Annotated in this window: 218 protein-coding genes and 2 tRNA genes (2 of these 220 running past the window's edge); 109 read left to right on the forward strand and 111 right to left on the reverse strand. The window is 62.3% G+C overall.

What is annotated here, in order from left to right:
• A protein-coding gene (ccoN, locus tag ACK4FH_RS05815) for a cytochrome-c oxidase, cbb3-type subunit I (protein WP_409811767.1) crosses the window boundary here: on the reverse strand, positions 1-490 show its 5' end (the start). It extends 1,190 nt beyond the left edge of the window; 490 of the gene's 1,680 nt are visible here — the first part of the coding sequence; the start codon lies at positions 488-490; its stop codon lies beyond the left edge, outside the window.
• Between the two features lie 702 nt (positions 491-1,192).
• Between ccoN and ACK4FH_RS05820 the strand changes: the two genes are divergently transcribed.
• Positions 1,193-3,550 (forward strand): efflux RND transporter permease subunit, encoded by a 2,358-nt coding sequence (locus ACK4FH_RS05820; RefSeq protein WP_409811768.1) that lies wholly within the window; start codon positions 1,193-1,195, stop codon positions 3,548-3,550.
• A gap of 111 nt (positions 3,551-3,661) precedes the next feature.
• Here the strand turns inward: ACK4FH_RS05820 and ACK4FH_RS05825 are convergent, their stop codons facing one another.
• Together ACK4FH_RS05825 and ACK4FH_RS05830 are read right to left on the reverse strand one after the other, a co-directional pair.
• Positions 3,662-6,760, reverse strand: a complete 3,099-nt coding sequence (locus ACK4FH_RS05825; RefSeq protein ID WP_409811770.1) for an efflux RND transporter permease subunit — start codon at positions 6,758-6,760, stop codon at positions 3,662-3,664.
• On the reverse strand, positions 6,757-7,875 hold the full coding sequence (locus ACK4FH_RS05830) for an efflux RND transporter periplasmic adaptor subunit (protein ID WP_409811772.1): 1,119 nt from the start codon (positions 7,873-7,875) through the stop codon (positions 6,757-6,759). Before ACK4FH_RS05830 ends, ACK4FH_RS05825 begins: the two co-directional genes overlap by 4 nt.
• Positions 7,876-7,960: 85 nt before the next feature.
• On the opposite strand from ACK4FH_RS05830, the gene ACK4FH_RS05835 reads away from it, so the two are divergent.
• From ACK4FH_RS05835 to ACK4FH_RS05865, 7 genes are all read left to right on the forward strand, one after another.
• Entirely contained in the window at positions 7,961-8,677 is a 717-nt protein-coding gene (locus tag ACK4FH_RS05835) for a TetR/AcrR family transcriptional regulator (RefSeq protein WP_409811774.1), read from the forward strand.
• A gap of 119 nt (positions 8,678-8,796) precedes the next feature.
• Positions 8,797-9,483 carry a TetR/AcrR family transcriptional regulator gene (locus ACK4FH_RS05840; protein WP_409811775.1) on the forward strand — a complete coding sequence of 229 codons (687 nt, stop codon included), beginning with the start codon at positions 8,797-8,799 and terminating at the stop codon, positions 9,481-9,483.
• 23 nt (positions 9,484-9,506) lie between these two features.
• Positions 9,507-10,427 (forward strand): VOC family protein, encoded by a 921-nt coding sequence (locus tag ACK4FH_RS05845; RefSeq protein WP_409811777.1) that lies wholly within the window; start codon positions 9,507-9,509, stop codon positions 10,425-10,427.
• Positions 10,428-10,448: 21 nt separating this feature from the next.
• On the forward strand, positions 10,449-11,318 hold the full coding sequence (locus ACK4FH_RS05850) for a fumarylacetoacetate hydrolase family protein (RefSeq protein WP_409811779.1): 870 nt from the start codon (positions 10,449-10,451) through the stop codon (positions 11,316-11,318).
• A gap of 21 nt (positions 11,319-11,339) precedes the next feature.
• Positions 11,340-12,830 (forward strand): bifunctional 3-(3-hydroxy-phenyl)propionate/3-hydroxycinnamic acid hydroxylase, encoded by a 1,491-nt coding sequence (locus ACK4FH_RS05855; protein WP_409811781.1) that lies wholly within the window; start codon positions 11,340-11,342, stop codon positions 12,828-12,830.
• 74 nt (positions 12,831-12,904) lie between these two features.
• Positions 12,905-13,711, forward strand: coding sequence for a DUF2189 domain-containing protein (locus ACK4FH_RS05860; protein ID WP_409811782.1), 807 nt, complete (start codon positions 12,905-12,907; stop codon positions 13,709-13,711).
• Positions 13,712-13,833: 122 nt separating this feature from the next.
• A complete protein-coding gene (locus ACK4FH_RS05865) occupies positions 13,834-15,342 on the forward strand; it encodes a flavin-containing monooxygenase (RefSeq protein ID WP_409811784.1) in 1,509 nt (502 codons plus the stop codon).
• Positions 15,343-15,456: 114 nt separating this feature from the next.
• On the opposite strand, the gene ACK4FH_RS05870 is transcribed toward ACK4FH_RS05865, so the two are convergent.
• On the reverse strand, positions 15,457-16,713 hold the full coding sequence (locus ACK4FH_RS05870; protein ID WP_409811786.1) for a cytochrome P450: 1,257 nt from the start codon (positions 16,711-16,713) through the stop codon (positions 15,457-15,459).
• A gap of 320 nt (positions 16,714-17,033) precedes the next feature.
• Here ACK4FH_RS05870 and ACK4FH_RS05875 point away from each other — a divergent pair, with 320 nt between their 5' ends.
• The 4 genes from ACK4FH_RS05875 (at position 17,034) to ACK4FH_RS05890 (ending at position 19,921) form a co-directional block, all read left to right on the forward strand.
• On the forward strand, positions 17,034-18,206 hold the full coding sequence (locus ACK4FH_RS05875) for an acetyl-CoA C-acetyltransferase (protein ID WP_409811788.1): 1,173 nt from the start codon (positions 17,034-17,036) through the stop codon (positions 18,204-18,206).
• Between the two features lie 116 nt (positions 18,207-18,322).
• A complete protein-coding gene (locus ACK4FH_RS05880; protein ID WP_409811790.1) occupies positions 18,323-18,766 on the forward strand; it encodes a hypothetical protein in 444 nt (147 codons plus the stop codon).
• A gap of 34 nt (positions 18,767-18,800) precedes the next feature.
• Entirely contained in the window at positions 18,801-19,052 is a 252-nt protein-coding gene (locus ACK4FH_RS05885) for a DUF1003 domain-containing protein (RefSeq protein WP_409811792.1), read from the forward strand.
• Positions 19,053-19,186: 134 nt separating this feature from the next.
• Complete coding sequence (locus tag ACK4FH_RS05890) at positions 19,187-19,921, forward strand: MerR family transcriptional regulator (RefSeq protein ID WP_409811793.1); 735 nt, start codon at positions 19,187-19,189, stop codon at positions 19,919-19,921.
• A 9-nt stretch (positions 19,922-19,930) separates the two neighbouring features.
• Here ACK4FH_RS05890 and ACK4FH_RS05895 read toward each other — a convergent pair whose 3' ends face one another.
• From ACK4FH_RS05895 to ACK4FH_RS05915, 5 genes are all read right to left on the reverse strand, one after another.
• A complete protein-coding gene (locus ACK4FH_RS05895; RefSeq protein ID WP_409811795.1) occupies positions 19,931-21,019 on the reverse strand; it encodes an ABC transporter ATP-binding protein in 1,089 nt (362 codons plus the stop codon).
• A gap of 15 nt (positions 21,020-21,034) precedes the next feature.
• Positions 21,035-21,889: an ABC transporter permease gene (locus tag ACK4FH_RS05900; protein ID WP_409811797.1), complete on the reverse strand. Its 855-nt coding sequence runs from the start codon at positions 21,887-21,889 to the stop codon at positions 21,035-21,037.
• A complete protein-coding gene (locus ACK4FH_RS05905; RefSeq protein WP_409811799.1) occupies positions 21,886-22,803 on the reverse strand; it encodes an ABC transporter permease in 918 nt (305 codons plus the stop codon). Before ACK4FH_RS05905 ends, ACK4FH_RS05900 begins: the two co-directional genes overlap by 4 nt.
• A 173-nt stretch (positions 22,804-22,976) precedes the next feature.
• Positions 22,977-24,065 carry a PotD/PotF family extracellular solute-binding protein gene (locus tag ACK4FH_RS05910; protein WP_409811801.1) on the reverse strand — a complete coding sequence of 363 codons (1,089 nt, stop codon included), beginning with the start codon at positions 24,063-24,065 and terminating at the stop codon, positions 22,977-22,979.
• A gap of 142 nt (positions 24,066-24,207) precedes the next feature.
• Positions 24,208-24,564, reverse strand: a complete 357-nt coding sequence (locus ACK4FH_RS05915) for a hypothetical protein (protein WP_409811802.1) — start codon at positions 24,562-24,564, stop codon at positions 24,208-24,210.
• Between the two features lie 12 nt (positions 24,565-24,576).
• Between ACK4FH_RS05915 and map the strand changes: the two genes are divergently transcribed.
• Positions 24,577-25,323, forward strand: coding sequence for a type I methionyl aminopeptidase (gene map / locus ACK4FH_RS05920; protein WP_409811804.1), 747 nt, complete (start codon positions 24,577-24,579; stop codon positions 25,321-25,323).
• Positions 25,324-25,632: 309 nt separating this feature from the next.
• Positions 25,633-25,857: a DUF2061 domain-containing protein gene (locus tag ACK4FH_RS05925; RefSeq protein ID WP_409811806.1), complete on the forward strand. Its 225-nt coding sequence runs from the start codon at positions 25,633-25,635 to the stop codon at positions 25,855-25,857.
• An 18-nt stretch (positions 25,858-25,875) separates the two neighbouring features.
• Here ACK4FH_RS05925 and ACK4FH_RS05930 read toward each other — a convergent pair whose 3' ends face one another.
• Complete coding sequence (locus ACK4FH_RS05930) at positions 25,876-26,496, reverse strand: NUDIX hydrolase (RefSeq protein WP_409811807.1); 621 nt, start codon at positions 26,494-26,496, stop codon at positions 25,876-25,878.
• A 236-nt stretch (positions 26,497-26,732) separates the two neighbouring features.
• Here ACK4FH_RS05930 and ald point away from each other — a divergent pair, with 236 nt between their 5' ends.
• The 3 genes from ald to rpmF all read left to right on the forward strand — a co-directional run bounded on the left by ald (position 26,733) and on the right by rpmF (position 28,969).
• A complete protein-coding gene (ald, locus tag ACK4FH_RS05935; RefSeq protein ID WP_409811809.1) occupies positions 26,733-27,851 on the forward strand; it encodes an alanine dehydrogenase in 1,119 nt (372 codons plus the stop codon).
• A 144-nt stretch (positions 27,852-27,995) separates the two neighbouring features.
• Positions 27,996-28,625: an SPOR domain-containing protein gene (locus ACK4FH_RS05940; protein WP_409811811.1), complete on the forward strand. Its 630-nt coding sequence runs from the start codon at positions 27,996-27,998 to the stop codon at positions 28,623-28,625.
• 161 nt (positions 28,626-28,786) lie between these two features.
• Positions 28,787-28,969: a 50S ribosomal protein L32 gene (rpmF, locus tag ACK4FH_RS05945; protein ID WP_293215002.1), complete on the forward strand. Its 183-nt coding sequence runs from the start codon at positions 28,787-28,789 to the stop codon at positions 28,967-28,969.
• A gap of 70 nt (positions 28,970-29,039) precedes the next feature.
• Here the strand turns inward: rpmF and ACK4FH_RS05950 are convergent, their stop codons facing one another.
• Positions 29,040-30,125, reverse strand: a complete 1,086-nt coding sequence (locus ACK4FH_RS05950; RefSeq protein WP_409811813.1) for a M14 family metallopeptidase — start codon at positions 30,123-30,125, stop codon at positions 29,040-29,042.
• 138 nt (positions 30,126-30,263) lie between these two features.
• On the opposite strand from ACK4FH_RS05950, the gene ACK4FH_RS05955 reads away from it, so the two are divergent.
• Positions 30,264-30,656 (forward strand): hypothetical protein, encoded by a 393-nt coding sequence (locus ACK4FH_RS05955; RefSeq protein WP_409811815.1) that lies wholly within the window; start codon positions 30,264-30,266, stop codon positions 30,654-30,656.
• Here ACK4FH_RS05955 and ACK4FH_RS05960 read toward each other — a convergent pair whose 3' ends face one another.
• From ACK4FH_RS05960 to ACK4FH_RS05975, 4 genes are read right to left on the reverse strand one after another with little or no spacing between them, the layout of a single operon-like run.
• Positions 30,657-31,505, reverse strand: a complete 849-nt coding sequence (locus tag ACK4FH_RS05960) for an aminotransferase class IV (RefSeq protein ID WP_409811817.1) — start codon at positions 31,503-31,505, stop codon at positions 30,657-30,659.
• A complete protein-coding gene (locus tag ACK4FH_RS05965) occupies positions 31,502-32,104 on the reverse strand; it encodes an anthranilate synthase component II (protein WP_409811818.1) in 603 nt (200 codons plus the stop codon). Before ACK4FH_RS05965 ends, ACK4FH_RS05960 begins: the two co-directional genes overlap by 4 nt.
• Positions 32,101-33,522, reverse strand: coding sequence for an aminodeoxychorismate synthase component I (gene pabB, locus ACK4FH_RS05970; RefSeq protein ID WP_409811819.1), 1,422 nt, complete (start codon positions 33,520-33,522; stop codon positions 32,101-32,103). The genes ACK4FH_RS05965 and pabB overlap by 4 nt, the downstream gene beginning before the upstream one ends.
• A 24-nt stretch (positions 33,523-33,546) precedes the next feature.
• The gene (locus ACK4FH_RS05975) at positions 33,547-34,635 is read right to left on the reverse strand and encodes an alpha/beta fold hydrolase (protein WP_409811821.1); all 1,089 of its coding nucleotides are present in this window, start codon (positions 34,633-34,635) and stop codon (positions 33,547-33,549) included.
• A 181-nt stretch (positions 34,636-34,816) separates the two neighbouring features.
• Here ACK4FH_RS05975 and ACK4FH_RS05980 point away from each other — a divergent pair, with 181 nt between their 5' ends.
• The 3 genes from ACK4FH_RS05980 to ACK4FH_RS05990 are packed head-to-tail and all read left to right on the forward strand — an operon-like array spanning position 34,817 to position 36,833.
• A complete protein-coding gene (locus ACK4FH_RS05980; RefSeq protein WP_409811823.1) occupies positions 34,817-35,623 on the forward strand; it encodes an SDR family oxidoreductase in 807 nt (268 codons plus the stop codon).
• A gap of 29 nt (positions 35,624-35,652) precedes the next feature.
• The gene (locus tag ACK4FH_RS05985) at positions 35,653-36,474 is read left to right on the forward strand and encodes an enoyl-CoA hydratase/isomerase family protein (protein ID WP_409811825.1); all 822 of its coding nucleotides are present in this window, start codon (positions 35,653-35,655) and stop codon (positions 36,472-36,474) included.
• Between the two features lie 8 nt (positions 36,475-36,482).
• A complete protein-coding gene (locus ACK4FH_RS05990) occupies positions 36,483-36,833 on the forward strand; it encodes a hypothetical protein (RefSeq protein ID WP_409811827.1) in 351 nt (116 codons plus the stop codon).
• Positions 36,834-36,851: 18 nt separating this feature from the next.
• On the opposite strand, the gene ACK4FH_RS05995 is transcribed toward ACK4FH_RS05990, so the two are convergent.
• Positions 36,852-37,157 carry a hypothetical protein gene (locus ACK4FH_RS05995; RefSeq protein ID WP_409811828.1) on the reverse strand — a complete coding sequence of 102 codons (306 nt, stop codon included), beginning with the start codon at positions 37,155-37,157 and terminating at the stop codon, positions 36,852-36,854.
• A gap of 312 nt (positions 37,158-37,469) precedes the next feature.
• Between ACK4FH_RS05995 and ACK4FH_RS06000 the strand changes: the two genes are divergently transcribed.
• A complete protein-coding gene (locus ACK4FH_RS06000; protein ID WP_409811829.1) occupies positions 37,470-39,221 on the forward strand; it encodes a putative bifunctional diguanylate cyclase/phosphodiesterase in 1,752 nt (583 codons plus the stop codon).
• A 21-nt stretch (positions 39,222-39,242) separates the two neighbouring features.
• Here the strand turns inward: ACK4FH_RS06000 and phaR are convergent, their stop codons facing one another.
• A complete protein-coding gene (phaR, locus tag ACK4FH_RS06005) occupies positions 39,243-39,866 on the reverse strand; it encodes a polyhydroxyalkanoate synthesis repressor PhaR (protein WP_409811831.1) in 624 nt (207 codons plus the stop codon).
• Positions 39,867-40,132: 266 nt separating this feature from the next.
• On the opposite strand from phaR, the gene ACK4FH_RS06010 reads away from it, so the two are divergent.
• Together ACK4FH_RS06010 and phbB are read left to right on the forward strand one after the other, a co-directional pair.
• Complete coding sequence (locus tag ACK4FH_RS06010; protein ID WP_409811833.1) at positions 40,133-41,323, forward strand: acetyl-CoA C-acetyltransferase; 1,191 nt, start codon at positions 40,133-40,135, stop codon at positions 41,321-41,323.
• Between the two features lie 82 nt (positions 41,324-41,405).
• A complete protein-coding gene (gene phbB, locus ACK4FH_RS06015; RefSeq protein WP_409811835.1) occupies positions 41,406-42,131 on the forward strand; it encodes an acetoacetyl-CoA reductase in 726 nt (241 codons plus the stop codon).
• Positions 42,132-42,185: 54 nt separating this feature from the next.
• On the opposite strand, the gene ACK4FH_RS06020 is transcribed toward phbB, so the two are convergent.
• The 4 genes from ACK4FH_RS06020 to gloB form a co-directional block, all read right to left on the reverse strand.
• Positions 42,186-42,827 (reverse strand): YcbK family protein, encoded by a 642-nt coding sequence (locus tag ACK4FH_RS06020; RefSeq protein ID WP_409811837.1) that lies wholly within the window; start codon positions 42,825-42,827, stop codon positions 42,186-42,188.
• A 9-nt stretch (positions 42,828-42,836) separates the two neighbouring features.
• Positions 42,837-43,748, reverse strand: a complete 912-nt coding sequence (locus ACK4FH_RS06025; protein WP_409811839.1) for a polysaccharide deacetylase family protein — start codon at positions 43,746-43,748, stop codon at positions 42,837-42,839.
• A gap of 103 nt (positions 43,749-43,851) precedes the next feature.
• Positions 43,852-44,292 carry a cupin domain-containing protein gene (locus ACK4FH_RS06030; RefSeq protein WP_409811841.1) on the reverse strand — a complete coding sequence of 147 codons (441 nt, stop codon included), beginning with the start codon at positions 44,290-44,292 and terminating at the stop codon, positions 43,852-43,854.
• Position 44,293: 1 nt separating this feature from the next.
• Positions 44,294-45,064, reverse strand: coding sequence for a hydroxyacylglutathione hydrolase (gene gloB / locus ACK4FH_RS06035; RefSeq protein ID WP_409811843.1), 771 nt, complete (start codon positions 45,062-45,064; stop codon positions 44,294-44,296).
• 100 nt (positions 45,065-45,164) lie between these two features.
• Between gloB and ACK4FH_RS06040 the strand changes: the two genes are divergently transcribed.
• The 4 genes from ACK4FH_RS06040 to ACK4FH_RS06055 all read left to right on the forward strand — a co-directional run bounded on the left by ACK4FH_RS06040 (position 45,165) and on the right by ACK4FH_RS06055 (position 48,469).
• Positions 45,165-45,512, forward strand: coding sequence for an ArsR/SmtB family transcription factor (locus ACK4FH_RS06040; RefSeq protein ID WP_409811845.1), 348 nt, complete (start codon positions 45,165-45,167; stop codon positions 45,510-45,512).
• A 120-nt stretch (positions 45,513-45,632) separates the two neighbouring features.
• A complete protein-coding gene (locus tag ACK4FH_RS06045) occupies positions 45,633-46,568 on the forward strand; it encodes a TauD/TfdA family dioxygenase (RefSeq protein ID WP_409811847.1) in 936 nt (311 codons plus the stop codon).
• Positions 46,565-47,662, forward strand: a complete 1,098-nt coding sequence (locus tag ACK4FH_RS06050) for a flavin-containing monooxygenase (protein WP_409811848.1) — start codon at positions 46,565-46,567, stop codon at positions 47,660-47,662. The genes ACK4FH_RS06045 and ACK4FH_RS06050 overlap by 4 nt, the downstream gene beginning before the upstream one ends.
• Before the next feature lie 45 nt (positions 47,663-47,707).
• On the forward strand, positions 47,708-48,469 hold the full coding sequence (locus tag ACK4FH_RS06055; RefSeq protein WP_409811850.1) for a class I SAM-dependent methyltransferase: 762 nt from the start codon (positions 47,708-47,710) through the stop codon (positions 48,467-48,469).
• Between the two features lie 3 nt (positions 48,470-48,472).
• On the opposite strand, the gene metW is transcribed toward ACK4FH_RS06055, so the two are convergent.
• Positions 48,473-49,099, reverse strand: a complete 627-nt coding sequence (gene metW / locus ACK4FH_RS06060; protein WP_409811852.1) for a methionine biosynthesis protein MetW — start codon at positions 49,097-49,099, stop codon at positions 48,473-48,475.
• Positions 49,096-50,301, reverse strand: coding sequence for a homoserine O-acetyltransferase (locus ACK4FH_RS06065; protein WP_409811854.1), 1,206 nt, complete (start codon positions 50,299-50,301; stop codon positions 49,096-49,098). Before ACK4FH_RS06065 ends, metW begins: the two co-directional genes overlap by 4 nt.
• A gap of 206 nt (positions 50,302-50,507) precedes the next feature.
• Between ACK4FH_RS06065 and pheA the strand changes: the two genes are divergently transcribed.
• From pheA to ACK4FH_RS06080, 3 genes are read left to right on the forward strand one after another with little or no spacing between them, the layout of a single operon-like run.
• The gene (pheA, locus tag ACK4FH_RS06070) at positions 50,508-51,407 is read left to right on the forward strand and encodes a chorismate mutase (protein ID WP_409811856.1); all 900 of its coding nucleotides are present in this window, start codon (positions 50,508-50,510) and stop codon (positions 51,405-51,407) included.
• Between the two features lie 7 nt (positions 51,408-51,414).
• Positions 51,415-52,518, forward strand: a complete 1,104-nt coding sequence (gene hisC / locus ACK4FH_RS06075; RefSeq protein WP_409811858.1) for a histidinol-phosphate transaminase — start codon at positions 51,415-51,417, stop codon at positions 52,516-52,518.
• Positions 52,518-53,456 carry a prephenate/arogenate dehydrogenase family protein gene (locus tag ACK4FH_RS06080; protein ID WP_409811860.1) on the forward strand — a complete coding sequence of 313 codons (939 nt, stop codon included), beginning with the start codon at positions 52,518-52,520 and terminating at the stop codon, positions 53,454-53,456. The genes hisC and ACK4FH_RS06080 overlap by 1 nt, the downstream gene beginning before the upstream one ends.
• A gap of 1 nt (position 53,457) precedes the next feature.
• Here ACK4FH_RS06080 and ACK4FH_RS06085 read toward each other — a convergent pair whose 3' ends face one another.
• A complete protein-coding gene (locus tag ACK4FH_RS06085) occupies positions 53,458-54,546 on the reverse strand; it encodes a DUF2125 domain-containing protein (protein ID WP_409811861.1) in 1,089 nt (362 codons plus the stop codon).
• Between the two features lie 80 nt (positions 54,547-54,626).
• On the opposite strand from ACK4FH_RS06085, the gene ACK4FH_RS06090 reads away from it, so the two are divergent.
• Positions 54,627-55,175, forward strand: coding sequence for a gamma-glutamylcyclotransferase (locus ACK4FH_RS06090; RefSeq protein ID WP_409811863.1), 549 nt, complete (start codon positions 54,627-54,629; stop codon positions 55,173-55,175).
• Here ACK4FH_RS06090 and ACK4FH_RS06095 read toward each other — a convergent pair.
• From ACK4FH_RS06095 to ftsE, 7 genes are all read right to left on the reverse strand, one after another.
• Positions 55,117-56,325 carry a winged helix-turn-helix domain-containing protein gene (locus tag ACK4FH_RS06095; RefSeq protein ID WP_409811864.1) on the reverse strand — a complete coding sequence of 403 codons (1,209 nt, stop codon included), beginning with the start codon at positions 56,323-56,325 and terminating at the stop codon, positions 55,117-55,119. The genes ACK4FH_RS06090 and ACK4FH_RS06095 overlap by 59 nt on opposite strands.
• Positions 56,322-56,756, reverse strand: coding sequence for a VOC family protein (locus ACK4FH_RS06100; RefSeq protein ID WP_409811866.1), 435 nt, complete (start codon positions 56,754-56,756; stop codon positions 56,322-56,324). The genes ACK4FH_RS06095 and ACK4FH_RS06100 overlap by 4 nt, the downstream gene beginning before the upstream one ends.
• A gap of 7 nt (positions 56,757-56,763) precedes the next feature.
• The gene (locus tag ACK4FH_RS06105; RefSeq protein ID WP_409811867.1) at positions 56,764-59,079 is read right to left on the reverse strand and encodes an adenosylcobalamin-dependent ribonucleoside-diphosphate reductase; all 2,316 of its coding nucleotides are present in this window, start codon (positions 59,077-59,079) and stop codon (positions 56,764-56,766) included.
• Between the two features lie 157 nt (positions 59,080-59,236).
• Positions 59,237-59,986, reverse strand: a complete 750-nt coding sequence (locus tag ACK4FH_RS06110) for a lysophospholipid acyltransferase family protein (protein WP_409811869.1) — start codon at positions 59,984-59,986, stop codon at positions 59,237-59,239.
• A 21-nt stretch (positions 59,987-60,007) separates the two neighbouring features.
• Positions 60,008-60,631 (reverse strand): YdcF family protein, encoded by a 624-nt coding sequence (locus ACK4FH_RS06115; RefSeq protein WP_409811871.1) that lies wholly within the window; start codon positions 60,629-60,631, stop codon positions 60,008-60,010.
• A gap of 71 nt (positions 60,632-60,702) precedes the next feature.
• Positions 60,703-61,674, reverse strand: a complete 972-nt coding sequence (locus ACK4FH_RS06120; protein WP_409811872.1) for a cell division protein FtsX — start codon at positions 61,672-61,674, stop codon at positions 60,703-60,705.
• Complete coding sequence (gene ftsE, locus ACK4FH_RS06125; RefSeq protein WP_409811873.1) at positions 61,667-62,326, reverse strand: cell division ATP-binding protein FtsE; 660 nt, start codon at positions 62,324-62,326, stop codon at positions 61,667-61,669. Before ftsE ends, ACK4FH_RS06120 begins: the two co-directional genes overlap by 8 nt.
• A 206-nt stretch (positions 62,327-62,532) precedes the next feature.
• On the opposite strand from ftsE, the gene ACK4FH_RS06130 reads away from it, so the two are divergent.
• From ACK4FH_RS06130 to ACK4FH_RS06140, 3 genes are read left to right on the forward strand one after another with little or no spacing between them, the layout of a single operon-like run.
• Positions 62,533-63,420 (forward strand): zinc-ribbon domain-containing protein, encoded by an 888-nt coding sequence (locus ACK4FH_RS06130; protein ID WP_409811875.1) that lies wholly within the window; start codon positions 62,533-62,535, stop codon positions 63,418-63,420.
• A gap of 3 nt (positions 63,421-63,423) precedes the next feature.
• On the forward strand, positions 63,424-63,969 hold the full coding sequence (gene hpt, locus ACK4FH_RS06135) for a hypoxanthine phosphoribosyltransferase (protein WP_409811876.1): 546 nt from the start codon (positions 63,424-63,426) through the stop codon (positions 63,967-63,969).
• 3 nt (positions 63,970-63,972) lie between these two features.
• Positions 63,973-64,344, forward strand: coding sequence for a response regulator (locus ACK4FH_RS06140; RefSeq protein ID WP_409811878.1), 372 nt, complete (start codon positions 63,973-63,975; stop codon positions 64,342-64,344).
• Here the strand turns inward: ACK4FH_RS06140 and ACK4FH_RS06145 are convergent.
• Genes ACK4FH_RS06145 through argH form a run of 4 tightly spaced genes read right to left on the reverse strand, consistent with a single transcriptional unit; the run spans position 64,341 to position 69,872 of the window.
• On the reverse strand, positions 64,341-66,872 hold the full coding sequence (locus ACK4FH_RS06145) for a TIGR02302 family protein (protein ID WP_409811880.1): 2,532 nt from the start codon (positions 66,870-66,872) through the stop codon (positions 64,341-64,343). The genes ACK4FH_RS06140 and ACK4FH_RS06145 overlap by 4 nt on opposite strands.
• A 41-nt stretch (positions 66,873-66,913) precedes the next feature.
• Positions 66,914-68,188: a diaminopimelate decarboxylase gene (gene lysA / locus ACK4FH_RS06150; protein WP_409811882.1), complete on the reverse strand. Its 1,275-nt coding sequence runs from the start codon at positions 68,186-68,188 to the stop codon at positions 66,914-66,916.
• Between the two features lie 41 nt (positions 68,189-68,229).
• Positions 68,230-68,466 carry an LPS translocon maturation chaperone LptM gene (gene lptM, locus ACK4FH_RS06155; protein WP_409811884.1) on the reverse strand — a complete coding sequence of 79 codons (237 nt, stop codon included), beginning with the start codon at positions 68,464-68,466 and terminating at the stop codon, positions 68,230-68,232.
• A gap of 17 nt (positions 68,467-68,483) precedes the next feature.
• Positions 68,484-69,872, reverse strand: a complete 1,389-nt coding sequence (gene argH, locus ACK4FH_RS06160) for an argininosuccinate lyase (protein ID WP_409811886.1) — start codon at positions 69,870-69,872, stop codon at positions 68,484-68,486.
• A 60-nt stretch (positions 69,873-69,932) separates the two neighbouring features.
• On the opposite strand from argH, the gene ACK4FH_RS06165 reads away from it, so the two are divergent.
• A complete protein-coding gene (locus ACK4FH_RS06165) occupies positions 69,933-70,553 on the forward strand; it encodes a TlpA family protein disulfide reductase (protein WP_409811887.1) in 621 nt (206 codons plus the stop codon).
• Here ACK4FH_RS06165 and ACK4FH_RS06170 read toward each other — a convergent pair.
• The 10 genes from ACK4FH_RS06170 to ACK4FH_RS06215 all read right to left on the reverse strand — a co-directional run bounded on the left by ACK4FH_RS06170 (position 70,522) and on the right by ACK4FH_RS06215 (position 79,052).
• Positions 70,522-71,340: a class I SAM-dependent methyltransferase gene (locus ACK4FH_RS06170; RefSeq protein WP_409811889.1), complete on the reverse strand. Its 819-nt coding sequence runs from the start codon at positions 71,338-71,340 to the stop codon at positions 70,522-70,524. The two genes, ACK4FH_RS06165 and ACK4FH_RS06170, sit on opposite strands and share 32 nt — an antisense overlap.
• Positions 71,341-71,417: 77 nt before the next feature.
• The gene (locus ACK4FH_RS06175; protein ID WP_409811890.1) at positions 71,418-71,957 is read right to left on the reverse strand and encodes a PAS domain-containing protein; all 540 of its coding nucleotides are present in this window, start codon (positions 71,955-71,957) and stop codon (positions 71,418-71,420) included.
• 106 nt (positions 71,958-72,063) lie between these two features.
• Positions 72,064-72,939 (reverse strand): 3-hydroxybutyryl-CoA dehydrogenase, encoded by an 876-nt coding sequence (locus ACK4FH_RS06180; protein WP_409811892.1) that lies wholly within the window; start codon positions 72,937-72,939, stop codon positions 72,064-72,066.
• 165 nt (positions 72,940-73,104) lie between these two features.
• Positions 73,105-74,046 (reverse strand): electron transfer flavoprotein subunit alpha/FixB family protein, encoded by a 942-nt coding sequence (locus ACK4FH_RS06185; RefSeq protein ID WP_409811894.1) that lies wholly within the window; start codon positions 74,044-74,046, stop codon positions 73,105-73,107.
• Positions 74,043-74,792: an electron transfer flavoprotein subunit beta/FixA family protein gene (locus tag ACK4FH_RS06190; RefSeq protein WP_409811896.1), complete on the reverse strand. Its 750-nt coding sequence runs from the start codon at positions 74,790-74,792 to the stop codon at positions 74,043-74,045. The genes ACK4FH_RS06185 and ACK4FH_RS06190 overlap by 4 nt, the downstream gene beginning before the upstream one ends.
• A gap of 245 nt (positions 74,793-75,037) precedes the next feature.
• On the reverse strand, positions 75,038-75,628 hold the full coding sequence (locus ACK4FH_RS06195) for a cob(I)yrinic acid a,c-diamide adenosyltransferase (protein WP_409811898.1): 591 nt from the start codon (positions 75,626-75,628) through the stop codon (positions 75,038-75,040).
• 9 nt (positions 75,629-75,637) lie between these two features.
• A complete protein-coding gene (locus ACK4FH_RS06200) occupies positions 75,638-76,159 on the reverse strand; it encodes a cytochrome b (protein ID WP_409811899.1) in 522 nt (173 codons plus the stop codon).
• A gap of 66 nt (positions 76,160-76,225) precedes the next feature.
• Positions 76,226-77,122, reverse strand: coding sequence for a haloalkane dehalogenase (locus ACK4FH_RS06205; protein WP_409811901.1), 897 nt, complete (start codon positions 77,120-77,122; stop codon positions 76,226-76,228).
• Between the two features lie 33 nt (positions 77,123-77,155).
• A complete protein-coding gene (locus ACK4FH_RS06210; protein ID WP_409811903.1) occupies positions 77,156-77,347 on the reverse strand; it encodes a twin transmembrane helix small protein in 192 nt (63 codons plus the stop codon).
• Positions 77,348-77,351: 4 nt separating this feature from the next.
• Complete coding sequence (locus ACK4FH_RS06215) at positions 77,352-79,052, reverse strand: acyl-CoA dehydrogenase family protein (RefSeq protein WP_409811904.1); 1,701 nt, start codon at positions 79,050-79,052, stop codon at positions 77,352-77,354.
• Positions 79,053-79,195: 143 nt separating this feature from the next.
• On the opposite strand from ACK4FH_RS06215, the gene ACK4FH_RS06220 reads away from it, so the two are divergent.
• A complete protein-coding gene (locus ACK4FH_RS06220; RefSeq protein WP_409811906.1) occupies positions 79,196-80,677 on the forward strand; it encodes a TrkH family potassium uptake protein in 1,482 nt (493 codons plus the stop codon).
• 64 nt (positions 80,678-80,741) lie between these two features.
• Here the strand turns inward: ACK4FH_RS06220 and ccrA are convergent, their stop codons facing one another.
• A complete protein-coding gene (gene ccrA, locus ACK4FH_RS06225) occupies positions 80,742-82,007 on the reverse strand; it encodes a crotonyl-CoA carboxylase/reductase (RefSeq protein WP_409811908.1) in 1,266 nt (421 codons plus the stop codon).
• 228 nt (positions 82,008-82,235) lie between these two features.
• Between ccrA and ACK4FH_RS06230 the strand changes: the two genes are divergently transcribed.
• Positions 82,236-83,336 carry a ferritin-like domain-containing protein gene (locus tag ACK4FH_RS06230; protein ID WP_409811909.1) on the forward strand — a complete coding sequence of 367 codons (1,101 nt, stop codon included), beginning with the start codon at positions 82,236-82,238 and terminating at the stop codon, positions 83,334-83,336.
• Positions 83,337-83,416: 80 nt separating this feature from the next.
• Here ACK4FH_RS06230 and ACK4FH_RS06235 read toward each other — a convergent pair whose 3' ends face one another.
• Together ACK4FH_RS06235 and ACK4FH_RS06240 are read right to left on the reverse strand one after the other, a co-directional pair.
• Entirely contained in the window at positions 83,417-84,664 is a 1,248-nt protein-coding gene (locus ACK4FH_RS06235; RefSeq protein ID WP_409811910.1) for an acyl-CoA dehydrogenase family protein, read from the reverse strand.
• 71 nt (positions 84,665-84,735) lie between these two features.
• Positions 84,736-85,665, reverse strand: coding sequence for a LysR substrate-binding domain-containing protein (locus ACK4FH_RS06240; protein WP_409811912.1), 930 nt, complete (start codon positions 85,663-85,665; stop codon positions 84,736-84,738).
• Between the two features lie 166 nt (positions 85,666-85,831).
• Between ACK4FH_RS06240 and ACK4FH_RS06245 the strand changes: the two genes are divergently transcribed.
• The 3 genes from ACK4FH_RS06245 to ACK4FH_RS06255 all read left to right on the forward strand — a co-directional run bounded on the left by ACK4FH_RS06245 (position 85,832) and on the right by ACK4FH_RS06255 (position 89,460).
• Positions 85,832-86,869: a zinc-dependent alcohol dehydrogenase gene (locus ACK4FH_RS06245; RefSeq protein ID WP_409811913.1), complete on the forward strand. Its 1,038-nt coding sequence runs from the start codon at positions 85,832-85,834 to the stop codon at positions 86,867-86,869.
• Positions 86,870-86,972: 103 nt separating this feature from the next.
• Positions 86,973-87,377, forward strand: a complete 405-nt coding sequence (locus ACK4FH_RS06250; RefSeq protein WP_409811914.1) for an anti-virulence regulator CigR family protein — start codon at positions 86,973-86,975, stop codon at positions 87,375-87,377.
• A 79-nt stretch (positions 87,378-87,456) separates the two neighbouring features.
• Positions 87,457-89,460: a methylmalonyl-CoA mutase family protein gene (locus ACK4FH_RS06255; protein WP_409811915.1), complete on the forward strand. Its 2,004-nt coding sequence runs from the start codon at positions 87,457-87,459 to the stop codon at positions 89,458-89,460.
• A 23-nt stretch (positions 89,461-89,483) separates the two neighbouring features.
• On the opposite strand, the gene ACK4FH_RS06260 is transcribed toward ACK4FH_RS06255, so the two are convergent.
• Positions 89,484-90,245 (reverse strand): class I SAM-dependent methyltransferase, encoded by a 762-nt coding sequence (locus ACK4FH_RS06260; RefSeq protein ID WP_409811916.1) that lies wholly within the window; start codon positions 90,243-90,245, stop codon positions 89,484-89,486.
• A gap of 217 nt (positions 90,246-90,462) precedes the next feature.
• Between ACK4FH_RS06260 and ACK4FH_RS06265 the strand changes: the two genes are divergently transcribed.
• From ACK4FH_RS06265 to ACK4FH_RS06280, 4 genes are all read left to right on the forward strand, one after another.
• Positions 90,463-90,756, forward strand: a complete 294-nt coding sequence (locus ACK4FH_RS06265) for a hypothetical protein (protein WP_409811917.1) — start codon at positions 90,463-90,465, stop codon at positions 90,754-90,756.
• Entirely contained in the window at positions 90,753-91,859 is a 1,107-nt protein-coding gene (locus tag ACK4FH_RS06270) for a hypothetical protein (protein ID WP_409811918.1), read from the forward strand. The genes ACK4FH_RS06265 and ACK4FH_RS06270 overlap by 4 nt, the downstream gene beginning before the upstream one ends.
• Before the next feature lie 5 nt (positions 91,860-91,864).
• Positions 91,865-92,536 (forward strand): hypothetical protein, encoded by a 672-nt coding sequence (locus tag ACK4FH_RS06275; protein ID WP_409811920.1) that lies wholly within the window; start codon positions 91,865-91,867, stop codon positions 92,534-92,536.
• A gap of 77 nt (positions 92,537-92,613) precedes the next feature.
• Complete coding sequence (locus ACK4FH_RS06280; RefSeq protein WP_409811921.1) at positions 92,614-93,564, forward strand: AEC family transporter; 951 nt, start codon at positions 92,614-92,616, stop codon at positions 93,562-93,564.
• Here the strand turns inward: ACK4FH_RS06280 and ACK4FH_RS06285 are convergent.
• Both ACK4FH_RS06285 and gluQRS read right to left on the reverse strand, forming a co-directional pair.
• Positions 93,561-94,616, reverse strand: coding sequence for an acyltransferase family protein (locus ACK4FH_RS06285; protein WP_409811923.1), 1,056 nt, complete (start codon positions 94,614-94,616; stop codon positions 93,561-93,563). The two genes, ACK4FH_RS06280 and ACK4FH_RS06285, sit on opposite strands and share 4 nt — an antisense overlap.
• Positions 94,617-94,730: 114 nt before the next feature.
• Positions 94,731-95,612 carry a tRNA glutamyl-Q(34) synthetase GluQRS gene (gene gluQRS, locus ACK4FH_RS06290; protein ID WP_409811924.1) on the reverse strand — a complete coding sequence of 294 codons (882 nt, stop codon included), beginning with the start codon at positions 95,610-95,612 and terminating at the stop codon, positions 94,731-94,733.
• An 88-nt stretch (positions 95,613-95,700) separates the two neighbouring features.
• Here gluQRS and ACK4FH_RS06295 point away from each other — a divergent pair, with 88 nt between their 5' ends.
• Positions 95,701-96,363, forward strand: coding sequence for an alpha/beta hydrolase (locus ACK4FH_RS06295; protein ID WP_409811926.1), 663 nt, complete (start codon positions 95,701-95,703; stop codon positions 96,361-96,363).
• Between the two features lie 95 nt (positions 96,364-96,458).
• On the forward strand, positions 96,459-97,019 hold the full coding sequence (locus ACK4FH_RS06300) for an HNH endonuclease (protein WP_409811927.1): 561 nt from the start codon (positions 96,459-96,461) through the stop codon (positions 97,017-97,019).
• Positions 97,020-97,021: 2 nt separating this feature from the next.
• Here the strand turns inward: ACK4FH_RS06300 and ACK4FH_RS06305 are convergent, their stop codons facing one another.
• Positions 97,022-97,609 (reverse strand): demethoxyubiquinone hydroxylase family protein, encoded by a 588-nt coding sequence (locus ACK4FH_RS06305; protein WP_409811929.1) that lies wholly within the window; start codon positions 97,607-97,609, stop codon positions 97,022-97,024.
• Positions 97,609-98,133, reverse strand: a complete 525-nt coding sequence (locus ACK4FH_RS06310; RefSeq protein WP_409811931.1) for a disulfide bond formation protein B — start codon at positions 98,131-98,133, stop codon at positions 97,609-97,611. Before ACK4FH_RS06310 ends, ACK4FH_RS06305 begins: the two co-directional genes overlap by 1 nt.
• A 180-nt stretch (positions 98,134-98,313) precedes the next feature.
• On the opposite strand from ACK4FH_RS06310, the gene ACK4FH_RS06315 reads away from it, so the two are divergent.
• Positions 98,314-98,688, forward strand: a complete 375-nt coding sequence (locus ACK4FH_RS06315) for a response regulator (RefSeq protein WP_409811932.1) — start codon at positions 98,314-98,316, stop codon at positions 98,686-98,688.
• Between the two features lie 10 nt (positions 98,689-98,698).
• Here ACK4FH_RS06315 and ACK4FH_RS06320 read toward each other — a convergent pair whose 3' ends face one another.
• Positions 98,699-99,457: a peptidoglycan DD-metalloendopeptidase family protein gene (locus ACK4FH_RS06320; RefSeq protein WP_409811934.1), complete on the reverse strand. Its 759-nt coding sequence runs from the start codon at positions 99,455-99,457 to the stop codon at positions 98,699-98,701.
• Positions 99,454-99,879 carry a response regulator gene (locus tag ACK4FH_RS06325; RefSeq protein ID WP_409811936.1) on the reverse strand — a complete coding sequence of 142 codons (426 nt, stop codon included), beginning with the start codon at positions 99,877-99,879 and terminating at the stop codon, positions 99,454-99,456. Before ACK4FH_RS06325 ends, ACK4FH_RS06320 begins: the two co-directional genes overlap by 4 nt.
• Before the next feature lie 281 nt (positions 99,880-100,160).
• On the opposite strand from ACK4FH_RS06325, the gene ACK4FH_RS06330 reads away from it, so the two are divergent.
• Both ACK4FH_RS06330 and ACK4FH_RS06335 read left to right on the forward strand, forming a co-directional pair.
• Positions 100,161-101,159 (forward strand): hypothetical protein, encoded by a 999-nt coding sequence (locus ACK4FH_RS06330; RefSeq protein ID WP_409811938.1) that lies wholly within the window; start codon positions 100,161-100,163, stop codon positions 101,157-101,159.
• A gap of 22 nt (positions 101,160-101,181) precedes the next feature.
• Entirely contained in the window at positions 101,182-102,324 is a 1,143-nt protein-coding gene (locus tag ACK4FH_RS06335; protein ID WP_409811940.1) for an ATP-binding protein, read from the forward strand.
• Between the two features lies 1 nt (position 102,325).
• Here the strand turns inward: ACK4FH_RS06335 and ACK4FH_RS06340 are convergent, their stop codons facing one another.
• A complete protein-coding gene (locus tag ACK4FH_RS06340; RefSeq protein WP_409811942.1) occupies positions 102,326-102,976 on the reverse strand; it encodes a LuxR C-terminal-related transcriptional regulator in 651 nt (216 codons plus the stop codon).
• Positions 102,977-103,349: 373 nt separating this feature from the next.
• On the opposite strand from ACK4FH_RS06340, the gene ACK4FH_RS06345 reads away from it, so the two are divergent.
• The 3 genes from ACK4FH_RS06345 (at position 103,350) to ACK4FH_RS06355 (ending at position 107,324) form a co-directional block, all read left to right on the forward strand.
• On the forward strand, positions 103,350-106,646 hold the full coding sequence (locus ACK4FH_RS06345; RefSeq protein ID WP_409811944.1) for a PAS domain S-box protein: 3,297 nt from the start codon (positions 103,350-103,352) through the stop codon (positions 106,644-106,646).
• Positions 106,647-106,771: 125 nt separating this feature from the next.
• Entirely contained in the window at positions 106,772-107,170 is a 399-nt protein-coding gene (locus ACK4FH_RS06350) for a response regulator (protein WP_409811946.1), read from the forward strand.
• A 68-nt stretch (positions 107,171-107,238) separates the two neighbouring features.
• Positions 107,239-107,324, forward strand: a tRNA-Leu gene (locus ACK4FH_RS06355).
• Positions 107,325-107,376: 52 nt separating this feature from the next.
• Here the strand turns inward: ACK4FH_RS06355 and ACK4FH_RS06360 are convergent.
• Positions 107,377-107,880 carry an N-acetyltransferase family protein gene (locus ACK4FH_RS06360; protein ID WP_409811948.1) on the reverse strand — a complete coding sequence of 168 codons (504 nt, stop codon included), beginning with the start codon at positions 107,878-107,880 and terminating at the stop codon, positions 107,377-107,379.
• A 188-nt stretch (positions 107,881-108,068) separates the two neighbouring features.
• Here ACK4FH_RS06360 and ACK4FH_RS06365 point away from each other — a divergent pair, with 188 nt between their 5' ends.
• The 3 genes from ACK4FH_RS06365 to ACK4FH_RS06375 are packed head-to-tail and all read left to right on the forward strand — an operon-like array spanning position 108,069 to position 110,886.
• A complete protein-coding gene (locus ACK4FH_RS06365; RefSeq protein ID WP_409811950.1) occupies positions 108,069-109,439 on the forward strand; it encodes a glutamine synthetase in 1,371 nt (456 codons plus the stop codon).
• A gap of 11 nt (positions 109,440-109,450) precedes the next feature.
• On the forward strand, positions 109,451-110,218 hold the full coding sequence (locus ACK4FH_RS06370) for a creatininase family protein (RefSeq protein WP_409811951.1): 768 nt from the start codon (positions 109,451-109,453) through the stop codon (positions 110,216-110,218).
• A gap of 41 nt (positions 110,219-110,259) precedes the next feature.
• Positions 110,260-110,886, forward strand: coding sequence for a TetR/AcrR family transcriptional regulator (locus ACK4FH_RS06375; RefSeq protein WP_409811953.1), 627 nt, complete (start codon positions 110,260-110,262; stop codon positions 110,884-110,886).
• On the opposite strand, the gene ACK4FH_RS06380 is transcribed toward ACK4FH_RS06375, so the two are convergent.
• Entirely contained in the window at positions 110,887-111,594 is a 708-nt protein-coding gene (locus tag ACK4FH_RS06380; RefSeq protein ID WP_409811955.1) for a TetR/AcrR family transcriptional regulator, read from the reverse strand. It abuts the gene before it with no gap.
• A gap of 109 nt (positions 111,595-111,703) precedes the next feature.
• Between ACK4FH_RS06380 and ACK4FH_RS06385 the strand changes: the two genes are divergently transcribed.
• The 3 genes from ACK4FH_RS06385 to ACK4FH_RS06395 all read left to right on the forward strand — a co-directional run bounded on the left by ACK4FH_RS06385 (position 111,704) and on the right by ACK4FH_RS06395 (position 113,529).
• Positions 111,704-112,504: a Coq4 family protein gene (locus ACK4FH_RS06385; protein ID WP_409811957.1), complete on the forward strand. Its 801-nt coding sequence runs from the start codon at positions 111,704-111,706 to the stop codon at positions 112,502-112,504.
• Between the two features lie 75 nt (positions 112,505-112,579).
• On the forward strand, positions 112,580-112,936 hold the full coding sequence (locus ACK4FH_RS06390) for an arsenate reductase (protein WP_409811958.1): 357 nt from the start codon (positions 112,580-112,582) through the stop codon (positions 112,934-112,936).
• Positions 112,933-113,529 (forward strand): GNAT family N-acetyltransferase, encoded by a 597-nt coding sequence (locus ACK4FH_RS06395; RefSeq protein WP_409811960.1) that lies wholly within the window; start codon positions 112,933-112,935, stop codon positions 113,527-113,529. Before ACK4FH_RS06390 ends, ACK4FH_RS06395 begins: the two co-directional genes overlap by 4 nt.
• Here the strand turns inward: ACK4FH_RS06395 and ACK4FH_RS06400 are convergent.
• Positions 113,526-113,810, reverse strand: coding sequence for a sulfurtransferase TusA family protein (locus tag ACK4FH_RS06400; RefSeq protein ID WP_409811962.1), 285 nt, complete (start codon positions 113,808-113,810; stop codon positions 113,526-113,528). The two genes, ACK4FH_RS06395 and ACK4FH_RS06400, sit on opposite strands and share 4 nt — an antisense overlap.
• A gap of 215 nt (positions 113,811-114,025) precedes the next feature.
• Here ACK4FH_RS06400 and ACK4FH_RS06405 point away from each other — a divergent pair, with 215 nt between their 5' ends.
• Positions 114,026-115,828 carry a long-chain-acyl-CoA synthetase gene (locus tag ACK4FH_RS06405; RefSeq protein WP_409811964.1) on the forward strand — a complete coding sequence of 601 codons (1,803 nt, stop codon included), beginning with the start codon at positions 114,026-114,028 and terminating at the stop codon, positions 115,826-115,828.
• Between the two features lie 71 nt (positions 115,829-115,899).
• Here the strand turns inward: ACK4FH_RS06405 and ACK4FH_RS06410 are convergent, their stop codons facing one another.
• Both ACK4FH_RS06410 and ACK4FH_RS06415 read right to left on the reverse strand, forming a co-directional pair.
• Positions 115,900-117,117, reverse strand: a complete 1,218-nt coding sequence (locus tag ACK4FH_RS06410) for an LLM class flavin-dependent oxidoreductase (RefSeq protein WP_409811966.1) — start codon at positions 117,115-117,117, stop codon at positions 115,900-115,902.
• 46 nt (positions 117,118-117,163) lie between these two features.
• On the reverse strand, positions 117,164-117,796 hold the full coding sequence (locus ACK4FH_RS06415) for a TetR/AcrR family transcriptional regulator (RefSeq protein ID WP_409811968.1): 633 nt from the start codon (positions 117,794-117,796) through the stop codon (positions 117,164-117,166).
• Between the two features lie 161 nt (positions 117,797-117,957).
• Between ACK4FH_RS06415 and ACK4FH_RS06420 the strand changes: the two genes are divergently transcribed.
• Positions 117,958-118,779, forward strand: a complete 822-nt coding sequence (locus ACK4FH_RS06420) for an SDR family NAD(P)-dependent oxidoreductase (protein ID WP_409811970.1) — start codon at positions 117,958-117,960, stop codon at positions 118,777-118,779.
• A gap of 6 nt (positions 118,780-118,785) precedes the next feature.
• Here ACK4FH_RS06420 and ACK4FH_RS06425 read toward each other — a convergent pair whose 3' ends face one another.
• From ACK4FH_RS06425 to ACK4FH_RS06455, 7 genes are all read right to left on the reverse strand, one after another.
• Positions 118,786-119,859, reverse strand: coding sequence for a beta-N-acetylglucosaminidase domain-containing protein (locus tag ACK4FH_RS06425; RefSeq protein WP_409811972.1), 1,074 nt, complete (start codon positions 119,857-119,859; stop codon positions 118,786-118,788).
• 13 nt (positions 119,860-119,872) lie between these two features.
• Positions 119,873-120,805 carry a glutathione S-transferase family protein gene (locus ACK4FH_RS06430; protein WP_409811974.1) on the reverse strand — a complete coding sequence of 311 codons (933 nt, stop codon included), beginning with the start codon at positions 120,803-120,805 and terminating at the stop codon, positions 119,873-119,875.
• 11 nt (positions 120,806-120,816) lie between these two features.
• Positions 120,817-121,602 (reverse strand): glutathione S-transferase family protein, encoded by a 786-nt coding sequence (locus ACK4FH_RS06435; protein WP_409811976.1) that lies wholly within the window; start codon positions 121,600-121,602, stop codon positions 120,817-120,819.
• A gap of 112 nt (positions 121,603-121,714) precedes the next feature.
• Positions 121,715-122,695: an MBL fold metallo-hydrolase gene (locus ACK4FH_RS06440; RefSeq protein ID WP_409811978.1), complete on the reverse strand. Its 981-nt coding sequence runs from the start codon at positions 122,693-122,695 to the stop codon at positions 121,715-121,717.
• Positions 122,696-122,740: 45 nt separating this feature from the next.
• A complete protein-coding gene (locus ACK4FH_RS06445) occupies positions 122,741-123,574 on the reverse strand; it encodes an SDR family NAD(P)-dependent oxidoreductase (protein WP_409811980.1) in 834 nt (277 codons plus the stop codon).
• Positions 123,567-124,133 carry a carboxymuconolactone decarboxylase family protein gene (locus ACK4FH_RS06450; protein WP_409811982.1) on the reverse strand — a complete coding sequence of 189 codons (567 nt, stop codon included), beginning with the start codon at positions 124,131-124,133 and terminating at the stop codon, positions 123,567-123,569. The genes ACK4FH_RS06445 and ACK4FH_RS06450 overlap by 8 nt, the downstream gene beginning before the upstream one ends.
• 14 nt (positions 124,134-124,147) lie before the next feature.
• Positions 124,148-124,699, reverse strand: a complete 552-nt coding sequence (locus ACK4FH_RS06455) for a carboxymuconolactone decarboxylase family protein (protein ID WP_409811984.1) — start codon at positions 124,697-124,699, stop codon at positions 124,148-124,150.
• A 199-nt stretch (positions 124,700-124,898) separates the two neighbouring features.
• On the opposite strand from ACK4FH_RS06455, the gene ACK4FH_RS06460 reads away from it, so the two are divergent.
• From ACK4FH_RS06460 to ACK4FH_RS06490, 7 genes are all read left to right on the forward strand, one after another.
• Positions 124,899-126,470: a fatty acid--CoA ligase gene (locus ACK4FH_RS06460; protein ID WP_409811986.1), complete on the forward strand. Its 1,572-nt coding sequence runs from the start codon at positions 124,899-124,901 to the stop codon at positions 126,468-126,470.
• 92 nt (positions 126,471-126,562) lie between these two features.
• A complete protein-coding gene (locus ACK4FH_RS06465) occupies positions 126,563-128,419 on the forward strand; it encodes an AMP-binding protein (RefSeq protein WP_409811988.1) in 1,857 nt (618 codons plus the stop codon).
• Between the two features lie 72 nt (positions 128,420-128,491).
• Positions 128,492-129,034, forward strand: a complete 543-nt coding sequence (locus ACK4FH_RS06470) for a DUF924 family protein (RefSeq protein WP_409811990.1) — start codon at positions 128,492-128,494, stop codon at positions 129,032-129,034.
• Between the two features lie 180 nt (positions 129,035-129,214).
• On the forward strand, positions 129,215-129,421 hold the full coding sequence (locus tag ACK4FH_RS06475; protein WP_409811992.1) for a hypothetical protein: 207 nt from the start codon (positions 129,215-129,217) through the stop codon (positions 129,419-129,421).
• Positions 129,422-129,511: 90 nt separating this feature from the next.
• On the forward strand, positions 129,512-130,453 hold the full coding sequence (locus ACK4FH_RS06480) for an alpha/beta hydrolase (RefSeq protein WP_409811993.1): 942 nt from the start codon (positions 129,512-129,514) through the stop codon (positions 130,451-130,453).
• Between the two features lie 99 nt (positions 130,454-130,552).
• Positions 130,553-132,139, forward strand: coding sequence for an AMP-binding protein (locus ACK4FH_RS06485; protein WP_409811994.1), 1,587 nt, complete (start codon positions 130,553-130,555; stop codon positions 132,137-132,139).
• A 7-nt stretch (positions 132,140-132,146) separates the two neighbouring features.
• The gene (locus tag ACK4FH_RS06490) at positions 132,147-133,850 is read left to right on the forward strand and encodes a SulP family inorganic anion transporter (protein ID WP_409815185.1); all 1,704 of its coding nucleotides are present in this window, start codon (positions 132,147-132,149) and stop codon (positions 133,848-133,850) included.
• Between the two features lie 3 nt (positions 133,851-133,853).
• On the opposite strand, the gene ACK4FH_RS06495 is transcribed toward ACK4FH_RS06490, so the two are convergent.
• From ACK4FH_RS06495 to ACK4FH_RS06505, 3 genes are read right to left on the reverse strand one after another with little or no spacing between them, the layout of a single operon-like run.
• Positions 133,854-135,524: an FAD-binding oxidoreductase gene (locus ACK4FH_RS06495; protein WP_409811995.1), complete on the reverse strand. Its 1,671-nt coding sequence runs from the start codon at positions 135,522-135,524 to the stop codon at positions 133,854-133,856.
• Between the two features lie 19 nt (positions 135,525-135,543).
• The gene (locus tag ACK4FH_RS06500) at positions 135,544-136,503 is read right to left on the reverse strand and encodes a diacylglycerol/lipid kinase family protein (protein WP_409811997.1); all 960 of its coding nucleotides are present in this window, start codon (positions 136,501-136,503) and stop codon (positions 135,544-135,546) included.
• A 33-nt stretch (positions 136,504-136,536) separates the two neighbouring features.
• Complete coding sequence (locus tag ACK4FH_RS06505; RefSeq protein ID WP_409811999.1) at positions 136,537-138,216, reverse strand: FAD-dependent oxidoreductase; 1,680 nt, start codon at positions 138,214-138,216, stop codon at positions 136,537-136,539.
• A 168-nt stretch (positions 138,217-138,384) separates the two neighbouring features.
• On the opposite strand from ACK4FH_RS06505, the gene ACK4FH_RS06510 reads away from it, so the two are divergent.
• Positions 138,385-139,197: a response regulator transcription factor gene (locus tag ACK4FH_RS06510; RefSeq protein ID WP_409812001.1), complete on the forward strand. Its 813-nt coding sequence runs from the start codon at positions 138,385-138,387 to the stop codon at positions 139,195-139,197.
• Here the strand turns inward: ACK4FH_RS06510 and ACK4FH_RS06515 are convergent.
• Positions 139,194-139,844: a 2-hydroxychromene-2-carboxylate isomerase gene (locus tag ACK4FH_RS06515; protein WP_409812003.1), complete on the reverse strand. Its 651-nt coding sequence runs from the start codon at positions 139,842-139,844 to the stop codon at positions 139,194-139,196. The genes ACK4FH_RS06510 and ACK4FH_RS06515 overlap by 4 nt on opposite strands.
• Before the next feature lie 128 nt (positions 139,845-139,972).
• On the opposite strand from ACK4FH_RS06515, the gene ACK4FH_RS06520 reads away from it, so the two are divergent.
• Positions 139,973-140,878 carry an alpha/beta fold hydrolase gene (locus tag ACK4FH_RS06520; RefSeq protein WP_409812005.1) on the forward strand — a complete coding sequence of 302 codons (906 nt, stop codon included), beginning with the start codon at positions 139,973-139,975 and terminating at the stop codon, positions 140,876-140,878.
• Positions 140,879-140,883: 5 nt separating this feature from the next.
• On the forward strand, positions 140,884-141,795 hold the full coding sequence (locus ACK4FH_RS06525) for an alpha/beta fold hydrolase (RefSeq protein ID WP_409812007.1): 912 nt from the start codon (positions 140,884-140,886) through the stop codon (positions 141,793-141,795).
• Positions 141,796-141,921: 126 nt separating this feature from the next.
• Here ACK4FH_RS06525 and ACK4FH_RS06530 read toward each other — a convergent pair whose 3' ends face one another.
• From ACK4FH_RS06530 to ACK4FH_RS06545, 4 genes are all read right to left on the reverse strand, one after another.
• Entirely contained in the window at positions 141,922-142,689 is a 768-nt protein-coding gene (locus ACK4FH_RS06530) for an SDR family oxidoreductase (protein ID WP_409812009.1), read from the reverse strand.
• Positions 142,690-143,020: 331 nt separating this feature from the next.
• On the reverse strand, positions 143,021-144,871 hold the full coding sequence (locus tag ACK4FH_RS06535; protein WP_409812011.1) for an acyl-CoA dehydrogenase C-terminal domain-containing protein: 1,851 nt from the start codon (positions 144,869-144,871) through the stop codon (positions 143,021-143,023).
• A 384-nt stretch (positions 144,872-145,255) separates the two neighbouring features.
• Positions 145,256-146,122, reverse strand: coding sequence for a PIN domain-containing protein (locus ACK4FH_RS06540; protein ID WP_409812013.1), 867 nt, complete (start codon positions 146,120-146,122; stop codon positions 145,256-145,258).
• Positions 146,123-146,126: 4 nt separating this feature from the next.
• Entirely contained in the window at positions 146,127-146,417 is a 291-nt protein-coding gene (locus tag ACK4FH_RS06545; RefSeq protein WP_409812015.1) for a hypothetical protein, read from the reverse strand.
• A gap of 130 nt (positions 146,418-146,547) precedes the next feature.
• Between ACK4FH_RS06545 and ACK4FH_RS06550 the strand changes: the two genes are divergently transcribed.
• Positions 146,548-147,108, forward strand: a complete 561-nt coding sequence (locus tag ACK4FH_RS06550; RefSeq protein WP_409812017.1) for a PAS domain-containing protein — start codon at positions 146,548-146,550, stop codon at positions 147,106-147,108.
• 164 nt (positions 147,109-147,272) lie between these two features.
• Positions 147,273-147,785, forward strand: coding sequence for a PAS domain-containing protein (locus ACK4FH_RS06555; RefSeq protein WP_409815186.1), 513 nt, complete (start codon positions 147,273-147,275; stop codon positions 147,783-147,785).
• A 9-nt stretch (positions 147,786-147,794) separates the two neighbouring features.
• Here the strand turns inward: ACK4FH_RS06555 and ACK4FH_RS06560 are convergent, their stop codons facing one another.
• Together ACK4FH_RS06560 and ACK4FH_RS06565 are read right to left on the reverse strand one after the other, a co-directional pair.
• Positions 147,795-148,277: a PAS domain-containing protein gene (locus ACK4FH_RS06560; protein WP_409812018.1), complete on the reverse strand. Its 483-nt coding sequence runs from the start codon at positions 148,275-148,277 to the stop codon at positions 147,795-147,797.
• The gene (locus tag ACK4FH_RS06565) at positions 148,271-148,780 is read right to left on the reverse strand and encodes a hypothetical protein (protein ID WP_409812020.1); all 510 of its coding nucleotides are present in this window, start codon (positions 148,778-148,780) and stop codon (positions 148,271-148,273) included. The genes ACK4FH_RS06560 and ACK4FH_RS06565 overlap by 7 nt, the downstream gene beginning before the upstream one ends.
• Positions 148,781-148,959: 179 nt before the next feature.
• Between ACK4FH_RS06565 and ACK4FH_RS06570 the strand changes: the two genes are divergently transcribed.
• On the forward strand, positions 148,960-149,406 hold the full coding sequence (locus tag ACK4FH_RS06570; RefSeq protein WP_409812021.1) for a PaaI family thioesterase: 447 nt from the start codon (positions 148,960-148,962) through the stop codon (positions 149,404-149,406).
• A 262-nt stretch (positions 149,407-149,668) separates the two neighbouring features.
• The gene (locus ACK4FH_RS06575; RefSeq protein WP_409812023.1) at positions 149,669-150,175 is read left to right on the forward strand and encodes a porin family protein; all 507 of its coding nucleotides are present in this window, start codon (positions 149,669-149,671) and stop codon (positions 150,173-150,175) included.
• Positions 150,176-150,238: 63 nt separating this feature from the next.
• On the opposite strand, the gene ACK4FH_RS06580 is transcribed toward ACK4FH_RS06575, so the two are convergent.
• Both ACK4FH_RS06580 and ACK4FH_RS06585 read right to left on the reverse strand, forming a co-directional pair.
• Positions 150,239-151,048: an enoyl-CoA hydratase/isomerase family protein gene (locus tag ACK4FH_RS06580; RefSeq protein ID WP_409812024.1), complete on the reverse strand. Its 810-nt coding sequence runs from the start codon at positions 151,046-151,048 to the stop codon at positions 150,239-150,241.
• A 77-nt stretch (positions 151,049-151,125) separates the two neighbouring features.
• Complete coding sequence (locus ACK4FH_RS06585; protein ID WP_409812026.1) at positions 151,126-151,464, reverse strand: PilZ domain-containing protein; 339 nt, start codon at positions 151,462-151,464, stop codon at positions 151,126-151,128.
• 181 nt (positions 151,465-151,645) lie between these two features.
• Between ACK4FH_RS06585 and ACK4FH_RS06590 the strand changes: the two genes are divergently transcribed.
• The gene (locus ACK4FH_RS06590; protein WP_409812028.1) at positions 151,646-152,053 is read left to right on the forward strand and encodes a DUF6165 family protein; all 408 of its coding nucleotides are present in this window, start codon (positions 151,646-151,648) and stop codon (positions 152,051-152,053) included.
• Here ACK4FH_RS06590 and ACK4FH_RS06595 read toward each other — a convergent pair.
• From ACK4FH_RS06595 to ACK4FH_RS06605, 3 genes are all read right to left on the reverse strand, one after another.
• Complete coding sequence (locus ACK4FH_RS06595) at positions 152,035-153,003, reverse strand: glycosyltransferase family 9 protein (protein WP_409812029.1); 969 nt, start codon at positions 153,001-153,003, stop codon at positions 152,035-152,037. The two genes, ACK4FH_RS06590 and ACK4FH_RS06595, sit on opposite strands and share 19 nt — an antisense overlap.
• Before the next feature lie 22 nt (positions 153,004-153,025).
• Positions 153,026-153,748, reverse strand: a complete 723-nt coding sequence (locus ACK4FH_RS06600; protein ID WP_409812030.1) for a S24 family peptidase — start codon at positions 153,746-153,748, stop codon at positions 153,026-153,028.
• Between the two features lie 312 nt (positions 153,749-154,060).
• Positions 154,061-154,137, reverse strand: a tRNA-Arg gene (locus tag ACK4FH_RS06605).
• A 257-nt stretch (positions 154,138-154,394) separates the two neighbouring features.
• On the opposite strand from ACK4FH_RS06605, the gene ACK4FH_RS06610 reads away from it, so the two are divergent.
• The 3 genes from ACK4FH_RS06610 to ACK4FH_RS06620 all read left to right on the forward strand — a co-directional run bounded on the left by ACK4FH_RS06610 (position 154,395) and on the right by ACK4FH_RS06620 (position 157,506).
• Complete coding sequence (locus ACK4FH_RS06610; RefSeq protein WP_409812031.1) at positions 154,395-155,048, forward strand: DNA-binding response regulator; 654 nt, start codon at positions 154,395-154,397, stop codon at positions 155,046-155,048.
• Between the two features lie 188 nt (positions 155,049-155,236).
• The gene (locus ACK4FH_RS06615) at positions 155,237-155,989 is read left to right on the forward strand and encodes a thermonuclease family protein (protein ID WP_409812033.1); all 753 of its coding nucleotides are present in this window, start codon (positions 155,237-155,239) and stop codon (positions 155,987-155,989) included.
• Positions 155,990-156,048: 59 nt separating this feature from the next.
• Complete coding sequence (locus tag ACK4FH_RS06620; RefSeq protein WP_409812035.1) at positions 156,049-157,506, forward strand: M48 family metalloprotease; 1,458 nt, start codon at positions 156,049-156,051, stop codon at positions 157,504-157,506.
• 2 nt (positions 157,507-157,508) lie between these two features.
• Here ACK4FH_RS06620 and ACK4FH_RS06625 read toward each other — a convergent pair whose 3' ends face one another.
• Together ACK4FH_RS06625 and ACK4FH_RS06630 are read right to left on the reverse strand one after the other, a co-directional pair.
• Positions 157,509-158,393 (reverse strand): RNA polymerase factor sigma-32, encoded by an 885-nt coding sequence (locus tag ACK4FH_RS06625; protein WP_409812036.1) that lies wholly within the window; start codon positions 158,391-158,393, stop codon positions 157,509-157,511.
• 198 nt (positions 158,394-158,591) lie between these two features.
• Entirely contained in the window at positions 158,592-159,281 is a 690-nt protein-coding gene (locus tag ACK4FH_RS06630) for a CarD family transcriptional regulator (RefSeq protein ID WP_409812038.1), read from the reverse strand.
• Between ACK4FH_RS06630 and ACK4FH_RS06635 the strand changes: the two genes are divergently transcribed.
• Positions 159,244-159,723, forward strand: coding sequence for a hypothetical protein (locus ACK4FH_RS06635; protein WP_409812040.1), 480 nt, complete (start codon positions 159,244-159,246; stop codon positions 159,721-159,723). The genes ACK4FH_RS06630 and ACK4FH_RS06635 overlap by 38 nt on opposite strands.
• A gap of 370 nt (positions 159,724-160,093) precedes the next feature.
• On the opposite strand, the gene fdxA is transcribed toward ACK4FH_RS06635, so the two are convergent.
• From fdxA to ACK4FH_RS06655, 4 genes are all read right to left on the reverse strand, one after another.
• Positions 160,094-160,432, reverse strand: a complete 339-nt coding sequence (fdxA, locus tag ACK4FH_RS06640) for a ferredoxin FdxA (protein WP_409812042.1) — start codon at positions 160,430-160,432, stop codon at positions 160,094-160,096.
• Between the two features lie 61 nt (positions 160,433-160,493).
• Entirely contained in the window at positions 160,494-160,958 is a 465-nt protein-coding gene (locus ACK4FH_RS06645; RefSeq protein WP_409812043.1) for a TerB family tellurite resistance protein, read from the reverse strand.
• Between the two features lie 56 nt (positions 160,959-161,014).
• Positions 161,015-161,410: an RNA-binding S4 domain-containing protein gene (locus ACK4FH_RS06650; protein WP_409812045.1), complete on the reverse strand. Its 396-nt coding sequence runs from the start codon at positions 161,408-161,410 to the stop codon at positions 161,015-161,017.
• A gap of 4 nt (positions 161,411-161,414) precedes the next feature.
• Entirely contained in the window at positions 161,415-164,471 is a 3,057-nt protein-coding gene (locus ACK4FH_RS06655; RefSeq protein WP_409812046.1) for a helicase-related protein, read from the reverse strand.
• A gap of 353 nt (positions 164,472-164,824) precedes the next feature.
• On the opposite strand from ACK4FH_RS06655, the gene ACK4FH_RS06660 reads away from it, so the two are divergent.
• Positions 164,825-166,117 (forward strand): acyl-CoA dehydrogenase family protein, encoded by a 1,293-nt coding sequence (locus ACK4FH_RS06660; protein WP_409812047.1) that lies wholly within the window; start codon positions 164,825-164,827, stop codon positions 166,115-166,117.
• A gap of 32 nt (positions 166,118-166,149) precedes the next feature.
• Here the strand turns inward: ACK4FH_RS06660 and ACK4FH_RS06665 are convergent, their stop codons facing one another.
• A complete protein-coding gene (locus tag ACK4FH_RS06665) occupies positions 166,150-168,513 on the reverse strand; it encodes an ATP-binding protein (RefSeq protein WP_409812049.1) in 2,364 nt (787 codons plus the stop codon).
• A gap of 164 nt (positions 168,514-168,677) precedes the next feature.
• Positions 168,678-169,370: a tetratricopeptide repeat protein gene (locus ACK4FH_RS06670; protein ID WP_409812051.1), complete on the reverse strand. Its 693-nt coding sequence runs from the start codon at positions 169,368-169,370 to the stop codon at positions 168,678-168,680.
• Between the two features lie 315 nt (positions 169,371-169,685).
• On the opposite strand from ACK4FH_RS06670, the gene scpA reads away from it, so the two are divergent.
• Positions 169,686-171,842, forward strand: coding sequence for a methylmalonyl-CoA mutase (gene scpA / locus ACK4FH_RS06675; protein ID WP_409812053.1), 2,157 nt, complete (start codon positions 169,686-169,688; stop codon positions 171,840-171,842).
• Positions 171,843-172,124: 282 nt separating this feature from the next.
• Positions 172,125-172,367 (forward strand): hypothetical protein, encoded by a 243-nt coding sequence (locus ACK4FH_RS06680; protein ID WP_409812055.1) that lies wholly within the window; start codon positions 172,125-172,127, stop codon positions 172,365-172,367.
• Positions 172,368-172,376: 9 nt separating this feature from the next.
• Here the strand turns inward: ACK4FH_RS06680 and ACK4FH_RS06685 are convergent, their stop codons facing one another.
• Entirely contained in the window at positions 172,377-173,231 is an 855-nt protein-coding gene (locus ACK4FH_RS06685; RefSeq protein ID WP_409812057.1) for a DUF3108 domain-containing protein, read from the reverse strand.
• Positions 173,232-173,375: 144 nt separating this feature from the next.
• On the opposite strand from ACK4FH_RS06685, the gene meaB reads away from it, so the two are divergent.
• The 3 genes from meaB (at position 173,376) to ACK4FH_RS06700 (ending at position 175,648) form a co-directional block, all read left to right on the forward strand.
• The gene (gene meaB / locus ACK4FH_RS06690) at positions 173,376-174,416 is read left to right on the forward strand and encodes a methylmalonyl Co-A mutase-associated GTPase MeaB (RefSeq protein ID WP_409812058.1); all 1,041 of its coding nucleotides are present in this window, start codon (positions 173,376-173,378) and stop codon (positions 174,414-174,416) included.
• Positions 174,417-174,527: 111 nt separating this feature from the next.
• Complete coding sequence (rpmB, locus tag ACK4FH_RS06695) at positions 174,528-174,818, forward strand: 50S ribosomal protein L28 (protein WP_409812060.1); 291 nt, start codon at positions 174,528-174,530, stop codon at positions 174,816-174,818.
• A gap of 149 nt (positions 174,819-174,967) precedes the next feature.
• Positions 174,968-175,648, forward strand: coding sequence for a hypothetical protein (locus tag ACK4FH_RS06700; RefSeq protein ID WP_409812062.1), 681 nt, complete (start codon positions 174,968-174,970; stop codon positions 175,646-175,648).
• On the opposite strand, the gene ACK4FH_RS06705 is transcribed toward ACK4FH_RS06700, so the two are convergent.
• From ACK4FH_RS06705 to ACK4FH_RS06715, 3 genes are all read right to left on the reverse strand, one after another.
• On the reverse strand, positions 175,566-176,720 hold the full coding sequence (locus ACK4FH_RS06705; RefSeq protein WP_409812063.1) for an esterase-like activity of phytase family protein: 1,155 nt from the start codon (positions 176,718-176,720) through the stop codon (positions 175,566-175,568). The two genes, ACK4FH_RS06700 and ACK4FH_RS06705, sit on opposite strands and share 83 nt — an antisense overlap.
• Before the next feature lie 107 nt (positions 176,721-176,827).
• Positions 176,828-178,225 carry an MATE family efflux transporter gene (locus ACK4FH_RS06710; RefSeq protein ID WP_409812065.1) on the reverse strand — a complete coding sequence of 466 codons (1,398 nt, stop codon included), beginning with the start codon at positions 178,223-178,225 and terminating at the stop codon, positions 176,828-176,830.
• Between the two features lie 72 nt (positions 178,226-178,297).
• Positions 178,298-179,485 (reverse strand): MFS transporter, encoded by a 1,188-nt coding sequence (locus ACK4FH_RS06715; protein ID WP_409812066.1) that lies wholly within the window; start codon positions 179,483-179,485, stop codon positions 178,298-178,300.
• Positions 179,486-179,634: 149 nt separating this feature from the next.
• Between ACK4FH_RS06715 and ACK4FH_RS06720 the strand changes: the two genes are divergently transcribed.
• Complete coding sequence (locus tag ACK4FH_RS06720; protein WP_409812068.1) at positions 179,635-180,267, forward strand: helix-turn-helix transcriptional regulator; 633 nt, start codon at positions 179,635-179,637, stop codon at positions 180,265-180,267.
• Here ACK4FH_RS06720 and cobT read toward each other — a convergent pair.
• The 3 genes from cobT to ACK4FH_RS06735 all read right to left on the reverse strand — a co-directional run bounded on the left by cobT (position 180,264) and on the right by ACK4FH_RS06735 (position 184,044).
• A complete protein-coding gene (gene cobT / locus ACK4FH_RS06725; RefSeq protein ID WP_409812069.1) occupies positions 180,264-182,183 on the reverse strand; it encodes a cobaltochelatase subunit CobT in 1,920 nt (639 codons plus the stop codon). The genes ACK4FH_RS06720 and cobT overlap by 4 nt on opposite strands.
• Before the next feature lie 41 nt (positions 182,184-182,224).
• Positions 182,225-183,196, reverse strand: coding sequence for a cobaltochelatase subunit CobS (cobS, locus tag ACK4FH_RS06730; protein ID WP_409815187.1), 972 nt, complete (start codon positions 183,194-183,196; stop codon positions 182,225-182,227).
• A gap of 161 nt (positions 183,197-183,357) precedes the next feature.
• Entirely contained in the window at positions 183,358-184,044 is a 687-nt protein-coding gene (locus ACK4FH_RS06735) for a J domain-containing protein (protein WP_409815188.1), read from the reverse strand.
• An 83-nt stretch (positions 184,045-184,127) separates the two neighbouring features.
• On the opposite strand from ACK4FH_RS06735, the gene ACK4FH_RS06740 reads away from it, so the two are divergent.
• Positions 184,128-184,412, forward strand: a complete 285-nt coding sequence (locus tag ACK4FH_RS06740; protein ID WP_409812070.1) for a BolA family protein — start codon at positions 184,128-184,130, stop codon at positions 184,410-184,412.
• 3 nt (positions 184,413-184,415) lie between these two features.
• Here the strand turns inward: ACK4FH_RS06740 and ACK4FH_RS06745 are convergent, their stop codons facing one another.
• Genes ACK4FH_RS06745 through ACK4FH_RS06755 form a run of 3 tightly spaced genes read right to left on the reverse strand, consistent with a single transcriptional unit; the run spans position 184,416 to position 187,415 of the window.
• Positions 184,416-185,714, reverse strand: a complete 1,299-nt coding sequence (locus tag ACK4FH_RS06745; RefSeq protein WP_409812071.1) for an HlyC/CorC family transporter — start codon at positions 185,712-185,714, stop codon at positions 184,416-184,418.
• Positions 185,715-185,716: 2 nt separating this feature from the next.
• A complete protein-coding gene (gene aroB, locus ACK4FH_RS06750) occupies positions 185,717-186,835 on the reverse strand; it encodes a 3-dehydroquinate synthase (protein WP_409812073.1) in 1,119 nt (372 codons plus the stop codon).
• Complete coding sequence (locus ACK4FH_RS06755) at positions 186,828-187,415, reverse strand: shikimate kinase (RefSeq protein WP_409812074.1); 588 nt, start codon at positions 187,413-187,415, stop codon at positions 186,828-186,830. The genes aroB and ACK4FH_RS06755 overlap by 8 nt, the downstream gene beginning before the upstream one ends.
• 272 nt (positions 187,416-187,687) lie before the next feature.
• On the opposite strand from ACK4FH_RS06755, the gene ACK4FH_RS06760 reads away from it, so the two are divergent.
• Genes ACK4FH_RS06760 through xerD form a run of 3 tightly spaced genes read left to right on the forward strand, consistent with a single transcriptional unit; the run spans position 187,688 to position 190,736 of the window.
• Complete coding sequence (locus tag ACK4FH_RS06760; protein ID WP_409812076.1) at positions 187,688-187,831, forward strand: hypothetical protein; 144 nt, start codon at positions 187,688-187,690, stop codon at positions 187,829-187,831.
• Entirely contained in the window at positions 187,812-189,758 is a 1,947-nt protein-coding gene (locus ACK4FH_RS06765; RefSeq protein ID WP_409812077.1) for a hypothetical protein, read from the forward strand. The genes ACK4FH_RS06760 and ACK4FH_RS06765 overlap by 20 nt, the downstream gene beginning before the upstream one ends.
• 18 nt (positions 189,759-189,776) lie before the next feature.
• A complete protein-coding gene (xerD, locus tag ACK4FH_RS06770; RefSeq protein WP_409812078.1) occupies positions 189,777-190,736 on the forward strand; it encodes a site-specific tyrosine recombinase XerD in 960 nt (319 codons plus the stop codon).
• Between the two features lies 1 nt (position 190,737).
• Here xerD and sigJ read toward each other — a convergent pair whose 3' ends face one another.
• Genes sigJ through ACK4FH_RS06785 form a run of 3 tightly spaced genes read right to left on the reverse strand, consistent with a single transcriptional unit; the run spans position 190,738 to position 192,632 of the window.
• The gene (gene sigJ, locus ACK4FH_RS06775) at positions 190,738-191,631 is read right to left on the reverse strand and encodes an RNA polymerase sigma factor SigJ (RefSeq protein WP_409812079.1); all 894 of its coding nucleotides are present in this window, start codon (positions 191,629-191,631) and stop codon (positions 190,738-190,740) included.
• The gene (locus ACK4FH_RS06780) at positions 191,628-192,176 is read right to left on the reverse strand and encodes a hypothetical protein (protein ID WP_409812081.1); all 549 of its coding nucleotides are present in this window, start codon (positions 192,174-192,176) and stop codon (positions 191,628-191,630) included. The genes sigJ and ACK4FH_RS06780 overlap by 4 nt, the downstream gene beginning before the upstream one ends.
• Before the next feature lie 33 nt (positions 192,177-192,209).
• The gene (locus tag ACK4FH_RS06785; RefSeq protein WP_409812083.1) at positions 192,210-192,632 is read right to left on the reverse strand and encodes a hypothetical protein; all 423 of its coding nucleotides are present in this window, start codon (positions 192,630-192,632) and stop codon (positions 192,210-192,212) included.
• A 225-nt stretch (positions 192,633-192,857) separates the two neighbouring features.
• Between ACK4FH_RS06785 and ACK4FH_RS06790 the strand changes: the two genes are divergently transcribed.
• Positions 192,858-193,817, forward strand: a complete 960-nt coding sequence (locus tag ACK4FH_RS06790) for an acetyl-CoA carboxylase carboxyltransferase subunit alpha (protein WP_409812084.1) — start codon at positions 192,858-192,860, stop codon at positions 193,815-193,817.
• A gap of 99 nt (positions 193,818-193,916) precedes the next feature.
• Positions 193,917-194,441, forward strand: a complete 525-nt coding sequence (locus ACK4FH_RS06795) for a PAS domain-containing protein (protein ID WP_409812086.1) — start codon at positions 193,917-193,919, stop codon at positions 194,439-194,441.
• Between the two features lie 6 nt (positions 194,442-194,447).
• Here the strand turns inward: ACK4FH_RS06795 and ACK4FH_RS06800 are convergent, their stop codons facing one another.
• The 4 genes from ACK4FH_RS06800 to secA form a co-directional block, all read right to left on the reverse strand.
• On the reverse strand, positions 194,448-196,223 hold the full coding sequence (locus tag ACK4FH_RS06800) for an SLC13 family permease (protein ID WP_409812087.1): 1,776 nt from the start codon (positions 196,221-196,223) through the stop codon (positions 194,448-194,450).
• Positions 196,220-197,443: an epoxide hydrolase family protein gene (locus ACK4FH_RS06805; RefSeq protein ID WP_409812089.1), complete on the reverse strand. Its 1,224-nt coding sequence runs from the start codon at positions 197,441-197,443 to the stop codon at positions 196,220-196,222. Before ACK4FH_RS06805 ends, ACK4FH_RS06800 begins: the two co-directional genes overlap by 4 nt.
• Before the next feature lie 8 nt (positions 197,444-197,451).
• Positions 197,452-198,642, reverse strand: a complete 1,191-nt coding sequence (locus tag ACK4FH_RS06810) for an epoxide hydrolase family protein (RefSeq protein WP_409812090.1) — start codon at positions 198,640-198,642, stop codon at positions 197,452-197,454.
• A gap of 161 nt (positions 198,643-198,803) precedes the next feature.
• Positions 198,804-201,524 carry a preprotein translocase subunit SecA gene (secA, locus tag ACK4FH_RS06815; protein WP_409812092.1) on the reverse strand — a complete coding sequence of 907 codons (2,721 nt, stop codon included), beginning with the start codon at positions 201,522-201,524 and terminating at the stop codon, positions 198,804-198,806.
• Positions 201,525-201,814: 290 nt separating this feature from the next.
• Between secA and ACK4FH_RS06820 the strand changes: the two genes are divergently transcribed.
• The 4 genes from ACK4FH_RS06820 to ACK4FH_RS06835 all read left to right on the forward strand — a co-directional run bounded on the left by ACK4FH_RS06820 (position 201,815) and on the right by ACK4FH_RS06835 (position 204,895).
• Entirely contained in the window at positions 201,815-202,678 is an 864-nt protein-coding gene (locus ACK4FH_RS06820) for a peptidylprolyl isomerase (protein ID WP_409812094.1), read from the forward strand.
• Positions 202,679-202,708: 30 nt separating this feature from the next.
• Entirely contained in the window at positions 202,709-204,154 is a 1,446-nt protein-coding gene (gene argJ / locus ACK4FH_RS06825) for a bifunctional glutamate N-acetyltransferase/amino-acid acetyltransferase ArgJ (protein WP_409812095.1), read from the forward strand.
• A gap of 98 nt (positions 204,155-204,252) precedes the next feature.
• On the forward strand, positions 204,253-204,687 hold the full coding sequence (mutT, locus tag ACK4FH_RS06830) for an 8-oxo-dGTP diphosphatase MutT (protein WP_409812097.1): 435 nt from the start codon (positions 204,253-204,255) through the stop codon (positions 204,685-204,687).
• A 25-nt stretch (positions 204,688-204,712) separates the two neighbouring features.
• Positions 204,713-204,895: a Flp family type IVb pilin gene (locus tag ACK4FH_RS06835; protein WP_409812099.1), complete on the forward strand. Its 183-nt coding sequence runs from the start codon at positions 204,713-204,715 to the stop codon at positions 204,893-204,895.
• Positions 204,896-204,904: 9 nt separating this feature from the next.
• Here the strand turns inward: ACK4FH_RS06835 and ACK4FH_RS06840 are convergent, their stop codons facing one another.
• Positions 204,905-205,825, reverse strand: a complete 921-nt coding sequence (locus ACK4FH_RS06840) for a methyltransferase domain-containing protein (protein WP_409815189.1) — start codon at positions 205,823-205,825, stop codon at positions 204,905-204,907.
• Between the two features lie 92 nt (positions 205,826-205,917).
• Between ACK4FH_RS06840 and ACK4FH_RS06845 the strand changes: the two genes are divergently transcribed.
• Genes ACK4FH_RS06845 through ACK4FH_RS06860 form a run of 4 tightly spaced genes read left to right on the forward strand, consistent with a single transcriptional unit; the run spans position 205,918 to position 208,302 of the window.
• Entirely contained in the window at positions 205,918-206,691 is a 774-nt protein-coding gene (locus ACK4FH_RS06845) for a ComF family protein (protein WP_409812100.1), read from the forward strand.
• Positions 206,692-206,749: 58 nt separating this feature from the next.
• Positions 206,750-207,007, forward strand: a complete 258-nt coding sequence (gene grxC, locus ACK4FH_RS06850; protein ID WP_409812102.1) for a glutaredoxin 3 — start codon at positions 206,750-206,752, stop codon at positions 207,005-207,007.
• Positions 207,008-207,013: 6 nt separating this feature from the next.
• Positions 207,014-207,877, forward strand: a complete 864-nt coding sequence (locus ACK4FH_RS06855) for a carbon-nitrogen hydrolase family protein (RefSeq protein WP_409812103.1) — start codon at positions 207,014-207,016, stop codon at positions 207,875-207,877.
• Positions 207,874-208,302, forward strand: coding sequence for a DUF1178 family protein (locus ACK4FH_RS06860; RefSeq protein WP_409812105.1), 429 nt, complete (start codon positions 207,874-207,876; stop codon positions 208,300-208,302). Before ACK4FH_RS06855 ends, ACK4FH_RS06860 begins: the two co-directional genes overlap by 4 nt.
• Here the strand turns inward: ACK4FH_RS06860 and ubiG are convergent.
• The gene (ubiG, locus tag ACK4FH_RS06865; protein WP_409815191.1) at positions 208,299-209,048 is read right to left on the reverse strand and encodes a bifunctional 2-polyprenyl-6-hydroxyphenol methylase/3-demethylubiquinol 3-O-methyltransferase UbiG; all 750 of its coding nucleotides are present in this window, start codon (positions 209,046-209,048) and stop codon (positions 208,299-208,301) included. The two genes, ACK4FH_RS06860 and ubiG, sit on opposite strands and share 4 nt — an antisense overlap.
• A gap of 227 nt (positions 209,049-209,275) precedes the next feature.
• Between ubiG and ACK4FH_RS06870 the strand changes: the two genes are divergently transcribed.
• From ACK4FH_RS06870 to ACK4FH_RS06900, 7 genes are all read left to right on the forward strand, one after another.
• Complete coding sequence (locus ACK4FH_RS06870) at positions 209,276-210,535, forward strand: aspartate kinase (RefSeq protein WP_409812106.1); 1,260 nt, start codon at positions 209,276-209,278, stop codon at positions 210,533-210,535.
• A gap of 57 nt (positions 210,536-210,592) precedes the next feature.
• Positions 210,593-212,860, forward strand: a complete 2,268-nt coding sequence (gene ptsP, locus ACK4FH_RS06875) for a phosphoenolpyruvate--protein phosphotransferase (protein WP_409812108.1) — start codon at positions 210,593-210,595, stop codon at positions 212,858-212,860.
• A 255-nt stretch (positions 212,861-213,115) separates the two neighbouring features.
• On the forward strand, positions 213,116-214,252 hold the full coding sequence (locus ACK4FH_RS06880) for a helix-turn-helix domain-containing protein (RefSeq protein WP_409812110.1): 1,137 nt from the start codon (positions 213,116-213,118) through the stop codon (positions 214,250-214,252).
• A gap of 131 nt (positions 214,253-214,383) precedes the next feature.
• Entirely contained in the window at positions 214,384-215,529 is a 1,146-nt protein-coding gene (gene ispG / locus ACK4FH_RS06885) for a flavodoxin-dependent (E)-4-hydroxy-3-methylbut-2-enyl-diphosphate synthase (RefSeq protein WP_409812112.1), read from the forward strand.
• Between the two features lie 53 nt (positions 215,530-215,582).
• Positions 215,583-216,650, forward strand: a complete 1,068-nt coding sequence (gene prfA, locus ACK4FH_RS06890) for a peptide chain release factor 1 (protein WP_409812113.1) — start codon at positions 215,583-215,585, stop codon at positions 216,648-216,650.
• Positions 216,647-217,504, forward strand: coding sequence for a peptide chain release factor N(5)-glutamine methyltransferase (prmC, locus tag ACK4FH_RS06895; protein WP_409812114.1), 858 nt, complete (start codon positions 216,647-216,649; stop codon positions 217,502-217,504). Before prfA ends, prmC begins: the two co-directional genes overlap by 4 nt.
• Before the next feature lie 425 nt (positions 217,505-217,929).
• On the forward strand, positions 217,930-218,541 hold the full coding sequence (locus ACK4FH_RS06900; protein WP_409812116.1) for a DUF4167 domain-containing protein: 612 nt from the start codon (positions 217,930-217,932) through the stop codon (positions 218,539-218,541).
• Positions 218,542-218,547: 6 nt separating this feature from the next.
• On the opposite strand, the gene ACK4FH_RS06905 is transcribed toward ACK4FH_RS06900, so the two are convergent.
• Complete coding sequence (locus ACK4FH_RS06905) at positions 218,548-219,315, reverse strand: MOSC domain-containing protein (RefSeq protein ID WP_409812118.1); 768 nt, start codon at positions 219,313-219,315, stop codon at positions 218,548-218,550.
• 194 nt (positions 219,316-219,509) lie between these two features.
• On the opposite strand from ACK4FH_RS06905, the gene clpB reads away from it, so the two are divergent.
• Positions 219,510-221,423: the 5' portion of an ATP-dependent chaperone ClpB gene (gene clpB, locus ACK4FH_RS06910; RefSeq protein WP_409812120.1), read on the forward strand. The gene runs 741 nt beyond the window's last position; 1,914 of the gene's 2,655 nt are visible here — the first part of the coding sequence; its start codon is at positions 219,510-219,512; its stop codon lies off the right edge, out of view.

Here is a 221,423-nt window from a genome sequence, read left to right on the forward strand (position 1 = left end):
CAAGGCGTGCGCGGGAGGTCCGCTGAACCACATAGAAGGATGTTGCGATCAGGGCATTGCCGCCGAAGGCGAAGATCACCGCCGAGGTATGAAGCGGGCGCAGGCGGCCGAAATTCAGGAAATCCGTGTCGAAATTCAGCACCGGAAAGGCGAGCTGGAACGCAATGATGACGCCGACGAGGAACCCGGCAACGCCCCAGAAAAGCGTGGCGATGGCACCTGCCTTGATGACGCCATCGGCATAGCCGGTGCCGTCATCGGCAAGCGGTCCGCCCTGCGTCGCGTTCATGTGGCGGTTGCCGATCGCCATGACGCCGGCGAGGAACGCGGCGACGAAGATCCATGAATGGACCGCCATCGGCACGTCCTGCGCATTGGCCGCAATGGCTAGGAAGAGAAATGCGCCGGCGATGAGAGAGATCACGACAGCCCATGCCGCCGTTGTCATCGTGCCGGGAGGGGTGGTTCCGGGCGCGCCTGAAATCGCCATGTCCCGCTATCCTTGTTTTCGTTGCCTCGATGGCGGGACGGCGGGACCGGCAAGGCGCGAATCGCGCCACCTGAAGCCCCCCATCCAGCTCGCGAAAACCCTATCACAGGTAAGGATATGAGTGAATCGGCCAGCTTGCCGCGCTGCAAAATGTCACATTTGCGGGGCCGGCCCATTCGCGGGTGACGGCTGGCGGATGAAATGCCGGGTGGCGTTCCCAGCAGGGTCGAGTACGGAGTGTCGAACCGCGTTAACCAAAATTGGCGAAGCATTGCAGAAGAGAGATCGGCCGGTCTTGCTGCGCCAGCCGGACGATACGGGCAGATTCAATGTTTTGCCGACAACACATGAGTTTGTTCATTCATTTTACCCACAATAAGACTGTGCCAAACCAGTATGTCGTGATAATTGAGACCGCCCGTCAGGGTGGCAAGATTGCGAAATTCTGTGAAAGCAGCTATTCCGCCTCCGCCTCGTTAGAGGCAACCGGGCGGCAAAGCGCGATATCAGGGGAGCAAACCGCATCTTGAAACCTGACAGGCGCGAGACAGGCATCATGTCTTGCCGCAATGCCCGATGGAACGATTTCAAACGGCCGTTCCACCGGTCCTCTAGAACAGAAGAGCTCAAGCTCTCGCCGTAACACCAAGCCTTCGACGCACTCAACTTGCAAAGGGGTGCCGATCCCACGGGGAGGTTATTTTGCAGCGTATTGAAAATATCGTGTTTGGCCTGCGTGCGCCGATCCTCGTCCTTCTGCTGATCTTCACGATCACCATGGGTTTTTTCGCGTCCCAGCTCCGTATGGACGCGGGCTTCACGAAAATGCTCCCGATCGGGCATCCCTATATCGAAACCTTCTTCGAGTATTCGGAAAGCTTCGGTGGCGGTAACCGCATTCTCGTCGTTCTCGAAAACAAGGAAGGCGACATCTTCGAGCGCGACTTCCTCTACAAGCTGAACGACATCACGCAGGATCTCTTCTATATCCCCGGTGTCGCGCGTCACACGGTGACGTCGCTCTGGACGCCGAACACGCGCTTCATCGCCGTCACGGAAGAAGGGCTTGAAGCGGGCGACGTCATCCCGGCGAATTTCGCGGGCACCGATGCCGACATCGATACGGTCATGCAGAACACGCTGCGCGCCGACCTTGTCGGCCGTCTCGTCTCCACCGACTTCCAGGGCGCGATGATCCGCGCCGAGCTTCTCGACTTCAACCCGGAGACGCAGCAGCGCCTCGACTATTTCGAAGTGGCGAAGAAACTCGAGTCGGAACTGCGTGACAAATATGTTTCCGACACGACCGATGTGAAGATCGTCGGTTTCGCCAAGCTCACCGGCGATATCGCCGACGGCGCCGGTTCGGTCGTATTCTTCTTCTCCATCGCCTTCGTCCTGACCTGCTTCATGATGTGGCTCTATTGCCGTTCGTGGATTCTGACGGCGGTCACGGTCGGCGCCTCGCTCTGCTCGCTCGTCTGGCAGTTCGGCCTGCTCCACATTCTCGGTTTCGGTCTCGATCCGCTTGGCGTGCTTGTGCCGTTCCTCGTGTTCGCCATCGGCGTCAGCCACGGTGTGCAGCAGATCAACATGGTGGGCGCGGAAATGGCGGCCGGCCTCGACAAGATGGCCTCCGCCCGCGCAACTTTCACCTTCCTGTTCCGTCCCGGCGTCGTCGCGCTTCTGACGACGCTTGCGGGTTTCGCGACGCTCTACATCATTCCGATCGGCATGATTCAGGAGCTGGCGATCACCGCCTCGATCGGTCTCGGCTTCAAGATCATCTCGAATCTCATCATGCTGCCGCTGCTCGTTTCCTATGTGGCGCCGCCGGAAAAGGAATATGGCGAGAAGGTTCGCCGCGCGATGGAAACCCGCGCCAAGCTCTGGCCGGCCCTCTCGAAGCTTGCCACGCCGAAGATCGCGTTCCCCTTCGTTGCGCTGTGCTTCACCATTGCGATGGTCGGCCTCTATGAGGCGCGCGACAAGCAGATCGGCGACGTGCATGAGGGTGCGGGCGAGCTTTGGCCGGATGCGCGTTACAATCAGGACAGCCGCTATATCGCGGAGAAATTCGCTCTCGGCCTGAACGTGCTCACCGTCATCGTCGAATCCGACAGCGTGGTCTGCATCGACTACGGCAAGATGCACCATCTCGAAAAGATGAGCTGGTACATGCGCAACGTCGATGGCGTTCAGTCCGTCATCAGCCTTCCCGTTCTTGCCCGTGCCATCAACAGCATGTGGCAGGAAGGCAATCCGAAGTGGCGCAATCTGCCGCGCAATTCGGCAGCGCTGGCCCAGGCCACATCGAGCATCGCGAGCGCATCCGGCGTCGTGAACACGGACTGCTCCACGGCGGCGGTCGCGATCTTCATTCGCGATACCAAGGCCAAGACGGTCAATCATGTCCGGGCCCAGCTCGAGACCTATATCGCCGAGCACCCTTATGACGGGCTCAACATGCGCATCGGCACCGGCAACGTGCCGATCGTCGCGGCGACGAACGAGATCGTGCACAAGTCCGAGCTGCCCATGCTGCTCTATGTGTATGCGGTCATCATGACGCTTGTGATCATCACCTATCGCGAGTGGCGCGGTGCGCTTTGCTGCGTGCTGCCGCTCATCCTCGCAACGATCATCGGCGACTGGTTCCTCACCGCCTTCGGCGTCGGTCTCAAGATCTCGACGCTGCCCGTGCTCGCCATCGCCGTCGGTATCGGCGTCGACTACGGCATCTATGAGTACAACCGCATGCAGCGCTACATGCGCATGGGCAAGACCCCGCATGAAGCCTACCTGCAGGCGCTTTACGACGTGGGTTCGGCGACGATGTTCACCGGCCTCACGCTCGCCATCGGCGTCAGCACCTGGGCTTTCTCGGCGCTCAAGTTCCAGGCGGATATGGGCCTGCTCCTCACCTTCATGTTCATCGTGAACATGCTCGGTGCGGTGACGCTGCTGCCGGCTCTCGTCGCGGTGTTCGAGTATCTCTGGCCGCTGAAGCGCAAGCCGCTTTCCGAAGAGGAAGCACGCGCGGTGATGCGCGGTCACTGATCGCCGGACACACGGCTCGAAATCGAAAGGGCGGCCCTCGAAAGAGGAGCCGCCCTTTCTCTTTGGCCGCAGCGGATGAGGGAGTCCGCCTTTACTCTTGCGGCCGGAGGATCAGTCGCCCGCCTGCGGCGCAAGCCCCGCAGGCAGAGCACCCGGAATGCCTTCATCGAGTTCGCGCGGCGCCAGCAGGTAATACATGGCAGGTGTGACGAGCCGCGACAGCACGGTCGAGGAAACCAGTCCGCCGATAATGACGAAGGCGAGCGGCGAATAGAGGCCGGAACCCTGCATGGCGAGCGGCGTCAGGCCGCCGATGGCGGTCAGCGATGTCAGCAAGACGGGCAGGAAACGGATTTCACCGGCGCGTTCCACCGCCTCGCGCAATTCCACGCCTTCGCGGCGAAGCTGGTTCGTGAAGTCGACCAGCAGGATCGAGCTTTTGATCTCGATACCGATCAGCGCGATGAAACCGATCACCGCCGTGAAGGAGAGCGAATAGCCCGAGACGAGCAGGCCGAGAAGTCCGCCCACCATGCCGAGCGGGATCACACCTGCAACGACGAGCGTCGTGCGGAAGGCGCGGAACTCGAGGATGAGCACACCGAGAATGCCGAATATGGCAATGAGGATGGCATCGCCGAGCCCCGAAAAGCCCGCCTGCCGGGCCTCGATTTCGCCGCCGGCTGCAAATTCATATCCCGGCGGCCGGGGCAGATCCGCGAGGCGGCGGAATACCTCGTTCGTCACCCTTTCTGTGTTGTAGCCGGTCTGCGTATAGGCGGTGACGGTGGTGAGGCGTTGCCTGTCGAAGCGGTCGATGCGGGCCGTGTTGGACTCAAGGCGCGGCTGTGAAAGCTGGGATAGCGGCATCGCCTCGCCGCTTGCCACCGGTACATAAATTTGATCGAGCGCCTCGATGCTGTGATGCCTGTCGAGCGGCAGCCGCGTGACGATGGGGAATTCGTCGCCATTCGCTTCGCGGAACGCGCCCACTGTTTCGCCGACGATCGCAAGCCGGATCGTCCGGTCGATTTCGCCCGGCGGCACGCCGAGAAGGCCCGCCTTTTCCGTGTTGAGGCCGAGATTGTAGTCCGTGCGGTCGAGCCGGACCGGGTTCACCACGTCGCGCGTGCCTTCCACATCTTCGATGATGCGCGTCACCTCGGCGGCAAGCTCCTTCAGAATGCCAAGATCGGGGCCGAAGATCCGCACCGCGATCGGCGCTTCGATGGGCGGGCCGTTCTGGAAGGTGCGCAGCACGATCTGTGCACCGGGATATTTGTTGAATTCGGCGCGCAGTTCGTCATGCAGCTTCGGCGTCCGCTCGCGGTCGAATTCCGTCATCTGCACGAAGGCTTCGGCCTTGTTGGGACGCTGTTCGCGCGCGTTCTCGTTGTAGAAGATCTGCGGATTGGAGCGTCCGAGATTGCCCATCACCCATTCGATTTCCTCGCGCTCGCGCAGCTTCTCCGTCACATAGTCGAGCGCCTTGCGCGTTTCCTCGAGGCTCGTGCCCTGTGGCGTCTCGATGCGGACGACGAACTGGCGGCTGTCGGCAGGCGGAAACAGGCTGAAACCGATGAGCGGGATCAGCGCGAAGCTGGCAAAGCAGAGCGCCATCGCCCCGAGGACCGTGGTGCGCGGCCAGGTCAGCGCGACATGCAGCATCGGGCGGTAGAACTTGTGGATACCGCGCATCACGACGCGCAGGAAGATATTGCCTTCCGGGTGCGCCTTGTCGCTGAGCAGGCGGCTTGCAAGGAAGGGAATGATGGTGAGCGCAATGCCGAGCGAGGCCGCAACCGTGAAGAGAACGGCCACGGGAAGCGAGCGCGTGAACTTGCCCGCACCTTCCGGCAGGAAGAGCAGCGGCAGGAAGGCGAGGATGAGCGCTGCCGTGCAGCCGACGACAGCGAGCGAGATCTGCGATGTCGCGGCAATCGCCGCTTCGTAGCGGCGTTTCCCCTCACGCAAATGCCGCTCGATATTCTCGACCACGACGATCGAATCGTCGACAAGCAGACCGAGCGAGAGAACGAGGCCCGCGATCGAAAGCTGGTTCAGCGAAAAGCCGGTGGCGTTCAGCAGCGCGATGCCGACGGCCAGCGACAGCGGGATCGACACCATGACGATGGAGGCGGCGCGAAGCCCGAGCGGCAGCAGTGTGATGCTGACGAGGCTCACGGCGATCGCGAAATCGAGGTACAGACGGTTCAGCCGGTTTGCGACCGATATCGACTGGTCGAAGGCGCGCTCCATGCGAATATCGGCGGGCAGACGCTGTTCGAATTCGTCCAGCACCTCGAAGATTCCGTCGCGCACCTTGAAGATGTTCTGACCTTCCTTCTGGTTCGCGGTGACGAAAGCGGCACGTTCGCCATTGTACCAGCCGAGATAGGTTGCTTCCTCCGTCTCCCAGCTCACTTCGGCGACATCGCGCACCCGCACGATATTGCCGCCAAAGCTGCCGACCACCGTGTTGCGGATCGCTTCGAGATCGTCATAGCCGCCGGCGGTCTTCAGGTTGAAGCGCCGGGCCCCTGCATGGACAGGGCCGCCGGGAAGCTCGCGCGCATCGGCGCCGACGGCGTTTGCAACGGCCGTCACCGGAATTGAAAGGGCGGCAAGGCGGCCGAAATCGAGCGCCACGCGCACTTCCGATTGCGGCAGCGCCCAGACTTCCGCATCGCGGACGCCCGGCACGCGGTAGAGTTCGTCGGTCAGGTCGCTTGCCAGATCCTCAAGCACCCGGTTCGGCGCTGTTTCGGAAACGAGCGCGATCTGCACGATATTGGTGAGCGAGGTGCGGAACTTGTTGATGTCGAGGCGGCGGATGCCGGAAGGGAGGGTAGGGCGCAACGCATTTATCTCGCGCACCACATCGTCATATTTCTTGTCGGGATCGGTCGACCAGTCGAACTCGACCGTGATGACGGCAAGCCCGTCTTCCGCCCGGCTTTCGATTTCCTTCAGATCGTCGAGCCGGTTCACGACGTCTTCGATCGGCCGGATGACGAGCTTTTCGATATCGGCAGGGTCGGCGCCGGGCAGCGCGACATTGATGACGGCGAAGGGGCCTTTCAACTCAGGGTCTTCGGCGCGGGGAATGGCGTTGAAGGCATTGAGGCCGATGGCGGCCAGCATGGCGAACACGACCAGCGTGAACTGCCAGTTGCGGACCGCAAAGCCCGAGATGTTGCTCAGGATCATGGCTGCGCGGTCTCCATCGCGTTGGCTGCCTGCGCGGCCTTGAGATCGGTGACGATGCGGATTTTTGCGCCGGGCCGCAGATAGGGCGCGCCCGCGCTCACGACGCGTTCGCCCGGCTCAAGCCCCGATGTCACGATCACGTCGCTGCCGGAAAGATGCGACACGCCAATGCGTACCGGACGCACGGTCATCGTCCTTTCGTCCACGACATAGACATTCGCGGTGGAGCCGTGGCCTTCGAGGATCGCGCTTGCGGGAATGGCGAGCGCGCGCGATGCGCCACTCTCTTCCGATTGCACCGGCTCGATCCGTGCCTGACCGACAAATCCGCTCGCCGTTCCGGCCGGTGCTTCGCCCAGCTCGATCTCGACCTCGAAAGTGCCGGTGCGGGCCTCGCTCGCCGCTGCGATGCGGCGCACCGTTCCGCCAAGTTCCTTGCCCGGAAAGGCGTCGAGCGTCACGCGCGCCTCGGCGCCGAGGCGGATGCGCGCCACTTCGCGGTCGGCAAGTCCTGCGCGCATGATGAAGCCGCCGCCGCCCTGGCTGACGACAAGAATGGGCTGGCCGGGATTCACGATTTCGTTCGGCTCGGCCGCGCGCTCCAGCACCACGCCGTCCGCAGGTGCTGTGATGCGGGCCAGCGAACGGTTGAATTCGACGCGGGTCCGCTCCGAAAGCGCCTGTTCATAGGCGGTTTCGGCATCCTGGATCGCCTGCCTGCTGGCAAAGCCCTTTTCGGCCAGCGGCTTCAGCCGCTCGACATCGCGTTTCGTCTTGGCGAGCGCGGCGGCGGCGCGGCGCGCATCGGCTTCGATCTCGCGCTGGTCGAGTTCGGCCAGCACATCGCCTTTCTTCACAAGGTCGCCCTTGTCGGCGGGGATCGCTTTTACGAGGCCCGAAATCTTGAAGGAGAGGATGGCTTCCCGGTCCGGCCGGACGATGCCATAGGCCGTTATGTCGTTGGCTTCCGGTGCGGGGCGGGCTTCCGCCACAAGCACGGGCACGCTCGCGTTTTCGGCCCCGGCTTCGGCCGCTTCGCCCGGCGCCTCGCCGCAGGCCGCAAGCAGGCCCCCGCATAGCAATGCGCCCAGCATCAATTGCCGCGACAGCCCCATCCCAGCCTCCCTCAATTACCTAACAGTGTTTATTTAAGCGAAGGGCGGCGCTGGTCAAGGCTACCGAACGGTGTTAATTAGCGACATGGCGAGAAAAACTGCAAAAACGCCGGGGAAACAAGGCGCGGCACCTGCCAAGCCCCGCCGCAAGCGGCTCTCGCCCGAGGAGCGGCGGGCGCAGATCGTTGCCGCTGCGCGTTCTCTCTTTGCCGCCGAAGGCACCGACAATGTCTCGATGCGCAAGATTGCGAAGCAGGTGGGCATTACCCAAGCCGCGATCTATCAGCATTTCGAGAACAAGGAAGCGATCTTCTTCGTCATCATTGAGGGCTTCTTCGCCGATCTTCTTGCGGCCCTCGAAGCTGCCATCGCGCAGGAGACCGAGCCGCTTCACAGGCTTCGCCGCGCCATGCGCGCCTATATCGAACATGGCCTGTCGCGGCCCGAGGAATACCGCCTTGTCTTCATGACGCCCATGTCAGGGCTTGTCCGGGCTGGCCTTGCTGTGCCCCGGACGGATGAGGCGCGGCACACGCCCTCCAAGGGCTCGCTCGCCTTCGACGTGCTGGACCGGGCCGTGCGGGATGTGGTGCTTGCCGGCCGCACCCGCTTTGCCGACACGGATCTGCTGGCGGAAGCCGTCTGGGCAGCAGGGCATGGCATCGTCTCGCTGCTCATCACCCATGACCAGTTTCCCTGGACCGACCGTGCGCGGATCGTCGATTTCCAGCTCGATCTCGTTTTCCGCGGCCTGCTGCATGAAAACTGCCCCATGCGGCAGCGCCCCTTCGATCAGCGCTGAGCCCTCCCGTATCGCCTGAATCCGTTCGATTGCCGCTCCGGCACCGAAACTGACTGGCCGTCTAATTGACTAATCAGTCATTTTATGACTATTTAGTCAAAATGAGACGGGAGCGGGGAATGGCCGGTCGAAGCAGCATTGTCATGAAGGCGGACGAGCAGGGTTCGCGCAGACGCGAGCGGATGCGGGGCATTCTCGTCGAGGCGGGGCTCCGGCTCTTTGCAAAGCAGGGCGTCGACGCGACGACGATTGACGAGATCGTCAATGTTGCGGGCGTTGCAAAAGGCACCTTCTACAATTACTTCACGGACCGCGCCGATATTGCCCGCGCCGTTGCCGCCGCCGTTCGTCATTCCATGAATGCGGCAGTTGAGGAGATCAATCGAGGCATCGACGATCCGGCGGAACGGATTTCTCGCGGTGTGCGGCTCTTCATGGCAGGCGTCGTGCTCGATCCGGTGAAGGCGGCGATGCTCGCCCGCCTCTATGAGAGCGGCGCTTCGCTCGATGCGCATGGCAATGCCCATCTCCTTTCCGATATCCGCGACGGGATCGCGAAACACCGCATCAAGGTGCCGGACGAGCTGGCGGCGCTTCATCTCGTCGTCGCCATTGGCACCATTACGATCCGCCATCTGCTCGACACGATCGGCGCAAGCGGAAAGGGCGAGGAAATTCTTCGCGGCGAAGGCTATGCCCGGCAGATGGCGGCGGTACTGCTTGCGGGGCTCGGCCTTGCCCGTGGCGAGATAGAGGAAATTCTCGCCCGGCCCTTCGATGCGAGCGGCACCACACTTTTCGGATAGGCGCGACAAAGCGGGAGGAAAACATGATCAAGGTGACGGATATTGCCTATGTGCGCTTTCGTGCGCCCGATCTCGACGAGATGGAAAAATTCCTTCTCGAATTCGGCATGGTTCGCGCGGAGCGCAGCAGCAAGGCGCTTTTCATGCGCGGTACGGACGCGCTTCCCTTCGGCCATGTGACGGAGCCTGGCGAGCCGGGCTTCATCGGTCTCGGCTTCTATGCCGAAAGCGTCGCAGACCTGGAGAAGCTCGCCGGTGAACATGGAATGTCGCCGAGCGAGAGCGATGCACCGGGTGGCGGCCTGCGCCTGCGCTTTACCGATCCCAACGGGTTCGACGTCGATGTCGTTGCCGGTCAGCAAATGCCTGCCGCGCTCCCTGTCGAGCGCCGCCTCATTCACAATGATGGCGAGGAACGGCCGAGGCGCGGCCAGCCGCTGCGCGTCGCACCCGGCCCAAGCCAGGTCAAGCGCCTCGGCCATTGCGTCATCAATGTGCGCGATTTCCGCGAATCCGAAGCCTGGTACAAGTCGCGTTTCGGCCTCATCACATCCGACGAAATCGAGATTGCGCCCGGCGCGCCCATCGGTGCTTTCCTGCGTTGCGACCGGGGTGCGACGCATGTCGATCATCACACGCTCTTTCCCGTCGGCACGGGCACGCCCGGTTTCAATCACGCCGCTTTCGAGGTCGCGAATTTCGACGATCTCATGGCGGGCCGCGAAGTGCTGGCGCAGTCGGGCCGCCGTCATGAATGGGGTGTGGGCCGGCATATTCTCGGCAGCCAGATTTTCGATTACTGGCGCGACCCCTGGGGTCACACGGTCGAGCACTGGACCGATGGCGATCTCTTCAACAACCAGGAGCCGCCCCGCACGGTCGGCATCGACCAGTTGATGGGCAATCAATGGGGCCCGCCCGCGCCGCCCACGATGGGCGCCTGACGCGCAGCAAGGAGAGAAAAAGTGAAACTCGCAACTTTCGACTACAAGGGCGATACGCGGATCGGCGTCGTCGCGGATGCAGGCATTGTCGATCTTTCCGTGGCGGCGCCTTCGCTGCCGCGCGACATGGTGGCGCTTGTTTCCGACGACAAGGCGATGGCGGAAGTGCGCGCCGCAGCGGCGAAAGGGAACGCCATTCCGCTTGCCGATGTGCATCTTCGCGCGCCGGTGCCGTTTCCCGGCAAGGTGCTCGCCATCGGTCTCAACTACCGCGACCATGTGGAAGAATCCGGCCAGCCCATGCCCGAGCATCAGGTCTGGTTCAACAAGCAGCACAACTGCATCACCGGGCCGTTTGACGATGTCGCGCTGCCCGCCGTCTCGTCGCTTCTCGACTACGAGGCGGAGATGTGCTTCGTCATCGGCAAGCGTTGCAAGCATGTGCCGAAGGAACGCGCGCATGAAGTGATCGCAGGCTATTTCGTCGGCAACGACGTCAGCGTGCGCGACTGGCAGCTCCGCACGAATACATGGCAGATCGGCAAGAGCTTCGACACGCATGGCCCCATCGGCCCCTGGATCGTGACGCCGGACGAGGTGGGCGATCCGCATGCGCTCGATATCAAGTGCTGGGTGAATGGCGAGTTGCGTCAGAACTCAAACACGAAGCATCTCATTTTCAACTGCTTCGACCAGATCGCGCATCTCTCCCAGGCTTTCACGCTCGATCCGGGCGATGTGATCTTCACCGGGACATCAGGCGGCGTCGGCGCGGCGATGAAGCCGATGCAGTTCCTGAAGGTCGGCGATGTCGTCCGCGTCGAGATCGAGAAGCTCGGTTACATCGAAAATCGTATTGTGCCGGAAAAGGCGGATACGGTCATCGGCTGAAGAAAAAGGAGGGGGGGAGTCATGCGCGAGGAAACGGATGTTCTGATCGTCGGGCTCGGTCCCGTCGGTGCGGCGCTCGGCGTCTATCTCGGACGCATGGGCGTGAAGGCAATTGCCATTGAGCGCGACATGGATGTGTATCCCATGCCGCGCGCCGCCCATCTCGATCACGAGACGATGCGCCTCCTCCATCTCGCCGGCGGTGCCGAAGCCGTGTCGAAGGCAAGCCAGCCCTTGTCGGCTTACGAGTTCCGCAATGCGAAAGGCGAGTTGCTGATGGGTTTTTCGCAGCGCGGCGCGCTTGCGCCCACCGGCTGGCCCTGGACCTCGATGTTCCATCAGCCAACGCTCGAACATGCGCTCCGCGCGCGGCTTCAATCGCTTCCCTCCGTTTCCGTCCGCCTTGGCCATGCGCTGAAGAGCTACCGCGTCGAAGGCGAGGGCGTTGTCGCAGATGTCGAGACGCCCGACGGCACGAAAGAAATTGCTGCGCGCTTTCTCATCGGCTGCGATGGCGGCAACAGCACGGTCCGGCGCAGGGCGGAAATCGGTTTCGACGATATGGGATTCGATGAGCCCTGGCTCGTCATCGACACGGTTCTGAAGGGCGGCGTCACGCGCATCTCGACCGCCGGCCTGCAATATTGCGATCCCGCGCGGCCTGTTACGTCGATGCCGATGGCACCGGGTCGGCATCGCTTCGAGTTCATGCTGCTGCCGCATGAAAAACCCGAAGATGTGGTCAGCGATGAGGCGATCGCGTCCATGATCGCGGTCTATCACGATCCCGCGCAGTTCGAGATCGAGCGCCGCGCCGTCTATCGCTTCCATGCGCTGATCGCGAAAGAGTGGCGCAAGGGCCCTGTCATTCTTGCGGGCGATGCCGCCCACCAGATGCCGCCGTTCCTAGGCCAGGGTCTCTGTTCGGGCACGCGCGACGCCGCCAATCTCGCCTGGAAGATCGAGGCCGTGCTTCGCGGCCGCGCGGGCGATGCACTTCTCGACAGCTATCAGGTGGAGCGCGAGCCGCATGTGCGCATGATCACCGGCATGGCGGTCGCGCTCGGCAAGATCGTCTGCACGCAGGACACCGAAGCCGCGCAAGCGCGCGACAGGGACATGCTCGCAGCGCCCGAGGAAAAGCGCATGAACGAGATCATTGTGCTTGAGGGCCTCAAGTCGGGCGTCATGCCGGGCGGCGGCATGGTCGCGCCGGATGCGCGGCTCGAGGGCGCAAGGCTCGACGATGCGGCGGGCTTCGCGCCCATCCTCATCATGCGCGAGGCGAGCGAGGCTTCGCACGCCTTTGCAGCTGCCGGCGGGTTTGCCGTCACCCTTGCGGCGCTTGAAAGCGGGGCAGAGGCAATCGAGGCTCTGATGAACGGCGCTTCGGCGCTGCTCGTCCGTCCGGACCGGTATGTCTTCGGGGCGGGCGATGCGGCGGCGCTCCTCTCCGCGTGGTCGGCCTATCTTGCAAGCGGCCATGCGGCAGTGTCCGCCGCTGCGGCATGACGCCACTGGCAGAGCGCCTCTTCTTCTGCTCATAATCTTCCCCGTCAGCGTCTTCGTTTCAGGGGAGGAAGAAGATGTCCGATATGTCCGCCGGACCTGCCGCACCGGCCAATGGCCTGCCGCGCATCCACACCATGACCTTCGGCGATCTCGCATCCGCCTTGAATGCGGGATTTCGCGATTTCCTGCGCGCGCCGCTCTTCGGCCTCGTCATTGGCGGCACCTTCGCGCTGATCGGCGTGGTCATCGTCGCCTCGCTCACGATCTGGCAGCTTCCCTGGCTTATCTATCCCTTCGCCATCGGCTTTCCGCTGGTCGGGCCTTTCGCCGCCGTCGGACTTTATGAGGTGAGCCGCCGCCTTGCCGCGGGCGAGCGCCCCTCATGGGGCGATGTCTTCGGCGTCATCTGGGCGCAGCGCCGCCGCGAAGTCTCGTGGATGGCTTTCGTCATGCTTTTCGTCTTCTGGATCTGGATGTATCAGGTGCGGCTCCTGATCGCGCTTTTCCTCGGCCTCGTCTCCTTCGCCTCTTTCGAGCAGTTCCTCACCGTGGTCTTCACGACGCAGGACGGGATACTGTTCCTTGCCATCGGTCATGTCGTCGGCGCGGTGCTTGCGCTTGTGCTGTTCTCGATCACCGTCATCTCAATTCCGCTGCTGCTGGAGCGCGAGGTGGATATGGTCACCGCCATGATCACCTCCATAAAGGCCGTGTTTCAGAGCCCGGTGGTCATGCTCGGCTGGGGCGTCTTCGTCACGCTTTGCGTGCTCATGGCCTCGCTGCCCCTCTTTCTGGGGCTTCTCGTGGTCTTGCCGGTATTCGGCCATGCCACATGGCATCTCTACCGCCGGGCCTTGCCGGACCCCGCCTCCCGCCATTGACCCTGCGTCAATTTAGACCGGCAGGGGCAAATTTAGGGTATTGACCCTAGATTTCACGGCCTCAAGATAGGGCCATTGAAATCCGGCGACCCAAGAAGCGCCGACATCACAAGAGGCAGGAAATGACTGGAACGGAAACGCTTGAAAGGCCCGCGGCCAAGGGCCCGGGGAAAGTGGAGCATTTCGACGTCCTGATCGCGGGCGCCGGCATCTCCGGCGTCGGTTCGGCCTGGCATCTGCAGCAGCAGGCGCCGGACAAGAGCTTCGTCATTCTCGAGGCGCTCGACAGTTTCGGCGGCACATGGCACATGCACCGCTATCCGGGCATCCGCTCCGACAGCGATCTCTTCACCTTCGGCTATCGCTTCAAGCCCTGGACCGGGGCGCCCATCGCGACGGCGGAAGAAATCCTCACTTATATGAACGAGGTGATCGAGGAGAACGATATCGGCCGCCATATCCGCTATGGCCACCGTATTTCCTCCGCCACATGGTCGAGCAAGGACAATCTCTGGACGGTCGAGGCGGTCCGCAACGATACGGGCGAGCGTCTCACCTTCACCTGCAACTTCATGTGGATGTGCCAGGGCTATTACCGCCACTCGGAAGGCTATACGCCGGAATGGCCGGACATGGAGAAGTTCAAGGGCCGGATTATCCATCCGCAGACCTGGCCTGAAGATCTCGACCTCAAGGGCAAGAATGTCGTGGTGATCGGCTCTGGCGCGACGGCGGCGACGCTCGTTCCCGCCATCGCGGGCGACTGCGGCCATGTCACGCTGCTGCAGCGTTCGCCGACCTATTTCATTCCGGGCCGCAACGAGAACGAACTGGCGAACCGGTTGCGCGAGCTGCAGGTGGACGAGGCGTGGATTCACGAGATCACGCGCCGTGAAATCCTGCACAACCAGAAGGAATTTGCGCGCCGCTCCTTCGAGGAGCCGGAAGCCGTGAAGAAGGAACTGCTCGATGCCGTCCGCCTCTTCCTGCCGGAAGAATTCGTGCAGAAGCACTTCACGCCGCGCTACCGCCCGTGGCAGCAGCGCGTCGCCTTCGTGCCCGATGGCGACATCTTCCAGGGCATTGCGTCTGGCAAGGCCTCCGTCGAGACCGACGAGATCGAGCGCTTCACGGAAAAGGGCATCCTGCTCAAGTCCGGCAAAGAGCTTGAGGCCGATATCATCATCACCGCGACAGGCTTCAATCTCTGCGTGATGGGCGATATCGACTTCACGGTGGACGGCAAGCCGGTCAATTTCGCAGACACCGTCACCTATCGCGGCATGATGTTCACAGGCGTCCCGAACCTCGTCTGGGTCTTCGGCTATTTCCGGGCAAGCTGGACGCTCCGCGTCGACATTCTCGGCGATTTCGTGACGCGGCTTCTCAATCACATGACCAAGCTCGGCAAGAAAAAGGTTACGGTCGAGCTTCGTCCCGAAGATCACAACATGAAGCTTCAGCCGTGGATCGACCCGGAGAATTTCAATCCGGGCTACCTCACGCGCGGCATGCATCTTCTGCCGAAATGCGGCGACAAGCCGGAATGGCAGCACACGCAGGACTACTGGACCGAGAAGGACGTGGTGCCGGCGATCGATCTCACCGGCAAGGAATTCCACTACGAGTAAGTCCCGTCACAGGGCATGAAAAAGGCGGCTCGCGAGAGCCGCCTTTTTTGTTCCCTATCGTCATTGCCGGGTCAAGCCCGGGGGTGACAAAGGGGTACAAAGAGCTAACCGTTTCTACGCCGCCTTGCGTTTCATGCGGTAACGCACGGGAAGGCGCTTCAGGCCGGAGACGAAGCTTGCTTCCACGAAGGCGGGATCGCCCGCAAGTTCGATATGGTCGAGCCGTGCGAGAAGCTCCTTGTAGAGCGCGCGGATTTCCATCTTGGCGAGATGCTGGCCAAGGCAGAGATGCGCGCCATAGCCGAAGGCGAGGTGCTTGTTGGGCGAGCGTTCGATGCGGAAGGAGAACGGGTCCTCGAAGGCATCTTCGTCGCGGTTCGCCGACCAGTAGCACATCAGCAGATTGTCGCCCGCCTTGATTTTCTGGCCGCGCAGTTCGTAGTCCTCGGCCGCCGTGCGGAAGAAATGCTTCACCGGCGTCGTCCAGCGGATCATCTCGTCGATGGCGCCGTTGAGATATCTCTCCGGGTCGGATTTCAGCTTGGCAAACTCATCCGGGTTCTGCATCAGCGCGAGTAGGCCGCCTGCCGCGGTCGAGCTTGTGGTGTCGTGGCCGGCCGTCGCCACGATGATGTAGTAGGACATGGCTTCGAGATGGCCGATGGGCTGACCGTCGATGGTCGCATTGGCGATCACGCTCGCCACGTCGTCCTTCGGGTTCTTGCGGCGGTCCTCAGTGAGCGCGTTGAAATAGTTGAAGAAGTCCGTCACCGTGTTGACGTTGAAGTCGGAATTCTCGCGGCGCATTTCCGGGTCGGTCGAGCCGAACAGTTCCTGCGTCAGCTTCAGCATGATCGGCTCGTCTTCTTCCGGCACGCCAAGCACCGTCATGATGACGCGCAGCGGATACCAGACCGCCACGTCCGACACGAAGTCGCACTGGCCGCCCTGCGCTTCCAGCCGGTCGATATATTTCTCGGCCAGCGCGTCGACGCGGGCGGAGATCGCCTTCAGGTTCGGCGGCATGAACCAGGCCTGCGTCAGCCCGCGATAATTGCGGTGGTCGGGATTGTCCATGTCGACAAGCGAGCGGATCAGCTTCGACTGGCCGCCGGTAAATTCCTTCACCTTCTCCTCGACCTCGATGGTCTGGAGCGTCAGGCGCGGATCGTTCAGGAACTTGTCGTTCTGGCGTTCGACTTCCATGATGTCGGCATGTTTCGACACGGTCCAGAAGGGGCGATAGCCTTCAGGCTCTGTCCAGCGCACCGGGTCTTCCGCGCGCAGCTTCGTGAAGAGCCTGTGGAACTCGTCGACATGGGCATAGGTCTTGGGGTCGACAATCGCATTGTCGATCGATTTGTCGCTCATACGGGTCCTCCCGGGCGCTGTGCCCTGTTCCTTTTCGCGGTGACGCGGTGCAATTTCGGTCAGCCTTCTTGACGGGCCGCTCTGACGCTGCGTAAACCGCCAAGTTGTTGTGCGGCAACGCTTTCTCGCAACTCTGGGCAGAGTTTGGCGAAGTTGCAAGCGCTTGTTTCCGGCTGGACAAGGCCCGCCCCATGTTGAAGATACCGGGCAAATATGCGGTGCAGACGGGTTGCAGCGGCTAGCCGTGTATATACATATTCGGGAAGCGTCTTTGCCTTTCCGCCACGGGCGGGCGGCAAGCAAACCAGGGAGAGCTCATCATGGCTGAAGCCTATATCGTCGCCGCCGCCCGCACCGCCGGCGGCCGCAAGGGCGGCAAACTCAAGGACTGGCATCCCGCCGACATGGGCGGCAAGGTGATCCAGGATCTCGTGAAGCGCACGGGCGTCGATCCGGAGCTGATCGAGGACGTGATCGTCGGCTGCGTCGACCAGGCGGGCGAGCAGGGCATGAACATTGCGCGCAACGCGGTTCTCGCGGGCGGTCTGCCGGAAAGCGTGCCGGCCACCTCGGTCGACCGTCAGTGCGGTTCCTCGCAGCAGGCGCTTCACTTCGGCGCGCAGGCCGTCATGTCGGGCGCAATGGATGTCGTCATCGCCGCCGGTATCGAAAGCATGACGCGTGTGCCGATGGGCATGCCGATCTCGCTGCCGTTCAAGAACGGCTTCGGCATCTACAAGAGCCCGAACATGGAAGAGCGTTATCCGAACATCCAGTTCAGCCAGTTCGCGGGCGCCGAAATGATGGCGAAGAAGTATGGACTAACGAAGGACCAGCTCGACGAATATGGCTACAACAGCCACCAGAAGGCCATCAAGGCGACGCAGGCCGGCCTCTTCGATCAGGAAATCGTGCCGCTCGAAGTGACGCTGGAAGACGGCTCGAAGGAAATCCACAAGGTCGATGAAGGCATCCGCTTCGATGCCTCGCTCGAGGCGATCAAGGGCGTGAAGCTGCTCGCCGAAGGCGGCGCGATCACGGCTGCCACCTCCTCGCAGATCTGCGACGGCGCGTCGGGCGTGCTGATCGTCAACGAGAAGGGCCTGAAGGCGCTCGGCGTCGAGCCGCTTGCCCGCATCCATCACATGACGGTCGTCGGCGGCGATCCGGTCATCATGCTGGAAGCCCCGATCCCTGGCACCGAAAAGGCGCTGAAGAAGGCCGGCATGAAGATCGAGGACATCGACCTCTATGAAGTCAATGAAGCCTTCGCCTCCGTGCCGGTTGCCTGGGCGAAGCATCTCGGCGCCGATCCCGCGCGCCTCAACGTGCATGGCGGCGCCATCGCGCTTGGCCATCCGCTCGGCGCCTCGGGCACCAAGCTCATGGCAACGCTCGTCTATGCGCTGAAGTCGCAGAACAAGCGTTACGGCCTGCAGACCATGTGCGAAGGCGGCGGGCTTGCCAACGTGACCATCATCGAGCGCCTCTGAGCCTCGGGCCGGTCGGCATCGAAGGGGCGGCGCTGCGATGCGCCGCCCCTTTTTTCATGCGCCTTTTCACGGCCGCCTTTGCTTATAAAACTGCCAGACGGGCAAGGAGAAAACCCATGTCGATCTCACGCGAGACGGAACAGAACGGGCGCTATGCATGCATCATTTGCGGTCCGTCCCACAGGCGCGGCGATCTTGTGCCGCTCGCCACGATCCGCGAGCCGATCCTTGCGATGATCCGCGCCGATCGCGGCGAGTTCCCGGCCGAAGCGCGTATCTGCCGCGACCATCTCAACACCTATCGCGATCTCTATATCCGCCGCGCCATCGAGGCCGACAAGGGCCAGCTCGACGAACTCGAAACCGAAGTGCTCCGCAGCCTGAAAGAGAACGACATTCTCGCCGAGAATGCCGAAGAGGTTTTCGAGGGCGAGCTGACCTTCGGCAAGCGGCTGTGGGATTCGATCGCGAGTTTCGGCGGCAGCTGGAAATTCATCATCGCGTTCGGCGTGGTCCTCGCAGGCTGGATCGCGCTCAATATCGTCGGGCTTCTCGCCTAGCCCTTCGATCCCTTTCCCTTCATCCTGCTCAATCTTGTCCTGCCTTGCCGCGCTTCAGGCACCCATCATCATGATGAGCCAGAACCGGCAGGAGGCGCGCGACCGCATCCGCTCCAAGAACGACTACAAGGTCAATCTCAAGGCCGAACTGGAAATCCGTCACCTGCACGAAAAGCTCGACCACCTGCTCATTCACCAGTGGCAGCGCCTCATGGAGATCCAGCAGATCCAGGTCGAGCTGATGAACGAGATCGCCCGGCGCGGCCCCCGGCATGCCGGCCAGTGATCGCGGGCCGGTGCAGGGTAGGTTCCGGCTATCTCGTATTCATGCTACGCATTTTTTGTCCGACTCTGCTAGAGTCGTGAATATCCGGGCGGCGGCTAGTGCCTTGCCGGAACAGGGATGAAGAAGCCAGACGCATGAAGATGAAGGAACTGGAGGCCGCGACCGGGATCGGGCGCGAGACCATCCGCTACTATATTCGCGAAGGATTGCTGCCAGAGCCCGTGCGCCCGAAGCGCAATGTGGCCGCCTATGGCCGGGAGCATGTGAGCCGGCTCAATCTCATCCGCCGGTTGCAGCATGAGCGGCACTTGCCGCTTTCGGTCATCAAGACCATCGTCAATTCGGAAATTGTCGACACGCCGACGCAGGGTTTCGAGCGGCTGATCGGGCTTGAGATTGCGCTCGGGCCGCTGCTCGCAGAAGGGCGCCAGTTGAGCCCCATGCGCATCGAGGATGTGGCGAAGGCCACCGGCATCTCGGTCGGCGATATCCGTGCCTTTGCGGAAAGCGGGTTCATCTTTCTAGACCGGCGCGAGGATGGCGACTGGCTCAACCAGCGCAATGTCCGTCTGATGGAATTGATTGCGGAGGCGCGCACCCTCGGCTTCACGCCGGACATCGGCTACACGGTCGACAGTTACGACATCTATGTGCAGATGACGGACTGGATGGCGCGCCGCGCGGTCGTCGGCTTCTACAGCCGCCTCGGCGAAAAGCTCGATCAGCCCGAAGCCGCAAAGCTCGGCGTCGCGGGCATCCGCTTTCTCAATGAGGTTCTGCCGCTCATGATGATCGAGCGGATCGTGCGTCTCGTCGAACAGGTCAGCGAAAGCGGCGGCGAGCTGCCGCGGATCGATGGCGAGGATTGAGGCCCTGCCTCAGTCGCCCAGCACCAGCGTGTCGGACTTGCGCCAGTAGATCCAGTATTGCTCTCCGGCCTTGAACGTATATTCCTCAATGTCGCTCGACACGTTCGAGATGTCGGCCTGTAGCGGCTGGCCGAGGCCGATGTCGAAAAAGACGTTCGAGTAGGAGCCGAAATAGGCGACTTCGCCCACCTTGCCCTTCACCTTGATCAGGTTCGGGTCTGTGGGTTCCTTTTCGTCGACGAAAATCTTTTCGGGCCGCACGGCAAGCGCCACCTTGCCCGTTGCCGTGCCCTTCAGCGTCACTTCGCCGAGCGGGTTCGCCTTCACGCGAACCTGGCCGTCGCCTGCGGCCACCGCGTCGCCCTCGATCATGTTGATCTTGCCGATGAAGTCGGCGACGAAGCGGTTGGCCGGCATTTCGTAGAGCTCGGCGGGCGGTGCGACCTGCTGCACCTTGCCCTGGTTCATCACCGCAATGCGATTTGCCATGGAGAGCGCTTCCGACTGGTCATGCGTCACGATGACGAAAGTGATGCCGACCGTCTTCTGCAGCCGCACCAGCTCAAGCTGCATCGCCTCGCGCAGCTTCGCATCGAGCGCGGAAAGCGGTTCGTCGAGCAGCAGCACGGAGGGGCGCTTCACAAGCGCGCGGGCAAGCGCGACGCGCTGGCGCTGGCCGCCCGACATTTCATCGGGCATGCGCTTGCCCAGATGGCCGAGCTTCACGAGGTCGAGGGCTTCGGCCACGCGCTCCCTGATCTCCTTCGAGGGGCGGCGCTCCATCTTGAGGCCATAGCCGACATTCTGTTCGACCGACATATGCGGAAACACGGCATAGGACTGGAACACCATGTTCACGGGCCGCTTGTTCGGCTGCACGGTGGCCATGTCCTGCCCGTCGATGATGACCTGTCCACCGGTCGGCACCTCGAAGCCCGCCAGCATGCGCAAGAGTGTGGTCTTGCCACAGCCGGAAGGCCCGAGCAGCGCGAAGAATTCGCCGCGACCGACTTCGAGGTCCACGCCGTCCACCGCCCTCACGGTGCCGCCATAGAGCTTCGAGACGTTCTTGATCTGGATGATGGGCGCGTCGGACATGGCTATCTCGAATTCCTAGTGGGCGGACTTGCCGATCATGTTGTTGCGGTTCTGGATCCACAGCGCAATCGTGGTCACGATCAGCGTCACCAGAATGAGGACGGTCGAGGCGGCGTTCACCTCCGGCGTCACCGAGAAGCGCACCATGGAGTAAATCTTCACGGGGAAGGTGACCGTGTCGGGGCCGGCGGTGAAGAAGGTGATGACGAAGTCGTCGAGCGAGAGCGTGAAGGCAAGCAGCGCGCCCGCGATCAGGCCGGGCTTCATATGCGGCACCACGATGTCGCGGAAAACGCGATATTCGCTGGCGCCGAGGTCGCGCGCGCATTCCGACAATTCGCGGTTGAAACTTTCAAGCCTCGCCCGGATGACGATGGCCGCGAAGGGGAAGGCAAAGGCGATATGCGCGATGGTGATGGAGCCGAGATTGATCGGCCAGGGTAGGCCCGTCGGCCAGCCGATCCGCGCGAAGAACACCATCATCGCAACGCCCATGCAGATTTCGGGGATCACGATGGGCAGCGCCATGCCGCCTTCATAGACGGCCTTGCCCGGAAAGCGGTAGCGCCAGAGCACATAGGCGGTCAGCGCGCCGAGGATCGTGCTCACGATGGTCGTCATGACGGCGATGGTCAGCGAATTGGTGAAGGCCATCATCAGTGAGTCGTTGTTCCACAACTTCACGTAATAGTCGGTCGTGAAGCCGCGCCAGACGACGTTGCGGCGGCTGTCGTTGAAGCTGAAGGCCATGAGGCCGATGATCGGCGCATAGAGGAAGAACAGCGTCGCCGCCACGAAGGCGCGCAGCCAGAAGCGGCGCGCATAGTCGAGCGGGCCCATCGGATCGGGATTGCGGCGGAACAGTCTCATCTTTTGTCCCCCCGTCCTTCCTTCCTCATCAGCACGGCGCGGATCGCCAGCGCGAAGAAGGTCGCATACATGAGCAGGAAGGAGAGCGCGGCGCCGAAGGGCCAGTTGTTCGCCTGCTTGAACTGGCTCGCGATCACATTGGCGATCATGTAGCTGTCGGTGCCGCCGAGAAGGTCGGGCGTGAGGTACGAGCCCATCGCCGGAATGAAGGTGATGATGATGCCGCTCGCGATGCCGGGCAGCGCCAGCGGCACCACGATCAGGAAGAAGGTACGGAAGTGGCCCGCGCCAAGGTCGAGGCTCGCCTCGAGATAGGAGCGGTCCAGCCGGTCGAGTGCAGCATAGAGCGGCAGCACCATGAAGGGCAGGTGCACATAGACAAGGCCGAAAATCACCGCCGTGTTGTTGTAGAGCAGCTGCATCGGTGTGTAGGGGCCGATCAGCGCGTTGTCGCCCAGGCCGATAAAGGAGAGCAGCCAGTCGGCATGGGTGACGAGCCAGTCGAGCCCGTTATTGATGAAGCCGTTGGTGCGCAGCACCGCGATCAGCGCATAGGTGCGGATCAGCAGGTTGGTCCAGAAGGGCAGGATGACGAGCAGCAGAAGCCACATTCGCATGGTGGGCTTGGCAAAGACGATGGTAATGGCAACGGGGAAGGCGACGACCAGGCAGATTGCCGTCGTCGCGGCCGCCATCCAGATCGATTTCCAGAAGATGCCGAGATAGACCGGCTCCAGCGCGCGGGCATATTGCTGCAGGTTCCAGTCGAGCGTGATGTCGACGATGCCTGTCTTGGAACTGAAGCTGTAAAGCCAGATCAGCGACAGCGGAATGATGAAGAAGGCGACCAGCCAGAAGGTCGGCGGCAGCATCGAGACCCAGAACGCGCGGGCCGAATTCTTCCAGTTTTCCATTCAGCCCCCCCAACAGGGCACAATGAAGCGTGATGGCGGACAAGTATGGCAGCATAGAGCCGGGAGCCGGATCTTCCGGATGCCTTTGCGCAATCTACACGGAAAAGGCATCGGGGTGAGCCGGGTAGAAAAAAGGGCGGGCAGTTTTTAGGCTGCCCGCCCGGTCTCGCGCCTCAGGCGGCGTTGATCTTGGTGCAGAGGTCCTCGCGCATCTGCGTGACCTCCTCGCCCAGATATTCCGCAAATTCGGAGGCTTCCACCACATCGTCCGGCGGAAAGATGTCGGGATTGTTCTTGTAGTCGTCGTCCATCAGCTCGTAGCCCGCCTTGTTCGGCGTCGCATACTGGATGTAATCCGTGATGAGCTGGTTCGGCTCCGGCGCATGGATGTAGTTGATGAGGGCATGTGCGTTATCGACGTTCTTCGCATTCGCCGGAATGGCCAGCACGTCTTCCCAGAGAATGCCGCCTTCCTTCGGAATGATGTAGTCGACGTCGTCGTCTTCCGTCATCAGCTGCACGATGTCGCCATTATATTCCATGGTGAGATCGACTTCGCCGGCGGCGAGCAGGTCCTGGCCGTTGTCTTCGGCAAAGGCCTTGATGTGCCGCTTCTGCTTGATGATGAGTTCGGCGGCAGCCTCGTTCTCGGCCTTGTCGGTCGAGTTCAGCGAGTAGCCGAGATATTTCAGCGCGCAGCCGAGCATCGTGCCGCAATCGGAGAGCAGCGCGATCTTGTTCGAGTACTCATCGCTGTCATAGAGCACCTTCCAGCTGTCCGGCGTGCTCGAGACGGCGGACTTGCGGAAGCCGATGCCGACCGTGCCCCACATATAGGGGAGAGAGTATTTGCGGCCCGGATCGAACGGCTCGTCCATGAAGCGCGGGAAGATGTTGGCAATGTTCGGAATCTTCGAGTGATCGAGTTCCTGCACCATGCCGGCCGCCACCATGCGGGGCAGCCAGTCATTCGACGGCACGATCACGTCATAGGCGACATTGCCGCCGCGCATCTTGGCGAAGAGTTCGGAAACGTCCGCGAAGGTGTCGACCGTCACGCTGATGCCGGTTTCGGCGGTGAAGTCGGCCAGCGTCGTCTCGCCGATATAGGTGTCCCAGTTGGCGAAGACGACGTTGCCCGCCTGTGCGGACGCGAATTTCGGCTTGGCCGTCAGCGTCAGGCCGACAGCGGCTGCGCCCGTCATGAACTGGCGGCGCGACAGCGCGCCGATCAGCCCGGACATGCCTCTTTTGCGGTTCATGGATTTGTTCCTCCAGATTGAGTTGACTGCGTCCAGCCCCTGCCGTTGAGGTCGAGCGGCCGAGAGAGACGTTCAGTGTTCAACGGTTTTTGCGGGAGCGCAAGCAAACCCGGCCCTTCGCTTCGCCATTGCGTCAAAAATATTAAACGCCGGTTTGCGTCATTTTCCGGGCCGAATCGCACATGACAAAAAGTTCATGTCGGCGGCCGGGATCAGGTGCAGTGCAAAATAAATCGGCAGGCTGTTTGCGGCGCCGCGCGCGGTTGCGTGCCCGGTTGTTGCCCCATCGGTGTTTCCCTGCCATGCGGCAGTGCGGGTGCCTTGCCGCGAAATCGGGCATTCTGCCTTGCAGCGGCACGGCATCTTCCGCTCGCGCCTGCATCATGGCGCGGCGCCCGGCCCGGCGCTGCATCCGCGCCTCGCCAGAACAGGATTGTTTTTCATCCTCCGCTGACCGACATTGTCCCCGGAAGCGGCGATTTTCATCTGCGCCGTTCATTGCCGGACCGCCATGACCATCACGTCGCAAGCCGATCTTGAAGAACTCCGCGCCATCGGCCGTATCGTCGCGCAGGTGCTCGCGGCCATGGGCGCTGCCATCGAACCCGGCATGACGACGCGCGAGCTTGACGATCTCGGCCGCAAGATGCTGGAACGTGAAGGCGCCCGTTCGGCGCCCGAACTCGCCTATCGCTTTCCGGGTGCCACCTGCATCAGCGTCAATGAGGAGATCGCACATGGCATTCCGGGCGAGCGCGTCATCCGCGCTGGCGATCTCGTCAATATAGATGTCTCGGCGGAGAAGAACGGCTATTTCGGCGATACGGGCGCGAGCTTTCCGGTGCCGCCGGTCAAGGCGCATGTCGAGCGTCTCTGCCGCGACGGCAAGCGCGCCATGTGGGAGGGCATCCGTGCGGTGCGCACCGGCGGGCGGCTCAATGCGATCGGCGCGGCAGTGGAGCGTTTCGCGGACAAGGGCGGCTACACGCTGATCCGCAATCTCGCAAGCCACGGCGTCGGCGGCTCATTGCATGAGGAGCCCGAAGGCATTTCCACCTGGGCGGACCCTTCGGACCGGCGCATCATTGGCGAAGGCCTCGTCTTCACCATCGAGCCCTTCCTCTCGATGGGCGGCGAGATGGCGGCCGAAGCGGGCGACGGCTGGACGCTGCTCGCCGACCCTGTGGCCCCCACCGTGCAATATGAACATTCCCTCGTCGCCACGAAGAACGGCCCGGTGATCCTGACCCTGCCTTGAGGGGGCAGCCCCTCGTTTGACGTTGCACTCACCCGGAAAATCCGCGCCCTCAAAACCGGGGATAAGTTTTTTTCATTATTTCCGCATGCGGAATAAATGCGTGCTGCCCATTGACAAGCGTCACGCTCATTCCCACCTGTTTGTCCATCTCCAGAATTGTATCGACGCACCGCCCGAACCGCGCGTTCCGGCGGTGCATCTCGTTTGCTCTGAGCTTGCGGCACCCATAAACCTCGCCCCCTTGACATTCCGCGCCCTCTCTTTTAAATAAGAATAAGTCGCAATAGCGGCTTTGGAAGGATCGGGACAATGCGCGACGTGATGAAGACTTTGAGCTACGGCACGCTCCACTTCGCGGTGGGGTTCGGCGTCACCTATGCGCTGACCGGCGAAGTGGCGATTGCCTTCGGCGTCGCGATGGTCGAGCCTGCCGTGAACACGGTGGTCTTCTATTTCCATGAGAAGGCCTGGGCGCGCTGGCCGGCCAAGGCCCTGAAAACGCTTGGCTTTCGTGGGCCGTTCCAGCCCGCCTGAGGCCGGTTCCGCGCCAGATCAGCCCCAAGCCCAGACCGGCTGTTCGAGGTCCGAGACGCGGGTGTGACGCGCCCTGAGGCCCACTTCGGCAAACTGATAGAGAAGGGCGGCGGTCGGCGCATGGATGTGATCCTCGCCAATCAGGAGGCGGATCACGGGCCGTTCGCTTTCCGGGATGGTCAGGAAGACGGGCGAATCCGGCCGCACGAGTTCACCGAGCGCGATCTTGTGGATCGAGGCGACTTCCGCCTCGTTCGGCCGCATGGGCGCAAGGTCCGGCGCCCAGACAACGACCGGCGTGATGAGGTAGCCGGATCGCGTCGGATAGTCGTCGAGAAGCCCCAGCACCTGCGAGGGCGGCAGGTCGAGCGCCACTTCCTCGGAAAGCTCGCGAAGCGCCGCCTCGACCGGCGTTTCGCCCTTGTCGATGCGCCCGCCCGGCAGCGCCCATTGGCCGGCATGGGCGTTGAGCTTCGGCGCGCGCCGCGTCAGCAGGAAGGCCGCTTCCGTTTCGTCCGGCACAAGCGTGATGGCGACGGCTGCGTGTTTCAGTCCATCGCCCGCGCGCGCCTCGCGCTCGAAACGCGCCAGCCGCTCGCTGACGCCGCCGCGCAGATTGTCGTCGAAAATGAAGGTCATCGCCGTCCCGTTTTCCTTTCTCATAGCATGGGCCGGGCCCGTCATTCGCCTGTTTAATATAAGCTACGGAGCTGTCCGGCACCCTGTCCGCAGCAATTGCAATGCACGCCGGGCGGCGGCAATCGCGTTTAATATCCTGAACATGTAGCCTCGATTGGCCCCGCGCCCCTCCTTGGAGGGGCAACCTCCGCGCGCTACACTTTTTCGAAAGTCTCACCCCCTGACGAGGCAGTCCCATGCGCATCGGCGTCCCCAAGGAAATCAAGGTCCATGAATATCGCGTCGGCATGACGCCGTCCGCCGTGCGCGAGGCGGTGCATCACGGGCATGAAGTGCTGGTGCAGAAGGGGGCGGGCTTCGGCATCGGCCTGTTCGACGACCAGTATGTCGCCGCTGGCGCGAAGATCGCCGGCACGGCGGAGGAAATCTTCGCGACCGCCGACATGATCGTTAAGGTGAAGGAGCCGCAGCCTTCGGAATGGAAGCAGCTTCGCGAGGGCCAGATCCTCTTCACCTATCTTCATCTCGCGCCCGATCCCGAACAGGCGCGCGGCCTCGTGGAATCGGGCTGCGTTGCCATCGCCTATGAAACGGTGACCGATCATCGCGGCGGCTTGCCGCTGCTCGCGCCCATGTCGGAAGTCGCGGGCCGCATGTCCATTCAGGCGGGCGCGCATTGTCTCGAGATCGCTCAAGGCGGGCGCGGCATGCTGCTCGGCGGCGTGCCGGGCGTGCCGGCCGCCAGGGTCGTCATTCTGGGCGGCGGCGTCTCGGGCACCAATGCCGCGCGCATGGCGATGGGGCTTGAGGCCCATGTCACGGTGATCGACCTCAACCTGCACCGGCTCTACGAGCTCGACATGCAGTTCGGGCCGAGCCTCAACACGATCTATTCGACCGTCGATGCGATCGAGGAAAGCGTGCTTGGCGCCGATCTCGTCATCGGCGCCGTGCTGGTGCCGGGTGCGGCGGCGCCGAAGCTCGTCACGGAAGACATGGTCAAGAAGATGAAGAAGGGCTCGGTGCTGGTCGACATCGCGATCGACCAGGGCGGGTGTTTTGCGACTTCGCATCCAACGACCCATGCGGAGCCCACCTTCATCAAGCATGATGTGGTGCATTACTGCGTCGCCAACATGCCGGGCGCGGTGGCGCGCACCTCTACCTTCGCGCTCAACAATGCGACGCTGCCTTTCACGCTGGCGCTCGCCGACAAGGGCTACAAGGCGGCGCTCGCCGGCAATCCGCATCTTCTGGCGGGCCTCAATGTCCACAAGGGCGATATTACCTATCAAGCGGTTTCCGAGGCGCTGGGTGTGCCCTTCAAGGAGGCGAAGAGCGTAATCGCCGCATGAGCAAGTCCTTGGATTCGCTCTGTATTTTTCTTCGTGTCCGGTAAATTGTGCCAGTGTGAGCCAGTTTTAAACCGGGATTAACCATATCGCGCGAGTCTTGCCCCATCCGCTTCCTGAGAGCGGGGAGGAACAAGGGGGCTTGCCATGTTCGAAAAGGCTCAGCGCGACCGCTTCTGGCTGGTACTCGGCGCAATCCTGATCGGGCTTTTCGTGATCCAGAAGGAGCGGGGGCTTGTCGATCCCGCGCCGCGCGTCGCGCAGGAAACCCGCAGCTATGATCGGGGCGGCATGAACCGGCTGGTCGAGCGGACCATCGAGGTTCCCTATCGGGAGCCGGCCATCGCCGCGCGCCCGCAGCCCCGCCCGCAGGTTCAATATGCCAGTTGGAGCGACGATCCCCATGCCGGGCTCGTCACCGGCTCGATTGCCGCAAACCCGGTGACGGCGCCGCGTCCGCTTGCGCGTCCCGGCCGCGGAGAAGCCGCCATTCAGGTTGCCTCGCTCGGGGCGCCTGCCGCTTCCGGCGGCCGCTATTATGCGCAGGTCGGTTCCTATGACCGGATCGACCGGGCAAGCCGGCGCTATTTCGACATTCTCGGCCGCGAACCGGACCTTCAGGGCGAGGAGCGTGTCTCCATCGACACGGTCAGGGTTTCGGGCGAGGAGGTTCACCGGGTGCGGATGGGGCCCTTCGTCGATGAGCGGTCGGCCCGCGCTGCCTGCGCCCGGGCCCAGGTTTCCGCCGATGAATGTGCGGTGATCCACCTCAATTGACGGGTCCATATGGACTTTCCGTCCGGTTTCACTGTATAAGGCCCGCCAAAGGCCGTCCGGCAAATGCCGGTCACGGCCATTATCTTGTTTTCAAAGCCTTTTTCGCGAGGGCAGGCGTTCGCCTCAGGCGGACCGCTCGCGGAGCAATCGGAGCGAAGCCCATGGCCGTCCCCAAGAGGAAAACCACCCCGTCGAAGCGCGGCATGCGCCGTTCGGCCGATGCGCTGTCGCAGCCGGCCTATGTCGAGAACCCGGATTCGGGCGAGCTTCACCGTCCCCATCACGTGGACCTGAAGAGCGGCATGTATCGCGGCAAGCAGATCCTGAAGCCGAAGGGCGAATAAGCCCTTCCGCATCGGCAGTGAATTTCGAAACGCCGTTCCTCAGGGAGCGGCGTTTTTCATTGGGCAGCTTTCATGACGTGAGCCCGGCCAGTGCGCGGGCGCAGGTCCAGCGCGAGGTATCCGTCACCTGTTCCTTCCAGTCGTCGGCGTCGACATAGAAGGCGTCGCGGATCAGCTTTGCGATCTCGGCTGCTTTCGGATTTTCGTGGCCGCCATTCTGGTGAAGCCAGTTGTCGGATTGCAGCGCCACCGTCACTTCGGCAATCGGCACGGTGCCGAATTCGAGGCCGCAGGAAGTCACTTCGCGGCCCTTCAGTTCATCGGCAAAGCAGACCGGTATCGAGCCCGGCACATCGGACGAGATCGAGCCGCCGCCCACCGTCGAGCGGACGGACGAGCCCCACCATTCAACCATGCGCTTGTAAGCGCCGCTCGTTTCCGGTTCGGTGCAGATGATTTCGGCGCCGCCGCGCGCGCCGAGCCCTGAATGAATATCGACAAAGGCGATGCGCTCCGCCGCCGCCATTTCGGCGCGGATGATCGCGCGCAATGTACGGTTCGACCAGACGGGCGCGTGGCCGCCAAACTGCACGCCCTTCGGATGCGTGTATTGCCCGGCGCTCAGCGCATGCTGCATGGCGCGGGGGCCATGCGCCGCTGCATAGGCTTTCATCCGTGCACGGCACTCCGCCATTGTTTCGGGCGACAGGTCGCGCGGGTTGATGGCGTCGGCCAGTTCTTCGTAACCGGGATTTTCGGGGTGAGGCTTCGAGTGATCGACGAAATTGCGGTTGAGATCGACATTGTCCTCGTTCACACGCCGGTCCCATGCGAAGCCATAGGGGTTGATTGCATGAATGAAAAGGATCGCGGTGCCGTCCGGCACATCTGCGGCGAAACCTTCGGAGATAAGTGCCGTCTGGACGCCCGAGCCGCAATAGCCCTCGACGCCATGCGTGCCGGAGCCGATGCCCAGAATGCGCGACGCATTTGCCGGGCCGAAGCGGGCTATGTCGGTCGCAAGTTCCTCGCCGGACGGGCCCTTCAGCGGATGGAGGTGGTGGCGGATCGCGCCGCCTGCCGCCCCGGCCGCGGCCAGGAATTTCCGTCTTGCCTCGGCATAGGAGCTGGAAAAATGCTGCACCGCGCCTGTCATATCCTGCCTTCCAGTTCTTGCGTTAACCGTCATCGAAAGATGACGCGTACCTTCTGCCGGGACAGGTTATGGTACCGGAAAATGTGCTAGAGTGGCACAGATGAGGCCGGTTCACGGGGGCAACAAGGGGAATTTGCCATGTTTCGTACTCTGCCAATGATGGCGCTCGTCATCATCGCCTACAACATCATCGTCTATCTGACCGGCCTGTCCATGGACACGCAGGTTACAACGATCTCGCTCATATCGGGCGCCATCTGGACCATCGATGTCGGCGACGTGATCGTCTTTTGCGGACTTCTTCTGCTCTTCTTCGAGCTTGTCGGCTCGACGCAGACCGGCGCCTCCACCATCATCAATCACGCGCTTTCCATGCTGGTGCTTCTCGTGGCGCTAGTTCAGTTCATCGTGCTGCCTGAATTCGGCACCTCGACATTCTTTGCGCTGGTGATCCTTGCCCTGTTCGACGTGGTTGCAGGTTTTACCGTGACCATCACCGCAGCGCGGCGCGACTTCACCGTCGGCGAATAATCAGTCCCCGTACGCCGCGGCATCGAGCAATAGTTCGTATGCCGCGGCAAGCCGCGCCGTCATCGGATGGGCGGGTATTTCCTGCCCGTCGATCCGCGAGACGGGTGCGAGCCCCATCAGGCTGTTTGTGACGAATATGCCGGACGCATGTGCGAGGCGTTGCGGCGCGATGTCTTCCTCGCGCATGTCGATGCCGATGCCGGGTGCCAGTTCGAGCAATGCCGCCCGCGTGATGCCAGGCAGGATTGCGCCTCTATCGGCCGGCGTGAGAAGCGTATCGCCTTCCCAGATGAAAATATTGGCGGCACTTGTGCAGGCCACCATGCCGCCCGTATCGAGTATCAGCGCGTCATCGGCGCCCTTCTCGCGCGCCGCCTCTTTCGCCAGCACATTGTCGAGATAGGGTAGCGCCTTCAGCCGCGCCGATGGCGACCAGGGGTTTCGCCGCGGCGAGACGGTTGCCAGTGAAAGGCGCTCGGGCGCCGCCGCGCCTGCGGCGGCGCTTATCAGAACCGTCGGCTTCGGCTCGGCGGGGAGTGCAAGGCCGCGAGGCCCCGGACCGCGCGTCAGCGTCATCCGAAGCGAGGCGCGGTCACATTCGGCGAGTTCGTTTGCCTGAAGGAGATCGCGGCAAGCCTGCAACAATTCGTCCGGCGCATAGGGCATGCCAAGGCCGATCGTTTCGGCGCTCTTCATCAGGCGTAGCAGATGCTCCTCAAAAAAGGCGATCTTGCCTTTGCGCACAAGCATGGTTTCAAAGAGCCCGTCGCCGAGGAGAAATCCCCGGTCCGCCGGGTCGATCCGCGTATCGCCTGCACTGGCGATCGTGCCATTGAGCCAGAGCTTCATGCGCTTTGCCTCATGTCGATCTTCCGGCCGGCATGGGCCAGGTCGAGAAAGTTTCCGAGCAGCCGGTGGCCATGTTCGGTCAATACCGATTCCGGGTGAAACTGTACGCCGAACAGCGGCAGTGTTTCGTGGGCAAGCGCCATTGGCACACCGTCCTTCGTTTGCGCGGTCAGGCGAAGCGGGCTGCCCAGCGGCAGTTCGGCGATGAGCGAATGATATCGTCCAGCCATGAAGGGGCTCGGGATGCCCTTGAAAAGGGTGCTGCCATCGTGATGGATCGCGGATGCCTTGCCATGCAACGGCGAAGGCGCGCGCGCGATGGTGCCGCCGAAAGCGGCTGCAATCGCCTGATGACCGAGGCAGACACCGAGCAACGGAATGCCGTGTTCTGCTGCAGCGAGGACAAGTGGCATCGAAATCCCCGCCTTGTCGGGTCCGCAGGGGCCAGGCGAAAGAACAATTGCCTCGGGCTGCAAGGCGATTGCCTCCGTGACCGAGATTGCGTCGGTACGGACGGTGCGGCGTTCAAAGCCGAGCTCGCCGATATAGCGCGCGAGATTGTGAACGAAACTATCGAAATTATCGATGACGAGGATCATGCGGGTTCTCCCGCAAGCAATGCCGGTGCGCCGTCCAGCGCTTCAAGCATGTTCAGCGCCTTGGCAAGCGTTTCCTCATATTCGGCGGCGGGATCTGAGTCTGCGACAATGCCGCCGCCTGCCTGAAAGGTGACGCGGCGGCCATCGACCACGATGGTGCGGATCGTGATGGCGCTGTCCATGCTGCCGTCGGCACCGAGCCAGCCGATAGCCCCGCAATAGGGGCCACGTGTCGTCGGTTCGAGTTCGGCGATGATTTCCATCGCGCGGCGCTTCGGTGCGCCGGTGACGGAGCCGCCGGGAAAACACGCCGCGAGGAGATCGGCCGACGTCATGCCCGGCCGGAGCCTGCCGCGCACCGTGGAGACGAGATGGTGGACATTGGCGAAGCTTTCGAGTTCGCAGAGTTTCTCGACCTCGACCGAGTTGTCGTTGCAGACGCGGGAGATGTCATTGCGCAGAAGATCGACGATCATCACGTTTTCGGCACGGTCCTTCTCCGAGGCAAGGAGGTCGGCTGCGAGGCGCGCATCTTCTTCTGGCGTCGCGCCGCGCGGCCTTGTGCCCTTGATCGGCTTCGTTTCGACAATCCCGTTCCGGCAGGACAAGAACCGTTCGGGCGAGGAGGATACGATTGCGCCGCTGCCGAAATTGAAGAAGGAGGCGAAAGGGGCGGGGCTTGTGGCGCGCAGGCGCAGATAGAGTGCAATTGGCGTATCGCCGTCGGCCAGCCTTGTTTCGAAACGCTGCGAGAGATTGGCCTGGAAGATGTCGCCAGCGTGAATGTATTCGATCACGCGGGTGACGGCGCGTTCATAGGCGTCGCGCGTGAAGTTCGATGCAATCGCGGTCGAGGAGCGCGCGGCCTTCTGCTCTGCCGGTGTGGATGCCTTCAGGCGTGCCACGACTTCCGCCATTCGGGCCTTTGCCCGTGTTGCGCGCTTTCCGGGATCGTGTTCGGGCAGGCCGGACGATATGGCGACGGCGCGTTTCGCGATCATGTCGAAGGCCATAACCACATCGTAGAAGCCGAGTGCCATGTCGGGGAATCCTTGATCGTCGGTGGCATGGGGCGCTTCTTCGGGCGGCAGGCGCTCAAGCGTGCGGCCAAGGCCATAACCGAAAAAGCCTGCCGCGCCACCACAGAAAGGCGGCATGGTTTCGTCCCGCTCGACAACCGGAAGTTCCATGAGCTTCTGCTTCACAAGATCGAAAGGCGCACCAGCGCCCTCTCCGATGCGAAGACAAATCGTTTCGAAAGGCGCGACGGCGATGAAGCTCCAGCGTCCGTGAAGCCCGGCATCCCGGCCGGGCGCCGCCGTCGCGCTGTCGAGGAAGAGGGCAAATGGCTCGTCCGCGAAGTTTGCGAAGACTTCGTGCGGCAGCATCCATTCCAGCTCTTCGACGAGCGGCTTCATCGGGCAGTCACTTTCACTTCGCTGTCAGTTCGCCTGCGGTATGGGCGGGGTGATGGCGGTATCCCCTGAATTGCCGCCGCAGCTCGCGCAGCGCCGCGATTCCATTCGGGCGAGCGGCCCGCGCGGCTTTCCTGCGGCGCCCGGCGATGTAATGCGGGCTTCCTGTTCGCCGAGAAACCGCATGATCAATCCGCCGACCAGATCCGGGTCGGCGACACCGATATTGTGGCCCATGCCGGGATAGGAACGGAGTTGTGCTTGCGGCAGAAGTTCCATCAGCCGCTCTGCGTGATCGAATGGCACGACTTCGTCTGCCTCGCCCCAGATCGCAAGCACCGGAAGCGACGAGGCACCGACCGTCGCATAGAACGCATCCGCCGTTTCGAGCGGATAGTTTCGCATGGTCGAAAGCAGTGCGTCGCCATAGCCGCGAAACTGGAGCTGCCGGTTGACGGCCGCAAGGAGAGGCCCTGGGTTCGGAATGCTTTTGGCTTCCTCCGCTGCCGCCGCGTAGAACATCTTCGTGCCGAAGAGACGGATGATCCAGTCGCCGATCAGCGGTCGCCTCAGCATCTCGGTGCGCTCATTCGACAGTTTTCCGAGGCCGACCGGCGCGATAAGCGTCATCGAACGGACGCGCTCCGGGTGACGTGCGGCAAAGACGGTGACGATACCGCCGCCCATGGAGTAGCCCACGAGATCGACGCGGCGATTGACGCCGAGCGCATCGAGCAGACCAGAGAGCTGATTGTCGAAGAGGTCGGCGTCATAGACCGTGTCCGGCCGGTCGGAGAGGCCACGACCAAAATTGTCGAAGGCGAGGACGCGGTAGCCTGCATCGGTCAGGGGCTTGAAGTATTGCGACCAGATGATGGAAGGCGTCGCAAAACCGTGAACGAGGACGACGAGCTGCCCGGTCTCCGGGCCTTCAAGCCGGTAATGCACGGTGCCCTGCGGCAGGTCGAGGAAGCTGTAAGCATGGCCTTCCGCAAGCAGCTTGTCGCGCGCATCGGCATCGAGCGCGGCGCGCGCCCGGCCAGCCGCCCAATAGCTCATCAGCATGATGAGCGTGATCGCCACGAGAAGAACGCCCAGTGCCTTCACATAGGTCATGGAACCATTGCCACTGCCGTTTCACCATCGCCAAGCCTTCCCTTGCGGAAGGGTCTTGCCGGCGCAGTCTAGTGCCTCGCCTTGCTGCCTACAATTGCCGCGGCGGGGTTGCGAGCCGCCGGAAATGCGGGCTTGATGCGGGCAAAGCGGGTAAGGCCGCATAGCATCAGGGAGACGGGAAATGGCCGACGTATTCAAGGAAAAGGCGCTTGCGGGCAAGGTGGCGTTCGTCGCGGGCGCATCGAGCGGGATCAATCTCGGCATCGCACAGCATTTTGCGCGGGCGGGCGCGAAAATCGCGCTGATCAGCCGGAGCCACGAAAAAATCACGGCGGCGGCGAAAACGATATCGGATGAAGGCTTCGAGGCGATCGGCATGGCAGCCGATGTGCGCGACTTCAATTCGGTCGATCAGGCGATGGCAACGGCCCAGAAAGAACTCGGCAATTTCGATATTGTGATTTCCGGTGCGGCGGGCAATTTTGTGGCCCCTGCGCTCGGCATGTCGTCCAACGGTTTCAAGACGGTTGTCGATATCGACCTCATCGGCACGTTCAATGTGCTGCGCGCATCCTTCCAGTATCTCAACCGTCCGGGCGCTTCGCTCATTTCGATCACGGCGCCGCAGGCGGTGAACCCGTCGCTCTTCCAGGCGCATGTCTGCGCGGCGAAGGCCGGGATCAACATGCTGACGAAGTGCCTTGCCATGGAATGGGGACCGGCAGGTGTGCGGGTGAACGCGATTTCACCGGGGCCCATCGCCGACACGGAAGGCATGTTGCGCCTTGCGCCGACGCCGGAGATGGAAAAGGTAATCAAGTCGCGCATTGCACTGCGCGACTACGGCACCAAGACCGACATTGCCGATACGGCGCTGTTCCTGTCGACCGACAATGCCAAATACATCACCGGCACGATCGTCGATTGCGATGGTGGCTCGAAGCTTGGCGACGCGGGTGGCGATGCGCTCGGCGAGTTCGGGAAATAATCAGGAGACGGGGAGAGGGAGGAGAGGATATGGCCCAGGCACCGAAGGTCGCGCCCGCGGATTTCACCTGTCTGCTCTATGAAGTTCGCGATCATGTTGCTATCGTCACAATCAACCGGCCGGACAGGCGCAATGCGCTGAACCGGCGTGCCTATGACGAAGTGGAAGCAGCATTCCGCGCGGCGTCCGCCGACCCGGAGGTTCGCTGCGTGATCGTGACCGGTGCCGATCCTGCCTTCTGTTCCGGTGAGGACGTGAAGGAAATGATGACCGGCGAGCAGCATGAGGCGAGTGTGGCGCGGCTCACTTCGGTGCGGCCGGAGCCGACACCTGCCGCGGTTGCGGCGCTTGAGTGCGACCGGCCCGTGATCGCGGCCGTGAACGGCGCTGCCGTCGGCTGGGGCATGGAACTCACGCTTTTTGCCGATATCCGCATTGCCTCGGAGCAGGCGAAATTCGGCGAAATCTTCATCAAGCGCGGGCTCATCAGCGATGTGGGCGGGCTGTGGCGGCTGCCCGCCATTGTGGGCCCCGCCAAGGCGGCGGAACTTCTCTTTACCGGCGATGTGATCGATGCGGCGGAGGCGGGTCGTATCGGGCTTGTGAGCGAGGTCGCGCCGCACGGCGAGCTGATGGAGCGCGCGCAGGCGCTAGCAGCGCGCATCGCCGTCAATCCGCCGCTCGCGCTTCGCTTCATGAAGGAGGGGCTTCGCCGCGCTTCCTATGGCGATCTGCGCGAAATCGGTAGCTGGGTGAGCGGCGCACTGGGTAAACTCTTCCAGACGGAAGATCACCGCGAAGGGGTGCGCAGTTTCCTTGAAAAGCGCGCGCCCGAATTCAAGGGACGCTGACAAGGCTCATGGCGCTTTTCTTCGATCAGGAATGGTTCGACGCGAAGCTGAAAGAGGCCGCGCGCACGCGGGATGATGTTGCGGCCGCGCTTCGTCTCGCCCGCGCTCAGGTCGACGAAATCTGGAAGGACCAGCGCGAGCTGGCGCCGCAGGAAGTCGGCGTCCTTGCCGAATTGCTCGGCGAAACGCCTGCCGCCATCGCCAACAAGGCAGGCGTCTCGACGCCGGTGCCCACGGCGCCCAAGGCGGGCGATGCGGCGGTGATGGCGAAGCTCGCGGAGATGGACGAACGCCTGAAGCGGATCGAGCGCTCCGTTGCCGATCTTCAATCGCTTATTCTTGCGACGCGAGGAAACTGACTGTTAGCGGCAGGCGGTTCAGAACCGGCGCTCGCGCCGGGGGCGAAGCGTTTCGGCCAGAAGGTCGGGCAGCATGTCCGCCTCGATATAGGCGCTTGTCGCGCGCTGGCGCTTTTCGCTTTTCTGAAAAGATGAGGTTTTCAGGTTTCCCTGCTGGTCGACATATTGCGCGAGGAAAGTTGCAAGCGGGCGCATCGCCGTCAGATGCGGGCGGCCTAGGCCCGCGGCGGAAGCGGGTTCGCCTGCAGGCAGGGGGGCGGGATCGATGCGGCGCGATGCAGACGCCTCATCCCTCCGCCTCAGTGCGGGAAGGTTCGCTGACACTCGTTGAGCTGGCGTTATGCCTGCCATTTGCTGTCCCCAATCGGTGCGCGCCGCCCGCGCTGTTCACCTGCATCGGAATAGTCGCAAGAAGCTTGCCACGAGTTCGCGGCCTTTTGGCGGCGAAAAGAGCACCGGTAACGTTTCGTAACGGGACAGAATCTCGAATTAACCAGTTTATTTAAAGGTTTAGTGGTTACGACGCTTCTCGAAATTTTAACGGCTTGAGCGCGATCATGCGATGAACGGGCGCCAGAACAGCGCTCATTTTGGGGGCAATACGCCCGAGTAAACGAATGCGGCAGGAGCGGTGTTGTGGACTCGAAGACGCAGGATGCGCGCAGAGTCGGTGTTGCGTATGGCTTCGGCATCATGGAAGCGCAAGCTGAAGATGTGTTGAAAAGCGCCGTCACGGCGGTGGGCGATGTTGCCTATCGGTGGTCGATCGACGACGACTCGCTTTCCTGGAGCCCGGGTGCAGAAGTTCTGCTCGGCATTTCCGACATATCCAGAATGGCGACGCATCGCGATTTCGCCGCGCGCCTCGTGACGGAAGGTCTCAGCCGCTACGAACTCATCTGCCGGTCGCGCGAGAGCGACACGGGTGCAGGCGTCCCTTATGAACTTGAATATCAGATCTGCGACGATTTCGGCGGCATGCGCTGGGTCGAGGATCGCGGTCGATGGTTTGGTGGCGCTGATGGTGCGCCTGCCGTCGCCGTCGGTGTACTTCGTGCTATCGACGAGCGGCACAAACGCGAATCCGAACTGATCCGTCTGTCCACCTATGACGAGCTGACCGGTCTCCTCAATCGTGTGCGGCTGAAGGAAGCGCTGACAGAGGCAATGATCGCATCGCAGCGCGGGCGCCAGAACTCCGCCTTCCTGCTGATCGCCGTCGACAATCTTGCGCTCATCAACGATGCTTTCGGCTTCGATGTTGCCGATGAAGTGATTGTCAGCGTCGGCGAGCGGCTGCGCTCGCTGGCGCGGCGCGGCGATTCACTGGGCCGTTATGCAGGCAACAAGTTCGGCCTTGTGCTGCGGAATTGCAATGAAGAGCGCCTCGGCGGCGTTTGCGAGCGGATGCTGGCCGAAGTCCGCGACAAGGTGGTGCTGACGGCGCGCGGTCCCGTTGCCGTGACGGTTTCGGCGGGTTCCATTGCGCTGCCTGGTCATGCGTCGAGTGTCGATCAGGCGCTGGCGCGTGCCGAGGAGGCGCTGATTGCCGCCAAGCAGCGGCTCCGCGACAGCCATGTCGTCTACACACCGTCGCGCGAGCGCGAGAAGACGCGGCTTCGCAACATCAACGTCGCAGACGAACTCATCACGGCGCTCAACGACAAGCGTATCCGCATCGCCTACCAGCCGATCATCGATGCGACGACGGGCGAGGCGGCGATACACGAATGTCTCGTTCGCATGGAGCAGCCCGATGGAAGCCTCGTTTCCGCCGGGCATTTCGTCCCCGTTGCCGAAAAACTCGGCATTATCGGCCTGCTCGACTATCGGGTCATGGAACTTGCTGTCGATACATTGCGGAAGAATCCTGGCGTGACGCTTTCGCTCAACGTGTCGGGCCGAACGACTGCCGACCGGCTTTGGCGGGAGACGCTTGCTTCCCATCTTCGTGCAGATGGCGGCCTCGCGCGTCGTCTCGTTATCGAAATCACGGAGACGGTTGCCATTCACGAAGTTCTGGAGCTGACGGAATTCGTCGCCATGTTCCGCGAACTTGGTTGCAAGATCGCGATCGACGATTTTGGCGCCGGCTACACCTCGTTCCGTAACCTGAAGACGCTCGACGTCGATCTCGTGAAGATCGACGGTTCCTTCGTCATCAATCTCGCCACGAACCCGGACAACCAGTTTTTCGTGCGGACGCTCGTCGATCTTGCGCGAAACTTCAATCTGCCGACTGTCGCGGAATGGGTGAGCAACGCGGAGGAAGTCGAGATGCTGAAGGGGCTCGGCGTCCAGTATCTGCAGGGCTTCTATCTCGGCGAGCCGGTGATGTCGTTGCCGCGCAACGTCCCATCGCTCGTGTCGAGTCGGAGTATCGCCTGATCGCCGATCCTTGCCTGCGCGCTACTTCTTGGACAGAGCCTCGATCTGCGCCTGCATCTGCGAAAGTTGCTTCTTGAGTTCGTCGAGCTCGCTGCTGCCGCCGGCCTTGCCGTTCTCGTTCTCCGCCTTTTCAGGCCTGGGCTGATCTTTCGTCTCCGGACGCCCTCCCGATGGCGGTCGGCCAAAGGGCGAGAACATGCGCATGGCATTGTCGAATACTTCAAGATTCTGACGGATCTGGTCTTCGAACTGGGCCAGTCTCTCGCGGCCGCCCAGCGCGCTCGTTACGCGATGGCGCAGCTTTTCCTGCTCTTTGGAAAAGCTGTTCATGCTCATTTCGAGATAGGACGGGATGAAGCTCTGAAGGCTGTCGCCATAGAAGCGGATAAGTTGCCGCAGGAAGTTGATCGGAAGCAGGTTCTGGCCCTTGCCTTCTTCCTCGAAAATGATCTGCGTCAGCACGGAACGGGTGATTTCTTCGCCCGTCTTTGCGTCGCGAACCACGAACTCCTTGCCTTGCTTCACCATTTCACAGAGATGGTCGAGCGTCACATAGCTCGATGTCGCCGTGTTGTAGAGGCGGCGGTTCGCATATTTTTTTATAACGATGACGTCATCGTCCGTGGATGATGTCTTTTTTGCCACGGCTTTCCCAATCTCTCACTAGAGCTTTGTACCCGGCGGAACCCGTTTCCCCGTTTTTGGCAGTCGAGACTGCCAGCGGGTTCCTTGCCCCCTGTCATTCGTCATTGTGACGCGGTATTGTTGCGCTGCGCAAGCCCCGCATTGCGATGCACCGAAAACCGCGTGTCCAGGCCATTCCATTGAGGGTTGGCGCGGTCCGATGTGCCGCCTGACGGGCGTCTCAATCACGCGGCCCGCCGTCCGGGCCGGTTCCAGGGAGCAGACTCATGAGCAAATCCGGTACCGAAGTGGTCATTGTCGGCGCGGCGCGCACGCCTGTAGGCGCGTTCAACGGCGCTCTCGCGAGCCTGCCCGCACATGAACTGGGCCGGGTGGCGATTTCGGCCGCGATCGCGCGGGCCGGGATCGACAAGGAAGCGGTGTCAGAAGTGATCATGGGCCAGATCCTGCAGGCCGGACAGGGGCAAAATCCGGCGCGGCAGGCATCGGTGAATGCCGGTTTGCCGGTGGAAATACCGGCTTGGAGCGTCAACCAGCTTTGCGGTTCAGGTCTTCGCTCTGTTGCGCTCGGCTATCAGGCGATCGTCAATGGCGACAGCGAAGTGGTGGTGGCCGGCGGGCAGGAGAGCATGAGCCAGGCGCAGCATGCTGCCTATCTCCGTGCCGGGCAAAAGATGGGTTCGCTCGATTTCGTCGATACGATGATCAAGGACGGGCTCTGGGACGCGTTCCACGGCTATCATATGGGCCAGACGGCGGAGAATGTTGCGGCGCGCTGGCAGATTACGCGCGACGAGCAGGATGCCTTCGCTGTCGCCTCGCAGAACAAGGCGGAAGCAGCCCAGAAGTCCGGCAGGTTCAAGGACGAGATCGCGCCTGTCACGACCAAGACGCGCAAGGGCGATACGGTCGTCGACAGCGACGAATACATCAAGCATGGCGTGACGCTCGATGGCATCAAGGGTCTCAAACCTGCCTTCCAGAAGGATGGCGGCACGGTGACGGCGGCAAATGCGTCCGGCATCAATGATGGCGCGGCAGCGGTGGTGCTGATGGATGCGGCTCGTGCGGCGAAGGAAGGCCGAAAAGTGCTGGGCAGGATCGTTTCCTGGGCGCATGCGGGCGTCGATCCGGCGGTGATGGGCACAGGACCGATCCCCGCCTCGCGGCTCGCGCTGAAGCGTGCGGGCTGGTCGATCGACGAACTCGATCTGGTGGAAGCAAACGAGGCATTTGCCGCGCAGGCGCTTGCCGTCAACAAGGATCTCGGCTGGAATCCCGACATCGTGAACGTCAATGGCGGCGCCATTGCCATTGGCCATCCGATCGGTGCCTCCGGCGCGCGCGTCTTTGTGACGCTGCTTCACGAAATGGAAAAGCGGAATGCGAAGAAGGGCCTTGCCACGCTGTGCATCGGCGGCGGCATGGGCATCGCTCTTTGCGTCGAAAGAGGCTGAAAAAGCCCAGGTGGCAGGAGGAAGGGAGCGGCTCGGGGTCGTTTCCGAATGACTTGAACTTCAGCAATAAGGGCTTTCGACAATGAGCAAGGTTGCGCTTGTAACGGGCGGTACGCGCGGCATCGGCGCCGCGATCTCGCTGGCGTTACGCGACAAGGGATACAGGGTGGCGGCAAACTATGCCGGCAATGCGGAGGCGGCGGCTGCCTTCTCGAAGGAAACGGGTATCGAGACCTTCAAATGGAATGTCGGCGACTATGACGAGTGTGCGAAGGGCATTGCAGCGGTCGAGGCCGCGCTCGGTCCGGTCGACGTGCTCGTCAATAATGCTGGCATCACGCGTGACGGCATGCTGCACAAGATGACGCCGCAGCAATGGCGCGAAGTGATCGCTGTCGATCTCGACTCGATGTTCAACATGTGCCAACCGCTTATCAACGGCATGCGCGAACGCGGCTTCGGGCGGATCGTCAATATTTCGTCGATCAACGGCCAGAAGGGCCAGATGGGCCAGACGAATTATTCGGCGGCGAAGGCGGGCGTGATTGGCTTCACCAAGGCGCTGGCGCAGGAAGTGGCCAAGAAGGGCATCACGGTGAATTGCATTGCACCGGGCTATATCGATACCGATATGGTGGCGGCGGTGCCGGAGAAGGTGCTCGAAAGCATCATTGCGACCATTCCCGTCGGCCGTCTCGGCAAGGCGGAAGAGATCGCGCATTGCGTGAGTTTTCTTGCGGACGATAAGGCCGGTTTCATCACCGGTGCAACGATCACGGCGAACGGCGCGCAATATATCGCCGGGTAAGAGACGTACCCAGAAATGCGAAACGCCCCGGCGAATTTCCGGGGCGTTTTCGTTTCAGGCTTCTTTCTTCTCGGCGACGGCCTGTAGCAGATCGTATTCCTCGTCGCGGTCCGGGCGCGGCATGCCGGGATAGACCCAGTTGTCGAGCGGCCCGATGTCGATATGGACGTAGGGCGTCTTTGTCGGGTAGTAGCCGGCGCCGCCTTTGCCGAGTTTCTTTGCTACCCGGTAGAATTCTTCGGTGTCAGCAAAATTCTGCGTCACGTCTATCGCCATGCCGCGCATGTGGAAGCTGCCAGGATCGACGCCGTGGCCGCGTCTGTTCAGCCAGTCGTTCGTTTTCGGCGAGCGATAGCCCGACATCGTATAGATCGGATTTTTCGAGCGTGTGTGGCTGTCGATCTCCCAGAGAAGATCGAGCAGGCCCGGATGCACGTCATGCACCTCGCCGGTGCGCAGGTCGCGCATGAACCAGGTCATGCGTTTCAGCGCTTCCGGCTCATAGCCCTGATCGGTCCAGAAGATGATGTCGAGCTTTTCGCCGGAATTCAGGCTCTGCATGCGGAGCGATTTCTTGTAGGGCGTTTCGGCCCGCACGATGGACGGCATGGCGATAAGCGCAGCAGCGCCTGCGCCGAGATGGAGCACATCGCGGCGTGTGGGCGTCAGGGTTAATGTCTTGCGCCTTCCGATCATCGCTGAAGGCTAGCGGAGCTCTCTCTGTGGCTCAAGTGAAGGTTTGAGTGCGGACTCAATTGTGGCCGACTGCGCTTGTGGTTCCGCCGCCGCGCGATAGATCGGGCGCAGCAGCGGATCGGGCGCCGCGGCGGCCATTTCGCGCGCGCCTGCCTCCGGCACGAGCTGGACGATTTCATAGCCCCGGTTGCGTAATTCGATGATGAAGGCGGACAGCATGGCGGCGGTACGCGGCTTTGTATCATGCAGGATGAGAATACCCTGACCGACGGAAGCGATGTTGCGCAGCGACCGGCGCTTCACTTCCGCCGGAGGGATAGACCGCCAGTCATCCGAGCCGAATTCGCAGGAGAGTGTTGCTATGTTGCGTTTGCCGAGCCAGTCAATAAGAGCCTTGCTGTCATTGAGGCCTGGAAAGCGGAAAAAGGGTGCAAGCCTCTCGCGTTGTTCTGCGGGAGCGGAAGCAAGGGCACTCTCGATCGCGTCGAAACCACGCCTGATTTCACGCCGGGCAGCAGCAGGCGAAAGGTGGCGCATATTGGTCGGATGCGACCAGGTGTGGCTGCCGATCGTATGACCGCGCGCGGCCACTTCGCGCACGATTTCAGGATGACGTTCTGCGTAGATCCCGACCATGAAGAAGGTCGCCTTCACGCAATGGCGGTCGAGAATGTCGAGGATTAGCGGCGTCGTTTCCGGGTTCGGGCCATCGTCAAAGGTGAGGGCGACCTGCTTCGGCGCAAGTTTCACTGTGGCCGGATACTGCATGGCGCCATAGGCAGGGCCGCCCGCCGTCGCCACATTGATGACTTGTGTTTCAGCGCTTGCACCTGCATCGGTCGGGCAGGTGGCTGCATGCGCGGGCAGGCTCGCGCAGAAGAGCGCGGTGCCAAGGCCCAAAGTGGCAAGAATGGATTTCACACTGAAGCCCCACCGACATGCGAATGCCATCAAACGGCCAGTCTAGCGGTCTTGCATGGGCGGGCCAGAGCGCGAAGGCAACAGGGCGCGCAAATTCGCAAGCTCAGAGCAGCGGATTCCAGCCCGGTTCGGCCATTTCGAAGCCGGCAAATTCAAAGCCGGGGGCAACAGTGCAGCCGACCAGCGTCCATCGGCCGAGCGGTTCGGCGGCCTGCCAGATGCGGGCCGGGATGACAATTTGCGGGCGTTCGCCTGCTTCGAGGTTCTGTCCCAATATCCGTGTTTCCGGCGCGCGGTTCTCCTCATAGAGCGAGAGGGCGAGCGGTCCGCCCGCATACCAGTGCCAGACTTCCGCCGCATCTACACGGTGCCAGTGCGAGCGGGTGCCTTCCTTCAGCAGATAGTAGATCGCCGTCGAATGGGCACGCTGTCCACCTCCCGCGTCGCGGAAGGTCTCGGCGAAATGTCCGCCTTCAGGATGGGGCTGCATCTCCAGCATGTCGATAATGGCGTCGGCATCGAGGCCGCCGTCGAGAGAAGCCATGTCAGAAATTGTCCTTTCTCTTGCGTGTTTCGGCGAAGACATCGACATCGGCTGCCCCATCGAGGCCGATGGTCTGGCGCAGATCGCGGCTTGCGGCGCGCAGGAAGGGATTGGTCGCCTTTTCAAGGCCGATCGTCGTCGGCACTGTCCATTCGCCGCGGGCGCGTTTCTCGTCGATTTCCTTCGCTCGGGCCACAAGCGCCTGATTTTGCGGTTCGAGGGAAAGCGCAAAGCGCGCATTCGACTGGGTATATTCATGCGCGCAGTAGACGACTGTATCGTCCGGCAGCGCCATCAGCTTGCCGAGCGATGTCCACATTTGCGCGGGCGTCCCCTCGAAGAGGCGGCCGCAGCCCAGCGCAAAAAGCGTGTCTCCGACAAAGGCGACATGCTCTTCGTCGAAACTGTAGGCGATATGGCCGCTTGTGTGGCCCGGCACGTCGATGATGCGGGCACGCGCCGCACCCAATTCCACCACGTCGCCTTCGCCGACGGCGCGGTCGATACCGGGAATCTTCTCCTGTTCGTCTTTCGGGCCGATCACCACGCAGCCGGTCTTATCCTTGAGTTCGAGATTTCCGCCCGCATGATCGAAGTGGTGATGCGTGTTGAAGATGTGGGTCAGCTTCCAGCCCTTCGCCGCCAGTGCGTCGAGGATCGGTTTTACTTCCGGCGTGTCGATGGCCGCCGTCGCGCCAGACGAAGGCTCGTGAACGAGGTAGCCGTAATTGTCGTTCAGGCAGGGAAACTGGTGGATTTCGAGCTTTGCCATCTAAATCGCCTTCTTTAGGGGGGAATTCAAAGGTAGCGATCCGCAGCGCCAATTCAAAGGCCGTCTTGACTCGTGCATATTGATGCACATATCATGAAACATGAACTGCAAAGCAAACCGCAAGGAAATCGCCGACAAGGCACTGAAGTTTTATGACACGCGCTTCTTCCGCGCGCTGTGCGAGCCGGTGCGTGTGAAGATCGTCCGGCTGATCGTACAGCGCGGTCCTTCGGATGTTGCGGCGATTGCTTCGGCATTCGAGCAAGACCGTTCAGTTGTCTCGCGTCACCTGCAAATCCTGAAGGAAGCGGGCATTCTCGTTTCTGAGAAGCGCGGGCGGCAGATGATCTACGAAGTCGACGGGCCTGCGATTCTGAGGAAGCTTGAGACGCTCACAGAGGAAACGCGAAAGATAGTTCCGTATTGTTGTCCGGGGCTCACCAGGTAAATTTTTTGACGCTAAATGTGCATATAAATGCACATATTGGAGCATGACATGACCGATACACTGCCATCGCAAATCGGGATACCGGTTGAAGGTCTGGCGGCCTGGAAGGGCGCCGAGATCGTGAAGGACAAGAGCTGGACGCATTTTCTTACCGCAGCGGAAATTGCCGAACTCGACCGGGCAATCCATGCGGCAAAACGCTCAGGCAAACAGCTCACTTCGTTGACGCGGGAGGACTTCGATTTGCCGCTCCTCGCGCCGGCGATTGCACGCTGGATGGAGGCGCTGAACCACGGGCGCGGCTTTGTTCTGGTGAAGGGGTTTCCGGTCGATCGTTACTCCAAGGAAGATTGTGCCGCCGCATACTGGGCGCTTGGCACCCATATGGGCGCTGCCGTGCCGCAAAACAGACAGGGCGATCTTCTTGGCCATGTGCGCGATACCGGCGAGATCGCGACCAATCCCAACGTGCGCCTCTACCGGACGACAAAGCGGCAGGATTTTCATACCGATGGTTCGGACATTGTCGGCCTGTTCTGCCTGCGCCGCGCGCGATCCGGCGGCCTGTCCCAGATTGTCAGTTCGATTTCCATCTACAATGAGTTCATCCGCCGCAGGCCGGACCTCGTGCTCGAGCTTTTCAAGCCCATCTTTTGGGATCGTGCCGGCGAGCAGGCGGCAGGAGAGCTGCCGTATTTTCAGCGTCCGATCTGCACAATCAACAATGGTCATCCGAGGATGTTCTATATTGGGTGGTATATCCGCGACGCGCAGAAACATCATGGTGCCGAGCCCTTCACTTCCAAGCAGCTCGACATGCTCGATCTAATCGAAGAGTTGGCGAACGATACAGAGTTTCGTCTCGACATGGATTTCGAGCCGGGCGACATGCAGTTCCTCAAGAATCTCGCAATTCTTCATTGCCGGACCGAGTACGAGGATTTCGAGGAGCCCGACCTCAAGCGCCATCTGCTCAGGCTGTGGATCACGGCGCAGGACTTCGAAGACGGTGATGAAGAACTGCGTAAGGGAATTAAACCCGGAGCAACGTCATGAGCATTCTCGATGTTGCAATTGTCGGGGGCGGGCAGTCCGGCCTCGCAATGAGCTATGCGTTGAAGCGGGCGGGCATAGCGCATGTCATTCTCGAGGCTGGCGAACGGCCGGAAGGTTCCTGGGCGCACTACTACGACTCGCTTACGCTTTTCTCGCCCGCCCGCTACTCGGCCCTTCCCGGCCTTCCCTTTCCTGGCGATGGCGACCGGCACCCGAAGCGGGATGAGGTTTCGGCCTACCTTATTGCATATGTGTCGTATTTTTCGCTGCCCGTGCGTTTGAATGCTCGCGTACAGGCGGTAACGAACCCGTCTTCAGGCTGCTTCGAGCTGAAACTGACCGATGGTGAAATTGTTCGCGCGCGAAGCGTCGTCGCGGCCAGCGGTACATTCGGCACGCCTTATATGCCTCGTTTTGCCGGGCAGGACAGGTTCCGGGGCAAGATCCTTCATTCGTCGAGCTATCGCTCGCCGCGAGACTTCCAGGGCAAGCGTGTCGTCGTGGTCGGCTCTGCAAATTCCGCTGTACAGATTGCAGTAGAGCTTGCAAGTGTCGCCAATGTGACCCTCGCCGCCCGCGAGAAAGTTAAATATATGCCGCAGCGCGTTCTTGGACGCGACATACATTTCTGGTTCCACTGGACCGGACTCGACAATACGAGACTGATGGACCAGGGCGGAGCCGTCCTTGATGACGGGAAATACCGCAAGGCTTTGAAATCGGGATCGCCGGATCGCCGGTCTGTCTTTCGCAGTATGACGGAAACGGGAGTCGTCTGGCCCGATGGAGAAACCGAACAGGTCGATGCCATCATCATGGCTACCGGGTACCGGCCTTCGGTTCCCTTTCTCGCATCTCTGCCCGTCATCGATAGCCGCGGTTTTCTCGTGCAGAAGGACGGCGTGGCCCTGAATGTGCCTGGCCTGTTCTTCATCGGATATCCGGGGCTGCGCAATTTCGCCTCCGGGGCTCTGCGAGGTGTCGGAATCGACAGCCAGCGGCTCGTCCCCAGGATCGAGGCCTATCTTGCCGGCTATGCGAACGCAGCCGACCCTGTTCCCTGGCAGGCGCGCCGGAGATGTTGCGCCGCCTGAGACGCTGCTGTTAGGCGCCTGCCGCCGATCTGCTATGCTCGTCTCATGCACATGGACGTGATCGATCTCAGGGATTTTTACGGAAGGGCGCTGGGGCGCGTCGCGCAGCGGCACATCGCCGAGCGGCTGGCCCGGCTCTGGCCGCATGTGCGCGGGCTAAATGTGCTCGGACTCGGCTTCGCCACACCCTATCTCGCGCCCTGGCTCGACGAGGCGCAGCGCGTGATCGGCCTCATGCCGGCGCGGCAGGGCGTGATGCGCTGGCCGGCGGAAGGCAAATGCCTTTCCGGGCTCGTCGATGAACTCGAACTGCCGTTGCCGGATGAAAGCATGGACCGTGTGCTCGTCGTCCACGGGCTTGAGGAGAGCGAGGCGATGCGCGGCATGTTGCGGCAGGTCTGGCGGGTGCTTGCGCCGGGAGGCCGTGTAGTCATTGTGGTGCCGAACCGGAGCGGCCTCTGGGCCCGGCGCGACGCGACGCCTTTCGGGCATGGCCAGCCCTTTTCACGCGGGCAGCTGACGCAGCTCTTGCGCGAATCCATGTTCTCGCCATCGGCCTGGGAAGTGGCCCTTTTCGCGCCGCCCTTCGACTGGCGGCCGCTGGTGCGCTCCGCTGCCGCGTGGGAGCGGGCGGGACATCTTCTCTGGCCCCGCTTTTCCGGCGTCATCATGGTGGAGGCCACAAAGCAGATCTATGCCGCGACACAGCCCTCGCTCACCGCGCGGGCAAAGGCGCGCGTCAGATCCATTGCGCCGTTGCCGTCACCCGTTCCCGCGCGTCAGGTGACGCCGCTGGATGAAAGTTGAGTGTCAGCTCCGGCGCGTCAGGAGGAACACGGCCTCGCTCGCAAAAAGATTGGCAAGCAGGCCGGGATCCGAAATGCGCCACGCCTTCTTGCCGGTGAGGATCACCGCATCTTCGATCTCGATGTCTAGATCGTTGCAGAGTGCAGCGAAATCGAGCAGCGTGCAGAGATGGATGTTCGGTGTGTCGTACCAGCTATGGCCGAGCGATCGTGTTTCCGGCATCCGGCCATTGAAGAGGAGCTTCAGGCGAACGCGCCAGTTGCCGAAATTCGGGAACGAGACGACGACGCGGCGGCCGATCCTTTTCATCGAGCGCAGAACTTCCTTCGGATTTCGTGTCGCCTGAATCGTCTGGCTAAGGATCACATAATCGAAGGCATCGTCCGGGTAGTCTGCAAGGTCGGTATCCGCGTCACCCTGAACCACGGCAAGACCGCGCGTCACCGATGCGTTCACGCCTTCCTGGCTGAGTTCCACGCCGCGCCCATCGACATTTCTTTTCGACTGCAGAAGGGCAAGCAGGTCGCCGTCTCCGCAGCCGACATCGAGCACGCGCGATCCCGGTGCGATCATTTCGGCAATGAGGTCAAGGTCGATACGGGCTTCCGCAAGGCCGTTCTGGGTGCTCATGCGTCGACGCCTCGCGCACGGGCCGCGCTGTCGATGAAGCCGCGCAGCGTTGCGAACATTTCCGGTTCGTCGAGCAGGAAGGCGTCATGGCCCTTGTCGGTCTTGATTTCGACGAAGCTCACTTTCGCTGCGACTGCATTCAGCGCGTGAACGATCTGGCGGTTGTCCGAGGTCGGAAACAGCCAGTCGCTGGTGAACGAGACAACGCAGAAGCGCGATTTCGTGCCCCGGAAGGCATTGGCGAGCACGCCGCCGAAATCGTCCGCAAGATCGAAATAATCCATCGCGCGGGTGATGTAGAGATAGGAATTCGCATCGAAGCGGTCGACGAAGGTCGAGCCCTGATGGCGCAGATAGCTTTCGATCTGGAAATCCGCGTCGAAGCCATAGGTGATGCTGTCGCGGTCCTGCAGATTGCGGCCGAACTTGCGGTGAAGCGCCGCCTCGGAGAGATAGGTGATGTGCGCGGCCATGCGCGCGACGGCGAGCCCCTTTGCGGGGTTGGTGCCATGCGTGAGATAGGCGCCCTGCTTCCATTCTGGGTCGGCCATGATCGCCTGGCGGCCAACTTCGTGGAAGGCGATGTTCTGGGCGGAATGGCGCGCCGCCGTCGCAATCGGGATCGCAGAGAAGACGCGGTCTGGATAGGCGGCAGCCCATTGCAGCACCTGCATGCCGCCCATCGAGCCGCCGATGACGCAGAAAATCTCCCCAATGCCGAGCTTGTCGAGCAGCATGGCCTGCGCGCGCACCATGTCGGCGATAGTGATCACCGGGAAATTGAGGCCGTAGGGCCGCCCGGTCGAGGGGTCGATGTCGCGCGGGCCCGTTGTGCCCATGCAGCCGCCGATCACATTCTGGCAGATCACGAAAAAGCGGTTCGTGTCGATCGGCCGGCCCGGCCCCACCATATGCGGCCACCAGCCGGGCTTGCCCGTCAGGGGCTGGGAGCTTGCGGCAAATTGGTCGCCGGTCAGGGCGTGGCAGATCAGCACCACATTCGACTTGGCCGCATTGAGCTCGCCATAGGTCTCGTAGGAGATCGCAAAGGGGCTCAAATTGACCCCGCAATCGAGCGCAAGCGGTTCGTCCGGGCCGAAGGGCGCGCGCGCGCGGCGGACCCGGATTCCGGCCTCCTCGAACTCTGTGCTTTGCGGGCCGCCAGCGCCTTCCGGGCGCCCGGCCTTCTCGATCGTGTTCATAGCGCCTCTGCGCTGTTTTGCGGCTAAGCGGCCCCGGAGCGGGCGCCCCGGCCCCCCGCCAAACAGGCTGCATAGCTAGGGATGCACCCCCTGAAATGTCAATGTTTTCTTTGATTTTAATGGGTTGCCCTCGTATGAATACCGCTCCCGCGGGCTGGGCGCCAAGCCCCGGCGCGGGCCGTATTTTCCCCCTCTGGTGGACCAGCATGACGCGTGAGACGACCACCCCCGAGCAGGCCCTGGCCGATGTCCGCAAGGAGATCGATGCGATCGACGACGCCCTGCAGGACCTGCTGCTGAAGCGTACGGAACTCGTGGTCGGTGTCGCGGAGGCCAAGGCGCGGGCGGCCAGCGAGGCAGGCGAGGGCAGTTTCGTTGCCTTCCGGCCGGGCCGCGAGGCACAGGTGCTGCGGCGGCTCTCGGAGCGCCACAAGGGTCAACTGCCGCTCAGGGTGCTGGTGCGGATCTGGCGCGAGATCATGGCGGCGATGACCCGCATCCAGGGGCCCTTCCGGGTCGACGTCCATGGCGGAGCGTATGGCGATGCGCTCGGCTACTGGGATCTGGCGCGGAATTATTACGGCTCGACCACGCCGATGGACCTGCATGGCGAGGCGCGCGAGGTGCTGCGCCGGGTCTCGCAGGACCGGTCTGCCGTTGGTGTCCTGCCGGAGCCGGGTGCGGGCGAGGGCGATCACTGGTGGGTGGCGCTTGCGACTGGCGGCTTCACAGGCATGCGGGTGGTGGCGCGGCTTCCCTTTGTCGAGGCGGGTGAGAATGCCAATGCCGTCCGCGCGCTGGTGCTGGCGCATAGCGATTTCGACAATACCGGCGACGATACGGCGCTGGTTGTCATCTCTGTTTCGGAGAGTCTGAGCGACACGCGTGTTTCGGCGCTGACAAAGGCCGCCGGCCTCGATGGGCGCCGCCTCGCAAGTGCGCGGGTGGAAAATGGATCGTCGGCTCACGCCTATCTGATTGCCGTTCCATATCATCTTGAGGAAAACGACGAACGGCTTGCCGCACTTGCCGCAGAGCCCGTAACCGATGTGAGACTTCTTGGCGGCTATGCCAATCCGTTGCGCCTTGAGCGCGATGGCGAGTGAGGCGGAGATGAAACGTCCCGAGCCGCAGCGCGGCGTTCTCGAAATTGAACCCTATGTCGGCGGCCGTGCGAGTGCATCGGGCGCTGGCAAGGCCTACAAGCTCTCGGCGAATGAAACGCCGCTGGGCGCAAGCCCGCGCGCGCGCGAGGCTTTTGTCGCAGCGGCAGAAAGCCTTGCACTTTATCCCGATGGCGGAGCGGACGAACTTCGCAACACGATTGCCAGGCGCTATAGCCTTGCGGCCGACAGGATTGTCTGCGGCGCAGGGTCGGACGAGCTGCTGCATCTTCTCGCCCAGGCCTATCTTGGCGAGGGCGACGAGGCGATTTCGACCGAGCATGGCTTTCTTGTCTATCCGATCGTCACCAAGGCGGCAGGCGCAACACCCATCATCGTGAAGGAAAAGAACCTTCGCACCGATGTCGATGCGATCCTTGCCGCCGTGACGGCGAAGACGAAGATCGTCTTCATTGCCAATCCGAACAATCCGACCGGCAGCTATCTGCCGTCCGATGAAGTACGCCGCCTGCAGGCGGGGCTGCGCCCCGACATTCTGCTGATCCTCGATGCGGCCTATAGCGAATATGTAAGCCGCAACGACTATGAGGCGGGTATCGAGCTTGTGGCGACATGTGAGAATGTTGTGATGACGCGCACCTTCTCGAAGATATACGGGCTTGCCGCGCTCCGTCTCGGCTGGATGTATGCGCCGGCGCATATCTGCGATGTGGTGAACCGTATTCGCGGGCCGTTCAACGTGTCGATCCCGGCATTGAAGGCTGGCGTCGCTGCCATGATCGATACCGATCATGTCGATGCGGCGCGCACGCATAACGATAAATGGCTCGCCTGGCTCACGGAAGAGATCGGCAATCTCGGGCTTGAGGTTGCGCCGAGTGTCGCGAATTTCCTGCTCATCCGCTTTCCGATGGAGCAGGGCAGGACGGCGCGCGATGCAGACACATTCCTCATGAAGCGCGGACTCATTCTCAGGCAGATGGTGAGCTATGGCTTGCCCGACTGTTTGCGCCTTTCCGTCGGCACAGAAGAGGCGAACCGCCTTGTTGTTTCGGCGCTTGCCGAATTCATGGGCCGGAAGGCGGGCGCGTGATGGGCGGTGATACACCTCATTTCGAGCGGGTGGCGCTGATCGGCCTCGGGCTGATCGGCGGTTCGCTCGGCCATGCGATGAAGCGCGGTGGCCTTGCCGGCCATGTCGCGGGCTATGCGCGTTCCGAAGCGACGCGAAGCCGCGCGCTCGAGATCGGCTTCATCGACAGCGCCCATGCGAGCGCGGCAGAAGCGGTGAAGGATGCCGATCTCGTCGTCGTTTGCACGCCGGTCGGCGCGCTCGGCATCGTGGCGGCGGAGATCGAGCCGCATCTCAAGAGGGGTGCGATCCTTACCGATGTCGGTTCGGTGAAACTCGCGGTCATTCGCGACATGGGTCCGCATGTGCCGGAAGGCGTGCATTTCATTCCCGGTCACCCGATCGCGGGTACGGAACAATCGGGCCCCGATGCCGGCTTTGCCGAGCTCTTCGACGGGCGCTGGTGCATTCTCACGCCGGTGCCGGGCACGGACCAGGGGGCTATCGACAGGCTCAGCGCCTTCTGGACAGATTGCGGCTCGAAGGTCGATGTAATGGAGCCGAAGCATCACGATCTCGTGCTCGCGATCGTGAGCCATCTGCCGCATATCATCGCCTACAATATCGTCGGCACGGCGAGCGATCTCGAAACGGTGACGCAGTCCGAAGTCATCAAATATTCGGCGTCGGGCTTTCGCGACTTCACGCGGCTTGCGGCCTCCGATCCGACGATGTGGCGCGACGTCTGTCTCAACAACAAGGAACCGATTCTCGAAATGCTTTCGCGTTTCTCCGAGGATCTGACGGCGCTGCAACGCGCGATCCGCTGGGGCGATGGCGACAAGCTGTTCGATCTCTTCACGCGCACCCGCGCCATCCGCCGCTCCATCGTGGATGCCGGACAGGATACGGATGCGCCGAATTTCGGCCGCACGCCGATTCAGAAGAAGCCGAATTGATTCAATAGAGTGGCGAGAGCCTCGCCACGGCGAGCGGGCCGAGATAGAGACGGCCCTTCTCCATGATGATCGGGACCTGGACCTCATCCGAGCGATTGCCCTGAAACTGCGAGACGAGAATGAGGCCCGCGAGTGCAATGCGGGCTTCGTCTTCCTTCACAAGACCTTCCGCCGTCATCGCCTCGACGAGGGACTTGAAATCCGTCACCCGTGCATTGAGGCGGCCCTCCGGCCGATTTTTCCGGTCGAGCGAAAGCTCGCCATTTGCCGTGAGGTCGAGTGGGCCCCATTTCACGATGAGATCGGATATGGCGAGCGTGCCGCCGGTATCGCGCCACGCGTCGAGCAGTTCGATAGCGCTGACATGGCGCGTATCTGGCACGTCGCGCAGCCGCGCCTGCATCAGGAGATGCGACATGTCATTGCCGAGAACCGGCACGCGATGTTCGCTTTCGACTGTGACGCCCTCTGCCCGCAATGCAAAGTCGTAAGCCGCCGGGATGAGTTCGTCCTGATCGGTCGTGGCGGGGCGCGTGTGAAGCTGGAAGCGCGTGAGCTTTGCCCGTTCGCTTGTGTTGCTTGCGCCGCGAATGTGCTGTGCGTCGAGTTCATTGATGTCGATCGCAAGGCGGCCGAAAGGCATGTCCTTCAGATCGACATAGCTTGCCTGCGCCTTTTCGGCGGTGGCGCGAATCTCGTTCTGCGAAAAACCCCGGCCGAGCGGCTCGCGGTAACGGATCAGATGTTCGCGGCCAAGCGTCAGCACGGCATGGCGCAGATTGTATGGCAGCAAAGAGACGGAGGCACGCTCGCTCCGCCATTCCCAGGCTTCGGGTGCGTCCGGCGCGCTGGCGGCGGGCTGCATGAAGGCCGCTTCGATCCGGTAGGGATAGCCGCGCATGGAAAATTCGCCCCAGCCGGTCACGAGGCCGTGCTGAGACTTGGCGGAAAATTCCTCGACCTGCTTGCGGATTTCGCCCGTGACCGAGAACCAGTAGACGGTGTAGATCGCGACTAGCGCGATGAAGGCGAGCGCGGGCCCCGCGATACCCCAACGAATGCCCGATTTCGGTTCCGTTCCTGCCGTCATGTTTTCCCGATTATCCTTCATGGCATTTTGCGCGCCGCCTTGCGGTCCGATTATAGTGGCCGCGGCAAGGGGACGACAGAATGCAGGATTTGTGGGTCTTTGGATATGGTTCGCTGATGTGGCGGCCGGGTTTCGAGCATGAGGAGCGGAGGCCGGCGCTGCTGCGCGGCTATCACCGCTCCTTCTGCGTCTATAGCCATGTCCATCGCGGCACGCCGGAGAGGCCAGGTCTCGTTTTCGGGCTCGATGCGGGCGGCTCATGTCGCGGTGTTGCCTTTCGGGTGGAGGCTGCGCGGGCAGAGGAAACGAAGCGTTATTTGCAGGCGCGCGAGCAGGTGACGCTTGTCTATCGCGATGTGGTGAAGCCGGTGGAGCTTGTCGGTAGCGGAGAGCGCGTCGAGGCGCTTTGCTTCGTCGTCGACCGCGCGCACCAGCAATATGCCGGGCGGCTCGATTTCGAGGATCAGGTGCGATTGATCGCGGAAGGCGAGGGGCGTTCGGGAAGGAATCCCGACTATCTGGAAAGCACGGTGCGGCATCTCAATGAGGCGGGATTGCCCGATGAAGGTCTCACCCGGCTTTGGCGCGCCGTAGAGCAGCGTCTGCGTCAATCTCGGGCGTCTCCGTAAAGCGGCCGAGCGTTTCGAGTGCGGCGCGAATATCCTTCTCGCGCATTTTCGTCAGCTTCGCGCCGGGCTCAAGCCAGAGGCCCTTCACTTCGAGCCTTCCTTCGCCCCGATGCGCCTTCACATCGGCGCGGCCTGTGAAGCTGTCGCCTTCCAGCAGCGGCAGCACGTAGTAGCCATAGCGCCGCTTTCTTTCGGGCACGAAAATCTCGATGCGGTAGTCGAAGCCGAACAGGCGTTCCGCGCGCTTGCGGTCGCGGATGGCGGGATCGAAGGGCGAGAGAAATCTTGTTTCGGCAGGCGCCTCTTCCGCGCTCGCAAGACGTGCCTCGATATCGGCGGGCGCCAGCGCCTGCTTCCATGCGCCGTCGGCACCTTCAACCGAAACCTCGATAATCTCCTTTCGCTTCAACGCCTTTGCCGTCCAGTCCTTCGCATCGGCGATGGAGACAAGATGCCAGAAAGCGGCGACCTCCTGCGGCGTCGCAAAGCCGAGACGGTCGAGCGCGGCGCGGCAGGCCCAATCCCGCGTCGCGGCTTCCGAGGGACGCGCGCGGCGCTGTTCTTCCGGGATCACGCGGTCGGCGAGGTCATAAACCTTTTCGAATCCTTCGCGCCGCGCAATCGCTACATCGCCTGTGCGCCAGAGCATTTCGAGCGCCGTTTTCGACGGGCCCCACCCCCACCAGCCGCCGGCTCCCTTGTCCTCGAAATCCCGCGCCATCAAGGCGCCTTCGCGCTTGAGCCGCGCGCGGACATTGCGCAGCACCTTCTCGCCGTCGGGGCCGAAACGCTCCTGCCAGCGCGGGTTTTCCTCGATCCGCACCTTTGCTGCGCGGAAGCGATGCCGCCAATGGGGGTAGAATTCCATCGGCACGAGCGAGGCGTCATGGGTCCAGTGCTCGAAGAGCGATGCCTCGTCATGATGAAGCGCGGCAAGATGCTCGCGGCGATAGGCAGGCGCGCGCGAAAAGAGGATCATGTGATGGGCGCGCTCGACAGCATTCACGGAATCGAGCTGAACGAAGCCGAGGCGGCGGACGAGGCCGAGCGTGGTATCCGCATCGTGCCGCCCGGCAGGTGCGCCGGTCAGCGCATGGTGATCAAGGAAGAGGCGCCGTGCGTCCGCATTGCCGATCTTGAGCCTGCTCATGTGCCGGACTGTTCTCGCGGTTCATAGACGAATTCGAGCTTGAGCCCGTCGGGGTCGGCGAACATCACAGCATAGTAGCCCTTGCCATATTCCTGATAGTCAGCCGGCGGGTCGAGCACGGTCGCGCCGATTTCGAGCAACAGCGCATGAAGCCGGTCCACATCCTCGCGGCATTCGGCAATCCAGGCGACATGATGGAGTCCCGGCGAATAGCGGTCATGGATGCGGCTGGCATTTTCCCCGCGCGCGCGAAAGATGCCGATGGTGGGAAGCTGGTCGCGTGACGCGGCATGCTCCCAGTCGATGCCGTTTTCATCTTCCGACCAGCGCCTATAGCCCATGAAGCCGAGTACGGCATCATAGAAGGGGGCGGAGGCCCAAGGGTCTTTCACCGTGAGATCGAGATGATGGATGAAGCCGCGCGCGCTCACGCCCGACTCAACTGCACTTCGAGTAGCCGCAGGAGGTGCAGGTTTCGCAGCCTTCCTGGCGCACCATGCCGCGTTCGCCGCAGCGCGGGCAGCCTTTGAGTGCGCTGCCTGCATTATTGGGCGGCGGCGGGTCGCCTGCGACGGCGCGGAGCGCCTCCGTCACCGGGCGGCCGTCGCTTGCCGATATGAAGCCCGTGTCGATCATGTGCTGTTCGATCACCTCGCCGATGGCGGCAAGGAGGCTCGGTACATAGCGGCCTTTCATCCATGTGCCGCCGCGCGGGTCGAACACGGCTTTCAGTTCTTCCACCACGAAGGTGACATCGCCGCCGCGGCGGAAGACGGCTGAGATCATCCGTGTCAGCGCCACAGTCCAGGCGTAGTGCTCCATGTTCTTCGAGTTGATGAAAATCTCGAAGGGGCGTCTGCGTCCGTCCTGCAATATGTCGTTGATGGTGATGTAGATCGCGTGGTCGCTTTCCGGCCATTGCAGCTTGTAGGTGAAGCCCGGCAGCACCGTTTCGCGCTCGAGCGGCTTCGACATATAGACGACGCCATCCTTCTCATAGCGTTCGGGATGCGGTGCCGGTGCTGCAAGCGGCAGGGCCGCCTGTTCTGCGGGTGCGGGTGCTTCGTCGACGAAGAGAACGGAGCCGCGCACATCGCTCGGGCGATAGGTGGTGCAGCCCTTGAGGCCCTTTTCATAGGCGTCCATATAGACGTTCTTGAAATCCTCGAAGGAAATGTCGGCCGGCACGTTGATCGTCTTCGAGATGGAGCTGTCGATGAAGTCCTGCACGGCGGCCTGCACGGCGATGTGCTCGGCGGGCGTCAGTTCCTGCGCGTTGACGAAATAATCGGGCAGCGCCGTTTCCGCGCCGAACGTCTCGTGGAAGCGGTCGACGGCGAAATCGCTCACGCGCTCCTCGCGCCTTGTGCCATCCGGCAGCAGCACCTTGCGCTTGTAGGAATAGGCGAAGACAGGCTCGATGCCGGAGGACACATTGCCCGCGAAAAGCGAGATCGTGCCGGTCGGCGCAATCGAGGTGACGAGCGCGTTGCGGATGCCATGTTCGGCAATTGCCTCGCGCACATCCCGGTCAAGACCGGAGACGGTTTCGCCGCCGAGATAGGCGTCGGCAACGAAGAGCGGGAAGGGGCCCTTCTCCTTTGCAATATCGACAGAGGCGAGATAGGCGGCACGCGACAGCACCTTCATCCATTTGCGGATGAGTGCAAGCGAGGCATCCGAGCCATAGCGCGTGCGGCACATGATAAGGGCGTCGGCAAGGCCCGTGACGCCAAGGCCGATGCGGCGCTTCGCCTGCGCCTCGTGGCGCTGTTCGGGCAGCGGGAAACGTGACACGTCGATCGTGTTGTCCATCGCGCGCACGGCGACGCGGACGAGGCCGTCGAGTTCCGCCTCGTCGATATGGGCTGCTTCGGTGAAAGGCTCTTTCACCAATGCTGCGAGATTGATCGAGCCAAGCAGGCAGGCGCCATAGGGCGGCAGGGGCTGCTCGCCGCAAGGGTTCGTCGCGTGGATCGTCTCTGCGTAATAGAGATTGTTCCGCGCATTGATGCGGTCGATGAAGATGACACCGGGTTCCGCATAGTCATAGGTTGCATGAATGATGCGGTCCCAGAGCGCGCGGGCCTTCAAGGTCTTGTAGACCGTGCCGCCAAAGACGAGATCCCAGTCCGCGTCCTTCCTCACCGCTTCCATGAAGGGATCGGTCGCGAGCACCGAGAGGTTGAACATGGTGAGGCGGCCTGCCTCCTGCTTCGCCTCGATGAAGGCTTCGATGTCGGGATGGTCGCAGCGCATGGTCGCCATCATGGCGCCGCGGCGCGAGCCGGCCGACATGATGGTGCGGCACATCGCATCCCAGACATCCATGAAGGAGAGTGGACCGGAGGCGTCTGCGCCCACACCCTTCACCGGCGCGCCCTTCGGGCGCAGCGTCGAGAAGTCGTAGCCGATGCCGCCGCCCTGCTGCATGGTGAGGGCGGCTTCCTTCAGGCCTTCGAAGATGCCCGCCATCGTGTCGGGGATTTCGCCCATCACGAAGCAGTTGAAGAGCGTCACATCGCGACCCGTGCCTGCGCCCGCGATGATGCGGCCGGCGGGGAGGAAGCGATACCCCTCGATCGCCTCGCGGAATCGGGCTTCCCAATGGGCGCGGGCTTCGGGCGCTTCCGCTTCCGCGAGCGCCCTGGCCACGCGGGACCATGTGTCCGCGACCGTGAGGTCGAGCGGCGTCCCGTCCTCGGCATGGAGGCGGTATTTCATGTCCCAGATCTGTTCGGCGATCGGATGCATCGTGTGTCACTTGAAGATGTGGGCAGGGACGCAGTCTAGCATGACGAAGGCACAATATGTTCCTATTTTGTGCCTTTAATGGCTCACAGGCGGCCTCAGGCTAACTGGCTGAAATTACGTTTTGATTAGCCATGCCCCCGTTACCCACAGGGTAATATCAGGCGTTTTCCACAGCCCTGGTGGCGATAGCGGAAGGGCCCCCCGCCTCGCCGGCCAGCCGGGCGGCGGCCGCTTCCACGCGGGTTTCCAGCGTTTCCATGAAGGTCTTTCGGTCGAGGCCCGGCGGGATCGGCTCCAGGAATTCGAGAACGATGGTACCGGGCTTGCGGGCAAAGCCGCGCCGCGCCCAGAAGAGGCCCGAATTAACGGCGGCCGGTACGCAGGCGACGCCGAGCTGGCGATAGAGCGCGGCGGCGCCGGGCTTGTATTCAAGCTTGGTGCCGGGGGCGGAGCGCGTGCCTTCGGGGAAGATCACAATGGGGCGGCCTTCGGCCACCGCCGCCTTGCCCTGTGCTACGAGGCGGCGGATTGCCGCCGATGCCGCGCCGCGGTCGATCGCGATCATGCGCGTCTTCTGTGCATACCAGCCATAAAAGGGGATCCAGAGAAGCTCGCGCTTCAACACCATGGCAGGCCGGTTCAGGATCGCGGTCATCACCACCGTGTCCCACATGGACTGGTGTTTCGACGCGACGAGAACGGCGCCTTGCGGCAGCGTGCCCCTGATCTCGTAATTCGTGCCGGCGATCACCTTGAGCAACCAGAGCGTCGCATGCGACCAGAGCGCCATCGCCCTGAAGGTCAGGCCGCGCGGCAGCAGGAAGAGCGGCGCGCAGCCGATCACCATCACGACGGACATGGCGTAGAAGCTCAGATTGAATGCGGCGGAGCGCAGAAAGAGCAGCAAGCGATGTTTCCTTCCGTCGCTTCAGTTGTGCATCGACGCGCGGCCATAGGCGAGCGTCAGCAGGAATTTCGTGTATTCGGAAATGAGGAGGCGCGTCGTTCCCGGATAGGCCCACCAGCCGTCGAGATGCAGCGTGTCCTGAAAGACCGGAAAGGGCGTGATCTCGACATCGGGCATGGCGCGGCCGAGTTCGAGCGTTGCGCGCGGCAGGTGATAGGTGCTGGTGACGAGAATGATCGAGCGGTAGTTGCGCTCGCGGACCCATTCGGCGGTTTCCGTGGCATTGCCGACGGTATTCGCTGCCATGTAGCCGATGTCGATACAGCAATCGAATTTCGGTGCCTCGCCCGGCACGATGTTCTTGAGAGAAGCGGCCGTGACGTCGGGGTGAACGCCGGTGATGAGAAGGCGCGTGCCCTTGCCCTGTTCGAGAAGGCGATAGGCAACGGTAATGCGGTCGGGTCCGCCGGTCAGGGCGACGATGCCGTCTGCCACCTGCACCTCGGCGGGAGGTGTCCGTTCCAGCGTCGCGGTAAAAATGAAGAAGCCGGCCGTATATCCGGCTGCAATCAGCACAGCGATGCCGACTGCAATCCGGATGATGCGCTGCCTTATCTTTTCCCGCAGCGTTTGCGTCGCCGCCATTGCCGGGTTCCGCCCCTTGCCAGATTTTCTGTGGCCCATGATAGGTGTGCCGGGGACGAAGTTAAAGCGCCTCAGAGCATGCGCTCGAGCGAGTTCAATACCGTCATCCGGGCCGTTGTGAGTGTGACGAAAGCGGCCGCTATGGGTATGGCAAGGAGGACGGGGTAGTGCTCTATCGCCAGGCCAGAAGCCGCGATGAGGAACATGTCTCCGGCGCCACCCGCGAGCCCAAGCACAAGAAAAGTGATCGCCCCGGCGGCCGTGCCGATGAGCCCGCCGCGAAAACCGAGATGCAGGAAATGCCGCTGCACTTCGGAAGCGATGAAGCGGTCGCGCGCGCCGATCAGATGCAGCACTTCCACCACCTCGCGATTTGCCGACAGACCGGCGCGCGTGGCGAAGATGACGATGGCGACGGTCGTGCCCGCAACCACGGCAAGAACGCCGAAGGCAAGCCAGGTGGCGGATAGTGCCGCGCGCATCAATTCGTTGCGCCATTGCCTGTGCGTATCGAGCGAGGCGCCGGGCGCAGCGGCGGCAATGTCGATTGCAAGCTGTGACAGGTCGGGCGGGCTCTTACTGCCGATGCGGATATCGATGAGGCTCGGCAATGGCAGGTCGTCCGTGACAAGGCCTTGTCCGAGCCAGGGTTCGAGAAGGGCTGCCGTTTCCTCGCGACGCAGCGGCGTTGCCGAGACGATGCCGGGCGCTGCCGCCAGCACCGACATCACGGCGTCGATCTGGTCTTCTGCCGCCATGTCGCGCGAGGGGCGCAGCTCCACGGTAAGCGAGCCGGAGATTTCGGAAGTCCATTCGCGCGTCTTGTCGTTCACGGAAAGGGCGGCACCGAGCGCAAGACTTGCGAGGAAACACATGGCCGCGACAACGAGCATCAGCGGCAGTCCCGTTGCGCCCGCAGCAGGCATGACGCTGCGCGTTTCGACCAGCAGCGATGCGAGCATGGCGCCGGGCCCGCGCCCCTCTTCTTCCTGGAGCGGGGGCAGGGGGCGGCCACGTGGAGGCTGGCGGCGGGGATCAGCCACGGATCGTAAGCCCTCCATTGCGCAGGACGAGTTCGGGTGCGCCCGCCGCATCCACAAGGGCGCGGTCATGGGTCGCGATCAGCACCGAGGTGCCGAGCCGGTTCAGTTCCACGAAAAGCCGGAGCAGGCGCTGGCCCATTTCCGGGTCCACATTACCGGTCGGTTCGTCGGCGAGCAGCAGATCGGGCTGGGCAACGACCGCCCGTGCGATGGCGGCGCGCTGCTTCTCGCCGCCCGAAAGCGTCGGAGGCCGGGCATTCAGCCGGTCGCCGAGGCCGACCCAGGTGAGCAGTTCCTCGACGTCGTCGCGGTAGGTCTCTTCCTTCCGGCCCTGAATTTTCAGCGGCAGCGCCACGTTCTCATAGGTCGTCAGATGGTCGAGCATCCGGAATTCCTGGAACACGACGCCAATCCGCCGCCTGAGTGCGGGGAGCTCGGTCCGGGGGAGTGTCGCCACATCCTTGCCGAACATCGTGATGAGGCCGCGCGAAGGGCGGTTCGCCAGGAACATGAGCTTCAGCAGGGAAGTCTTGCCGGCGCCGGACGGGCCCGTGAGAAAGTGAAACGAGCCCGGCGCGAGGTGAAAGCTCACATCGCGCAGGACCTCCGGCCCCATGCCGTAGCGCATGCCCACATTCTCGAAGCGAATCATGGAGCGACGGTATCATGGAACCGCCGGGCCGGCGCGGCTTCGGCCGGCCGGAAGGCCATGTTTTCTGCCGGATTCCGGCGAAAGATGTGACGCTTTTAACCCGGCTTTAACCACGCGCGGACATTCAATAGGCTCATCGGAAGCTCTGCCGTGCGGTGCGGCGGGCAAGTTCTGTTCGACAGCTCGGAATCGCCGGATTTCCCTGGATGATTATCACTTGCCCATCCTGCACGTCGCGCTATCCCGTCAATGCGGCTTCCTTCGAGCCAGCAGGACGGAAGGTGCGCTGCGCCAAATGCGGCCATAGCTGGCATCAGATGCCGGAAGCTGCAGAAGTGTCCGTGGCGGCGCCTGCCGCCGCAGCATCGCCTGCAGGCCGCAAGAAGATATTTGGCGAGAAGACGAAGCCGGAATCTGTAGTTGCCGCAGCGCCGACGCCGGCAGATGCCGCTTCGCAGGCGGACGATATCGTCTTCGCCGAAATGGAAATGCCGGCCGAAGCTGCACCGGAGCCGGCACCCGTGACGCGGACAAGCGTTGCCGCCGATATCGGCAACAGGTTCCGCAGGGAAGTGCGGCGAGCCGCCTCGATGCGCCGCGGCCGCGCGCTCATTGCGGCGGGCTGGGTGCTGCTCGCCCTCTTTGTCACGAGCACGATCAGCGCTGGCTATTCGTATCGCTATGAAATCGCTGCCTGGTGGCCCGCCACGACCAAGGTCTATGCTGCTGCGGGCGAAGAGATCAATCTTCGCGGACTCGAATTCCGCAATGTCGCCTATGAGCGTCAGACCGAGGAAGGTCTGCCCGTTCTCGCCATCACCGGTGAGGTCGTGAACATCACGGAAAAGCGCGTGGCGCTGCCCAGGCTGCGTGTCGGCCTTCGCGACGAGAACCAGAACGAACTCTATCACTGGACCTTCGCGCTGGATGAAACGGCGCTGCCGCCAAACGAGGCGGTTTCCTTCATCACGCGGCTTTCGAGCCCGCCGCCGGAATCGCGCGATATCGAAATACGCTTTGCCGATATATCGGGCATGGTGTCGGACGCCGGACATGCTGCGCCGGATGCGGGTGTTGCGCCCGCAAGCGAATAGCGAATGAGCCGGATTGCGCCGCAGGGCGCAAAGATCGCAGTTCTCTTCACTGCCGATGAAATTGCCTTACGCGTAAAGGAACTCGCAGCCGAGATCGCTTCCTCGATGGAACGCGATCTGCTCGTTATTCCGATCCTGAAGGGCAGCTTCATTTTCGCCGCCGATCTGCTGCGCGCCCTGCATGAGGCTGGCGTTGAGCCCGACATGGATTTCATCAGCCTGTCGAGCTATGGCGCGGGCACGCAATCGCTGGGCGAAGTGCGCATTGTCCGCGATACGGAAGCGCCGATAGAAGGCCGCGATGTGCTTGTCATCGACGATATACTTGAATCGGGCCGCACACTCGCCTTCGCAAAGGACCTTCTTGTGGCGCGCGGTGCGCGGCATGTCCGCACCTGCGTGCTGCTCGACAAACCCGGCAAGCTCGCAGTCAGCATGAAGGCCGACTTCACCGGGTTCAAATGTCCCGACAGGTTTGTCGTCGGCTATGGCATGGATGTCGCCCATGCCTGGCGGCAACTGCCCTTTGTCGGCTATGTGGAGCGCTGAGACATGGCGCGCATTCTCGTTGCCGAAGACGAGCCCGACGTTCTGACTTTCGTCGTGCGCGCGCTGCGCGGTGCCGGGCACGAGGTCGAGGGTGCGGGCGATGGGAGTGATGCGCTGGCGGCACTTGCCCGCGCGCGGGAGTCGGGCCGCGCGCATGATCTTCTGCTGACCGATATTCTCATGCCGGTGATGGATGGCGTGTCGCTTGCGCTGCTTGCCTCGCGCGATCAGCCGGCGCTGCGCATCATGCTGATGACGGGCTACTCCGACCAGCGCGAGCGCGCGCATGGTCTGGAGGCCATCATCCACGACATTCTTCTGAAGCCCTTCACGCTCGACGAGCTCGTCATGCGTGTTCAGTCGGCGCTCGGCTAGAAGCGCCGGAGCAGTCTTTCCAGATAGTCGAGTTCGATCTGCGGCCGGCCAAGGTCTCGCGCACGCTCGCGCAATTCGTCGAGAATCTGCTGCGCGCGCTGCATGTCGATGCTGTCAGGTATGCCAGAGCCCCGTATGTCACCCGGACCCGATTCCTGCCCCGGGCCCCGGCCCTGCTGCGGGCGTCCGAACGGATCGGACCTTGCCTGTCCGCGGCCTCTTCCCTTTCCATTGTGTCCTGCCATCAATTTCTCGGCAAGCGCCTGTGTGCCTTCCCGCATTTTCTCGATAGCTGTGCCTTGCGAGGCCATGGCACGGTCGGCGCGTGCGGCATCGAGCCGCGCTTTCGCATCCTCCATCGCGCCAAGCGCCTCGAGCAAAGCGTCCGGCGGTTCCTCACCCTTTTCCTTCAGCTTGCCGAGGATCTTGTCGAGCTCCTCTTTCAGGTCTTCCTGCTCCCCGGCGAGATCGTCGAACGGCTTTTCCTCCGATTGAAAACCGAGCTTGCGGTCGGCATCGGGGTCGAGGCGGAGAGCCTCGAGCTCACGGAAGGTCCGGTCCAGAAGGTCGCGCTGGGCGGCGACGATGCCGTCCATTTCCTCAATTGCCTGGGACATGGCCTCTTCGCCCGGCGTCATGCCGAAAGGCTGATCCGCCAGTTTCAGGTTTTCGAGGATGTTCTGGAGTTCGGCGAGCAAAGCCTGCGCCTGTTCAGTGGCGCCGCTTTCGGCGAGTTCGGCAATCGTGTCGAGCAGTGCCTGCAGGTCTACGGCGTCGATATATTCAGCGCCCTCATCGGCAAAATTGTTCAGCATTTCCGTGCCGTCGAAGGCGGCAAGTTCGGAAATGGCGTTCATGTAGCGCTCGAATGCGTCGCGCAATTCCTGCGTCAGCCGCGAAATCTCGGCGGCATCCGCGCCTTCCGCCAGCGCCTCAGCCAGAGCGTCGCGGGCGGCGCGAAGATCGCGTTCGGCCAGAGAAAGATCACCATCCTCAATGCGCAGCGCGATCGACCAAAGCAGGTCGAATATGCCCGTGAGGTCCGTATCGCGCGTCGCTTCGGTCAGGCGCCAATAGGCTGCACGAAGCGTGAGATAGACAATCTTGTCCTCTATGTAGCGGTCGGAATCCTGCGTGAAATTGTCGATAAAGCGTGCCACGCCCGGGCCAGAGCGTGGATCGAGCGCGAGGCGGCGGCGCTGCTCCACGATGGCGCGCGCGAGCGGCTGGGTGAATTCGCGTTCGGGCAGCACCATCGCGACCGGATCGGCGCGGCCTTCCTGGCCGGCATCATCCATCACGGCGAGCGTGATCGTGACGGGCAGGCCGGCCCAGGGATGAGCGGTGAGTTCTGCATAGGTCGTGCCTTCCGCTTCGCGCGGACGCTGCGAGGGAAATTTCAGCGCGATGCCGGGCGCGGTCACGCGGGGCTCCGGCGCAGAGATCTTTTCATCGCCGGTTTCGACGCCGCTGCGATCGAGTTCAATTCGCGCTTCGCCCGAAGCAATGCCGAAATCGTCCTCGACACGATAGGAAAGGCGCAGCGCCCGCGATGCGGATTGCGTCACCGGCTGCGTCAGCTCGATTTTGGGCGGCATGTCGGGCGTGATGTCGAAGCGCCAGCCGCGGATCATCCGGCCGCCTTCGGTAAGAATGAGATTGCCGCTCTCCTTCAGAGTCGCATCTATGGCGAAGCTGCCCTCGCTGACCGCCTTCAGTTCTTCGGGCTTCTCGCGTTCGCCGTCATGGCGCTCAAGCACCGGCGCGGTCCGCAGGCCGTGAACACGGACAGACAAGGTGCTGCCCTGCGGCACGGTAATCATCTCGTCCCTTGGGGCCGCTTCGGCATTTGCCTGTTCAAGGTAGAGCGGCGGCTTGCGGGTATAGGCAGGCGGTGTCACCCAGGCCTCGATACTTGCCGCGCGTCCGCCCATTGCGCCGGGCAACAAGGCATCGGCGATGCGGCTGACATGTCCCGGCCCCGTTCCTGCGACCGAAACCACAAGCAGCAGCAGAACGGCGGCCCGCATGGCATAGGGATCCCGGCTCGCCAGCACCGAATCCGGCAGTCCGAGGCGCAGCCGCGTCATCCGCTCGGCGATCCAGCGCCGATGCGCCGCCCACAGCGCAACATCCCCTGTTTGCGGCGCGGGAAGGTCCTCATAGGCCGAAAGCGGCGAATGCGGCAGGCCGGAGGATTTTTCGAGATGGCGGAGTGCATCTTTGCGGCCTGGCCAGCGGAAGCCGCGAAAGCCCCGCCAGATCAGCCAGACGAGACCGGCGCCGAAGCCGGCGAGCAACATCCAGTGGAGGCCGGGCGCCAGACCTTCAAACAATCCGAACAGCGCAAGCGCGATGAAGGAGCCGGCCAGTGCGCCTGCGGGCCAGAGAGCAGGCAGCAGCGCCTCGAAGGCGAGCAGCGCGCGCGAAACATTCACCCGGCGCTCGACGCGTGGCGGCAGTTTCGGCGCGGATGCGCGGCCGGTTTCCCCGGCGCGGTTTTTCGGTTCTTCGGTCGGGCCGGTCAAAGCCTCTTGCCCCAATGCAATTTCATTGTGGCTCCGGCGCGTTACGGCCGGTCTAGCCAGTCAGGGATGATATCCTGTTTCAGCATTGCGTCATAACTGGGGCGTGCGCGCACTTCCCGGAAGCTCGCGCCCTTGACCATGACTTCGGGCACAAGCGGCCGCGTATTGTAGGTCGAAGCCTGCACTGCGCCATAGGCGCCAGCCGACATGACGGCAACGAGATCGCCGCTTTTCAGGCGCGGCAGGTTCCGCCCCTTGGCGAAGAAATCGCCCGTTTCGCAGACCGGACCGACAACGTCATAGGTCATGCCATCCGTGCCATCGGCCGGTTCCTTCACCGGGCGAATATCGTGATAAGCATCATAGAGGGTGGGGCGAATGAGATCGTTCATCGCTGCATCGAGAATGAGAAAGGCTCGGTCGTCGCCCTGCTTTTCGTAAATGACCCGGCTTACCAGAATGCCTGCATTGCCCGCAATCAGCCGGCCCGGTTCGAAGGTGAGCTGGCAGCCGAGATGACCTATGGTGCGCTTCACCATCGCGGCATATTCATCCGGATGCGGAGGGACGTCATTGTCGCCGCGATAAGGGATGCCGAGCCCGCCGCCGAGATCGATATGGGCGATCGGATTGCCCTCCGCGCGAAGAGTCTCGACCATCGATGCGACGCGGGCAAAGGCGGCGGCAAAAGGCTCGAGGTCGGTCAGCTGGCTGCCGATATGGACGTCGATGCCATCTGCCTCGATGCCGGGCAGTTCGCGCGCCCGGGCGTAGACGGCGGGCGCTCGCTTCCATGAGATGCCGAACTTGTTTTCCGCCTTGCCGGTAGCGATCTTTTCATGCGTCTTCGCATCGACGTCCGGGTTTACCCGGATTGCGACACGCGCTGTCAATCCGCGCGCGGCGGCGAGCTGAGACAGGAGTTCGAGCTCGGGTTCGGATTCCACGTTGAAGCGGTCGATGCCGGTTTCCAGCGCGAAGGCCATTTCCCCTTCGGTCTTGCCGACGCCGGAAAAGACGATCTTGCCGGGCGTCACGCCGGCGGCCAGCGCGCGGCGAAGCTCGCCTTCGGACACGACATCGGCACCTGCGCCCTGCCGGGCCAGCGTCGCCACAACGGCGAGGTTCGAATTCGCCTTTACCGAGTAACAGACGCGTGCGGGCTGGCCCTTGAAGGCATCGGCAAAGACACGGTAGTGCCGCTCGAGCGTGGCGCTCGAATAGCAATAAAACGGCGTGCCGATCGCGGCCGCGATTTCAGGTATGGCAACATCTTCGGCATGGAGAATGCCGCCACGATAGTCGAAGTGATGCATGTCACGGTCCGGTCAGGCGGGCCCCGGCGGGGCGGCGCTCATTAATTGTAGCGGTCGACGCGGCGGCGCGGCGCGATGTCGTCGAATTCACTGCTGATCGGGCGCGCGTCGATCGGCGCGTCATCGCCCAATATTTCCTCGGCGGTCGGCAAGGCCTCGGCTGCCGGAAGGGGCTGGGCGCCGGGCGGTGCTTCGAGGTCGCCCTTGCGGCCACAGGCGGCGAGCGCCACGATGATGGCAAGGCCCAGCAGGGCGGCTTTGGTTCCTCGCATCATCATTCCGCTCTATCCCCCTGTTACCCGGCTTCGCCAAGCTGCGAACGCCAGTGCTTCGCCGCCTCGCGGACATTCGCAGGCGAGGTGCCGCCAAAGCTTGTGCGGCTTGCCACCGAGTTGTCCACCCCCAGCACGGAATATAATTCATCCGTGATGCCGGGTTCCACTTCCTGCATTTCGGCGAGCGTCAGCCCGTCGAGATCCACACCCTTTTTCTCGGCCTTCGCGACCAGCGTTCCCGTCACGTGATGGGCCTGGCGGAAAGGCAGGCCGAGGCGGCGCACCAGCCAGTCGGCAAGGTCGGTGGCAGTCGAGAAGCCGCGTGAGGCGGCAGCCCGCATCGCTGTTTCGTTGACGGTCAGCGACCGCACCATGCCGGTCATCGCGGCCAGCGACAGCGACAGCGCGTCGAGTGCATCGAAGGCTGCCTCTTTGTCTTCCTGCATGTCCTTCGAATAGGCGAGTGGCAGACCCTTCATCACGATCAGAAGCGAGGTCAGCGCGCCGATGACGCGGCCCGATTTTGCGCGTACGAGCTCGGCGGCATCGGGGTTGCGCTTCTGCGGCATGATGGAAGAGCCGGTGGTGAAGCTGTCCGGCAGGCGCACGAAGTCGAAGCCGGGGGTCGACCAGATGACGATTTCTTCCGCCAGCCGCGAGAGATGCGTCGCCGCAATCGCGGCCGCCGACAGGGTTTCAAGTACAAAGTCACGATCCGACACTGCATCGAGCGAGTTCCGCGTCGGCGCGTCGAAACCGAGCGCCTTCGCCGTCATGTGCCGGTCGATCGGAAAGGAAGTGCCGGCAAGTGCGGCGCTGCCGAGCGGACATTCATTGAGGCGCTTCCTCGCATCGGCAAGCCGCCCCCGGTCTCGCGCCGCCATTTCGACATAGGCAAGGCAGTGATGGCCAAAGGTCACGGGCTGTGCAGTCTGGAGATGCGTGAAGCCCGGCATGATGGTGGCCGCGTGCTCTTCCGCGCGCCCGACGAGCGCAAGCTGAAAGTCGCGCAGCTGCCGGTCCAGATGGTCCAGCGTGTCGCGGATATAGAGCTTGAAGTCGGTCGCAACCTGGTCGTTGCGCGAGCGTGCGGTGTGCAAGCGGCCTGCTGCGGCGCCGATCAGATCGGCCAGCCGCGCTTCCACATTCATGTGGATATCTTCGAGGTCGCGGCGAAATTCGAATTTTCCGCCTTCGATCTCGGCCAGCACCGCGTCGAGACCTGCGACGATTTTATCGGCATCTTCCCTTGAGATAATTCCCTTTTCGGCCAACATGCGGCAATGCGCCTTCGAGCCCGCAATGTCCTGGGCGAAGAAGCGCTGGTCGAAGCCGATGGAGGCGTTGATTTCCTCCATGATCCGGTCGGGGCCTTCGCCGAAGCGGCCGCCCCACATCTTGTTGCTCATTGCTGTTCTCCGGGGCGGCTGCCGTTTCGCCCCATTCGGACGCCGATTAGAGAGTAAGGAATGCCCCAGACAAGCCCGAAATTGCTCGCCATGCTCGCCGGAGCAGCCCTTCTGATCGCCGGGGGGGTATATCTGATCGGACAGGGGGGCGGCAACCCGCAGGACCGGCAGGCTGTTTCCGCGCTCGATGCGGCGGCGGTGGGCGAAGTGGCCAATTTCGTGCCCAAACCCGCTCCTGCGGCGATGCCCGAAGTGTCTTTCCGCGATGCGGAGGGACAGGAGACGAGCCTTGCCGATTTCCGGGGAAAGCTCGTTCTTTTGAACCTCTGGGCCACCTGGTGTGCGCCTTGCCGGGAAGAAATGCCCGAACTCGACCGGCTGCAGGCGGAGCTTGGGGGCGCCCATTTCGAGGTGCTGGCGCTCAGCGTCGATTCGACCGGGCCCGAGGTACCGGCGGCTTTTCTGGATCAGGTGGGAGCTGAAAATCTGGCGCTCTATCACGACCCTTCCGCCCGGGCGAACTTCACGCTTGCCGCCTTCGGGCTTCCGACCACCATCCTGATTTCGCCGGAGGGGCTCGAAATCGGCCGCATGGCGGGGCCGGCCAATTGGGCGAGCGAGGATGCGAAAGCGCTTGTCCGCGAGGCGCTCAGCCTTTACGGGCTTTCACCGAATAGCTGAGGGGCAGGCGGGGCGCTTCGTCCGGCATCCTGAAATAGGGGCCAACCTGTACAAGACAGGGCAGGCCTTGCCAGACGAGCCTGTCATGCTCGTGCAGGAACTCGATCTGGAGTCCCGCTCCGGCGAGTGCTGTCACCACCTCACCCAGCGTGTGCTGCCACTCATGAGTGCGGAAGTGGGTGAGCGAGACTGCCGGCTCGGCGTAGTCGCGTGCATTGTCCCATTGCTGCGGCCCTTCGAGGAAATAGGGGCGGATGGCGCGAAGATTTTTGGCGACCGTCTCACCCTCGTCGTCGAAGACCCAGAGCATCGGATGGCCTTCCGCCAGATAGAAGTAGCCGCCGGGGGCAAGGCATTGGGCAATGTTGTGCGCCCAGACGCCGAGATCAGGCAGCCACATCAATACACCCCAGCTCGAAAAGACGATGTCGTAGCCGGTTCCCGCCTTTTGATGGGCCTCATCGACACGTGCACATATGAAGCGAGCCTCGAGATTCGCCTCGGCGGCCAAGCTTTCCGCCGCCGCGATTGCCCTGGGCGAGAAATCGAGGCCGGTCGCCTCGGCGCCCAGCCTGGCGAGAGAGAGCGTATCGAGGCCGAAATGGCATTGAAGGTGGAGAAGGTGCTTTCCGCGCAGATCGCCTATCTCGTCAAGGATCAGCGGGTCGAGGCTCGTTTCACCGGCGAGAAATTCCTTCACGCGGTAGAAATCCGAGCCGATGTGAATGTCGACCTGTTCTTCCCAGCGAGCGAGATTGGCGGCAAGCGGATCGGTATGGCCGGTCATGGCGGAGGCTCCTGCTCAGGCGCCCCGCGCGTTCTCGCGAAGCCGGACAGAATAGGCTTCCGCGGCCTGGCGTCAAATCAGGCGGGATCGGCCCTTGTCACAAACATGCCGCCCAATGTCTGGGCGGGTTCTGTGCCGCCCGCCGTCAGCGGCACGGAGACGCAATGGCCGATGAGATAAAGCCGGCCCGAGGCGGCAAATGGCACTTTCAGGAAGACGGGCTTGCGGCCGAAAAAGGCTTTCTGCGTGACGAAGAGCCAGCGCCGCTGAACGGCTTCCGGGTTATCGCTCGAGAAGGCGCCGCCCTCTTCGGCAAATTCGGAGAGGAGCTTACCGGTCCGTTCCTCGCCGAGCAGTTCGACGAGCTTCGTGCCGAACAGCCGGACGCGGAAGTCCTCGCCGCCATTCACGGCCTCGGCAATGATCATGTTGGGCAGGAGGCGGGCGATCTCGGATGGATTGATGTCGGCACGGTCCGGCATTTCCCGGTCGCCGCGAATGCGTTCGAGATAGGCGTGCAGCTCGATCACCGAGGGGTGTTCGGGCACCTCGATGATCTGCGGTTCTTCGGTGATCCTTTTCGCGCGCTCGCCGGTCGCGAAACTGCCAGCCGTCATTCCTCCACCCCTCAAGCGTTCTTGCGCCGCTGTCGCGCAACTGTCGCATGGAGGAAGTTAATAAAAACGACCGGAAAATCGTTTCTGATGCGGAATTGACGCCGCGTTACCGGGTCGGAACGGGCTTGTCGCCCCGGTAATCGTAAAAGCCGCGCTGTGTCTTGCGGCCAAGCCAGCCCGCCTCGACATATTTCACGAGAAGCGGGCAGGGCCGGTATTTCGAGTCCGCCAGCCCGTCATACAGCACCTGCATGATGGAGAGGCAGGTATCGAGGCCGATAAAGTCGGCAAGCTGCAGCGGCCCCATCGGGTGGTTCGCGCCGAGTTTCATGGCCTTGTCGATGCTCTCGACAGACCCCACGCCTTCGTAAAGCGTGTAGACCGCCTCGTTGATCATCGGCAGCAGGATGCGGTTCACGATGAAGGCCGGATAGTCCTCGGCATGGGCGATCTTCTTGCCGAGCGAATCCGCGAAATCGCGCATGGCCTCGAAGGTGTCGTCGTCGGTGGCAATGCCGCGCACCAGTTCCACGAGTTCCATCACCGGCACGGGGTTCATGAAGTGAACGCCCATGAACCGCTCCGGCCGGTCGGTCGAGGCGGCAAGACGGGTGATCGAGATTGAGGAGGTGTTGGTCGCCAGCAGCGCGTCCTCGCGCAGATGCGGGCAGAGTTCGGCGAAGATCTTTCGCTTCACATCCTCATTCTCGGTCGCGGATTCGATCACGAGATCCGCGTCCTCGAAAGTTTCCATGGTGTCGGCGGCAGACAGGCGGTCTAGCGCTGCGTCGCGTTGCTCCACCGTGATGCGGCCGCTTGCGACCTGGCGGGCCATGTTGCCATCGATGGTGGCGAGGCCCGCCTGAATCCGGTCGGGAGAGATGTCGTGAAGCGCGACCTCATAGCCTGCGAGCGCGCAGACATGCGCGATCCCGTTACCCATCTGTCCGGCGCCGATGACGCCTACCTTGCGAAACTTCATTACTCGAAACCCGTGACTTGCCGGTGCGCGCCGAGGCTGGGCCTCGATCCGGGCATATGCCTGAAAATCCGCCCAAGAATGGCGCGGAAGGCGTTCAGCGTAAAGAAAAAGCGCTGCCGGGAGGCCCGGCAGCGCTTCGATTTTAGCCCTTTGTGGCGGCTTCGATCAGAGACCGGCCTTGCCGAGCTCTTCTTCGAGTTCCGGTACGGCCTTGAAGAGGTCCGCCACGAGGCCGTAATCGGCAACCTGGAAGATCGGCGCCTCTTCGTCCTTGTTGATGGCGACGATGACCTTGGAGTCCTTCATGCCCGCGAGATGCTGGATCGCGCCGGAGATGCCGACTGCGATGTAGAGCTCGGGCGCGACGACCTTGCCGGTCTGGCCGACCTGGTAGTCGTTCGGCACGAAGCCCGCATCGACCGCGGCGCGCGAGGCACCGACGGCGGCGCCGAGCTTGTCGGCGATCTTTTCGAGCATGGCGAAATTCTCGCCATTCTGCATGCCGCGGCCGCCAGAGATGATGACCTTGGCAGATGTCAGTTCCGGACGGTCCGACTTCGTGAGTTCCTCGCTCACGAATTCCGACAGGCCGGGGTTTTCGGCGGCGCCGATCTTCTCGATCGGGGCCGAACCGCCCTGGGCCGCCGCCGGAAAGGCGGTGGTGCGCACGGTGATGACCTTCTTCGCATCGGTCGACTTCACGGTCTGGATCGCGTTGCCGGCATAGATCGGCCGCTCGAACGTGTCCGGACCCTGAACGGCGGTAATTTCCGATATCTGCGCGACATCGAGAAGGGCGGCCACGCGCGGCATGAAGTTCTTGCCGACAGTGGTTGCGGCGGTGACGATCGCCTCATAGCTGCCCGCAAGGCTCACGACGAGCGCGGCAAGCGGTTCGGCGACGGGATGCGCGTAAAGCGCGTCGTCGGCGACGATCACCTTCTTCACGCCGTCGAGCTTTGCGGCGGCTTCGGCCACTGCGTCGCAGCCCTGGCCGATGACGAGCACGACAACGTCGCCACCAAGCTTAGCTGCAGCGGTGACGGTCTTCGCGGTCGCGTCGTTCAGCGCCTTGTTGTTGTGGTCTGCAATAACAAGCGTCGTCATCCGATCACTCCCGCTTCCTTGAGCTTCGATACGAGTTCGGCAGCCGTTTCAACCTTCACACCGGCGGAACGCTGCGGCGGCTCGCTTACCTTCACGACTTCGAGATGGGTCTTCACCTCGACGCCGAAATCGCCCGGCGTCTTTTCGTCGATCGGCTTCTTCTTCGCCTTCATGATGTTCGGCAACGAGGCGTAGCGCGGCTCGTTGAGGCGAAGGTCGGTGGTGATCACCGCCGGCATCTTGAGCTTCAGCGTCTGCAGGCCGCCATCGACTTCGCGTGTCAGGTTCAGCGTGCCGCCGTCGACCTCGACCTTGGAGGCGAAGGTGCCCTGCGCCCAGCCGAGCAGCGCGGAAAGCATCTGGCCCGTCTGATTGCAGTCGTCGTCGATCGCCTGCTTGCCGAGAATGATGAGGTCCGGCTTCTCGGCGTCGGCAATACCCTTGAGGATCTTGGCGACGTTGATCGGCTCGACCGTGTCGTCCGTCTTCACCAGGATGCCGCGGTCGGCGCCCATGGCAAGCGCGGTGCGGATGGTTTCGGTGGCTTGCTGCACGCCGATCGAGACGGCGATGACTTCCGTCGCCTTGCCCGCTTCCTTGAGGCGCACCGCTTCTTCAACGGCGATCTCGTCGAACGGGTTCATCGACATTTTCACATTGGCGAGATCGACGCCGCTGCCATCCGATTTCACGCGGATTTTCACGTTGTAGTCGACCACTCGCTTGATCGGTACGAGGACTTTCATCGAGGCGGACTCCCTGCGCGTTGCCTTGGCGGCGAGAACTCTGGGGGCGGACCCCCGGGGCCTCTCGGAAACCTTGGCGCCGGTCTTGGTGTAGATCTGGGCGGCGGCTCACTGCCTTGAAAACGGCTGTTTTCTGAGGAAAACGAGGCCAAACCCGCCCGCTGCCACATAGCTGCTGTTGCGGTGCGGGAACCTAGTGGCAGACCCCCTCCCTGTCAACGAATGGGATTCGGGCGATTTGACGCTCAGCGCGTCGCGCCGGGCACCCATTTGACGTCGCCGGGGCCTTTTCCATCCTCACCGAGATTGGCATGGCGGGCCGCGACGAACAGGAAATCCGAGAGGCGGTTCAGATAACACAAGCCAGCCTCGTTCACCATCTCATGGGGGCTTTCCATCAGCGCCGTCACGAGCCTTTCCGCCCGGCGGCAAGTGGTGCGGGCAAGATGGAGGTGGGCGGCGGCCGGGCTGCCGCCCGGCAGGATGAAGGAATTGAGCGGCAGGAGCGCCTCGTTCATCTCGTCGATTTCCGCCTCGAGGCGGGTCACCTGGCTGTCCAGAATCCGCAAGGGTTCGTAACCGAGTTCCTCGTCCTTCGCAGGCGTTGCCAGATCGGCGCCGAGATCGAAAAGCTCGTTCTGGATGCGCGAGAGCATGGCATCGAGCTTTGGCAGGGTGGCGGTGTGAAGGCGCGCCATGCCGATCACGGAATTAGTCTCGTCCACCGTGCCATAGCATGCGATGCGGAGCGCATGTTTCGGCACGCGCTCGCCCGTTGCAAGGGCTGTCGTGCCCTTGTCGCCGCTCCTTGTGTAGATCTTGTTGAGCGTGACCATCTTGTCCGGTCAGGGTTTGGCAAAGGGCAACATGCGCTTCAGCACATTGTCCTTGAGAATGAAGTGATGATAGAGCGCCGCCAGAATATGCACGGCCACGAGAGCCGTCAGGATCCAGGCGTTGATGCCATGTAATGTGTGGCCGATCTCGTTGATCGTGTCGTTCTGTGCGATCTTCAGGGGAATGACATGGAAGGCGACCGGGTCGCGCTTCGATGTCGTCACCATCATCAGGCCGAAGATGGGCTGCAGCGTCACGCTTGCATAAAGGCTGTGATGAACAGCCTTGGCCGCAATTTCCTGCCAGCGCGGCATGGCGGGATAGGCAGGCCGGGGCGAACGGCCCTTCGTCGCGAGCCAGATTACCATGAGCGTGAGGACGATGAGGCCGAAGCCAAAATGCATCGTCGCCGTTTCGCGGCTGATATTGAAGCCGCCATAGATCATGAGAAGGACAAGCACGGCAATCGCCCAATGCAGGCTTTTCATCGACGTGCTGAAGCTCGAATTGAGCGAGGCAGTGTCTTTCATGGCTCGGGCTCCCCTGGCTCGAAGTGGTCAGCGAGAATCGCCCGTTCCGCGCCGCGGATCAAGCGTTCATGGTTTCTTCCAGCCCTTGCGCCATGCTGCGATCGCCTCGCCGATCTCATGCGGGCTGTCTTCCTGCAGGAAATGGCTTCCCTTCACGGTCACTTCGGTCTGATTTTTCCAGCTCCGGCAGAATTCTCGCTGTGCGCCGATGAGGATCGCGCCCGGCTTGGCATTCACAAAGAGTTTTGGCAACTCGTTATGCGCCATCCATTGCGCGTAGTCGCCGACAAGTTCGACGACGTCCGCCGGTTCGCCGCCCAGGGGTATCTGGCGAGGCCATGAAAGCGTCGGGCGGCGGCTCTCGCCTTCCTCCACGAAGGGGCGGCGATAGACAGACATTTCCGCATCGGTGAGTTTCCTCAGGATTGAGCCCGGCAGAACAGCCTCGATGAAGAGGTTCTTCTTCAGGATCATCTCCTCGCCTGCATCCGAGCGGAAACCTTCGAAGATGCGGCGCGCATCCTGGTTCCATTCGTCCCATTCGAGCGGGCGCACGATGCCTTCCATATAGGCGATGCCTTCGACCGCGCCGCGATGCCGGTTCGCCCAGTCGAAGCCGAGCGCCGAGCCCCAGTCGTGAATGACGAGCGTTACATTCCGTTCGATGCCGAGCGCTTCCAGAAAGGCATCGAGGAAGCGGCGATGCTCGCGGAAGGTGTAACGTTCGGGGCCGGAGGGTTCGAGCTTTTCGCTGTCGCCCATGCCGATGAGATCGGGCGCGATGCAGCGGCCCTGACCTGCCAGATGCGGCATGATATTGCGCCAGAGATAGGATGACGTCGGATTGCCGTGAAGGAAGACGATCGGATCGCCTTCGCCCATTTCGCAATAGGCCATGTGACGGCCCGAAATGGTGAGCCGTTTCTTCGGCAGTTCAGCCGCCGAGATTTCCCTGCCAGACATGGGCGCCGCCTCCTCTCGTCAGATCGGGGCCGCTCAGCGCGATGCGAAATAAAGCCCCGTCATGATGATCACCAGCGCGAGGAACTGCAGCCCCACGCGCCAGCGCATCAGGGTTTGCGAACGGTTCGCCGATCCGCCGCGCATCATGTTCAAAAGGCCCAGTATCAACACGATCAGCACGGCGATCAGTGCGATGGGGCTCAGCCAGGCGAATAGTTCCGTCATGATATCAGTTACCGCCTTCGAGCAGGCGGCGGGCGATGACCTGCGCCTGAATTTCCGCCGCGCCTTCGAAAATATTGAGAATGCGCGCATCGCAAAGCACGCGGCTCACCGGATATTCGAGCGCGAAGCCGTTGCCGCCATGAATCTGCAGCGCATTGTCCGCTGCCGCCCAGGCAACGCGCGCGGCGAGCAGTTTTGCCATGCCGGCCTCGAGGTCGCAACGTCTGCCGCCGTCCTTCTCGCGCGCGGCGAAATAGGTGAGCTGACGCGCCACCATGATCTCGGCCGCCATCATGACGAGTTTTCCGAAAACGCGGGGGAAGCTGAAGATCGGTTTGCCGAACTGGATACGCTCCTGCGCATAGCGAAGGCCGAGCTCGAGCGCGGATTGCGCCACGCCGACGGCGCGGGCGGCTGTCTGGATGCGCGCGCTTTCGAAGGTCTGCATGAGCTGCTTGAAGCCCTGACCCTCCTCGCCGCCGAGCAGGTTTTCTGCCTTCACCTCGAAATTGTCGAAGCCGATCTCGAATTCCTTCATACCGCGATAGCCGAGCACCTCGATCTCGCCACCCGTTATGCCGTCCGCCGGGAAGGGATTGGCATCGTCGCCGCGCGGCTTTTCCGCCAGCAGCATGGAAAGGCCCTTGTAGCCGGGCTCGTCATTGGTGCGGCAGAGAAGCGTCATTACATCGGCGCGGGCGGCATGGGTGATCCAGGTCTTGTTGCCTGTCACCTTGTAAACGTCGCCCTCGCGGCGGCCGCGCGTCTTGAGGCTCGCAAGATCGGAGCCCGTGTTCGGCTCGGTGAAGACGGCAGTCGGCAGCACTTCGCCGCTGGCGATCTTCGGCAGCCACTTGTCCTTCTGTTCCTTCGTGCCGCCACCGAGAATGAGTTCGGCCGCGATTTCCGATCGTGTGCCGAGCGAGCCGACACCGATATAGCCGCGGCTCAATTCCTCGGAGACGACGCACATGGATTCCTTGCCGAGACCGAGGCCGCCGAATTCTTCGGGGATCGTCAGGCCGAAGACGCCAAGTTCGGCCATCTGCTTCACCACCGGCATCGGAATATAGTCGTCCTTCAGATGCCACTCATGGGCATGAGGCATGACTTTCGCATCGGCGAATTTGCGCATCTGGTCGCGGATCGCGTCATAGGTTTCCTCAAGGCCGGTGTCGCCGAAAGTGGCGGCGCCGGTATTGGCGGCAATGAGTTCGGCGAGCCTTGCGCGCACATCTGCCGTGTTGCCTTTGGCGGCGAGTTTCTTCACGGCATCCGTCTCGAAGGCGGCGATGTCGGCATCGGTCAGACCGAGATCGCGCTGGCGCACGGTCTCGCCCTGGCTCATCGGTATCCCGCCCGACATCTGGCTCAGATATTCGCCGAAAGCGGCCTGAACGATCAGCGCCTCGAACTCGCCGAACCGCTTTTCTTCCGTCATGCGATGGGCATAGGCCGAAAGCTGGCGCAGCGCTTCGACATAGGTGGCGGCCCAGGCGAGGCCATGCGCGGCGAATTGTTCCTGTTCGATCAGCGCGGCCGACACCTTGCCATCCTTGGAGACTTTCGCAAAAACGCCCGCTTTCGCCCTGGCCAGCAATGCGTTTGCGGCATCCACGGCCTTTGCCGTCAGCGGCAGCAAATCCGGCAAGAGGGTATCGGCGGGTGTCGCGGCGGTTCGTGCGGTTGCGGGCGCATGGCTCATGGATCGGACTCGCTTCTCGGGACTGGCAGGGAAGATGGCTTTTGCTCAGGGAATGGCAAGCCCCTCATAATGCCTATATATCTCGAACCCCCGGCTCCGGCCAGCGGGCAGGGGCGATTCGCAAGATGGTGACGGGGGCATTCATGGACGGAACCGGCGTAAAGGCCAAGGAGGCCGCCGACAGCACCAAGGTCGTGGGGCTGGTGATCGGCGCGCTGCTTGTGGCGCTCGCCGTTCTCATGGCCGTGCCCGTGCTGGCCGAGGTGGTCGCCCAGAGTGGCGACTGGGAGGCCTTTCTCTTTTCCTCCGTCATTACCGGCTTTGTCGGCGGCGCGCTGATGCTTGCCAACCAGACCGACAATCGCGACCTCACGCACCGGGCGACATTTCTGGTGACCTCGCTCGGCTGGCTGTCCGTCGCCGCTTTCTCAGGACTTCCTTTCGTCTTTTCGCAAGTAGACATGAACTATACCGACGCCTTTTTCGAGGCGATGTCGGGTGTCACGACGACCGGCGCAACCGTGATGACCGGGCTCGACCGGGTGCCGCCCGGCCTGCTGTTGTGGCGTTCGCTGCTTCAGTGGATCGGCGGCATCGGCATCATCGTGACGGCGGTGGCGATTCTGCCTTTCCTGCGCGTCGGCGGCATGCAGCTTTTCCGCACGGAAAGCACGGACAAGACCGAAAAGGTGCTGCCGCGGCCGGGGCAGATCGCGGTTGCGATCGGCGAAGTCTATCTGCTGCTGACCCTGCTCTGCGCGCTTGCCTATATCGTCGGTGGCATGACGCCCTTCGACGCGATGAACCACGCCATGACGACTGTGGCGACCGCAGGTTTTTCCACGCATGACGCTTCGTTCGGCTATTTCGACAATCCCTTCATTCACTGGACTGCTGTAATCTTCATGATTTCTGGCGCAGTCCCGCTCGCACTCTATGTGCAAACGCTGCGCGGTGTCGGCGAGACGCTCTGGGACGATCCGCAGGTGCGCGGTTTCATTTCGCTGCTCGTGGGCGTTTCCATCGTCATGGCTCTCTGGCTTGCGGCACGCGGCGACTACGGTTTCTTCGAGGCGCTGACGCTCACGGCTTTCAACGTGACCTCCATCGTCACGACGACGGGCTTTGCGAGCACCGACTACACGCTCTGGGGGCCGTTTGCGATCATGGCCTTCTTCATTCTCATGTTCATCGGCGGCTGCACGGGTTCGACGTCGGGCGGCATGAAGATATTTCGCCTGCAGATCCTCGCGATCCTGTTTCGTACGCAGGTGCGCCAGACGCTTTATCCGCATGTGGCACAGACAATTCGCTATGGCGAACGCACGGTGAGCCGCGAAATCGTGTTCTCGGTTGCTTTGTTCGTGTTCGTCTACCTCGCCTCTATGCTTGTCGTTGCGCTGGCGCTTGCTGCATTCGGCCTCGATCTCGTGACCGCGCTTTCCTCCGCCGTGACCGCCATCGCGAATGTCGGCCCCGGCCTTGGCCACCAGGTCGGCCCGGCAGGCAATTTTGCGGGCCTTCCCGACGGTCCGAAGCTCATCATGGCTTTCGCCATGCTGCTCGGCCGGCTCGAGCTCCTCACCGTCCTCGTCATGTTCTCGAAGGATTACTGGGCGCGGTGATCTGCCCCAAAAGAAAAAGGCCGGTATTTTTCCGGCCTTTCGTCTTCAGTATGTTGTGACAGCCTCACGTCGCCTTGTTGCCGGCCTCGATCGCGTCTTCCACGGTGCGCAGGCCAGGCCTCGCGGCGGAGACGAGGACCGCCATGTTGCCGGGCAGGTGTTCGTTCTTCCACATCTTGGTGTGGGCGAGCGGAATGTCGTTCCAGGACATCACTTCCGACATGCAGGGGTCGATGCGCCGCTCGATGACAAGCTGGTTTGCTTCCGACGCCTGCTTCAGATGCGCGAAATGAGATCCCTGAATGCGCTTCTGCCGCATCCAGACGAAACGCGCGTCGAAGGTGAGGTTGAAGCCCGTCGTGCCAGCGCAGAAGACAACCATGCCACCGCGCTTTGCCACCATGCAGGAAACGGGGAAGGTCGACTCGCCGGGGTGTTCGAAAACGATATCGGGGTCGATGCCTTTGCCGGTGATGTCCCAGATCGCCTTGCCGAATTTCCGCGCCTCTTTCATGAAGTCGTTGAACTCGGGAGAATTCACCTTGGGCAATTGGCCCCAGCAGTTGAAATTCTTGCGGTTGATGACGCCTTTCGCGCCCATCGACATGACGAAATCATGCTTGGAATCATCGGAGATGACGCCGATTGCATGGGCGCCCGCCGTTGCGCAGAGCTGCACGGCGAAAGAGCCGAGACCGCCGCTCGCGCCCCAGACAAGAACATTCTGTCCTGGCGAGAGAATATGCGGTGCGTGGCCGAAGAGCATCCGGTATGCGGTGGCGAGCGTCAGCGTGTAGCAGGCGCTTTCTTCCCAGGTCAGATGCTTCGGGCGCGGCATGAGCTGCTGCGACTGCACGCGGCAGAATTGCGCGAAGGAGCCGTCGGGCGTTTCGTAACCCCAGATGCGCTGGGTGGGCGAGAACATCGGGTCGCCGCCGTTGCATTCCTCGTCGTCGCCATCATCCTGGTTGCAATGGATGACGACCTCGTCGCCCACCTTCCACCGCTTCACCTTGGCGCCGACAGCATAGACGATGCCGGACGCGTCCGAACCCGCGATGTGATAGGGCTTGTCGTGAACATCGAAGACGGAGATCGGCGTGCCGAGGCCTGCCCAGACGCCGTTGTAGTTGATGCCGGCCGCCATCACGAGGACGAGCACCTCGTTCGAGTCGATCTCCCATATAGGCAGGACTTCGACCTGCATCGATTGCTGCGGCGGGCCCTGGCGATCGCGTCTGATTGCCCAGGCATACATTTTTTCCGGCACATGGCCGAGCGGGGGAATCTCGCCGATTTCGTAGAGATCCTTCTTTTCCATCTGCGCCATCGGAGATACCTCGCTCGCCTTCCACTTCGCGGCCTTTGACCGCCATTTTTCCAGCCCTTGGCCGTGCTGGGCGGATCATTGGCATTTGACGTTGCGGAAGCAAGAATATTTTGCGGTGCAGCATGACCCGGCTTGTCGCATGCCCCGGTTCCCCCGATTTTGACGTAGCGTAAGGCAAGAGTGCGGAGCTATGCTCCGTACATTGCTCGGCAGGGGAGGACAAGACCGATGCAGAAGATCAAGGACATGTATGCGCTCGCGCTGGACGGCAGCCATTGGTCGGTGCCGCAGAATTTCGATGCGATGTTCAACTGGAATTACGATCCCGAACGCACCGCGATGATGGGTCTCTATCGCAAGGGCGTCGAGATGCAGTGGGATGCGAATACGCGTCTCGACTGGAGCCAGGAGCTCGACGAGGACAATCCCGAACAATTGCCGGACGAAATGCTGCCCATCAACGGTATGGCGCAGTTCGAAAAGATGTCGCGCAAGGAAAAGGCCAAAGTGCGCAAGCATTTCCAGGCCTGGCAGCTCTCGCAATTCATGCAGGGCGAACAGGGTGCGCTGATCTGCACGGCGAAGATCGTCACGCAGGTGCCGGACATGGACTCGAAGTTCTATGCCTCGACACAGGTAATCGACGAGGCGCGGCATGTCGAAAGCTACAAGCGGCTGCTTGAAAAATTCCAGCTCGCCTATCCGATGACGAAGCCGCTGCAGGATCTGATCGAACAGACTTTGCGCGACAGCCGCTGGGACATGACTTATCTCGGGATGCAGGTGGTGATCGAGGGGCTCGCGCTCGCTTCCTTTGCGCAGATCCGCGACAACGCGCAAAATCCGCTTGCGGCCGCGGTGAACGCCTATGTGATGCAGGATGAGAGCCGCCATGTCGCTTTCGGGCGGCTTGCATTGCGCGACTACTATCCGCAACTCAGCGACAAGGAGCGCGACGAGCGCGAGGAGTTCCTGCTCGAGGCGAGCTATCTCATGCGCGATCGCTTCGATGCGGTCGAGGTCTGGAAGAATCTCGGCCTCGATCCCGTCGCTTGCGGCGAGCACATGTATCACTCGGGTTTCATGGCGAAGTTCCGCTCGTCGCTCTTCACGCGCATCCTGCCCATCGTGAAGGATGTCGGTCTCTGGGGTCCCCGCATCCGCAAGGGCTATGAAGAGATGGGCGTGCTTGACTTTGCCGACCAGAATGTCGACGAGCTGCAGCGTCAGGATGAGAGCATCGCGCTCGAATTCGATGCCCGCCGCCGTCACATCGAGAGCATCGCGGCACGCGCAAGCGGCATGGGCGCAAACGCTGCCGCAGAGTAGGCACGAGATCCGACACGAACAAAAAGCGCCGCGTGGGGCACTCCACGCGGCGCTTTGCCGTTCAGTTCCATACGGGGCCGTTACCAGAGGCCGTGCTTCTGCACCTCGGCGCGGCCGACGACCATGTGATGCACTTCATCCGGTCCGTCCGCGAAGCGCAGGTGGCGCATGTCGGTGTACATGTCGGCGAGCGGTGTCCATTGCGAGATGCCGGCGGCGCCGTGCATCTGGATCGCCTGATCGATGATGAGGCAGACCTTTTCGGGCACCATCGCCTTCACCGCGCTCACATAGACGCGGGCTTCCTTGTTGCCCAGCACGTCCATCGCCTTTGCGGCCTGAAGCACGGCGAGCCGCATCGCGTTGATCTCGATGCGGGCGCGCGAAATGATCTCGAGGTTGCCGCCGAGCTTTGCGATCGGCTTGCCGAAGGCTTCGCGCGTGGCCGAACGCTTCACCATCAGTTCAAGCGCCTTTTCCGCCTTGCCAATGGAGCGCATGCAATGATGAATGCGGCCGGGGCCGAGGCGTACCTGGCTGATCTCGAAGCCGCGGCCTTCGCCGAGCAGGATGTTCTCCTTCGGCACCCGCACATTGTTGAAGCGGATATGCATGTGACCGTGAGGCGCGTGGTCCTTGCCGAAGACTTTCATGGGCCCGAGGATTTCGACGCCGGGCGTGCCGATCGGCACGAGAATCTGTGACTGCTGCTTGCTGGGCGGGGCGTTCGGGCTCGTTCGCACCATCACGATCATGATCTTGCAGCGCGGATCGCCGGCGCCGGAGATGTAGAACTTCTCGCCATTGATGACCCACTCGTCGCCGTCGAGCACGGCGCTGGTGCGCACATTCTTCGCGTCGGAGCTTGGCACGTCGGGTTCGGTCATCGCATAGGCCGAGCGGATTTCGCCATTGAGAAGCGGCTCCAGCCACTTTTTCTTCTGCTCGGGCGTGCCGACGCGCTCCAGCACTTCCATGTTGCCGGTGTCGGGCGCGCTGCAGTTGAGGGATTCGGAGGCAAGAGGCGATTTGCCGAGCTCGACGGCGATATAGGCATAGTCGAGATTGGTAAGGCCTGAGCCGATTTCGGAATCCGGCAGGAAGAAATTCCAGAGGCCCGATTCCTTGGCCATGTTCTTGGCGCCTTCCAGCAGCTCGAGCTGGCGCGGATGCCAGGACCAGCGGTCGGTCTTTTCGTCGTTCAGCCGGAAGAATTCCTCGGTGATCGGCTCGACATTCTCGGCAATGTGCTTCTGCACGGCGGCCATCAGCGGCCGCGCCTTTTCCGACATGGCAAGCTGAAACAGGTCCTGGTTGATATCTGTCATGGGGTCGTCCATCCCTCGTGTTGTCATTTTCGATCCCGGCAGCCTAACGCGTCCGGCGGCGGCGCGGTATCCTAAGCCTTGTTCCGAAACGATCGACTTTGCGTCTGCGGTCCCCGCAATCGTGAAACCGCTTTCATTTCCCCGCTAATCCATGCGGTGAAGGCGCGGATCTTCGGCCTGGCGGCATCTTCGGGTCGATGCACGAGGTAATAGGAGGAGTCTCCGGGCACCTTTTTCTCGAACGGCCGGACCAACCGCGGTGCAAGGTCGGAGATCCAGATGAGCGGCGCCATACCGAGCGCAAAGCCATGTCCCTCTGCTGCGGCCTGAAGAGCAGCAGGCACCGTGTCTACCCAAAGTTCGCCGGCAGGCCGCAAGCCAGGGACGCCAGCCGCCTTCAGCCAGTTCGCCCACGCGTCCGGCCTTGGCGCGACGTGGATGAGTGTTTGCTCCGCAAGACCGGACGGCCCGGAAATTTCGCCAGCAAGTTCAGGCGCACATAGCACTTCTCCCCTTATGTCGAGGAGCTTCTTTGAAACGAGACCCTGTTCGGGCTTGCGGAGGTTTCTGACGGCGACATCCACAGGATCGCGTGAAAAGTCTGCCAGCCGGTTGGACGTTTCGATGACGAGTTCGATGCCGGGATATGCCTTGTGAAAGGCGCTGAGGCGCGGAATCAGGCAGACGCTCGTGAAGAAGGGAAGGGCGCTCACGCGCAGCACATTGTCCGTCTCGCGCTCCCGCAGCCGCGCTGTGCCTTCGGCCATCGTCTCGAAGCCCCGGCGTATAAAGCTCCAGTAGAATTCCCCCTCGGGCGTCAGCTCGATCGCGCGCGTGAGGCGGCGAAAAAGCGGTGTGCCGAGCTCCCGCTCGAGGGCGCGAATCTGGTGGCTGACGGCCGACGGGGTGACGCCCAAGGCTTCGGCGGTGCGCCGGAAACTCAGCGTAAGCGCTGCCAGATGGAACGTGCGCAGCGCCGCCGGCGACGGGAGCTTGTCCATGAAAGTGATCCTGCTTCATGTAAACGGGACTTTTATCGCCGGAAATTCCCGGCTGCGCAATTTTACGGATGAAATCAATTCATCTATATGCCGGTCTATTCATTTGTCACGGGCGGCTGGCAGGTCCTATCTCCAATACCTCGCCATATTTCAGGAGACCCAGCCGATGCGGCAGCTGACATTCATCAAACCCGGCACATTCGAATGGTGGGATGTGCCCTTGCCGGTTATTTCCGCTCCCGGTGATGTGCTGGTCAGGCCAGTCGCGGTGGCACGGTGCGATCTCGATCTCTACATCGCGAATGGGCGGGCGCCCTTTCCGGGCCCCTTTGCGATGGGCCATGAGATGGTCGGCGTGGTCGTCGAGACGGGCGACCATGTCACCCGGTTCCGGCCGGGCGATCAGGTCGTCGTTCCTTTTCAGATCAGCTGTGGAGAGTGCGACAATTGCCGCCGTGGCTGGACCAATGCCTGCACCGCGGTGCCAACCCGTGCCTGCTTCGGCATGAAACCCCTTTCCGGCGTCGAATTCGGCGGCGCGATTTCTGAGCTTCTCCGTGTTCCCTTCGCCGATCATATGCTTGTGCGTAAGCCCGACGGCGTTACGGCGGAAGCCCTTGCGAGCGCACCCGACAATATCCCGGATGGCTGGCGTGCCGTCGCGCCGAACCTTGTGGCCAATCCTGGCGCCGCCGTTCTTGTAATAGGCGGCGCAGCCCAGAGCGTTGGTCTCTATGCCGCGATGTCGGCCGTTTCGCTTGGTGCATCGCAGGTCGTCTATGCCGACACGGATCAGCAGCGTCTCTGGCTTGCGAAGGCAGTCGGCGCGGAGGCACTTGAGCTCAAGGCCGGTCATGACATGCCTGCGCTCGGGTCGTTTCCCATCACGGTGGATGCATCGGGCGATGCGGAGATGCTCCGGCTTGCCATTCGTTCGACCGCGCCGTGCGGCGTCTGCACCAGCGTCGCCATCTATTACGAGGACAAGGTGGTTCTACCCTTCTTGCGCATGTATGGTGCCGGCATCACCTTCCATACCGGCCGTGTCCACGCCCGGCGCGAAATGCCGGATGTCATTGGCCATATCAATTGCGGACATATGCACCCGGAGCGCATTACGAGCCTCGTCGTGCCATTCAGCGATGCGGCCGACGCGATGGCTGATCCGGCTCCGAAAATCGTATTTCGCAACGATTGGACGTGATGGAATAAGGCGCTCATCTTGAATCGTCGGGACTCACGGCCAAATTGCTGCCACAAGGTCGCGGTTGGATAATCGGGAACCCGATAGAGGAAATGAGGCCGGTATGCGCATTCGTCCCTTGGCGATCATGATTTCTCTCGCCTTTCTCCTGCCGGCCGGTCTGGCGCAGGCAAAGGGAGGAAAGCCGGAAAATCCATCCGGCGCTGGGTCCATGCTCGATATAGGCGCCGGCATATCGGTGTCTTTCAGTGCGGACGAAACGCGGCTTATCCGCGACTATTTCACAGCCAATCCCTACGAAGCGAAGCCATTGCCGCCCGGCATCGCCAAGAATCTGGCCCGCGGCAAGCCGCTGCCGCCGGGCATAGCCAAGCGCTATCTGCCGGGCGACCTCGTGGCGGGGCTGCCGGCCCGGCCGGGCTATGAGCGCATCATCGTGGGCAGTGACATTCTGCTGGTTTCGATCGCCACCGGCATCATCGCCGACATTCTGACCGGGGCGTTCTGACCGGGCACCCCGCGCCTTTTGCAGCGCAGCAATGGCTGTGATATTTCCCTCGCAACGGTTTGATGACGCGAGGTCAGGCATGAGCGGGGCAGGGGACAAGGGCGCAGGCGGGGCGAGGCGGGACCAGCCCTGGATTTTCCGCACCTATGCCGGCCATTCCACGGCCAGGGCCTCGAACGAGCTTTACCGGACGAACCTCTCGCGCGGCCAGACCGGCCTTTCCATCGCCTTCGACCTGCCGACGCAGACCGGTTATGACAGCGACCATGTGCTGGCGCGGGGCGAGGTCGGCAAGGTCGGTGTGCCCGTCTCCCATATCGGCGACATGCGGGTGCTGTTCGACGGCATTCCCATGGAGCAGATGAACACCTCCATGACGATCAATGCGACGGCGCCCTGGCTGCTGGCGCTTTACATCGCGGTCGCGGACGAGCAGGGCGCGGACCGCGCGAAGCTCCAGGGCACGGTCCAGAACGACATCATCAAGGAATATCTCTCGCGCGGTACCTATGTCTTTCCGCCCGCGCCCTCCATGCGGCTTCTCACCGACGTCATTTCCTACACCTACCGGGAAGTGCCGAAGTGGAACCCCACCAATGTCTGCTCCTATCATCTGCAGGAAGCGGGCGCGACGCCGGTGCAGGAACTCGCCTTCGCGCTGGCGACGGCGATCGCCGTGCTCGACCGCGTCAAGGCGGGCGGTCAGGTGCCGGAGAAGGATTTTCCGCAGGTCGTCGGCCGCATCAGCTTTTTCGTCAATGCAGGCGTGCGCTTCATCACCGAGATCGCCAAGATGCGCGCCTTCGTCGATCTATGGGACGAGATCTGCCGGACGCGATATGGCGTCGAGGATGCGAAGCTCCGCCGCTTCCGCTATGGCGTCCAGGTGAATTCGCTCGGTCTCACCGAGCAGCAGCCGGAGAACAATGTCTACCGCATCCTGCTGGAAATGCTCGCCGTCACGCTGTCGAAGAATGCGCGTGCCCGCGCCGTGCAGCTTCCCGCCTGGAACGAGGCGCTCGGCCTGCCGCGCCCCTGGGACCAGCAATGGTCGCTCCGCGCGCAGCAGATCCTCGCCTTCGAAAGCGACCTTCTCGAGTATGACGACATCTTCGACGGCTCGAAGGTGATGGATGCAAAGGTCGAGGCGCTGAAGGCGGAAGCGCGGGATGAACTTGCCCGCATCGAGCAAATGGGCGGCGCGGTGGCCGCCGTCGAAAGCGCCTATATGAAGGAGCGCCTTGTCGAAGCCAATTCCGCGCGCCTTGAAGAGATCGAGGCGGGACGGCAGATCGTGGTCGGCGTCAACAAATACGAAGAATCGGCACCCTCGCCGCTATCGACCGGTGCCGGCTCGATCCATGTGGTCGATCATGGCGTCGAGGCCGAGCAGATTGCGGCGCTGAAAAAATGGCGCGAGACGCGCGATGCAGCTGCGGTCGAAGCGGCGCTTGCCGATCTCCGCGCCGCCGCAAAGGAAGGCCGCAACATCATGGAGCCATCCATCGCCTGTGCGAAGGCGGGCGTCACCACGGGCGAATGGGGCACGGCGCTGCGCGAGACCTTCGGCGAATATCGTGCGCCGACAGGCGTCAGCCGCGCCGCGCGCAATGCGCCGGGCGATCTCGACCGGGTGCGCGAGATGGTCAATGCCGTCTCGGCGAAGCTCGGCCGCCGCCTCAAGTTTCTTGTCGGCAAGCCGGGCCTCGACGGCCATTCGAACGGTGCCGAGCAGATCGCGGTCCGCGCGCGCGACAGCGGCATGGATGTTGTCTATGAAGGCATCCGCCTGACACCGGAGCAGATCGTGGACGCGGCGCGGGACGGCGACGTACATGTCGTCGGCCTATCCATTCTCTCGGGCAGCCATGTCTCGCTGGTGGAAGATGTGATGCAGCGGATGCGCGAGGCGGGTGTCGGCCACATTCCGGTCGTCGTGGGCGGCATCATTCCTTCAGATGACGAGGAAAAGCTCCGCGCCGCCGGTGTCGCCGCGATCTACACGCCCAAGGATTTCCAGATCAACGACATCATGGCAGAAGTCGTCCGTCTCGTGGACTACAACACGGACGAGGCGGCGTGAGACTTCGCGGTTTCTGAACCCGGTCAGGATGCGTGTGCAACGATAAAAGGCCGGATGTCTTTCTTCTTCGAACCGTGACGCTCGATCACGAGAATGTCGAAGCCGGCCTCGCGGATCGCATCTTCCAGTTCCACCGACGAAAAGGACGCGACGGAGAGCGGCGCCTTGCCGATCATGCGCATGAGAGGAATGGCAAGTCCGACAAACGGGTTCATATCACCAACACAAGGTGTTTTCGAGATGAACAGTCCGCCCGGAACGAGAAGTTGACGGATATATCCCAAGGTTTCCTGCAGGCCGCCCGCAAGGTGAAGATAGCTGAAGCCGAGAACGGCGCCATAGCTGCACTTCTCTGCGGCCAATGATCCCGCGGTTCCTTGCCGGAAGCTCAGGCGGTTCTTCAGGCCGGTGTTCGCGGGGGCTGCAAGTTTCTCATTGGCGATTGCAATCATCCGCGCGGAAATATCGGTGCCCAGGTAGGTCTGCGAGGCATTCGCGAGCCGAAGGGCGATTGTTCCCGTCCCGCAGCCCAGTTCCAGGACACGTCCTTCAGGCGGCAACAATTCCAGTGTGCGCTTCAGTGTCGTCTCGAAGCCCGCCATGTCGGCAATGGCCGAGGCCGCATAGCTTGGGGCCGCCTTGTCCCAGAATTCCGCATCCTTGTCGCTCATCGGTATCCTGACCTTTCCATGTTTGTGCAGAACCGCTTTGGCCGGGCGCCAAGCTGACGTTGTTTCGCATAAGGCAAGCCGCCGAGATAGGTGTTCATTGGTGTCCCGGGGCATCGGCTCACGCCGATCACAAAGTTGCCATATTCCCATAATGTTTCCGCCGTATTGGAGTCCTCCAATGAGACAGATGAAAAGTTACCCGGCTGGGTAATGGGCGCCGGTCTGGCAATCATGATTTGAATTCCCCCTGGCAATACCGGACTCCGCGCCCGTCACCCGGCCTGTTAGAGTTAAAACCTCGTTAATTCGGGCTGTGAGGATGAGGCACCTGATGAGCAATGGTTTCGAGGCCAATGGCGGGCAGGGCGGTGCGCAGGCAGACAAGGGCCAGACGGCCTGGTCCTATGGACGCAATGCCGAACCCTTTCCCGAGCTTCATGTCTTTTCGCGTCTCTCCGAGCTAGATGCGGCCTATGCCGCCGAGCTTGCGCGGCGGCGCGCCCGGCAGGAAACGCTGGAGCGCGAGATCGCGGGGCTGGCAAAGCACCTCGCCGCACCGCTGGAGGGCGTGAGCGAGGAAGCGCCGAAGAAGAAGGGCTTCTTCAGCCGGAGGGCGAAGGCATGAACCAGGGCATTTCCCTTCTCTCCGACGAGATGCGCGCGCAGATCAGCCGCAATTATGTCGCAAGCGAGCGGCAGGCACGCTTTTCGAGCTTCTATTTTCTCACCTTCGTCACGGTCGCTTTCGTGGCCGTCGGTGCGCTCATCGTCGATTACATGATCGTCAGCGAGTTCTGGACGCGGGCGCTTGCCAATGAATTCCTCGAACTGCCGGGTGCACTTGGTTCCTCTGTCGCCTTCAAGTCGATGCAGGTTCTTTTCGCGACCGTCGCCGCCCATATCCTTTATGAACAGCTTGGATCCTTCGGCAAGGCAGTCTTCGTTCGCATCGTCTTCATTCTCGCGCTCACGATGCTGCTTGGCGTCGGTGTGCTGCTTGCGCTGATGTCGCTGCCGAACGGCATTGCGGCCACGAGCGACGGTTCCGTCGGCTCTTCGCTCGGCAATGCGCTGGCGGGGCTCGGCATTTCGACCGAAGCCACACAGGAAACGCAGCGCGCCGCGAGCGAGATCGATCAGATGCGCGGCTGGCAGCCAATGGCCTGGCTTGCCTCGCTCGGCATCGTCTTCCTTGTCGTCACCGGCGTTGCCGCGCTCTGCCTCCATTATGCGGTCGATTCGCTGCGCCGTGTCTTCCTTGCGCGTGATTTCCGCCATCGCCGCGCTGCGATGGAGCGTCTCTCGGCGCTTGAGGCTGAATATGACAGCAACCGCCATGCGCTTTCCGAAATGGAAGGGCCGGAAAATCGCCGTCATCTCCTCTGGACCGGGCTCATGCGCGAATGCCGTTCCTATGAGCAGGGGCTCGAGGAGGCGCGGCGAAAGGGCGATACGCTCGGCCAGGCTTCGCGCGGCATTCTCGGGCGCCGGAAAGAGGTTGCGCTCAATGGCGCGGCGACATCCTTCCGCGACAAGCTCAAGATCTGCGAGGATTCGCGTCACCTTGGCCGCTATGAAAAGCTGTTCGACGAATGGTGGGAGCGCCGCTCACGCAACGCGATGAAGGCGGGCCCGGCGCGGCTGGAAGCGATCCCTGAGCCGATCGGCGAGCTTCTGCCGCCGCGCGGTGCATCGCGCCGCATCCCCATCGGCACGGCCGGAGAGTGAGCCACATGCGCCGTTTTCTTGGCCTCCTCCTCATTCCGGCTTTGCTTGCAGGCACAGCAGCCGCACAGGCTGTCGATGCGCCGCCGTCGCCGCAGACCGTCGTGATCGGACTTGATCTTTCGAAGAGCAATCCGCTGATCGACGATCCGGCCTACGCGGCGCGCGCCGCACAGCGCCTCACAGGCGAAATCGACAAGCTGCCCGTGCGCTCGCGCATCATGGTGCGAACCTTCGGGGCTTACGATTCAAGCGCCAATCCGCTCAAGGTCGACGAGGTGATCTCGGCCCGCGCCCGGCCCGAAACCGTGGCCGATGGTGTGGGCGCGCTTGTCGCCGCCCTGCCGCAGCTCGTGAAGGATGGAAAGCTCAAGGCGCAGGACTGGACCTATATCGTATCCTTCATGGAGACCATGTCGCATCAGGTCGATTGCGCGGCCGGCGATGTCCGCTTCATCCTGCTTACGGATGGTATCGAGGATTCGACGGTTGCGCGGATGCCGCGCGGCGCTTCGCTGCCGAAGCCGGAGCCCGTATTCGCCGGATGCGGCGAACTCCTCATGCTCGGTATAGGCCAGGGGGCAGGCAGCCCCGCAGCTACAAAACGGATTCGCGATCAGTGGGAGAACTGGGCGTCTGCCGCCGGGTTCGATCGTTTCACCGGCCTCTACGACTGGTGATTTTCTGCCGGTTTTGACGCAGCGGCAGTGCGGGCGTAGTGTCCGCGCGCAATTGATACTGCCGCCCGGAAATTCTCATGGAAGTCGCGCTCTCGCTCGTTCTGCCGATCTTCGGCATCATCGCCATCGGCTATGCGGGCGCGCGCTCGAAACTCATCAGCCAGGCGGGCGTCGACGGGGTCGACACCTATGTCTTCACCTTTGCCATGCCGATCCTGCTGTTCCGCAATCTCGCGGGCACGGAGTTTCCGTCGTCACTCCCTTGGGGCCTGTGGATTTCCTACTACGGCGCCATGCTCGCCGTCTGGGCCGCAGGTTCGCTGATCGCGCTCTACATTCTGCGGCGCCCGGTCGCTGACAGCGTCATGCTCGGCTTTGGCTGCGGTCAGGGCAACACGATCATGCTCGGTCTGCCGATCATCCTCACGGGCTTTGGGCCGGAAGCCGGTACGCCGGTATTCCTGATCCTCGCCTTTCACGGCATCATCCTTTTCACTATCGCCACCTTCCTGCTGGAACTGACCCGCGCGCGCGACGGCGAGGACGCACCGAGCTTTGCTGCCATCCTCAAGGAAGGGCTAAGGAACACGGTGCGCAATCCCGTCATCATCGGCATTGCCTGCGGCGTCGTTTACGGCCAGCTCGGCTTGCCGCTGCCCGGCATTGTCGATACGACGCTTGAGATGGTTGCGCGATCTGCGATCCCCTGCGCGCTGTTCGTGCTCGGCGCCATGCTTACGCGCTACAGCATCCGCCGTTCGGTGGGTGCTGCCTCCATCACGACCTTCTTCAAGCTCACGGTTCACCCCGCGCTTGTCTTCGTGATGACGCAATATGTGTTCGGGCTGGAGCCGCTCTGGGTGACGGCGGCGACGCTGCTCGCCGCCATGCCGACAGGCGTCTATTCCTCGATCCTTGCGAACCGCTATCAGGCGGCGCCGGGCGCGGCCTCGAGCGCCGTGGTTCTGTCGACGGGCGTCAGCCTGGTCACGCTTACCGTCCTGCTCGGGTGGTTTCTCGGCGGCTAGTCGCCGCCAGCTGCCATCACCACTTTGTGCCTTACGCCGCTCGGCGCCGTCAGGCGGAACATGTCCGGCCGCGTGAAGAGGAAGTCGAGCGGCGTGTTCGTCACGAGCCGGTAGGCGATGATCGGCGTGATAACGGCAACCGTCGTGGCGATGAAGGTGATGAGATCACCATTTTCCAGGCCGAGCTTGATGAGTGCCATGCGGGTCGCCGCCATCGGCAGGAAGAAGGACAGGAAAATGAAGAGCGAGTGCTTGCCAACGAAGGTGAGCGGCGCGGCCAGATTTCGCGATGCCGCGATGGAGACGAGCGTGATCGCTGCACCAGCGCCCGCAAAGCCCATAAGCAGTTCGATACCGCGAATGTCGACGAGGTGCGAGAAGACGACGGCGGCGAGCGAGGCGAGGAGTACCGCGGAAAGCGCAATTCCCTTCGCAGGCCATGCGCGCGCCCAATCGGCAAGTTCGAAAACCTGCTTCGCGCCATAGACGCCGAGCACGAACCAGATGAAGCGCCAGGCGAATTCGTCGATCAGCATCCAGCCCGTGTCGAGGCGCAGGAAATAGAGCGCGGTTGCAAAGAAGATCACGAAGAAGGGGCGCGCGCTGCGCAGCAAGCGCATGGCGCAAAAGAACATCGCCAGCGAATAGATGAACCAGAGCACCGCGAAAGGCTGGACCGGGATCATCAGGAGGTCGACATATGTCACCGTCCAGGGGCCGCCGTGAGGAACGACGATCTTCAGACCGATCTGGATGACGGACCAGAGCACATAGAAGTAAGCGAAATGAACGATCTTGCCGTCCACGAACTTGCGCAGGTCGCCATAGAGCGCCTTCCAGGCGAAGAGGCCAGCGACCAGGAAGAAGAGCGGCATCCGGAACGGTTTGGCGAATTCCGCGATCGTACCGAAGATGGGAGGCAGATAACCGACGGCATTCTGAACGCCGAAAGTCGTGTGCTCCATGACCACCAGAATGATGGTCAGGCCTTTCGCGGCATCGATCCAGTCGATGCGCGATTTCGGTACAGAGGGCGTCTCAAGGGTCGCCATGATGGGCTCCACGGGCTCGAAAAGGCACGGTTTCGTCCCTGAAAGGGATGAAACCGATCATTCGAACATCACGAAGCATATTTCGCGCCAGCGTCTTTGCGCGGGTATTCATGGTTAAAGGCCGATTAGCCGGCGGATATCGGCTGGTGTCCTTCCCGCCGTGCGCAATGCGCGCAAACCCATATCCTTCGCGCTTTTGGAAAGGCGCCGCCCGGTATCGTCGCGGATCAACCCGTGGTGGTGATAGCGGGGCTCGGGAAAGCCGAGCAGCAGCTGCAGGATGCGGTGGATATAAGTCGCGGGAAAGAGATCCTGCCCGCGCGTGACGAGCGTCACGCCCTGCAGCGCATCGTCCGCCGTCACCGAGAGGTGATAGCTTGTCGGCACGTCCTTGCGCGCGATCACCACATCGCCGAAGAGTTCCGGTTCGATCGGGAGGACCCCCTTGTGCCCCAGAGCACTTGCGCCTTCTTCGGTAAAGGTGATCGGGCCACCATTGATGCGTTCTGCTTCCGCCTTCGCCTTTTCCATATCGAGCCGCCAGGCATAGGTGCGGCCTTCCCACATCAGCCGGTTCAGGGTCTCGCGCGGAATGTTCTTGTAGATGCCGGGGTAGAGTGGCGCGCCGTCGGGGTCCGCCGGCCAGTTGCGCGGCGCGATACCGCTTTGCGCGATCGCATCCTGGATTTCCTTGCGTGTCGCAAAGCAGGGATAGACGAGCCCCATCTCGCGCAGCTGTTTCAGGTGGCGCTCATAGCCGGCAAAATGTTCCGACTGGCGGCGCACGGGCTCTTCCCATTCGAGACCGAGCCAGCGCAGGTCGTCATAGATCGCCTGCTCATATTCAGGGCGGCAGCGGCCGACATCGATATCCTCGATACGCAGCAGAAAGCGCCCGTCCAGCCGCTTCGCCATTTCAAAGGCGAAGAGCGCGGAATAGGCATGTCCGAGATGGAGCCATCCATTCGGGCTCGGGGCGAAGCGGAGCACCTGCATCCCGCTTTTTCATCCTGCGTTAAACTGCTGATAGGGTGGTGCGAATTGATAGCGCGCGGCGCGGCGCCGCGAAAGGGGAGAGCGAGAGATGAGCCTGACGGGACCGATGGTGGCGGCGGCAAGCGGCAAGGCAAAACAGCTTGTGATCCTCTGTCATGGCTATGGTTCGGACGGCAACGATCTCATCGCGCTCGCGCCTTTCTGGCAGGCGCTTCTGCCGGATGCGGATTTCATTGCGCCCAATGCGCCGGAGCGTTGCGACGGCAGCCCGATGGGCTATCAATGGTTCCCCATCACGAGGCTCGATCCGTCGGAGATAGCCGCGGGTGTTTCGGGCGCTTCGACTGTCCTTGAAGCCTTCATTTCGGGGCAACTCGCCGCACGGGGGCTCGATGCCTCCCAGCTTGCGCTGGTCGGTTTCAGCCAGGGCACGATGATGGCGCTCCATGTCGGGCTTCGCATGGGCATGCCGCCTGCCTGCATCGTCGGTTTTTCCGGCGCGCTCGCCATGCCCGAGCGCCTGCCGCAGGACATCCGGTGCCGCCCTCCGGTGCTGCTGGTTCATGGCGAGGTGGATGACATGCTGCCCGTCACACGCATGTATATGGCGGTGCGGGCGCTCGGGGCGGCGGAGGTGCCCGTCGAATGGCATGTCTCGCCGGGCCTTGGCCACAGTATCGACCAGACGGGGCTTGAACTCGGCGGTCGCTTCATCTCGGATGCCTTTGCCGGGCGTCTCGCCGGTCCATGACTGGCAGCTTCACAAACCCGTCGCACCATATATAGTAATCTCAGGTCTGAAGGAGGCCTGCCGTTGTTGGCGGCCTTCGGCTTCAGGAGGGTGGCGTGCACGGATCGTTTGCCACGCCGGATGCGTGTCCGGCCCTTGTGTTGAATGCGGATTACAGGCCGCTCAGCTATTACCCTCTCTCGCTCTGGTCATGGCAGGACACGATCAAGGCCGTTTGCCTCGATCGCGTGAACATCGTTTCGTCCTACGACACGCTGGTGCGCTCGCCCAATTTCGAAATGCGGCTGCCGAGCGTGGTCTCGCTCAAATCCTATGTGAAACCCGCGCGCTTTCCCGCCTTCACGCGATTCAACCTGTTCCTGCGTGACCGTTTCACCTGCCAATATTGCGGCGCGCGGCACGAACTCACCTTCGATCATGTGATCCCGCGCTCGCGCGGCGGGCAGACGACATGGGAAAATGTCGTGACGGCCTGCGCCCCCTGCAATCTCAGGAAGGGCGGCAAGATGCCGAAGCAGGCGGAGATGTTTCCGATGCAGGCGCCCTATCGTCCCTCGGTCGGCGATCTGCACAAGAATGGCCGGGCCTTCCCGCCAAACTATCTGCATGAAAGCTGGCAGGACTATCTCTACTGGGACAGCGAACTGGAGCCGTAAGCTCAAGCTTTCTCGGAAATCCTGATCGCGAGGCGGCAGGCAGCCTTGATCGCTCCGGACAACAGCGGATAGGCGGGCGCTTCCTTCGCGCCGGACGCTATCGCTTCATCGCGATGCTCGATTTCCTCAAGCCGGAATTTCTCGATCGTGTCGCGCAGCGGCTTTTCTTCCGTGCCGAGCTGGTCGAGCCGTTCGACCTGCGAGCGGTAATGCTCGTCGATCACTTCTTCCACCGCCGCCGTGCAGGCATGGGCAGCCTTTTCGCCGAGGAGCGCTGTCGCCGCACCGAGCGCGAAACCGGCGACATGCCAGACCGGCGCAAAGGCCGTCGGGCGGACGCCGTACTCATTCGCGATCTCGTTGAAGCGGGCGAGGTGCACTTCCTCGTCCTTCGCCATGTGTTCGAGTTTCGCGACAAGCTCTTCCTTGCCCGGCACATTGCGCAGCACGGCAAGCTGGCCCGCATAGATGCGCACGGCGCCATATTCGCCCGCATGATCGACGCGGATCATTTTCTCGATTTCCGATGCGCGCGCGCGGCCGGGCTGTGCCGACAGGCGGGCGGTGGTGCTTTCCGTGTCGCCGCTCATCACACTTCTCCCCTGCTCTCACGGAAATAGCGCCAGAGCGGCAGCGCGGAAAGAGCTACCAGTGCGAGCGTTATCAGAAAATTGAAACCGGCCAGCGAAATGCCGAACAGCGTCCATGCCGCCTCGTCGCAACGTGGCGGCTTCACGCCCCGGTCGAGCGCCGATTGCATTTCCTGCAGAGAACCGGCGATGGAGCCGCCCACTGAGGCGCAGTCTTCGGGCCCAGCCCACCAGCCATATTCGACGCCCATGTGGTGGAAGGAAATGCCCGCCCCCCAGAGATAGAGCGCCGCGCAAAGGCCAAGGAAGAAAAGCACCAGGATGCCGATATTCGCCTCGCGCGACAGGATCCCGGCGATCAGCGCCGCGCCCATGGCATAATAATGCGGCTGGCGCCCGTCCAGGCAAAGCGCGCAAGGGATATAGCCCAGCACATGCTCGAAGAACAGCGCGCCGCCGATTGTCGCGGCACTTGCGGCGAGCAATATCCAGGGAATGACGTTCGAGGGCAGGCGGTCCAGCATGGCGATATTCAATCATGGCGGGCACGGGCTTGTCCCGTGGCCCTTGGTCGCGTTGCAGCTTTGCCATCATAGTGAAACATTCGTCTCAAGAAAGCTCGCGCGCGCAAATTTCAGATGCGGGAAGCGCTAGTTTTTCCCTATGCTCTGCGCGCTCGAGGGCGTTTCTGGGAGGGGATGGGCATGAGTTCGGAAGCGGGGCAGTCGATCCTCCTTGTCGAGGACGACAAGCTTGTGGGTGCGGCACTGAAGGAGATGCTCGGCGCGCTTGGCTATCGCGTGATCGACGTGGAAGACGGGAAGTCCGCGACCGATATCATCGAGAGCGCCTCGCCGATCGACGTACTGCTGACCGATCTGGCGCTGCCGGGTTCCATTTCAGGCATTTCGGTCGTGAAAAGTGCGGCTGCGCACAGGCCGGGCATCCGCAAGGTGCTGATGTCTGGCTTCCTGACCGGAGAAAGTGCGAGTGAGGTCAATCATCTTTCCGATGTGACGCTGTTGCCCAAACCCTTCACGCTGCGCCAGCTCCGGGATGCGCTGCAGGGCGTTTCCTGATCCGCTTCTCTCAGAAATTTCCGGCGAGGAATTCCACCGGGTCTGCCTTGCCCTTGCGTGGCCTGATTTCGAGATAGAGCAGGGCGTCCGCCTCCGTCGTGAACATGCTTGTCAGGGCTTCAAGCTTGCGCGCGCCGGCGGAACCCAACGTCGTGCCCCTGCCGATCTTTTCGCCGCGCGACACCTGCAATTCTTCGAAGCCGGCCAGCACGATGTGGTTTCCCGCCATGTCGAGCAGGATCACCGTGCCGCCATAGCCCGCGAAGGTGCCGGCAAAGACCACTTCGCCCGCAAGGGGGCTCTCGATCCGGCAGAGCGGCGGCACCGCAAAGGCGACGCGTGCGTCACGATTTTCCGCCTCGACGGCATAGTAGAGCCCGCCACTGCGGGAGAGCCGTTCCTTGCCCTGCAGAAAATATGATGCGTCGCGCAAGCAGGGCGGCTGCGGCCGCGCAACGGGAAGGATCAGCCTTGCGGCGGTTTGAACCGTTGCAAGCATGCGCGGCGGTGCGGTTTCCAAGGGTCGAGCAAGCGGCCGCGGTGTACGCGCAGGCACCTTGTCCACAGTTCCCCGTTCGGTCAGCGGCGTACTTGCATGCAGCACGGCGAGAAAATCTTCGCAGCCGGGCAGGACGCGCAAGTCACTCGAAGCGGTGCGAAGGCAGTCGGCGAGATTGTCGGGCCGGGCCGCAGCCGTGCCCGCCGTTCCCGCTGCAGCAAACCCAGTCAGCAGCAAAAGCAAAAACAGGGCCCGGCGTCCTGATTTCAACCCGCCAGTCTCCGGCTGCTTACCCAGCCGGTATGCGTCCGCCCGAGTGCGTTATAGAGGGCTGCCGCAAAATCCTTCCGGGTGAAAGGTTTGGCAAGCGTCACCGTCGCACCCAGCATTTCGGCGCTGCGCAGCGAGTTGAATTCGGGCAGAAGAACGCTTCCGCCGGACATGGCTATAACGGGCAGGAATGGCAGGTTTTTCCGGGCGTATCGCACCAGCTCGATGCCGTCGCCGTCCGGCATGAAAATATCGGTGACGAGCAGGTCCGGCGTCCATTCCTGCAGCATTTCAACGGCGGCCGCGCCGTTCCTGGCCTCCACAACTTCAAGCCCCGCGGCCTTGAGAAACTCACAGACGATGAAACGTACGCCGACATCGTCATCCGCAACCAGTACAGTACACATTTCGCTCTCCGTCATTTCTCGAGCGTCCCCTGAAATTCACCGTAGCGGCGGATTGCCTCGACTGCTTGTGTGATTCGGTCGGTTTTCAACGATCTATTCGTATGGTGACGACATACGTTCGTATGTATCCACTATACGGACGGCGATACGCCGTTCTCCGTGTACATACGTTTCCGGGGGGGGTACGATTCAGGCGTTCTTAACCGTGCAAGCCGTCTTGTGAAGCGCAGTACGGCGCAGGTTTTCCGGCATTGAAATTCCTTGCGCGCCAGCACCAGAAACAGGAGCACATCCAGATGAGCCCCTTTGCCGCGTTGAAGAAGATCATGCCCGGAGCGGACGTCGAGGTTGAAATCGACCGCATGGATACGCCCTCGGCTCTTGTTCTGAGCACGGTGATGCTATGCGTCATCATCACAGGCATCGCCATAGTTTCGGTCGCCACTTCGCCATTCGCCGGTCTTGGTCCGGTATCGCGCGCTTCCGCTTCGATCCTGCCGCAGGTCATGCATACCGGCAGCATCTCCAGGCCTGACGAGCGTGACGCGACCTATCGCATCGAGGCTTTCCCGGGACATGCGGTTGCAACCCGTTCGGAAGCAACCATGACAGGCCTCAGGAGTTTTGTTCTGACCGGCGAAGACGAGTTTCGCATCGGCTGGGAGAAGTCGATCGATCGCTTGAGAGCCGATGTCAGCCGTCTGCGTCAATCATCGAGCGGCTGGTCCGACGGCGAGAAACTTCGTAAGCTGAGCGATCTTGAGCGGCATCTCCATATTCTGCTCGAAGAGCAGGAGCGCGTGGCGGCGCTGGCGACAAGTGGCAACCGCTATCCCGGTGTCCGCCTCTATTCCGAGGACATTCGCCCGCGTCTTACTGATTCCCAGGCGCGCTGTGCAAGCCTGATCGACGTTCTGCTTGCCCGTCCGGGCGGCGGACCGGCAGGGGCAGTGGATGCGCTTGCGAAAATGCGCCTCGCGCTCAAGAATGTTTCTGCGGACATGGCGGACTTCGTGGTGCAGGGAAGCGGCATTTCGAGCGATGCCATGACGGCGGCAATCGTGGAGCTGGAAGTGTCGGCAACGAAGCTCGGTGACGAGCTGCACGGGATGCGGCCGGAAGATGTGGAAGCGGCGCGCCAGCTGCTCGAAGCGGTAGCGGCGCTCGCAGGTCCGATGGACAATGTCGTCGCGCTGCGTGGCGTCGCCCAGTGGGACTTTGCGCGATTCACTTTCGATGAGAAAGTCATTCCGCGTTTTCATGAGTTTGTTGCCATTCTCAAGCATCTGAGCTGAGCGGTTTTGAAAGTCGATTGTCATGAGTGGTAGCCAAGCCGAAGAGCTGGATCTGGTGCGCCGGTTTGCCCGGGTTCTCGCGCATGACGCGAACAATCTCACGGGGACCATCCTCGTGCTGTCCGAGCTGCTCGCAATGGCGGAACTTGCAACGCCGGAGCGCACCGCCGACATCGCGGCGAAAATCCGCAAGGCGTGCTGGCATCTGCAGGTCAAGATCAACCAGCCTGTGGCGGTCGATCATCTGATGATCGGTGCGCGTGGCCGCATAGCGGCAAATACGATACTTGACGTCGCGCAGGATCTCGCCACTTCGATGGCGCCGAAGAGGATCGGTATTCAGGTCGTTGGGCTGGAGCAGGCGGTGACGTCAACCGGTACGCCGCTGCTATATGCGATCGTCATTTTCAATCTGCTCCGCAATGCGATCGAGGCGATAGGCGACCGCGCGGGCGAGGTCGTTGCGACCGTTTCCAGGTGCATGGGGGCGGATGCGGCGCTGCAAGACGCACTGGCCAGCCGCGGCGTAGTCGAGGCGGACCGCCCGTATCTTCGTCTTTCCGTCGAAGATACGGGCGATGGCCCCGGCGGCGATGTTACGGGCGCTCTTTTTTTGCCGTTTGCCGGCGCGGACCGGTCGGGCCGCAAGCTCGGGCTCGGGCTTCACTATGTCGAGGTGATCGCCCTTGGGCTGGGTGGAGCGGTGGCGATGAAGCGCGGGACGCGCACCTGCGTCGAGTTCTTTGTTCCGCTGGCGGGCGAATCGCCGCGGGCCGGCGATGGCGGGGATGACGGCGGGAAAGCCGGCATCGATGCGCTTGGCCACGTTGCTCTGGTGACGGAAGATGCTGCCTGGGTGGCGTCCTTCGCAGCCCTGGCTGCATCTTTCGGGGCGCATCTTTCACGGCTGTCAGGGCCAGATGAGATGACCGCAAGCGTCATCGGCGAATATTCGTCCGTTATATTTGCGGGCGACCGTTTTGACGGCGCGCACCTCGAGAGGTTGCACGGCGAACGCAGGCCGTTCCTTGTCATCGCTGATCCGAAATTGGAAAAGGTGCGGCAAAATCTCGAGAATATCCGTCCACTCAATCTCATCCGGCCGTCGGCAAACTCTCCGGCGGAGGCCCTCCACAGGCTGATCTCCTACGGCGCCACGCGCTAGTTCAGAGCTGCTCCAGAAGACCATCGGAGATGGCGAGCGACACGGCCTGCACCCTGTTGCGGACGCCGAGCTTTCCGAAAAGCCGGCTCGTATGCATCTTGATCGTGACTTCCTGAAGTCCGAGGCGCCGGGCGATTTCCTTGTTGGTCAACCCCTCAGACAGGCAATGCAGCACCTCGATTTCCCGTGTCGTCAGCCCTGCCGATGCCTTTGCGCTTCCGTTTGCCCTTGCCGGGAGCGTCATGCCGGCGGCTTTTGCGTGTGCCGGCATGTAGGTGCCGCCGTTTAGAACGACCGAAATCGCGCTGGTAATGGCTTTGCCGCTCATCGATTTCGGGACGAGGCCCTGTACGCCGCAGGCAAGGATTTCATCGGTTCCGATCGAATTGATGAAGCCGGAAAGAATAACCATGGGAACAGCGGGGAAGCGTTCGCGCAAATTGCGGATGGAGGCAAGGCCCTCCATGCCGGGCATGTCCCAGTCAAGCACAAGCAAGTCTGCTTCGCCCGCTTCCAGTCGGGCAAGCGCCCCATCAAGCGTATCCACACATTCGCAACGTGCGCCGCTCAGGGAACTCTCAATCTGCTCCGCAATTGCTTCCGAAAACAACGGATGGTCGTCAGCAACAATTATTCTCAGCCCACCTTCCACGACTGCCTCCCGGCCGCCCAACTGAAGTATCCCGTATCTTGTCCCCCATTCATCGCCAGCGCCGGACGTAAACGCACTCCGTGAAATGCGATCATGCGCTGGAATACAATCCTCACCAAGACTTTTATGCTGTGGGTTACAGAAAGACCGGAATAATACCCATACCGACCGTGTGTGTTTTCATGCCGATTTCTGATGACGCCAACTTGCTGACAATGCTGTCTGAAATTTCTGAAATCCCGGTTTTGTCTGTGCCTCTCGAAACGGAGTGGTCGCGGCATTTGTTGCGGGCCGGGAAAGCGGACTATCCTTGAACCAATCCGCTACGGCTTGTGGCGGCAGCTTGAGCCTTGGGGAGGGGTGATTTCGCAACATGGGGTTTGAGCATTGTTCTCGCCGTTTCACGGGAAGCGAAGCGCAAGACAGTTCGCTTCGTCTGGCACCAGGGCGGATTGCGATCGTCTACGGCATCCTCGGATCGCTCTGGATCGTTTCCTCCGATATCGTCGGAGCCGTGCTGATCGAAAAGGAGTTCACATTTCAGCTCTTTTTCCAGATGCAGAAGGGTCTTGCCTATGTCCTCGTGACCGCCGGCATCCTCTATGTGCTGCTGCGAATCTTTTACAACCGGCTGGTCAGGACGGAAGCGCAGCTGGCGGAACAGGCAATGCTTGCCGGCGTGGGTGCTCGCGTGGCGCGGGTTGGCGGCTGGTCCATCGATGTGAAGACGGAAATGCTGTCCTGGTCGAACGAGGCGGGGCGAATTCTCGGCTTTGCGCCCGACGAGATCACCACGGTGACAGATGCGAGCACCTTCTTTTCCGGAGATTCTGCGCTTCGTATCGCACGTGCGGTGGAATTCTGTATGCACCAGGGTGTGCCGTTCGATGATGAATTCGATTTCCAGCGCGAGGATGGTTCACTGGTGCATCTGCGCATTGCCGGTCAGCCCCGTCAGAACGAGGCCGGTGAGGTCGTTCGCGTTGAAGGCGCCCTGCAGGACATCACCGAATTCAGGCAGACCGAAATCTCGCTGGCCGAAAGCCGGCGTCAATTCCGGGAGCTCACCAATGCCATGCCCCACATCGTCTGGACGGCGAAGCCGTCCGGCGCGATCGATTTCGTCACGCAGAAATATGTCGACTATGCGGGTCTGGAAAACGAGGAGATCGCGGCAAATAGATGGCTGGATTCAATCCATCCCGATGACATGCCGGTCGCAATTTCTGCCTGGCAAGCGGCCTCTTCGACAGGCGATCCCTATCGCGCTGAATTTCGGTTCCGCCGTTACGATGGCGAATATCGCTGGCATCTTGTCACGGCGATGGCGGCGCGTGACGACAAGGGAAACATAGCACGCTGGTTCGGATCGGCTGCGGACATTCATGACCGCATATGTGCCGAAGAGGAGCTTTCCGCGGTCGCTCAGCGTCTTGCGAATACGCTTGAGAGCATGAGCGACGCCGTGCTCACGATCGACCGGAACTGGGTGGTCACGTTCATGAATGGTCAGGCGGAGCGGCTTCTGTCGGTCTCGCGGGACCGTATCGTCGGCTGCAATATCTGGGACATGTTTCCCGAAGCGCGGGGCTCGCGCTTTCAGAAGGAGTATGAAGCCGTTCTCGAAACGCAGACGCCCTCGCGTTTTACGGAATATTTCCCGCCGCTTGATGGCTGGTTCGATGTACATGCCTATCCGACACAGGACGGAATTGCGCTCTACTTCCGCGACGTGACAGAGGTGCGGGCGCGCGAGCAGCAGTTGAAGCTTCTCGAAGTCGCCGTCAATCATCAGGCCGACCTTCTTTTCATCACCGAGGCGCACCCGGTGGCGCCGGGAATGGGGCGCAAGATCGTTTATGTGAACGATGCCTTGACCCGGCTCTTCGGCTATAGGGCGGACGAGGTGATTGGCAAGACGCCCGACATTCTGATCGCGCCAGAGATGTCGGGAGAGGAACTTCTGCGGGTGCGGGGAACGATGGCACAGGGCCTGCGCGCCCATGGTGAGTTCGCTGCACGGGCGAAGGATGGACGGATCGTATGGCTCGACGCCGATCTTGCGCCGGTACGTGACGAGAACGGCGAATTAACGCACTGGATAGCGGTCGAACGTGACGTTACAGAGCGCCGCAAGAAAGAAGAGCAACTTCGCATCAGTGATGAGCGCTATCGTCTTGCAACGCGCGCGACGCACGACGTCATCTGGGATTGGGATTTCGAGGCGGACACGATTGTCTGGAACGACAACATGCTCGATACGCTGGGATTCGATCCGGCGCAAGTTCCGTTGAGCCCCGAGTTCTGGGAAAGCCGGATACACCCCGAGGACCGGCAGCGTATTCTCGACGGCGTGTATAGTGTAATCAAGGGCACGGAATCGAATTGGACGGGCGAGTACCGTTTCATCCACGCCGATGGCCGGGCGCTTTCCGTGGTCGATCGAGGCTTCGTATTGAGGGATGAAAACGGCAAGGCGATACGCATGGTTGGCAGCATCATCGATGTGACGGAGCAGCGCGATTTTGAAGCGCGGATGCGTCAGTCGCAGAAGATGGAAGTCATCGGTCAGATGACGGGTGGCGTTGCGCACGACTTCAACAATCTGCTCACCGTCATTCTCGGCAATGCCGAACTTCTCGCCGATCAGCTGCAGGGCCGGGAACGCCTCAAGAAACTTGCGGAAATGACGGCTTCAGCGGCGCATCGCGGCGCGCAGCTTACGCACCGCCTGCTCGCTTTTGCGCGGCGCCAGCCGCTCGAGCCCAAGCCGATCGATGTCAGCCGACTCGTTGCCGGCATGGAAGGCTTGTTCCGGCGCACCTTCTCTGAAGATATCGAGATCGATCTGGTCGCCAGCGACGATCTCTGGGTGACGGAACTCGATCCGAGTCAGCTCGAAGTCGCGCTGCTCAACCTCGTGGTCAATGCGCGCGATGCGATGCCGGATGGCGGCAAGCTCACCATCGAAATGGACAATGTCGAGCTCGATGCCGACTATGCGAGCCGCCACGCCGAGGTCGAACCCGGCAGCTATGTCATGATTTCGGTGTCCGATACCGGTTGCGGCATGCCGAAGGATGTCATCGAGCGGGCCTTTGAGCCCTTCTTCACGACGAAAGATGTCGGCAAGGGGTCCGGCCTCGGCCTCAGCATGGTATTCGGCTTTGTCAAGCAGTCCGGCGGGCATGCAAAAATCTATTCCGAGGAGGGCGAGGGCACGTCCGTCAAGCTCTACTTCCCGCGCGTCAGAAGTGGCGAGGCGGCAGAGATCGAGCACCGCCCGGACGAAGATGTCGCAGGCGGCAACGAGCATATCCTGGTGGTCGAGGACGACATGCTGGTCCGCGAACATCTGGTCGCGCAGCTTCGCGATCTCGGCTATCGCGTGACGGACGCCTCGTCGGGCACCGAAGCCTATGAGGTCATAAAGCGGATGGAGGATATCGATCTGCTCTTCACCGATGTCGTCATGCCGGGTGGCATGAACGGGCGGCAGCTTGCGGAAGCCGCATTGAAGCTCCGGCCGGAGCTCAGGGTTCTCTACACCTCCGGCTATACCGAAAATGCGATCATCCACCACGGCCGTCTCGATGCTGGTGTGCACCTTCTCAGCAAGCCCTACCGGCGGCAGGAGATGGCCGCCAAGGTAAGAAAAGCGCTGGAATAACAGTGGTTTGGTGGAAATTTTCCACAGATTTTCCGCCCCTGCCTAACAATTCCTTAGGGAGTTAAACCTAGGGTGAAGACTCGCTTCGCCAGGGGGCGGGCAGAACACGCGACGGGAAAGCCAAGATGAGCCGCGTTCTTGTCATTGATGACGATCCGCTGATCCGCCAGACCATCCGGTTTGCGCTGGAAGAGGCCGGATTCTGCGTCGACGAGGCCGAATCCGGGGTCGATGGCTGCCTCGCCGTGACCGATGGAAATTTCGATCTGATGATCACCGACATCCTGATGCCGGACAAGGACGGCATCGAGACGATCATCGAGGTCAAGCGCACACAGCCTGACTTGCGGATTCTCGCCATGTCCGGCGGCGGCAAGATCGATGGGGGAGAATTCCTCAATCTTGCCAGGCGGCTCGGCGTCAACGACACGATCAGCAAGCCCTTCCAGATCGTCTCACTGCTTGCAAAGGTCGAGCGCCTTTGTGCCAATCGCGGCGAAGGCGCGGCGGCTGCCGCCGGCTGACCGGCCCTTCCTTCTTTTCCATTGATGGGTGGCGCAAGCGCATTATGATGCGCGCCCGATGCTTCAGGGCCCCTGTGGCGGAATGGTAGACGCGGCAGACTCAAAATCTGTTGTTGGCAACAACGTGCTGGTTCGAGTCCGGCCAGGGGCACCAGCCTTCGCGCATTGCGATTCGGCTGGCGGGCCTGCCTTCGAGGGGCGAGCCTCTATCCCAGCATTTTCTGCATCAGCACGAGATCGAGCCAGCGGCCGAACTTGAAGCCGGTTTCGGGCATGCGCGCCACCTCGCGGAAGCCGAAGCGTTCATGGAGCCGGATTGATGCGGTATTTCCTGCCTCGATGCCTGCCACCATCACATGCAGGTCCTGTCCTTCAGCCGCGTCGATGAGCGCCGCCAACAGTGCGGCGGCAATGCCCTTGCGCCGCATTTCCTTGCGCACATAGACCGAATTCTCGACCGTGAAGCGATAACCCTGATAGACGCGGAAGTCGCCATAGGTCCCATAGCCGACGACCTCGCCTCCCGCCTCAGCGATGAGAATGGGAAAGCCGCGCGCCGTCCGCTCGCGCCACCATGTTCGCCGCCCTTCGAGGTCCGAGATCGTCTCGTTCCAGATGGCCGTCGTGTTCTCCACCGCGTCGTTATAGATCGCGAGGATGTCTGGGAGGTCGGCTTCCCCGGATGCACGAATTGAAGGGGCAGGCGTCATGGGCGGCAGGTCTCACAAGAATGAACCACGTGGAGCATATCAACCGGAGCCAAACCCGCATCTGATTTAATTTAATTGACCAATCAGTTAAATTATGGCGATACTTTTCCGGTCCCGGGCCAAAGCGGCCGGGCATGTGTTCACCGGCCCCGGCGGGCCGCAGTCAAAGGGTGCAGACGATGGCCGACATGGCGGAAGCATCGGATCTTCTCAAGAAGCTGAAAAGCGAAGGCGTCGAATACTGCTATGCGAGCTATGTCGATGTTCATGGGGTCTCCAAGACGAAATGCGTGCCCATCGCGCATTTCAACGACATGGTGGGCGGCTCCGAGCTTTTCACTGTCGGTGCGCTTGAAGGCATGGGGCTTGTCGGTCCGCATTTCGACGAATGTGCAACGGTGCCCGATCTTGCCAGCGCCACCATTCTTCCCTGGGACCGGCGCTATTGCTGGTTCGCCTCCGATCTCCATTTTCACGGCGAGCCCTATCAGAATTGCAGCCGCGTCATTCTGAAGCGCGCCAGCGAGAAGGCAGCGAAGCGCAATCTCGTCTTCAATCTCGGCATCGAACCGGAGTTCTATGTGCTGCGGCGGACGGAAAAAGGGCTCGCGCCCTTCCAGTCCGAAACCTTCCACGGGCCGACACCCGCCTATGACCTTCACCAGATTTCGCTCGCCGGTCCCTTCCTAGAGGAGCTGACCCGTTATGTTGAAGAGCTTGGCTGGGGGCTCTATTCCTTTGACCAGGAGGGCGGCCACGGCCAGTTCGAAATCGACTTCGGTTACACCGATGCAGTGACGACGGCGGACCGGCTCACCTTCTTCCGTTTCATGGTGAAATTGATCGCGCATAAGCATGGCGCGGTCGCAAGCTTCATGCCCAAGCCCTTCAGCAATGATTTCCGCTCCGGCGCGCATCACAACATGTCGCTGATGGACGTGACGACGAAGGAAAACATTTTCGATGCCTCGAAGCGCGGCGCAGGCACGCTTGCGCACAATTATGGTCTCCCTGTCACCGACGAGACGCTCTATTTTACTGGCGGTCTGCTCGAGCATGCGCAGGCACTTTGCGCGATCACCTGCCCCACTTTCAATTCCTACAAGGGCCTCATCGCACAGGGCGAAATGCCGGACATGTCCTGGGCGCCTGTGCTGCGCGCCTATGGCCGCAACAACCGTTCGGCCATGCTGCGCCTGCCGATGAACCGGCCCTGCATCGAGAACCGTGCGCCGGACATGAGCGCAAATTTCTATCTCTCCTCGGCCTTCAGCCTTCACGCCGGGCTCGACGGCCTCGACCGCAAGACCGATCCCGGCATGCCGCTCAACGACAATCTCTATCTCTCGCGCGATGCGGCGCAGCGCGGCCGCAATCTCCGCCGCCTGCCGCGCACCCTGCTCGAAGCAGCAGACGCGCTGGAGGAAAGCGATTTCGCGCGCGAGGTTCTCGGTGCCGAATTCGTCGACATCTATGTCGCGCAGAAGCGCAAGGAGTGGGATGCGCAATTCTACATGGTGACGCCGACCGAGCGTGACCGCTACCTCACCTTCGTCTGAGAGCGCTCGCCATGACCGCTTGGGCGAAACTCACCGCGCCGCAGATCGGCGCACTTGTCGAAAAGCAGGGCCGCCGCATGGCGGTCCTGCCGATCGGCGCCACCGAGCAGCATGGGCCGCATCTCGCTTCTGGCACGGATACGCTTCTTGCCGAAGCGATCTGCGGCGAAGCGTGCCGCCGCCGCAATGTGCTGATGTTGCCGGCCATACCCTATGGCTGCTCATTCGGTCATTCCGATGCTTGGCCCGGCACGATTTCGCTCTCGCCGGAAACGCTCGCAAGCGTGCTTTGCGAGGTGTCGGACTGGGCGATCCGCACCACCGGCATCGACCGGCTGCTCTTCATTTCGGGCCACGCCACCAACGGACCGAGCATCGAAAGCGCCATTCTCAGGCTCCGCTATGAGCACCCGGACGTGCGCTTCGCAACGCGAGGCCTCTGGGAGATTTCGGCGGAGGCGCTGCGGCTCTACACGCTCGATGCTGCCGACATTCATGCAAATATCGCCGAAACCTCGATGGTGATGGCGCTCGATCCCGGCATGGTGCAGATGGAACATGCAGAAGATGTCGAGGATGTCACCATCGGCAAGATCTGGCGCTATGCGATGCCCGCTGTAACGCCGAACGGCGTTGTCGGGCGGCCGAGCGAATCCTCTGCTAAGCTCGGCCGAGACATGCTCGACCGGATCATCGATGACTTCGAGGCTCTGCTCGAAATGGCCGAGAAGGAAGAATGGCCGGTGATGCCGGCCGCGACGAAGGGCGAAGTTAAGTGACGGCAAAAGGCGCGGGGCGGGCAAAGAGCAAGCCTGCCAAAGTGAGCGGAACGAAGGCCGGCCTCCGGGCAAAGCCTGCAAGGAAGGCTGGCCGCCCGCCCGTCGAGCAGCCGAACGAGGCCAAACGCGATGCCATTGCAGCAGCTGCACTCAAGCTCTTCTCGCAGTCGGGTGTCGCTGCGGTCTCCAACAAGGAGCTCGGTGAGGCGGCGGGCATCAATCCGGCGCTCATCTATTACTATTTCGAGGACAAGGACGATCTCTTCCAGTTCGTCGTGCGCAAGGCGCTCGAAGATGCGCTTGCCGCCTATGACGATATCAAGAAGGAAAAGGGCGGTATCGGCGATCTCGATGCCTGGCTGTCCAGCAATCTGCTGCTCTTCGGCGAGATCACGCGCTTCCTTAAGGTGATCCTCGACTATGCCCATTCCGGACAGCGCTCGGTGGAGACCGATGCAGCGATCGCGCGCTTCTACAGAACCGAGACCGATCTTATCGGCCATGCGCTGCGCGATGAAGGATTTGCGGCGAAAGTGGCGCTGGAACTTGCACAGCTCGTCTCGGTCTTTCTCGATGGCGTGATGGTCGCGCGCGTTGTGCGGCCGGAAATCGATTCCGAGCGCCTCGTTTCGCTCATGCGCGATCTCCTGCGCAACAAGGGGCGCTGACTATTTCTTGCTGTCGAGATGGTCGTTGACGAGCTGAGCGAACCAGAGGCGAAAGCGTTTCAGTCCGTCCTGATCGAGCCCGGCCGATTCCGCAAGCGGACGGCCGATGATCGCCTCACCGAAAGCGGCGCTCGCCGTCAGCATGGCAATGAAGAGAGTGTCCTCGCGGTCGGGCACGGGCTCGCCCGTCTGCCGCGCATGGTCCTCGCGGCGCGCCTGGATGGCGTCCACGATCTCGCCCATGACAGTGTTGTCCGGCTGGCCGGCATTGGCGCGGCCTGTCAGCAGCATCCAGGAAAAGAGCCGTGCGGTGCCCCGGTCGCTCAGCGCCTCGAACACATGTCCGATGTGATAGGCGGTATTGCCGCCCCTGCTTCCGCTCTTGCCGCCTTCGTCGAGCGCCGAAAGCAGCGTATCGCGGAGCTGCCGGTTCGCCCGTCCGATCAGCGCCCGCACCAGCCCCTCGCGGCTTTCGAAGTGATGCAGGATCGCGGGGTGCGAAATGCCCACATCGCGGGCGATGTCCTGAAGCCGCAAGCCCTCCGGCCCCTGCCGGGCAAGCCGCCCCTCGGCAGCGTCCAGAATCAGCCGACGCGCCTCGTCGGCAGTGCGGCGAACGCGCTTGGCGGCCGGTTTGGCGGCGGTGCCATCGCCTCCTTTTGCGGCGGATTTGGCGGTTTCCGGCGGGTTCTTGACGGAGCTCGACACTCAAGTTTCCTTTTCGCGGCGCTATATATTGACAATTATGTCAGTATTTTCTAATATCAGGCAATCAAGGCAATTGGCAGATCGCCACTATAGCAACGGGACATAGCCCATGACGACTGCAAGCCCAATCGAGTTTCGAGGTGCGGCCCCCGTGAAGCGGAAGCGCAAGCGCATTCAGCCCCTGAAGGCGATCCGCGCGATCCGCGCCCTCATCGCCGACAAGGAAGATACGTCCCAGGTCTTCAAGATCATCGACGCGCTGTCCGGCGACTCGATCGGACGTGGCTTCCGGCGGTTCGTGGCCACCGAAACAGGCCGGCGCATCCTTGCCGAACGGCGCAATCTGATTGCGGCTCTCAGCGACCGTGCCCGGCTCGCGGCCTTGCCCGAAGGCACGCTGGGCCGCACTTATCATGAGTTCATGGCCGAGGAAGACCTCACCGCCGACGGGCTGGTCGAGGCGAGCGAAGCCGTGGAGCGCGCGGATATGCGTTCCGAGGAAGAGGCGCTTTTCGGTGCCCGCCTGCGCGACCAGCATGACCTGTGGCACGTGACGAGCGGCTATGGCCGCGACGGGCTTGGCGAGCTGGCGCTGCTCGCTTTCACCTATGCGCAGACGCGCAATCGCGGGATCGGCTTCATCGTGCTTGTCGGCGCCCGGGTGACGGCAAAGAACCTGCCTGACGTGAACATCTGGAAGGTGGTCCGCGAGGCCTATCGCAACGGCAAGAAGGCAGCCTGGCTGCCAGCGACAGACTGGGAAGCGATGCTCGACAAACCGCTTGCCCAGGTCCGTGGCGAACTCGGCATCGTCTCGCCGGTGGCCTATATCGAGGCAGAGCCCTATACGACCGCCGCCGAAAATGCCTTCAAGGCAATGCGCGCCGAGCAGCAGAAGCAGGCGGCCTGACGGGCCGGCCGGGCTTTGGCCCCGGCCTCTTAGACGGTATGCTCGGCCCCGGTTGAAGAATCCGGGGCTGAGCTTGTGCTGAAAATCTATGGGCTGAAAAACTGCGATACCTGCCGCAAGGCCGTGAAGTGGCTTGAAGCGGAAGGCATGGCCCATCAATTCCACGACCTGAAGGTGGAAGGCATCTCCGCTGCGGATGTGAAGCGGTTTGCCGGTGCTGTCGGCTGGGAAGCGCTGCTCAACAAGGCCAGTACCACCTGGCGCGGGCTGCCCGATGGCGACAAGGAAGGTCTCGGCGAGGCAAAGGCCCTGAAGCTGATGACGGCGCATCCCGCCCTGATCAAGCGGCCTGTCTTCGACAATGGCAAGACCGTCATTTCCGGATTTCGCGATCCGCAGAAGGCCGCCATCAAGAAGGCATTCGGAAAATGAGACTGGGCAAGCGGGTGGAGCCTGCGCCCTCTATCTCGCTTCCCATCGAAACGCCGCGCCTCACTATCCGCGAATTCGCCGCGCGCGATCTCGAAGCGCTTCATGCCTATTCGTCCCTGCCCGAGGTGACGCAGTTTCTCGTTTGGGGACCGAATTCGCTTGCACAGAGCAAGCAGGCGGTCCGCACCTTCCTCGACGATCAAAAGGACAAGGACCGCGTCAATTTCGATCTCGCGGTCCTGTCGAAGCAGGTGGAAAAACGGGGTGCGAAGCCGCGCCTGATCGGCGCCGTCGGGCTCAAACTGTCGGACCCGGACAATCGCACCGCCGAAATCGGCTATGTTCTGCATCCTGATTTCTGGGGCCACGGCTTCGCCCTTGAGGCCGCCCGCGCCCTTGCCCATGCCGGCTTCCGCGACCTCGGGCTACAGCGGATCGTGGCGAGTTGTGACCAGCGCAACAAGGCGTCTGCCCGTGTGATGGAAAAGCTCGGGATGCGCCGCGAAGGCGCGTTCCGCCGCAGCAAATATATTCAGGGCGCTTGGCGGGACGAATACCTCTACGCGATCCTCGCGGAGGAGTTCCGGGCCTAGAGGCCCTTCACCGGCTTTGACAGCAGGTCGTCTTCCGGCTCGGCGATATGTTCGCCCCGGCGGATCAGGAATTCGATCCATGTGCCCCGATCGCGGACCTCGACAAGCTCGTGGCCTGCCTGGGCGCAAAAATGCGCCATGTCGATCCGCGCCACAGGATCGCTCGCAAAGACGCGCAGAAGCGCACCCGGGTCGAGCCGCAGCAGCCTCTTTCGCGCCCGCAGCACGGGCAGTGGGCATTGCTGGCCGATCACATCGAGCAGAATTTCGCCCTGTTCCACCATATTCCCTGCGCTTGTTCGCTTCCGTTCCGTCCCTGAAACGGCATGGGGGGCCGCTGGCGCGGATAATGCCGGGGCCTTTCGCTCATGTCACGCCACCGTGAAGCGAAAACGGCGGCTTCCCGACCGGCTTTTCTTGACGGTCCCGCGCCCTGCCGGGCATAACAGACCCAACTACGTTCAACGCAACACAATCCTTGGGAGGATGATCGGATATGGGTTTCTTCAAGCGGGTCGGCAACGAAATTGTGTTCGTGCGGGCGGCCCTCCGTTCGCTGAAGAAGCTGAAGGAGATCCGGGCGGACACCACGCGCACTTTTTCAGACATCATCGAAGAACTGGCGCGGACCAAACCGAACAACATTGCGATCTATTTCGAGGACAAGACCCTCACCTATCGCCAGTACAATGAAGAGGCGAACAAATATGCCCGCTGGATGCAGGGGCAGGGGCTTGGCCGCGGCGACGTCGTCGCGCTGATGATGGAAAACCGGCCGGAATATCTGATCGCCTGGCTCGGTATCGTCAAGGCCGGCGCCACGGCCGCCCTCATCAACACCAATCTCACCAAGGGGCCGCTTGCCCACTGCCTCAACATCTCCAATGCGAACCACCTCGTTCTCGGGGCGGAGCTTGCCGAGAACTATTCGACGGCTGCGGACCAGCTTGAGCGGCCGATGACCGTCTGGGTCACGGGCGGCCAGATGCAGGGCGCGCATGATCTCGACAATGCGCTCTCGCAGCTTTCCGGCGATCCTCTTCCCGCCGATATCCGAAAGGACGTGACGCAGGACGATGATGCGCTCTTCATCTATACGAGCGGTACGACCGGCAATCCGAAGGCCGCAAAGATCCCGCATGTGCGTCTCAACGCCATGATGGGCGCCTTTGCCGCCGGCACGAATGCGACGGAGAAGGACCGCATGTATGTCGTGCTGCCGCTCTACCACTCGGCGGGCGGCGTCTGCGCCATCGGCTCGACGCTGACCGTTGGCGGTTCGGTGATCCTGCGCCGCAAGTTTTCGGCGACGCAGTTCTGGGACGACGCGCACAAATACAAGGCGACGCTCTTCCAGTATATCGGCGAGCTTTGCCGCTACCTGCTCAACACCGACAAGCACCCGAAGGAACGCAAGCACAAGATCCGCCTTGCGGTAGGCAATGGCTTGCGGCCGGAAATCTGGCAGTCCTTCCAGAAGCGGTTCAACATTCCGCGCGTTCTTGAATTCTACGGTGCGACGGAAGGCAATGTCGCGCTGATGAATTTCGATGGCTCGCCTGGTGCCATTGGCCGTATCCCGAGCTGGGCGAAGGCGAAGTTCAATGTCGAGATCGTGAAGTTCGACATCGAGAACGAGCAGCCGGTGCGTGGGCCAGACGGCTTCTGCATCAAGGCGGAATTCGGCGAAGCAGGCGAGGCGCTCGGCAAGATCACCGACGATCCCGAGCAGCCGACAGGCCGCTTCGACGGCTATGCCAAAAAGGAAGAGACGGAAAAGAAGATCCTCCGCGACGTCTTCGAGAAGGGTGATGCGTGGTTCCGCACGGGCGATCTGCTGCGTCAGGACAAGCTCGGCTATTTCTACTTTGTCGACCGTATCGGCGACACGTTCCGCTGGAAGGGCGAAAACGTGGCGACGTCGGAAGTCGCCGAGGCGATTTCCGTGTTCCCCGGCGTGAAGGAAGCGAACGTCTATGGCGTGCATGTGCCGGGTGCCGATGGCCGCGCCGGCATGGCCTCGATCGTCGCCGAGAACGGCTCGCTCGATCTCGACAAGTTCCGCACGCAGATGCAGAAGGAACTGCCCGATTATGCGGTGCCCGTCTTCCTGCGCATCCAGCCTGAAATCGAGATCACAGGCACCTTCAAGCATCGCAAGGTCGAACTGGTGAAAGAAGGATTCGATCCTTCCGTCATTCCCGAGCCCATCTTTTTCAATTGCCCGGTGCAGAAGAAGTATGTGCCGGTCGACCAGCATCTCTACGGCAAGATCTGCTCGGGCGAGTTCCGCCTCTAGAGCGATCCCGCAGCGGAACAAAAAAGGGCGGCTCCTTGGAGCCGCCCTTTGCTTTTCCGCCTTGCCGCAGCTTATTGCGCGGCGTCGGTCTTCTTGTCGAGGCCCATGGCGGCAAGAATTTCCGGGCGGATATTTTCCGTGCCCTTCTTCTCGACATGCTGCGCCACGCGGCTGCCCACCGCCATCATGGCTTCGCCCATGAAGGTCGGGCGGTTGTCGCGTGCCCAGTTGAGCGAGGCTTCGCGGTTCTCGTTCAGCTGCTGGAACTTCGGGAAGACGTAACGCGCCATCAGCTCGTAGGACTTCTTGGTGTTTTCCCAATCGGCCCAGTTATGCGCAAGCTGCATGAAGCAGCCGAAGCCGCCCGACTGCGCCTGCAGCCGTTCGATCTGCGCGATGGCGTCGTCCGGCGTGCCGATCACAGCCATGCCGGAGGCGATGAGCGCGTCCACCGGGTCCGATCCATCGGTTGGCGCGAGCGGCAGGGCTGCCACTTCGCGGAAGTAGTAGAGCCATTGCTCGAGACCGAAGCGCACATTCTCGCGCGCCTTTTCCCGCGTCTCGGCAATATGTACCGGGCCCACAAGGCGCCACTGGCTGCGGTCGATGGTCTTGCCATGATCCTTCGCCGTGTCCTCGCAGATTGCCCAGTTGGATGAGAGTGCGTTGAATCCGCCGGCGGAAGTCGCGCCGATCGAGAGGAGGCCGAGGCCGTGGCGTCCGGCCGCCGTTGCGCCGGTCGGCGAGACCTGGCTTGCCACAGCGATCTCGACGGATGGCCGCGACCAGGGCGTCATCTGCAGCTGCGCATCCTTCAGTTCGAACCAGTCGGTCTTCGCCGTCACTTTCTCGCCGCGCAGCAGCGGTACGATCACATCCAGCGCCTCGTCCATCATGTCGCGCTGCTTTGCGACCGTAATGCCCATCATGAAGGCGTCTGAGGGAAGCGAGCCCGGTCCGACGCCGAGCATCACGCGGCCGCGCGTGATGTGGTCGAGCTGGTTGATCCGGTCGGCCAGCATCAGCGGGTGATGATAGGGGAGCGAGGAAACGCCGGTGCCAAGCTTGATGTTGCGTGTGCGCTCGGCCACCGTGGCGATGAAGAGTTCGGGGCTTGCGATCAGCTCATAGCCTGCCGAGTGATGCTCGCCGATCCAGGCCTCGTCATAACCGAGCTTGTCCATCAGCTGGACAAGTTCGATATCGCGATCGAGTGCGAGGGTCGGATTTTCGTTCAGCGGATGGAAGGGCGCGATGAAGGCGCCGAAGCGCATTTTCTGTCCGTACATGGGTCTCTCCCTGGTTGCGAATTTCGTTCCGGCGATCTTGCGCCGGTCAGTCCTTTTTCCGAAGCCCGTTGAGTTGAAACTGCATCAGCGCCCGGTTGATCTCGGCACGGTCCATATCCGGGTTCTGGAGCCACCATGCGGTGAAGGCGCTCCAGGCCGCCACCAGCGCGACGGCGGCCACCTGCGGCGGAAAATCGTTCGAGAATTCGCCCCGTTCCTGCCCGCGCTCCACGATGCGCGTCACATGGGCGAGAACGCTCTCGTTTACTTCGGCGGCCTTCGGCATGAGGGCGGGCTGGTCAAGGAATTCGCTCAGCATCTTGTGGAGCACCGTCGCGTTCAGCTCCCAGGCGTCGCGCAGCAGGGAAACGAGTAGCAAAAGCTCCTCCTCCGCCGTGCCTTCATGTTCCGCCAGCCGCTCTGTCAGCGCGCGCGTCACTTCCTCGTTGAAGACGCCGATCAGGGCCGACTTCCCGGCGAAATGCAGGAAGAAGGTTGCCTTGGCTATGCCCGCCTCGGCACAGATCTCCTCGATCGTGACCTTGTCATAATCGCTCTCGGCAAAGAGCTTCATCGCTGCGCGGTAGATTTCCTGCCGCGTGCGTTCCTTCTTGCCGGACTTCTTCGGCGCCTCGGGTTTCGCGGCGCCGTTCCGGCTGGATTTCAACAGTCTCGTCATACCTTGCTGTCCGCTTGTCAGCCCTGAAACTAGACTCTGGTATAGTTTTTCTCAAGAGCCGAATTCGCCGCACCCCGCCCAATGGGAAGGGGCGTTGCGGTACTAGGGCTCATACCCTAAGACTCGGTGTCCTAACCATAAGAAGATTACGGGAGAGCAGCATGGGACGGGTAGCGGGCAAGGTCGCCCTTGTGACGGGCGCGGCGACCGGTATCGGCCGCGGCGCCGCAGTGGCGCTGGCGGCGGAAGGCGCCAAGGTCGTTGTAACGGATGTCGACGAGGCGGGCCTCAAGGAAACGGTCGATATCATCCGCAAGGCCGGCGGCGTCGCGAGCGGTTACAAGCAGGATGTGACGAACGAAGAGCGTTGGGCGGAAATCGCCTCAATCGCCAAGAATGAGTTCGGCGGCGTCCATATCCTCGTCAACAATGCCGGCATCGCCATCGGCGCCTCGATCTTCGATATGTCCTACAAGGACTGGCAAATCCAGCAGGCGATCAATGTCGACGGCGTCTTTTTCGGCGTGAAGCATGTGATCCCCGTTATTGCGGAATCGGGCGGCGGCTCCGTCATCAATATCTCGTCGGTCGCTGGTCTTCAGGGCGCGCCGGGACTTGCAGGCTACTGCGCCACCAAGGGCGCGGTGCGGCTCTTCTCGAAGGCTGTAGCTCTCGAATGCGCGCAGTCGCAGATGAATGTCCGCGTGAACTCTATTCACCCCGGTATCATCGACACGGCGATCTGGCAGAAGATTCCGCAGGGCGGCGGCGTCGGTGCACAGGCGGTGAACTCGTCGGTGCTGCCCATGCCGCCCGGCGCCAACACGATCGATCCCAACATGGTGGCAACGGTGGGTGTGCCGCTCGGCTATGCCGGGCTTCCGGCAGATATCGCGGCGGGTATCGTTTTCCTCGCGTCGGATGAGTCGCGTTATGTGACGGGTACGGAACTGGTCATCGACGGTGGCATGACGGCGCGTTGACGCGGGTTATTGCGTCAGCACGATCTCATTGGTGATGCGCCACTCACCATCGAGCCATTGGACGATTTCACGGGCGCAGGCGTGGTCGAAGGCGGCGTAGCGGATTCGCAGCGCCGCCTTTTCTTCATCCGTCATGCCGTTGAGCCCCTTGTCCTGCAGCAGGGCGAGGTCGTCTTCTAGCATCTTCGCCAGCCGCTCCCCCGCAACATCGCGCGCTGCAGACCCGAAAAGCCCAGTGCCGCCTTTGCCGCGATAGGTCGCCTCAAGCGTCAGCATGGGGATGCGGCTCAGCATGGTTTGCGAGGCGGGGTTCACGCCATGCGCGGCAATGAGCGGGGCAATCTCCGCATCGCGGCCCTCGAAAGCGCGCAGGTGCAGGAAGGGCGACATGCGCTGCCCGTCATTCACGGGATAATTGTCCCAGAGAAAAGGCTTGCGGCCGAGCATTTCGGCGACGCGCCTCAGGTGATCCGAGCCGATTTCCACCGAACAGACTTTCGGTCCCGTCCAGAAGATGCCGATGGCCGGATCGAGGCCCCAGCCCAGGGTTTCGAGATAATGCGCGGGCCGCTCGCCGAAGAAACGGTCGAGCACCGGATCGTGCGAATAATAGCTCGGGCAGGTGATGAGCCGTCCGGCCTTTGTGTGGTCGGCAACGAAATTCAGGATCTCGATCTGCGTTTCGGCAAGGCGGGGCACGTCGCCGCGCATGTCGTCGAAGAGGATCGCGAGATCGTCGATGCCGATGGCATCAAGCTCCGCGAGCTTTCGTTTCAGTGCTGCGCGCGCTGCCTCGTCGAAGGCGAGATAGATTTCATAGGGGCTGAGGCCGACGCCGAAGCGCACGCCCTCCGCCCGGCAATGGGCGGCGAGGCTTGCCAGCGCCTCGAAATCCTCTTTCGGATGCGGTTCACCCCAGCGCCGCCGCAGCAAGGCATCGGCCTTCGGCGCATAGTGATAGAAGCGGTAGCCATGCGGTGCGAGCGCGCTCACATGCGCAGCGCGCGCCGCAAAGCTCCAAGGCTTGCCGTAGAAGCCTTCGATAGTTCCGAGTTCGGGCAGATGCGGTTCGGGCGTCATGCACCCGAGCCTATCACGACTTCACGACAAGGAATCCAGCCCTCGGGAAGTGAACCACCACATCGCCGACGCGCGGGTCGTTCCGCCTGATCGCCACATGCTGGGCAGAGGACGAGACAAGTTCGCCCGCAATCGGGTCGCGGCCGTAATCGTCGGCCATGACTATCACCTTGTCGCCGGGCGTGAGGCCGTTCGGCTCGCCCGGATCGGCCTTCGCCGCCTCGGTGCTCGTTGCGGCCTTCGCTATGTCGAGCGCCGCATCGCGGGAAATCTCCTGCCGCTTGCCGTGGCCGATCGCCGCCACACGCTTTTCCCAGGCCGCAACCTTCGGGAAGCCTTCGATGAGCTTCACGCCGGCAGGGCTCGTCCAGCGCACAAAGGCGAGGTTGTAACAGGCGCCAGCGTCGGCAAGACCCGGGGCGTCGCCCATCAGGAAATCACGCCCATCGGCCAGCTGCTCGTCGAGCCAGCCAAGCTGCGCGCGGAACTGTTCGGCCATCAAGGGTGCTGCCGCCTTCATCGCCGAGATGTCGAAGGGCCGCCCCGTCAGCTTCTCGCGGTCCTTTATGAAGGCCTCATCGGCAATCGGTGTGCCGCCGCCGAAGATGATCGCGACACCTGCCTGAAAGAATACGCGGTCCGACCACATGGAAAAGCCCCAGCCTGCGCCATTGTCTCCGCCTGTATAGATGGAGGGCGAGGGGAAGCGGCGCTCCAGCTCACGGATGATGACCTGCGTGTCGCAATAGATGTCCGCGCCGATTTGCATGACCGGAATTTTCCGGTAGCCGCCGGTCAACGCCACGAGATCCGGTTTCGGCATGATGACCGGCTGATCGCAGGCAAACCATTCAAGCCCTTTGATGCCGAAGATCACGCGCACCTTCTCCGAGAAGGGCGAGATGTCATATTGATGGAAGATGATCGAATCTGAATTGGCGGTCATGACGCGGCGTCCTATTCGAAATCGTAGCTGAAGCGAATGTTGTTCTTCTCAAGACCGTCGAGCACGATTTCGACGCCTTCTGTCTTCATCATCCACTCGAGCCGGTGGTCGCGATATTCGCGCTTGAAGAGGCCCTGCTCCAGCACATCGGCCACCACCTGCATCCCGGCAATGCTGTCCACTGCTTCCTTCGCCGTCTGCGCTACCGCCGGACGGGCATTTGCTCGCGCGAGCCATTTGCCGAGCGGCGAGCATTCGTCCGGTGCATTGCCGAAGCCGGCCGAGCCATTCACATACGGCACGACCGAAAGATCACCCCAGCCGAAGCTCTTGCCGTTGAACCAGTCGTGCGGACCGAGCTGCTTTGTCAGCCAGTTCTGGATCTTCGCCGTCTGCTGCGCGGCAAGCTCCTGCATCTCCCTGGCCTTGGAGCCGGTCGCGCGGCGGAACCAGGTAATTTCGCCAAGCCCCCAGTTGATCGCCTCGTAGTGAGTGTCGCAGACTTCCTCGATCATGCGTACTTTTGCGCGTTCTGCGGGCGAGGCGGGCAGCATTGGCGGTTCCGGCCAGTTGTCTTCGATATATTCGAGGATGATGGTCGAATCGAAGACATATGTTTCGCCGTCGATGAGAGCCGGCACTTCCGCGCGCGGATTGGCGGCAATGAATTCGCCGCGCGCACTGCCCGCGCCGATGCCGTCCGGCGTTTTCAGGTCGAGTGCGATGCCTTTCTCCGGCGCTGAAATCTTTACCTTCTGCGCATAGGGCGAAAGCGGATGTTCGTAAAGCGTGACCATGGTTTCCTCCCGATGTTCGTTGCGCGGATCATGGGGGAGGGCGAGAGCGCCTGTCCACCGGCCCGCCATCACGGTTGCGTGACGGCAGGCAGGCGGCGGCGTCAACGCTGCGTCAGCCGCGCAAACGGCCCTGGCGCTTGGTCAGCTCCGCCATCTGGCCGAAAATCGTTGGCACGTCATTCGGCGTGTGGTCGCCGGAGAATTCCTTGTAGAGCGTCGAGACATTGACGACGATCCGCTCGCCATCGCCCCAGCTGTCATAGTCGCTCATGTCGATGTCGAGCGCGGCATCGAAGGCTGAAAGCCTGGCGTCAAAGCGCTTCTTTGCCTCGTCGCGGATATAGACGAGATAGTCGCGCACCGCCATCACGCCGTTCTTGCCTGTGATCGGCCCGTGCCCCGGCACCACAGTCTCCACATCCATGGCGATGATCTTCTCGCAGGCATCGATCCAGTTGCCGACAGGGCCTTCCCACATGATCGGGTGCCCCTCGATGAACAGAATGTCGCCGGTGAAGACCGTCTTGTCGGCCGGGACATAGACAAGCGCGTCGCCCGGCGTATGCGCGGGGCCGACATGCATGATGCGCACTTCCTTGTTGCCGACATGGCGCGTCAGCTCCGTCTCGAAGGTCGTGGTCGGCAGTGTCTGCGTCACGCCCTTGAAGTCGAAGGGACCGAAGCATTGCGTTACATATTTGCCGAGGTCGCCAAGTCCCGGCGCCATGTCGAGAAAGCCGGCAAGCAGCGCAGGCGGCTCGTGGCGCATGCCCTCCACGGCGAGCTTGTGGGCGATGATTTCCGCACCCGCGCAGCACTCGTTGCCGTTGCAGTGGTCGCCATTGTGATGGGTGTTGACCAGAGTGCCGATCTTCGCCGCCGCCTTGGGCTCCGCCTTCCGCATCGCGTCGAGCATTTCGCGCGTCAGAGGCACGTCGAAAAGCGTATCGACGAGAAAGCTCTCGCCGCTATCGACGATCAGGCCTGCATTGGACCAGCCCCAGCCGCCGTCGGGCTGCAGCCAGGCATAGCCGCCATTGCCGAGATCGTGCAGACCCTTCGTGTATTGAAAGCGGCTGAGACCCAGTCCCATGTCTTCCTCCCCAGTATATAGTCATGCGAAGCCACTTCCGCCGCTTCACGAAATGCCGGTCATGCCGCTATCGACGGCAAGTGTCTGCGCGGTGATGTAAACGCTTTCGTCCGATACGAGAAACAGCGCTGCATAGGCAATTTCCCAGCCCGTTGCCTGCCGCCCGAATGGAACGGGCGTGCGCCCGCGCGAGGGGCGCCCTTGAGTTGCCAGCCGTCCAAGCGGCGTGTCGACAAGGCCGGGCGCGACGATGTTCGCGCGAATACCGCGCCGGGCGCCTTCCATGGCGACATGGCGCATGAGGCCGCCAAGGGCTGCCTTCGATGCGTCGTAGGCGGGCAGGCGCGATCCGGCGACAAGACCCGCAATCGACGAAATGAATACGATGGGCGAACCATCGGCAAGTTTCGGCAGCGCCGCCTTGCAGCAGAGCATCGGTCCGCGCAGGTTCACGGTGAGCACCTTGTCCCAGTCTTCGGGCGAAGCGCCTTCAAGGCCGAGCCCGCCCACGCCGATGCCGACATTGAGCACGAGACCGTCGAGCGTGCCGAGCGCGGCTTCCGCCTCCGCGATCATGCGTTCGATGTCGGCGGGCTTTGAAATATCGGCCTCGATGGCCTGCGCCTTGCCGCCTTCCTTGCCGATCAGCGACACGGTTTCTTCCGCCGAGGCGCGGTTCATGTCGGCCACGGCGACTGCCGCACCTTCCCGCGCAAAGAGGAGCGACATGGCCCTCCCATTGCCCACAGGGTCGGTCGCCGCATCGAGCACGCGCTGTCCGCCGCCGACGATCAGGATGTTCCGGCCCTTGAGCCTTCCGCGTCCGGGCGCCGTGCCGGCCGATTCCTGCGGCAGCGGCTTCACATATTCCTCAGCCATGTTTCTCGAGGCCCTTTCTGATTTCGTCTAGCCCGCTTGTCGGAATGTCCGTCTCCTCAAGGTCGATCTCGAAAGTTTCGAGATAGCGGCAGACGAGAAGATAGGTGCCGATCACGATCACGAGTTCCTGCATGCCGGCATCGCCGAGATGTTCGTGCGCGGCGGCAAAGAGCTTGCGGTCGGCCTTCACATTGGCCACCTGATTATCGGTAAAGGCGAGGGCCGCATTTTCCGCCGCGCTGAAGAGCGGCGAGGGCAGTGCGCCTGAAGAGGCCGCAATCCGCTCCTCGTTCATGCCGATCATGCGCGAGACGCGACGATGCTGGTGGAGTTCATATGCCGAGCGGCACAGATGCCCGACCCGCAGGATAACGAGTTCGCGGAGTTCCGGGTCGAGCACACCGGCATTCAGATAGGAATTGATGAATTCCATGAAGGGCACGAAGGAGGCCCCCGCGCCTGCGATCATGCGGAAGATGTTGAGCTGCGGCAGGCTTTCGAGAAGGCTCTGCGCCTCGGGCGAAAGCGCCGCCGGATCGGGATAGGGAATACGCGCCATGGGTCCGTTCCGGCTTAGTCCTGCATGCCGGGCAGTTTCACGCCCGACTTGTGGCCCGGTTCCTCGATATCGACATCGAAGGTCTCGAGGAAATAGCAGGCCGTGGTGTAGAAGCCGATAGTGATGACGAGTTCCTGAAGCTGCTTGTAGCCAAGTTTTTCGGCGAGCGGGTCGAAAGTTGCATCGGAAGCGCGGGTATTCTTCACCACATCGTCGGTGAAGCGCATCACCTGGCGCTGCGTTTCGTCGAACACCTTGGCGTCCGGGCCTTCATGGATCGCCTTGATGAGCTCTTCCGACATGCCGAGCTTCCGCGAGATCGCCTCATGCTGATAGACCTCGTAGGACGCGCCCTTCAGCACGCCCACGCGCACAATGGCAATTTCGCGCAGCACAGGGTCGAGCTCGCTATGGATCAGGATCGCATTTCCGAGTTTGATGAAGCCGTCGATCATGTCGCCTGAATGGCCGAGCATTCGGAAGATATTGAGGTTCGGCAGCTTCTCGTAGACGTCCTTGGCGCGGCCGGTGGCCTTCGACGTATCGAAATAGGGGATGCGGGCCATGATGGAGAGTTCCTTCCCTGAGTAGCGTTTCTGTTTCCGGTCAGTGTAGACGGCGCGGACGCTGCGTCCAGCGGCAAGAATGGCGATACGGCGGGGCGGGCCGCCCGGCTTTGCTTGCCCCGTCCGCGCGGCTCGCTAAACTCTCGCCCAACAAGGCCCCGGCTTGGATCGTGGGCAAGGCAATGGGAGGAGAGCGGACATGGTCGATATTTCTCAGGTCAAGTCGGTGGCCGACATCACGCGCGTCTGGGGCGCCGGGGCACCGGATCAGGTGGCGCAGGTCTTCGAAGGCCGGGAAACGACCTATGGCGAGCTCGACCGGCGTGCAAGTCAGGTCGCCCAGGCGCTGATCGCCGATGGCTGTAAACCCGATGCCCGCATCGGCTTCATGGGCAAGGGCTCCGACCGCTATTTCGAAATGCTCTATGGCGCCTTCAAGGCCAAGGCCGTCGTCGTCGGCGTCAACTGGCGTCTCGCCGCGCCCGAAGTCGCCTATGTGCTCAATGACAGCCGCACCGAGATCCTCTTTGTCGGCGCCGAATTCTACGAGATGGTGGAAAAGGTGCTGCCGGAATGCCCGACGGTGCGCAAAGTCGTCGCGCTCGATGGCGGCCGCAACGACTGGCAGTCCTTCGACGACTGGCGCGATGCGCAGAAGCAGGTCGACCCCATGCTCCCGGCCGACCCGGAAGACGATGTGATCCAGCTCTATACAAGCGGCACCACGGGCCATCCGAAGGGTGTGCAGCTCACCAATGCGAACTACATGTCTATCTTCGATCAGGGCGGCAAGGCCGGCTGGGCCAACTGGGGCCAGGGCGAAGTTGCGCTGGTGTGCATGCCGCTTTTCCATGTCGCGGGCGTCAATATCGGCCTGATTGGCAATATTCACGGCTGCAAGAACCTGATCCTGAAGGATGTGGACCCGGCGCTCATCCTCAAACTCATGGAGAGCGAGAAGATCAACATCGCCTTCATGGTGCCCGCCGTCATTCTCTTCCTGCTGCAGCAGCCCAATATCGCCAAGACGGACGTGTCGAGCGTGCGCCAGATTCTCTATGGCGCCTCGCCGATCGCGGAAGATGTGCTGCGCCGCGCGCAGGAAACCTTCAAGGGAGCCGATTTCGTGCAGGTTTATGGCCTCACGGAAACGGCGGGCGGCGCGACCAACCTGCCGCCGGAAGCGCATGATCCGGCCAAGGGCAAGCTCCGCTCTTGCGGTATCCCGAACCCCGGCATGGAAGTGCGCGTGGTCGACGACAAGGGCGAGGAAGTCCCGGTCGGCGATGTCGGCGAGATCGTCATTCGCGGCAGCTCCATCATGAAAGGCTACTGGAACCGCGCCGACGCCACCAAGGATGCGATCCGCAATGGCTGGTTCTACACGGGCGATGCCGGTTACTTCGACAAGGATGGCTACCTTTTCATCCATGACCGCGTGAAGGACATGATCGTCTCCGGTGGCGAGAACATCTATCCGGCGGAAGTCGAGAATGCGCTCTTCGGCCATGAGGCGATCGCCGATGCCGCCGTTATCGGTGTGCCGGACGAGAAGTGGGGCGAGGCGGTGAAGGCCATCGTCGTGCTGAAGCCTGGCCAGCAGGCGACGCCGGAAGAGATCATCGCCTTCGCGAAGACGCGCATCGCGAGCTACAAGGTGCCGAAGTCGGTCGATTTCATAGAGGCGCTGCCGCGCAATCCGTCGGGCAAGATTCTCCGGCGCGAGCTGCGCGCGCCCTTCTGGGAGGGCCGCACGCGCATGGTCAACTGACCAGCCTTTGAAAATTCGAGACTGAAATTGCGGGGCACCGCGCGCATCAGAACGCGCGGGCCCCGAACGACATTTGAAACCGGAGGAACGTCATGAGCCTTGCAGAAGACACAGGCGCGCTCGCGCCCTTCAAGCCGCTGAAACAGAAGCCGCCCAAGATCACGGTGAAGCGCACCGATGACGGCACCTTCTATATCTCGTCGGACTATACGCTGCCCGAGATGAAGCGCAGCGTGCCGCATATTCTCGAGGAGCGTGCGGCTCTGCATCCCGATCGCAATTTCATCGCCGAGCGCGATGTCTCTGGCGAGTGGCGCTACATGACTTACGGTGAGGCGAATGCGAAGGCCGATGCTGTCGCGAGCGCGCTTCTCGCGCGCGGGCTCGATCAGTCGGCGCCGCTCATGGTGCTGTCCAGCAATTCGATCGCGCATGCCGTGATGGCGCTTGGCGCGATGAAGGCGGGCGTGCCGGTCGCGCCCGTCAGCGTTCCCTATTCGCTGATGAGTTCCGATTTTTCGAAGCTCCGTCATGTCGTCGCGCTGACGAAGCCGAAAATGATCTTCGCCGATCATGGCGATCTCTACGCGAAGGCGCTCGCCGCTGTGGGCGAGGGTGCCGAAATCGTTACCCAGACGGGTAACGTCCCCGGCTCTATCTCCTATGACGAACTTCTCAAAACCAATACGAGCCCGGATGTCCGTGCCTCGATGGACAGGATTGGCCATGACACGGTGGCGAAATATCTCTTCACTTCCGGTTCTACCGGCATGCCGAAAGGCGTCATCCAGACGCATCGCATGATGATGGCGCAGATCGCAGCAGCCGAGGCGCTGCGCAGCGAGGAGCCCGATCCGAACGAAATTCCCCAGAGCCTCGAATGGATGCCGTGGAACCATATTTCCGCAGGCAATATCGGCTTCAACGGCAATATGAATGCCGGCGGCACGGTCTATCTCGATGCGGGCAAGCCCGTTCCCGGCATGTTCGACCAGACGATCAGGAATCTCCGCGAGGTGAGCCCGCGCGTCTTCGGCTCGGCGCCCGTCGCCTTTGCGATGCTCGCCGATGCGATGGAGCGCGACACGGAACTCCGCGCGAGCTTCTTCCGGAACCTCGAATATATGGGCTATGGCGGCGCCACGCTTTCAAGCGACATCTATGACCGCATGCAAGCACTCGCCGTTGCCGAGACGGGCTATCGCCTGCCGCTGACCACCATGTATGGCGCGACCGAGACGCAGGGCATCACCGTCGTCCATTGGGTGACGGAGCGCGTCGGTCTTGTCGGTCTTCCAGTGCCGGGCATCACGCTGAAGCTCGTGCCGAATGGCGCGAAGCTTGAAGTCCGCGTGAAGGGCCCAACGGTGACGCCGGGCTATCTCAACGATCCGAAGAAGACCGCGGAAGCCTTCGACGAGGAAGGTTTCTACAGCCTCGGCGACGCCGCGAAATTCCTCGACGAGACGAAGCCTGAGCTCGGCCTCGTTTTCGATGGCCGCGTGACAGAAGACTTCAAGCTTTCCTCCGGCACCTGGGTCTCAACCGGCACGCTCCGTGCAGATGTCGTCGCAGCCTGTACGCCGCTGGTGCAGGATGCCGTCGTCTGCGGCCTCGACAAGCCCTATATTGCACTGCTCGCCTGGCCGAACATTGCCGCGGCGAGAAAAGTCGCCGGTTTGCCGGATGAAGCGGCCCCGCAAGATGCGATCTCGCACCAGAAGGTGGTGGAGCATCTGCGAAATGCGCTCGGCAAACACAACAAGGCAGGCGGCGGTTCGTCCACGCGCATCGCCCGCATCCATCTGATGCTCGAACCGCCCTCGATCGACGGTCACGAGATCACCGACAAGGGCTATGTTAACCAGGCCGCCACGGCCGCCCGCCGCGCGCCACTTGTCGAACGTCTCTATCAGGAGCCCGCGCCTGAGGATGTGATCGTGGTGTGATTTTCTCTGCACTGTTCTATTCTACGTTATGGCCCGCTTTATGCGGGCCATTCCGTTTGAGGTGCCGCAGCCATGTCCCGTCCCCGCGATGTTCTCGATTTCTGGTTTGCCGCCGGCCCTGAAAAATGGTTCGCGAAGAGCGATGAATTCGATGCGGAGATAAAGCGCCGTTTCGGCGAGACGCATCGCGAGGGTTCGGAAGGCAAGCTCGGCGCATGGGCGAATGAGGCGCAGGGTTCGCTCGCGCTCATCCTCGTGCTCGATCAATTCTCGCGCAATCTCTGGCGGAACGATCACCGCGCCTTCGCGCAGGATGCGAAGGCGCTTGCGCTGGCCGACGAAGCGGTCAGGCGCCGCTTCGATGTGGAAACGCCGGCGACTGCGCGCAAATGGTTTTACATGCCCTATATGCATTCCGAAGAACTCGACGCGCAGGAGCGGGGGCTCGTCTATTTCGCGCAGCGCCTCGACGACCCGGAGACGATGCGCCATGCCGTCGAACATGCGGATATCATCCGCCGCTTCGGTCGGTTCCCGCATCGCAACGCAGTACTTGGCCGGGTGACGACGCCGGAAGAGCAGAGCTTTCTCGATCAGGGCGGCTTCAAGGGCTGAACGCGAGGGGCTGAATTTGCCGCCCTGCGGCAAGGGCTTCCGGCAAAGCTTGCCGGAAGTGTTAATGCGGTGCCCTGTGGATAAGTCAACCCATTGAAATAAAGGGGATTTTTCCGGCCCTTCGTCTGGTCCGCGGGTTGCAATCCGTTTGCCAAACAGGCTCAAACGGAGACCCCGCCCATGATTACCGATCGCGAAATCAACCTGCTCGCCGCCTATATGGTCGATACCCACGGCCGCAAGGCGCTTTCCTATGCCGATACGGCTGTTCTGGAGCTTGAGGAAATCGGCGAGAAAATGCGTGCCGATGCCTGGCGGATGCTGCGTGTCGTCGTGGAAGACATGGTGGAAGGCCGCCGCAGCCGCGAAGGCGAAATCCTCCACTGATCCCGCCCCGAATTTGCCGCTTGGCGCTTTCCGCGCCCGGCGGCTAAAACGGTCCCTCACGAAATTCAGAAGGCGGGAGGGCCACCCAGAATGTCACTCGATCCACAGGCGAAGGCGCTGCTCGAACAGATGGCGGCGAACCCGGACGCACCGCGTCTGATCGATCTGCCGCCGGCAGGCGGGCGCGAAATGTACCGCGCCATGGCCGCCATGCTCGATCCGCAGGGTATTCCGATCGGCAAGGTCGAGGACCGCGCCATTCCCGGCCCCGCCGGCGATATTTCCGTCCGCATCTACACGCCGGTCGCGGCCGGCGGCACGGGTCCCGCGCTCGTTTATTATCATGGCGGCGGCTGGGTCATCGGCGACCTCGAAACCCATGACGCGCTTTGCCGCACGCTCGCCAATGAGGCGGGCTTGAAGGTGATCGCCGTCGATTACCGCCTTGCGCCGGAACATCCTTTCCCCGCCGCCATCGACGATGCCTATGCGGCCACTAAATGGGTCGAGGCGAATGCGTCCGAAATCGGCATCGACCCGAACCGTATCGCCGTTGCGGGCGACAGCGCGGGCGGTAACCTTGCCGCCGCCGTCTCGCTCCGTTCCAAGGCCGAGAAGGGACCGCATATCGCCTTCCAGCTTCTCATTTATCCGGTAACGGATGCGCCGCGCACCACGCAGTCCTACAAGGATTTCGCTGCGGGTCACATGCTCGAAGCCGAAGGCATGGACTGGTTCTGGAACCATTATGTGCTGAGCGCGGGCACAGATCCGAAGCATCCCTATGCCGCGCCGCTTCATGCGGAATCGCTCACCGGGCTTCCGCCGGCCTATGTCGTCACCGCCGGTTTCGATGTGCTGCGCGACGAGGGCAAGGCCTATGCCGAAGCGCTCAAGAAGGCGGGCGTTGCGGTGGAATATGTCAATTACGAAGGCATGATCCACGGCTTCTTCAACATGCAGGGCGTGCTCGATGTTGCGCGCGATGCCGTGAAGGCGGCGGCGAAGGCGCTGAAGGACGCGCTCGCATGATCTCTTGCTTGCCATGACCCGGCGTCAGATTCGTGCGCTGGGCATGGCAGCATCCCTCGCCATGCGCTATAGGACGGGAAACAACAGGGGGAAGTTTTCATGCCCGCGCTCCGTTCGCCGCTCGTCCACCCATTTTCGAACTTCGACGTGCCGCATCTTCTCGCGGCTCATGCTGCAGCGCGGCCGGAACATCCTTTCCTGATCTGGGAGCCCTTCGAGGGCGAGGCGCGCATCTGGTCCTATGCGCGCTTCCAGCATGAGGTCATGCAGGTTGCCGCCGGGCTCAGGAAGCGCGGCGTGAAGTTCGGCGAGCGCGTGCTCGTCCATCTCGACAATTGCCCCGAAAGCCTCATCGCCTGGTATGCCTGCGCCCATCTCGGCGCCGTCGCCGTTACAACCAATGCGCGCTCCGTTGCCGACGATCTCACCTATTTCAGCGATCATGCAGGCGTTGTCGGCGCGATCACGCAGCCGGCCTTCGCCTCGCTCGTCGCGTCTTCCTGCGCGAGGATCAAATGGCTCGCCGTAACGGAGACTGACAACGGGGCTGCGCCCGCTGAGAAAAACCTGCCCGCGAAGTCCGAAAGTTTCGCCGAGCTTTATGGCGATGCTTCCGATGTATCGCTCCGCTCGCCCGATCCGATGGCGCGCGTCGGCATCCAGTACACCTCGGGCACGACCTCGCGGCCAAAGGGCGTCGTCTGGACCCATGCCAATGCGCTCTGGGGCGGCAAGTTATGTGCGCTGCATGAGGATCTGCGGCAATCGGACGTGCATCTCACCTATCTGCCGCTCTTCCACACCAATGCGCAGTCTTATTCGGTGCTCGCCGCGCTCTGGGCAGGCGCGACGGTCGTGTTGCAGCCGCGCTTTTCCGCCTCGCGTTTCTGGTCCGTATCGCAGAAGCACAATTGCACCTGGACCTCAATGGTGCCCTTCTGCGTCCGCGCGCTGATGGGCCAGGAAAAACCGAAATCCCATTCCTACCGCTATTGGGGCAATGGCATTTCCGCGCCGCCGACCGATGCGCATTTTGGCGTCAAGACCATCGGCTGGTGGGGCATGACCGAAACCATCACGCATGGCATTGTCGGCGACGTTCATCTGCCGAACCGGCCCATGTCGATCGGCAAGCCGTCGCATGCCTATGAAATTGCGATCCTGCGCGACAATGGCGAGCCGGTCGATCCCGGCGAGACGGGCAATCTTCTCGTGCGCGGCGTGCCCGGCCTCTCGCTCTTCCTCGAATATCTCAACAATGAGGAAGCGACCGCGAAGAGCTATGACGATCAGGGCTATTTCATCACCGGCGACCGCGTGACGCTTGGCGAGGACGGTTTCATCTCCTTTGCCGACCGCGACAAGGACATGCTGAAAGTCGGCGGCGAAAATGTCGCCGCCTCCGAGATCGAGCGCGTCATCATGACGGTTCCGGGCATTCACGAATGCGCGGTGGTCGCAAGGCGCGACCCGATGCTCGACGAGGTGCCCGTCGCCTTCGTGCTGGTGCCGGGCGGCGAGGCGGCGGCGCCGAAGGATCTCGTGGCGCAGATCGACGCAGCCTGTGCAAAGGGACTTGCGGACTTCAAGCGTCCGCGCGACATTCGCATTGTTGCCGAATTGCCGCGTTCCACGCTCGAGAAGATCGCGAAGGCCGAGCTCCGCAAGCTGATCGAACAGGACTGAGGCGCGAATCCCGGGGGATCTTCCCACGCAAGGGAAACCGTCATCGCCGCAACTTTTCGTCCCGAAGCTCGTCACCGCGCTCCGGGAAGGCTATCGCTTCGCCGATTTCCGCGCCGATTTCATTGCCGGTCTCACCGTCGCCATCGTCGCCCTGCCGCTTGCCATGGCGCTTGCGATTGCGAGCGGCACCACGCCCGACAAGGGCCTCATCACGGCGGTTGTCGCGGGCTTCCTCATTTCCGCGCTTGGTGGCAGCCGCTTCCAGATCGGCGGGCCGACCGGCGCCTTTGTGGTGGTCGTATTCAATGTCATCGCCGTTCACAGCTATGACGGGCTTCTGATCGCAACCGCGATGGCGGGGCTCATGCTGATCGGCGCCGGGCTCCTGCGCGCGGGTACCTTCATCAAATATATTCCCGAGCCCGTGGTCACGGGCTTCACGGCGGGCATCGCGGTCATAATCGCAGCAAGCCAGGTCAGGGAATTTCTAGGCCTCACGCTTGAAAGCGAACCCGCACCGTTCATCGAGAAGCTCGTCGCTCTGTCCGGCGCTTTCGGCACCATCTCGCCCGCCACCGTCGCGGTCGGCATGTCTGCGCTTGTGCTCATTCTCTGGCTCCGCGCCACGCGGCCTGCCCTGCCGGGTTTCCTGATAGCGGTTGTGCTGTCGGCCTTTTTCGTCTGGCTTTTTGCGCTGCCTGCCGAAACCATCGGCACGCGCTTCGCCGGGCTCGAGCCCTCCTTCGCGCTTCCGGCCTTCCCGGAGGTGACGATGGAGCGCATCGTCACGCTCTTCCCGAGCGCCTTTACCATTGCCTTCCTTGCCGGCGTCGAGTCGCTTCTCTCGGCGATGGTCGCGGACAGCATGACGGGCCGCCGCCATCGCTCGAATACGGAGCTTGTGGCGCAGGGCGTTGCAAATTGCGCCTCGGCTGCAATCGGCGGTTTGCCGGCCACCGGCGCCATTGCACGCACAGCGACCAATATCCGTTCCGGCGCGCGCAGCCCCATCGCGGGTATGCTGCACGCCTTATTCCTGCTCGCCTTCATGGGTCTCGCTTGGCCGCTTGCGACCTATATTCCGCTTGCCGCGCTATCGGCGGTTCTCCTGGTCGTCGCCTGGAACATGAGCGAGATCGACAAGTTCCGTCACCTGATGCGCGCACCCATTGGCGACAGGGCCGTGCTTCTCATCACCTTCGCGCTCACCGTGCTGGTCGATCTCACCGTCGCCATCGAGGTCGGCGTCGTGCTTGCCGCCGTGCTCTTCATGCACCGCATGTCGGAGGCGGTTGAAGTGCAGGCCGATCTTCACCTCGTCGAGGAAGATGTGAGCGACGATGCGCCCCGCGACTTCCAGCCCATGCGGGAATACGACCTGCCGCCCGGCGTTGCCGCGAGCCTCATTCGCGGGCCGTTCTTCTTTGGTGTCGCAATGCGGCTCGGCGAAACGCTGGAGCGGATCGGCGCGCCGCCGAAAGTGCTGATCGTGCGGTTGCGCGCCGTGCCGATCATCGATGCAACCGGCGTCACCGCACTTGAGACCATGATTGATCGCTGCGAGAAGAACGGGACGAAGGTCATCGTCACCGCGCTGCAGCCGCAGCCCGCCCGCGTGCTCGCCGACATGCATGTGCTCGACCGCGTCACCCGCGCGCCGGACTTCGCCACCGCCATCGAGATGGCGAAGGAGATGATGCGGGAGGGGTAGGGATTACCCCAGCAGCTTGCCCGGGTTCATCACACCTTTCGGGTCCATCTCGCGCTTCGTCGCCTTCAGGAGGGCAAAGCCGATTTCGCCCTTTTCCTCTGCAAGCCAGGGCGCGTGATCGAGGCCGACGCCGTGATGATGGCTAATCGTGCCGCCATTCATCAGGATCGCGTCGGAGGCGGCACGCTTGATTGCCTGCCATTGCTCCACCTCGCGGTCGAGCTGGCGCGGGAAGATGAAGGTGAAATAGAGGCTCGAGCCATCGGGATAGGAGTGGCTCACATGGCCCATCACGATGCCGCGCGCATGTTGATCGGGCATATGCGCCGCCATCGCGTCGGCAATCGCCGCGGAAACCTTCTCATGCAGGTTTGCGATGTTCGACCAGCGCGTCGAGGTTTCGAGCGTGTCGACGCCAAGGCCCTTGTCCATCATCGGGTCGCGGATCGCGGGGCTGTCGAAGCGCCCGTGATACCAGCGCTTGCCGGGGCCGGTGCCAAGAGCGAGAGCGCCATGCCGCTTGCATATTTCTTCCGTCTGTTCCTGCGCCCAGATCACCGTTTCCTTCGTGCCTTCATGTCCGATCAACATGAGGCAGGGCGCTTCGTTGAAGCCCTTCATCTTGAGGTATGCCGCTTGCAGCTTCGATTTCAGTCCGCCGCTGCTTGAGGATGAGAAGGTCTGAAAGAAGTGGGTTTCGGGCGCATCGGAGAGGCGCACCATGGCGACGGGAATTTCCGCATGGTTGATGCGGCGCGCGGCCTCCACGCCGGCGGCGAAGTTCTTGAAGAGATAGCCGCGATAGTCCTTCCGTTCCGGCAGCTCGTGGATCTTCACCGTCGCTTCCACGATCACGCCAAGAATGCCCTCCGAGCCTGCGACCAACTGGTTGAGGTTCGGGCCGGCCGCGCTTGCGGGCGTCGCCTCTGTCGTCCAGAAGCCCTTTGGTGTTGCGAGCTTTGCGGAGACAAGCCATTTCTCGGCCTTGCCATAGCGGTTCGACTGCTGGCCCGCGCCGCGCGCGGCAATCCAGCCGCCCAGCGTGGAGAGCGGAAAGCTCTGCGGATAATGGCCAAGCGTAACGCCATGCGCCTGCAACTGCTCCTCGAGCTGCGGGCCATAGATCCCCGCCTCGATCCGCGCCGTCATCGACATCTTGTCGATCTGGATGATGCGGGTCATCAGTGTCGTGTCGAGCGTCAGCACCGCGCCGCCAAGCGACTTCGCCATTGCGTTCACGCCGCCGACGACGGAAGAGCCGCCGCCGAAGGGCACGAGTGCAATGTCTTCCTCCGCGCAGAGTTTCACCACGGCGAGTGCCTCATCGCCGCTGCGCGGATAGGCAACGGCGTCAGGCGCCATGTCGAGCTTGCCCGCTCGCACATAGAGAAGATCGTGATAGCTCTTGCCGCGTGCATGGAAGGCGCGTTCGTAGTCGTCGGTGCGAAGCTGGTTCGGGCCGACAATGCCGCGCAGCTTCTCGAGCACCGTTTCCGAAATCCGGCATGTGGGCAGCCGGATCGAGGCAAGCGGCGCGGCGGGCGTCGCAGGTAGACGCGAAAGCCCCAGCGTTTCCTGAATCCAGTTCCATTTGGGCGAATCCGACGGCAACGGGTTTTCCTGCTTCACGGGGCCCCAGCCGTTCCAGCGCAGCGTCGTGCGGTCGATGGTCATGTTTTTCGCCTTCTTCTGTTCAGCAGCGCAGCGTGATGGCGCCAGGAAGTATTTCGAAATGTGCGGGCAGCCGTCCCGGCCCCTCGCCATCCACGTCAATGAGCACGGGCTCGGCTCCGAGCGGCACCGCCGTCACGGTGCGCGCTCGCGTCACCGTCACTTTCGGTCCGTTCACATGCGTGCCGTCGCGCAGGTTCCCGCTGCCCGTGAGCAGGTCCCAGAAGCCGAGATCACGCATGATGACGAGATCGAACAAGCCATCATCGGGTTCCGCATCGGGCGCTACCATCATGCCGCTGCCGAAATAGCGGCCATTGGCCACCGCCGCGAGGCCGATATTCGCCACCGTCTCGAAGCCCTGATCGGTCGTGATGCGCACCGGGCGCGGCTTGTGGCGTATCGCCGTCACAAGCGAACCCCACGTGAAGACGAAATTGCCGCCGAGCGACTTCTGCCAGGTGGCGTTGTTCACCGCATGCACGGTTTCGCCCGAAAGGCCGAAGCTCGCAATATTGTTGAAATAGCGGTCCTTCTCCTGCCCGTCATGGGCGATGAAGGTAAGGCGGCCAATGTCGATCCGCCGCGAATTGCCGCTCGCAATGCGCTTCACGCCTTCCGCCGCGTCCTGCGGCAGATCGAAGGTGCGGCGGAAGTCGCCGCCCGTACCCGCGTTCAGCACGGCGAGATGCGCGTCCGGATTGATCAGCGCTCCCGCCTCGAAAAACCCGTTCACCACCTCGTCGATGGTGCCATCGCCCCCCACCGCGATCACGAGCTGCGCATTGTCGTGCAGCGAATGCCGCGCGAGTTCGGCGGCGGGCAGATAATGCGGCGTCGAGGGCCCGCCCGTAAAGTGCGTGCGCACGGGGCCAAGTTCCTTTTCCAGCGTTTCCGCGATCACGCGCCAGGCGCGGCCGGTGCGGCCGCCGCCCGAGCGCGGGTTCACGATGGCTGCAACATGCGGCATCCCCCTGGCCATAACTTCCTCCCCGTTCTTGCTCTTTTTTTCTTCTCAGATCGTATCGAATTGCCGAACCGTTTCCGCGATCTCGCGGGCAAGTTGCGTTTCGTCCCAGCCAAGCTCGCGGCGCATCAGCTCCGCGGCCCGGGTGATCGCGGGCACACCCGGATGACCGAGCGTGCCGAGGCCGGTGCGGCGGAACACGACATCTTCCAGATGCAGTGCGATTTCGTGGCGCACCGCATGAACCACCTGCGCGCCGATGACATTGGTTTCGGGTGCAAGACGCCGCAGCAATTCCTCACGCTCGCCCTGACGCTCATCCGCCGTCGCCAGCACCTCGCCGATCCGGCTGCCATAAAAATCGACAAGGTTTGCGACGATCTCCGGCGCGAGATGGGCATGTTTCTTCTGCGCGCGCTCGATATAGCTTTTCAGCCGACCGATCTCGCCGCCATAGACAGGTGTGCAATGCGTTTCGCACGCGGCTGTCTGTCCCAGTTTTTTCAGCGCGAGGTCCACCACCTGTTCGGCGAGGTGGCGCGATGTCGTCCATTTGCCCCCAATGGCCGAAATCAGCCCGTCGATTGCCTCCTCCGCGCCGTGGTCGAAGACTTCCGCCGCACGGCTCGCGTTGTAGCTGTCCTTCGGCGCGGGCTCGCCATCGGCCACTTTCGGCGTCGTGTCGACCAGCGGCCGGAGCCCCGCATAGAAATGCAGCACATCCTCGCGCTTCAGGTTCAGCCCCGGCAGGCCGTCATTCACGACCAGCAGGAAATTCGAAATGTCGCGTTCCGTCACGCCGAGATCGTCCGGGTCCTCCTCGAACACGGTGTCGGTCGTGCCGATGATGGTGTGGCCGCGCCAGGGAATGACGAAGAAATGCCCGCCCAGTTCTGACTTGATCGCAAGCGCATTGCCGCCGGATATATCGCGCGTGATGAGGTGAATGCCCTTGGAGCGAATGAGGCGCCGCGCCGGCGTCTCGTCCACCAGCGCCATTGTCTTGTCGGCCCAGGGCCCTGCCGCGTTGACGACCACGCGGCCGCGGATCGTGTGCGTCTCGCCGGTCAGCTTGTCGAGCACGGTCACGCCTGCCACCTTCACGCCGCGCTTCATCGAGGCTTCGGTCACGAAGCCCGTCACCTCGGCATAATTCGCGGGATCGGCGCCATATTCCGCCGCGCCCTCGATACATTCGAGGCAGAGCCGCTCCGGCGCATGCATCTGGCAGTCGTAGTAGATCATGGCGCCGGTCAGGTTCTCGCGTTTCAGCGAGGGCATCATGTCGAGCGCCTTGCCCTTCGAGATGCGCCTGAAGCCCGGCAGCTTCTTGTCGTCGTCGGAAAGCCAGTTGCGGTCGAAGGAAAGGAGATCGTAAAGCGCAAGTCCGATCCCCATGACGATGGGGCCGCTCATGCCCCAGCCATAGGTCGGCAGCACGAAGGGCAGGGGATGCACCATATGCGGTGCGACATTCTCCCAGATGCGCCGCTCGCGCAGCGACTCGCGCACCAGCCGGAACTCGCCATTGACGAGATAGCGGAGCCCGCCATGCACGAGTTTCGACGAGCCCGATGTCGTCGCATGGGCGAAGTCGTCCTTCTCGAGCAGCGCCACCTTGAGGCCGCGCAGCGCCGCGTCCCATGCCGTGCTCGCGCCGGTGATGCCGCCGCCCACGATCACGAGGTCGTACTCGGTCGCGCTCATCGCTTTCAGGTCGCGTTTCATGGGATTGGGGGTCCGTCCGGTTCAAAGGCCTCGATCAGGGAAGCGAGGCTAGCGGCCCCTCGCGCCCGGGTCCATTCCCCAGCGGAGGCGCGGCCTGCGGCTCGCCTTTCAATTCCAATATCGGATATAAAACGGGACGCGTCCCCTCGAAAACTGCAGGGTAATGAAATGGCGGCCAGAAGGGCGAAAGCAAGGGCTGAAAAGCCAACGGCGCTGGCCGATCCGGCGGCGTTGCAGGATGTCTCCGTAGAGTTGCTAGGCGCGGGCGGGCTTGGCTCCGCGGAAGCGGCGCTTGGGCGGCTGGCCGGGCTTATCGCCATGCCGCGGGCAATCTGGACGCCGGATGCCGCCTCGCCGCTCCACGATGCGGCGGCCGAGAGCTTCATGCGACGGCAGGGCTGGCCGGCCGAGATCGTCTCGGCCATGTGGGAGGGCGGGGTGCCGCTTCGCATGCCGCTCAACATCCGCTGCCGCTTCGAGCATCTGCCCTTCGCGATCAGCCTTTACGACGAACACCGCAAGCATCGCGCGCCCTATAGCGGCGAGCAGAAGCGCGTCGCCGTCATGATGCGGGCCGAGGGGTTCAACTCGGTCGTCGTCGTGCCCGTCCGGCTTCCCTATGCGCGGATCGCGATGCTCGGCTTTGCGGGACCGCAGGTGCTTGAGGAAGCAAAGGAGATTGCGGCATGGGCTGCGCCCCATCTCCTCGCCGCCGGTCATGCCTTTACTGCGCTGCATGAGCGCCTTGCCCGCCGGCCGCCCGCGCCCGAGGCGCATCGCACCGCGCTCACGCCGCGCGAATGGGATTGTCTAAGCCTCGCCGCGCAGGGCTTTCGCGAAGCGGAGATCGCGGCCGAGAACGGCATCAAGCCGACAACGGTCCGCTATCACATGGACAATATCGTCGCGAAGCTCGGCGCGCGCAGCCGCGCCCATGCCGTGGCCGTTGCGGCGCAGCTTGGACTTGTGCGGACGGCCTAGCCCCGCTTCCGCAAGCCCTGCTGCTTCATCCGCCAGACGAGATGATCGACGCGGTCCTGGCCGAAAAAGGGTTCGCCTTCGAAAGCCATCAGTGGCACGCCCCAGTGTCCGGCCGCTTTCTGCGAAGCCTCGTTTGCCGCGATCACGGCTTCAAGACGGTCTGCCTCCTTGGCCGCGGTCTCGTCGAGTTCGTCCATGTCGAGCCCGGCGCGTTTTGCGGCGTTCTGCAGATGGTCGCCTTCGTGCCAGTTCTTCACGCCGCCGAAGATGACCGAGGAGATTTCGTCCAGAAAGGCGAGGCCAAGGCCCCGCTCGGCGGCCAGCACGCCTGCCCGTGTCAGGCGCGAGATATAAGGCTGCTCCGTCGCGACCTCGCCCGATTTCATGTCCATAAGGATCGGGTCCGGCGAAGGCCAGGCGTAAGGAAGGCCCTCCATCTCGGCGATGCGGCGCGTATCCTTCATCAGGTAGGGCGGCCACATCGGGTTCACCTGTTTGAAGAAGCCGGGAATGCGCACCGCGATCGGATAGACCGGCCGCACCACGGCTTTCACGTCGTAGTCTCGCTCCAGCGCGACCAGCCGCTTCGTCACGAGATAGGAATAGGGCGAGCGGAAGGACCAGAAGAGGTCGTAGCTGAGTGTCATCTTTCAATGCCTCCCGGCGCGGCGGTTTCTAATGTTCGTCATTAATATGCGTTTGGCTCGCCTCGTGCGCAAGCGCGCTGTTAGAGTTGGGCCCAACAGAACAACAAACTTCCAAGGGAGGACCAACCATGCCGCAGGTCAAATCGAACGGCATCCATCTCGAATATGAAAGCTTCGGCCCGGAAGACCGCGAAACCGTGCTTCTCGTCATGGGGCTTGGCGCGCAGCTCACCATGTGGCCCGTGGAGCTTTGCGAGGAGCTTGTCTCGCGCGGCTACCGCGTCATCCGCTACGACAATCGCGATGTCGGCCTGTCGCACAAGTTCGACGATCTCGGCATGCCGGACATGACGGCGATCTTCGGTGCGCTGATGGCGGGCAAGACCGCGACTGCGCCTTATGCGCTCGATGAAATGGCGAAGGATGCGGTGGGCCTCCTCGATGCGCTCGGCATCAAGCGCGCACATATCGCCGGTGCCTCGATGGGCGGCATGATCGCTCAGCTCGTCGCCGCGAACCATCCGGAGCGCGCACTCTCGCTCACCTCCATCATGTCTACCACCGGCAATCCCGCTGTGCCGCAGGGCAAGCCGGAAGCGATGGCCGTGCTGATGACGCCCGCGCCCGAAGGCGACATTCCCGCTGCCATCGAGCGCGGCATGCTCGCCTGGAACACGATCGGCAGCCCCGGCTACCGCACGGATGAAGCGACGCTCCGCCAATGGGTGACGCGAGACGTGAACCGCTCGCTTTATCCCGTCGGCGTCGCGCGGCAGATGGCCGCCATCGTCGCGAATGGTGACCGGCGCGATAAGCTGAAGAAGCTCTCTCTCCCCACCGTCGTGCTGCACGGCGCCGACGATCCGCTCGTCCCGGTCGAAGGCGGCAAGGATACGGCGGAGAATATTCCGGGCGCGGAGCTTCGGGTCGTTCCCGGCATGGGGCACGATTTCCCGCTCGCCCTCGTCAATACCTTTGCCGATGCCATCGAGGCGGCGGCAAAGCGCGCTTCGGCGGCGAAGGCGGCGGAGTGACCCTCATGGCCGTCGACATGAAGCAGGTGAAGGCCAACGGCATCACCATCAATTACGAGGATCGCGGGCCGGCGGATGGCACACCGGTCCTCTTCGTCAATGGCTATACCTCCACCATGATGAGCTGGCCGGAGGAATTGATGGAGGGGCTGCGCGCGGAAGGCTTCCGCGTCATCCGCTATGACAACCGCGATGTCGGCAAATCGGAGAAATTCTCCGGCCTGCCGAAAGCCGCCGACGTCGCGGCTGCGGTGCGCGAGGGCCGGACGCCCGATATTCCCTATCGCCTTGCCGACATGGCGGCGGACGGGATCGGCCTTCTCGATGCACTCGGCATCAAAAAGGCCCATGTCATGGGCATTTCCATGGGCGGCATGATCGTGCAGCGCATGGCAATTCATTTTCCCGGGCGGCTTCTCTCCGTCACCTCGATCATGTCATCGACGGGCAATCCGGCAGTGCCGCCTGCCACCGACGAGGCTCTGAAGGCGCTGCAGGCACAGCCTGCGTCCGAGGAACGGGAAGATGTGATCCGCCACCGCATGAAAGGCCGCCGCGTCTATCAGAGCCCAGCCTATCCAATGACGGACGAAGCGCTTTACGAGCGTTGCGCACGCGAATTCGACCACATGTACTATCCTGAAGGCGGTGTGCGCCAATATGCGGCGATCATCGGCGATGGGTCGCGCGTCGAGGAACTGAAGAAAGTGGCGGTGCCCTTCCTCGTCATTCATGGGGATGCCGATCCGCTGGTCCGCCCCGAGGGCGGAGAGGACACGGCGCGTTCCGTGCCGGGCGCGAAGCATGTCGTGATCGAGGGCATGGGCCACGACCTGCCGGTCGAACTCTGCCCGCGATATGTCGAACTCATTGCAGGTCACGCCCGCGCGGCGGAGCGCAAGCAGGCGGCGGAGTAGAAACGAAGGCCCCTCACCCTTCCCACCGACGCGGCTTCGCCGCATCGCCAGGCCCCTTCCCTCTCCCCAGCGGGGAGAGGGAGGGAGCGGGCGCAAGCCCGCGGAAGGGTGAGGGGGAGCTTCCGATCAAACTTCCGCCGAACCGCCATCCACCGGGATCGTTGCGCCGGTCGTATAGGCGCTCGCGCGCGAGGCGAGGAAGATTGCGACGCCTGCCGCATCCTCCGGTGTGCCGATGCGGCCGAGCGGATTGTTCGAACGGATATAGTCACCCATGCTGTCCAGCGTTGCCTTCATCATCTGGCTCGGGAAGGGGCCGGGCGCGATGGCATTGACGAGGATATGCTCGCGTGCGAGGCGCTTTGCGAGATGCCGCGTCAGCATGATGACGCCCGCCTTGGACGAGGAATAGGCATAGGTCTCAAGCTCCGGCGGCTCGATGCCGTTCACTGATGCCGTGTTGATGACGCGCGCCGGATTTTCCGCGCTTGCCGACTTCCGCAAGAGCGGCAGCATTTTCTGCGTCAGGAAGAACACGCCCTTGAGGTTGATGTTCTGCACCTTGTCCCAGCCGCTTTCCGAATAGTCGTCGATCGGTTCGCCCCAGGCCGCGCCCGCATTGTTGATCAGCACATCAAGCTTCGGCTCGCGTTTGCCGAGTTCCGCCGTGATCCCGGCAATGCCTTCCATGGTGCCGAGATCGAAGGGGAGCGAAATGCAGGTGCCCTTCTTCGAGAGTTCTTCCGCCAGTTTGTTGCAGGCCTGCGCCTTGCGCGCGGTGATGTAGACCTTGGCGCCGTTTTCAACGAAGCCGGTCGCGATCATTTCGCCGATGCCGCGCGAGCCGCCGGTGATGAGGACCGTCTTGCCCTCGACGCTGAAGAGATTTTTCATGGGTGTTCCCCGTTAGGGTTTCGAGTGCGGGGAAGCTATCTGACGCAGGGGAAATGGACAAATGCCCGTGTCAGATTTGCTCCGGACCCTCACCAAAAATAGAAGGTGAAAATACACATGTCATTGCCGGGCTCGACCCGGCAATCCAGAAGGCGCGGAACGCGCCGTCACTCTTCGAAAGAAAACTTTCAGACCTGTCACCGGCATTATCGGGTGCCGCTCTGGACCCCCGGGTCAAGCCAGAGGGTGACATTTGTGTTGGAGGCAAACAAAAAGGGCGCCCCGCCGAAAACAAGGAGGGGCGCCCTTTTCGCATTCTCTATCCGAAGCCTCAGAAGGCCGCTTCCTCGAGTTCCATGAAGCCGTCGGCGCCCATCTTCGCGCGTTCGAGCCAGCCGGAGGTGAGCGGCATTTCGCGCTCCATCCAGTAGCGCGCGAGCGTCAGCTTGCGCTTGTAGAACTCGGCATTGCCTTCGCCGGCCTTGAGTTTCGCCAGCGAGACTTTCGCCATCTGCGCCCACATCCAGCCAAGCGCGACCGTGCCGAAGATGTTCAGCATGTCGTAGGAGGCGGCGCCCGCATTGTCGTAATTCTTCGGCGCGTTTTCCATCAGCCAGCCAGCCGCTTCGCCAAGCCGCTTGTAGCCCGCCTTCAGCGGCTCGATATAGGGCTTCATCTCGGCATCGTTCTCGTTCGCCTTGATGAACTCCTCGACCTTCGCAAAGAAGGTCATGGTGGCGCGGCCGCCCTTCGCCGTCATCTTGCGGCCGACAAGGTCGAGCGCCTGAATGCCGTTCGCGCCTTCATAGACCTGGTTGATGCGTGCATCGCGCACGAACTGTTCCATGCCGTGATCGCGCACATAGCCATGCCCGCCAAAGACCTGCATGGAGTCGTTCGCCGCCTGGAAGCCCTTGTCGGTGAAGAAGGCCTTGATGACCGGCGTCATCAGCTGGGCGAGATCGGCCGCTTCCTCGCGTTCCTTCTCGTCCTTGCCGAAGACCTGCAGCGTGAAGAGCATCGACACATACATGGCGAGCGCGCGCGCCCCTTCCACGAATGAGCGCGACGAGATGAGGAGGCGGCGCACATCCGGGAACACCATGATGGGGTCCGCCGGGCCGTCCGGGTTCTTCGCACCCGTCAGCGCGCGGCCGGCGAGGCGTTCCTTCGCGTAGTTCACGCCGTTCTGATAGGCCACTTCGCCGATCGCAATGCCCTGAATGCCGACGCCCATGCGCGCGCCGTTCATCATGCCGAACATGCCGGCCATGCCGGCCGATTTCGACTTCTTTACCTCGCCGGTTTCGGTCTTCTTCTCCGGCGGGCGGCCGCCCAGGCGATAGGCCACGGCCTCATCGAAATTCAGCACTGCGGTCGCATTGCCCTTGATGCCCATCTTCTTTTCGATGGAGCCGCAGGACACGCCGTTGCGGCCCGTGATCTCGCCCGTCTCCTTGTCGACCAGCATCTTCGGCACCATGAAGAAGTTGACGGTCGAGAGATCGTTCGCCAGCTTGCCGTTCTCGTCCGGCACTTTCGCGATCACCATGTGGATGATGTTGTCCGTCATGTCGTGATCGCCGCCCGAGATGAAGATCTTGGTGCCGGTGATGCGGTAGGTGCCGTCATCCTGCGGCACGGCTTTGGTTTTCATCAGCTTCAGGTCCGTGCCGCAATGCGGCTCGGTGAGGCACATGGTGCCGGTCCATTCGCCGGAGATCATCTTCTTCGCCACATGCTCGCGCATCCAGGGCTCGCCCGTCGCCCAGAGCGCGGAATAGGCCGCCGTCGTGAGCCCCGGATACATGGAGAAAGCCTGGTTCGCCGACATGCCCATTTCGGTGAAGGCGAAGGTGATGACGGAAGGAAGCCCCGCGCCGCCCGCATCCACCGGCGCGCCGAGGCGGTTCCAGCCATCCTCGCAATATTTCTGGAAGGCTTCCTTGAAGCCGGGGGGCGTGCGCACGACGCCGTTTTCCAGCACGCAGCCATGCTCGTCGCCCACCTGGTTCAGCGGCTGCAGCACTTCCTCGCAGAATTTCGCGCCGCCTTCCAGGATCGCCTGCGTCATGTCGGGCGTCAGATCCTCGAAGCCCGGCACCTCGCGGCGCTTGTCGATTTCGAGAAGCTCGTGGAACAGGAACATGAAGTCTTCCACGGGGGCCTTGTAGCTCGGCATGGGGGCGCTCCTTTGATGGGGCTTTTGAAACGATGCTCTTCGATCTCTGCTCCGGGGCAGAGCGGGTCTTCAAAACTCGGTGTCATCCCGGCACTTGTTGCCGGGATCCAATGCACCTCGCGGCGATCTCCACCCGGCGGCCTTCGACACCGCCACTCAACAACCGTCATGGCCCGGCTTGTCCGGGGCCATCCACGCCTGTCTTCGCTGGATGTCCGGCAGGACCGGCATGGGCCAGACGTCACGAGAGAAAGGGCTTAAGCCCCCGCCGCCGCAGCGTCAATCGCAAGCCATGAGGCGCTTACCCGGGCCGCTTCCCGCTGCCTTCAATTTTGTAAGTAAGCGCGAGGGAATATGGGCGAAAAGGGGCGGGATGTCGAGGGGCTAACCGAATATGTCGTCCGGTTTCGCGCCGGTACCAAAATCTATGTGCTTCATCTCCTCTAGAATTTCTTGAATCACATGATCAGGAAGCCGGGCGGTGTCTTTATTTGCCCGTTTCGCGACCTTCTCTTCCTCTTGTATTTCTTGGGGAGTTACGTCGATTTTGAAATGCTTCAACGCATCAGAGAGGCGCGAGTAGAGGAGGATCTTGCGTTTCTTGCTAACTCGATCACTGAATTCATGCTTCAAGTGATCGTTGATGTAGGCTTTCCCATCAAGCGTCAGTCCATAATCTGTGTCACGAGTAACGATCACCAACTCCGCTTTTCGCCTAACCGCACATTCAATCATCCATTCCCAATTTATAGCGTCTCCGATTGATGTATCGCCTTTCTTTCGGGGAGGGCAACCGATCAGAAATCGCCGAAATGCTTGGCGTCGTATGCTGCGTCGAACCGGGTTGTCCCGAGTGAGTACCAAATCGCTTTCCTGATGAAAAATGCGTTGGCAAGCTTGGTACACAGGATCGTTGGCTGCAGGATTGTCCAACGCCTTTAGAAGCTTGCCTTTTAGCTTTCGTACTCTTGCGTCGGCTTCCTTTAGACTTTTTTGCAGAGCTTTAGCGTCTTGAGCATCGGAAAAAAGCCCGGGTCGTGACATCGATTGCGGCGACTTCAGTTCGTCCAGTCCCTCTTTGATTGCGAACTGCCGGTTCTTTTTAAACTCCATCTCAAGTTGATAGGTGACGATAATCTTGTTGGACACTGCTTCAAGGTGCTTGAGAAGGGCAAGGCCTGCTTCCGACCTCACGCGATAGAAGTCCAGCCATATGTTGGCGTCGACAAAAAGCAGCTTCTCAATAGCCATGTCGCTATCCTAAATCCAATTTCAGAAATTCTTTAGAGGAGACTCCTGTGAAGGATTGGCCCTTCAAGCTGTCCTCTTCATCTTCAGCCCGGTAGGCGAGTTTGGTTAGCATGTTGAGGCTGAAGGCCTTGATCTGCCCTCGGAGCATATTATTGAGGTGCGGCTGCGAAATGCCAAGCCGCTTCGAGCTCCCGGCCTTTGTCACCGCCCCGCCTGCGCAAATCATTTCGCAGGCATACTCAAGCGCAAAGTCCTGAGAATGAAAGACGTGGATGACCCGCCTGAAGCGGGTCATGACGAGATTAGGTGGCGCGAGGGCGGGGGGAAAGCTGCATTTCCGTCACTTGCCCGCGCCTCCCCCATAAACCCCCCATTAATCCCGCCCGCGCGACAATTGCTCCCCGGAGGAGGTATCGGGCAGGGCAATGGGTGCGATCGATCTCGACATTCCCGGAGAGGCGAAGGGGCAGCGGCAGCCGCCGTCTTCGGCCGTGCGCGCCGAGTTCTGGGGCGAGGCTGATGCCGTGCGCCGGCATCTCACCGCCGAGGCGCCGCTTGCCGTGCTCGATTATTGGGACAAGCTCCGGGGGGCGCGGCTCTTTCCGTCCCGCGCGCAGTTCGATCCGATGGCGGTGCGGAAATATCTTCCCAACATCTTCATGATCGATGTGCTGCCGGACGGCGAATTTCGCTACCGCGTGGTCGGCACGGTGATCTCCGAATTCTTCGGCGCGGGCAATGCCGCCGGCAAGACGCCGCAGGAGGTTTTCGGCGAGGCGGCGGAAGTGGCCCTTGCGCCCATCCGCATCTGCGCGGGCGAGCGCGCGCCCTATATGCACAAGGCTTCTGCCGAGTGGCATTATCAGGACCGCAACTATGTCTACTACGAAGTCGTCGTGCTGCCGCTCGGCGAGAGCGACGCGGCGGTCGACAAGGTTCTCTGCTGCGCGGCCTTTGTGGGCGAGGAAGAAGCCGCGCGCATCTGACGGTATCGCCTTACCGCTATGCTTACCAAATCCTTCCCGCTTCCAGGACTTCGATAAACCCACTCTTAAAATTCCACGGCCTAGCCTTGTCTCAAGTCGGCAAGGTGAGCAGAACGATGGAGAATACCGAGACATCGGCACCAGAAAAGACGGCGGGCCCGCTTATGCCGCCCGAGTCGGCCACCTGCACGGAATTCTGGGGAGACGCGGCTGATATTCGCCCGCGGCTTCGGGCCCCCGGTCCGATTGCTGTCCTTGAATATTGGAACAAGCTTCGGGGCGGGCGCCGCTTTCCCTCACGCGCCGATTTTGATCCAATGTCGGTGCGTCAGCATCTTCCCAACATTTTCATGTTCGATGTGCTGCCCGGCGATGAGTTCCGCTATCGCGTGGCTGGCACGAATGTGGCCGAGTTCCTCAATGCCGGCAATCCGGTCGGCAAGACGCCGGAAGAGATTTTCGGCGGCAGGGCGCAGCCCGTCGTGGCGCCGCTGCGGTTCATCTGCAGCACAGGGCAGGCCTATATGCGCACCGCGTCTGCAAGCTGGGCCTTTCATGACCGTAACTATGTCTATTACGAAGTTGTGTCGCTTCCGCTTGGCGATGGCGACGAGGCGGTTGACAAGATCCTCGGCTGTGCGGAATTCGTGCGCGAGGAAGATGCCGCGCGGCGCTGAGCCCGTCTCTCACACCGGCAATTCGAAATCGAGCCCCATCAGCCCCATGTCGATCTCCGCGCCATGATTCGACAGCGGCAGCACGAGGGCGGTGAAGCCCACATAGTCCTTCTCCAGCCAGTAGAGTGTGCCGGTGAAGGCAAGCGGCGCCCGTGTATCGAGAAGCCGCGTCATCAGCATGACCGAACCCTCGATGGCAGGCGGCGAGAGCAGTTCGCGCATGCGCTTGCCCGTCCGCTCGCCGCCCATCACTTCCACCAGCCGCGTCCCGACAAGGCGGTAGCGCCAGTCGAGCGGGTGGCGCAGCACATCCACCAGCGCAATATGCGGAAGCAGGTTTCGCAGCGCCGCCGGGTCCACATCGGCGCGTCCGGGCAGCGCGCCCTCCTTCGCCTCCAGCGTCTGCCGCCACCAGGTGTTGAGCGCGGCGAGTTTCGGCGGCAAGTCCGCAAAATCCGTCAGCGGGTGGAACTGGGTCACATTGTTCAGCATGGGCGATAGCCGGCCGCGCCCAGGCAGCCCGATGCGTCGCCCCGCGCGCGCTGCGACCAGAGCGTCCAGAGATCCTGCAGCCGCTCTTCCATCGCACCGCCCCGGGCAATCACGTCGCGGGCGCGGGTGCGCTCCGGCGTCACGTTTCGATTCTTGGCTCCTCCCTTCGCACCGATGCGGTCGCGCTGTGCCGCATCGGTCATCATCCGGCGGAGCGTTTCCAGCCGCGTCCCAAGATCGTCCCGCCGGGCGGCTGCCTCCGCATTGCTTTCCTCGCTATCGAGCGCGGTCTCAGCATCTTTCATGGCCGCGCCCGTCTCCTCGATGAAGGCGAGCGCGGCCGCATGGTCTTCGGCGCTCATCGGGGCAGGCCGCGCCAGGGCGCCGTCCGCGGTGAGCCATGCGCCCGAGGCAAGAAGGATAAGGACAATGCAAATCGCCTTGCGAAGCCCGAAAAACATATCGCCGCCTTTCTGCTCCCCGATTTCGCCATACCTGGCCATGCCAGGATGCCGGGGACAAGCTTTCCGCGAGAAATGCTCGCTGTCGAGGCCTGCAGCCTGCTGTACGCACATGAACCGCATTCGGCCCGTATCTGAACCGGCTTTGACGCTTCCCCGCAAGGCCAAAATGCCTAGACTGCGGCCATTCAAATTCACTGGAACCTGAGGCGAGACCCGATATGCCCGACACGACCGCCCCCGAAAAACGCTTCGATGATGAGGCCGGCAAGGATGGCCTCGGCCAGTCCCTCGGTATCGTCCGTACACTGTATATGGATGCGGAGCAGGGCCGCGCCGCCATAGAGGTCGAGGCCGAAATGCGCATGTGCCATTCGGGTGGCGTGGTGCAGGGCGGCTTCGTCACGGGCTGGATCGATGCCGCCATGGCGCGGGCTGCCATGTGCGTCACGAAATTCGAGCAGACGCCGATGTCGCTCGAAATAAAGGTCTCCTTCTTCGCGCCGGCAACGCCCGGCCGTCTCGTCGCCGAAGCCTGGATCGAGCGGCGCGGCCGCTCCACCATGTTCGTCGAGGGAAACCTGAAAAATGCCGAAGGCATCATCGTCGCCAAAGGTACATCCACGATCCGCATGATGCCGCTGATCGATATGAGCAGGAAGAAGTAGCTGCAGCGCCGGCATTTCAGCCTTCACTTTCACTCACACATTCTGTTGCATGAATACCACCATAGTGAAGGAAGGATGCATCTCATCCTCCTCCTCATAATTTCCACGAGCGAAAAGTGCCCGTGACGCAACGCTTTCTGCGATTGTGACGATAATCCGGCAAGAAAACGGCGCCACTTTTTCTTGCCACGGCGCAACAGCGGACCCATCTTCCCGGTTGAACTGCTGGGGGCTTCGTCAACTACGACAACGAGGCTACGAAATGAAAAAGACGACTCAAATTATATGCGCTGCCGGCCTTGCGATGGGGCTTGCAGGCTTTGCAACGGGCGCTTCGGCGCAGCAGGGCGATCTGCATCAGCGCGGCCTTTATGCCGGTGGCGGTCTCGGCTGGGGCTGGTCGGATCGCGACGACGACTGGAGCTGGCGTGGTCTTGCGGGCTGGCGCCTCAACGAATATCTGGCCGTGCAGGGCTTCTATGCGGATCTGCCGCCGATCTCGAACGGGCCTGTCAGCAAGAATCTCGAAACCTTCGGCGTCGAGGGCCTGGTCTCCTTTCCGCTGTCGCAGCATGTTGCGATCTACGGCAAGGCCGGTCTGCACAACTACAATGACTTCGGTTCGAGCCGCGATACGTCATGGCTCGGCGGTGCCGGCGCGGAGTTCGCTTTGGCGAGCAACTGGTCGGTCCGCACGGAATGGACGCATTACAACACCCGTACCGACAGCGTCGATGATATCGGCGTACAGCTGATCTACGGCTTCTGAGGCTACGCAGGTTTCAATGCATGAGCGGCCGCCCCTTCGCCGGGGCGGCCGTTTCATTTCCGGTCAGCTATTTGTATAGGCAGGCTTCCGCTTGCCGAGGAAGGCGGAAATTCCCTCTCGGAAGTCGTTTGTCTGTGCGCAGAGGATCTGGTTCCGGTCTTCCATCGCCACGGCCGCTTCCAGGCTTCCAGCATCGACCGACATGTTGAGGCATTCCTTCGTCAGCCGCAGGCCGAGCGGCGATGTGGTCAGCATCTCATCGATGTAAGGCGCAGCCGCGTCGTCGAGCTTTTCGTCCTCTACCACTTCGGAGACGAGGCCGACGCGCTCGGCGCGTTCCGCATTGATGAATCGGCCGGTCATCATCAGTTCGCTTGCAACCGACACGCCGACGAGCCGAGGCAGGAAATAGCTTACGCCGATATCGCAGGCGGAAAGGCCGATGCGGATGAAGGCCGCATTCATGCGCGCGCTCGTCCCCGCGATGCGGATATCGGAAGCAAGCGCCAGTGCGAAGCCTCCGCCACAGGCTGGCCCGTGAATGAGCGAGATGATCGCCTGCGGGCAGCGGCGCATGCGCATCACGATTTCGCTGATGCGGCGCTGCGCGACGAGGCCCGATTGCGGGCTGCCGCTTGTCGCGTCGGCATCCGGCCGGTTCGATCGTTCCTTGAGGTCGAGCCCGGCGCAGAAGGCGCGGCCCGAGCCTTTCAGCACGACGATGCGAACCGAATGATCCGTGTAGAGCCTGCCGAAATAATCCTGAAGCTCGTCCACGAGTTCAGGGTTCATCGCATTCAGCGCGTCCGGGCGGTTCAGCGTCACCCAGTCGACGGCGCCTTCCTTCTTCACAATGAGTGTCTTGTAGCTCATGGCAGCCCTCCCTCTTTTGAATTTGTTTGGAGAGAGCCTAGCGCCTGGCGACAGGCGTGCAACTGACGCAACGGCGCTCAGCCGATATGCGCTTCCATTTCCTGCTGGATCGCCAGCGGCAGATCGAGCCATCTGAGCGCCACCGCGCCGCCTGGATCGAGCCGCATCACTTCCGCCGCAAAGCGCAGCCGGCGCCGGTCTCCCGCCCAGTAGAGATGTCCGCTCAGAATATTGCCGATGGCGATCGCCTCGGCGAAGCCCTCGATACAGGCGCCGCCGGCCGACCAGTCGTGCGCGCGATGCTCATAGCCGCCGATCTCGACCATGAGCGGCGGCGAGGACGCGCGTGCGGCATGGCGCTCTTCGGGCATGTCGTTCCCGCGCAGATTTTCCAGCAATCTCGAGATCAGGGACATCGGCCTCCGGGGGTTTCCGGGCGCATCGGCTTTTGGCATCGGCAGCGGATTGTCGGCGCGACGGTGGCTGCCCGCAAGCAGTTATTCCGCTAGGTGTTAACGCATTCTTGCGACAGCGGATGACAGGGGGCCTTGCCTTGCGCTATAGCAGGCGGGTTTCGTCACATTGGCCGGAGCCATCATGTCCCAGAAAGAAGCCAAGCCTGTCATGATCGAGGTCGGTCCGGGCGAGCTCATCGACAAGATTACCATTCTGAATATCAAGTCGGAGCGCATGTCGGATGCGGCGAAGCTCGCCAATGTGCGCCATGAACTTGCGGTGCTCGAAGCATCGCGCAAGGCCAATCTTCAGGACAGTGCCGAGCTTCGCCGTCTTGAGGGCGATCTCAAGGCCGTCAATGAGGCGCTCTGGGTGATCGAGGACGATATCCGCCAATGCGAGGCCGACAAGGATTTCGGGCCGAAATTCATCGAGCTGGCGCGTTCGGTCTACAAGCAGAACGACAAGCGCGCGGCGATCAAGAAGGAGATCAATCTCCTGACAGGCTCCGCTATCGTCGAAGAAAAGTCCTATACCGAATTCGAGTGAGTGCCGATCAGGCGCATTGCTTCATCGTAAACACGATCGACGGACAGGTGGGTCAGGTCCGGCACTTCGATTGCGCCGAAATGCGCGCGGATGATGCCGGTGCGCTCTGCCGGCATGTGCGTTCCGAACAGGGCAAGCCCGGGTGTGCCGAGATGCGCGGCAAGGTGGCTAGGTCCCGTATCGTTGCCGATCACGAAGCGCGCGCGTTTCAGAATACCGGCAAGAGCGGTCCAGTTCGTCTTTTCGATGCAGATGCCGGGGATCGCTCTTGCGAGGTTCACCTCGTCCGGGCCCGGGGCCAGCACGATCTCGTGACCAGACGCGATCAGCTTTTCGGCAAGCGCCGCATAATGCGGCCAGCGCTTTTGCGGGTGGCGCAGCGAGCAGCCGGGAATCAGCACGATATAGGGCTTCGTCACGCCCGCCTGTTCGAGAAGCGTTGATACGTCGTCGGCCAGCCATGTTACATCCGGCGCCTGCGTATGGCGGAGGGTGAGCCCTGCATCGGCCAGCTGTCCGGCGAGCCTGTCGAGTGTGCGGATTTTTTTCGGGTTGTGGGCGCGGTGCGGGTGGCTGCAGCCCTTCGCCGTGCCCGACCATCGGCAATCCTTCAGCATCCAGCGAAAATAGAACGAAGTGCGCGGCGAGTTCTGCAGGTCATAGACCATGTCGAACTTGGCATCGCGCAGGCGGCGCCGCAGCGCCAGCATCCGGTCAAGCCGCCAGCGCGGCGCGCGCTCGTCCACCAGCACCTCGTCGAGATGCGGGCAGCGCTCCAGCATCGCGCGATAGGGGCGCATGGTGAGAATGGCGATGAAGGCATCGGGGTGATTTTCGCGAATGTCATGCAGCGCGCCCTCCGCCTGAATCACGTCGCCAAAGGCGCCATGCTTGATGACGAGAATGCGCCTTGCATCGGCGGCGAAGGCGGCGCTTTCGGCTTTGGTCATCGCGGCGCGCTTTCCGGTTTCATCAGAGGCGTCCACCGCGCCAGATCACGCGGCCAAGGATCTTTATCTTGCCGAGCGCCCCGGACTCAACCTCTTCGGCGGGGTATCGGGAGGCATTGTCGCTCGAGACGGTAATGCCGCCGTCGAGCCTTATCTGCAGCCGCCTGACCGTCAATGCGCCTCCGCTTGCGAAGATATAGACGCCATTGCCTCGCAATTTGGGCTCGGAGGTGTCGGCGAGCAGCAGGTCTCCGGGCGCTATCGAGGGCAGCATGGCGTCGTCGGCTGCTTCGACGGCCACGAGGTCGGCGGCATCCGTCTTGAGGTCGCGGCTGATGAAATCGCGGCGGAAGGAAAGCGTGTCGAGCATGGTGCGATCCTCGACGGTCATGCGCAGTCCGTCGTCCCCTTCGATCGCCCTGAGCGTCAGCTTCGGCACAAGGACATGACGCCCGTCCCCGCCGATTTCACCACGCCTGATCTCTCGCGTACCGAGTTCCGAAAAACCGGGGGCGGAGCGGCCGGGCGCGGCATCCTCGTGCCGCATCGTGCCTTCGCCGGTCAGAACCCAGTTGATGTCGAAGCCTTCGCCCGAGAGATGTGCGAGGACATGGGCATTGGGCGAGGCGTTTTCGAGTTCGTAGTTCTGCCAGGTAGTGCCGGAGACGCCGACTCGCCGGCCCATTTTCTTCTGCGAAAGACCAAGAAACTTGCGTATGCCGCCAAGGCGCGCTGAAACGCTCATTCGCCTCTCCAGGGGCAAAAGGCGTGCGCGGATTTCCGGCTGTTGCCAAGAGCCTTTGATTTGGCTGGGTCTTTTGGGAGCAATGGCCTGACCAAAAAGATTACGCCTGAATGCCAAGAAATCTTGTTTAATTATGCAAAGATATCTTTGTATCTTTTGCCTGGCGAATACCAACAAAGTTATATCAGTGGAGGCCGCGTTGCGCCAATCGATGCCGATCCCTGAAAAGCGCCCCTCGATCCATTCTGGCAAGTATCCAGCGTTTTCGAAGCCTGCTTCGGCAGGCCTGCATGTGCTTGTTGCTGGAAATAGTGGTGACCCCGGCGCGATTCGAACGCGCGACCCTCAGATTAGGAATCTGATGCTCTATCCTGCTGAGCTACGGGGCCTCCCGGCAATGCGGCGTAACAGCTGCGCAACCGCCTTGCGCCGCGCAACCTACGTCAGGTCAGCGGGAGCCGCAATCATCCGAAGTTCAACCGCCAATTATCATCCTTTGCCTTATGTGGCGGTTACGCCTAAATATGTACCTATACTCTTTAAGGTTGATTCTGGTTGTATGGGCGCACCTTCCGCACGCTTGAATTGTGGAATGCGCGGCGTTGGTCGCGTGGCAAGTCATTCGGCGCGCCGGGAGGGCAATTGAATGCGCATCCTGGTCACGGGGCATCAGCCGATATTCTGCGCGGGACTTTCGTCCATTGCGAACCGGATTTATCCCGGCTCCGATATCGTGCTTGGTGCGGTGCTTCATGCCGGCGCTCTTCCTTCAGCCGATGATTTTTCCCTGATCCTCGCCGATATAGGCAACCCGTCATCGCCCTCCGAGATTGATGCATTCGCCGAATTCGCCTCGCGGACGAGCGCCCGGATCGTCGTATTCAGCGATCGTGTGTCGCCGGGTTTTGTGCGGCATGTCATGGATCTTGGTATTGCCGGGTTCATTCCCAAGACGGTTGCGGTCGATCTTGCGGAGAGTGCGCTGCGGCTGGTCGAACTGGGTGGCCGCTATGTGCCCGACATTCTGCTGACGTCGCAGGCAGAGGGCTTTGCGGAGGCGCCCCAGTCCTTTTTTGCCGCAAGCCATCAGAAGCTCACGCCGCGCCAGCGCGAAGTGCTGCAGGAAATCGGCAAGGGCAAATCGAATCAGGAAATCGCGCAAGTGCTGGGCATTTCCATTGCCACGGTAAAGCTTCACGTGAATGCGATCCTGCAGGCGCTCGGCGTCCGCAATCGCACGGAGGCGGCAATCATTGCGTTGCGCGCACAGGAAGCACATCCAGAGGAGGGGTCCGCCTGATCGATCGGTTTGTCCGGCTGGCGGCTTCCCGGCCCTGGCGTTTGGCCGGGGTGCTTTTCATCGTCTTTTGTGTGCCTTCGTTCGTTGCTATTGCAGCGATCGGTCAGAGCGCCGAGCCTTCCGGAAATGATGCGATTGAAGCTCCGGCTCTTACCTCCGGCGATTGTTCGCTTCAGGCCGGAGAGGTAGTGCGCATTGCCGGCGTCGTCGATGGCGACACACTGTTGCTCGACGATGGCAGGGAAGTTCGGCTCAAGGGCATTCAGGCACCGAAACTACCGCTGGGCAGAAGCAATTTCACGGCATGGCCGCTTGCGGATGAGGCAAAGGCCCGGCTTGAGGAACTCGCCAATGGTGCCTCAGCGCAGCTTCGATATGGCGGCGCTCGCGGCGACCGGCATGGGCGCATCCTTGCGCATGTGTTCGTGCCGCAAGCGGGGCAGCGCGTGTGGCTTCAGCAGGCAATGCTCGATCAAGGTCTCGCGCGTGTCTACACCTTCAAGGACAATCGCGCCTGTGCGGCGTTGCTGCTCGAGGTGGAGCGCGGGGCGCGCGCGGCTCGGCGAGGCATCTGGTCCGAACCTTTCTACGCGATTCGGGGTGCGGCGGATGTCGACGGCCTCAACCGGCTTCTCGGCAGGTTCGAGATTGTGGAAGGCACCGTCCAATCGGCAGCCCTTGTTCGCGGCCGCCTCTATCTCAATTTCGGCGAGGATTATCGCAGCGACTTCACGGTGACAGTGGGCGAGCGCGACATCAGGATTTTCCTTCAGGACGGGCATTGGGCTAGCTTGTTCCAGGGCGGCGAAGAGCGTTCACGTTCGCTGGAAGGGCTGAACGGGAAGACGGTTCGTGTGCGCGGCTGGCTTGCGCGGAACAACGGGCCGGAGATAGTGGTAACTCATCCCGAGCAGATCGAGTTCACAGGGAATCAGGACTGACGAACATGCCATTCCCGGCTGTCACAATGAAGCATTGCGGAACCTTGCTGCAGCCAACCATGCTGCGAAAGTACTTGCCATTCGCGGCGCTGATTGTGGCGGTCTGCCTCGGTGTTACTGGTTGCACGACAAATCCGGCGACCGGAGCGCGTCAGATCACGCCGATCATGTCGCCCACCGACGAAGCAAAGGCCGGTGCAGCAGCGCATCCCAAAATTCTCAAGGCCTATGGTGGTGCTTACAGCGACGAAAAACTGGGTGCCTATGTGACGGACGTAACGGCGAGGATCGTTCGCGCGACGAATCAGCCGGAAAGTCTCTATCGCGTCACCGTGCTCAACAGTCCCGTCGTCAATGCATTCGCGTTGCCCGGCGGCTATGTCTATGTGACGCGCGGGTTGATGTCGCTTGCGAACGACGAAGCCGAACTCGCAAGCGTCATTGGCCATGAGATTGGCCACGTGGCTGCGCGGCATTCAGCACAGCGTCACACCGCTGCAGTCGGCACTTCGGTGCTTGGCGCCGTACTCGGTGCGGTCGTGGGAAGCAGTGCCGTCAATCAGGTTCTCGGGCTTGGCAGCCAGGGACTGCTCGCTAGCTATTCGCGCGATCAGGAGTATGAGGCGGATCTTCTTGGTATCCGTTATCTCGTCAATGCCGGGTATGATCCCTTTGCTGCGGCCGATTTTCTTGGTTCGATGAACGCGAAACACTTGCTCGAGGCGAAGCTTCGCAACACGGCGCAGAGCAACTCGCAGACCAGCTGGCTCGCAAGTCATCCAGCAACGCCGGCGCGTATCGAGGCTGCCCTGGGTCATGCGCGTGATTCCGGTATCGGTCGCAGCGCCGGAGAGCGAAATCGCGATGTCTATCTTTCAGCTATCGACAACATGCTTTATGGCGACGATCCGGCAGAGGGCATCGTTCGGGACAACAGGTTCGTTCATCCCGAGCTTCGTTTTGCATTCGAAGCGCCCCCGGGTTTCGTCATCGTCAATGCGCCTTCGCAAGTCTCGATCCAGGGGCCGGATCGCACGATTGCCAAGTTCGACATGGGGAACAAGCCGGCCGGACAGGAGATTGGCGACTATCTCGCCAACAGCTGGGCGAGCGGCGTTCGGATAGGCAATGTCGAGCGCTTCAACGTCAATGGGATGAAGGCTGCGACCGCACCGGCCGTCATCGGCGACTACAATGCGCAGCTTATCGCAATCGAATTCGCGCCGGATCAGGTCAGCCGCTTTATTCTGGGCACATTGCCGCAGGCAGGCCAGAAATATGCACCTGCGCTTCGGGAAATGGTGATGAGCTTCAGGAAGATTTCTGCGACGGAGGCCAAGGCAGTGAAACCCTTGCGTCTGCGGATCATCACAGCGCGGCAAGGCGATACCGTCCTGTCGCTCGCACGGCGCATGATCTATTCCGATCATCAGGCCGAACGTTTCCGCGTTTTGAACGGCCTATCGGCTGGTGAAGGCGTGGTGGCCGGCGCGCGGTACAAGATCGTCACGGAATAGGCTCAGGCGAGGAGGCCCGCTTCCTCGGGATTGGGCACCTTCGCAAGAAGTGCGTCGCGCATCTTCTTCATGGCTGCGTGTTCAATCTGGCGGACGCGTTCCTTGGAAATGCCGAGCCTTTCGCCCAGCATTTCAAGCGTCACGGCGTCTTCGCGCAGGCGCCGTTCGCGAATGATCACCAGTTCGCGCTCGCTCAGCGTCTCGAGCGCACTTTCGATCCATTGCGTGCGCTTCTCGGTGTCATGCGCTTCCATCACTTCTTCGTCGGGCAGCGGCCGGTCGCAGGTGAGGAGATCCTGCCACTCGGCCATGTTCTCCGATGAGGCATCGCTGACAGGCGCGTTGAGCGAGCGGTCGCCGGCCATCAGGCGCGCATCGACCGCGGCGACATCCTTCGTGCCGACGCCAAGGCGCTCCGCGATGAAGATGCGATCATCCTCCGTCAGGTTCTGACGTGTACCATTGTCGATCAAGGCGCGCAGCCGGCGCAGATTGAAAAACAGAGACTTGTGCGCCGCCGTTGTGCCCGTGCGCACGATAGACCAGTTGCGCAGGATGTAGTCCTGGATCGCTGCGCGGATCCACCATGTCGCATAGGTCGAGAAGCGAACGCCGCGCTCCGGCTCGAAGCGCGCGGCCGCCTGCATCAGGCCGACATTGCCTTCCTGGACCAGATCGCCATAGGGAAGGCCGTAGTTGCGGAAGCGTGTGGCAAGCGAGATGACGAGGCGCATATAGGCGCGCGTCAGTTCATGCAGGGCGTGTTCGTCCCTGTCCTGCTTCCAGCGCCTGGCGAGCTCGAATTCGCGCACTTCGTCGAGAAGCGGCACGGTCATGGCCCGCTTCATGAATCTGCGATTGGCTCGTTGTGTCTCTGGAGTGTCCATGTGTATCACCCGTTCACTCCTCTTCCTACGCTGCGGGTCCGGTTTCGGACCACCGCTACGCGGCGGTTTTCTTTCGCGGTGTCCTCCCAAAAAAACCGATGAAACAGCGAAATGTTCCTTTCATTTCCGCTAGTTGATCGCAAAAGCGAAAAAGCCCGGCACGAGGCCGGGCTTTCCGTATCCTGCTGACAGAGCGGCTTATGCCGCTTCGCTGCTTGCCTCGTCGGGCTTGTCGGATTTTTCGCGCTTGGCCGTGCCCTGAAGGGCCTGTTCCACCCGCTCGATGGCTGCATCCTCGCCGATCCGCTCGACAGCCGCGACTTCGCGGGCCATGCGGTCGAGTGCGGCCTCATAGAGCTGACGTTCGGAATAGGACTGTTCCGGCTGACGCTCGGAACGATAGAGGTCGCGGACTACCTCGGCGATGGAGATCAGATCGCCGGAGTTGATCTTCGCTTCGTATTCCTGTGCGCGGCGGCTCCACATGGTGCGCTTGATGCGGGCGCGGCCACGCAGCGTTTCGATCGCGGAGTCGACGACGCCGGAGTCGGAAAGCTTGCGCATGCCGACAGCATTCGCCTTGTTGGTGGGAACGCGCAGCGTCATCTTTTCCTTGTCGAAATTGATGACAAAGAGTTCCAGCCGGTGGCCGGCTACTTCCTGTTCCTGGATTTCGAGAATCTGGCCCACGCCATGCGCGGGATAGACCACGAATTCCTTGGCCTTGAAGTTCGGCTTCGGCGCAGCGGGTTTCGCCGGTTCGGCCTTGGCCTTGGGCGCCTCGGGCTTTGCTGCTGCCGCGGGCTTCGGCGCCACGGCCTGTTTGGCCGGTGCCGGCTGTGCGGTCGCCTTGCTTGCCTTTTCGGCGCGGCTCCTGGCGGCGGCCATCAGCTTGCTTGCGGCATTGCTGGGGCGGGTGCCAAGTTTCTTTTCGGCAGCCGCCTTTGCGGCGGGTTTCTCGGCGGCGCTCTTGGCCGCCGGTTTTGCCGGAGCGGCTTTCGCCTTTGGCTTGGCGGCGGCCTTTGCCGCGGGTTTAGCGGCTTGCTTCGCCTTGGCCGGTGCTTTCGCCTTCGCAGCAGGCTTTGCTGCCGCCTTGGTCTTGGGCGCCGATTTCGTTGCCTTTGTCTTGGCAGGCGCCGCCTTGGCGGGCGTCTTCGCTGCCGGTTTCGCAGGCGCGGCCTTCGACTTTGCAGATGCCGATTTGGACTTGGGGGTCTTTGTCGTTTTGCTCGCCATCGTCTCTACCTGTACCCAGCCTTTCCCAATTTCAAAGGCCGGAAGAAGGACAAGAACCTTTCTCACCGGCTTCGCGTTATCAAATCCCGCCTGACCTTCGCCTGTTCGTTCATCCGGCCGCCAAAAGGATCAAGCCAAAACAAGGTTCCGGCCTTCAAACCCATTCGTCGCAAACGAGGACCGAACCCATCGAATGGCAACCAACCCTGCCTTGCGTGACAATCCGGGGCATAGAACCGGCAACAAGGAAGGCAACCCATGCGCATCGGGCGACAGATAAAACTTTCGGTCAGGTGCGCTTTCTGTTCGCGGGAATTCTCAGTGCGACATATATAGCACAGAAACCCCGCCGATGGAAGGCGGGGCACAAATAAGACAGTTAACACAGTGAGATAGGGCTATTTCCTCGCAGATTTCTGCGTCTTTTGCCCGTTCCAAGCCACCTGGAAAGCAGGTGGAAGAGGTCAATCCCCTTCGCCGGGTTCGGGGCTGAAATGCTCCTCGAACTTGCCGCTCACGCCCTGCCATTCGTCGGCATCGGCGGGCGGTTCCCGCTTTATGGTAATATTTGGCCATTTGGAGGCGTATTCGGTGTTGAGCTCCAGCCATTTCTCGAGGCCCGGTTCGGTATCCGGCTTGATCGCCTCGGCAGGGCATTCGGGCTCGCACACACCGCAATCGATGCATTCGTCCGGGTGGATGACCAGCATGTTCTCGCCCTCGTAGAAGCAGTCGACAGGGCAAACCTCCACGCAATCCATATATTTGCAGCGGATGCAGGCTTCGGTCACGATATAGGTCATCGCACTCTCCAGTGGTGCGGCGGGCCAATCCGCCAACACTAAGTTCGGGCCCGGACTTCTTTCAGTCTTTCCGGGGCGTAATTCCAAGCCGGGCCATGACGCGCTGGCGCGCCTCGCCCGATTGGCGGTCGGGAACGTATATCAGGCCCGCGACGCGCCGCAACAAGTTGGCTTCGTACTCGTCAAGAACGCCATCCGCATAGACGACCTCCCACATTTTCTCGATCAGCGCGACCCGCTCCTCTTCGCTATAGGCCTGCTTGATGGATTGCACCCAGCGATGCAGGTCGAGCGTCTCCGCTTCCTCTGTCGAGGCGGCTTCGATCAAGGCGTCGATTTCTGCGGGCGGGAGATCGAAGCTCTCGCTTGCGATCCGCTGGATCGTCTCCTTCTCCTCCGCGCCGAAATCCGCGTCGGATGTCGCGGCGCGAACCAGCAGGGCGACAACCGCAATCCGCAGATCCTGCGCCTCGTCGCGGTGGTCCTCGGCGGGCCCCAGCAGAAATGATTTGATGGCCGACAGCATTTGAATTTTACCTACATGATGTGGAAGAACGATTCAACAACGCAGAAAATTGTGAATTAGCCCTCGCCTTTCCAGGCGTCAATGTCGCGCCGGTCCTTCTTCGTTGGCCGGCCAGCGCCTGCAGGGCGTCTGGCTGTCAGCGTCTCGTCCGCAATTGTGGATGGAGTTGCATCGGGCGGGGATAAGTCCTCATAGAGGAGCCGCGCCTCGGGTGCAGGTCCGCGGCGGGTGCCGGGATCGAGAATTTTAACGACGCGAATATGAGGGCCGAGCGGAAAGGTGAGGATGTCGCCCGGCCGGACGAGACGGCTTGCCTTGGAAATGCGCTCGCCATTCACACGCAGCCGGCCGGTCTGGACGAAGGTGCTCGCAAGCGACCGGCTTTTCATGAAGCGTGCAAACCAAAGCCAGCGATCGACGCGTTGCCACGCCTGGCCGGCTCCAACTTCCATTTGATCAACTGGTCCGGTTGCGTTCTTTCAGCACGGCGAGTGCAGCGAAGGGTGAGTCCGGATCGGGCTCGCGGTCGCGCGGCTTCGGCTTGCTGAAGCTGTAATCGCGGGGCTTTTCATGCTTGCCGTCGCGTCGCGGCTTGCCGCCCTGGCGGTGCCTTGCTTCCTTGTTGCCGTCATCGCGTTTGCGGGCGTCCGGTTTGCCGCCATCCTTTTGCGGCTCGCCGTCGCGCCGTTCGCCGGCCTGCGCCTGTCCCTGGACCTGTCCATGGCCTTGAGGGCGGTTCCGTTCGCGGCGGGGTTTGCGGTTCGTTTCGCCGCCATGGCGGCGGCGCGAAGGGCGCCAGATTTCCATCTCGACGGGCTCGGCCGGGGCAGTTTCCGCGCCGGCTGTCGCGGCTTCGGCCGGTGCAGGTTCCACAACCGGTTCCGTCACCGTTTCGACAGATGCCTCCGGTTCGGAGGCCACTTCTTGCGATTCCGGCACGTCTGCCGTTTCTGGTGCGGGATCTTCTGCCGGGGCGGTGGTGGCGTCCGCTACTTCGGTCACTTTCATCACCGGGGCGTTTTCGGCAGGCACGGCGGCTGCCGGCTTTGGCGGCACCAGCTTTTCGACCTGAGAGCGATAGCCGAGACCGCGCAGGAGGCCCGCGAATTCCTCGCCCGAGCAGCCGACAAGCGACATCATGTCGGGCGTCACGATGAAGCCGCCATTATAGGCGCGCGAGGCAATGACAGGGCGGATGAGATCGGCGACACGCTCAAGCATGTCGAGCCGGACGGCGCGCGTGCCGCAGACGCGGAAACCGAGTGCGCCATAGAAGCCCTCCGGCACATTGGCTTCAGCCGGAACGGAGGTCAAGCCGGGCGCGGGAAGGGCGGGCAGGGCGGCGAATGGGTCTTCCACATCCTTGCGCGACAGAGCCCATAGAATGAGCTTCAGACGTGCAGGCGCGGGCTTCAGCAGGGCGGGCACAAAAATCGAATAGGCGCCGAAGCGGACGCCATGCTTGCGAAGCTGGCCACGCGCCGCCTGATCGAGCGTGCGAACGTCCTCGGCGACGGTTTCCCGCCCGAGCGCCCCGAGATTTTCGACAAGCTGGAAAGCGATACCGCGTGCAAGGCCTTCGATGTCGGTGGCATCGCGCAGCGCGACGAGCGGCGCCAGAACCTGCGTCACATGCATCTTCAGCCAGGCATCGAGCCGCGCCTGCACGGCTTCCCTGGCCGGGCCGTTCAACTGTTCGCCGGTAACGAGTTCCACTCGCGGCAGAAGTATATTGTCGCTGCCCTTGAGTTCGGCGACAGGATGGCCCGCCCAGACGACACGGCCATGCTCGGAAAGGGCAATATCGGCATCGGGCGCCGTTACCAGCCTTTGCGCGCGGGCTGCGATCTCCGAGGCAAGCGCCTGGTCGGCGGCAGCGCGGAGAACACGCGCCTGCTCGCCATCGGCGCGCGGATCGGGCACGAATACAAAACCTTCGAGATGGCCGGCATATTCGCCTTCGACCAGAACCTCGCCATCGCCGTTTACAGCCGCCATAAGTTCCTCGTTCTGGCGCAGACGTTTCATCAATACGCTGGTACGCCGGTCGACAAATCGCTGCGTCAATCGCTCGTGGAGCGCGTCAGACAGCCTATCCTCTATCTTACGCGCGCGCTCCTGCCAATGCGCAGGATTGTGAAGCCAATCGGCCCGGTTGGCTACATAGCTCCATGTCCGCATATGTGCGAGGCGTGTGGCGAGTATATCGATGTCGCCATCGGCCCGGTCGAGCTTGCCGATCTGGCGTTCCAGCCAGTCCTCGGGGATGCGTTCCGGCGTGTCGCCTGCCTTGTCCATCAGGAAGAGGTAGAGGCGGGTGAGAAGCGAAGCATGTTCGCTGGCAAGCGTCTTTCGGAAGTCTGGCACCTGCGCCACCTCCCAGAGCCGCCGGATCGCATGGGGCGAGCGCGCCAGTGCGGCAACTTCCGGTGTCCGGCTCATGCGCTCAAGCGCCTCCAGATCGTCGGCGGTTTGCGCGCGCATCAGACCGGCGCGGGCAGGCGGCGCTTCAAGGCTTTGGATCAGGGCGGGAATGTTCGCGAAATCGAGATGCGGGTTCCGCCACTGAAAGACGCGCTCGGGTTCGAACTGGTGGTTCTCGATGCGGGCGATGATGTCGTCCGGCAGGTTTGCTGCGTCGCCGGTCGTACCGAATGTCCCGTTATTCATGTAGCGGCCGGCGCGGCCGGCGATCTGGGCAAGCTCGGCAACACCCAGCGGGCGGTGCTGGTGCCCGTCGAATTTCTGCGTCGATGCGAAGGCGACATGGTCCACATCCATGTTGAGGCCCATGCCGATGGCATCGGTCGCGACTAGAAAGTCCACCTCGCCGGACTGATAGAGCGCGACCTGCGCATTGCGGGTGCGTGGGCTCAGGGCTCCCATGACAACCGCAGCGCCGCCGCGTTGACGGCGGATCAGCTCGGCGATCGCATAGACCTGATCAGCCGAAAAGGCGACGATCGCGGTGCGTCGCGGCAGGCGTGTGATCTTCTTCGGTCCCGTCCATGACAGTTCCGAAAAGCGTGGACGGTTTACGAAGCGCGTGTCCGGCAGCAGTTTCTGGATCAGGCTGCGTGCGGTCTCCGAGCCGAGCATCATGGTCTCGGAGCGACCGCGTGAGCGCAGCAGCCTGTCTGTGAAGGTGTGGCCACGTTCGCGGTCGGCCGCGAGCTGGATTTCGTCGACGGCGAGGAATTCGACTTCACGCTCGAGCGGCATTGCCTCGACCGTGCAGATGAAATAGCGCGCCGACTGGGGAAGGATTTTCTCCTCTCCCGTTATCAGGGCGACGGCGCGAGGGCCCTTCACCTTCACCACGCGGTCATAAACCTCGCGCGCAAGAAGGCGCAGCGGAAGCCCGATCATGCCGCTTTCGTGGCCCATCATCCGTTCGATGGCGAGATGCGTCTTGCCGGTATTCGTGGGGCCGAGAACGGCCGTGATGCGGCGGCGCTCGGCAATGCCGTCGCGCGCCTTGCCGTCCGGTGTCTGGAGGGGCGGGATACTCATGATCGAGGGCGCACCTTCCGCGTAATCCAGCCCCGGCGCAAGGGCGTCGGCGGTTAACCCTCAACAAATTAAGAACGGGAATATTGGGCGAACGAACCGGGTCCGAATCGGTGACCGCGCGATCTTCCGGCTTCGTTCACGGCTAAATCTTGTGTCTGGCCAACGGCTTAGGCAGACAAATCGTTAACGCGGATTTTTTGTCGCGCCTTCCCCAGCGTCGCCGCGCGTTGTCTGCGATGCGCTGCCGAGCCGCCCTTTATGAAACTGGACCGCTGTCTATAGTGTCCTCCACCGACATCGCAAAAACATCCTCAGGGCCGCTGCCGGAACCCGGAGGAGACAGGGAGGCTTCCATGGATTTCAGGATACCGAAGGAGATCACGGACTATCTCGCCGTGCTCGACGATTTCATCGAAAGGGAAATCAAGCCGCTGCAGGCGCAGGACGACAATGAGCGGTTTTTCGACCACCGCCGCGAACATGCCCGTACCGATTGGGACAATGAAGGATTGCCGCGCCACGACTGGGAAGCGCTGCTTGGCGAGATGCGCCGCCGCGCCGACAAGGCGGGTCATCTGCGCTTCGCGCTGCCGAAGGAATATGGCGGCAAGGACGGCAGCAATCTCGCCATGGCCGTGATCCGCGATCATCTGGCCGCGAAGGGCCTCGGGCTTCACAACGATCTTCAGAACGAAAGCTCGATTGTCGGCAATTTTCCGACCGTGCTGATGTTCCGCGACTTCGGCACGGAAGAGCAGAAGAAGAAATTCATCCAGGGTTCGCTCGATGGCTCGATCCGCGTTGCCTTCGGCCTCACCGAGCCGGATCACGGCTCGGATGCGACCTGGATGGAAACCTCTGCGAAGCGCGAAAAGCGCGATGGCGTCGACGGCTGGCTCATCAATGGCGAGAAGATGTGGAACACGGGTCTCCATGTCGCGACGCATGACTTCGTGTTTGCGCGCACCAGCGGCAAGGCTGGCGACGCGCTCGGTATCACCTGCTTCATCGTGCCGATGGATGCGCCGGGTGTGCAGATCGAGGAATATCTCTGGACCTTCAACATGCCGACGGACCATCCGCGCGTTTCATTCAAGAATGTCTGGGTGCCGGAAGGTTCCTATCTCGGCGATCCGGAGCGCGGCCTCGAACTTGCGCAGCATTTCGTGCATGAGAACCGCATCAGGCAGGCGGCGTCGGGCGTCGGCGCAGCGCAGTACTGCATCGAGCAGAGTGTTGCCTATGCCAAGCAGCGCAAGCCTTTCGGCAAGCCGCTTGCCTCCAACCAGGCGATCCAGTTCCCGCTGGTTGAAGCGCATACCGAATGCGAGATGATCCGCACCTTTATCTACAAGACGGCATGGGAAATGGATCAGATGTCGAAGCCCGATGTTGCGAAACATCTTTCAGACAGGGTTTCGATGTGCAACTACCGCGCGAACCGTCTCGTCTGCCAGGTGGCAGATCTCGCCATGCAGGTGCATGGTGCGATCGGCTATTCGCGGCACAAGCCTTTCGAGCATATCTATCGGCATCATCGCCGCTATCGCATCACCGAAGGTTCGGAAGAGATCCAGATGCGCAAGGTGGGCGGACACCTCTTCGGCTTCATTGGTTCGAACCGAGCAGCGAAGGCTGCCGAGTAGCAGAACGGCGCATCTCGCTGAATAAAGGGCCGTCACGCTCCGGGCGTGGCGGTCATTGCCGTTGTGTCCTGCCAGACGAGGCGCCAGCCGGGAAGCGTCATGGTGGCGGTCGTGCCATGGCCCAGCTCGCTGTGAAGGACGAAATCGCCGCCGTGCATTTCGATCAGGGATTTGGTGATGGGCAGGCCAAGGCCCGTGCCGCCATGCTGGCGGGCATTGGTATCGTCGACCTGTCCAAAGGGCTCCAGCACTTCCTGCAGCTTGTCGGCGGGAATACCGATGCCATTGTCTTTGACGGAAAGGCCGAGATCGCCCTGTCCATCGATGGCGACGGCAAGGTTGATCCGCCCTCCGACCGGCGTGAACTTGGAAGCATTCGACAGCAGGTTCAGCATCACCTGCCGCATGGCTCGCTGATCGGCCCTCAGAAGCGGCATCTCGTCGGGCAGCGCGAGCGTGATGGTTTGCTGCTTTTCGATGGTGCGAGCGCGCATCATCTCGATCGACCAGCGCAGCACGTCGGCGAAGTCGATTTCCTCCTCCTCGATGGCGTAGCGGCCGGCCTCGATTTTCGAAATGTCGAGAATGTCGTCGATCACGTTCAACAGGTGGCGGCCGCTGTCATGAATGTCGTTCGTGTACTCGATATATCGCTCGGTGCCGAGCGGGCCGAACATCTGCTGCCGCATGATCTCCGAAAAACCGATGATGGCATTGAGAGGCGTGCGGAGCTCGTGGCTCATGTTGGCGAGGAATTTCGTCTTGGCCCGGTTTGCGAGTTCGGCGGACTCGGTTGCGCGGCGCAGGTTTTCTTCCGAGCGCCGCCGCTCGATCGCGATGCTGCAAAGATGGGCGATACCTGCGAGGTAGTCGTTCTCCCAGGCACCCGGCTCCACGGCGGTTGGAAAGTAGAGCGCGAATGAACCGATCACGCTGCCATTGTGCGAAACGATAGGCTGGAACCAGAGCGACTGAATGCCTGCCTTGCGCATGTAGGAGGAGACGAAATCGCCATGCTCCCTGTCCTGCAGGTTGGTGACCACGATTCGGCTGGCCGACAGGGCTGCTTGACCGAAGAAACCTTCCTTCTGCCGCTTCCAGAACTCGCCGATCCAGCTTTCGAAGTCGTCGGGCAGGTTCGGTGCGGCACTCGTCACGAGATCTTTCGTGCCGTCGAGCAGAAAGACCGCAGCGCGCGCGCCGGGGTTCGTTTCCTCGGCGCCCAGCGCAAGTCTCGCCATCACTTCTGTCAGCGGTTCGCCCGTCGCGAGCGCCTGCAGAACCTGGAACTGGCTGCGCTGTTCGGTTTCCGCGCGCTTTCTGAGGGTGATGTCGCGCAGATTTATGACGTAACCGCGGACATTTTCATCACCCAGAAGATTTGTGAGTGTCGCTTCGATCCAGATCGTCGAGCCATTGTAGTTCGGCACGACAAGTTCATAGGTGCTGCTTGTCAGCCCGTTTCCCGACGATGAAGCGATGCCGAGAACTTCCTTGCGCTGCTCGTCGGTCAGGAAGGTCAGGCTGTTCATTCCGATCAGCGCGTCGGGTTCGAGTCCGAGTTTTGCGGCGGCCGGTGAGGCATACTGAACGATTGCATTTTCATCGGTCACCAGCACAACGTCGAAGGCGTTTTCCACGAGGGCACGAAAATGATGCTCGCGCCGCTTCAGCTGATCATTGGCTTCTTCCGCCTGACGGCGCGCTGCTTCCGAGACGTCGCGCGCATGACCGAGATCGCGAATGAGGTCGGCATTGCGCAAGCGAAGGTCGAGCGTCTCTGTGGCCGCCTTGCGCTGTTGCTGTGCAAGGCGAAGAAGGTAGAGATAGGTCGGTGTGCAGGCGATGCCGAGCGCAAGATAGGTGGTTTCGAAGGTTGAGATGCACATGCCGATGACGCCGGCCATGATGGGCAGGGTCACCGAAATGGTGATGGGCGTGATCTGGAATGCCGTCTGCGCCGCCATGACGACGTGGACGATGAAGATCATCAGAATGGCGAAGTTCTGAATGTCGCTGCCCGAATTCCAGAACAGCGGAAAGAGCCCGAGCCAGAAGATGTTCATCAGCCAGTAGCGCGTGGCTGTTGCGCGGATCCAGCCGTTTACGTGCTCCGGTTCGATGACCGCATCGAAATAGCGATGCTGGTAGAAATGATATTCGACATGGATGGCGACAATGACGAGCCACCAGACCGTGACGAGCCATGCCGGGGCCGCGGGCTCGAGTGTCAGGGCAAGCGCGGCGGTGACGACGGGGAAGAAGACCGGCAGCGCCCGGTATGAATGCATGATTGCGCTGAAGAGCTCGAGGCGAATGGCCGGGTCGCGGCTATCGGCTGGGCCGTCCGCTGCCAGAACCTGCTTCGTTTGCTCCTGGACGTTGCCCAGAGCCATGCCCTCTCTTTTGGTGCTCACATCCGGCATCGCGACAGGATCTCCTCCCCGAAAGGGACCCCGAGCCACATTCCGGTTTAAGCCAGCGCGGTAAAGTTTCCCTGAACGGAAAAGGCCCCCGTCATTCCTGACGGGGGCCTCGTTGCCGTTAACCTGCCGTTAACTCAGTAAGGGTCCGGAGCGGTGACGATTTCGGGCCTCTGAGCAGGTGGACGCCGTCCTTCAACGGCGCAACTGCGCAAGACATTCTGATCGGGTTCGGTGGTTGCGCTCCAGTAGCTCGGCACCCAGTTCACGGCGAGCTGTTCGGAGCGGGCATTTTCCTCGCTTGTCATGGCGCCGCGAAATTCCTCGGCAACGGAAAGGTCGGGCTGCACACCGAGCGCCAGCAGGCGGGCGTTGCGGCTGTAGAGGCGGGCCCATTTGGCGCCTTCGACGGCATTCTGGCTGACGCCTTCGCCGCGGAGATAGAGCAGCGCCAACTGCCTCTGGGCGTCTGCCCAGCCGGCATTGGCTGCGCGGCGGATCCATTCGGCGCCTTCGGCAGGATTGCCCGACGCGAGATAGCACTGCCCCAGCGCTGTCTGGGCACCCTCGTAGCCGTGGCCGCGATAGGCAAAGCAGGTGAGAACATTCAACGTGTCGTCGGTGCAATCTCCCGCCGCTGCGCGGCTGACGGCGCGCGCATAAAGCGTGCCCGACGGGTCTTGTTCGGCCAGTGTCGGGATCACCCGGCCCTCGGCATCGCGTTTGCGCGCCGCGCCGCCGCCGCTGCAGGCCGTGATCGCAATCGCCACGGCGCAAAGGATGACAAGGAGCCCGGCCCTCGAGCCAAATTGAATATTGCGTTCAGACATATTCCCTCGGTTTCCCCACTTTTGCGTTGCTTGCGGCGCTCCTGGCCCTGCCGGCCGATACTCTACCGGTCCGGACGGTTGAATGGCACCGCCAATATCCCCCGAATGAAATCCGCCGGAGGAAAAGACCTTTTCAGTAGTGCCGGAGGGCGGCTGCTGACGCAACGAAATTGCGGCATTGCGGGCCACTCCTTGGGGCGGTTTGACCCGGCTTGCCCCTTCCCGGATACTCCGCGCGATTTTTGGGGCCGGTCGCCCGCCATGATATGGTGAAGCGGTAAATCTGCCGGCAAATCCGAGAGTAGAGACGAGGCGATGGCGAACAAGAAGACGCTCAAGGACTGGGAAGCGGCGGTCGAAAAGCAGACCAAGGGGGCAGGTTCGTCCTCACTCGTCTGGAAAACGCCTGAAGGCATCGATGTGAAGCCGCTCTACACGGCCGAAGATCTTGAGCGCCTCTCGGCCGAAGGCTTCGACGCGAATACGCTGCCCGGCTTTGCGCCCTATACGCGCGGGCCGCAGGCGACGATGTATGTCGGCCGTCCCTGGACCATTCGTCAGTATGCCGGGTTCTCGACCGCGGAAGAATCGAATGCCTTTTACCGGCGTAACCTCGCGGCCGGTCAGAAGGGCCTCTCGGTCGCCTTCGACCTTGCGACGCATCGCGGCTATGACAGCGATCATCCCCGCGTCCTGGGCGATGTCGGCAAGGCCGGTGTTGCGATCGACAGCGTCGAGGACATGAAGATCCTCTTCGACCAGATCCCGCTCGACGACATGTCCGTGTCGATGACGATGAACGGCGCCGTCATTCCGATCCTCGCAAACTACATCGTGGCTGCCGGGGAGCAGGGTGTGACACCGGACAAGCTCGCCGGCACGATCCAGAACGATATCCTCAAAGAGTTCATGGTGCGGAATACCTATATCTATCCGCCCGAACCCTCGATGCGCATTATCTCGGACATCATCGGCTTCTGCTCGAAGCATATGCCGAAGTTCAACACAATCTCGATTTCCGGCTATCACATGCAGGAAGCGGGCGCGACTCAGGTGCAGGAGCTTGCATTCACGCTGGCCGACGGTCGCGAGTATGTGCGTGCGGCGCTTGCGGCGGGCCTCAATGTCGATGAGTTCGCGCCGCGTCTCTCCTTCTTCTTCGCTATCGGCATGAATTTCTTCATGGAGATTGCGAAGTTGCGTGCTGCGCGCATGCTCTGGTCGAAGATCATGTCGGAGTTCAATCCGAAGGATGCGAAGTCCTCAATGCTGCGGACGCATTGCCAGACATCGGGCGTGTCGCTGACGGAGCAGGATCCTTACAACAACGTCATCCGCACGACGATAGAGGCGATGGCGGCGGTGCTTGGCGGTACGCAGTCGCTGCACACCAATGCGCTTGACGAAGCGATCGCGCTGCCAACGGATTTCTCGGCCCGTATCGCGCGCAACACGCAGCTCGTTATCCAGCACGAAACCGGCATCACCAATGTGATCGATCCGATGGGCGGCTCCTATTACATGGAAAGCCTCACCCATTCGCTGGCGAGCGAAGCCTGGAAGCTGATCGAGGAAGTGGAAGAGTTGGGCGGCATGACGAAGGCCGTCGAAAGCGGCATGCCCAAACTGAAGATCGAAGAGGCAGCGGCCCGCAAGCAGGCGCGGATCGACCGTGGCGAGGAAGTGATCGTCGGCGTCAACAAGTACCGGCTGCCAAAGGAAGACCAGCTCGATATTCTCGATATCGACAATGCGAAAGTGCGCGAGGCGCAGATCGCGCGGTTGAAGAAGATCCGCGCGACACGCGACGATGCGAAGTGCAAGGCCGCATTGAAGGCGCTCACGGAAGGTGCGCGCGGCAAGGGCAATCTGCTGGCGCTTGCGGTCGATGCCGCGCGCGCGAGGGCCACCGTCGGTGAAATTTCGGATGCAATGGAAGAGGTCTTCGGGCGGCATCGCGCCGAGATCAAGTCGATCTCCGGCGTTTATGCCCAGGCCTATGAAGGCGATGAGGGCTTCATGCAAATTTCAAAGGAAATTGAAGCGTTTGCCGAAGCAGAAGGCCGCCGCCCGCGTATTCTGGTGGTGAAGATGGGGCAGGACGGACATGACCGCGGCGCCAAGGTGATCGCCACCGCCTTTGCCGATCTCGGCTTCGATGTCGATGTCGGCCCGCTGTTCCAGACGCCTGAGGAAGCGGCACGCGACGCGATCGAAAACGACGTTCACGTGATCGGCATTTCGAGCCTTGCGGCGGGTCACAAGACGCTTGTGCCGGCGCTTGCCCAGGCGCTGAAAGACGAAGGCGCAGACGATATTCTCATCATCTGCGGCGGCGTGATTCCCCAGCAGGATTACGACTTCCTGAAGAAGGCTGGTGCTTCCGCCATTTTTGGTCCGGGTACGAATATTCCGGCTGCGGCGAGCGAGATTCTGGCGCTTATCCGCGAAAAACGGAGTCAGGCGGCGTGATTGCCCGTATTTTCGGCACGAGCCGGATGTGCCCATAAATTGAACTTCTCTGCGTCAAAAGATCGCTGACACCCGGTTGTTCTTGCAACCGGGTGTTTGCTCACCTATTTCCGGCGCGAACATTCGGCCAAAGAGCCGATCGGCAATTGCACGCGTGCGGTTCAACGATCTCCGAACCCCGCCTATGGGCATTGCCTGGCATGCCTCGCCCTCCCGAAGAGGAAACCGGGAATACGTGGCTGCTTGATTGGAACCAACAAGCGAGAGATCTCTGGAGGTGCCATGAGCGCCGGAGAAGGTATTGCGCGTCCGCGCCAGCGTCTTGCCGAGCTGGAAGAGGCGGCATCGAACGATCCGAACGAAAAGCAGCGCGTCTATTACGCGATGCTGGCGGCACGGCTTGAGTCGCTTCTGGACGAGATCGAAGAGTCGGGCACGGCGAAGGATGACGAACTCGTCGTCCGTCTGCGCGCGCTTCATGCGGAAGTCGCGCCGAAGGCCAAAGTGAAATCCAATCGCGCGTGAGCCGCGTTCCTATTTCATTGCGGTCTCGATCTTTCCGTCTTTCGGCTGCGTTTCATGATGCAGCCTCACCACGTCCATGACGGCGGCACCGATCGGGGTTCTCACCTGAATGCGCACGGGGATGTAGATATCCTCGCCATCAAGCGCGGCAAGCCAGATCCGCGTGTTGTCGCGCTGCTGCAGCATCGTCGTGAAACTGCCCTGCTTCATTCCGGTGCGCGGCATGACGCGCACGGTACAGACGACGGCGTCGCCGCTGTAACCGTTGCCGCGCGTCGTGATCTGGCTGTCCTGCTCATAGTCCAGATGGAGATCGTAGCGCCGTTTGCCGTCGAACACGGGGATGCGCCGGTTGCACGGGTTGCCGGTGCTCACTACCGGAAGCAGGAGCGCGCTCACCGGATCGAGCGCATCGCGGCGCTCGAAAGGCAGAATGTTGGCGACATCGTTTTCGGGGGGATCGAAGACCGGTGTCGGCACACCTGCTGCGTCGTAGGTGATCTCGCGTTCCTTGATCTTGCCCTTCTCGTCCGAGCGGAAGGCAAAGCGCGCCGGCCGGAGCTTTTCGTCGGTCAGGCTTCCCTCGCTCGTCATGTCCCACTGGGCATTGTAGAAACGTGCGGGCATGCCTGAGACGCCGAGATTGCTCTGGACGAGATAGGTGCCTTCTTCGAGCGTTGCATTTATCGAGCCTTCGGCAGCCATGAAGCCGCCGATATAGATCGTGTAGTCGGCGACGATGTTCGGCTTCGCCGCCGGGTCGACTACCGGCGGATGATTGGCGGCAACGGTATTGCCCGCAGCAAGGGACAAGGCGAGGCCCAGTGCGGCCGTTCCAGCGGCTATGAAATTTCTCGCGGACATGTGGCGTCACCTCGCTGTTTCAGCGTTCTACAGGCAGCTATCCTCGCGAGAGGCGCCTGAACGGCGGATGAACGGCATGTTCCGCGGCGTCAGGCAGCGCGAAGGCTGGACGGACCCTGTCGGGCCAAGTATGCAACTGGAGCCATGAGCAGAACAGAGGAAAAGCAGGCAGAGCGCCGCGCCTATAGCCGGGAACTCCCGGATGCGGCGGCGCTTGCCCAGGGCATCAGGGACGGCAGCCGGACGGCGCTCGCCCGCGCCATCACGCTTGTCGAGTCATCGCGCGCGGACCATCAGGACATCGCCCAGAAGCTGCTGGCGGAGCTTTTGCCCCAAACAGGCAAGGCAGTGCGGCTTGGCCTGTCGGGTGCGCCAGGCGTCGGAAAATCGACCTTTACAGAGGCTTTTGGGCAGTATCTGACCGGTCTGGGCCTCAAGATTGCGGTTCTTGCCATCGATCCCTCTTCGGCGCGGACCGGCGGCTCGATCCTTGGCGACAAGACACGCATGGAACTCCTTGCGCGCAATCCCAATGCCTTTATCCGGCCCTCGCCCTCGGGTGGAACGCTGGGTGGTGTGGCGCGGCGGACGCGGGAAGCCATGCTGCTCACCGAGGCAGCCGGATACGATGTGGTGATTATCGAGACCGTTGGCGTCGGCCAGTCCGAAACGGCGGTCGCCGATATGGTCGACATGTTCGTGCTGCTGCTGTCGCCGGGCGGGGGCGATGAGTTGCAGGGCATCAAGCGCGGGATTATGGAACTTGCAGACCTTATCGTGGTCAACAAGGCCGATGGCGACCTTATCCCCGCTGCCCGCCGCGCCCAGATCGAGTACAAGACGGCGCTTCACCTGATGAGGCCCAAGAATGCCGTCTGGACGGCCCATGTGCTGCTTGCCTCGGCCATCAAGGGAGAAGGCCTGGCGGAAGTTTGGCAGGCGGCGAGCGACTATCACGAGGCGCTCAAGGGCGCGGGCGAGCTCGACCGGCTGCGGGCCGCGCAGGCGCGGGCCTGGATGTGGACGGAGATTCGGGAGGGTCTTTTCGCCGCCCTCAAGGCGGATGAGCGGGCAAAGCGCCTCCTCCCGGTGATCGAGGCCGACGTTGCGGAAGGCAGGGCAACGCCGACCGCCGCCGCCCGGCGCCTGCTGAAGCTTATCCTCAATCCGGGAAATGAGGGCTGAAAGGGGGGATTCGGGCCTTGACGGGTCATGCCCGGCCTTTTATACGTGCGCGCCTGTCCGGATTGCGCGGATTTCGCGGCAGTCCCCATGAATTTTTGAAGGAAATCGTCTATGTCCCGCCGCTGCGAACTCTCCGGCAAAGCCGTGATGTCGGGCAACAATGTGAGCCACGCCAACCGCAAGACTCGGCGCCGGTTCCTCCCGAATCTGTGCCAGGTGACGCTGATCAGCGACGCCCTTGGCCGTCAGGTCAGCCTGCGCGTTACCGCGCATGCGCTGCGCTCGGTCGAGCATAATGGCGGTCTCGATCCGTTCCTGCTCAAGGCCTCGGACGACCAGCTCTCCGCACGGGCGCTGAAGCTGAAGCGCGAAATTGCGAAGGCACAGTCCGCTGCGGCCTGACATCTGCCTGAAAGCATCTGAAAAGGGCGGCTTCGAGCCGCCTTTTTTATTGTCTGCGTTTACCGAAATCATCGAATCCCGACCGGTGGGCTTTCGAGCGGGCCCCGGCCCCGCTAGACTTCGCGCGTCGCGTAGCCGGGGGCTTGTGAATGCTTGATAGAGGGGTCGATCGAATTCCGGTCAGCCGGCCAGGGATTTTTTCGAGATTCGTAACCGCGCTTGTCCGGCTCATTGTGCCGGTATTGGCGCTCACCGGCACTTTCGCGCTCGTTTATTCCCTGCGCGATGTTCCTGTGCCGGAACTCGCCATTCTCGCGGACATCGATCCCGTCTTCGATCCATCGGCGTGGATGAACTGGGGCTATCTTGTCCTGCCACTCGTCTTCTTCGTGCTGAATCTTACGAGCCGCCGCTATGGCGCGGCGCTCACGCTGACCGCATCTCTCATCGCATGGCTTACAATTGCGGGCGGGATCATCTGGCTGATCCATGCCGAAGTCATCGAGGATTTCGAAGCTGTATTTGCAAGCTATTCGCTGGCCGGATCGTTTCTCGGCGCCATCGCTTTTGCGCAGCTTGTGAATATTCTGCTGTTCGACTGGCTTCGCGGTATCCCGTGGTGGAAAGCGCCCTTCTGGGCGGCGCTTGTGGGCGGGCTTGCCTTTTCCATCGTGTTCAACACGCGGCCGGCGCATGTCTGGGACATGGCGCTAGGCGGACGCCTCGTTGTCGAAGCGGGTCTCCATCTCAGCTGGGCTCTCGCGCAGCTTCTTCCGACTTATCTGCTGCGTTCGGCAGTACGTCCGCTTCCGGGGTTCGGGGGAGCCTGACCTCATTGCCGCCGGTCTGCTCCGCGCCTGCATCCTTCGGCAAGCGGAACATCAGCAAAAGCGTTCGTTGCAGCCGATTGAAGTTGTCGTCCGAGATAACATAAAGCAGCAGATCACCATTCTCGTCCTCGCGGACGGCGAGGCCTTCCATATTATCGATCGAATATCGCTGGCCGACATTCACAAGCACCTCGCCGTCGATCACCTGACCCGGCTCGACGTCGTCCGCTGCAATGCGCCGCATCTGCATGCCAACGCCGCCCAGCACGGAGTAGCGCCGCTCCAGCAACAGAATGTCGCCGTTGGGCAGACGCGCCATATCGGTCGGCTTGAAAGGGTCATGCGGCTTGACGCCGAACCAGGAAATGTCACGGCCATCTGCAATGAAGCCGCGGATATTGCCGCGCGGATCCAGCGTGTCTTCCGTGATGGCGAGAATACGGGGTGCGCCGCCATCGGTCGCCGGAGGCAGGAGCTCGATCGATTCCAGGCCGCCATTGGAATTGAGACGCCCGAAATGCCGCTGTGTCAGCAGCTGCTCGGGAACAGCCTCCGCGCCCGATCGTGCAAGGTCGTAGCGCCAGATGCGGTGCGCTCTCTCGAAGCTCACATATGCCTGGCCAATCAGCGAATCCGACGCGCCAGTGTCGACAACGAGTCCCTCTGCATCGCCCAGCGTCTTGTTGCCGGAAATCGGATTTCCGTCGAGCCCCAGCATCGGCGCCATGCGCGCCTCCGCGATGCCGGAGAGGCGGCCGCGCTCGTCGTAGAGAATGATGGCCGTGAGCCAGTGGCCGGTATCCGACACGGAAAGAAGTGTCGACCCGTCGGAGCTCACAGCAAGCCCCGACCAGCCGCCGAAATCCTTGTCGGACGAAGATATCTCGATACCGCCGGCCCAGTGCAGTTCACCGGTCCGGGTTTCACTTCGATCCTCGGGGTTCCAGAGTACCGCTCGTGACGAAACCTCGATATTGCGCGTTGCGCCCCATGCCGCGGGAGTGATTGCGAGCAGGACAATCGCGAGGCTGCCAGCCGCGAATGCTTTCGTGGCGCGATACGCAATACTCAACTCGATCTCCCCTGTGTTGAAAGGCAGCTCTCTTCCGCCGCCTCCTGCGGGGCATCATATCGGCGTGCGCCTGTTGTACAAGGGATGGCGCTCTCGGCCTGCTGCCGTCACCGGTGCCGGTCAAGACCGAGTGCGCTCCGCCTGAGCCAGCGTCCGATCATCATGAGAGAAACGGCGGCAAGGCCGGCTGCAAGCCCGAGCCAGATTCCGGTTCCCTCGAGTTCCATCGGGAAAGCCAGAAACACCCCCGCGCTGAGGCCGATAATCCAGTAGCCGATGGCCGCGTAGATCATCGGCACGCGCGTATCCTGCATGCCGCGCAGCATGCCGGCGGCGATCACCTGCGCACCGTCGAAGACCTGGAAGAGCGCAGCAACCGCGAGGAAAGATACGGCAAGGCGGATGACATCCGCGTTTTCAGGCTTGCCTGCATCGAGGAAGACCCCGATCAGGAATTGAGGGAAGAGGATCATCACAAGCGCCATCGCCGCCATGAAGGCGACACCCATGACAAAAGGCGTCCAGCCCGCGCGTGTGATCGCCTCGCGGTCGCCTGCGCCGAATGCGAGACCAACACGCACCGTGACGGCCTGCGAGAAGCCGAGCGGGATCATGAAGGTAATGGCCGCAATCTGCAGCGCGATCGAATGGGCGGCAAGCGCCGATGCACCGAAGAGGCCCATCAGAAGCACGGCGGCATTGAAGACGAGAACCTCGAATGCGAGCGTCATCCCGATGGGCAGTCCGAGCCGCCAGATGTCGCGATAGCGCGCCCAGTCGGTGCGCCAGAAACGGCCGAAGATGTGATAGCGGCGGAAGCGGCGGTCGAGTGATACCACAAGACCAAGTGCCGAGAGCATGAAGATGCCCGTCAGCACACTGCCAAGACCTGCACCTTGCAGGCCTAGGGCGGGCGCACCGAGATTTCCAAACATCAGGCACCAGTTCGCGAAGGCGTTTACGGGTATCGCGAGAAAGCTGATGACGAAGGCCCATCGTGGCCGTTCAAGCGCCGAGATGAAGATGCGCAAGACCACATAGACAAAGGCCGGCAGCAGTGCCCATTGCAGGGCGCGCGTGTAGTCGGCAGCAAGGGCTGCGAGAGCGGGCTCCTGCCCGAGAAAGACGAGAAGGGGCTCGGTGTTCCAGAGCACTGCCCAGAACGGCAGGCAGAGCGTTGCGCCGGCCCAGATGGCCTGGCGGATCGTCCGGCGCACTTCGCGCACGGCATGGCGGCGCCGGCCGAGCTCGGAGGCGGCCAGCGGCGCGGCTGCCGTGACGAGGCCGATGCCGAAGATCATCATGGCAAAATAGAGGTTCGAGCCGAGGGCGCCCGCCGCCAGCGATTCCGGCCCGAGCCAGCCCATCATGATGACGTCGGTCGCGTTGATCGCCACCTGGGAGAGGTTCATCGCGATCAGCGGCAGGGCGAGCGAAAGCGTCGCCCGGATCTCGGAAGTCCAGAGGCGCCGGTCCCATCCTGTTGTTGCGCGCGAGGCGAACATTGCAGCCATTCCATGCGGCAGAAGAAAAGCCGCGCAGAATATTCGCGTAGCGATAAAGCTCAAGCGTTCTTTTCATCGTTCCGCATCCGGTCGCTTCGCGCGCAGCCGGGCAATGAGCGGGAAGGGCAGATAGGCGAGGAAGATCACCACCACGGCAACGATCAGGCCGTGCGGGTCCCAGAGCTGCATGGCAAGGCCCGAAAGCGGCGCGCCGACCAGCGCGCCGGTGCCCCACATGGCTGTCGTGAAGGCGCTGGCGCCTGCAAGCTCCGAACCCCGGAAGCGTTCGCCGACCAGCACCATGCCGAGCGTGAAAATGCCATTGGCCAGGCCGACAACGAGAAAGAGTGCAATGGCGGTTGCGATGAAGCCCGGCATCGCGAAGGGCAGCAGGATATAGCCCGCGACGGTCGCGAGAACGAGGCCGATCAGCAGGTTCATCCGGTTCACCTTGTCGGCGACGACGCCCACAACGGGCTGCATCAGGATCGCACCGAGCGAGGCGATGGTGAGGAGCAGGAGGCTTGTCTGCTCGATCATCCCGGAGCGGATTGCGTAGATCGGGAAGAATGTGACGAGCGATTCCTCCGCTGCGGCGTAGAAGAAATTGGCGAGCAGTGCCGCAGGCGCAATCCAGATCAGGCGCCACATGGGCGCCGACTTCTCGGAGGCCTCGAAGTGATTGCGGCTGCGGTCCGCCGTGACGACGACAGCGGCGGCGGCGACCATGAGCCCGCCACCGAGGAAGAAGGGTTCGACGCCGGTGCCGATGAGAACAAGCATGGTCGGGCCGAGCGCAAAGCCTGCCGCCGCCGAAGCGCCATAGATGCCGACGATGCGGCCGCGGCGTTCCTCATGCGCGAGTGCGTTGATCCAGGCTTCGCTCGTTGCCCAGAGCAGCGTGCCCGCGCTGCCCAGCAGGAAGCGGAGAGGGAACCAGGCATAGAGATTGGCGAAGAGACCCATCAACAGGAATGAAATACCCGCCAGCAGCAATCCGAAGATCATGACATTGGCGGGGCCGAAGCGGCGCATGATGCGCGGCGCGAGCGGCGAGATGAAGAAGACAGGCGCGGCCTGCGCAGCCGTCGATAGGCCGATCATGCCGGGCTCCACACCCTGACGCGCCAGAATGATTGCCGTCAGCGGGAAGGCGATGCCCATCGAAAGGTTCACCATGCCCATCGACACGATGGCAGCTGCAAGGCTCCGTTTGTGGCGGGGCTGAACCGGGGAAAGCAGGGAGGCGGGCTCGGTCATGGTGTGCATCCTGATGGGGCAGAAAATAAATAATCTATTTCGTTTATAAAAAGAAGGCCGCCGAGACTTTCCTCTAACTGTTTGATTTTACACCGCTATTTAACAAGCGATAGAGTTGATAAATTGACAGGCCGTGGCAGAATAATTCCATGCACGATACGGCAGACCGCATTCTCCAGATTCTGAAACGCAATGGCGCCCGGACGGCGGACCAGCTTGGCGAGGCGCTCGCCATGACTGGCATGGGCGCGCGGCGCCACCTCGACAGGCTTGTGCGCGATGGGCTGGTGCGTGGCTTCGACCGTGTGGAGGGTGTAGGGCGGCCCCGGAAATTCTGGACGCTGACGGAAAGGGGGCATCTGCGCTTCCCCGATGCTCATGCCGAGCTTACGGCGAAACTGATCGGCGATGTGCGCCGTCTCTTCGGCGAGGAAGGGCTCGACAGGCTCATCGCCGAGCGCGAGCGCGACATGCGGCTTGGCTACGAAGCGGCGCTGACAGAAAAAACGAATCTTGAAGAGAGGGTAGAGGCGCTCGCCGCATTGCGTACGCGGGAAGGCTACATGGCTCGTGCAGAACGGGACGAAGACGCGATGCTGCTCATCGAGGATCACTGTCCGATCTGCGCGGCGGCGGCGGCCTGCCAGAATTTCTGCCGCTCCGAGCTTTCGATATTCCGCATGGTGCTCGGGCAGGACGTGACTGTGGAGCGAACGGAATATCTGCTTGAGGGCGGCAGGCGTTGCGCCTACCGGATTCGCGAGGCCGGGAACAAGGCCTAACGGACCGCCTTTGCTGCGCCGCGTGCCGACAGGGGGCGTTTGCGCGATTCCTGGCCGCGCGCCTTCATCTGGCCGGGACGAAGCGTTGCCTCGTCGTCGAAGAGTTCGGCGAGCTTTTCCGTCATGGCGCCGCCCAGCTGCTCCGCATCGACGATCGTCACGGCGCGGCGGTAATAGCGCGTCACGTCATGACCGATGCCGATGGCGATGAGTTCGACGGGCGAGCGCGTTTCGATCTGCTCGATGACGCTGCGCAGATGCTTTTCGAGATAGTTGCCGGCATTCACCGATAGCGTCGAATCATCCACCGGCGCGCCGTCCGAAATCACCATCAGAATGCGGCGCTGTTCGGGACGGCCGAGCAGGCGGTTATGCGCCCAGATCAGCGCCTCGCCGTCGATATTTTCTTTCAGGAGGCCCTCGCGCATCATCAGGCCGAGATTGCGCCGCGCGCGGCGCCAGGGGCTGTCTGCGGATTTGTAGATGATGTGGCGAAGGTCGTTCAGGCGGCCGGGCTGAGCCGGCTTGCCGTCCGCAAGCCAGCGCTCGCGCGACTGGCCGCCCTTCCAGGCGCGCGTCGTGAAGCCCAGAATTTCCACCTTCACGCTGCAGCGCTCCAGGGTGCGCGCGAGAATATCCGCGCACATGGCGGCGACCGTGATCGGGCGGCCACGCATCGAGCCCGAATTGTCGAGCAGGAGCGTCACCACCGTGTCGCGGAAATTCATGTCGTGCTCGACCTTGAAGGCGAGCGGTTGCATCGGATCGACCACGGCGCGGGTGAGGCGCGCGGCATCGAGGATGCCTTCCTCGAGATCGAATTCCCAGGTGCGGTTCTGCTGCGCGAGCAGGCGGCGCTGCAGCTTGTTGGCCAGCCGCGAGACGACGCCCTGCATCTGCTGCAATTGCTGATCGAGATATTGCCGCAGCCGAGTCAGCTCTTCGATGTCGCACAGGTCTTCCGCCGCGATCACCTCGTCGAATTGCGGCGTGAAAATCTTGTAGGCGGGCTGGCGGTTCCTGTCGTCGCCCTGCTGGTTCGGGCGCCAGGGCTGATTGCCGTCGCTCGTCTCGTCCGTGTCGCCATCCATCGGCGCGTCGTCGGATTCGATCTCGACGGTCTGCTCGTCGCCTTCTTCGCCTTCGCCTTCGGAATATTCGACCTGTTCGGCGGAGGCACCGTCGGGCTGTTCGGCCTCGCCGGACTGGCTTTCATCCGAACTTTGTTCGCTGTCGCCGTCCTGGTCCTCGGCGTCGTCGGAGGACTGGTCGGGCGCCTCGCCCAGCTCGTCGCCCATGTCGAGATCGACGAGAATATCGCGGGTGGCGCGCGCGAAAGCTGCCTGATCCTCGATCAGATCTTGCAGACGCTCGAGATCGTTCCCCGCCTTTTCCTCGATCCAGGGGCGCCATTGTTCGACGAGCTTCGTTGCGGAGGGCGGCGGTGCCTCGCCAGTCAGCCGTTCGCGTACGATCATCGCGACGGCTTCTGCAAGTGGCGCTTCCTCGCGCGAGGTAATGCGGTCATAGCCGCGCGCTGCGTAGCGCTGCTCAAGCGCAGCGGTGAGGTTCTGCGCCATGCCGGACATCTGGTTGGCGCCGATCGCCTCGCAGCGCGCCTGTTCCACGGCATCGAAGACGGCAAGCGCATTGCCGCCTTCCGGCTGCAGGCTTGCGTTCAGCTTTTCGTCGTGATGGGCAAGGCGCAACGCATAGGCGTCCGACACGCCGCGCACCTGTGCCACTTCTTCCGGCGGAAGCGTGCGGCTCGGCATGGGTAGCCGCGCGCGCAGGCCGCGAAGACCCGGCGCTTCCGTTCCGAAGGTGACGTTGAGCTCCGGTTGCTCCGCAATCGTGCGCATGGTGAGGCTCAGCGCACGCTTGAACGGCTCGACGGGGCTTTCCTTGGACTTCATGCGATGCCGAACCGCCCTTGCGGGGCGGCCTCACTCGATTGTCAGGCGACCTTGATGTTTGCCGCCGAGTCAGGGAGATCCTGACCGAAGCAGCGCTGGTAGAACTCGGCCACAGTGGCGCGCTCGAGTTCGTCGCACTTGTTGAGGAAGGTGACGCGGAAGGCGAAGCCGACATCGCCGCCGAAGATGCGCGCATTTTCAGCCCAGGTGAGCACGGTGCGCGGGCTCATGACGGTGGAGATGTCGCCATTGATGAAGGCCGAGCGGGTCAGGTCGGCAACGCGAACCATCGCATTGATGGATTTCCGGCCTTCTTCCGTGTCGTAGCTCTTAAGCTTCGACAGCATGATGTTCACTTCATCGGCATGCGGCAGGTAGTTCAGCACGGTCACGATGTTCCAGCGGTCCATCTGGCCCTGGTTGATCTGCTGCGTGCCGTGATAGAGGCCAGACGTGTCGCCGAGGCCGACCGTGTTCGCCGTCGCGAAGAGGCGGAAGGCCGGGTGAGGGCGGATCACGCGGTTCTGATCGAGCAGCGTCAGCTTGCCCGAGGCTTCGAGCACACGCTGGATCACGAACATAACGTCCGGGCGGCCGGCGTCGTATTCGTCGAAGACCAGGGCGACCGGGTGCTGCAGCGCCCAGGGCAGGATGCCTTCACGGAACTCGGTGACCTGCTTGCCTTCCTTCAGGACGATGGCGTCCTTGCCGACGAGATCGATGCGGCTGATATGGCTGTCGAGGTTGATGCGGATGCAGGGCCAGTTGAGGCGCGTCGCCACCTGCTCGACATGGGTCGACTTGCCTGTGCCGTGATAGCCCTGAACGATGACGCGGCGGTTATAGGCAAAGCCCGCAAGCAGCGCGATCGTCGTGTCCTTGTCGAACAGGTAGTCGGGGTCGAAATCGGGCACGTATTCGTTCGGCTCCGAAAAGGCCGGAACTTCCATATCGATGTCGATCTTGAAGACCTCACGGACATTGACCTTCTTGTCCGGGAGATTTTGCGACATGCCGTTTCTTGCTTCGAAGCTCATTCTAGGCCTACTTCCGTACTTATGAGGTTCAGCGCCGGCTCATGGTTCCGGCTCCGCGAATAGTCATCCGGCCGCAGTCTGCCGGGCCTTGTACCGCCCGGCCGGGCGAGTAGCTGGCCTGCCTTTGCCGCCGCCGCTTATGAGCAGTAGCCGCTTTTGCGGAGGTAATCGTAGGCCTGAATGACCTTGCGCAGACGCTCCTCGGCAGACCTGTCCCCGCCATTGGCGTCCGGGTGGTGCCTTTTTACAAGTTCCTTATACCGTGCCTTGATCTCATTCAAGGTTGCGGACGCGGGCAAGTCCAATGTGTCGAGCGCCTGTTGCTCCAAAACACGAGGCTTACGCCGCGTTTCCCGCGCCTCCGGCTGTTCTCTCTCCGGCCCCTCGTCAAAAACGCCAAAGCTGTCGCGAAAAGGCGAACCTTGCCGGAGCCGCGAGGCGAAAGGCGACCCGAAAGCCGCCTTGGCGGCGTTCACGCCGAGGCCCCAGGTCGGCCGGTGGCCGGTCAGCGCATCGCGCTGGAAGCTGGCCACATCCTCGTCGCTCATGCCCTTGAAGAAGTCATAGTTCTGATTGAACTCGCGAATATGGCCCTCGCAAAACCAGCTGTACTGGGCGGATGAGCCGGAATCGAGCGGATTCGCAGATGACGGGGCATTGGCGCGGGGCGCCCGGAACTTGCCCTGTTCGCGGCAGCCGGCCCATTCGCAGCGCTTCGGTGTCTCTTCGCGCACCATTCGGCGGATATGGGGGGGCTGTTCCACGCCGCGCTGCTTGCGCGGGGCGATCCGGATGGAATCAAAATATTTCGACGTCAGTTTCACGGTCAAATTATGGGTTGGCTCAGGGTCCAAAACAAGGAAGCATGGCCGCCTTCAGGTTAAGGAACAGCGTAGCGGAATTGGCCATGCAGGTCGCGGAGACAATCAGACGCAAGCTCGAACAGGCACTCGCGCCCGAAAGGCTTGAAATTGTCGATGAATCGCATCTCCACAAGGGACATGCCGGTCACCGGCCGGAAGGCGAAACCCATTTCAGGGTGACGGTCGTTTCATCGGGATTTTCCGGGCGCTCCCGCGTCGAGCGGCAACGGCTCATCACGGCGGCGTTGCATGAGGAGATCGGCAATCCGATCCATGCGCTCTCGATGAAGACGCTCACGCCCGAAGAGGCTGCCGCCGCATCCGGGTGACTTCTACTCCGCGGCGCCGCGTTTCTTCTGCAGGTGGCGGTCCGGCGAGACGCGTAATTGCGCCACCTGATTGCGATGCCGCCGCAGGACTTCGAACCGGAAGCCGTGAAACGTGAAAGTCTGTCCGATTTCGGGGATGGCGCGTGCTTCGTGAATGACGAGGCCGGCTATGGTCGTTGCCTCGTCATCGGGAAGGCTCCAGTCAAAGGCCCGGTTGAGATCGCGTATCGGCACCGAACCATTGACGACGACGCTGCCATCCGGCTGTGCGCGGACGCCGGCGACTTCCACATCATGCTCGTCGGATATTTCGCCGACGATCTCCTCGAGAATGTCCTCAAGCGTGATGAGGCCCATCAGCACGCCATACTCATCCACGACAAGGGCAAAATGCGATTTCTGTTTGAGGAAGGCATTTAGCTGATCCTGCGCCGGCGTTGTGTCGGGCACGAACCAGGGCTTGAAGGCGAGGTTCAGAATGTCGATCGCGTCTGGCTGCCAGTTCGCACCCGCAAGCGCGCGGAGCAGGTCGCGTGCGTGGAGCACGCCAATGATGTTTTCCTGCTGGTCGCGCCATAGCGGGATGCGCGTGTGCGGACTTGCAATTGCCTGAGCGATGATTTCCGAGTTCGGCTGTCCCGCATCGATCATGGCGATGTTCTTGCGGTGAACCATGATATCGCTGACTTCAAGATCGCGCAGATCGAGAATCCCGCCAAGCATGTCGCGGTCGATCTTGACCACGCTGCCTTCATGATGATGCAGGTTGATTGCGCCGCGCAGCTCTTCGTGCGGAGACAGGACATGCTGCGTGTCGTCGACATTCAGGCCGAAGATCCGGAAGGCATGCCGGACGATGAACTGTACGGCAGCGGTGATCGGTGCAAAGACGAGAATGATGAGGCGCAGCGGCTGCGACACCGCGAGCGCGACGCGATCCGTATTGGTGATAGCAAATGTCTTTGGTGCGACTTCCGCGAACACGAGCACCACGGCTGTCATGACGAGCGTCGCATAGACCACGCCTGCATCGCCGAAGACCGCCAGGAAAAGGCTCGTCGCAAGGGCGGAGGCAAGAATATTGACCAGGTTGTTGCCGAGCAGGATGGCTCCGATCAGCCGTTCGCGGTCGTCGGTGAGGCGCAGGACGATGCGTGCTCTGCCGTTGCCTTCCTCGGCAAGGCGGTGCATCCGAGCGCGCGAAGCCGCTGTCAGCGCCGTTTCCGAGCCTGAAAAGAATGCTGAGAGGACAAGCAAAAGAACGATAGCGCCAAGAATGGCGCCGAGACCCAGCGAAACCATGGTCAGGCGGGCTCCCTCTCCCGCAGAAGTTCACGCAGAGCGCCCGGATCGACGTCGCGCGTGACGAAAGCCTCGCCGATGCTGCGGGCGAGGATGAAGGTGAGTTTGCCGTCGACGACTTTCTTGTCCTGGCCCATCAGCGAGATGAGCGTATCCGCATCCGGCAACCCGCCGGGCACGTCCGACAGGCGAAAGGGCAGTCCGGCGCGTTCGAGATGCTTGCGCACGCGTATTGCGTCCTGCCCGGGGCAAAGGCCGAGCCGGGCCGAAAGCTCGAAGGCAAGCGCCATGCCTATTGCGACGCCTTCGCCATGTACGAGGCGGTCCGAGAAGCCGGTCGCCGCCTCCAGCGCATGGCCGAAGGTATGTCCGAGATTGAGAAGGGCACGCACGCCGCCCTCGCGCTCATCGGCGGCAACCGTTGCGGCCTTTACCTCGCAGCTTTTTACGATGGCATGGATGCGAGCATCGATATCGCCCTGTTTCAATTTGTCGAGATTTGCCTCAAGCCAGCCGAAGAAGTCGCGGTCGCCGATCAGGCCGTATTTTACGACCTCGGCATAGCCCGCGAGGAATTCCCGCATCGGCAGCGTTTCGAGTGCATCGGTGTCGGCGAGCACGAGACGCGGCTGATGGAAGGCGCCAGCGAGGTTCTTGCCATGCTTCGTGTTGATGCCGGTCTTGCCGCCGACGGAACTGTCGACCTGGGAGAGAAGCGTAGTCGGAATTTGCGCGAAATCGACGCCACGCCGCAGGATCGAGGCTGCAAAGCCGGTCAGATCGCCAATGACGCCGCCACCCAGCGCAATGACGAGATCGCCGCGCTCGATGCTTTCGCCGAGCAGCCATTCCGTGAGCCGCTCGAGTTCGGCAAAGGACTTTGTGCCTTCGCCCTGCGGCAGCACAATGGCGGAGTGACGTATGCCCGCTGCATCGAGGCTTTTTTCGAGCGCGGGCAGGTGCAGTTTCGCAACTGCCACGTCCGTCACGATGGCGACGCGCTGGCGCCTCAGAAGCGGCTTCAGATGCGTGGCGGCATTTGCGATGAGGCCGCGGCCGACCAGAATGTCGTATTTCCGGTCGCCGAGATCGACAATCACCTTGCGTGTGGCGTCAGTCATTTTCCTGTCCGGCGCGTACTGCGCGGAACTCCTTGAGCTTGTCGATAATCTCCTCGACCACCGCTTCGTGCGGCCCTTCGAGGCTTTCGATCGTTATGTCGGCTTGTGAATAGACGGGATAGCGCTCGTCGATCAGCCGTTTCATCGTTACGCGCGGGTCGCCGTTCTGGAGGAGCGGGCGGTCGCCGCGCTTGCCGACCCGCTTCATCAGCGTGTCGAGATCGGCCTTGAGCCAGATGGAAATGCCGCGCGCGGCGATGTTCGCGCGAGTCGCCGAATCCATGAAAGCGCCGCCGCCGGTCGCAAGAACCTGGGGTGCACCGGCCAGCAGCCGTGCAATCACCCGGCGCTCGCCCGCCCGGAAAGCGGCTTCGCCGCGCCGCTCGAAAATTTCCGGGATGGTTTCGCCTGCCGCGTCTTCTATTTCGGCATCGGCGTCCACGAATGCAAGATCAAGGCGCTTGGCAAGCCGGCGGCCAACGGTGGTCTTGCCTGCGCCCATAAGACCCACCAGCACGACCCAGCGGGCGGAAAGAGGCACGGGTGAGAGCGTTTCGACCGGTTCCGCGTCCGCAATCATGGCTTCGTTGTCGCTCCTTGTGACCGCCCGGCGCGGCTGCCGTTCTGGTGGTCTTAACCTTGTTGGCCTACTCTCCGGCCCGATTTCCGCAGGCAAGGTGGGTATCGTAACCAATTGTCGTCGGGGTTGCAGCCTTGCCGGGACTGTAGATAAGCCTTTTAAGGCTCTCCCGTCGCGCCCAAATTTTGCCGCAAGCGGGCCCTAAAGCTCATCTTCTGTCCCGGCGGCTTGTATCCGAAGGGTCTCATGAAGGCCCCAAAAGAGGAAAAATCATGAGCCGAGCTTCAAGCTTTCTCGTTATCGCTTTTCTCGTCGTGGCGGTATTCGCGGGCGGGCTTTTCTATCTGGACCGGGCCGTCGCGCCTGAAATCCAGTCAGTGGAGAAGGTTCTCCCGAATGACCAGTTTGCGCGCTAGGCCGGGCGGGCGGTCCCTCGCCGCCGGATTTGCGCTGGCAGCGTCGGTTTCGCTTGCCAGCGGTCCGCTTGCCGCCCAGGAGGCAAATGTTCTCCAGGCGCCTGCAGGTATGGCGCCTGTGGAGGCGGTATCTCAGGAATCGGCTGCGTACGGCGCCGGCCCGCAACGTATCGTGCCTCCCGGCTATGGCGCGACGCTGCCTGGCTCCGCCGTGCCGGATGCTGTCGAGCCTCAGGGCCCGTCCCAGTTCTTCCCGGCCGGTGCGGCGGCGAGCGAGCCGAGCGTTCGCGTGCTCAGCGCGGTCCCCGGGCAACGCAACACGAGTATCGAAATCGGTTCGCTGACAGGTGTAGGCGCTGCGACCTCGGGGCTCATCAGCCAGCAGCAGGGCGGCTTCGGCACGGATATGTGGCAGGGTGCCTCGCGCACGGATATCGACACTTATCTCGCCCGTTTGCCCGTGCCCGGCGCATCGCCGGTGATAAACGATCTGGCGCGCCGCTTGCTGCTGACAGGTGCGCAGCCGCCTTCGGGGGCAGGGAGCGGCATCACCCTGCTTGCGACACGGATCGATCGCCTGATTGCCGCCGGCCACACGCAGGCCGCTGTCGAACTTGCCGGGTCGGCAGGGCAGGAACGCCCGCCACTCGTCGCGGCGGGGCTTGCGCGAGCTGCGCTCGCCCAGTCGAACGAGCAGCTTGCCTGCGATGCCTTGAAGGATATTCCGCCCGGCCGCGACCCGGCCCATGACGCGATGTCGGCCTTTTCGGTGAAGCTCAGTGCCTATTGCCAGATCGCTGCGGGAAACCCGGAGATCGCAAGCCTGACGCTCGACCTCGCACGGGAAGAGGGCATGGACGATGCGCTCTTCTATTCGCTGGCGAGCGAAGCGGCGGTTGGCATCGTGCTCCGGGCGCCCGAGCCGAACGGCCTCAGCATCATGAACTTCGCCTTCTACAAGCTTGCGGGCCGCGAGCTTCCGAAAGATGCCGTCGACATTGCCGAGCCCGCCCTGTTGCCTGCATTTCTGGAAGACGCATCCCTTTCCGCCGAAGCGAAGGTCGCTGCCGCCGAGCGCGCCGCCACCTATGGCCTGATAGATGGCCGCGATCTTGCTGCGGCCTATCGCAAGCCGAGCTTCACGCCGGAGCAGATGGCCGGGCTTCTCACCTCCGACATACCGGAGCCGTCGCCGCTTCGCCGGGCCATGATTTTCCAGGCGATCGGCAATGCGGTGGCCGCCGACGATCGAATGCGGCTTTTCCGCCTTGCCTTCGCTACAGCCGAATCCGCCGGGCTCTATTTCCCAACGGTCGAGGTACTCTATCCCGATCTTGAGCGGCTCGTGCCGTCGGAGGCGTTGAAGCCGCTGGCGCCTGCCGCCGCGCGCGCTTTCATCGCGCTTGGCGAGCGGTCCAAGGCTCAGGAATGGCTCGCGCTGATGGGTTCGGGCGGACAGATGCTAGGCCGCGACATGCGCGAGCTTGAAGGGTTGCTGCGAATTTCGGGCGGATCGACTCAAGGCTTCGACAGTGCGAAAGTCTCGTCCGAAATCGCCAGTGATCTGAAGTCCGGTGTGGCGCAGACGCGAGCCTATGCGGCAAGCGAGGCGATGCTGCTTGAAGCGCTTGGCTTCCAGCTCGATCCTTCGGTTTGGGACGCGTTGCTCGACGCGCGCGGCGCGCTTTCCGGCCAGGTGCCGCCGGAGGCGCTTCTGAACCAGCTCAACGTGGCGAGCCAGAAGGGCACCGTCGGCGAGACGGTCATGCTTGCAATCGAAGTCATCGGAACGAAAGGCGCGGGCGCGGTGCATCCGCGCGCAGCGGCACAGGCCGTGTCCAGTCTCAGGACGATCAATCTCGAGAGCGAGGCGCGGCGTCTCGCGCTCGAGGCGCTCATGGCGCGCAGCAGCGCAGGGCGCGGTTGAGTCAAACAGGTGAGTTGAATGGTAAAAGAGTCCCGGACGCAGGGTCATCACATCGATGCCTTTCTTGAAATGCTGAGTGCCGAGCGAGGCGCTGCGCGCAATACGCTCGACGCCTATGAGCGCGATCTGAAGGACTTTGCCGGGTTTCTTTCAACGCGCGACCGCGCGCTCGACGCGGCAACGGCGCGCGATATCCGGGACTATCTCGAAGGTTTGACGGCGCAGGGGCTGTCGGCGTCGACGGCAGCACGGCGCCTGTCTGCCCTTCGCCAGTTTCACGGCTTCCTCTTTGCCGAAGCCATCCGCAAGGACGATCCCTGCGGTTCGATCGAAGGTCCGCGCCGTGCGCGGCCCTTGCCGAAGACGCTGACGGTCGAGGAGGTCGATGCGCTGCTCGCGGCTTCACGTCTCGCCGAAGACGGGCGCACGCAGGAAGAAGCCGTGCTCGCCTACAAGCGAGCAAGGCTCGTTTGCCTGATGGAAGTTCTCTATGCGACGGGGCTTCGTGTGTCCGAGCTTGTCGGTCTGCCGCTGACAGCTGTGCGCGGCGAGGAGCGCTTCCTGGCGGTGAGTGGCAAGGGCGGGCGCGAACGGCTTGTGCCGCTGTCCGAGACGGCACGGGAAGCCATCGACGCCTATCTGCCGCTCAGGACCATCCGTCTTGGCGATCATGTGTCGCCCTGGCTCTTTCCATCGCGCGGCCGGCAGGGCCATCTCACGCGCCACCGTTTCGCGCAACTGCTGAAGGATCTAGCGGTTGCCGCCGGGCTCGACCCGGCATGCGTCTCGCCGCATACGTTGCGCCATGCCTTTGCAAGCCATCTGCTTGCAAATGGCGCAGACCTTCGCGCCGTGCAGCAGATGCTCGGCCATGCCGATATCTCGACCACGCAGATCTATACGCATGTGCTGGACGAGCGGTTGAAGGAACTGGTGCAGACGCACCATCCGCTCGCGAAGAAGGGCAAGGTGTCCTGAGCTAGCGGATGTGCCTGAGCTTGTCCGGGTTCCGGATCGCATAGATCGTTGCGATGCGCCCGCCCGCGATTCCGAATGTTATGACGGTGTCGAGCTGACCGTTCAGCGTGAGCAGAAAGCCGGGCTCGCCATTGACGATGGCCGGGCGGGTTTTCAGCAAGCCTTGCGACTTCGCCGCGATGCCAAGCAGAAAGCGGCTGACATTTCTCGACCCATAGAGCGGGTTCAGCGCGGCGAGTACCTTGCCGCCGCCGTCGGAATAGAAGACGACATCGTCGCTCATGCAGTCGATCAGCGCTTGCGGGTCTGCCGCCGCGATCGCGTTCTCAAGAGCCGAGGCCAGACGGCGATGCTCGCTTGCATTGGTATCGAACCGCGGATGCGCCTCCTTCACACGCTTGCGGGCACGGCTCACCGTCTGGCGGCAGGCGGCTTCCGATTTGCCAAGCAGGGCCGCCAGCTCGCCATAGCCATAGTCGAAAGCATCATGCAGCAGGAAGGCGGCGCGCTCCTCCGGTGCAAGGCGCTCCAGCATGTGGAGAAGGGCCATCGAAATCTCGTCGGCAAGCGCGAGGCGTTCCTCCGGCGATGAATCCGCGGTGCCGGCCACTTCGACGATGGGTTCGGGGAGCCAGGGGCCGACATAGATTTCGCGCCGCGCACGGGCGCTGCGCAACTGATCGATTGCGAGGCGCGCGACCGCGGTTACAAGCCAGGCTTCCGGATTTCGAATTTCGTCGCGGCCTGCATTCCGCCAGCGCAACCAGGCTTCCTGAACCACGTCTTCGGCATCGGCAACGGAACCGAGGATGCGGTAGGCGGCCTTGAACGCACGCGCGCGATGGCGCTCGAATATCGCGTCGTCCGAAGCCGCCCGTGTTTCCGCGCTGGTCATGCCGCCTCCCTCGGACGCGCTATGGCCGTTTCACCGCCGATCACCACGCGCTGGCAGGACTGAGCATAGCCCATGGCGCGCTTCAGCGTGGGGTAGGAGCGCGTATTGGCAACCACAAAGGCGATTTCGGCAAGCCCGGCCTTGCCCCAGCGGCGTTCGACCTCAGGGCGCAGACCTTCGGCTGCGATGTCGCGGGTCGCGACCGCATGGGCAAATTCATAGGCGAGCCGGTTGTCGTCGCTCAGGTCTTCGATGGCGCCGGTCGCTGCCGCGCGGATGACAGCGGGAGAAATGCCGGCCTTCAGCGAAAGGTTCACGGAAATCTGCACGCAAGGGCCGCAATCCTCGGCGCGGACGGCGGCAATGCCTGCAACGCTGTAGACTTCCGGCGGCAGCGCCTTCGAGTAGTGGTAGAGCGACGACGCGAAAGCGAAGCGCCAGAAAACGCCTGGCGAACCGGCATAGATATCGCGCATGTAGTTCGCGCTCTGGCCGGTGAGCTTTTCCTGCATGGCGATCAGGCGGCGGGCGATAAATCCGAACATGATGTTTTCCTTTCGATGGGGCGGTGTGGACGATCAGCGATGCGCAGGCGCGCACCACCAGGCGAGAGCGGCGGAGATGAAGGGCGGCAGGAAGACGCCGGGCAAATCCAGGAGGATGTGTTCGGCGGGAAGGCGCGCGGCGGCGATGTCCCAGACATGGAGCAGGCCATGCAGCGCGAGATAGAGCGTGACGCCGCCAAGGAGCGGCTGGGCGGCGGCGGGCCAACGGATCGCCGCCACGGTCATCAGGCCGATGGTGAGATAGGCGAGGCCGATATCGCGGACGAAGTGGACGTTATATGGGCCGGTATTGCTGACGCCGTCGATGCTTTGGTACCAGCCGGCCGGGTCGGTCAGCATCCAGAGGGCGTTGCCGAGCCAGAGCATGGCCCAGAGGCCCAATGCGGCCATTTTGAACGGGGAAAGGCGGGCCGGGGCCAGCGTAAAGGTCGTCATGGATCACTCCTGAAGGTTCGAGCCTGCCTTCAAGACGACACGGGACCGGGATTTGTGACAGGGCGTCGGGGAAGCGCGGGAATCCGCCGTTTACCGCGTCTGAACCCGCCGGTTGACAAGGGCGCGGGGCCGGGCCAGTGTGCCGCGCACTTGCAAATGACGGGTCTGTTACAGGCCTGTTCGCCGGCCCCGCTCGAGGCGGCCGTCGGGAGCTGCCGGAGCACGATGCATACCTACCTCGATTTCGAGAAACCGATAGCGGAACTGGAAGGCAAGGTGCAGGAGCTGCGGCTTCTGGCACAGGAGGACCCGTCGGTCAGCATCGGCGACGAGGTTTCCAAGCTCGAAACCAAGGCATCGCAACTCCTTCAGGATACTTATTCGTCGCTCACGCCCTGGCAGAAGGTCCAGGTGGCGCGTCATCCGGCGCGGCCGCACTTTTTGGACTATGTCGAGCGCATGGTCGAGGATTTCACACCGCTTGCGGGCGACCGGGTTTATGGCGAGGACGCGGCAATCGTCGGTGGTATTGGCCGCTTCCGGGGCCGTTCGGCAATCTTCATCGGCCATGAGAAGGGCTCGGATACCAAGAGCCGCATCAAGCATAATTTCGGCATGGCGAAACCCGAGGGCTACCGCAAGGCGATCCGTCTGATGGATATGGCCGAGCGGTTCAGGATTCCGGTTGTGACGCTTGTCGACACGTCCGGCGCCTATCCGGGCATGGAAAGCGAAGAACGCAGCGTCGCCGAAGCGATCGCGCGCTCGACCGACCGCTGTCTCTCGCTTGGTGTGCCGCTGGTTTCCGTCGTGATCGGCGAGGGCGGCTCGGGCGGTGCGGTGGCGCTTGCCTGCGGCAACCGGGTGCTGATGCTTGAACATTCGGTCTACAGCGTTATTTCGCCCGAAGGCGCTTCGTCCATTCTGTGGCGCAGTTCCGACAAGGCCAAAGACGCCGCGACCGCCATGAAAATCACGGCGCAGCATCTCCATGAGCTTGGCGTGATCGACCGTGTGTTGCCGGAGCCCATCGGCGGGGCGCATCGCGAGCGCAACCAGATGATCAAGGAAACGGGCGACGCGATTGCCGAGGAGCTCAAGGGTCTCGAGAAGCTCGATACGGATTCGCTTCGCCGGACGCGGCGCGAGAAGTTCCTCGCAATGGGGCGCCTCGGGCTTTCCTGAGCCGCTTTTCTGTCCTCGAGGCCGATTCACCTCTCGTTAAGCATGACTGCCTAGAAAGGAACCGATCGCTCCGGTTCTTCTCGCGGCAGGAAATGCGTCATGCTCGCCGAACCCGATGTATTGCAGACCGCCGGTGCCCGGACATTCTTCGGCTACTGGGACAGTTTGCCGAAGAGGGAATTCGTCCCCGACCGGAGCGAATTCAGCCCCGGACGGATTGCGGCGCTGATGCCGGCCGTCACCATTCTTGAAGTCGTTTCGGAAGACTTGATCCTGCAGCGTCTCACGGGCACCGCGATTTGCCGGGCGCTCGGCTTCGATCCGACAGGCGGCAATGCGCTCGACATGATGTTGCCGCAGGTCCGGCCCGACTATCTCAATCTCATCAGGAAGCAGATATCGACGCCTTGCGGGCGATGGAATCTCATTCGCAGCCGCCGTGACAATCTCATTGACCGCGTTGAAGTGCTCACCCTGCCCATGCGGCATGCGCCGACGGGACACTGGATGATCCTTTCCTATTTCGGCACCGTTGAATCGATCGCCTACGATCCGGGGCCCTATGAAATTCTCGCTTATGAGAATACGAGCTGGATCGACATAGGGGCGGGCATTCCGCGCTGATCCGGTTCAGGTCCAGATGAGAAGGATCATCGGCACCGCAACAATCGTCACCACGATTTCGAGCGGCAGGCCGAGCCGCCAGTAATCCGAAAACTTGTATCCGCCCGGCCCCATGACCAGTGTATTCGACTGATGCCCGATCGGCGTCAGGAAGGAACAGCTTGCACCGATCGCGACCGTCATGAGGAAGGCATCGGGATTGACGTCGAGGGCCTGAGCGATGGCGATAGAGATCGGCGCCATGATGAGCGCCGTCGCTGCATTGTTGATGACGTCGGTAATGGCCATCGTTGTGACGAGAAGCAGAGCGATCAGCGCCCAGAGAGGCAAGGTACCTGCCAGGCCGACGATGCTTTCGGCGATCAGCCTGTCGGCGCCGGTGTTCTGCAAGGCCAGTCCCACCGGAATCATCGCACCGAGCAGCACGACGATCGGCCAGTCGATATGCCTGTAGAGGTCGCGCAGCGGCAAAATACCGGTCAGCAGATAAAGAACGATGGCGCCCAGAAAGGCGACCGCAATCGGGACGACGCCGCCCATCGAAAGTGCGATGGCGCCGGCGAAGATTGCAAAGGCGGTGCCGAGCTTGCGCGGACTTCCAAGGCGCAGGCCGCGTTCGGGCAGCGGCAGGAGGCCAAGTTCGGCCGAAAGCGCGGGGTCCTGTTCCTCGCTCGTCTGCAGCAGAAGAACGTCGCCGGTCTGGAAGCGGACATTGTGCAGGCGTCCGCCGATGGGCTCGCCCTGCCGCGCGACAGCGAAGAGATTGTAGCGGCCCTGCGACAGGCGCACGAGCGTGCGCGGGCTGAAGCCGACCAGTGGCGAGTTCGGTCCGACGACTGCCTCGGAGAGATGCAGGTCGGTGCTTTTGATGTCGGCGTGATCGTTGCCATTGGTGGAGACGAGTTCGAGGCCCAGCTTCTCGAGGACATCGCCGAGATCGGCGGGGTCTGCGCGCAGAATGAATATGTCGCCAGGTTCTATCGGCTGCCACGGCTCCGGCTGCACGATCTGCCCGTCATCGCGCACACGCGCTGCAACGGTGATGTCTTCGCCGGTTGCAAGATCGAGGTGGGTGACGCGCTTTCCGGCGAGGGGGCTTTTTTCGCCGACACGCACCTCGATCACATATTCCTCGATGCTGAACAGGTCTTCCGGCGAGGCGCCGCCCTTGCGCTCGCGCGGGATGAGCCGCCAGCCGCCAAGCGCGATGAAGAGAATGCCGATGATGGCGACGGGAAGTCCGACCCAGGCGAAGTCGAACATGGCAAAGGACGTATCGGTGTAGCCTTCGCGGAAGCTCGCAATGATGATGTTGGGCGGCGTGCCGATCAGGGTAATCATGCCGCCGAGCATCGATCCGAAGGCGATCGGCATGAGCAGGATGGCGGCGGGCCGGCCGCGCTCTGCCGCAGTGGCCATCGCGACCGGCAGCATGACGGCGAGCGCGCCGACATTGTTCATGAAGGACGAGGCCAGCGCGACGACGGCGGTCATGATGCCGATATGGCCGGTCGTCGTCTTGGTGAGGGGCAGGATCCGCTGCACCACCGCATCGACGAGACCGGAACTTCGCAAGGCTTCCGAGACGACGAGGACTGCGGCGACAGTGATGACGGCAGGATGGCCGAAGCCGGAAAGAACTTCGTTCGGGCCGACAAGGCCTGCGAGTGAAACGGCGATCAGGGCGATCAGCGCCACGATATCATGGCGGAAACGGCCCGATGCGAAGAGCACGAGGGCGAGCGCCAGGATACCGAAAGCCAGTCCCTGATCGAATGTCATCTGCTTTTGCCTCCCGAAACAATGCCCATATCGCGGAAAGCGTCGCGCACATCATCGGCGAAGAGTTCCGGTTCTTCCATGGCCGCAAAATGGCCGCCGCGATACATCATGCGCCAACGCACGATATTGTAGCTTCGTTCCGCCCAGCTTCGAGGCGTTTCGGGCAATGTGTCTATCGGATATTCCGAATAGGCGGTCGGCACTGTCACCTTTTGGCCGGGCTTCAGCAGCGCCGAGCCTTCCGCGGGGCCGGCTTTGTAGAGCGTGTTTGCCGAATTGATCGTGCCGGTGAACCAGTAGATCGAGAACTGCGTGAGGATCGTGTCGAAGGGGAAGCGCGCGATCATGCCTTCCATCGTGTCGGTCTTGTCGGTGTCGCCGAGGCGGTAATATTTGTCGGCGAGCCAGCCTGCGAGACCGGCAGGGCTGTCCATCACGGCGAAGGCGAGCGCCATCGGCTTTGTCGACTGGATGGAGCGGTAGCCTTCTTCCTGCCGCCACCATTTCTGCATCTTGGCGATCCAGTGGCCTTCTTCCTCGCTCACCGGCTGCTGGCTCTCATGTTTGAGGTGCGGCCTGAGCGGCAGCATGGTGAGGTGGATGCCGAGAAGGCTGCCGGCATGCTGCAGGGCGAGGCGGGAGGTGACGAAGCTGCCCCAGTCGCCGGCTTCCGCCGCATAGCGGTCATATCCCAGTACTTCGGTCATCAGCCGGTGCCAGAGATCGGCAATTTTCGATGGGCCAATGGGAATGCGCGGCAGCGACGAAAAGCCGTAGCCGATGAGCGATGGCACGATCACATCAAAGGCCGGACCTTCGCGTCCATATTTCTCCGGGTGGGCGAGCGGGCCGACCACATCGAGAAATTCGCGGAAGGTGGATGGCCAGCCATGGGTGAGAATCAGCGGCACGGGGTTGTCGCCCGAGCCGCGTTCATAGACGAAGTGGATGGTGTGATCCTCGCCTTCATCGTCCGTCAGCGTGGCGAGATACTGGGGAAAGCGGTTGAGCTTTTCCTCCTGTTCGCGCCAATTGAAATCGTCACGCCAGTATTCGACGAGCCTCTCCATATAGGGCAGGCTGGTGCCATATTCCCAATGATCGTTGCCAAGAGGTTCGTTCGGGAAGCGTGTCCGTTGCAGACGGCGCTTCAGATCCTCGACCTCTCCATCCGACACACGGATGGTAAAGGGATCGGCGGGGACGATGCGATGTGTCATTGGTTCGCTCAGCCCTTCACCTGATTGACGAAAGCGAGAACGTCGTCTGCGAAGACGGCGCCGGTTTCAAGCGCCGCAAAATGACCGCCGCGCTCGAAGTCGGTCCAGCGGGCAATGTTGTAGCCCTTCTCCACCATGCTGCGCGGCGGGAAGACAAGAAACTCTTTTGGGAAGTTCGCAATGCCCGTTGGCACCTCGACCTTCGTGCCGGGCGCCATGTTGGTGCCGCCTTCTTCCATCATGCCGCGATAGAACCAGGTCGCCGTGCCGAACGTGTCGGTCACGAGATAGATCATGATGTTGGTGAGTAGCTGGTCCTTGGTGAAGGCATTTTCGATGTGCTCACCGCCATCCTTTCCGCGCCGGTCCGACCAGCCGTGGAATTTTTCGGTGATCCAGGCAGCGGCGCCCACGGGACTGTCCATCATGCCATAGGACAGCGTCTGCGGCTTCGTCATCTGAAGGCGCAGATAGGCGCTTTCGAGTTCGAATGTCATGGCGGCGCCCGCCGCCCATTTCTGCTCGTCTTCGGTTTCCGGCAGCACGGAGGGGCGAACGCCCCACATGTTCAGATGGACGGCCTTGCAGCCGCCGCCCTTTGCAGCGGAATGGTTGTAGGCAAGCCAGCCCGAGACGACCGAGCCCCAATCTCCGCCCTGCGCGATGTAGTTGCGGTAGCCGAGTTCCTCGCGCATCAGCTTGTCCCAGAGCGCGGCGGTTGCCTTCGGTCCGAGCGGCTTTTTCGGCTTGCCCGAGAATCCATAGCCCGGCAGCGAGGGCACGACGACATTCATGCCGTCTTCCGCCTTGCCGCCAAACTTTTCGGGATGGGCAAGGCGTTCGATCACATCGAGGAATTCGAAGACGGACCCCGGCCAGCCATGCGTCAGAATGAGGCTTTCCGGGTTGGCGCCGGAGCCCTTCACATGGATGAAATGGATGTTCAGCCCGTCCACCTCGGCATGAAACTGGGGAAAGGCATTGAGCTTCCTTTCCGCAGCGCGCCAGTCGAATCTTTCGGTCCACCAGGCGCAGAGTTCGCGCATGTAGTCCATGTCGGCGCCATAGGCCCAGCGGTTCCCGCCCGGTTCGATCTCGGGCATGTCATGCCATTCATAGGCGCGTACCTTGGCGAGAATCGCATCGATCTTCCGCTGCGGAATGTCGATGCGGAAGGGAACGGGCTTTGACGCTGACATAGGGCCTCTCCTGACGGTCTGTTTGCTGTTGCGGGGATTATGGCAGGGGTGCGGGCGGCTGCAAGCGAAGGCGGATTGCGGGCCTCATTCAGCCGGCAATCCAAAACGTAAGAGCCGCACTTCCGGGTGCGGCTCTTTTTTGCTTCGCGTCGATCTGTGGTTCAGATCGCGCCGTGGCAGTGCTTGAACTTCTTGCCGGAGCCGCAAGGGCAGGCAGCGTTGCGCGAAACCTTGCCCCAGGTGCGCGGATCCTTCGGGTCGATGGCGACGCCGGGATCGTTGCGTACGGTGCGCTGAAGCGTCTCGCCGTCCGCCATCTCGTCCTCGCCCGTCAGCGGATCGACGTGATGCGCATGCATCTCGGGCAGCGGCTCGTCTTCGAGCCTCGGCGCCTGCTCCTGCGTCACGAATTGCGCGACGGCGAGCTGGCGCGTCACATCTTCGCGCAGCCGCGAGAGGAGGCTCTCGAAGAGTTCGAAGGCTTCGGACTTGTATTCATTCAAGGGGTCGCGCTGGCCATAGCCGCGCAGGCCGACGGCCTGACGCAGATGGTCGAGCATCAGCAGGTGGTCGCGCCAGTGATGGTCGAGCGTCTGAAGAAGCACGGCCTTTTCGACCTGCCGCATGAGACCGGGGCCGACCTGAGCCGCCTTCGCCGCCATGTGCCGGTCGGATGCGGCGCGAATGCGCTCGCGGATTTCCTCATCCGCGATCCCTTCCTCGTCGCCCCATTGTTCGACCGGAAGGTCGAGATCGAGCGTTTTCTTCGCCTCTTCCTTGAGGCCGGCAAGATCCCACTGCTCGGCATATGCCTTTTCGGGCACGTGCTTGGCAACCATGTCGTCGATCACCTGACGGCGCATATCGTCGACCGTGTCGGACACATCTTCGGCGCGCATGAGGTCGATGCGCTGCTCGAAGATGGCACGGCGCTGATCGTTCATCACATTGTCGAACTTCAGCAGGTTCTTGCGAATATCGTAGTTGCGTGCCTCGACCTTCTGTTGCGCCTTTTCGAGCGCCTTGTTGATCCAGGGGTGAACGATCGCCTCGCCTTCTTCGAGACCGAGCTTCTGCAGCATGCCGTCCATGCGGTCGGTGCCGAAAATGCGCATCAGGTCGTCTTCGAGCGACAGGTAGAATTTCGAGCGGCCGGGATCGCCCTGACGGCCCGATCGGCCGCGAAGCTGGTTATCGATGCGGCGGCTTTCGTGGCGCTCGGTGCCGATCACGTAAAGGCCGCCTGCTTCCAGCGCCTTCTGCTTCTTCGCTTCGACATCGGCCTTCACTTCCGCGATCTTGCGGGCGAGTGCGTCCGGGTTCTCGATACCGGCTGTCTCGTCTGCGATGCGCATGTCGAGATTGCCGCCGAGCTGGATGTCCGTGCCGCGGCCGGCCATATTGGTCGCGATGGTGACGGCGCCGGGGACGCCGGCCTGCGCCACGATGTGGGCTTCCTGCTCATGGTAGCGGGCGTTGAGAACCTTGTGGGTGACCTTCTTCTTCTTCAGGAACTCGGAAAGCGTTTCCGATTTCTCGATCGAGGTCGTGCCGACGAGAACCGGCTGGCCGCGCTTGGCGCAGTCTTCGATCTCACCGATCATCGCCTCGTATTTCTCGCGTGCGGTGCGATAGACCTCGTCGTCTTCGTCGATACGGGCAACAGGCCTGTTGGTCGGGATCTCGATCACCTCAAGGCCATAGATATCGGCGAATTCGTTCGCTTCGGTCAGCGCCGTGCCCGTCATTCCCGAAAGCTTTTCGTACATGCGGAAATAATTCTGGAAAGTGATCGAGGCGAGCGTCTGGTTTTCCGGCTGGATCTGCACGCGCTCCTTCGCTTCGAGCGCCTGGTGCAGCCCGTCCGAATAGCGCCGGCCTTCCATCATGCGGCCGGTGAACTCGTCGATGATGACGACCTTGCCTGCCTTGACGATGTAGTCCTTGTCCTTCTGGAACAGCTTGTGCGCGCGCAGCGCATTGTTCACGTGATGGACGATGGAAATGTTCTCGATGTCGTAGAGATTGCCTTCCATCAGGATGCCGCGCTCGCGCAGAACGGCCTCGATACGCTCGTTGCCATCTTCTGTCAGATTGACGGTGCGCTGCTTCTCGTCGAGCTCGTAGTCATCTTCGCCGATATGCGGGATCACCTCGTCGATGGAGAGATAGAGATCCGACTTGTCGTCCAGCGGGCCCGAGATGATGAGCGGTGTGCGTGCCTCGTCGATCAGGATCGAGTCGACTTCGTCGACGATCGCGAAGTTGTGCCCGCGCTGCACCATCGAGGCGAGCTGATACTTCATGTTGTCGCGAAGATAGTCGAAGCCGAGTTCGTTGTTCGTCGCGTAAGTGATGTCGGCGGCGTAGGCTTCGCGGCGCTGGTCGTCGTTGAGGCCGTGAAGGATCACGCCCACCTCAAGCCCCAGAAAACGGTGGACCTGGCCCATCCATTCGGCGTCGCGTTTGGCCAGATAGTCGTTCACCGTGACGATATGGACGCCTTTGCCGGAAAGCGCGTTGAGATAGGCGGCGAGCGTCGAGACAAGCGTCTTGCCTTCGCCGGTCTTCATTTCCGAGATGTTGCCCTCGTGGAGCACCATGCCGCCGATCAGCTGCACATCGTAGTGGCGCTGACCGAGGCTGCGCTTGGCGGCCTCGCGCACGGCGGCGAAGGCTTCGGGCAGGAGTTCGTCGAGCGTCGCGCCATCGGCAAGCCGGGCGCGGAATTCCGACGTCTTGGCCTTCAGAGCGCCGTCGCTCAGGGCGGCCATTTCCGGCTCGAGCGCGTTGATCGCGTCGACACGGGACTTGTAAGCCTTGATCTTCCGGTCATTGGAGGAGCCGAAAAGACGCTTGGCGAGGGCGCCAAAGCTTGCCATCAGGTCAAATTCCTCTTGCGGTGCGCCTCCGATGTAAGGGGGCGTCCCAAGCTTGTCAATCGAACGGGATTTTCTCCAGAAGCCGCGACGGGCCCGCGATTCCGCCGGATTTCGTCCATTTTCAATGTGTTTAGGTCCGGTCTGTGGCGCTTGTGTGACTGCAGGCGCCCCGTCATTATGGCCCGCCAAAATTCCGCCGTTTCCTGACGTTTGTCTCAAGGCGGTCTCCTGCAAGGCGAGCGGCGCTCGAAGGCGCTCTCGCGTGAAAATAATCAAGAAGGACTGTTCCGATGCCCGCTTTCCTCCGCCTTCTTGCCATCATGGCCCTGGTTCTGCCGGTACTGGCGGCGGCGGGTGCTGCCGCCCAGGACGAGGCCGCCGACGAGGTGGTTGCCACGGTTAATGGAACGCCGATTCGTTATTCCGACATTGCCTTCGCGGATGAGGAAATGAGCGCGGCGCTGGCCCGGCTCGAGCCGAATGTCCGTTTCCAGTATCTGCTTGGCCTGCTGATCGACCGGAGGATCGTGGCGCTGGCGGCCCAGGAAAAGAATTTGGCGGACGACCCGGCGGTGAAACGCCGGCAGGAATATTTCAATGAAAAGGCACTGCGCGACTTTTACTGGGTCCAGCTCATGCAGGACCGGATCAGCGATGAGACGGTTCGCGCCTGGTATGACAAGAATATTGCAGAGGCGCCGCCGGAGCGGGAGGCCAATGCCCAGCATATCCTCGTCGATACCGAGGCGCAGGCAACGGCGATCGCCGCCGAGATCGCTGCCGGCAAGAGCTTCGAGGACGCGGCCAACGAGCATTCAAGGGATGGCAGCGGCGAAGATGGCGGCGATCTTGGCTGGTTCAGCAAGGGCGACATGGTCGAAGCCTTCGGCAATGCCGTCTTCTCGATGGAGCCTGGTGACATTTCCGCTCCGGTCCAGTCGCAGTTTGGCTGGCATCTGATCCAGGTCATTGCCTTCCGCGAAATGCCGAAGCCCACATTTGAGGAAGCCGAAGAGGAAATCTTCCGTCAGTTGGCCCGGGAAGAAGGGCAGAAGCTCATCGAGAGTTTGCGCGAAGCAGCAAAGATCGAGATTATCGGCGTCGGCGAAGCAGCACCGTCGGGCGGGCGTCCGCAGATCGTGCCGCAGCAGTAATCGGCAAAGTCCAGTCAGGCGGAGCGGCGGATGGCGGTCAGGAAGAGTGTGAAGGCGTCGGCCAAGCCGAAACGCAAGGTCAGCGGCAAGGCCAAGGCAAAGCCGCATAGCAAGGCCAAGCTGACGCGCGCTAAGCGCAAGGTGACAAAGCCGAAAAAACCCGCAGCCGTGAAGGCGAAGGCGCCGCCGGCCAAGGTTGTCCGAAAGGCCGCAAAGAAACCGGCAAAGAAAAAGACCGCAGAAAAAATTTCGCCGCTTGCTCCCAAGGCCTATGCCGTACTGCCGCCGGTCGGCGGCGTCGTGCTTGGTACGGCGGCGGCGGGCATCAAATACAAGGGCCGCACGGATCTTCTTGTTGCGAAGATGCCGGAGGGAACCCAGGTCGCCGGTGTCTTCACCACATCGAAGACCGCGTCTGCACCCGTCGAGTGGTGCCGCAGCAATATCGCCGACAATGGGGAGGGGCGGATGCTCGTCGTCAATTCCGGCAATTCAAATGCCTTCACAGGCAAGGCGGGCGTCGCAACCGTCAAGGCGACGGCGGCAGCGGCAGCGCAGGCCGGCAATTGCCGCCAGAAGGATGTTTTCATTGCCTCGACCGGCGTTATCGGCCAGCCGATGGACCCGGAGCCCGTGGTCAAGGGGATTGACGTGGCGCTCGCTTCCGCTGCCGAAGACCGCTGGGACGAGGCGGCGCGCGCCATCATGACCACCGATACCTATCGCAAGCTTGCGACACGCAAGGTAAAGGTCGGCAGCGCCGAGGTCACGATCAACGGCATTGCCAAGGGATCGGGCATGATCGCGCCCGATCTTGCGACCATGCTCGTCTTCATCTTCACGGATGCAGCCATCCCCTCCAAGATCCTCCAGACGCTGCTGCTGCTCGGCGTTCGCGACAGTTTCAATGCAATCACGGTCGACAGCGATACCTCGACGTCCGACAGCGTTCTCGTGTTTGCGACGGGTGCAGCCATGAAGGACGAGGCGCCCGTGACGCGGGCAGGCGATCCACGGCTTCGCGAGTTCCGTGCCGCGCTTGACGATCTCATGCTCGATCTCGCGCATCAGGTGGTGAAGGATGGCGAGGGTGCCACCAAGTTCATCCGTGTCACGGTCTCCGGTGCTCATAGCCATCAGGCTGCGCGCCGCGTCGGCATGGCCATCGCCAACTCGCCGCTCGTGAAGACCGCGATTGCCGGGGAAGACGCGAACTGGGGCCGCATCGTCATGGCGGTCGGCAAGTCCGGCGAGGCGGCGGACCGCGACAAGCTTGCCATCCGGATCGGCGGCGTCGATGTGGCGAAGAACGGCGTGGCCGTGCCGGGCTATGACGAAACGCCTGTCGCACGGCACATGAAGGGAAGCGATATCGACATCGAAGTCGATATCGGTGCCGGCAAGTCGTCTGCGACGGTATGGACCTGCGACCTCACCTACGACTATATCCGCATCAATGCGGACTACCGGAGTTGAGCCTGCTTTGCGGATTTTTAACTAAATTTCGAAGATCGGCAGCATTGCCGCGGGTTCTGGGCGGCAGCGGCAGAATTTCTTAACCAGAAGGCGCAAGCATGGCCGACAAGCGCGAAAGCAACCCGGGCGAGTCGAAACGGCTTCTGCTCGTTGCGGCTTGCGCGCTGGTCGATGCCGATGGCCGGGTGCTGATTGCCCGCCGTCCCGAAGGCAAGCCTCTGGCCGGTCTTTGGGAATTTCCGGGCGGAAAGGTCGAGGAGGGCGAAGTGCCCGAAGCCTGCCTGATCCGGGAATTGAAGGAAGAACTCGGCATCGATGTCGCGAAGGCCTGTCTTGCGCCGCTCACCTTCGCGAGCCACGAATATGAAGGGTTTCACCTTCTCATGCCGCTTTATGTCTGCAGGCGGTGGGAAGGCGAAGTGAAGGCCCTTGAGGGACAGGCGCTGCAATGGGTGCGCCCGGTGAAGCTCCGGGACTACCCGATGCCACCTGCGGACGAGCCGCTGGTGGCGGTTCTGCGCGATCTCCTGTGAGGTTGCGCCCGCGAAGGGGACGGCCATGAAGGGTATTGCGAATTCTCTGCGAAACCTCGTCCGGGCGGAAGGTGGCGCAACGGCAATCGAATATGCGCTGATCGCGGCCGGCATTTCGCTCGTCATCATTGTCGCCGCCGGTACCATTGGCACCGCCCTCAACACTTCCTTCTATTCGAAGATCGTTGAGGGGCTGGCGTCCCTCTAGGCGTCAGCCTCACGGTTTTTCGCCGGTGCGGTGCTCCACCGTGCCAAGCGCATCGGCAAGCCGCGACTCGGCGCTGCCGGGGCGCAGCGGTTTCTGCTGGCTTTCATGCGGCGCCCAGCCCGTCGCAATGACAATGTCGAAAGTCGCGGGGACGCGCCCATCCGGCAATCCGAATTTTTCGCGATAGATTTCGACGGCGCGCATCAGCGTCGCGCGCCGCAGCGGCGTGCGGCGGCGTTCGGTCATGATATTCGTCTCGCCCATACCGCGCAGATCGGCCATGAGGCGGAAGGGATCGCGATAGCGTACAGTTACGCGGTCGGTATCGGCGACGGGAAGGGCGAAGCCTGCGCGCTGCAGCAATGCGCCGATGTCGCGCAGATCGGCGAAGGGCGCAACCCGGGGCGAAAGCCCGCCGTCGATTTCGATTTCCGCTGCCGCGAGCGATTGCCGCAGCTCGGTAAGCGTTTCGCCGCCGAACATCGCCGCCATGAACAAACCATCGGGCTTCAGCGCGCGGCGAATTTGCACGAGCGCGCCGGGCAGGTCGTTCACGGCGTGAAGCGACAGGATGCTGGTCACGAGATTGAGGCTTGCATGGGCGAAGGGCAGCATTTCCTCATCGGCCACGAGGCGCGGTGCAGGTGCATGGCGCAGCATCGGCAGCGAGAGGTCCGAGGAAACAAGAAACCCGATCTTTCCATCCGTGATCCCTTGCCCCCCGGCAGCGCGGGCCAGCGCGCCGTGATGGCAACCCAGGTCCGCGGCAACATCGAATTCGCGATTGGCAGCCGCTATCCGGCCGGCGATGTCCTCCGCCGCGCGTTGCACCAGAAAGTCGAAACGGGAGAAGCCGTCTGCGGCACGGTCGCGGCGGCGGCGAAGGGCGGCGCGGTCGAACAGGTCCATTGTGGGGGTTGGGGCGGGCATGGCGCGCATCATGGTTGTGTGCGGGCCTGCCCGCAAGCCCCGCTCGCGGGCGGCACGCGCCATGCTAGGATTGCGGGAGGCATGGGGCATCGATGCAGACTGGCTGGATCGCGGAATGGACGGCGGCGGCGCGGACGGGGCTATCCCGCTTTGCCGATATTGCCTTGCCGCCGCTCTGCCTTGGCTGCGGGCGGGGCGTCTCGGCCCATGCCGCGCTTTGCGGGAAATGCTGGGCGGGAATCGATTTCATTGAGCGGCCGTTCTGCGCGGTAACGGGAATACCCTTTCCCTATGAGGCGGGCGAGGGCGCGGTAAGCGCGGCGGCGGTCGCCTATCCGCCAACCTATGCGCGGGCGCGCGCTGCCATGCGCTATAGCGATGGCGCGGCGCGGCTTGTACACCGCTTCAAATACAGCGACCGGATGGAGGCCGCGCCTGCCTTTGCCCGCTGGCTGGCGCGCATCGGCGCCGACATCCTGGCGCAGGCCGATGTCGTGACACCTGTGCCGCTTCACAAGAACAGGCTCTTTTCCCGGCGTTTCAACCAGTCCGCCGAATTGTCCCGTGCGCTCGCCCGCGAGGCCGGGCTCCATTATGCGCCGGAGCTGCTTACCCGCGTCCGGGCGACACGTCCGCAGGTCGGCCTGTCCGGCGATCAGCGCCGCCGCAATGTGGCGGGGGCCTTCCGGCTGGGGCAGGGTGCTGAAGCGCTTGTCCGCGACCGCCATATCGTCCTGATCGACGATGTGATGACGACGGGTGCAACGGCGGAAGCCTGTGCCAGGGTGCTGGTTCACGCCGGGGCAGCGGAGGTTTCCGTGCTGTGTCTGGCCCGGGTTGTACCCGCCGGTGGCGCCTCTATATGATATAAGTAGATATTTCAGGCGCTTGCGCCGTTTTCTGGTTTTCTTCCGGAGTGCCGTCATGGCGGATGTGACGATCTACACGACCATGCTCTGTCCCTATTGTTTCCGGGCGAAGGGCCTTCTCGAGCAGAAGGGCGTTTCCTTCACCGAGATCGATGTCGGCATGGACGCGGACAAGCGGCGGGAAATGATGAACCGGGCGCATGGCCGCCACACCGTGCCGCAAATCTTTATCGGCGATGCCCATGTCGGCGGCTGCGACGATCTCTACGCACTTGATGCGGCGGGCAAGCTCGACGCCATGCTTGCCGCCTGATTGCAGATGACCTCCTCCGGCAAAATCTTCACGGCGGCCTGCGTGCAGATGCGCAGCACATGCAACTTCGCGGAAAATATCGCGGCGGCGTCGGCGCTGATCTCCGAGGCTGCATCGCAAGGCGCGGATTTCGTTGCAACGCCGGAAATGACCTCGCTGCTCGTCTCGCAGACGGCGGAGCTGTTCGAGAAAATCCGCGAGGAAAAGGATGATGAGGCGCTTGCCGCCTTCCGCGCGCTCGCGGCGGAAAAGAAGATCTGGCTTCTGATCGGATCGCTCCCTGTCCGGCTCTCCAGCGAAAAGGTTGCGAACCGCGCCTTCCTGATTTCGCCGGAAGGCGAAGTCACGGCGCGTTACGACAAGATCCATATGTTCGATGTCGATCTTGCAGGCGGCGAAAGCTATCGAGAGAGCAAGAATTACGAGCCGGGCCGCGAGGCCTCTCTCGCCCATCTGCCCTGGGGGCGGCTCGGGCTCACCATCTGCTACGATATCCGCTTTCCGCATCTTTACCGGACGCTTGCTCAGGCCGGCGCGGATTTTCTGACAGTGCCCGCTGCCTTCACGAAGCAGACGGGCGAGGCGCATTGGCATACGCTCCTGAAGGCACGCGCCATCGAAACGGGATGCTTCGTGATCGCGCCTGCGCAGGGCGGCAAGCATGAATGCGGCCGCGAGACCTTTGGGCATAGCCTCGTCGTCGCGCCCTGGGGCGAGGTGATTGCCGAAGCCGCGCATGCCGAGCCCGGCGTGATTCTTGCCGAAATCGATCCGGCGCGTATTGCCGAGGCGCGGGGCCGTGTGCCCTCGCTCGGCCATGATCGCGGATTTGGCTTTCCGGATGCCGCGCCGAGGAGGCAGGTGTCATGATCCGTTATGCGCTGATCTGCGAGCGGGACCATGAGTTCGATGGCTGGTTTGCCTCATCGGATGGCTTCGATGCGCAAGTAGCGGCGGGCGAAGTGCTGTGCCCGCATTGCGGCAGTCCGAATGTGACAAAAGCGTTGATGGCGCCGAACATCGCGAAGGGCATGGCGCGTGCCGGTGAGGCGCAGCCGCAGGCGGCGCTTGCCGAGAAGATGAGCATGATGATGCTCGCGCTTAAGAAGCATGTCGAAGAGAATTGCGACTATGTCGGCGATGCCTTTGCCGAGGAAGCGCGCCGCATCCATTACGGCGAGACGGAGCATCGCGACATCTATGGCGAAGCGACGCCAGATGAGGCGCGGGAACTGATCGAGGAGGGCGTCGAGGTTGCGCCGTTGCCGGTCGTGCCGCCGCGAAACGCCAACTAGCGCGGCCTTTCGGCCAGCGCCATGTAGTTGACGTCGGTATCGGACGACAGCGACCAGTTGCCTGACAGCGGATTGTAGCTCACACCGCGCAGTTCCTTGAGCGACAGTCCGGCATCCGCAACACCCTTCGTCATTTCATCCGTCGTGATGAATTTCTTCCAGTCATGTGTGCCGCGCGGCAGCCAGCCGAGAATATATTCCGCGCCGACAATGGCAAAGGCATGGGCCTTCAGCGTCCGGTTCAGCGTGGCGATGAACATGAGGCCGCCCGGCTTCAGCATCGACGCGCAATCCTTCAGGAAGCGCATGGGGTCTGCCACATGCTCAATGACTTCCATATTGAGAATGACATCGAAGGTCTCGCCGGCGGCTGCGAGGTCTTCGGCGGTGGTGCAGCGATAGTCGATCTCGAGGCCCTGCTCGGCGGCATGGACCGAGGCGGTGGCAATATTCTTCTCGGAGGCATCGGCGCTCACCATGGTGGCGCCAAGCCTTGCCATCGGCTCCGACAGCAGGCCGCCGCCGCAGCCTATATCGAGAAAGCGCAGGCCCTCAAAGGGCCGGGGCGTCTTCGAATCGAGGCCGAAATGACGGCAGGCCTCGGCGCGGATATAGGCGAGACGGGTCGGGTTGAACTTGTGCAGCGGCCGGAACTTTCCGTTCGGATCCCACCATTCGGCGGCCATGGCGGAAAATCGGGCGATCTCGCCCGGGTCGATGCTGCTGAAAGCTCCGCTTTCCGTCATCTTGCCTGTCGTGCTGGCCATAATGCGAGGGTTTCCCTGCGTTCCGGAGGGTTTTGGCGGTATTTCCGCCGGTTGCGGCCCTGCCTTCGGGCCTGTATGTATGGCCGCGCCCGGCGGCGCGGGTCCATCCGTCATCCGGTCATGATATAGGGCGCCCGGCCCGGTCTGGTCCAGCGCGCCGGTTTGCGAGGCTTTGTGCCCGGCAACGGGAAGAGTGGGATTTTGCGATGGCCAGGCTGGTCATGAAATTCGGCGGCACGTCGGTTGCGGATGTCGAGCGCATCCGCAATGTGGCGCAACATGTGAAGCGTGAAGTTGATGCGGGCCATGAGGTCGCGGTCGTGGTATCGGCGATGGCCGGTACGACGAACCAGCTCGTTGCCTGGGCCCGCGAGACGGCGCCGCTCCATGATGCGCGCGAATATGACACGATTGTTGCGAGCGGCGAGCAGGTCACGATCGCTCTGCTTGCGATCGAGCTGCAGCGCATCGGCATTCCGGCGCGGTCATGGCTCGGCTGGCAGGTGCCGATCCGCACCGACAGCGCGCATGGCGCGGCCCGCATCCAGGAGATCGACGGCAGCGAGATCATCCGCCGGATGGGCGAGGGCCAGGTTGCCGTCATCGCCGGTTTCCAAGGCATCGGGCCCGACAACAGAATCACGACGCTTGGCCGCGGCGGCTCGGATACGAGCGCGGTGGCCGTTGCGGCCGGCCTCAAGGCCGATCTCTGCGACATCTACACCGATGTCGACGGCGTCTACACCACGGATCCGCGCATCGTCTCCAAGGCCCGCAAGCTTGACAAGATCAGCTACGAGGAGATGCTTGAGATGGCTTCTCTGGGCGCCAAGGTGCTCCAGACGCGATCCGTCGAACTTGCCATGGTGCATCGTGTGCGGCTCCAGGTCCGCTCCAGTTTCGATGCGCCCGATGCGCCGCATATGGCCTATGGTGCGGGCGGCAACGGGCCGGGTACTCTTGTTTGCGACGAGGATGAAATCGTGGAACAGCAGGTCGTGAGCGGCATCGCCTATTCGAAGGACGAAGCCAAGGTGACGCTTGTCAGGGTGGAGGACAAGCCGGGCGTGGCGGCGCGCATCTTCGGTCCGCTTGCCGACAATTCCATCAATGTCGACATGATCATCCAGAACGTGTCCGACGACGGCAAGAGCACGGACATGACCTTCACCGTGCCGCAGGCCGAACTCGCCCGCGCCGAAGACGTGATCCGCAAGGCGCAGGCGGAAATCGGCTGCAAGGAAGTGAAGACGGATATCAATGTGGTGAAGGTATCGGTCATCGGCATCGGCATGCGCAGCCATGCGGGCGTGGCGCAGACCATGTTCAAGACGCTGGCCGAAAAGGGCATCAATATCCTTGCGATCACCACGTCGGAGATCAAGGTCAGTGTGCTGATCTCGTCGGAATACACCGAACTGGCCGTGCGCGCCTTGCACACGGCCTACGGCCTCGACGCCGAATAACGGGGGCAATGTGACGCGCGCCTTTTCGACATTCCGCAGCAAACGGGATCGAAGCTGATGGCGGGCTCCGTCGGTGGTCCGCGCATTCTGCTGCGTCGGCTGCGCGAGGTCATGGCGGAGCCGGAAAGTGCGCAGAAGAGGCTCGACAAGATTGTCGTGCTGATCGCCGCCAATATGGTGGCGGAAGTCTGTTCCGTCTATCTGATGAATGGTGCGCGGGAACTTGAGCTTTCGGCCACCGAAGGTCTGAAGCCCTCTGCGGTTCATGCCACCCGGCTCAGGGTCGGCGAGGGTCTCGTCGGCGACATCGCAGCCCATGCGCGCCCGCTCAATCTTGCCGATGCGCAGTCGCATCCGGGCTTTGCCTACAGGCCGGAAACGGGCGAAGAAATCTACAAGTCGCTGATGGGCGTTCCAATTCTCAGAAGCGGCAAGGTCGTAGGCGTGCTCGTCGTGCAGAACCGCACGAAGCGTCACTATACGGAGGAAGAAGTCGAGGCGCTGCAGACGGTTGCGATGGTACTTGCCGAAGTCGTTGCAGCGGCGGACCTGATCACCGCCGAGCCGGACGATGCGGGCTTCAGGCAGCCGCGATCATATCATATTCCCGGTGCGTCCTTCGCCGAAGGCATCGCGCTCGGTCATGCGGTGCTGCACGAGCCCCGCGTCCATGTGACGAAACTTATCGCGGAAGATACCGAGCTTGAGCTGAAGCGGCTTGAGCAAGCGGTCTATGCGCTGCGTGGTTCGATCGACGACATGCTGGAAACGGAAGACCTCAGCCATGCGGGCGAGCACCGTGAGGTGCTGCAGGCCTATCGCATGTTTGCGAATGATCGTGGCTGGCTGCAGCGGATGCTCGAGGCCGTCAATACGGGCCTTACCGCCGAGGCGGCGGTCGAGCGCGTCCAGAACGATACGCGCGCGCGGCTGCAGCGTGCAGCCGATCCCTATATCCGCGACCGGCTGCATGATTTCGACGATCTGGCGAACCGGCTGCTGCGCCAGCTGACCGGGGTCACGCTCGCATCCCTTTCCGCGAACCTGCCGAACGATGCGATCATCATCGCCCGCAACATGGGTCCGGCCGAGCTGCTTGACTATGACAAGGACCGGCTTCGCGGCCTCGTGCTGGAGGAAGGTGCGCCCAATGCGCATGTCTCCATCGTGGCGCGGGCTTTCGGTATCGCGACGGTCGGTCGCGCGGAGGATATTCTCCAGCATGTCGAGCCGGGCGACGCCATCATCGTCGACGGCGATACGGGCGAGGTCTATCTCCGCCCCTCGCAGGAAGTCATCGCCTCCTATTCGGAGAAGGCCCGCTTCCGCGCGCGCAAGCAGGAACAGTACAAGGCGATCCGCGGCGAGCCCGCAATCACGCTCGATGGCGAGAAGGTCGCGCTTTATGTGAATGCCGGGTTGCAGGTCGATCTGCCGCATCTCGATGAAGCGGGGGCGGAAGGCATCGGACTTTTCCGCACCGAGCTTCAGTTCATGATCGCATCGACGCTGCCTTCGCTGCGCGACCAGATCGAGCTTTATCGCGCCGTGCTCGATGAAGCGGGCGACAAGCCGGCCGTGTTCCGCACGCTCGATATCGGCGGCGACAAGATGCTGCCCTACATGAATCTGGCGGCGTTCAAGGAGGAAAACCCGGCGCTTGGCTGGCGGGCGATCCGCATCAGCCTCGACCGGCCGGCGCTGCTGCGTCACCAGATCCGTGCGCTGCTGACGGCCGCGGCCGGCCGCTCACTGCGGATCATGTTTCCGATGGTTGCCGAAATCGCCGAGTTCCGGCGCGCGAAGGCGCTGGTCGAAAAGGAGATCGCGCGGCTCGAGAAGTTCGGCAAGGAGAAGCCGGCTTTGCTCGAGGTGGGCACCATGCTCGAGGTGCCGTCGCTGGTCTGGCAGCTCGACACCCTGTTGCCGGAGGTCGATTTCGTATCCATCGGATCGAACGACCTGCTGCAGTTTCTGTTTGCAAGCGACCGCGGCAATCCGCGCGTCGCCACGCGCTATGACTTCCTGAGCCCGATTGTGCTGAGTTTCATCCGCCATATCGTCAGGACCTGCCGGGCGCATGGCACGCCGCTCACGCTATGCGGCGAAATGTCGGGCAAGCCTCTTGAGGCCATGGCGCTTGTCGGGCTTGGGCTGCGGCGTATCTCCATGTCCCCCGCCGCAATCGGACCGGTCAAGATGATGGTCCGGTCGCTCGATACGGCAAAACTGGCGGCCTTCATGGACGGGCTCTATGACTTGCCGGACCGGAGCGTCAGGGAGCAGCTTGCAGCCTATGCCGAGGAAAACGGCATCGCCATCTAGGCCGGGTTTGGTCCAATCCGCACCCAACTGTTTGCCGAAAGCGGAAAAGGTCCCCCGTTTCATGGGGTTGGGCGAATCTCCGGTTGCGATTTGTCAATAGATTTGTTCTATTCTCTGCTATCGGTTGCATCTGGGCATAAACGAAAGACTGTCCTGCGGGGGCATGGCGGTCGCATATCGAAACGCTCATGGCAATCCATAGGCCACGCGCCTCGGTCGGATTGAGATGGCTCAACTCGGGAAGAGCCCAGATAGATGAACAAGATCACCATGCTTCCGACTGGGGATAACGGGTCAGAACCCCGGCGGCGGTTGCATCTTCGCGACATCACCAACGAAGTTCCTGTCGAGGCGGAGTGCGTCGGCGCGGATTTGCGTGCCGCGCGTCTGCGCCGTGGCGAGGATATTCGCAGCATTGCCCAGTCGCTCCGTATCCGGCGCGATCAACTCGAAGCCCTCGAGGAGAGCCGCTACGACGCGCTCCCGGCCAGGGCCTATGCGATCGGCTTCGTCCGGTCCTATTCGGAATATCTCGGGCTGGACAGCCGCCATGTCGTCGAGCGCTACAAGGCCGAGCTTGACCGCAATGAGGCCGAAGCGGCCGATATTCACTTTCCCGACGGTCCTCGCGAAGAGCGCCGCTTGCCGCGCGGCACCGCGCTGATCGTGGCGCTTGTCGTGGCATCGGGCGCCTATGGCGGATGGCTGCTTACCAAATCGACCGATGAAATGATCTCGGCCCGTGTGGCCGGGACGGCGCCGCAGGCTTCCCCTGCTGAAGCCGCTGCCGCCATTCCGCCCAGCCTTCGTGCCGGGCGCGGGGACAGTGCATCCGCGGCGACGCCGCGCGAAGGCATGGTGCCGACGGCCAGGGGTGCCGTATCGCCCGGCGCGCTCGTTGCGCCCGGCGCCATTTATGAAGCCTCTCCTGCCGCTGCGGTGGAGGGCGAAGCCGGCGATATGCCGGCTGCCGCCAGTGCGGCGGCCGCCGAAGAGCAGATGGCGGAACTGCCGCCCCTGCCGGAAGGCACACCCTATGGCGCGGAAAATGTCGATGGGCGGGTTGTCGTGCGCGCCCGCCGCGACGGCGCCTGGATGCGTGTCGAGGATGGCGAAGGCCGGGTTCTCATCGAGCAGACCCTCAATGCCGGCGACAGCTATCGCGCGCCGCGCGCGCCCGGCGTGATCCTTGTCGCGCGCGATGCAAGCGCCTTCGAAATCATGGTCGATGGCACATCTCTCGGCCTTGCCGGTCCGCCGACCCTTGTCCTGACCGGCAAGTCGCTGGAACCCGATGCCCTGCTTGCCGCCGCGCCGCAACGGAATCTGCCGGAAGACGGTGCGGAAGCCTTGTTGGAGCCTGCGGAACCGGCTCAGACAGCCGTTCAATAGGCCCGCTCGCGGCATCGGCATATTTCTGCTAATAGGAACCGCCATTGTGCGGCCTCAGGGCCCCGATGGGCGGTTATTCGACCGGTCATGGCAGACGAGAGGCGCGGCGATGCGTTCACGCCGCGACAGAAATGAGCATCAGACCCTGGCGCGACATCGACCGCAGGAAAAGCCGGCAGATCCGCGTGGGATCGGTGCTGGTGGGTGGCGATGCGCCGATTTCCGTCCAGACCATGACGAATACGCTGACCTCCGATGCGAAGGCGACGATCGATCAGATCCGCCGGATCGAAGAGGCGGGCTGCGACATCGTCCGCGTGTCCTGCCCCGATGAGGAGTCGACCGCGGCGCTCGGCGAGATCGTGCGTGCGACGAAGCTGCCGATCGTTGCCGACATCCATTTTCACTACAAGCGCGCCATCGAGGCGGCGGAGGCGGGCGCGGCCTGCCTTCGCATCAATCCGGGCAATATCGGTTCCGAAGCGCGTGTGCGCGAGGTGGTGCAGGCGGCAAAGGATCACGGCTGCTCCATGCGGATCGGCGTCAATGCCGGGTCACTCGAGCGCGATTTGCTCGAGAAATATGGCGAGCCCTGCCCGGAGGCGATGGTCGAAAGTGCGCTCGACCATGCACGTATCCTGCAGGACCACGATTTCCACGAATTCAAGATCAGCGTGAAGGCGTCCGATCCCTTCCTCACTGTCGCTGCCTATCAGCAGCTTGCCGAGGCGATCGACTGTCCGCTTCATATCGGCGTGACGGAAGCCGGCGGCCTGATGACGGGCACGGTCAAGTCCTCCATCGGCCTCGGCATGCTGCTCTGGGGCGGCATTGGCGACACGATCCGCGTTTCACTTTCCGCCGATCCCGTCGAAGAGGTGAAGGTCGGTTTCGACATTCTGAAATCGCTCAATCTGCGCCATCGCGGCGTCACCATCATTTCCTGCCCGTCCTGCGCGCGTCAGGGCTTCGATGTGATCGGCACGGTGAAGGTGCTGGAAGAGCGTCTTGCACATATCGCCACGCCGATGACGCTGTCGGTAATCGGCTGCGTCGTCAACGGGCCGGGCGAGGCGGAGCAGACAGACATCGGCTTCACCGGCGGCGGCGCCGGCTCCGGCATGGTCTATCTCGCGGGGCTCAGCGACCACAAGATCAGGAACGAGGAGATCGTCGATCACCTCGTCGATCTCGTCGAGGCGAAAGCGAAGGAAATCGAGGCCGCGCAGGCGGCGGATGAAGCTGCCGCGGAGCCGCGCGCGCTTGCGGGCGATTAGCGAGGCGGCATTTTTCCGTTCCTCGTCACTTGTCGCTCGTTCAAGGCACTCTCATGATTCCGCAAGAAAAACTGCACAGCGTTCTCGCCCGCTTCGAGGCGGTACAATCGGAAATGAATTCCGACGTGCCGCGAGAACGTTTCGTGCAGTTGTCGAAGGAATATGCCGAACTGTCGCCCGTCGCCGAGGCAATCGGGAAGCTCATGGCCGCCCAGCGCGAGCGTGAGGAGGCGGAGCAGATTCTGCGCGTCAAGGACATGGCCGATATGGCGCGGGCGGAGATCGGCCGTCTGGACGACGTTCTGCCGCAGCTTGAACGCGAGTTGCAGCTCATGCTGCTGCCCAAGGATGCGGCGGACGAACGAAACGTCATTCTCGAAGTGCGGGCGGGTACGGGCGGCGACGAGGCGGCGCTTTTCGCAGGCGACCTGTTCCGCATGTATGAAAGATATGCCGCATCGCAGGGCTGGAAGGTCGAGCTGATTTCGGCTTCGGAAGGCGAAGTCGGCGGCTACAAGGAAATCATTGCCAGCATTTCCGGCGCGGGTGTTTATGCGAAGCTCAAATTCGAATCCGGCGTGCATCGCGTGCAGCGCGTTCCCGTGACCGAAGGCGGCGGACGTATCCATACGTCTGCGGCGACAGTCGCCGTTCTGCCGGAAGCCGAGGAGGTCGATGTCGAGATCGAGGACAAGGATCTGAGGATCGATGTCTATCGGGCGAGCGGCGCAGGCGGACAGCATGTGAACAAGACGGAAAGCGCGGTGCGCATCACGCATCTGCCGACCGGTATCGTTGTGGCGCAGCAGGATGAGAAATCGCAGCACAAGAACAAGGCGCGCGCGTTGCAGATTCTTCGCGCCCGTATCTTCGATGCCGAGCGCGAGCGCCTCGACCGGGAGCGCGCGGCGAACAGAAAGGGCCAGGTCGGTTCCGGCGACCGGTCCGAGCGCATCCGCACCTATAATTTTCCGCAAGGGCGCGTTACCGATCACCGCATCAATCTGACGCTGCACAAGCTCGAGCAGGTGCTCGAGGGCGATGCCCTTGGCGAAATGATCGATGCCTTGATTGCCGAGGATCAGGCAGTCCGCCTTGCAGCGCTGGAAGGCGAATCGTGACGTTGACGACGCGCGACCACGCGATGCGGATGCTGGGTGTCAGGTTGCGGGCGGCCGGCCTTGCCACGCCCGAGCTCGATGCGCGGCTTCTCGTGCAGGGCGTCACGGGGGCGAGCGACATCGAGATGGTGCGCGAGCCGGGTACACGGATGAGCGACGAGGAGGAAGCCCGTCTTGCTGCTTTCGAGCAGCGCAGGCTTGCGGGCGAGCCTGTGTCGCGCATTCTCGGTTTGCGCGAGTTCTGGGGCCTTCCCTTCGCCGTGTCGCCGGCAACGCTCGACCCGCGGCCGGACAGCGAGACGCTTGTCGAAACGGCACTCGCGCTGCTGCACGAAACACCCGAGCCCCGCATTCTCGATCTCGGAACGGGCACGGGGTGCCTGCTGCTCTCGCTTCTGCATGAGCGCCGCGATGCGCAAGGCATGGGCGTGGATATTTCGGATGAGGCACTTGCCGTTACGGCTTCGAATGCGGCGCGGCTCGGTCTGTCTGACCGTGCCGGGTTTCATCAGGGGAGCTGGACGGACGGTATTGAAGGACAGTTCGATCTGGTGATCTCGAACCCGCCCTATATCCGCCGCGCCGACATTGCGACCCTCGAAAGGGAGGTGCGCGAGCATGATCCGCTGCTTGCGCTCGATGGCGGTGAAGATGGTCTCGATGCCTATCGGGCGATTGCGGCGACCCTTCCGGACGTTTTGACGCAGTCCGGCCATGCGGTGATCGAGCTGGGTGCGGGGCAGGACCGGGAGGTCCGGCTTGTCTTCGAAACGGCGGGAATGGCGGTTATACGGATCGTGCCGGACCTTTCAGGCGTCCCTCGCGCGCTCGTTGCGGCGTTGCCACGGCGCTGATTTTCCGGGTCCGGAAGGCGAGAAAACGGTTGGAATCGAAGCTTTCAGGGGCTAGCTTCAGGTCAGGGAAAACGAGCGGGTGAGTACGCCTCTCTTCTCGGACCCCGTCCTCCGACAATCAGGGACGACAGGCTGAAGCGGATTGCCGCTTTTCGGCCGGGTTCGAAAGGCGATGAAGGCGGCCCGCATTGAATGGGCCTTTATATGTATCGTAGCGCCGGGGCTGGGCCGCGCGATACAGGCCGGAACCTTCTTGGCATTCGAACTGGCCGCTCCTTGAGGGTGGCAAGTGTGTGCTGGGGAAGCCCGCATTGCGAGCGCGTCTTGGCGCATGCGCATGCCGGCGGGATGCCTTTTGTGGCATTCGCCATCCAGAATTCTTTAGGCAAGACCCTGAGTTAACCAGTAGCGAGAAATCAAAGCATATGAGGCAGGGGCAAAATAACTCCAAGCGCTCTCGCGGGCGTGGCCGCAAGCCGCAACATTCGGCAAACCGCGCCTATGACAGCAATGGTCCCGATGTGAAGATCCGCGGCAATGCGGCGCATATCTGCGAAAAATATCAACAGCTCGCGCGCGACGCGATTTCGGCCGGCGACCGCGTCACGGCCGAGAACTACTATCAGCATGCCGAGCATTACTATCGCCTGCTCATGGCGACGCAGCTGGGCCAGGACGGCCAGCAGCGCCAGCAGAGCAGCCTCGGTTATCGCCCGGACGAGGACGAGGAAAGCGAAACGGATTTCGCGCCTGACGGTCCGCAGCCGCGTCTGTCGGGTCAGCCTTGGCACCAGCAGAATGGCAACGGGCAAAACGGTGGCGGGCAGAACGGCAATGACCAGTTCGGCGGTGGTCAGGGGAATGCCCGTGACGACGATGCCTCCGCTTCGGATGACGAGAACGAGGAAACAGCCGAAGCCTCTGCCGATGGTGAGCAGGGTGAGGCGCAGCCTCGCCGCCGCAACAATCGCCGCCGCCGCCCGCGCAGCGAGGGGCCGCGTGCCGAGGGTGCGCCCGCCGAGACGAGCGCCGACTGAACGCTCTCAGTCTTCGAACGTGATCTTGTCGCCGGGCCGTAATACGCCCGGCGATTTCACGATGGCATAGAGGCCGAGATCGGTGTGGTTCCAGTGGCGCATGAGCGTCTTCGGGATTTCCATGTCGCGTGTGCCCGTGTCCGGGTCGACATTCGTTGCCGCGCAGCGCTCCGTCTTGTGGACGCCCTGAAACGACACCTCCCCGATGCGGAAGCGTTTTCCCACCCAGTCATGATCCTCGAAAGGCGCGAGCCCTTCGAGATAGACATTGCCGCGGAAGCGCAGCGGGTGGATATGGGCGCCCATCTTCTCCTCCAGCGCGCGCACGCTGCCCATGTTGATGAAGGAGACGAGCTTCGCGGGCGCATCCGAATGCGAGAAGCCGGGCGCATGGACTACGCGCGGCGCCCCCCTCAGCTCCGCCGCCATGTAATCCGCCATGAAGTCTTCCAGCGCCTTTCGGCCCTCCGCGCTCATCAGATCGGCGGCGAGCACTTCCTTCCCGTCCAGCGCAATATGGAGCGTCGTGTCCTCATCCATGAAGCGGGTCTTGAGCCTTGCGAGGCGTTCGTCCCGCATCAGCATGAGGAACTTGATCTTGGGGAAATGCTTCGGCGCCGCCGGGTCGAAATCATGTTTGCCATTTTCGATGGCAAAGGCCCGGTCATGCGGGAAGGTGCCGCCTGCCTCGAGCCGGACTTCCGCCAGGGCTTCCGGGGAGAGCCCCTTGACCGGATATCGGTAGAGGCCGACGATCCTTGCGCTATCTCCCATAGGCATCCTTCCTGGTTCATGATTTCGGCAGATTTCTGCGGCAAACTGTCTGGAGATTGCCCCTTGTGTGACTATCAGGCAACACCAATATCTGCCAGAGGCCAATGCCTTGAATAGGGTTGGCCGGAATGCAGAGGCGTTCATGACGGCGCGGCCAGGCCGGCTGTCCAGAAGCGTGCTTGAAAGGAAGACAGATGGATCTTGAGAAATTCACGGACCGGAGCCGAGGCTTCATCCAGTCCGCACAGGGACTTGCCGTTCGCTCCGGGCATCAGCGATTCACCCCCGAACATCTCCTGAAGGTTCTGCTCGACGACGAGGAAGGTCTCGCCGCGGGGCTCATTCGCGCCGCCGATGGCCGTCCCGACCAGGCGCTGACCGGTGTCGAAACAGCACTTGCGAAACTGCCGAAGGTCGAGGGCGCGGGTGCAGGCCAGCTCTATCTCGCGCCGGAAACGGCAAAGCTTTTCGATCAGGCCGAACAGCTCGCGAAGAAGTCGGGCGACAGCTATGTCACCGCCGAGCGGTTGCTGCTTGCCATGCTGCTGGTGCCGGGCACCGAATCGGAAAAGATCCTGAAGACGGCAGGCATCACCGCGCAATCGCTCAATGCGGCGATCGAGCGGGTGCGCAAGGGCCGCACAGCCGACAGCGCGAGCGCGGAAGACGCCTATGATGCGCTGAAGAAATATGCGCGCGACCTCACCGCCGATGCGCGCGCGGGCAAGCTCGATCCCGTGATCGGCCGCGACGAGGAAATCCGCCGGACTATCCAGGTGCTCTCGCGGCGCACGAAGAACAATCCCGTGCTGATCGGCGAGCCAGGCGTCGGCAAGACGGCGATCACCGAGGGGCTCGCGCTGCGCATCGTCAATGGCGATGTGCCGGAAAGCCTCAAGAACAAGTCTCTCATGGCGCTCGATCTCGGCGCGCTCATTGCGGGCGCGAAGTATCGCGGCGAGTTCGAGGAGCGGCTGAAGGCGGTGCTTGCCGAAGTGTCGGCGGCCGATGGCGGCATCATCCTCTTCATCGACGAGATGCACCAGCTTGTCGGCGCGGGCAAGACGGACGGCGCAATGGATGCCTCCAACCTGCTGAAGCCGGCGCTGGCGCGCGGCGATCTCCACTGCGTCGGCGCGACGACGCTCGACGAGTACCGCAAATATGTCGAGAAGGACGCAGCGCTGGCGCGGCGCTTCCAGCCCGTCTTCGTGGCCGAGCCGACAGTCGAGGACACGATCTCGATCCTGCGCGGTCTCAAGGAGAAGTACGAACTCCATCACGGTGTGCGTATTTCCGACGCGGCGCTTGTCGCTTCCGCCACGCTCTCCGACCGCTACATCGCGGATCGTTTCCTGCCGGACAAGGCGATCGACCTGATGGACGAGGCGGCATCGCGGCTTCGCATGCAGGTCGATTCCAAGCCCGAAGTGCTCGACGAGATCGACCGGCGCATCATCCAGCTCAAGATCGAGCGCGAGGCGCTTAAAAAGGAGAAGGATGAGGCATCGAAAGACCGGCTGGGCAAGATCGAGACGGATCTGGCAGACCTCGAAAAGAAGTCCGCCGACCTCGCGGCGGCATGGTCTGCCGAGAAGTCGAAGCTCGCCTCCGCGCAGAAGCTCAAGGAAGAGCTCGACAATGCGCGCGGCGAACTCGCCAGGGCGCAGCGCGCGGGGCAGCTCGAGCGCGCGTCGGAACTTGCCTATGGCATCATTCCCGGCCTCGAAAAGAAACTCGTGGAAACCGAAAAGCGCGAGCAGAAAGGCGCGATGCTCGAAGAAGCCGTGACCGAGCAGCATATCGCCCAGGTCGTATCGCGCTGGACCGGCATTCCCGTCGACAAGATGCTCGAAGGCGAGCGCGAGAAGCTGATCGGTATGGAAAAGGCGCTGGGCGCGCGCGTCGTCGGGCAGGCGGAAGCCGTTTCCGCCGTGTCGCGCGCGGTGCGCCGCGCCCGTGCGGGCCTGCAAGACCCGAACAGGCCCATCGGTTCGTTCCTCTTCCTCGGGCCGACGGGCGTCGGCAAGACGGAGCTCACCAAGGCGCTTGCCGAATTCCTGTTCGACGACGATCAGGCGATCGTCCGTCTCGACATGTCGGAATAT

It is taken from the genome of Parvibaculum sp. (genome assembly GCF_046297875.1).
In the GTDB taxonomy this organism is placed as follows: domain Bacteria; phylum Pseudomonadota; class Alphaproteobacteria; order Parvibaculales; family Parvibaculaceae; genus Parvibaculum.

What these genes read in the sequence shown, in the direction of transcription:
- ACK4FH_RS06610 (WP_409812031.1), top strand. Translation starts at nt 154,395, where the DNA reads ATGCGCATCCTGGTCACGGGGCATCAGCCGATATTCTGCGCGGGACTT.
- ACK4FH_RS06255 (WP_409811915.1), top strand. Translation starts at nt 87,457, where the DNA reads ATGAGCGGGGCAGGGGACAAGGGCGCAGGCGGGGCGAGGCGGGACCAG.
- ACK4FH_RS06230 (WP_409811909.1), top strand. Translation starts at nt 82,236, where the DNA reads ATGCAGAAGATCAAGGACATGTATGCGCTCGCGCTGGACGGCAGCCAT.
- ACK4FH_RS06090 (WP_409811863.1), top strand. Translation starts at nt 54,627, where the DNA reads ATGCAGGATTTGTGGGTCTTTGGATATGGTTCGCTGATGTGGCGGCCG.
- ACK4FH_RS06805 (WP_409812089.1), bottom strand. Translation starts at nt 197,443, where the DNA reads ATGACACATCGCATCGTCCCCGCCGATCCCTTTACCATCCGTGTGTCG.
- ACK4FH_RS05915 (WP_409811802.1), bottom strand. Translation starts at nt 24,564, where the DNA reads ATGAACGGCGCAGATGAAAATCGCCGCTTCCGGGGACAATGTCGGTCA.
- ACK4FH_RS06460 (WP_409811986.1), top strand. Translation starts at nt 124,899, where the DNA reads ATGGTCGATATTTCTCAGGTCAAGTCGGTGGCCGACATCACGCGCGTC.
- lysA (WP_409811882.1), bottom strand. Translation starts at nt 68,188, where the DNA reads ATGCATCACTTCGACTATCGTGGCGGCATTCTCCATGCCGAAGATGTT.
- ACK4FH_RS06180 (WP_409811892.1), bottom strand. Translation starts at nt 72,939, where the DNA reads ATGAAGTTTCGCAAGGTAGGCGTCATCGGCGCCGGACAGATGGGTAAC.
- ACK4FH_RS06435 (WP_409811976.1), bottom strand. Translation starts at nt 121,602, where the DNA reads ATGGTCACGCTTTACGAACATCCGCTTTCGCCCTATGCGCAGAAGGTA.
- ACK4FH_RS06570 (WP_409812021.1), top strand. Translation starts at nt 148,960, where the DNA reads ATGCCCGACACGACCGCCCCCGAAAAACGCTTCGATGATGAGGCCGGC.
- ubiG (WP_409815191.1), bottom strand. Translation starts at nt 209,048, where the DNA reads ATGACGGAAAGCGGAGCTTTCAGCAGCATCGACCCGGGCGAGATCGCC.
- ACK4FH_RS06185 (WP_409811894.1), bottom strand. Translation starts at nt 74,046, where the DNA reads ATGACGACGCTTGTTATTGCAGACCACAACAACAAGGCGCTGAACGAC.
- ACK4FH_RS06405 (WP_409811964.1), top strand. Translation starts at nt 114,026, where the DNA reads ATGGGTTTCTTCAAGCGGGTCGGCAACGAAATTGTGTTCGTGCGGGCG.
- cobS (WP_409815187.1), bottom strand. Translation starts at nt 183,196, where the DNA reads ATGTCGCAAAATCTCCCGGACAAGAAGGTCAATGTCCGTGAGGTCTTC.
- ACK4FH_RS05980 (WP_409811823.1), top strand. Translation starts at nt 34,817, where the DNA reads ATGGCCGACGTATTCAAGGAAAAGGCGCTTGCGGGCAAGGTGGCGTTC.
- ACK4FH_RS06030 (WP_409811841.1), bottom strand. Translation starts at nt 44,292, where the DNA reads ATGGCTTCTCTCGACGGCGGCCTCGATGCCGACGCCATTATCGACATG.
- ACK4FH_RS06870 (WP_409812106.1), top strand. Translation starts at nt 209,276, where the DNA reads ATGGCCAGGCTGGTCATGAAATTCGGCGGCACGTCGGTTGCGGATGTC.
- ACK4FH_RS06095 (WP_409811864.1), bottom strand. Translation starts at nt 56,325, where the DNA reads ATGAGCAGGCTCAAGATCGGCAATGCGGACGCACGGCGCCTCTTCCTT.
- ACK4FH_RS06440 (WP_409811978.1), bottom strand. Translation starts at nt 122,695, where the DNA reads ATGGGACTGGGTCTCAGCCGCTTTCAATACACGAAGGGTCTGCACGAT.
- ACK4FH_RS06325 (WP_409811936.1), bottom strand. Translation starts at nt 99,879, where the DNA reads ATGACGGAGAGCGAAATGTGTACTGTACTGGTTGCGGATGACGATGTC.
- ACK4FH_RS06050 (WP_409811848.1), top strand. Translation starts at nt 46,565, where the DNA reads ATGAGCATTCTCGATGTTGCAATTGTCGGGGGCGGGCAGTCCGGCCTC.
- ACK4FH_RS06585 (WP_409812026.1), bottom strand. Translation starts at nt 151,464, where the DNA reads ATGTCCCTGATCTCGAGATTGCTGGAAAATCTGCGCGGGAACGACATG.
- ACK4FH_RS05925 (WP_409811806.1), top strand. Translation starts at nt 25,633, where the DNA reads ATGCGCGACGTGATGAAGACTTTGAGCTACGGCACGCTCCACTTCGCG.
- hisC (WP_409811858.1), top strand. Translation starts at nt 51,415, where the DNA reads ATGAAACGTCCCGAGCCGCAGCGCGGCGTTCTCGAAATTGAACCCTAT.
- ACK4FH_RS06470 (WP_409811990.1), top strand. Translation starts at nt 128,492, where the DNA reads ATGTCCCGTCCCCGCGATGTTCTCGATTTCTGGTTTGCCGCCGGCCCT.
- ACK4FH_RS06665 (WP_409812049.1), bottom strand. Translation starts at nt 168,513, where the DNA reads ATGGCTCTGGGCAACGTCCAGGAGCAAACGAAGCAGGTTCTGGCAGCG.
- ACK4FH_RS06625 (WP_409812036.1), bottom strand. Translation starts at nt 158,393, where the DNA reads ATGGACACTCCAGAGACACAACGAGCCAATCGCAGATTCATGAAGCGG.
- ACK4FH_RS05910 (WP_409811801.1), bottom strand. Translation starts at nt 24,065, where the DNA reads ATGAACCGCAAAAGAGGCATGTCCGGGCTGATCGGCGCGCTGTCGCGC.
- ACK4FH_RS06595 (WP_409812029.1), bottom strand. Translation starts at nt 153,003, where the DNA reads ATGACCAAAGCCGAAAGCGCCGCCTTCGCCGCCGATGCAAGGCGCATT.
- ACK4FH_RS06365 (WP_409811950.1), top strand. Translation starts at nt 108,069, where the DNA reads ATGGCGGAAGCATCGGATCTTCTCAAGAAGCTGAAAAGCGAAGGCGTC.
- ACK4FH_RS06560 (WP_409812018.1), bottom strand. Translation starts at nt 148,277, where the DNA reads ATGCTGAACAATGTGACCCAGTTCCACCCGCTGACGGATTTTGCGGAC.
- ACK4FH_RS05835 (WP_409811774.1), top strand. Translation starts at nt 7,961, where the DNA reads ATGGCGAGAAAAACTGCAAAAACGCCGGGGAAACAAGGCGCGGCACCT.
- ACK4FH_RS06430 (WP_409811974.1), bottom strand. Translation starts at nt 120,805, where the DNA reads ATGACCGCCAATTCAGATTCGATCATCTTCCATCAATATGACATCTCG.
- ACK4FH_RS06065 (WP_409811854.1), bottom strand. Translation starts at nt 50,301, where the DNA reads ATGAACACGATCGAGAAGGCCGGGCGCCCGGAAGGCGCTGGCGGCCCG.
- ACK4FH_RS06880 (WP_409812110.1), top strand. Translation starts at nt 213,116, where the DNA reads ATGAACAAGATCACCATGCTTCCGACTGGGGATAACGGGTCAGAACCC.
- ACK4FH_RS06800 (WP_409812087.1), bottom strand. Translation starts at nt 196,223, where the DNA reads ATGACATTCGATCAGGGACTGGCTTTCGGTATCCTGGCGCTCGCCCTC.
- ACK4FH_RS05975 (WP_409811821.1), bottom strand. Translation starts at nt 34,635, where the DNA reads ATGACCTATGTGAAGGCACTGGGCGTTCTTCTCGTGGCGATCACGCTC.
- ACK4FH_RS06305 (WP_409811929.1), bottom strand. Translation starts at nt 97,609, where the DNA reads ATGAGCGGCGACACGGAAAGCACCACCGCCCGCCTGTCGGCACAGCCC.
- ACK4FH_RS06315 (WP_409811932.1), top strand. Translation starts at nt 98,314, where the DNA reads ATGAGTTCGGAAGCGGGGCAGTCGATCCTCCTTGTCGAGGACGACAAG.
- ACK4FH_RS06475 (WP_409811992.1), top strand. Translation starts at nt 129,215, where the DNA reads ATGATTACCGATCGCGAAATCAACCTGCTCGCCGCCTATATGGTCGAT.
- ACK4FH_RS06565 (WP_409812020.1), bottom strand. Translation starts at nt 148,780, where the DNA reads ATGGCCAGGTATGGCGAAATCGGGGAGCAGAAAGGCGGCGATATGTTT.
- ACK4FH_RS06590 (WP_409812028.1), top strand. Translation starts at nt 151,646, where the DNA reads ATGTCCCAGAAAGAAGCCAAGCCTGTCATGATCGAGGTCGGTCCGGGC.
- ACK4FH_RS06680 (WP_409812055.1), top strand. Translation starts at nt 172,125, where the DNA reads ATGAGCGCCGGAGAAGGTATTGCGCGTCCGCGCCAGCGTCTTGCCGAG.
- ACK4FH_RS06720 (WP_409812068.1), top strand. Translation starts at nt 179,635, where the DNA reads ATGCACGATACGGCAGACCGCATTCTCCAGATTCTGAAACGCAATGGC.
- ACK4FH_RS06190 (WP_409811896.1), bottom strand. Translation starts at nt 74,792, where the DNA reads ATGAAAGTCCTCGTACCGATCAAGCGAGTGGTCGACTACAACGTGAAA.
- ftsE (WP_409811873.1), bottom strand. Translation starts at nt 62,326, where the DNA reads ATGATTCGCTTCGAGAATGTGGGCATGCGCTACGGCATGGGGCCGGAG.
- grxC (WP_409812102.1), top strand. Translation starts at nt 206,750, where the DNA reads ATGGCGGATGTGACGATCTACACGACCATGCTCTGTCCCTATTGTTTC.
- ACK4FH_RS06295 (WP_409811926.1), top strand. Translation starts at nt 95,701, where the DNA reads ATGAGCCTGACGGGACCGATGGTGGCGGCGGCAAGCGGCAAGGCAAAA.
- ACK4FH_RS06700 (WP_409812062.1), top strand. Translation starts at nt 174,968, where the DNA reads ATGCTTGATAGAGGGGTCGATCGAATTCCGGTCAGCCGGCCAGGGATT.
- rpmB (WP_409812060.1), top strand. Translation starts at nt 174,528, where the DNA reads ATGTCCCGCCGCTGCGAACTCTCCGGCAAAGCCGTGATGTCGGGCAAC.
- ACK4FH_RS05875 (WP_409811788.1), top strand. Translation starts at nt 17,034, where the DNA reads ATGGCTGAAGCCTATATCGTCGCCGCCGCCCGCACCGCCGGCGGCCGC.
- ACK4FH_RS06905 (WP_409812118.1), bottom strand. Translation starts at nt 219,315, where the DNA reads ATGGGAGATAGCGCAAGGATCGTCGGCCTCTACCGATATCCGGTCAAG.
- ACK4FH_RS06210 (WP_409811903.1), bottom strand. Translation starts at nt 77,347, where the DNA reads ATGACGGAACTATTCGCCTGGCTGAGCCCCATCGCACTGATCGCCGTG.
- ACK4FH_RS06755 (WP_409812074.1), bottom strand. Translation starts at nt 187,415, where the DNA reads ATGATTGCGGACGCGGAACCGGTCGAAACGCTCTCACCCGTGCCTCTT.
- ACK4FH_RS06410 (WP_409811966.1), bottom strand. Translation starts at nt 117,117, where the DNA reads ATGTACGGACAGAAAATGCGCTTCGGCGCCTTCATCGCGCCCTTCCAT.
- ACK4FH_RS06285 (WP_409811923.1), bottom strand. Translation starts at nt 94,616, where the DNA reads ATGGCGACCCTTGAGACGCCCTCTGTACCGAAATCGCGCATCGACTGG.
- map (WP_409811804.1), top strand. Translation starts at nt 24,577, where the DNA reads ATGACCATCACGTCGCAAGCCGATCTTGAAGAACTCCGCGCCATCGGC.
- ACK4FH_RS06385 (WP_409811957.1), top strand. Translation starts at nt 111,704, where the DNA reads ATGACGACTGCAAGCCCAATCGAGTTTCGAGGTGCGGCCCCCGTGAAG.
- ACK4FH_RS06645 (WP_409812043.1), bottom strand. Translation starts at nt 160,958, where the DNA reads ATGCTGTCGGCCATCAAATCATTTCTGCTGGGGCCCGCCGAGGACCAC.
- ACK4FH_RS05940 (WP_409811811.1), top strand. Translation starts at nt 27,996, where the DNA reads ATGTTCGAAAAGGCTCAGCGCGACCGCTTCTGGCTGGTACTCGGCGCA.
- ptsP (WP_409812108.1), top strand. Translation starts at nt 210,593, where the DNA reads ATGGCGGGCTCCGTCGGTGGTCCGCGCATTCTGCTGCGTCGGCTGCGC.
- scpA (WP_409812053.1), top strand. Translation starts at nt 169,686, where the DNA reads ATGGCGAACAAGAAGACGCTCAAGGACTGGGAAGCGGCGGTCGAAAAG.
- ACK4FH_RS06655 (WP_409812046.1), bottom strand. Translation starts at nt 164,471, where the DNA reads ATGAGTATCCCGCCCCTCCAGACACCGGACGGCAAGGCGCGCGACGGC.
- ACK4FH_RS05840 (WP_409811775.1), top strand. Translation starts at nt 8,797, where the DNA reads ATGGCCGGTCGAAGCAGCATTGTCATGAAGGCGGACGAGCAGGGTTCG.
- ACK4FH_RS05900 (WP_409811797.1), bottom strand. Translation starts at nt 21,889, where the DNA reads ATGAGACTGTTCCGCCGCAATCCCGATCCGATGGGCCCGCTCGACTAT.
- ACK4FH_RS06840 (WP_409815189.1), bottom strand. Translation starts at nt 205,825, where the DNA reads ATGCCCGCCCCAACCCCCACAATGGACCTGTTCGACCGCGCCGCCCTT.
- ACK4FH_RS06455 (WP_409811984.1), bottom strand. Translation starts at nt 124,699, where the DNA reads ATGGCCCGCATCCCCTATTTCGATACGTCGAAGGCCACCGGCCGCGCC.
- ACK4FH_RS05930 (WP_409811807.1), bottom strand. Translation starts at nt 26,496, where the DNA reads ATGACCTTCATTTTCGACGACAATCTGCGCGGCGGCGTCAGCGAGCGG.
- prfA (WP_409812113.1), top strand. Translation starts at nt 215,583, where the DNA reads ATGATTCCGCAAGAAAAACTGCACAGCGTTCTCGCCCGCTTCGAGGCG.
- ACK4FH_RS06835 (WP_409812099.1), top strand. Translation starts at nt 204,713, where the DNA reads ATGAAGGGTATTGCGAATTCTCTGCGAAACCTCGTCCGGGCGGAAGGT.
- xerD (WP_409812078.1), top strand. Translation starts at nt 189,777, where the DNA reads ATGGTAAAAGAGTCCCGGACGCAGGGTCATCACATCGATGCCTTTCTT.
- ACK4FH_RS05865 (WP_409811784.1), top strand. Translation starts at nt 13,834, where the DNA reads ATGACTGGAACGGAAACGCTTGAAAGGCCCGCGGCCAAGGGCCCGGGG.
- ACK4FH_RS06600 (WP_409812030.1), bottom strand. Translation starts at nt 153,748, where the DNA reads ATGAGCGTTTCAGCGCGCCTTGGCGGCATACGCAAGTTTCTTGGTCTT.
- ACK4FH_RS05855 (WP_409811781.1), top strand. Translation starts at nt 11,340, where the DNA reads ATGCGCGAGGAAACGGATGTTCTGATCGTCGGGCTCGGTCCCGTCGGT.
- ACK4FH_RS05950 (WP_409811813.1), bottom strand. Translation starts at nt 30,125, where the DNA reads ATGACAGGCGCGGTGCAGCATTTTTCCAGCTCCTATGCCGAGGCAAGA.
- ACK4FH_RS06820 (WP_409812094.1), top strand. Translation starts at nt 201,815, where the DNA reads ATGCCCGCTTTCCTCCGCCTTCTTGCCATCATGGCCCTGGTTCTGCCG.
- argJ (WP_409812095.1), top strand. Translation starts at nt 202,709, where the DNA reads ATGGCGGTCAGGAAGAGTGTGAAGGCGTCGGCCAAGCCGAAACGCAAG.
- ACK4FH_RS06530 (WP_409812009.1), bottom strand. Translation starts at nt 142,689, where the DNA reads ATGAAAAATCTCTTCAGCGTCGAGGGCAAGACGGTCCTCATCACCGGC.
- ACK4FH_RS06510 (WP_409812001.1), top strand. Translation starts at nt 138,385, where the DNA reads ATGGCGGCCAGAAGGGCGAAAGCAAGGGCTGAAAAGCCAACGGCGCTG.
- ACK4FH_RS06660 (WP_409812047.1), top strand. Translation starts at nt 164,825, where the DNA reads ATGGATTTCAGGATACCGAAGGAGATCACGGACTATCTCGCCGTGCTC.
- ACK4FH_RS06495 (WP_409811995.1), bottom strand. Translation starts at nt 135,524, where the DNA reads ATGACCATCGACCGCACGACGCTGCGCTGGAACGGCTGGGGCCCCGTG.
- ACK4FH_RS05825 (WP_409811770.1), bottom strand. Translation starts at nt 6,760, where the DNA reads ATGATCCTGAGCAACATCTCGGGCTTTGCGGTCCGCAACTGGCAGTTC.
- ACK4FH_RS06715 (WP_409812066.1), bottom strand. Translation starts at nt 179,485, where the DNA reads ATGACCGAGCCCGCCTCCCTGCTTTCCCCGGTTCAGCCCCGCCACAAA.
- gloB (WP_409811843.1), bottom strand. Translation starts at nt 45,064, where the DNA reads ATGGCAAAGCTCGAAATCCACCAGTTTCCCTGCCTGAACGACAATTAC.
- ACK4FH_RS06140 (WP_409811878.1), top strand. Translation starts at nt 63,973, where the DNA reads ATGGCGCGCATTCTCGTTGCCGAAGACGAGCCCGACGTTCTGACTTTC.
- ACK4FH_RS06540 (WP_409812013.1), bottom strand. Translation starts at nt 146,122, where the DNA reads ATGGCTATTGAGAAGCTGCTTTTTGTCGACGCCAACATATGGCTGGAC.
- meaB (WP_409812058.1), top strand. Translation starts at nt 173,376, where the DNA reads ATGAGCAGAACAGAGGAAAAGCAGGCAGAGCGCCGCGCCTATAGCCGG.
- ACK4FH_RS05860 (WP_409811782.1), top strand. Translation starts at nt 12,905, where the DNA reads ATGTCCGATATGTCCGCCGGACCTGCCGCACCGGCCAATGGCCTGCCG.
- ACK4FH_RS06810 (WP_409812090.1), bottom strand. Translation starts at nt 198,642, where the DNA reads ATGTCAGCGTCAAAGCCCGTTCCCTTCCGCATCGACATTCCGCAGCGG.
- ACK4FH_RS06360 (WP_409811948.1), bottom strand. Translation starts at nt 107,880, where the DNA reads ATGACGCCTGCCCCTTCAATTCGTGCATCCGGGGAAGCCGACCTCCCA.
- pheA (WP_409811856.1), top strand. Translation starts at nt 50,508, where the DNA reads ATGACGCGTGAGACGACCACCCCCGAGCAGGCCCTGGCCGATGTCCGC.
- ACK4FH_RS06350 (WP_409811946.1), top strand. Translation starts at nt 106,772, where the DNA reads ATGAGCCGCGTTCTTGTCATTGATGACGATCCGCTGATCCGCCAGACC.
- ACK4FH_RS06545 (WP_409812015.1), bottom strand. Translation starts at nt 146,417, where the DNA reads ATGACCCGCTTCAGGCGGGTCATCCACGTCTTTCATTCTCAGGACTTT.
- ACK4FH_RS06175 (WP_409811890.1), bottom strand. Translation starts at nt 71,957, where the DNA reads ATGACGGCTGGCAGTTTCGCGACCGGCGAGCGCGCGAAAAGGATCACC.
- ACK4FH_RS05990 (WP_409811827.1), top strand. Translation starts at nt 36,483, where the DNA reads ATGGCGCTTTTCTTCGATCAGGAATGGTTCGACGCGAAGCTGAAAGAG.
- ACK4FH_RS05905 (WP_409811799.1), bottom strand. Translation starts at nt 22,803, where the DNA reads ATGGAAAACTGGAAGAATTCGGCCCGCGCGTTCTGGGTCTCGATGCTG.
- gluQRS (WP_409811924.1), bottom strand. Translation starts at nt 95,612, where the DNA reads ATGCAGGTGCTCCGCTTCGCCCCGAGCCCGAATGGATGGCTCCATCTC.
- ACK4FH_RS06480 (WP_409811993.1), top strand. Translation starts at nt 129,512, where the DNA reads ATGTCACTCGATCCACAGGCGAAGGCGCTGCTCGAACAGATGGCGGCG.
- ACK4FH_RS06855 (WP_409812103.1), top strand. Translation starts at nt 207,014, where the DNA reads ATGACCTCCTCCGGCAAAATCTTCACGGCGGCCTGCGTGCAGATGCGC.
- ACK4FH_RS06650 (WP_409812045.1), bottom strand. Translation starts at nt 161,410, where the DNA reads ATGGAAGTTGGAGCCGGCCAGGCGTGGCAACGCGTCGATCGCTGGCTT.
- ald (WP_409811809.1), top strand. Translation starts at nt 26,733, where the DNA reads ATGCGCATCGGCGTCCCCAAGGAAATCAAGGTCCATGAATATCGCGTC.
- ACK4FH_RS05965 (WP_409811818.1), bottom strand. Translation starts at nt 32,104, where the DNA reads ATGATCCTCGTCATCGATAATTTCGATAGTTTCGTTCACAATCTCGCG.
- secA (WP_409812092.1), bottom strand. Translation starts at nt 201,524, where the DNA reads ATGGCAAGCTTTGGCGCCCTCGCCAAGCGTCTTTTCGGCTCCTCCAAT.
- ACK4FH_RS06370 (WP_409811951.1), top strand. Translation starts at nt 109,451, where the DNA reads ATGACCGCTTGGGCGAAACTCACCGCGCCGCAGATCGGCGCACTTGTC.
- ispG (WP_409812112.1), top strand. Translation starts at nt 214,384, where the DNA reads ATGAGCATCAGACCCTGGCGCGACATCGACCGCAGGAAAAGCCGGCAG.
- ACK4FH_RS06550 (WP_409812017.1), top strand. Translation starts at nt 146,548, where the DNA reads ATGGGTGCGATCGATCTCGACATTCCCGGAGAGGCGAAGGGGCAGCGG.
- ACK4FH_RS06395 (WP_409811960.1), top strand. Translation starts at nt 112,933, where the DNA reads ATGAGACTGGGCAAGCGGGTGGAGCCTGCGCCCTCTATCTCGCTTCCC.
- ACK4FH_RS06220 (WP_409811906.1), top strand. Translation starts at nt 79,196, where the DNA reads ATGGACGGAACCGGCGTAAAGGCCAAGGAGGCCGCCGACAGCACCAAG.
- ACK4FH_RS06260 (WP_409811916.1), bottom strand. Translation starts at nt 90,245, where the DNA reads ATGCCCCGGGACACCAATGAACACCTATCTCGGCGGCTTGCCTTATGC.
- ACK4FH_RS06630 (WP_409812038.1), bottom strand. Translation starts at nt 159,281, where the DNA reads ATGGCCGCCGCCAGGAGCCGCGCCGAAAAGGCAAGCAAGGCGACCGCA.
- ACK4FH_RS06580 (WP_409812024.1), bottom strand. Translation starts at nt 151,048, where the DNA reads ATGAGCTACAAGACACTCATTGTGAAGAAGGAAGGCGCCGTCGACTGG.
- ACK4FH_RS06780 (WP_409812081.1), bottom strand. Translation starts at nt 192,176, where the DNA reads ATGTTCGGATTTATCGCCCGCCGCCTGATCGCCATGCAGGAAAAGCTC.
- ACK4FH_RS06010 (WP_409811833.1), top strand. Translation starts at nt 40,133, where the DNA reads ATGAGCAAATCCGGTACCGAAGTGGTCATTGTCGGCGCGGCGCGCACG.
- ACK4FH_RS06020 (WP_409811837.1), bottom strand. Translation starts at nt 42,827, where the DNA reads ATGATCGGAAGGCGCAAGACATTAACCCTGACGCCCACACGCCGCGAT.
- ACK4FH_RS06525 (WP_409812007.1), top strand. Translation starts at nt 140,884, where the DNA reads ATGGCCGTCGACATGAAGCAGGTGAAGGCCAACGGCATCACCATCAAT.
- aroB (WP_409812073.1), bottom strand. Translation starts at nt 186,835, where the DNA reads ATGACTGACGCCACACGCAAGGTGATTGTCGATCTCGGCGACCGGAAA.
- ACK4FH_RS06105 (WP_409811867.1), bottom strand. Translation starts at nt 59,079, where the DNA reads ATGCATCCGATCGCCGAACAGATCTGGGACATGAAATACCGCCTCCAT.
- ACK4FH_RS06215 (WP_409811904.1), bottom strand. Translation starts at nt 79,052, where the DNA reads ATGAGCCATGCGCCCGCAACCGCACGAACCGCCGCGACACCCGCCGAT.
- ACK4FH_RS06445 (WP_409811980.1), bottom strand. Translation starts at nt 123,574, where the DNA reads ATGGCTGAGGAATATGTGAAGCCGCTGCCGCAGGAATCGGCCGGCACG.
- ACK4FH_RS06485 (WP_409811994.1), top strand. Translation starts at nt 130,553, where the DNA reads ATGCCCGCGCTCCGTTCGCCGCTCGTCCACCCATTTTCGAACTTCGAC.
- ACK4FH_RS05985 (WP_409811825.1), top strand. Translation starts at nt 35,653, where the DNA reads ATGGCCCAGGCACCGAAGGTCGCGCCCGCGGATTTCACCTGTCTGCTC.
- ACK4FH_RS06790 (WP_409812084.1), top strand. Translation starts at nt 192,858, where the DNA reads ATGCATACCTACCTCGATTTCGAGAAACCGATAGCGGAACTGGAAGGC.
- ACK4FH_RS06845 (WP_409812100.1), top strand. Translation starts at nt 205,918, where the DNA reads ATGCAGACTGGCTGGATCGCGGAATGGACGGCGGCGGCGCGGACGGGG.
- ACK4FH_RS06465 (WP_409811988.1), top strand. Translation starts at nt 126,563, where the DNA reads ATGAGCCTTGCAGAAGACACAGGCGCGCTCGCGCCCTTCAAGCCGCTG.
- ACK4FH_RS06415 (WP_409811968.1), bottom strand. Translation starts at nt 117,796, where the DNA reads ATGACGAGACTGTTGAAATCCAGCCGGAACGGCGCCGCGAAACCCGAG.
- ACK4FH_RS05960 (WP_409811817.1), bottom strand. Translation starts at nt 31,505, where the DNA reads ATGAAGCTCTGGCTCAATGGCACGATCGCCAGTGCAGGCGATACGCGG.
- ACK4FH_RS06130 (WP_409811875.1), top strand. Translation starts at nt 62,533, where the DNA reads ATGATTATCACTTGCCCATCCTGCACGTCGCGCTATCCCGTCAATGCG.
- ACK4FH_RS05955 (WP_409811815.1), top strand. Translation starts at nt 30,264, where the DNA reads ATGTTTCGTACTCTGCCAATGATGGCGCTCGTCATCATCGCCTACAAC.
- cobT (WP_409812069.1), bottom strand. Translation starts at nt 182,183, where the DNA reads ATGAAGTCCAAGGAAAGCCCCGTCGAGCCGTTCAAGCGTGCGCTGAGC.
- ACK4FH_RS06710 (WP_409812065.1), bottom strand. Translation starts at nt 178,225, where the DNA reads ATGTTCGCCTCGCGCGCAACAACAGGATGGGACCGGCGCCTCTGGACT.
- ACK4FH_RS05880 (WP_409811790.1), top strand. Translation starts at nt 18,323, where the DNA reads ATGTCGATCTCACGCGAGACGGAACAGAACGGGCGCTATGCATGCATC.
- ACK4FH_RS06205 (WP_409811901.1), bottom strand. Translation starts at nt 77,122, where the DNA reads ATGTCTGGCAGGGAAATCTCGGCGGCTGAACTGCCGAAGAAACGGCTC.
- ACK4FH_RS06235 (WP_409811910.1), bottom strand. Translation starts at nt 84,664, where the DNA reads ATGACAGATATCAACCAGGACCTGTTTCAGCTTGCCATGTCGGAAAAG.
- ACK4FH_RS06200 (WP_409811899.1), bottom strand. Translation starts at nt 76,159, where the DNA reads ATGAAAGACACTGCCTCGCTCAATTCGAGCTTCAGCACGTCGATGAAA.
- hpt (WP_409811876.1), top strand. Translation starts at nt 63,424, where the DNA reads ATGAGCCGGATTGCGCCGCAGGGCGCAAAGATCGCAGTTCTCTTCACT.
- ccrA (WP_409811908.1), bottom strand. Translation starts at nt 82,007, where the DNA reads ATGGCGCAGATGGAAAAGAAGGATCTCTACGAAATCGGCGAGATTCCC.
- ACK4FH_RS06165 (WP_409811887.1), top strand. Translation starts at nt 69,933, where the DNA reads ATGCCCCAGACAAGCCCGAAATTGCTCGCCATGCTCGCCGGAGCAGCC.
- ACK4FH_RS06425 (WP_409811972.1), bottom strand. Translation starts at nt 119,859, where the DNA reads ATGACGCCCGAACCGCATCTGCCCGAACTCGGAACTATCGAAGGCTTC.
- ACK4FH_RS06450 (WP_409811982.1), bottom strand. Translation starts at nt 124,133, where the DNA reads ATGGCGCGTATTCCCTATCCCGATCCGGCGGCGCTTTCGCCCGAGGCG.
- ACK4FH_RS06765 (WP_409812077.1), top strand. Translation starts at nt 187,812, where the DNA reads ATGACCAGTTTGCGCGCTAGGCCGGGCGGGCGGTCCCTCGCCGCCGGA.
- ACK4FH_RS06195 (WP_409811898.1), bottom strand. Translation starts at nt 75,628, where the DNA reads ATGGTCACGCTCAACAAGATCTACACAAGGAGCGGCGACAAGGGCACG.
- sigJ (WP_409812079.1), bottom strand. Translation starts at nt 191,631, where the DNA reads ATGACCAGCGCGGAAACACGGGCGGCTTCGGACGACGCGATATTCGAG.
- mutT (WP_409812097.1), top strand. Translation starts at nt 204,253, where the DNA reads ATGGCCGACAAGCGCGAAAGCAACCCGGGCGAGTCGAAACGGCTTCTG.
- ACK4FH_RS06670 (WP_409812051.1), bottom strand. Translation starts at nt 169,370, where the DNA reads ATGTCTGAACGCAATATTCAATTTGGCTCGAGGGCCGGGCTCCTTGTC.
- pabB (WP_409811819.1), bottom strand. Translation starts at nt 33,522, where the DNA reads ATGAAGCCGCTCGTCGAAGAGCTGGAATGGATGCTGCCGCACGAAGTC.
- ACK4FH_RS06170 (WP_409811889.1), bottom strand. Translation starts at nt 71,340, where the DNA reads ATGACCGGCCATACCGATCCGCTTGCCGCCAATCTCGCTCGCTGGGAA.
- ACK4FH_RS06745 (WP_409812071.1), bottom strand. Translation starts at nt 185,714, where the DNA reads ATGGTTTCGCTGGGTCTCGGCGCCATTCTTGGCGCTATCGTTCTTTTG.
- lptM (WP_409811884.1), bottom strand. Translation starts at nt 68,466, where the DNA reads ATGATGATGCGAGGAACCAAAGCCGCCCTGCTGGGCCTTGCCATCATC.
- ACK4FH_RS06240 (WP_409811912.1), bottom strand. Translation starts at nt 85,665, where the DNA reads ATGGACAAGCTCCCGTCGCCGGCGGCGCTGCGCACGTTCCATCTGGCA.
- ACK4FH_RS05895 (WP_409811795.1), bottom strand. Translation starts at nt 21,019, where the DNA reads ATGTCCGACGCGCCCATCATCCAGATCAAGAACGTCTCGAAGCTCTAT.
- argH (WP_409811886.1), bottom strand. Translation starts at nt 69,872, where the DNA reads ATGAGCAACAAGATGTGGGGCGGCCGCTTCGGCGAAGGCCCCGACCGG.
- ACK4FH_RS06860 (WP_409812105.1), top strand. Translation starts at nt 207,874, where the DNA reads ATGATCCGTTATGCGCTGATCTGCGAGCGGGACCATGAGTTCGATGGC.
- ACK4FH_RS06245 (WP_409811913.1), top strand. Translation starts at nt 85,832, where the DNA reads ATGCGGCAGCTGACATTCATCAAACCCGGCACATTCGAATGGTGGGAT.
- ACK4FH_RS05845 (WP_409811777.1), top strand. Translation starts at nt 9,507, where the DNA reads ATGATCAAGGTGACGGATATTGCCTATGTGCGCTTTCGTGCGCCCGAT.
- ACK4FH_RS06085 (WP_409811861.1), bottom strand. Translation starts at nt 54,546, where the DNA reads ATGACGGCAGGAACGGAACCGAAATCGGGCATTCGTTGGGGTATCGCG.
- ACK4FH_RS06795 (WP_409812086.1), top strand. Translation starts at nt 193,917, where the DNA reads ATGCTCGCCGAACCCGATGTATTGCAGACCGCCGGTGCCCGGACATTC.
- ACK4FH_RS06055 (WP_409811850.1), top strand. Translation starts at nt 47,708, where the DNA reads ATGCACATGGACGTGATCGATCTCAGGGATTTTTACGGAAGGGCGCTG.
- ACK4FH_RS06685 (WP_409812057.1), bottom strand. Translation starts at nt 173,231, where the DNA reads ATGTCCGCGAGAAATTTCATAGCCGCTGGAACGGCCGCACTGGGCCTC.
- ACK4FH_RS06520 (WP_409812005.1), top strand. Translation starts at nt 139,973, where the DNA reads ATGCCGCAGGTCAAATCGAACGGCATCCATCTCGAATATGAAAGCTTC.
- ACK4FH_RS06760 (WP_409812076.1), top strand. Translation starts at nt 187,688, where the DNA reads ATGAGCCGAGCTTCAAGCTTTCTCGTTATCGCTTTTCTCGTCGTGGCG.
- fdxA (WP_409812042.1), bottom strand. Translation starts at nt 160,432, where the DNA reads ATGACCTATATCGTGACCGAAGCCTGCATCCGCTGCAAATATATGGAT.
- ACK4FH_RS06505 (WP_409811999.1), bottom strand. Translation starts at nt 138,216, where the DNA reads ATGAAACGCGACCTGAAAGCGATGAGCGCGACCGAGTACGACCTCGTG.
- ACK4FH_RS05870 (WP_409811786.1), bottom strand. Translation starts at nt 16,713, where the DNA reads ATGAGCGACAAATCGATCGACAATGCGATTGTCGACCCCAAGACCTAT.
- ACK4FH_RS06740 (WP_409812070.1), top strand. Translation starts at nt 184,128, where the DNA reads ATGCAGGTCGCGGAGACAATCAGACGCAAGCTCGAACAGGCACTCGCG.
- rpmF (WP_293215002.1), top strand. Translation starts at nt 28,787, where the DNA reads ATGGCCGTCCCCAAGAGGAAAACCACCCCGTCGAAGCGCGGCATGCGC.
- ACK4FH_RS06270 (WP_409811918.1), top strand. Translation starts at nt 90,753, where the DNA reads ATGAACCAGGGCATTTCCCTTCTCTCCGACGAGATGCGCGCGCAGATC.
- ACK4FH_RS06115 (WP_409811871.1), bottom strand. Translation starts at nt 60,631, where the DNA reads ATGGCGGCGACGCAAACGCTGCGGGAAAAGATAAGGCAGCGCATCATC.
- ACK4FH_RS06345 (WP_409811944.1), top strand. Translation starts at nt 103,350, where the DNA reads ATGGGGTTTGAGCATTGTTCTCGCCGTTTCACGGGAAGCGAAGCGCAA.
- phbB (WP_409811835.1), top strand. Translation starts at nt 41,406, where the DNA reads ATGAGCAAGGTTGCGCTTGTAACGGGCGGTACGCGCGGCATCGGCGCC.
- ACK4FH_RS06280 (WP_409811921.1), top strand. Translation starts at nt 92,614, where the DNA reads ATGGAAGTCGCGCTCTCGCTCGTTCTGCCGATCTTCGGCATCATCGCC.
- ACK4FH_RS06420 (WP_409811970.1), top strand. Translation starts at nt 117,958, where the DNA reads ATGGGACGGGTAGCGGGCAAGGTCGCCCTTGTGACGGGCGCGGCGACC.
- ACK4FH_RS06265 (WP_409811917.1), top strand. Translation starts at nt 90,463, where the DNA reads ATGAGCAATGGTTTCGAGGCCAATGGCGGGCAGGGCGGTGCGCAGGCA.
- ACK4FH_RS06330 (WP_409811938.1), top strand. Translation starts at nt 100,161, where the DNA reads ATGAGCCCCTTTGCCGCGTTGAAGAAGATCATGCCCGGAGCGGACGTC.
- ACK4FH_RS06555 (WP_409815186.1), top strand. Translation starts at nt 147,273, where the DNA reads ATGCCGCCCGAGTCGGCCACCTGCACGGAATTCTGGGGAGACGCGGCT.
- metW (WP_409811852.1), bottom strand. Translation starts at nt 49,099, where the DNA reads ATGAGCACCCAGAACGGCCTTGCGGAAGCCCGTATCGACCTTGACCTC.
- ACK4FH_RS06275 (WP_409811920.1), top strand. Translation starts at nt 91,865, where the DNA reads ATGCGCCGTTTTCTTGGCCTCCTCCTCATTCCGGCTTTGCTTGCAGGC.
- ACK4FH_RS06040 (WP_409811845.1), top strand. Translation starts at nt 45,165, where the DNA reads ATGAACTGCAAAGCAAACCGCAAGGAAATCGCCGACAAGGCACTGAAG.
- ACK4FH_RS06785 (WP_409812083.1), bottom strand. Translation starts at nt 192,632, where the DNA reads ATGACGACCTTTACGCTGGCCCCGGCCCGCCTTTCCCCGTTCAAAATG.
- ACK4FH_RS06500 (WP_409811997.1), bottom strand. Translation starts at nt 136,503, where the DNA reads ATGGCCAGGGGGATGCCGCATGTTGCAGCCATCGTGAACCCGCGCTCG.
- ACK4FH_RS06535 (WP_409812011.1), bottom strand. Translation starts at nt 144,871, where the DNA reads ATGCCGAGCTACAAGGCCCCCGTGGAAGACTTCATGTTCCTGTTCCAC.
- ACK4FH_RS06620 (WP_409812035.1), top strand. Translation starts at nt 156,049, where the DNA reads ATGCTGCGAAAGTACTTGCCATTCGCGGCGCTGATTGTGGCGGTCTGC.
- ACK4FH_RS06900 (WP_409812116.1), top strand. Translation starts at nt 217,930, where the DNA reads ATGAGGCAGGGGCAAAATAACTCCAAGCGCTCTCGCGGGCGTGGCCGC.
- ACK4FH_RS06515 (WP_409812003.1), bottom strand. Translation starts at nt 139,844, where the DNA reads ATGACACTCAGCTACGACCTCTTCTGGTCCTTCCGCTCGCCCTATTCC.
- ACK4FH_RS05830 (WP_409811772.1), bottom strand. Translation starts at nt 7,875, where the DNA reads ATGGGGCTGTCGCGGCAATTGATGCTGGGCGCATTGCTATGCGGGGGC.
- ACK4FH_RS06080 (WP_409811860.1), top strand. Translation starts at nt 52,518, where the DNA reads ATGGGCGGTGATACACCTCATTTCGAGCGGGTGGCGCTGATCGGCCTC.
- ACK4FH_RS06575 (WP_409812023.1), top strand. Translation starts at nt 149,669, where the DNA reads ATGAAAAAGACGACTCAAATTATATGCGCTGCCGGCCTTGCGATGGGG.
- ACK4FH_RS06250 (WP_409811914.1), top strand. Translation starts at nt 86,973, where the DNA reads ATGCGCATTCGTCCCTTGGCGATCATGATTTCTCTCGCCTTTCTCCTG.
- ACK4FH_RS06310 (WP_409811931.1), bottom strand. Translation starts at nt 98,133, where the DNA reads ATGCTGGACCGCCTGCCCTCGAACGTCATTCCCTGGATATTGCTCGCC.
- ACK4FH_RS06335 (WP_409811940.1), top strand. Translation starts at nt 101,182, where the DNA reads ATGAGTGGTAGCCAAGCCGAAGAGCTGGATCTGGTGCGCCGGTTTGCC.
- ACK4FH_RS05890 (WP_409811793.1), top strand. Translation starts at nt 19,187, where the DNA reads ATGAAGATGAAGGAACTGGAGGCCGCGACCGGGATCGGGCGCGAGACC.